This is a genomic window from Chryseobacterium sp. G0201, from assembly GCF_003815655.1.
Lineage (GTDB): Bacteria > Bacteroidota > Bacteroidia > Flavobacteriales > Weeksellaceae > Chryseobacterium.
Genome location: NZ_CP033917.1, coordinates 749,729 through 980,414 on the forward strand (window position 1 = coordinate 749,729; position 230,686 = coordinate 980,414).

The 230,686-nt window shown below is 34.3% G+C and carries 191 protein-coding genes, 11 tRNA genes, 1 other RNA gene, 1 pseudogene and 1 riboswitch (1 of these 205 only partly in view); of the genes and pseudogenes, 84 read left to right on the top strand and 120 right to left on the bottom strand.

Features of this window, described 5'->3' with window-relative positions; translation table 11 throughout:
• On the top strand, window positions 1-349 hold the final stretch of the coding sequence (htpG, locus tag EG348_RS03325) for a molecular chaperone HtpG (protein ID WP_123980661.1). It extends 1,544 nt beyond the left edge of the window; the window shows 349 of its 1,893 coding nt (coding positions 1,545-1,893); its start codon lies off the left edge, out of view; it ends in the stop codon at window positions 347-349.
• A 225-nt stretch (window positions 350-574) separates the two neighbouring features.
• Here htpG and EG348_RS03330 read toward each other — a convergent pair whose 3' ends face one another.
• Window positions 575-871 carry an MGMT family protein gene (locus tag EG348_RS03330; RefSeq protein ID WP_123980663.1) on the bottom strand — a complete coding sequence of 99 codons (297 nt, stop codon included), beginning with the start codon at window positions 869-871 and terminating at the stop codon, window positions 575-577.
• Between the two features lie 221 nt (window positions 872-1,092).
• Between EG348_RS03330 and EG348_RS21625 the strand changes: the two genes are divergently transcribed.
• On the top strand, window positions 1,093-1,239 hold the full coding sequence (locus tag EG348_RS21625) for a hypothetical protein (RefSeq protein ID WP_164463249.1): 147 nt from the start codon (window positions 1,093-1,095) through the stop codon (window positions 1,237-1,239).
• Window positions 1,240-1,636: 397 nt separating this feature from the next.
• Here the strand turns inward: EG348_RS21625 and EG348_RS03335 are convergent, their stop codons facing one another.
• The 6 genes from EG348_RS03335 to EG348_RS03360 all read right to left on the bottom strand — a co-directional run bounded on the left by EG348_RS03335 (window position 1,637) and on the right by EG348_RS03360 (window position 6,023).
• Window positions 1,637-2,611 (bottom strand): deoxyhypusine synthase family protein, encoded by a 975-nt coding sequence (locus EG348_RS03335; RefSeq protein WP_072410693.1) that lies wholly within the window; start codon window positions 2,609-2,611, stop codon window positions 1,637-1,639.
• Between the two features lie 26 nt (window positions 2,612-2,637).
• The gene (locus tag EG348_RS03340) at window positions 2,638-3,291 is read right to left on the bottom strand and encodes an acyloxyacyl hydrolase (RefSeq protein ID WP_123980665.1); all 654 of its coding nucleotides are present in this window, start codon (window positions 3,289-3,291) and stop codon (window positions 2,638-2,640) included.
• 130 nt (window positions 3,292-3,421) lie between these two features.
• The gene (locus EG348_RS03345; protein ID WP_123980667.1) at window positions 3,422-3,802 is read right to left on the bottom strand and encodes a GreA/GreB family elongation factor; all 381 of its coding nucleotides are present in this window, start codon (window positions 3,800-3,802) and stop codon (window positions 3,422-3,424) included.
• A 346-nt stretch (window positions 3,803-4,148) separates the two neighbouring features.
• On the bottom strand, window positions 4,149-4,541 hold the full coding sequence (arfB, locus tag EG348_RS03350; protein WP_123980669.1) for an alternative ribosome rescue aminoacyl-tRNA hydrolase ArfB: 393 nt from the start codon (window positions 4,539-4,541) through the stop codon (window positions 4,149-4,151).
• Window positions 4,541-5,002, bottom strand: coding sequence for a hypothetical protein (locus EG348_RS03355; RefSeq protein WP_123980671.1), 462 nt, complete (start codon window positions 5,000-5,002; stop codon window positions 4,541-4,543). Before EG348_RS03355 ends, arfB begins: the two co-directional genes overlap by 1 nt.
• Window positions 4,983-6,023, bottom strand: a complete 1,041-nt coding sequence (locus tag EG348_RS03360) for an AMP-binding protein (RefSeq protein WP_123980673.1) — start codon at window positions 6,021-6,023, stop codon at window positions 4,983-4,985. Before EG348_RS03360 ends, EG348_RS03355 begins: the two co-directional genes overlap by 20 nt.
• Before the next feature lie 98 nt (window positions 6,024-6,121).
• On the opposite strand from EG348_RS03360, the gene EG348_RS03365 reads away from it, so the two are divergent.
• A tRNA-Gln gene (locus tag EG348_RS03365) sits at window positions 6,122-6,192 on the top strand.
• Between the two features lie 622 nt (window positions 6,193-6,814).
• On the opposite strand, the pseudogene EG348_RS22060 reads toward EG348_RS03365, so the two are convergent.
• Window positions 6,815-7,030: pseudogene (locus EG348_RS22060) on the bottom strand (recombinase family protein); the annotation flags it as partial.
• Between the two features lie 236 nt (window positions 7,031-7,266).
• Between EG348_RS22060 and EG348_RS03380 the strand changes: the two are divergent.
• Window positions 7,267-7,488, top strand: coding sequence for a hypothetical protein (locus EG348_RS03380; protein WP_123980674.1), 222 nt, complete (start codon window positions 7,267-7,269; stop codon window positions 7,486-7,488).
• Between the two features lie 693 nt (window positions 7,489-8,181).
• On the opposite strand, the gene EG348_RS03385 is transcribed toward EG348_RS03380, so the two are convergent.
• Together EG348_RS03385 and EG348_RS03390 are read right to left on the bottom strand one after the other, a co-directional pair.
• Window positions 8,182-9,861, bottom strand: coding sequence for a PIN-like domain-containing protein (locus EG348_RS03385; protein ID WP_123980676.1), 1,680 nt, complete (start codon window positions 9,859-9,861; stop codon window positions 8,182-8,184).
• Between the two features lie 286 nt (window positions 9,862-10,147).
• Window positions 10,148-11,500, bottom strand: coding sequence for a hypothetical protein (locus EG348_RS03390; protein ID WP_123980678.1), 1,353 nt, complete (start codon window positions 11,498-11,500; stop codon window positions 10,148-10,150).
• Between the two features lie 277 nt (window positions 11,501-11,777).
• Between EG348_RS03390 and EG348_RS03395 the strand changes: the two genes are divergently transcribed.
• Window positions 11,778-13,634 (top strand): caspase family protein, encoded by a 1,857-nt coding sequence (locus EG348_RS03395; RefSeq protein WP_123980680.1) that lies wholly within the window; start codon window positions 11,778-11,780, stop codon window positions 13,632-13,634.
• 107 nt (window positions 13,635-13,741) lie between these two features.
• The gene (locus EG348_RS03400; RefSeq protein WP_123980682.1) at window positions 13,742-14,506 is read left to right on the top strand and encodes a hypothetical protein; all 765 of its coding nucleotides are present in this window, start codon (window positions 13,742-13,744) and stop codon (window positions 14,504-14,506) included.
• A 112-nt stretch (window positions 14,507-14,618) separates the two neighbouring features.
• Here EG348_RS03400 and EG348_RS03405 read toward each other — a convergent pair whose 3' ends face one another.
• From EG348_RS03405 to EG348_RS03415, 3 genes are all read right to left on the bottom strand, one after another.
• Window positions 14,619-15,905, bottom strand: coding sequence for a helix-turn-helix domain-containing protein (locus EG348_RS03405; RefSeq protein WP_123980684.1), 1,287 nt, complete (start codon window positions 15,903-15,905; stop codon window positions 14,619-14,621).
• A gap of 218 nt (window positions 15,906-16,123) precedes the next feature.
• Entirely contained in the window at window positions 16,124-18,463 is a 2,340-nt protein-coding gene (locus tag EG348_RS03410) for an AAA family ATPase (RefSeq protein WP_123980686.1), read from the bottom strand.
• Between the two features lie 20 nt (window positions 18,464-18,483).
• A complete protein-coding gene (locus tag EG348_RS03415; protein WP_123980688.1) occupies window positions 18,484-18,699 on the bottom strand; it encodes a hypothetical protein in 216 nt (71 codons plus the stop codon).
• A 576-nt stretch (window positions 18,700-19,275) separates the two neighbouring features.
• Here EG348_RS03415 and EG348_RS03420 point away from each other — a divergent pair.
• The 3 genes from EG348_RS03420 to EG348_RS03430 all read left to right on the top strand — a co-directional run bounded on the left by EG348_RS03420 (window position 19,276) and on the right by EG348_RS03430 (window position 21,491).
• A complete protein-coding gene (locus EG348_RS03420; RefSeq protein ID WP_123980690.1) occupies window positions 19,276-20,448 on the top strand; it encodes a hypothetical protein in 1,173 nt (390 codons plus the stop codon).
• 180 nt (window positions 20,449-20,628) lie between these two features.
• Window positions 20,629-21,072, top strand: coding sequence for a hypothetical protein (locus EG348_RS03425; protein ID WP_123980692.1), 444 nt, complete (start codon window positions 20,629-20,631; stop codon window positions 21,070-21,072).
• Window positions 21,073-21,420: 348 nt separating this feature from the next.
• Window positions 21,421-21,491: transfer RNA gene (locus tag EG348_RS03430), tRNA-Gln, on the top strand.
• A 104-nt stretch (window positions 21,492-21,595) separates the two neighbouring features.
• Here EG348_RS03430 and EG348_RS03435 read toward each other — a convergent pair.
• Window positions 21,596-23,020: an amino acid permease gene (locus EG348_RS03435; protein WP_123980694.1), complete on the bottom strand. Its 1,425-nt coding sequence runs from the start codon at window positions 23,018-23,020 to the stop codon at window positions 21,596-21,598.
• Between the two features lie 140 nt (window positions 23,021-23,160).
• Complete coding sequence (locus EG348_RS03440; protein ID WP_123980696.1) at window positions 23,161-23,454, bottom strand: helix-turn-helix domain-containing protein; 294 nt, start codon at window positions 23,452-23,454, stop codon at window positions 23,161-23,163.
• Window positions 23,455-23,649: 195 nt separating this feature from the next.
• On the opposite strand from EG348_RS03440, the gene ccoN reads away from it, so the two are divergent.
• The 7 genes from ccoN (at window position 23,650) to EG348_RS03475 (ending at window position 39,335) form a co-directional block, all read left to right on the top strand.
• A complete protein-coding gene (gene ccoN / locus EG348_RS03445; protein ID WP_123980698.1) occupies window positions 23,650-25,929 on the top strand; it encodes a cytochrome-c oxidase, cbb3-type subunit I in 2,280 nt (759 codons plus the stop codon).
• An 18-nt stretch (window positions 25,930-25,947) separates the two neighbouring features.
• A complete protein-coding gene (locus EG348_RS03450; protein WP_123980700.1) occupies window positions 25,948-26,835 on the top strand; it encodes a cbb3-type cytochrome c oxidase N-terminal domain-containing protein in 888 nt (295 codons plus the stop codon).
• A 288-nt stretch (window positions 26,836-27,123) separates the two neighbouring features.
• Entirely contained in the window at window positions 27,124-32,157 is a 5,034-nt protein-coding gene (locus EG348_RS03455) for a translocation/assembly module TamB (RefSeq protein ID WP_123985014.1), read from the top strand.
• A gap of 43 nt (window positions 32,158-32,200) precedes the next feature.
• The gene (locus EG348_RS03460; RefSeq protein WP_123980702.1) at window positions 32,201-34,525 is read left to right on the top strand and encodes a BamA/TamA family outer membrane protein; all 2,325 of its coding nucleotides are present in this window, start codon (window positions 32,201-32,203) and stop codon (window positions 34,523-34,525) included.
• 40 nt (window positions 34,526-34,565) lie between these two features.
• A complete protein-coding gene (locus EG348_RS03465) occupies window positions 34,566-35,495 on the top strand; it encodes a YihY/virulence factor BrkB family protein (protein WP_123980704.1) in 930 nt (309 codons plus the stop codon).
• Window positions 35,496-35,751: 256 nt separating this feature from the next.
• Window positions 35,752-37,341, top strand: coding sequence for a discoidin domain-containing protein (locus tag EG348_RS03470; RefSeq protein WP_123980706.1), 1,590 nt, complete (start codon window positions 35,752-35,754; stop codon window positions 37,339-37,341).
• Between the two features lie 401 nt (window positions 37,342-37,742).
• The gene (locus tag EG348_RS03475) at window positions 37,743-39,335 is read left to right on the top strand and encodes a discoidin domain-containing protein (protein WP_164463251.1); all 1,593 of its coding nucleotides are present in this window, start codon (window positions 37,743-37,745) and stop codon (window positions 39,333-39,335) included.
• Between the two features lie 68 nt (window positions 39,336-39,403).
• Here EG348_RS03475 and argS read toward each other — a convergent pair whose 3' ends face one another.
• From argS to EG348_RS03495, 4 genes are all read right to left on the bottom strand, one after another.
• Window positions 39,404-41,164, bottom strand: a complete 1,761-nt coding sequence (gene argS, locus EG348_RS03480) for an arginine--tRNA ligase (protein ID WP_123980710.1) — start codon at window positions 41,162-41,164, stop codon at window positions 39,404-39,406.
• A gap of 67 nt (window positions 41,165-41,231) precedes the next feature.
• On the bottom strand, window positions 41,232-41,681 hold the full coding sequence (locus EG348_RS03485; RefSeq protein ID WP_123980712.1) for a lipocalin family protein: 450 nt from the start codon (window positions 41,679-41,681) through the stop codon (window positions 41,232-41,234).
• Window positions 41,682-41,759: 78 nt separating this feature from the next.
• Window positions 41,760-43,274 carry a SusD/RagB family nutrient-binding outer membrane lipoprotein gene (locus tag EG348_RS03490; protein WP_123980714.1) on the bottom strand — a complete coding sequence of 505 codons (1,515 nt, stop codon included), beginning with the start codon at window positions 43,272-43,274 and terminating at the stop codon, window positions 41,760-41,762.
• 3 nt (window positions 43,275-43,277) lie between these two features.
• The gene (locus EG348_RS03495; RefSeq protein ID WP_123980716.1) at window positions 43,278-46,268 is read right to left on the bottom strand and encodes a SusC/RagA family TonB-linked outer membrane protein; all 2,991 of its coding nucleotides are present in this window, start codon (window positions 46,266-46,268) and stop codon (window positions 43,278-43,280) included.
• Window positions 46,269-46,403: 135 nt separating this feature from the next.
• Between EG348_RS03495 and EG348_RS03500 the strand changes: the two genes are divergently transcribed.
• On the top strand, window positions 46,404-46,988 hold the full coding sequence (locus EG348_RS03500; RefSeq protein ID WP_123980718.1) for a ribonuclease HII: 585 nt from the start codon (window positions 46,404-46,406) through the stop codon (window positions 46,986-46,988).
• Between the two features lie 116 nt (window positions 46,989-47,104).
• Here the strand turns inward: EG348_RS03500 and yidC are convergent, their stop codons facing one another.
• Complete coding sequence (gene yidC, locus EG348_RS03505) at window positions 47,105-48,901, bottom strand: membrane protein insertase YidC (protein ID WP_123980720.1); 1,797 nt, start codon at window positions 48,899-48,901, stop codon at window positions 47,105-47,107.
• A gap of 176 nt (window positions 48,902-49,077) precedes the next feature.
• A complete protein-coding gene (locus tag EG348_RS03510; RefSeq protein WP_123980722.1) occupies window positions 49,078-50,685 on the bottom strand; it encodes a CTP synthase in 1,608 nt (535 codons plus the stop codon).
• Window positions 50,686-50,837: 152 nt separating this feature from the next.
• Between EG348_RS03510 and EG348_RS03515 the strand changes: the two genes are divergently transcribed.
• From EG348_RS03515 to EG348_RS03540, 6 genes are all read left to right on the top strand, one after another.
• Window positions 50,838-51,440: a CDP-alcohol phosphatidyltransferase family protein gene (locus EG348_RS03515; RefSeq protein WP_123980724.1), complete on the top strand. Its 603-nt coding sequence runs from the start codon at window positions 50,838-50,840 to the stop codon at window positions 51,438-51,440.
• Entirely contained in the window at window positions 51,430-52,233 is an 804-nt protein-coding gene (locus EG348_RS03520) for a phosphatidate cytidylyltransferase (RefSeq protein ID WP_123980726.1), read from the top strand. The genes EG348_RS03515 and EG348_RS03520 overlap by 11 nt, the downstream gene beginning before the upstream one ends.
• 3 nt (window positions 52,234-52,236) lie before the next feature.
• Entirely contained in the window at window positions 52,237-53,274 is a 1,038-nt protein-coding gene (locus EG348_RS03525) for a patatin-like phospholipase family protein (RefSeq protein ID WP_123980728.1), read from the top strand.
• A 77-nt stretch (window positions 53,275-53,351) separates the two neighbouring features.
• Entirely contained in the window at window positions 53,352-54,104 is a 753-nt protein-coding gene (locus tag EG348_RS03530) for an SDR family NAD(P)-dependent oxidoreductase (protein ID WP_123980730.1), read from the top strand.
• Window positions 54,017-55,387 carry a phosphatase PAP2/dual specificity phosphatase family protein gene (locus EG348_RS03535; protein WP_123980732.1) on the top strand — a complete coding sequence of 457 codons (1,371 nt, stop codon included), beginning with the start codon at window positions 54,017-54,019 and terminating at the stop codon, window positions 55,385-55,387. Before EG348_RS03530 ends, EG348_RS03535 begins: the two co-directional genes overlap by 88 nt.
• Before the next feature lie 2 nt (window positions 55,388-55,389).
• Window positions 55,390-57,084, top strand: coding sequence for a bifunctional alpha/beta hydrolase/class I SAM-dependent methyltransferase (locus EG348_RS03540; RefSeq protein ID WP_123980734.1), 1,695 nt, complete (start codon window positions 55,390-55,392; stop codon window positions 57,082-57,084).
• Window positions 57,085-57,212: 128 nt separating this feature from the next.
• Here EG348_RS03540 and EG348_RS03545 read toward each other — a convergent pair whose 3' ends face one another.
• Together EG348_RS03545 and EG348_RS03550 are read right to left on the bottom strand one after the other, a co-directional pair.
• Complete coding sequence (locus tag EG348_RS03545) at window positions 57,213-57,785, bottom strand: YceI family protein (RefSeq protein ID WP_123980736.1); 573 nt, start codon at window positions 57,783-57,785, stop codon at window positions 57,213-57,215.
• Window positions 57,786-57,906: 121 nt separating this feature from the next.
• Window positions 57,907-58,713 carry a hypothetical protein gene (locus tag EG348_RS03550; protein ID WP_123980737.1) on the bottom strand — a complete coding sequence of 269 codons (807 nt, stop codon included), beginning with the start codon at window positions 58,711-58,713 and terminating at the stop codon, window positions 57,907-57,909.
• Between the two features lie 145 nt (window positions 58,714-58,858).
• On the opposite strand from EG348_RS03550, the gene radA reads away from it, so the two are divergent.
• The 3 genes from radA (at window position 58,859) to EG348_RS03565 (ending at window position 62,526) form a co-directional block, all read left to right on the top strand.
• Entirely contained in the window at window positions 58,859-60,208 is a 1,350-nt protein-coding gene (gene radA / locus EG348_RS03555) for a DNA repair protein RadA (RefSeq protein ID WP_123980739.1), read from the top strand.
• Between the two features lie 86 nt (window positions 60,209-60,294).
• Window positions 60,295-61,842 carry a zinc-dependent metalloprotease gene (locus EG348_RS03560; protein WP_123980741.1) on the top strand — a complete coding sequence of 516 codons (1,548 nt, stop codon included), beginning with the start codon at window positions 60,295-60,297 and terminating at the stop codon, window positions 61,840-61,842.
• An 84-nt stretch (window positions 61,843-61,926) separates the two neighbouring features.
• Window positions 61,927-62,526 (top strand): ACP phosphodiesterase, encoded by a 600-nt coding sequence (locus tag EG348_RS03565; protein ID WP_123980743.1) that lies wholly within the window; start codon window positions 61,927-61,929, stop codon window positions 62,524-62,526.
• A gap of 96 nt (window positions 62,527-62,622) precedes the next feature.
• On the opposite strand, the gene EG348_RS03570 is transcribed toward EG348_RS03565, so the two are convergent.
• The 3 genes from EG348_RS03570 to EG348_RS03580 form a co-directional block, all read right to left on the bottom strand.
• The gene (locus tag EG348_RS03570) at window positions 62,623-63,432 is read right to left on the bottom strand and encodes a hypothetical protein (RefSeq protein ID WP_123980745.1); all 810 of its coding nucleotides are present in this window, start codon (window positions 63,430-63,432) and stop codon (window positions 62,623-62,625) included.
• A gap of 322 nt (window positions 63,433-63,754) precedes the next feature.
• Window positions 63,755-64,279, bottom strand: coding sequence for a DUF6702 family protein (locus EG348_RS03575; RefSeq protein WP_317126998.1), 525 nt, complete (start codon window positions 64,277-64,279; stop codon window positions 63,755-63,757).
• 85 nt (window positions 64,280-64,364) lie between these two features.
• Complete coding sequence (locus EG348_RS03580) at window positions 64,365-67,598, bottom strand: S8/S53 family peptidase (RefSeq protein ID WP_123980747.1); 3,234 nt, start codon at window positions 67,596-67,598, stop codon at window positions 64,365-64,367.
• 119 nt (window positions 67,599-67,717) lie between these two features.
• Between EG348_RS03580 and EG348_RS03585 the strand changes: the two genes are divergently transcribed.
• Entirely contained in the window at window positions 67,718-68,296 is a 579-nt protein-coding gene (locus EG348_RS03585) for a HupE/UreJ family protein (RefSeq protein ID WP_123980749.1), read from the top strand.
• Here EG348_RS03585 and EG348_RS03590 read toward each other — a convergent pair.
• On the bottom strand, window positions 68,276-69,610 hold the full coding sequence (locus EG348_RS03590) for an MFS transporter (RefSeq protein ID WP_262696702.1): 1,335 nt from the start codon (window positions 69,608-69,610) through the stop codon (window positions 68,276-68,278). The genes EG348_RS03585 and EG348_RS03590 overlap by 21 nt on opposite strands.
• A gap of 137 nt (window positions 69,611-69,747) precedes the next feature.
• On the opposite strand from EG348_RS03590, the gene EG348_RS03595 reads away from it, so the two are divergent.
• From EG348_RS03595 to EG348_RS03605, 3 genes are all read left to right on the top strand, one after another.
• A complete protein-coding gene (locus EG348_RS03595) occupies window positions 69,748-70,119 on the top strand; it encodes a winged helix-turn-helix transcriptional regulator (protein WP_072410747.1) in 372 nt (123 codons plus the stop codon).
• A gap of 15 nt (window positions 70,120-70,134) precedes the next feature.
• Window positions 70,135-72,513, top strand: a complete 2,379-nt coding sequence (locus EG348_RS03600) for a M1 family metallopeptidase (protein WP_123980753.1) — start codon at window positions 70,135-70,137, stop codon at window positions 72,511-72,513.
• A gap of 79 nt (window positions 72,514-72,592) precedes the next feature.
• On the top strand, window positions 72,593-73,480 hold the full coding sequence (locus EG348_RS03605) for a hypothetical protein (protein WP_123980755.1): 888 nt from the start codon (window positions 72,593-72,595) through the stop codon (window positions 73,478-73,480).
• Between the two features lie 63 nt (window positions 73,481-73,543).
• Here EG348_RS03605 and EG348_RS03610 read toward each other — a convergent pair whose 3' ends face one another.
• Both EG348_RS03610 and EG348_RS03615 read right to left on the bottom strand, forming a co-directional pair.
• Complete coding sequence (locus EG348_RS03610) at window positions 73,544-74,242, bottom strand: LytR/AlgR family response regulator transcription factor (RefSeq protein WP_123980757.1); 699 nt, start codon at window positions 74,240-74,242, stop codon at window positions 73,544-73,546.
• Complete coding sequence (locus EG348_RS03615; RefSeq protein ID WP_228414830.1) at window positions 74,239-75,348, bottom strand: sensor histidine kinase; 1,110 nt, start codon at window positions 75,346-75,348, stop codon at window positions 74,239-74,241. Before EG348_RS03615 ends, EG348_RS03610 begins: the two co-directional genes overlap by 4 nt.
• A 150-nt stretch (window positions 75,349-75,498) precedes the next feature.
• Between EG348_RS03615 and EG348_RS03620 the strand changes: the two genes are divergently transcribed.
• The 9 genes from EG348_RS03620 to arr all read left to right on the top strand — a co-directional run bounded on the left by EG348_RS03620 (window position 75,499) and on the right by arr (window position 83,831).
• Window positions 75,499-76,194, top strand: coding sequence for a DUF2490 domain-containing protein (locus EG348_RS03620; protein ID WP_072410751.1), 696 nt, complete (start codon window positions 75,499-75,501; stop codon window positions 76,192-76,194).
• A gap of 18 nt (window positions 76,195-76,212) precedes the next feature.
• A complete protein-coding gene (locus EG348_RS03625; RefSeq protein WP_072410752.1) occupies window positions 76,213-77,499 on the top strand; it encodes a CitMHS family transporter in 1,287 nt (428 codons plus the stop codon).
• Window positions 77,500-77,569: 70 nt separating this feature from the next.
• Window positions 77,570-78,775, top strand: coding sequence for a cation:dicarboxylate symporter family transporter (locus EG348_RS03630; RefSeq protein WP_123980759.1), 1,206 nt, complete (start codon window positions 77,570-77,572; stop codon window positions 78,773-78,775).
• Window positions 78,776-79,074: 299 nt separating this feature from the next.
• Window positions 79,075-79,353: a co-chaperone GroES gene (gene groES, locus EG348_RS03635; RefSeq protein ID WP_123980761.1), complete on the top strand. Its 279-nt coding sequence runs from the start codon at window positions 79,075-79,077 to the stop codon at window positions 79,351-79,353.
• A 53-nt stretch (window positions 79,354-79,406) separates the two neighbouring features.
• A complete protein-coding gene (locus EG348_RS03640) occupies window positions 79,407-79,763 on the top strand; it encodes a four helix bundle protein (RefSeq protein WP_123980763.1) in 357 nt (118 codons plus the stop codon).
• Window positions 79,764-79,833: 70 nt separating this feature from the next.
• Window positions 79,834-81,459, top strand: coding sequence for a chaperonin GroEL (groL, locus tag EG348_RS03645; RefSeq protein WP_072410754.1), 1,626 nt, complete (start codon window positions 79,834-79,836; stop codon window positions 81,457-81,459).
• 225 nt (window positions 81,460-81,684) lie between these two features.
• Window positions 81,685-82,275: a DUF6624 domain-containing protein gene (locus tag EG348_RS03650; protein ID WP_123980765.1), complete on the top strand. Its 591-nt coding sequence runs from the start codon at window positions 81,685-81,687 to the stop codon at window positions 82,273-82,275.
• A gap of 558 nt (window positions 82,276-82,833) precedes the next feature.
• Complete coding sequence (locus EG348_RS03655; RefSeq protein ID WP_123980767.1) at window positions 82,834-83,424, top strand: hypothetical protein; 591 nt, start codon at window positions 82,834-82,836, stop codon at window positions 83,422-83,424.
• 2 nt (window positions 83,425-83,426) lie between these two features.
• Window positions 83,427-83,831, top strand: coding sequence for an NAD(+)--rifampin ADP-ribosyltransferase (arr, locus tag EG348_RS03660; RefSeq protein WP_123980769.1), 405 nt, complete (start codon window positions 83,427-83,429; stop codon window positions 83,829-83,831).
• Window positions 83,832-84,270: 439 nt separating this feature from the next.
• Here arr and EG348_RS03665 read toward each other — a convergent pair whose 3' ends face one another.
• Window positions 84,271-84,786 carry a hypothetical protein gene (locus EG348_RS03665; RefSeq protein WP_123980771.1) on the bottom strand — a complete coding sequence of 172 codons (516 nt, stop codon included), beginning with the start codon at window positions 84,784-84,786 and terminating at the stop codon, window positions 84,271-84,273.
• A 7-nt stretch (window positions 84,787-84,793) separates the two neighbouring features.
• Window positions 84,794-85,219: a hypothetical protein gene (locus EG348_RS03670; protein ID WP_123980773.1), complete on the bottom strand. Its 426-nt coding sequence runs from the start codon at window positions 85,217-85,219 to the stop codon at window positions 84,794-84,796.
• A gap of 616 nt (window positions 85,220-85,835) precedes the next feature.
• Here EG348_RS03670 and EG348_RS03675 point away from each other — a divergent pair.
• The 9 genes from EG348_RS03675 (at window position 85,836) to EG348_RS03715 (ending at window position 95,092) form a co-directional block, all read left to right on the top strand.
• Entirely contained in the window at window positions 85,836-86,276 is a 441-nt protein-coding gene (locus tag EG348_RS03675; protein WP_123980775.1) for a DUF1801 domain-containing protein, read from the top strand.
• Between the two features lie 129 nt (window positions 86,277-86,405).
• Window positions 86,406-86,531: riboswitch (FMN riboswitch) on the top strand.
• A gap of 91 nt (window positions 86,532-86,622) precedes the next feature.
• The gene (gene ribB / locus EG348_RS03680) at window positions 86,623-87,273 is read left to right on the top strand and encodes a 3,4-dihydroxy-2-butanone-4-phosphate synthase (RefSeq protein WP_123980777.1); all 651 of its coding nucleotides are present in this window, start codon (window positions 86,623-86,625) and stop codon (window positions 87,271-87,273) included.
• Window positions 87,274-87,518: 245 nt separating this feature from the next.
• Window positions 87,519-88,517 (top strand): T9SS type A sorting domain-containing protein, encoded by a 999-nt coding sequence (locus EG348_RS03685; RefSeq protein ID WP_123980779.1) that lies wholly within the window; start codon window positions 87,519-87,521, stop codon window positions 88,515-88,517.
• Window positions 88,518-88,621: 104 nt separating this feature from the next.
• Entirely contained in the window at window positions 88,622-89,254 is a 633-nt protein-coding gene (locus EG348_RS03690; RefSeq protein ID WP_123980781.1) for a hypothetical protein, read from the top strand.
• Between the two features lie 151 nt (window positions 89,255-89,405).
• Window positions 89,406-90,158, top strand: coding sequence for a DUF3575 domain-containing protein (locus EG348_RS03695; protein ID WP_123980783.1), 753 nt, complete (start codon window positions 89,406-89,408; stop codon window positions 90,156-90,158).
• Window positions 90,159-90,250: 92 nt separating this feature from the next.
• The gene (locus tag EG348_RS03700; protein ID WP_123980785.1) at window positions 90,251-90,928 is read left to right on the top strand and encodes a response regulator transcription factor; all 678 of its coding nucleotides are present in this window, start codon (window positions 90,251-90,253) and stop codon (window positions 90,926-90,928) included.
• A gap of 59 nt (window positions 90,929-90,987) precedes the next feature.
• A complete protein-coding gene (locus tag EG348_RS03705) occupies window positions 90,988-92,256 on the top strand; it encodes a sensor histidine kinase (protein WP_123980787.1) in 1,269 nt (422 codons plus the stop codon).
• A gap of 103 nt (window positions 92,257-92,359) precedes the next feature.
• Entirely contained in the window at window positions 92,360-93,772 is a 1,413-nt protein-coding gene (locus EG348_RS03710; protein WP_123980789.1) for a porin, read from the top strand.
• Window positions 93,773-93,793: 21 nt separating this feature from the next.
• Complete coding sequence (locus EG348_RS03715; RefSeq protein ID WP_123980791.1) at window positions 93,794-95,092, top strand: MFS transporter; 1,299 nt, start codon at window positions 93,794-93,796, stop codon at window positions 95,090-95,092.
• 60 nt (window positions 95,093-95,152) lie between these two features.
• On the opposite strand, the gene EG348_RS03720 is transcribed toward EG348_RS03715, so the two are convergent.
• Entirely contained in the window at window positions 95,153-95,365 is a 213-nt protein-coding gene (locus EG348_RS03720) for a hypothetical protein (protein WP_066755020.1), read from the bottom strand.
• Between the two features lie 517 nt (window positions 95,366-95,882).
• Here EG348_RS03720 and EG348_RS03725 point away from each other — a divergent pair.
• Window positions 95,883-98,258, top strand: coding sequence for a patatin-like phospholipase family protein (locus EG348_RS03725; RefSeq protein ID WP_228414831.1), 2,376 nt, complete (start codon window positions 95,883-95,885; stop codon window positions 98,256-98,258).
• Window positions 98,259-98,329: 71 nt separating this feature from the next.
• Window positions 98,330-98,668 carry a hypothetical protein gene (locus EG348_RS03730; RefSeq protein ID WP_123980793.1) on the top strand — a complete coding sequence of 113 codons (339 nt, stop codon included), beginning with the start codon at window positions 98,330-98,332 and terminating at the stop codon, window positions 98,666-98,668.
• Window positions 98,669-98,758: 90 nt separating this feature from the next.
• Here the strand turns inward: EG348_RS03730 and EG348_RS03735 are convergent, their stop codons facing one another.
• From EG348_RS03735 to truA, 5 genes are all read right to left on the bottom strand, one after another.
• Entirely contained in the window at window positions 98,759-100,519 is a 1,761-nt protein-coding gene (locus tag EG348_RS03735) for an ABC transporter ATP-binding protein (RefSeq protein WP_123980795.1), read from the bottom strand.
• 541 nt (window positions 100,520-101,060) lie between these two features.
• On the bottom strand, window positions 101,061-101,831 hold the full coding sequence (locus tag EG348_RS03740; RefSeq protein WP_123980797.1) for an alpha/beta hydrolase: 771 nt from the start codon (window positions 101,829-101,831) through the stop codon (window positions 101,061-101,063).
• An 85-nt stretch (window positions 101,832-101,916) separates the two neighbouring features.
• A complete protein-coding gene (locus tag EG348_RS03745; RefSeq protein ID WP_123980799.1) occupies window positions 101,917-102,504 on the bottom strand; it encodes a Crp/Fnr family transcriptional regulator in 588 nt (195 codons plus the stop codon).
• Between the two features lie 128 nt (window positions 102,505-102,632).
• The gene (locus tag EG348_RS03750) at window positions 102,633-102,974 is read right to left on the bottom strand and encodes a hypothetical protein (protein WP_123980801.1); all 342 of its coding nucleotides are present in this window, start codon (window positions 102,972-102,974) and stop codon (window positions 102,633-102,635) included.
• Between the two features lie 27 nt (window positions 102,975-103,001).
• Window positions 103,002-103,736: a tRNA pseudouridine(38-40) synthase TruA gene (gene truA / locus EG348_RS03755; protein WP_072412162.1), complete on the bottom strand. Its 735-nt coding sequence runs from the start codon at window positions 103,734-103,736 to the stop codon at window positions 103,002-103,004.
• A 130-nt stretch (window positions 103,737-103,866) separates the two neighbouring features.
• Between truA and lpxK the strand changes: the two genes are divergently transcribed.
• From lpxK to EG348_RS03785, 6 genes are all read left to right on the top strand, one after another.
• Window positions 103,867-104,889, top strand: coding sequence for a tetraacyldisaccharide 4'-kinase (lpxK, locus tag EG348_RS03760; protein WP_123980803.1), 1,023 nt, complete (start codon window positions 103,867-103,869; stop codon window positions 104,887-104,889).
• Entirely contained in the window at window positions 104,876-105,691 is an 816-nt protein-coding gene (locus tag EG348_RS03765) for a purine-nucleoside phosphorylase (protein WP_123980805.1), read from the top strand. Before lpxK ends, EG348_RS03765 begins: the two co-directional genes overlap by 14 nt.
• Before the next feature lie 104 nt (window positions 105,692-105,795).
• On the top strand, window positions 105,796-106,311 hold the full coding sequence (locus EG348_RS03770; RefSeq protein ID WP_123980807.1) for a TlpA family protein disulfide reductase: 516 nt from the start codon (window positions 105,796-105,798) through the stop codon (window positions 106,309-106,311).
• Window positions 106,312-106,770, top strand: coding sequence for a GNAT family N-acetyltransferase (locus EG348_RS03775; RefSeq protein WP_123980809.1), 459 nt, complete (start codon window positions 106,312-106,314; stop codon window positions 106,768-106,770). It begins immediately after the preceding gene.
• Between the two features lie 42 nt (window positions 106,771-106,812).
• On the top strand, window positions 106,813-107,907 hold the full coding sequence (gene dinB / locus EG348_RS03780) for a DNA polymerase IV (RefSeq protein ID WP_123980811.1): 1,095 nt from the start codon (window positions 106,813-106,815) through the stop codon (window positions 107,905-107,907).
• 45 nt (window positions 107,908-107,952) lie between these two features.
• Entirely contained in the window at window positions 107,953-109,425 is a 1,473-nt protein-coding gene (locus EG348_RS03785; protein ID WP_123980813.1) for an alpha-amylase, read from the top strand.
• A 107-nt stretch (window positions 109,426-109,532) separates the two neighbouring features.
• Here EG348_RS03785 and EG348_RS03790 read toward each other — a convergent pair whose 3' ends face one another.
• Both EG348_RS03790 and EG348_RS03795 read right to left on the bottom strand, forming a co-directional pair.
• Window positions 109,533-110,873 carry a carboxylesterase family protein gene (locus EG348_RS03790; protein WP_123980815.1) on the bottom strand — a complete coding sequence of 447 codons (1,341 nt, stop codon included), beginning with the start codon at window positions 110,871-110,873 and terminating at the stop codon, window positions 109,533-109,535.
• Window positions 110,874-111,193: 320 nt separating this feature from the next.
• Window positions 111,194-112,096: a helix-turn-helix domain-containing protein gene (locus EG348_RS03795; protein WP_123980817.1), complete on the bottom strand. Its 903-nt coding sequence runs from the start codon at window positions 112,094-112,096 to the stop codon at window positions 111,194-111,196.
• A 131-nt stretch (window positions 112,097-112,227) separates the two neighbouring features.
• On the opposite strand from EG348_RS03795, the gene EG348_RS03800 reads away from it, so the two are divergent.
• On the top strand, window positions 112,228-112,632 hold the full coding sequence (locus EG348_RS03800; protein WP_123980819.1) for a cupin domain-containing protein: 405 nt from the start codon (window positions 112,228-112,230) through the stop codon (window positions 112,630-112,632).
• 23 nt (window positions 112,633-112,655) lie between these two features.
• The gene (locus tag EG348_RS03805) at window positions 112,656-113,708 is read left to right on the top strand and encodes an NAD(P)-dependent alcohol dehydrogenase (protein ID WP_123980821.1); all 1,053 of its coding nucleotides are present in this window, start codon (window positions 112,656-112,658) and stop codon (window positions 113,706-113,708) included.
• A 240-nt stretch (window positions 113,709-113,948) separates the two neighbouring features.
• Here EG348_RS03805 and EG348_RS03810 read toward each other — a convergent pair whose 3' ends face one another.
• The gene (locus EG348_RS03810; protein ID WP_066754994.1) at window positions 113,949-114,317 is read right to left on the bottom strand and encodes a winged helix-turn-helix transcriptional regulator; all 369 of its coding nucleotides are present in this window, start codon (window positions 114,315-114,317) and stop codon (window positions 113,949-113,951) included.
• Window positions 114,318-114,398: 81 nt separating this feature from the next.
• Between EG348_RS03810 and EG348_RS03815 the strand changes: the two genes are divergently transcribed.
• The gene (locus tag EG348_RS03815; protein ID WP_123980823.1) at window positions 114,399-115,283 is read left to right on the top strand and encodes an NAD(P)H-binding protein; all 885 of its coding nucleotides are present in this window, start codon (window positions 114,399-114,401) and stop codon (window positions 115,281-115,283) included.
• Window positions 115,284-115,379: 96 nt separating this feature from the next.
• Here EG348_RS03815 and EG348_RS03820 read toward each other — a convergent pair whose 3' ends face one another.
• The 28 genes from EG348_RS03820 to tuf all read right to left on the bottom strand — a co-directional run bounded on the left by EG348_RS03820 (window position 115,380) and on the right by tuf (window position 150,707).
• A complete protein-coding gene (locus EG348_RS03820; protein ID WP_123980825.1) occupies window positions 115,380-116,663 on the bottom strand; it encodes an ectonucleotide pyrophosphatase/phosphodiesterase in 1,284 nt (427 codons plus the stop codon).
• Window positions 116,664-116,774: 111 nt separating this feature from the next.
• Entirely contained in the window at window positions 116,775-117,632 is an 858-nt protein-coding gene (locus EG348_RS03825) for a GNAT family N-acetyltransferase (RefSeq protein ID WP_123980827.1), read from the bottom strand.
• A 123-nt stretch (window positions 117,633-117,755) separates the two neighbouring features.
• Window positions 117,756-118,532 (bottom strand): T9SS type A sorting domain-containing protein, encoded by a 777-nt coding sequence (locus EG348_RS03830; RefSeq protein ID WP_123980829.1) that lies wholly within the window; start codon window positions 118,530-118,532, stop codon window positions 117,756-117,758.
• Window positions 118,533-118,535: 3 nt separating this feature from the next.
• Window positions 118,536-119,063, bottom strand: a complete 528-nt coding sequence (locus EG348_RS03835) for an ankyrin repeat domain-containing protein (RefSeq protein ID WP_123980831.1) — start codon at window positions 119,061-119,063, stop codon at window positions 118,536-118,538.
• Window positions 119,060-119,605, bottom strand: coding sequence for a YceI family protein (locus EG348_RS03840; protein WP_123980833.1), 546 nt, complete (start codon window positions 119,603-119,605; stop codon window positions 119,060-119,062). Before EG348_RS03840 ends, EG348_RS03835 begins: the two co-directional genes overlap by 4 nt.
• Window positions 119,606-119,616: 11 nt before the next feature.
• Window positions 119,617-119,967, bottom strand: a complete 351-nt coding sequence (locus EG348_RS03845; RefSeq protein ID WP_228414832.1) for a c-type cytochrome — start codon at window positions 119,965-119,967, stop codon at window positions 119,617-119,619.
• A gap of 1 nt (window position 119,968) precedes the next feature.
• Window positions 119,969-120,811 (bottom strand): DUF5777 family beta-barrel protein, encoded by an 843-nt coding sequence (locus EG348_RS03850; RefSeq protein ID WP_123980837.1) that lies wholly within the window; start codon window positions 120,809-120,811, stop codon window positions 119,969-119,971.
• A gap of 125 nt (window positions 120,812-120,936) precedes the next feature.
• A complete protein-coding gene (locus EG348_RS03855) occupies window positions 120,937-121,587 on the bottom strand; it encodes a Crp/Fnr family transcriptional regulator (RefSeq protein ID WP_123980839.1) in 651 nt (216 codons plus the stop codon).
• Between the two features lie 133 nt (window positions 121,588-121,720).
• Window positions 121,721-123,883: a TonB-dependent receptor gene (locus tag EG348_RS03860; protein WP_123980841.1), complete on the bottom strand. Its 2,163-nt coding sequence runs from the start codon at window positions 123,881-123,883 to the stop codon at window positions 121,721-121,723.
• Window positions 123,884-123,927: 44 nt separating this feature from the next.
• Window positions 123,928-124,473, bottom strand: a complete 546-nt coding sequence (locus EG348_RS03865) for a hypothetical protein (protein ID WP_123980843.1) — start codon at window positions 124,471-124,473, stop codon at window positions 123,928-123,930.
• An 8-nt stretch (window positions 124,474-124,481) separates the two neighbouring features.
• A complete protein-coding gene (locus tag EG348_RS03870; RefSeq protein ID WP_164463252.1) occupies window positions 124,482-124,961 on the bottom strand; it encodes a hypothetical protein in 480 nt (159 codons plus the stop codon).
• A gap of 2 nt (window positions 124,962-124,963) precedes the next feature.
• Entirely contained in the window at window positions 124,964-127,813 is a 2,850-nt protein-coding gene (locus EG348_RS03875; protein WP_123980847.1) for a T9SS type A sorting domain-containing protein, read from the bottom strand.
• Window positions 127,814-127,956: 143 nt separating this feature from the next.
• Entirely contained in the window at window positions 127,957-128,265 is a 309-nt protein-coding gene (locus EG348_RS03880; RefSeq protein WP_054511586.1) for a DUF3467 domain-containing protein, read from the bottom strand.
• A gap of 87 nt (window positions 128,266-128,352) precedes the next feature.
• Window positions 128,353-132,618: a DNA-directed RNA polymerase subunit beta' gene (gene rpoC / locus EG348_RS03885; protein ID WP_123980849.1), complete on the bottom strand. Its 4,266-nt coding sequence runs from the start codon at window positions 132,616-132,618 to the stop codon at window positions 128,353-128,355.
• Window positions 132,619-132,700: 82 nt separating this feature from the next.
• A complete protein-coding gene (gene rpoB / locus EG348_RS03890) occupies window positions 132,701-136,522 on the bottom strand; it encodes a DNA-directed RNA polymerase subunit beta (protein ID WP_123980851.1) in 3,822 nt (1,273 codons plus the stop codon).
• Between the two features lie 465 nt (window positions 136,523-136,987).
• Window positions 136,988-139,621, bottom strand: coding sequence for a T9SS type A sorting domain-containing protein (locus EG348_RS03895; RefSeq protein ID WP_123980853.1), 2,634 nt, complete (start codon window positions 139,619-139,621; stop codon window positions 136,988-136,990).
• Window positions 139,622-139,784: 163 nt separating this feature from the next.
• On the bottom strand, window positions 139,785-142,379 hold the full coding sequence (locus tag EG348_RS03900) for a T9SS type A sorting domain-containing protein (RefSeq protein ID WP_123980855.1): 2,595 nt from the start codon (window positions 142,377-142,379) through the stop codon (window positions 139,785-139,787).
• A gap of 47 nt (window positions 142,380-142,426) precedes the next feature.
• Complete coding sequence (locus tag EG348_RS03905) at window positions 142,427-143,935, bottom strand: beta strand repeat-containing protein (protein WP_123980857.1); 1,509 nt, start codon at window positions 143,933-143,935, stop codon at window positions 142,427-142,429.
• 112 nt (window positions 143,936-144,047) lie between these two features.
• The gene (locus tag EG348_RS03910) at window positions 144,048-144,605 is read right to left on the bottom strand and encodes a hypothetical protein (protein WP_123980859.1); all 558 of its coding nucleotides are present in this window, start codon (window positions 144,603-144,605) and stop codon (window positions 144,048-144,050) included.
• 281 nt (window positions 144,606-144,886) lie between these two features.
• The gene (gene rplL, locus EG348_RS03915) at window positions 144,887-145,252 is read right to left on the bottom strand and encodes a 50S ribosomal protein L7/L12 (RefSeq protein WP_072412199.1); all 366 of its coding nucleotides are present in this window, start codon (window positions 145,250-145,252) and stop codon (window positions 144,887-144,889) included.
• Window positions 145,253-145,299: 47 nt separating this feature from the next.
• Window positions 145,300-145,896, bottom strand: coding sequence for a 50S ribosomal protein L10 (gene rplJ, locus EG348_RS03920; protein ID WP_123980861.1), 597 nt, complete (start codon window positions 145,894-145,896; stop codon window positions 145,300-145,302).
• Between the two features lie 17 nt (window positions 145,897-145,913).
• Window positions 145,914-146,606, bottom strand: a complete 693-nt coding sequence (rplA, locus tag EG348_RS03925; protein ID WP_123980863.1) for a 50S ribosomal protein L1 — start codon at window positions 146,604-146,606, stop codon at window positions 145,914-145,916.
• Window positions 146,607-146,617: 11 nt separating this feature from the next.
• Complete coding sequence (rplK, locus tag EG348_RS03930; RefSeq protein WP_072412244.1) at window positions 146,618-147,061, bottom strand: 50S ribosomal protein L11; 444 nt, start codon at window positions 147,059-147,061, stop codon at window positions 146,618-146,620.
• A 277-nt stretch (window positions 147,062-147,338) separates the two neighbouring features.
• A complete protein-coding gene (locus EG348_RS03935; RefSeq protein WP_123980865.1) occupies window positions 147,339-148,211 on the bottom strand; it encodes a hypothetical protein in 873 nt (290 codons plus the stop codon).
• Window positions 148,212-148,591: 380 nt separating this feature from the next.
• Window positions 148,592-149,134, bottom strand: coding sequence for a transcription termination/antitermination protein NusG (gene nusG / locus EG348_RS03940; protein WP_072412210.1), 543 nt, complete (start codon window positions 149,132-149,134; stop codon window positions 148,592-148,594).
• A gap of 17 nt (window positions 149,135-149,151) precedes the next feature.
• Window positions 149,152-149,358 carry a preprotein translocase subunit SecE gene (secE, locus tag EG348_RS03945; RefSeq protein WP_072412212.1) on the bottom strand — a complete coding sequence of 69 codons (207 nt, stop codon included), beginning with the start codon at window positions 149,356-149,358 and terminating at the stop codon, window positions 149,152-149,154.
• A 12-nt stretch (window positions 149,359-149,370) separates the two neighbouring features.
• Window positions 149,371-149,441, bottom strand: a tRNA-Trp gene (locus tag EG348_RS03950).
• 54 nt (window positions 149,442-149,495) lie between these two features.
• Window positions 149,496-150,707, bottom strand: a complete 1,212-nt coding sequence (gene tuf, locus EG348_RS03955; RefSeq protein ID WP_123980867.1) for an elongation factor Tu — start codon at window positions 150,705-150,707, stop codon at window positions 149,496-149,498.
• Between the two features lie 331 nt (window positions 150,708-151,038).
• On the opposite strand from tuf, the gene EG348_RS03960 reads away from it, so the two are divergent.
• Window positions 151,039-152,544, top strand: a complete 1,506-nt coding sequence (locus EG348_RS03960) for a DUF4394 domain-containing protein (protein WP_123980869.1) — start codon at window positions 151,039-151,041, stop codon at window positions 152,542-152,544.
• Between the two features lie 85 nt (window positions 152,545-152,629).
• Here the strand turns inward: EG348_RS03960 and EG348_RS03965 are convergent, their stop codons facing one another.
• The 15 genes from EG348_RS03965 to rpsU all read right to left on the bottom strand — a co-directional run bounded on the left by EG348_RS03965 (window position 152,630) and on the right by rpsU (window position 163,462).
• A complete protein-coding gene (locus EG348_RS03965; RefSeq protein ID WP_123980871.1) occupies window positions 152,630-155,728 on the bottom strand; it encodes an efflux RND transporter permease subunit in 3,099 nt (1,032 codons plus the stop codon).
• 224 nt (window positions 155,729-155,952) lie between these two features.
• The gene (locus EG348_RS03970; RefSeq protein ID WP_123980873.1) at window positions 155,953-157,038 is read right to left on the bottom strand and encodes an efflux RND transporter periplasmic adaptor subunit; all 1,086 of its coding nucleotides are present in this window, start codon (window positions 157,036-157,038) and stop codon (window positions 155,953-155,955) included.
• A gap of 2 nt (window positions 157,039-157,040) precedes the next feature.
• Entirely contained in the window at window positions 157,041-158,282 is a 1,242-nt protein-coding gene (locus EG348_RS03975) for a TolC family protein (RefSeq protein ID WP_123980875.1), read from the bottom strand.
• A gap of 351 nt (window positions 158,283-158,633) precedes the next feature.
• The gene (locus EG348_RS03980) at window positions 158,634-159,998 is read right to left on the bottom strand and encodes an ATP-binding protein (RefSeq protein WP_123980877.1); all 1,365 of its coding nucleotides are present in this window, start codon (window positions 159,996-159,998) and stop codon (window positions 158,634-158,636) included.
• Window positions 159,999-160,679: a response regulator transcription factor gene (locus EG348_RS03985; RefSeq protein ID WP_123980879.1), complete on the bottom strand. Its 681-nt coding sequence runs from the start codon at window positions 160,677-160,679 to the stop codon at window positions 159,999-160,001.
• A gap of 333 nt (window positions 160,680-161,012) precedes the next feature.
• Window positions 161,013-161,084 (bottom strand) — tRNA-Thr (locus EG348_RS03990).
• A 44-nt stretch (window positions 161,085-161,128) separates the two neighbouring features.
• Window positions 161,129-161,201: transfer RNA gene (locus EG348_RS03995), tRNA-Gly, on the bottom strand.
• 88 nt (window positions 161,202-161,289) lie between these two features.
• Window positions 161,290-161,370, bottom strand: a tRNA-Tyr gene (locus EG348_RS04000).
• Window positions 161,371-161,390: 20 nt separating this feature from the next.
• Window positions 161,391-161,464: transfer RNA gene (locus EG348_RS04005), tRNA-Thr, on the bottom strand.
• A gap of 93 nt (window positions 161,465-161,557) precedes the next feature.
• Window positions 161,558-161,630 (bottom strand) — tRNA-Gly (locus tag EG348_RS04010).
• 90 nt (window positions 161,631-161,720) lie between these two features.
• Window positions 161,721-161,801 (bottom strand) — tRNA-Tyr (locus EG348_RS04015).
• Window positions 161,802-161,819: 18 nt separating this feature from the next.
• Window positions 161,820-161,893 (bottom strand) — tRNA-Thr (locus EG348_RS04020).
• 112 nt (window positions 161,894-162,005) lie between these two features.
• Complete coding sequence (locus EG348_RS04025) at window positions 162,006-162,296, bottom strand: HPF/RaiA family ribosome-associated protein (protein WP_072412227.1); 291 nt, start codon at window positions 162,294-162,296, stop codon at window positions 162,006-162,008.
• The gene (locus EG348_RS04030) at window positions 162,293-163,180 is read right to left on the bottom strand and encodes a tyrosine-type recombinase/integrase (RefSeq protein WP_123980881.1); all 888 of its coding nucleotides are present in this window, start codon (window positions 163,178-163,180) and stop codon (window positions 162,293-162,295) included. Before EG348_RS04030 ends, EG348_RS04025 begins: the two co-directional genes overlap by 4 nt.
• 84 nt (window positions 163,181-163,264) lie before the next feature.
• Entirely contained in the window at window positions 163,265-163,462 is a 198-nt protein-coding gene (gene rpsU, locus EG348_RS04035; RefSeq protein WP_066754938.1) for a 30S ribosomal protein S21, read from the bottom strand.
• Window positions 163,463-163,661: 199 nt separating this feature from the next.
• Here rpsU and ssrA point away from each other — a divergent pair.
• The 7 genes from ssrA to pyk all read left to right on the top strand — a co-directional run bounded on the left by ssrA (window position 163,662) and on the right by pyk (window position 169,730).
• Window positions 163,662-164,060, top strand: a transfer-messenger RNA (tmRNA) gene (gene ssrA / locus EG348_RS04040).
• Between the two features lie 532 nt (window positions 164,061-164,592).
• The gene (locus tag EG348_RS04045; RefSeq protein WP_123980883.1) at window positions 164,593-165,318 is read left to right on the top strand and encodes an AAA family ATPase; all 726 of its coding nucleotides are present in this window, start codon (window positions 164,593-164,595) and stop codon (window positions 165,316-165,318) included.
• Between the two features lie 234 nt (window positions 165,319-165,552).
• On the top strand, window positions 165,553-165,792 hold the full coding sequence (locus EG348_RS04050; RefSeq protein WP_002976354.1) for an acyl carrier protein: 240 nt from the start codon (window positions 165,553-165,555) through the stop codon (window positions 165,790-165,792).
• A 36-nt stretch (window positions 165,793-165,828) separates the two neighbouring features.
• On the top strand, window positions 165,829-167,073 hold the full coding sequence (gene fabF, locus EG348_RS04055; RefSeq protein ID WP_123980885.1) for a beta-ketoacyl-ACP synthase II: 1,245 nt from the start codon (window positions 165,829-165,831) through the stop codon (window positions 167,071-167,073).
• Window positions 167,074-167,082: 9 nt separating this feature from the next.
• Window positions 167,083-167,841: a ribonuclease III gene (gene rnc / locus EG348_RS04060; protein ID WP_123980887.1), complete on the top strand. Its 759-nt coding sequence runs from the start codon at window positions 167,083-167,085 to the stop codon at window positions 167,839-167,841.
• Window positions 167,819-168,292, top strand: coding sequence for an IPExxxVDY family protein (locus EG348_RS04065; protein ID WP_123980889.1), 474 nt, complete (start codon window positions 167,819-167,821; stop codon window positions 168,290-168,292). Before rnc ends, EG348_RS04065 begins: the two co-directional genes overlap by 23 nt.
• Window positions 168,285-169,730 carry a pyruvate kinase gene (gene pyk, locus EG348_RS04070; protein ID WP_123980891.1) on the top strand — a complete coding sequence of 482 codons (1,446 nt, stop codon included), beginning with the start codon at window positions 168,285-168,287 and terminating at the stop codon, window positions 169,728-169,730. The genes EG348_RS04065 and pyk overlap by 8 nt, the downstream gene beginning before the upstream one ends.
• 82 nt (window positions 169,731-169,812) lie before the next feature.
• Here the strand turns inward: pyk and EG348_RS04075 are convergent, their stop codons facing one another.
• The 3 genes from EG348_RS04075 to hutI form a co-directional block, all read right to left on the bottom strand.
• A complete protein-coding gene (locus EG348_RS04075) occupies window positions 169,813-171,105 on the bottom strand; it encodes an aldehyde dehydrogenase family protein (RefSeq protein ID WP_123980893.1) in 1,293 nt (430 codons plus the stop codon).
• 134 nt (window positions 171,106-171,239) lie between these two features.
• Window positions 171,240-172,160 (bottom strand): formimidoylglutamase, encoded by a 921-nt coding sequence (gene hutG, locus EG348_RS04080; protein ID WP_123980895.1) that lies wholly within the window; start codon window positions 172,158-172,160, stop codon window positions 171,240-171,242.
• A gap of 98 nt (window positions 172,161-172,258) precedes the next feature.
• The gene (gene hutI, locus EG348_RS04085) at window positions 172,259-173,482 is read right to left on the bottom strand and encodes an imidazolonepropionase (RefSeq protein ID WP_123980897.1); all 1,224 of its coding nucleotides are present in this window, start codon (window positions 173,480-173,482) and stop codon (window positions 172,259-172,261) included.
• A gap of 200 nt (window positions 173,483-173,682) precedes the next feature.
• Between hutI and ruvB the strand changes: the two genes are divergently transcribed.
• Genes ruvB through coaE form a run of 4 tightly spaced genes read left to right on the top strand, consistent with a single transcriptional unit; the run spans window position 173,683 to window position 176,862 of the window.
• On the top strand, window positions 173,683-174,705 hold the full coding sequence (ruvB, locus tag EG348_RS04090) for a Holliday junction branch migration DNA helicase RuvB (RefSeq protein WP_123980899.1): 1,023 nt from the start codon (window positions 173,683-173,685) through the stop codon (window positions 174,703-174,705).
• Between the two features lie 6 nt (window positions 174,706-174,711).
• Window positions 174,712-175,320, top strand: coding sequence for an FMN-binding negative transcriptional regulator (locus EG348_RS04095; RefSeq protein WP_123980901.1), 609 nt, complete (start codon window positions 174,712-174,714; stop codon window positions 175,318-175,320).
• Between the two features lie 34 nt (window positions 175,321-175,354).
• On the top strand, window positions 175,355-176,221 hold the full coding sequence (locus EG348_RS04100) for an MBL fold metallo-hydrolase (RefSeq protein WP_066754862.1): 867 nt from the start codon (window positions 175,355-175,357) through the stop codon (window positions 176,219-176,221).
• Between the two features lie 14 nt (window positions 176,222-176,235).
• Window positions 176,236-176,862, top strand: coding sequence for a dephospho-CoA kinase (gene coaE / locus EG348_RS04105; protein WP_123980903.1), 627 nt, complete (start codon window positions 176,236-176,238; stop codon window positions 176,860-176,862).
• A gap of 110 nt (window positions 176,863-176,972) precedes the next feature.
• Here coaE and EG348_RS04110 read toward each other — a convergent pair whose 3' ends face one another.
• The 12 genes from EG348_RS04110 to lpxB all read right to left on the bottom strand — a co-directional run bounded on the left by EG348_RS04110 (window position 176,973) and on the right by lpxB (window position 198,440).
• The gene (locus EG348_RS04110; protein WP_123980905.1) at window positions 176,973-180,536 is read right to left on the bottom strand and encodes a GEVED domain-containing protein; all 3,564 of its coding nucleotides are present in this window, start codon (window positions 180,534-180,536) and stop codon (window positions 176,973-176,975) included.
• A 399-nt stretch (window positions 180,537-180,935) separates the two neighbouring features.
• Window positions 180,936-183,953, bottom strand: coding sequence for a reprolysin-like metallopeptidase (locus tag EG348_RS04115; protein WP_123980907.1), 3,018 nt, complete (start codon window positions 183,951-183,953; stop codon window positions 180,936-180,938).
• A gap of 177 nt (window positions 183,954-184,130) precedes the next feature.
• Complete coding sequence (locus tag EG348_RS04120; RefSeq protein ID WP_123980909.1) at window positions 184,131-187,058, bottom strand: reprolysin-like metallopeptidase; 2,928 nt, start codon at window positions 187,056-187,058, stop codon at window positions 184,131-184,133.
• 350 nt (window positions 187,059-187,408) lie between these two features.
• Complete coding sequence (locus EG348_RS04125) at window positions 187,409-188,068, bottom strand: DUF6048 family protein (protein WP_123980911.1); 660 nt, start codon at window positions 188,066-188,068, stop codon at window positions 187,409-187,411.
• Entirely contained in the window at window positions 188,034-188,561 is a 528-nt protein-coding gene (locus EG348_RS04130) for a DUF6452 family protein (protein ID WP_123980913.1), read from the bottom strand. Before EG348_RS04130 ends, EG348_RS04125 begins: the two co-directional genes overlap by 35 nt.
• A 31-nt stretch (window positions 188,562-188,592) precedes the next feature.
• A complete protein-coding gene (gene rlmD / locus EG348_RS04135; RefSeq protein WP_123980915.1) occupies window positions 188,593-189,999 on the bottom strand; it encodes a 23S rRNA (uracil(1939)-C(5))-methyltransferase RlmD in 1,407 nt (468 codons plus the stop codon).
• Between the two features lie 118 nt (window positions 190,000-190,117).
• A complete protein-coding gene (locus EG348_RS04140; RefSeq protein WP_123980917.1) occupies window positions 190,118-191,656 on the bottom strand; it encodes a TlpA family protein disulfide reductase in 1,539 nt (512 codons plus the stop codon).
• A 136-nt stretch (window positions 191,657-191,792) separates the two neighbouring features.
• On the bottom strand, window positions 191,793-192,560 hold the full coding sequence (locus EG348_RS04145) for a succinate dehydrogenase/fumarate reductase iron-sulfur subunit (RefSeq protein WP_123980919.1): 768 nt from the start codon (window positions 192,558-192,560) through the stop codon (window positions 191,793-191,795).
• Between the two features lie 24 nt (window positions 192,561-192,584).
• Window positions 192,585-194,597: a fumarate reductase/succinate dehydrogenase flavoprotein subunit gene (locus tag EG348_RS04150; RefSeq protein WP_123980921.1), complete on the bottom strand. Its 2,013-nt coding sequence runs from the start codon at window positions 194,595-194,597 to the stop codon at window positions 192,585-192,587.
• Between the two features lie 15 nt (window positions 194,598-194,612).
• Window positions 194,613-195,275: a succinate dehydrogenase cytochrome b subunit gene (locus EG348_RS04155; RefSeq protein WP_066754841.1), complete on the bottom strand. Its 663-nt coding sequence runs from the start codon at window positions 195,273-195,275 to the stop codon at window positions 194,613-194,615.
• Window positions 195,276-195,419: 144 nt separating this feature from the next.
• Window positions 195,420-197,189, bottom strand: a complete 1,770-nt coding sequence (locus EG348_RS04160) for a ComEC/Rec2 family competence protein (RefSeq protein ID WP_123980923.1) — start codon at window positions 197,187-197,189, stop codon at window positions 195,420-195,422.
• Window positions 197,190-197,336: 147 nt separating this feature from the next.
• Window positions 197,337-198,440 (bottom strand): lipid-A-disaccharide synthase, encoded by a 1,104-nt coding sequence (gene lpxB / locus EG348_RS04165; protein ID WP_123980925.1) that lies wholly within the window; start codon window positions 198,438-198,440, stop codon window positions 197,337-197,339.
• Between the two features lie 79 nt (window positions 198,441-198,519).
• Between lpxB and EG348_RS04170 the strand changes: the two genes are divergently transcribed.
• Together EG348_RS04170 and EG348_RS04175 are read left to right on the top strand one after the other, a co-directional pair.
• Entirely contained in the window at window positions 198,520-199,029 is a 510-nt protein-coding gene (locus EG348_RS04170) for a DUF2480 family protein (RefSeq protein ID WP_123980927.1), read from the top strand.
• A gap of 153 nt (window positions 199,030-199,182) precedes the next feature.
• Window positions 199,183-199,845 (top strand): DUF937 domain-containing protein, encoded by a 663-nt coding sequence (locus EG348_RS04175; protein WP_123980929.1) that lies wholly within the window; start codon window positions 199,183-199,185, stop codon window positions 199,843-199,845.
• A gap of 73 nt (window positions 199,846-199,918) precedes the next feature.
• Here the strand turns inward: EG348_RS04175 and EG348_RS04180 are convergent, their stop codons facing one another.
• Together EG348_RS04180 and EG348_RS04185 are read right to left on the bottom strand one after the other, a co-directional pair.
• Window positions 199,919-200,035, bottom strand: coding sequence for a 30S ribosomal protein THX (locus tag EG348_RS04180; protein ID WP_066754832.1), 117 nt, complete (start codon window positions 200,033-200,035; stop codon window positions 199,919-199,921).
• A gap of 164 nt (window positions 200,036-200,199) precedes the next feature.
• On the bottom strand, window positions 200,200-201,594 hold the full coding sequence (locus EG348_RS04185; protein ID WP_123980931.1) for an MATE family efflux transporter: 1,395 nt from the start codon (window positions 201,592-201,594) through the stop codon (window positions 200,200-200,202).
• 258 nt (window positions 201,595-201,852) lie between these two features.
• Here EG348_RS04185 and EG348_RS04190 point away from each other — a divergent pair, with 258 nt between their 5' ends.
• Together EG348_RS04190 and aspS are read left to right on the top strand one after the other, a co-directional pair.
• Entirely contained in the window at window positions 201,853-202,290 is a 438-nt protein-coding gene (locus tag EG348_RS04190; protein WP_123980933.1) for an ankyrin repeat domain-containing protein, read from the top strand.
• A 138-nt stretch (window positions 202,291-202,428) separates the two neighbouring features.
• Window positions 202,429-204,183 (top strand): aspartate--tRNA ligase, encoded by a 1,755-nt coding sequence (gene aspS, locus EG348_RS04195; RefSeq protein WP_123980935.1) that lies wholly within the window; start codon window positions 202,429-202,431, stop codon window positions 204,181-204,183.
• Between the two features lie 30 nt (window positions 204,184-204,213).
• Here the strand turns inward: aspS and EG348_RS04200 are convergent, their stop codons facing one another.
• Window positions 204,214-204,822: a hypothetical protein gene (locus EG348_RS04200; protein WP_123980937.1), complete on the bottom strand. Its 609-nt coding sequence runs from the start codon at window positions 204,820-204,822 to the stop codon at window positions 204,214-204,216.
• A gap of 90 nt (window positions 204,823-204,912) precedes the next feature.
• Between EG348_RS04200 and EG348_RS04205 the strand changes: the two genes are divergently transcribed.
• From EG348_RS04205 to EG348_RS04220, 4 genes are all read left to right on the top strand, one after another.
• Window positions 204,913-205,698, top strand: a complete 786-nt coding sequence (locus EG348_RS04205; RefSeq protein WP_123980939.1) for a Ku protein — start codon at window positions 204,913-204,915, stop codon at window positions 205,696-205,698.
• On the top strand, window positions 205,698-206,300 hold the full coding sequence (locus EG348_RS04210; RefSeq protein ID WP_123980941.1) for a DNA polymerase ligase N-terminal domain-containing protein: 603 nt from the start codon (window positions 205,698-205,700) through the stop codon (window positions 206,298-206,300). Before EG348_RS04205 ends, EG348_RS04210 begins: the two co-directional genes overlap by 1 nt.
• A gap of 77 nt (window positions 206,301-206,377) precedes the next feature.
• Window positions 206,378-208,234, top strand: coding sequence for a DNA ligase D (ligD, locus tag EG348_RS04215; RefSeq protein ID WP_123980943.1), 1,857 nt, complete (start codon window positions 206,378-206,380; stop codon window positions 208,232-208,234).
• 33 nt (window positions 208,235-208,267) lie between these two features.
• Window positions 208,268-208,804, top strand: coding sequence for a hypothetical protein (locus tag EG348_RS04220; protein WP_123980945.1), 537 nt, complete (start codon window positions 208,268-208,270; stop codon window positions 208,802-208,804).
• Here the strand turns inward: EG348_RS04220 and EG348_RS04225 are convergent, their stop codons facing one another.
• The 4 genes from EG348_RS04225 to EG348_RS04240 all read right to left on the bottom strand — a co-directional run bounded on the left by EG348_RS04225 (window position 208,805) and on the right by EG348_RS04240 (window position 211,605).
• Complete coding sequence (locus tag EG348_RS04225) at window positions 208,805-209,539, bottom strand: SDR family NAD(P)-dependent oxidoreductase (protein WP_123980947.1); 735 nt, start codon at window positions 209,537-209,539, stop codon at window positions 208,805-208,807.
• Window positions 209,540-209,785: 246 nt separating this feature from the next.
• A complete protein-coding gene (gene yajC / locus EG348_RS04230; protein WP_123980949.1) occupies window positions 209,786-210,160 on the bottom strand; it encodes a preprotein translocase subunit YajC in 375 nt (124 codons plus the stop codon).
• A gap of 4 nt (window positions 210,161-210,164) precedes the next feature.
• On the bottom strand, window positions 210,165-210,698 hold the full coding sequence (locus EG348_RS04235; RefSeq protein ID WP_185145494.1) for a DUF1573 domain-containing protein: 534 nt from the start codon (window positions 210,696-210,698) through the stop codon (window positions 210,165-210,167).
• A 1-nt stretch (window position 210,699) separates the two neighbouring features.
• Window positions 210,700-211,605 carry a transcription antitermination protein NusB gene (locus tag EG348_RS04240; RefSeq protein ID WP_123980951.1) on the bottom strand — a complete coding sequence of 302 codons (906 nt, stop codon included), beginning with the start codon at window positions 211,603-211,605 and terminating at the stop codon, window positions 210,700-210,702.
• 90 nt (window positions 211,606-211,695) lie between these two features.
• Here EG348_RS04240 and EG348_RS04245 point away from each other — a divergent pair, with 90 nt between their 5' ends.
• Window positions 211,696-213,357, top strand: a complete 1,662-nt coding sequence (locus EG348_RS04245; RefSeq protein WP_123980953.1) for an ABC transporter ATP-binding protein — start codon at window positions 211,696-211,698, stop codon at window positions 213,355-213,357.
• A gap of 99 nt (window positions 213,358-213,456) precedes the next feature.
• Window positions 213,457-213,792, top strand: a complete 336-nt coding sequence (locus EG348_RS04250) for a DUF3276 family protein (RefSeq protein WP_034679055.1) — start codon at window positions 213,457-213,459, stop codon at window positions 213,790-213,792.
• Window positions 213,793-213,933: 141 nt separating this feature from the next.
• Here the strand turns inward: EG348_RS04250 and EG348_RS04255 are convergent.
• The 11 genes from EG348_RS04255 to EG348_RS04305 all read right to left on the bottom strand — a co-directional run bounded on the left by EG348_RS04255 (window position 213,934) and on the right by EG348_RS04305 (window position 224,505).
• Window positions 213,934-214,009, bottom strand: a tRNA-His gene (locus EG348_RS04255).
• Window positions 214,010-214,044: 35 nt separating this feature from the next.
• Window positions 214,045-214,764: a bacillithiol biosynthesis deacetylase BshB1 gene (bshB1, locus tag EG348_RS04260; protein ID WP_123980955.1), complete on the bottom strand. Its 720-nt coding sequence runs from the start codon at window positions 214,762-214,764 to the stop codon at window positions 214,045-214,047.
• Between the two features lie 165 nt (window positions 214,765-214,929).
• A complete protein-coding gene (locus tag EG348_RS04265; RefSeq protein ID WP_123980957.1) occupies window positions 214,930-216,582 on the bottom strand; it encodes a tetratricopeptide repeat protein in 1,653 nt (550 codons plus the stop codon).
• Window positions 216,583-216,673: 91 nt separating this feature from the next.
• Entirely contained in the window at window positions 216,674-217,546 is an 873-nt protein-coding gene (locus EG348_RS04270; protein WP_123980959.1) for a PstS family phosphate ABC transporter substrate-binding protein, read from the bottom strand.
• A complete protein-coding gene (locus EG348_RS04275; protein ID WP_185145495.1) occupies window positions 217,536-217,733 on the bottom strand; it encodes a C4-dicarboxylate ABC transporter in 198 nt (65 codons plus the stop codon). The genes EG348_RS04270 and EG348_RS04275 overlap by 11 nt, the downstream gene beginning before the upstream one ends.
• A gap of 72 nt (window positions 217,734-217,805) precedes the next feature.
• Entirely contained in the window at window positions 217,806-218,648 is an 843-nt protein-coding gene (locus EG348_RS04280; RefSeq protein WP_066754795.1) for an energy transducer TonB, read from the bottom strand.
• A gap of 23 nt (window positions 218,649-218,671) precedes the next feature.
• Window positions 218,672-219,244, bottom strand: coding sequence for an ExbD/TolR family protein (locus tag EG348_RS04285; protein ID WP_123980961.1), 573 nt, complete (start codon window positions 219,242-219,244; stop codon window positions 218,672-218,674).
• A 12-nt stretch (window positions 219,245-219,256) separates the two neighbouring features.
• Window positions 219,257-219,859 (bottom strand): ExbD/TolR family protein, encoded by a 603-nt coding sequence (locus tag EG348_RS04290; protein WP_123980963.1) that lies wholly within the window; start codon window positions 219,857-219,859, stop codon window positions 219,257-219,259.
• 66 nt (window positions 219,860-219,925) lie between these two features.
• Window positions 219,926-220,789 carry a MotA/TolQ/ExbB proton channel family protein gene (locus tag EG348_RS04295; RefSeq protein ID WP_123980965.1) on the bottom strand — a complete coding sequence of 288 codons (864 nt, stop codon included), beginning with the start codon at window positions 220,787-220,789 and terminating at the stop codon, window positions 219,926-219,928.
• Between the two features lie 240 nt (window positions 220,790-221,029).
• On the bottom strand, window positions 221,030-223,843 hold the full coding sequence (leuS, locus tag EG348_RS04300) for a leucine--tRNA ligase (protein ID WP_123980967.1): 2,814 nt from the start codon (window positions 223,841-223,843) through the stop codon (window positions 221,030-221,032).
• A 188-nt stretch (window positions 223,844-224,031) separates the two neighbouring features.
• Window positions 224,032-224,505 carry a lipocalin family protein gene (locus tag EG348_RS04305; RefSeq protein WP_123980969.1) on the bottom strand — a complete coding sequence of 158 codons (474 nt, stop codon included), beginning with the start codon at window positions 224,503-224,505 and terminating at the stop codon, window positions 224,032-224,034.
• 196 nt (window positions 224,506-224,701) lie between these two features.
• On the opposite strand from EG348_RS04305, the gene EG348_RS04310 reads away from it, so the two are divergent.
• From EG348_RS04310 to EG348_RS04320, 3 genes are read left to right on the top strand one after another with little or no spacing between them, the layout of a single operon-like run.
• Entirely contained in the window at window positions 224,702-225,679 is a 978-nt protein-coding gene (locus EG348_RS04310) for an acyltransferase family protein (protein WP_164463253.1), read from the top strand.
• Between the two features lie 48 nt (window positions 225,680-225,727).
• On the top strand, window positions 225,728-226,486 hold the full coding sequence (locus EG348_RS04315) for a glycosyltransferase family 2 protein (RefSeq protein ID WP_123980973.1): 759 nt from the start codon (window positions 225,728-225,730) through the stop codon (window positions 226,484-226,486).
• Entirely contained in the window at window positions 226,486-227,112 is a 627-nt protein-coding gene (locus tag EG348_RS04320; protein ID WP_123980975.1) for a deoxyuridine 5'-triphosphate nucleotidohydrolase, read from the top strand. Before EG348_RS04315 ends, EG348_RS04320 begins: the two co-directional genes overlap by 1 nt.
• Here EG348_RS04320 and EG348_RS04325 read toward each other — a convergent pair.
• From EG348_RS04325 to EG348_RS04340, 4 genes are all read right to left on the bottom strand, one after another.
• On the bottom strand, window positions 227,104-228,339 hold the full coding sequence (locus EG348_RS04325; protein WP_123980977.1) for a 3-deoxy-D-manno-octulosonic acid transferase: 1,236 nt from the start codon (window positions 228,337-228,339) through the stop codon (window positions 227,104-227,106). The genes EG348_RS04320 and EG348_RS04325 overlap by 9 nt on opposite strands.
• Window positions 228,340-228,377: 38 nt before the next feature.
• Window positions 228,378-228,848: a DUF1648 domain-containing protein gene (locus tag EG348_RS04330; RefSeq protein WP_123980979.1), complete on the bottom strand. Its 471-nt coding sequence runs from the start codon at window positions 228,846-228,848 to the stop codon at window positions 228,378-228,380.
• A 9-nt stretch (window positions 228,849-228,857) separates the two neighbouring features.
• Window positions 228,858-229,577, bottom strand: a complete 720-nt coding sequence (locus tag EG348_RS04335; RefSeq protein ID WP_123980981.1) for a C40 family peptidase — start codon at window positions 229,575-229,577, stop codon at window positions 228,858-228,860.
• A gap of 88 nt (window positions 229,578-229,665) precedes the next feature.
• Window positions 229,666-230,313, bottom strand: a complete 648-nt coding sequence (locus EG348_RS04340) for an O-methyltransferase (protein ID WP_123980983.1) — start codon at window positions 230,311-230,313, stop codon at window positions 229,666-229,668.
• Window positions 230,314-230,686: the final 373 nt, after the last annotated feature.

The window sequence follows — 230,686 nt, forward strand, 5'->3', positions numbered from 1 at the left end:
TGTGGAAGAAGCAGTTAATGATAAAAAATTCACTGTTCAGCTGGAAGATTTAGACAGCAATGATGCTCCGTTCACGATCACTCAGCCCGAGTTTATGAGAAGAATGAAGGATATGCAGGCAACCGGCGGTGGCGGAATGTTTGGAATGGGTAATTTCCCTGAAATGTATAATTTGGTTGTAAATTCTAATAGTGAATTTGCAAATCAGATCTTAAAAACTGAAAATGCAGAAGAAAAAGAAGGATTAGTAAAACATGCTTTAGATTTGGCTAAACTTTCTCAAAACTTATTGAAAGGAAAAGATCTTACCGATTTTATCCAGAGAAGCTATAAGCAACTAGAAAAATAGTTTAATTCATTATATTGTGGTTTCGGGTCGACTTTGTCGACCCGAAACTTTTTTTATTTCGTTGATGTTTTACGCTGGGTTAAGTCGCCACTTTGTTGCTCTAATTGTATTAAAGTATTTCTATTCCACTCAGCCTAACACGTGAAATCATCACGCAAAAACATTTAGTATTAGAAAGATCAGGAGCGGAGTCGAAGCCTTAACTTATAACTCATCATTAATAATTTATAACTCTGTTATCGGATCCCAAAATAGTTTTTTAAAATTTTTAATTCTGAAATTTTCTACTTCAATTCCTTCTGCTTCTAATTTGACTTGAAATTCCGGAACGGATAAAGTTCCTGAACTGGAAATAACACGATGAGCCGGAACATCTTTCGGGCAACCTCCCATTGCTTTTCCGACATGGCGGGAATGATTGGGGTAACCGACTGCTTTTGCAATCGCTCCGTAGCTTGTTACTCTTCCTTTGGGAACGAGCTTGGTAATTTCCCAGACTTGTTGTTTGAATATTTCGTCCATTTTTTTGTTTTTATTTTGAAATGCTTACCTATTTTTAACGCAAAGATCGCAAAGTTTTTTTTTGAAATGTTTGAAAATATTTTTCGTTCGCAAAGGCGTTTGACTACGTCGAATCTTCGATTTCACTTAGCAAAGTAACGTTTGGATCACCTTATTTTTATTTTTGCATCATTTTTGAACTCTACTTGTTTCAATGATGTTTCTCATTAAAATATAAAGTTATGAAAAAATCATTTTTTAGACTCGTTAATAAAATTAATAAAGCGATCTTACCGAAATTGAGTAATAAAGATCCGAATACATTGACCAAAGTTCAGAAAGGGATTTTGGCTTATCGATATTTTGTGCTGACCAATTCTCTGGACTGATAGTTCTGCGTGAGGGATATGGAGGGTGTGAGCGAAGCGAGTAGTGTCCTTCGACAGGCTCAGGACAGGCAGGACACCGAAACGAAGTGGAGCCTGGAGAAGCCTGACCCGAGATTTGGGTTTAGCTTTGGAGAGGGGCACGCCCATATTTTATATAATTTTTTAACCACAGATTACACGGATTTGCACAGATGTTTGCGTTTTATTTTTTGACAGGATTGATTAAGCAGATTTTTTTAACACAAATTTTACAAATATTTTTTCACGAATAAACAGAAACATGTGTGTAAATTTCTGAAAATCTGTGGTTAATAAAAATAAAAAAACGCTCCAAAAAATTGAAGCGTTTGTATATGAGATTCTTCCTTCGTCAAAATGACAAATGAATGAATTTTTCTTATGAATTTTCTAAGATGTAAGAGAACATCAATGGTGCACAGATGGTTGCATCACTTTCAACGATATATTTCGGTGTTGTGATATCTAATTTACCCCAAGTAATTTTCTCGTTCGGAACAGCTCCCGAATACGAACCGTAAGATGTTGTAGAATCCGAAATCTGACAGAAATAAGACCAGAACGGAATGTCATGCATTTCCATATCCTGATACAACATTGGCACTACACAGATCGGGAAATCTCCTGCGATACCTCCACCAATTTGGAAGAATCCAACTCCTTTTCCACCTGAATTTTTAGTGTACCAATCAGCTAAATAAGCCATATATTCGATACCGGATTTCATTGTAGAAAATTGTAATTCTCCTTTGATACAGTAAGAAGTGAAGATATTACCCATGGTAGAATCTTCCCATCCAGGAACTACAATCGGCAAGTTTTTCTCTGCTGCAGCAATCATCCAAGAATTTTCTCTAGGAATTTCGTAATACTGCTCCAACACTCCTGAAAGGATCATTTTGTACATATATTCATGAGGGAAATATCTTTCTCCTTTCGCTTCAGCATCTTTCCAGATCTCAACAATGTGTTTTTGCAATCTTCTGAAAGCCTCTTCTTCGGGGATACAAGTATCTGTAACTCTGTTCAAGCCTCTTTCTAAAAGTGCCCACTCGTCCTGAGCCGTAAGATCTCTGTAATGCGGAACTCTTTCGTAGTGAGAATGCGCAACCAAATTCATTAGATCTTCTTCAAGATTCGCCCCGGTACAAGAGATAAAATCTACTTTATCCTGACGGATCATTTCAGCAAGGATCTTCCCTAATTCAGCAGTAGACATCGCTCCTGCCAAAGTAATCATCATTTTTCCACCATCTTTAAGATGTGCAACATACCCTTTAGATGCGTCTACCAATGCAGCTGCATTGAAGTGCAGGTAATATTTCTCTATAAATTCAGTAATCGGTTTGCTCATTATTTTGATTTTTGCAAAGATAAAACTTAAAAACGGAATGTAGCGGCAGCACTTAAAGAAACTCTGTGTAAGCCTTCTTTTTGATCTTCCCCGAACTCAATTGTTTGTCCGTTGAACTTCATTTTATTCAATGTTCCGGCTGTTAATCCTACTTTTGGACCAATTAAAAAGTTCTTGGAAATCTGGTACTGATACGCAAAATTAATCTCTGCTCCCAGATTAGAACCTGTTCCTTTTACATTTCCTGTTTTTGTTGAATATGAAATTACTCCTAATCCCATATCAACGAACATTTTATGTCTCGTTGCTTCGCTGAAGTTGGAGATCATCAAAGCAGGACCGAAGAAAGTGATATTATCTTTTGTTGTAACAGCTGCGGAAACAGGCATTCCGCTCATATCATATCCTAAAAGAAATCCATCACTTGATGCACTGTAATTAGAAAATTTCAATCCAATTGCTACAATATTTTTTAAATGATAATAGGCAGAAATATCGAAATTCACTCCGCTTTTTAAGCCATTAACATAATCTTTTTCCGCTTTAGTCAAGCCAGGTGTTGTTTTTGCGGTTCTCCATGCATATCCTACAGAAGGAATGATTGAGATCTTTTCTGTCTGCTGAGCAAAAGAAAGTAAAGAAATTGAAAAAGCTCCTAGGAGTATTAGTTTTTTTAACATTATTTAAAATTTTGGCAAAAATAGCATTTTTATTTATATACTGTTATTATAGCTGATCTCATTTACTTTCAATTAAAAAGTACAGCTTATGAAGGCTGTACTTTTCTTTGATCTAACAAAATAACAAGAATTATTCTTCTAAAGCTTCTACTTTCAGAATCTCTATTTTTCTTTCACCTTCTTTAAAAGGCCATTCGATAACGTCTCCTACTTTATATCCCACTGTTGCTAATGCAATATCTGAAAGTATAGAATATTTATTTTTTTTAGGTTTAGCTTTGGTACTCGCTACAAAAATATACTCATGCTCAAAATCTTGAGTATGATCTTTAATCGTTACTTTTCGATCAACAGTCACAATATCTGAAGGAAGGTCTCTTCTTAAAACCTGTTTAGCCTTTCGCAGCTCTCCAGTTAACCTGTTTTCTTCATATTTGCTTACTTTTTTTCTTCTTAAATGATCTTTTATAGCATCATATATTCCGGTGGTTACAATAATATTATTTAACATATTTATTTTATTAACAAGATTAAATGAAAATGCATTTCTTAGTGATCCAACATAGAAAACTGTGCGAATTATTCAGCCATTTCTCCTATGAAAAATTGCATTTAAACGATAAATTAACTTGGAAATTTTCCCCTGCCTTGGATCTGACAGGGTTTAATTGATAAAGTCTTTAGAACTTTTCAAAAATGAATCTGTATGTAAATAAAGTAACGACAACAAAAGCCCTGAAAAACGGCTTTTAGTAGAAAGTGAAATAAATGCTGTCATATTGTTACTCCTTGAATTTTCACTAAGATACCAAATAAGTTTTTAGAAAACAAAGAATTAACATTTCTTAAGCTTTTTACTAATACTTAAATTTTCTGTTTTCCTTCTTTTCAGATATTTTCTTTTTGGTGTCTAATCTTTTTTCTTTTTTGGCCCGGGATGGTTTTGTGGCGATTCTTGTTTTCGGAACAATTAAAGCTTTATTAACGATATCTATAATTTTTTCAATCGCTTTGTTTTTGTTCATTAATTGGGTTCTGCTTTCAGAAACGGTTAAGAATAAAAGTCCTTCCAGATTTATTCTGTTCTTTAGTTTTTCCTGAATTAAAGCCTTTTGCCTTTCATTAAAAAATTCAGATTCATCGACTTTCCAAAGTACGGTAACAGCCGTTTCAACTTTATTGACGTTCTGCCCTCCTGCACCACTGCTGCGGGAAGTTTTGAAATTGAGTTCTTTCGTAAAGTCTCTCATTAGAATTTTAGTTTTGAATTTTCTTGTATATAATCTTTTTCCTCATTAACAAATTTTAGATTGCCATCTATCTTTTCATTTGAATCTTTTTTAATCACTAATATACTTCTGTCATTTGAATTTATTATGATGGAATCTCCCGCCTCAACATTATACAAGCACGTCCATGAATAAATTTCAGCTACATTATTTTTAATTGCATAGGGAAAAATATCTTTCTTGTATGGATTAAATTCTTTTACGTTGCTTACAAAATCTTTTAAGTATATTATTCCAAAACAGTGATTTCCGGAATCACTTATACCGCCCACTCTTCCATTTATTAATATACTATTTTGAAAAAAAGGTTGTTCATATTTATCTTGTATTTCAGCATCTTTTATACTTTGTTTTATCCAAAATATCCATCCCACAATTGCAATTGAAAATAAAATTACTATTTTAATTATCTCTTTTTTCATCAATTATTTTTAAAAGATTTAATCTTGAAACCTTTCCATTTGGCGTTCTTGGAATTTCATTAATAAAAATAATTTCTTTCGGTTTGTGGAAGTTTTTTTCAAATTGAATTTCTGATATTTTTTGAATTAAATCCTTTGATTTTACACCTTCAATGATCAATATCAATTTTTGCCCCAAACTTTCATCTTCTTTTCCTAAAAATACGACTTCATTCGGGATTTCTTTTTTAACCAAAGCCTCCAGTTCTTCAGGAAAAATTTTTGCCCCCCCAGAATTGATGACATTATCGATCCTTCCTAAAAATCTAAACTTATTTCCATCCTTAATTTCAACTAAATCATTAGTTTTCAATATATCAGAATTCACATTAGGAGCATATATTTGCAAACATCCTCTTTCATCTTTATTAATAGAAACATTTTCAAATGCTGTAAAATAATCTTCAGCTTTTGGCATCAATTGTTTTAAAGCAATGTGAGAAAGCGTTTCGGACATTCCATAGGTCTCAAATATTTGAGTTTGAGAGTTTGAGAGTTTAAGAGTTTGGATAATCTTATTTCTTAGATTTTCGGAGACTGTAGCACCGCCAATAATCAAATTTTTAATTAAATAAAGCTTATCCAGGGAGTTTTCAACTTGTAAAGGCGTCATGGCACAAAAATCTATTTCTTCATCTAAACTTTCAAGCGGTTTTAAAGATGGATCAGTAATAATCAACTTCATTTTTCGTTCAAAAGACCTAACCATCATCATTTTCCCAGAAATATATTCTACAGGAAGGCACAATAATGCGGTATTGCCTTCTTTTAAGCCTAAAAAATTGCAGGTCATTACTGCAGAATTGATCATCTTCTTTTTTTCAATTTCGAAAACTTTCGGAGCTCCTGTAGAACCTGAGGTCTGCACTTTCACTGTTTCAGAATAGGACAACCATTCTTCTAAAAAAAAAGTTACTTTCTTTTCAAATTCTGTCTGCGAATGTAAATTGTTAATTCTGAGATTATTGAAGTTTATCACCATATTTACCACCATAAAAAGTTATGTAAATTTAAAAAAAAGTTTAAAAAGTTCTTGCAAATAATGAAAAAAGCTGTAAATTTGCATCACCAAAATAAAACAGACCCATAGTGTAACGGTAGCACTCCGGTTTTTGGTACCGTCAGTTGGGGTTCGAATCCCTGTGGGTCTACAATCAAGGAGAAATGATCATTTTGATCGTTTCTCTTTTTTTTTACATCTACTAACTCATTGTTAATCTGAAAGATGTGGTATGCTATGGAGTTGATTCTGGCGGTTCGATAATGTTTTCCGTCAAATTCCAATTTTTCAGGAAATATCGAACCAATTATTGCCCGCTTTGTCTCAATGCCCCCTTCTTGGTAGTGTTTTCCGATATTTTGAAGTGTCTCTAAGGCTTGTTCGAGTAGTTTTTCTATATTGCTAATTTGAGGAACTGAATTTTTATTTAATTCTTCTTCCAATTTTGAAATTCGCTCTTTGCATTCTCTTTTTATCTCTAGGAATTCATCATCATCAATGACCTCGGTAAGAAACTTATTTCGGGCAAAAGATAGTTTGTTATTGAGAGAGTCAATTTCGTCAGATATTTTCTTTTTCTCTTTTAATGGATTGTTAATGAAGTTCTGATAATTCTCCGTCAAAAGCATTTTTAGATATTTTTTAACCGGTGCATTCATTTCAAATGTCATCAATCCATCTTCAAAAACTTTATTGACAAGTTCCGCTCTTGCTCTGAACCCGCAGGTAGAATTACAATGGTAATAATAGTATCGATTATTTCGACCTCTCGAAGCACTGGCAGTAATTGTCTTACCACAGTTTGGGCACGTTAGAAACCCTCGAAGAGGAAAGTTCTCCTGAACAGTGATTTTTGTGTTCGGTCTTTGAGGTCGTTTCTTACCGTCTAATATCTCTTGTACCTTGTCAAAAAGTTCCTCACTTATCAAAGGTTCATGTTGACCTTCTACAAAACAAGCTTCCTCATCTTTATGCTTTGGAACAAACACTTTACCGCAATAAATAGGATTACGAATATGGACTCACGGAATTATTCCGTCGGTAAAAAATGAGTACTATAATTTTTATCCCGGTGGAAGGTACATCCCAAAACCGTTAAAAATAATAAGACATTATGGCAATAGCTCATTAGAACAAATTTCTAACGAGATTTTAGGATTATCTAAAATGAATTGGAATTCTTTAAATATGTATTCCCAATTGCCAGCAACAATATTTTCATCAAATGAGATTGCTAGAATTGGAAAACTGGTTAATAACATGGGAAGTACAGAATATGATTACAGATTTTTTATATAATCATGACATGAAGCTTTTGCATAAAGAATTTCTAAAAGAAAAAAGGAAAAAAAAAGAAAGCCATTTCATCATTGTTGCAGATTTTAATAAGCATGTTTATAAAGAAAAATACGACCTGAAAGGTGGAGATTTTTCTTTATACCGATAGGCTTGAACTTGTGTTTATAATCTGAAACTATTCCTTTGTTTTCTTTTTATTATTTTTTGACTACCAATTACAATATTAAAATCGGAAAGACCTGCCAAATATCTATTTCCATTTTAAATATTTTGATTTAAGATTGATAAACTCTTTCTATAAAAAATTCCATTTCCAATAAAAATTTTCGACTTCGGAGAAAATTTCAGCCCTCAGCAAGAGCAAGTTGTTTTGAGCATCTCGAATCGTTTCGAGATGCTCAAAACACAACTTGCTGTGTTCCCGCGAACACATCATCATATTAGATTTCATTATATTGAAAATGCATAAAAAATGATCTTGATTAAGTATTTTTAAAATTATGCACATGGGTAGATATGTACCTACATAAATACCAAGAGAATTAAATTTCTAAGCTTTTACTGAAATTAATACTTCTTTCAATAAATGATTTCTAATTTAGACTTACAGTGACAATAAAAGCCAAATAGTTACTTATAGAGCCAATTCAAAGGCATACCTCATTTTCAGAATTAATTTTCTGAAAAATGAAAGTATGTTACATAAAGAAACTGTAAGTAAAGAAATGTGGGAACTCTTACAAAAACTAATGAAAGATGAAATTTTAAAAGATTTTACTCTGGTAGCTGGTCAATCTGTTTTACAATGTCCATTAATTACGGAATTCAAATTGTCTTATTACTACTTTTCGCTAGATTCTTCCTCACATTTTTGACATACAGAAGTTTGATTTTCATCAAGAAACTCATCTCCGCAATATTCACATGATGTAATTCTCTCATCTTTCAACTTTAGTGTAAATTCAAAAAAGTCATCAGGTGAGTTCTCAGATTCAAGAATAAAATTCAATCCACAGCCACCTTGGCACTCTTTAAGACTACCTGCCTCGGCCTCTGGAAAACTATTAATTGAATCACATTTAGGACATTTGACATGTAAAGTGCTACACCATTCACAAGTTCCAGCCATTACTTTTGAATATCTACCATTACTATGATCAGAATGAAATTCATTATCCAAATCTCTCTTAACCCAATTGGTAACATAGTTTCCATGACCTTCTTTACTGCCATCGCATTCTTCACATATTAAAAAATCGTCATCATCATCATCTTGAAAAAAGTCAATAGTAAAATAAAAACTTGCTAGTAGTTCGCCACTGTCTAATTCAATTGAATTATTATTGTGGACACCACTTGGATATTCCCACACCTCAAAAGTTGCGGTAATCTCATTACCACAAGTGCACCCAAACGATTCCATAGCTTCATATCTATTTTCTGTCCCCATACTTTTTTCAGAACTTTCGGCAAGTTCAAAATCTAAATCAAATTCCGACTTATGGTAACTATGGATTTTTTCACAGCTATTGCATTTAAACCGAAGATAATTTCCTGTCGAGTCTTTTGTATTCAAATACTGAGAGATAAATTGAATTGCTTGGTCTGATATATCTGATTTCAGATAATTTTTAGAATTAAATAAAAACTGAGGTAAGTTGTACATCCAAAACTCAACGCTTGAATGGTCGTAAATTTCCTTTATTAATTCTTCTCGTGGAGCAACAATCCTGTCGTCACCAGATACTTTTTCAAAATAACACCAATCTTCATCTTTTTTTATGTCATTTGTAATAAAAATTATTGGTAGATTTACTTCTTTAGAATAGTGCAGAATTTGTTTCCAGACAATCAGGTCACCAAAAATTTGTGTGCCTTTCTTTTCGGCTTTGTGGAAGTCTCCATAACCTGGTGGAATTTTAAATTCATAACGATGTTTACCTTCTCTTGTTATTTCTACAATTTCATCAAACGAATAACCATTGCCGACCGAAAAGTGCAGGTCAATTGCTTCAAGCAAATCATCGTTTTCTTTTACACCATATATTTCACTTTCAGCCTCGCTAATCTGTGCTAAAATATTCTGTTCAAATTTTTTAAGCTTAAGTTCAAAATCTGCAATGTGAGTTTTTATTTCCTCTATATTTGTCTGTCCAATATGTGGATGTTTATCATCTTTTTCTGTCTGTCTACCAATATCTTCAACTTGTTTTTGAACCGCTTTAATAAAAGATGGATTAATATTGATTACCTGATTTTTTAAGTTATCATATCGTTCAGAAAACGACTTATTTATAACATTATCTTTATTTTTTAGAAACTCATACTCAACATGAGCTGGAATCCAAAGTCTTTTGTCAAGATGTTTAAAGGTTTCACTATAAATTTTTTCTCTAGTTTTTTTTGGGAGATAATAAAAATCTAATAATGCTGACGAATCAAAAACAAAAATTGCAGTTCGCCACAATCGTTCTTCTTTTTCATCATTCAACTGATATAATTTGATACTGTCTATATTCATAAATTAAATAACTGGATACTTAGTTTTAATGTGAAATATTAATACGTGATATGAAATATACAAAATAAATATTATTTTTTAACATTTTGTCTAAAATTACCGAAACTCAAATGGCCAGTTTGAGAAAAACAGGACAATCTCTTAATGACTATTTTAATAATAAAAATTAATACAATGTTATTTATTTTCATTGAATTTCAAACTAAGACGTCGACTTTAATGATTTATTGTATACCAATATTGGGCAATTAATTTGCTAAATGGATTCAAACTTTATGTCCCTTTGTTATTCTTCTGAACCCCCTATGTTTTCCATCGTACCATTGTATTTCAGTATCATCGTTTCAGGTAAAAAATGATCAAATAGTATTTTTGTAAAGAAACCATGCCCTACAAAAATTTCATTCCCATCAATTTCTATCTTAATACCCTTATTTTCAAAAGAAAATATTTCGCGACGATCGTGGGGATAATCTTCGAGATATTTTTGTAGTTCTTTAGGGGCTGACCAAGAGGCCTTAACACCCAAATCATTAGAAAATTTAATAAAATTATTGTAATCAATACCAATATAAACTTTCATCCGCCCAAAAACAATATCCATGATAATATCTTCCGAAAAAGGTTTCAGGAAGATGGGTTCACAGATTAGTATTCCCCTGCTCGCCATTAAATCTACGAATGGGAAGGGATCGCAGAGCTGTTTTAGAGTAAATTGCCCCGGTATTCTCCAGTCATTTTTGTACATCCCGACATGTACAATTGCTCCCACACTCGTATACGCCCAATCCTTTGTTTCAAGCTGTTTTGAAAGACTTATTAAATCTCCATGATATGTTTCCAATGTAAAATCATTCTCAACGATGAAAATAGTAGTATCCTTGTATTTCGGATCCGGACCTTTATGGTCCTGAACAATTTTTGCTGCACGGTCTGTCTTACCTTTCTGTACAACCATTCTTTTGATCTGTTTCATAAACTTACCATCAAACTCATCAGATAATTTCTTTTCATCGAAATTATCATCCGTCAGCTTTCTTTCAGCAATGATATCAAGTGCTTTAAAGTTCATATGACCAGACTTAATCTCTGAAACCTTTATACCTTCCTTATCTGTAATGAGACAATCTCCCAACTGAATATTGTTCGTTATATCACTGATCAGACAAAATGCATCTGGATCAGCGTTGACCTGATCTGAAAAGTTAATTACGTATTCAAAAGATTTGTCCAATAGGTCTTTGACACCCTCTTCACCAGTGTACAGTCTACGATACAAATAATGTTCCCCATTAACCATCTGCCAGGCTATCGAATCAGCAAGGTTTTTGAAAATGCTTTCCTGATACTCTATAGTCTTAACTTTTATTAAAATTTCCTCAACTAGCTCCTTATTACGTTCCTGTCTGGCAATCTTGAGTTCTTGTTGTACTTCCTTTGATTTTTCCTGTAGCTGCCGCAATTCTAAAAGTATTTTCTTCTGACCGACTTTAAATCCATCCAGAACAGCCCTTTGAAAGCCACGGATTTCATGTTCATCTTTTTCAACCGAAAAATCAGCTGTTCTGTGTCTTGAAATATCTTTGAATATATCCCTTACTTTGGTTTCAAAGGCTTCGGTTTCTTCTGCAAATTTCATGATTTAGTCTGTTAAATGATTTTCGAAAAAGATAGCCATTTTATTTCTATTAAAGAATATCAAATGAACGAAAAATCCTTTGTCATCATAAACTTCCAAATGATCTTAAGTCATCAAAACATTATTAAAGAGTCCATTTTCCCCAATTCGTTATTTGCGATGCGACGGAACCGTTTCAAAAAGCAACCGTGCAACTATTCAGTGAAAGAAAAATTATGTATTTTAATAACATTATTTTACTAATTTTATTTAAAGAAACTTCCAAAAACTATTAACCATGTCTAAAATCGCAATATGCATTGGAGTAAATAATGTCCAAAATTTCACACCTCTGAAAGGTGCTTCAAAAGGTGCTGTCGAATTTTCCAAATGGGCTACAGCTCAAGGCTACGATATAAAACTATTTACGGACGAAAACAAAAATTTTATTCGTGTAAAGGATATATACGATTGTATCAATCAATGCCTAGAGGAAATGACATATAACCAAATTATTGTGTATTTTTCGGGACATGGCATCTCACGCGGACCTAATCAGGAATTCTGGTTTCTTTCCGAAGGCGGTAACAACCAAAATGAAATAGTTGATCTGACCCGCTCTGCTGATAATGCCGTAAGATGCCAGATTCCTTACGTGCTATTTATCTCTGATGCCTGTCGATCCTTACCAACGGATGAAATCCATACCACCGGCGGACAAACTATATTTCCAAACCAAAAAATTGATTCAGGTAATACCATAGATATATTTTATGCAACAAGACCTGGTGCGCCAGCCTTTGAAATTGCTGGTGACAGCTTAAAAGAGGCACATGGAATATTTACAGAATCCCTGATCGCCTATTTGTCAGGTGAATTTCTGGAGACAATTGTTAACAATACTATGGAAGACGGTGCTAAAATCCAAAGATATCTTGACAAATATTACGATGTAAAACAACTTACTGCCGACATCAATTATAAACGTTTACGTCAGCAAAATCAAAAATGGATTATTTCCGGGCCTGAAGTGGATTTAAAATTAAAGGAATTCGTTGAGAGTAGATCCTATGGAATTACAAAAGGGCAGTCGCCAGAAATTAGAGTCAACAATCATAAAAAGGAACATCCACTAGCAACATTCACAGATGAACAAGGAAAAAAACTAATCCTTAACAGTGTAAAGCCACCAGAACCAATAACCCACCCAGCAAATCCTCTTCCTTATAAAATCACTAAAATGGAACAATTGAGAGAGTTTTCAGTAAATTTATGGAAGGAAAGGTCTTATGTCGATCATATTAGGAATAAAGTAGCATATTTAGCGGAAGAAAAGGTATTCGCTTCGGATCAACTTTTCAATGATCCTACTTACAACAATTATACAGGCATAGAGGTCACTGGTGAAGAAATTATTGATCTTATTACCCCATCTGCCGCTCAGAATGCACCTTGGACACATAGAAATAAAAATTCAATCTCCTTTCACCCGGATGATTCTTATCGACCAACTTCATGGAGTCTTTTAACACTAAAAGGTAATAGATCTGTACCAATAGCCATCATTCAAGGTTTTATCGCACAGCTTATCTTTAAGGACGGATACCTTTTTACAGTTAATTATTCACCAGCAAAAACTAATCGTTACACATATGAGGATTACCAGTCGAAGAAAGATGAAATAGCTAAAAAGCGTAGTTTAGTTGCGATTTCCGCCAACAATGGATTTAATTATACAGAAGCATTCCAAAAGGTAGACTTTGATAATTTTTATGGATCATATAATGATGCTGGCAGTTTCCTAAGAATGGGTAAATCCTTAGACCCAGCACTTGGATTGTATGCAGCATACGCTTTTAGGGAGTCTGGTGATTTCGACAAGATCAGATCTGTGTACAAGTACATGGCTATGGATAACCCCTATGTACCCTTTGATGTTGCCATGCTTGCAGGAAAGCTGAACTCTGATAAACCGACAGCCGCATTTTGTCCTTTAATGTCCATCGGATGGTCTTATAGACATTTATATGAAGATTTCATTAATCAGAAAATAATCGATGCCACAAAATATCTGGAACCTGGATTGTGGACAACATTTACAAGCAAAGGAACCGATTTACTTATCTCCGAAATTCTAAATAACCAACATATATGAAACTAGTATTATTACATGGGCGTTCACAACAGAAATTTAATGAAAAGAACCTAAAAGACCAGTGGATAGCTGCACTCAAAGAGGGGCTACAAAAAAATGGACTTTCTTTGAACATTTCCGAAGAGGATATTATCTTTCCTTACTACGGTAAAATGCTGATGAAGTTAATAGATGACAGAAATAGTTATCAGGAGGATGTCATCGAAAAAGGATCTAATGGTGTAGACCCTGAATTTGCACTATTCTGTTCGGAGTTTCTGGGTCAGGTAGCTGTCAATGCAAACATTACAGATGATAAAATAGCTGCTATCGGGAATATAGCAGTTACGGAAAAAGGTCCGCAAAACTGGCCTTGGGTGCTTGCAATTTTAAGAGCAATTGATTCTGAATCCGATTTTGGACAGGACACCCTCTGGGCAATTACAAATGATGTTTATCATTATCTAAAAAATCCCTTTATACGAAAGACGATCAATGAGTTTGTTACTTCTTTTCTACCTGACGAAAAATGTGTCTGGGTGGGACATTCTCTCGGAACTGTCATTAGCTATGATATCCTCAGCAAGTATAATATTCCTAATATCAATGAAATAATTTCAGTTGGCTCACCATTGGGAATGAAAGTAATAAAAAGAAATCTGGAAAGCCCATTATTGATGCCGCCCTGCTCAATTAATGGTTGGTACAATGCTTTTGATAAGAACGATACAGTTTCCCTGTTTCCGTTATCAAAACCCCATTTCACAACCGATCCAATAATTACAAACTTCGAGGGGGTTAAAAATGACACAAAGAACAAGCATGGAATAACAGGATACTTAAAAGATAAAGAAGTCGCTTTAAGAATTTATAATGCACTTACCAATAACTAAGTTGATATCTACAGAAAGCTAATATAAAGAAAGTAAAAAGGCAGTCTATTATTGACTGCCTTTTTAATTTTCCACTTTCTGAAAATATTTATCTTTGATCTTATCAAAAAACTTACACCTTAATGAAATCATCTAGGATATCTGAAAGAATAATGTTTCCGAGATATTCATCGCTATCTTCCTCGTCTCGTTCCACTATATCTTTGTAAGCGCAGTAATAATCACAGATGAGCTGAGGCATACTTTCTCGCGGATATTCCAGAATCACTTTCGAAATCAAGGTTTTATCCATACTAAAAGAATAATCTTCGAATTCAACAAATTCCATACTAGGATATTCAGCCAAACTGAGCAGTAAATCAAGTTTTTGCGGAAGTAGATCGCCTATTCCTAATAAAAATTCCAGCGTTAATTTGATCATATGTTCATTTTCTTTTTCCACCGCCCGAAGATAATTGGAAAGTTCTGCTTCGCGCAGGCACATCCCTTGTAGAAGATTTTCATATTCGGCCTTAAATTCTTTGGTAATGCTGTCATAGAGCCGTTGACTTTCTTCAAAGATGCCAGCATCTCTGTTAATCCTAGGTCTTATATTTTTATTATAAGTTTGTTGCTTATATTCTAGAAATTCAAAACGATCTTGTTCTGCTGCCATCTCTTCCCAATTCGAAATACAGTCCAGTATTTTCTTTTTTATAGCCGTATCTTGCTTGATCGCAACATTATAGATCAGGTTTAAATAGGCATCTTTATCATTTGGAACAAAGCAATAATCTTCTTCATCAACCCGGGTAAATAACGCAAAAAGGTCTAAACGTTCATAATTATTGCGGTCGAAAAACACCTTAAAAATAACCTCTTTTTCAAAAGCAAACATGGGCAGTCTAAAACAAGTGTTCTCCATCTCATATTTTACTATTTTAGACAATGGATGATCATTCGTGACTGTATATGCCCCTGTCAGGAGAACTATCCTAAAAATAATCTCTTCCAGATCATTTCTATCTCGTGAAAACATAAATTCATGCTCATGGAAAATTTCTTCCTCTTGATTCTGCCATTTCGGAATATTCCTCATAACAATAGGTTTCCCGCCAAATGTCATTTCATAATGTACTTTGAATTGTTCAGCAAATTGTCGCTCTGTTAAATCCCAGCCAATCTTTGATACAACCTCTTTTATAGTCAAAGTAGGATCATCCAGTTTATAATTACGTGCCAATTCAATTTTCATTCTAATTAGGTAGTCTCGCGGAGTAAACTCCGTATTCCGTTTAAAGTCTCTCTTGAATTTTGAAATTGAAATTTTGTAGGGTTTCCGCAGCACATCGACCTCTCCAATTGAAATATGACCGACGTTCTCTTTTATATATGTTATAATCTCCTCTATATAAGCCATAGTAGTTTTTTAATGAGTTGTATTGATTTTCAAAATTATCACTTTGCTTATTACTAGAAAAGGAAGTTCAAGGGCAATTTAGGAAGTCTGGAGTCAAATACATGCTCCCTTATAGAACAAAACTTTTTTACAGCATTATTTCTTTATTTTTTCTGGGGCTAATTATCCAATCAAAATACAGGAACCCATATTAGAAAAGCACTCCAAATATCAACGGCTTATAGAATATTGTCTGACCATGCTGAAAGAAACTGGTTCATTATTTCTATATAATGTTCCGCATCCTCTTTCTGCATAATCAATCCGGGATGGGCAACATCATTTCTCTTTTCTCTAAGTTCGTTTATTAGGTCAATTTGTAAAGCTAATGGATCTTGAAAGATAGCAGGTAATATTGTACTCAATAAGTTATATTCTGTTGTACTGCAACAAGCTGATATACTGTTTATTCCAAATTTAAATTTTTCTAGAGATCCTTGCATCACACCAATTGTCCATTTCTTTGTAGCATGAACAGATCCGAATAATTTCTTTAATTCATTCTCCATTGCTCTTCCATACTGGAGAACCACTGGAGAAAAATCAGTACCCTCTTTAATATTATGCAAGAGATATTGTCCAGATGCCAAATAATCTACTGTTGTAAGATCCATTTTTGAAGTATTTAATATTAACGCGACATGCTGCAGATATCGAGCTATATCGGTCCTGTTACCATACTCATCAATTTTTTCTTGCAGCAATGAAATCTTGTCCTCATTCTCTACAAGATTCTTTTTCAGCTCTTCAAATTCGACTACAAAAATGTCTCTTCTGATGTTAAGAAGACTCAACTGTAAATTGTTGGATTCATCAAAGAATCCACTGTCAAACGCTTCATAATTAATCCCGCCATCATCTTCAATTACAATTATCTCCACTTGCGCCCTGCCTGCCTCAATAGATTTTAAGTTTCTTAAATAAAATATCTTGATCAAACTTCCTGATTGCTGTTCATTAGCAACCAGATTTTGGAATTTACGTATCAGATACTCGCTGTGCGTCTCTATCACCAATTGAATATTATACTTTTTATTCGCGTCATAAAACATTTCCGCAAGCAATGACTGCCATTTAGGATGTAAGTTAGTTTCGGGCTCTTCGATCAAAAGTAAACTTGGATCAAAATGATCTTCATAATACTCTCCCTGGTCACCGTAATTATGGACGATCCGTTTATTTTTTTCTGCCAATACACTGATCTGGATTAATAGCAAAACAAGCTGTTTGATACCATAACCATAATCAACAAGCTCTCTCTTATCTCCATTATAATCAATAACTGATACAAATATTAACTGATAGTCGAGTCTGAATTCTATTTCCAACTTTTTCCCAATCTCAAAAGCACTTAGATACTTATCTACAAAATTATAAGGGTCAGATTGCAAGGGAACGTATGCCTTTAGCAAATTAATAAAAGGAGAATTAACGGAAGCATTATAAATTCTTACATGCTGCTCACGAACCGTTGATAGATAATTTATCGAAAGTATACGGCGCTTTAAGACATCCAAACCTTTTTTGAACGTTTCTTCTAGAACATTATATTTACTAATATTTTCGTCCGTGCTATCGATATCTCGCCAGATCAAATTATCTCTAATTATCTCCAACGCACTTGCATAAAAAACGCCCTCTATTTCCAGTTGCGGAAAGAATATTTCAGGAGGTTCAAAGTCTCTGCCTCTAATCTTAAGTTTACCTTTCTGTTTACCAATTTCTTTTAGCTTATCAACAAAATCTCTCCATTTTTCAATATCTGGTTTAGATCTGAAAGAGTTCAAGACAACAGAAGGGATAAAGCAGTAGTTATCCTTTTCGGCAATACCATCAACCCAATCAATCCATTTTGTGCTCCTATTCTCTTCAATATAAAAATTATAAAATTCTAATATTTCTGACAAATATAAGCTCAACTTCACAGAATTAAGTTTCCATTTCACCAAGCCCACTATGGGATCCTCGTCTGGTCTGGCATATATCCCATACATTCTCCATAAATCCTTTTTAGTAATATTAGGATCCTGAATTTGCTGTTCATATTCCAGCATTTCCCGTTCGAGTTCCTTTGCGTGATTGGCAACTTCCCACTCAGTTGGTTCCCTATACTCGAAAAACAAAAGACTGTCATTATCTTGACCGTCAAAAATTTCAATTTTTCTGAGTTTCCCTTTATAAAAATCCTTTGTCAAAACAGCATAAGTAAGCTTAATGTATGTGTATTTATGACCAAAGAAATTGAAGGGTAAGGAAATCACAATTTCCTTATTTTCTTTGTTGAACAACAAGTTTTCAAGATTTCCCAATAAGTGCTCCTGATCCGTTAAATCTAATTCATATGGAAAAACATTACCACTAACGCTGTTCTTCAACAACTGCATTCCCTTAATGATAGAGCTTTTGCCCGAATTGTTAGTACCGGTTAGCAAAGTGATCGCGGATAAACTCTCGAAAAAACCGTCCTGATCATCAAATATCCTGAAATTTTTAAAACCTACAATATCGATTGGAAGCATATTTATTTGTAATCTATAATTTAATTGACTACGACCTTAGTTGTTTTCCATGTTTTGACCTCAAACAAAACTGCAGCATCGCCGGTATTATTCCAGACAGGATTTCCAAGATTCCAGAATAACGTATATCTTTTATTTTTTCCTCCGTTAATTTCTTCTGTTTTAGTGATACCACTTTTGGTATAGAAGAGAACTTCATCGCCTTTTTTAACATCCCTTGGGGTAAACCAATGCATATGCCTCATTTTGTTGGATATCGCAGTATCGCCAACATAAGTTGTATCAATAACAATGTAGTAGCGTAGATTACAATCTTCGAGAACTGAAATATTTACACGTTCAGAAGCGAGGGTTCCATAATCAATGACACGGTTAATTTTTAAATTCATAATAGGTTATTTAGCTTTCAAAGCAATTTAAGAGTTTTTTCAATCTTAACAAAATGAATTCGAATAGTTGAAATAGAATCGCTAGGAGTACTAGAGGACATTTCCGCTAATATTTTTTAAATCTTCTGCAATATATTTTATTTGATGATTTCAAAAATACCCTCCGCAAAGGTTATAAAACGATTTTTCAGTTTGGGAATTTAACTTTGTCGGTGAAACAGTCTTAAAAATTGTGAATATACTTCTAACTCCCTTACAGTTTTTAAAATAAGCTGTATATCAGTTTCATGCACCAATTTCTTTGGAATTTTTTTAGAGAATAAAATTCATATGATTTTTAATAATATTCCGTAAATATACTAGTGTTAAAATTTAATGAAACTATTACATTTGTTTTTTTACACAAATTTATAAATCATAAATATGTCAAATAGATCTTTACGTTCATTTAAATATTTTGAACTGGAATTAAAATCTCTTGCAAGTTTCTTAATAGTCAATAATCCAAATTTTGAAGAACTTAGTAAAGTGGATATATGGGAAATTGAAACTATTAAAAATGAAAAATTACGAATTGAAAATTTATTAAATTTTGAACCTACAACAACAGATTTTATTATACGAGGTTTCGAAAGGAACATTTCATTTTTAGGTAGAGAATTAATTTATATTCGGATAATTTCTGCACTTGAATTATTTTTGGTACAAAGTGTTCGAGATGTTTTTAAACAAACGACAGAGCCATTTAAAAGCAATATTAAGCGGATTGAGTTAAATTATTCACAAATATTAAATATTTCTTCTGTTAGTCAGATTCGAAATCAACTTTTGAATAAAGAAACAAGACCATTATCTAGTACGGGATATGAAGATGTCGTTAAATATTATAAAAAACAGTTAGGATTAGATATAAGTAGTTTGGGTGTAGGGCTCGAAAAAATGAAATACTATCACCAGATAAGACATATATTAGTACATAGATTAGGAAAAGTGGATAGTCTTTTTAAAAAGCAGTATGGATTTAATAAAACATACATTCAAGTTAATGAAGAATTGTTGTTGAATTTATTCAATGATGTATATAGCTATGCACAAAAAGTTGCGGAAAAGGTAGTTAATCTAATTAATTCACATTCTAAAATTGAAGTATACAAGAAATTCAAGGGAGATAGATTAAAACTTGAGTTTGACTCTAAAATCACAGACAAAGTAAATTTTTTAGAACCCGAATTTCATTTCTGGGTAGGAGATGAAATATTTTACCTGGAAGATTTAGGGGTGCACATTATTTCAAAAGGTTCAAAATATATTGTTGAGATATGGGGTGAAACTGAAGTTTTAAAAGCATACAAAAAAAGCGCAAAACAACGTTTAAGAACATCAAAACATTTTGAAAATATCATAATAAAACCCATACCACATCCAAAAATGTTTAACGAATCAATTATTCTTGCTGTTAGCAAACTTCTACCAAACGGCTTATGGCCAGATGACACTCGAAAAGTAGTTGCAGCTAAGTTGGGAATTTCAAATAGCAATGTTGATAGAATAATTAAAGTATTGAACAACAGAGGAATGCATTTGAAACCAGAATAAAAATTACAACGATGTCTAAATGCTTTTGAGCATCAAAATCTGACAAATATTTTTGAAGTAGCTATCAGACAATTTTTTTAACCTCCTTAATTTCATTCATATTTGTATACAATTAAATAATTTACAATTTCTTAAAAATAAGGAATTTTGTAAGTTTAAATTACTGCTAATATTCCTATTATGACACTAGAGCAATTACTTGATTACAGCGATGCTATAAAAGTTCAAATTAAAAAGCTAAATTACCATAAAAATGACGTTAGACATGGCTTTTTTGGTCTATACTATTCTAGCATTTATGATTATTATATTGGGAATGTTTTTTTTCAATTGGCAAAACATATTGCGGACGGTCAAATACAGTTTACAGAAAAAATTTACAGTTTTAGGGCACACGCACAACGATTATATGAAATACAAAAGCATCCTATATTAGTACAAGGTTATAAAGGTAATTTAAACAGAAATATACTACTTAATGTGTGGACATCTTTTGAAACAAGTGTTTCTTTAATATTTGAAAAAATAATCCTAGAAGACGATATTCCAAAGATTATTCTCAAACTAAATGAAAAAATCGTTAAAGCTATTGAGAGTGTAGATGCTATTGATATGAGCCTCTAATTGATATGTCTGTCTTTCATCTGATTGACTTATACAAAAATTGTTTACAACTAAATTAAAAGCAACAGTCAATGATTATAAATTTTTTATAGTTAATAAATACCTTGAGTGTCAGTGAAATTTGCTGATCTTAATTGGATTAAATCTTCAATCAGATGTTTCGAGATTTGTTCATCTTGGACTACAAACCATCCTTTTTAAGGGTGGTTTTTTTGTTTGTAGTTTAGACAAATTAATTCCGTTCAAAAACAATCACTTATACTTTTTTACATAAAAAAAATGCATTTTTCTAATGAAGCTCTTGCTTATAAAGAAAAAAGCTGTAAATTTGCATCACCAAAATAAAACAGACCCATAGTGTAACGGTAGCACTCCGGTTTTTGGTACCGTCAGTTGGGGTTCGAATCCCTGTGGGTCTACAAACCATCCTTTTTAAGGATGGTTTTTTTTATTTCTATAAAGCACAAAAAAAGGACAGATAAACATCCATCCTTTTAAAATATCTTTTAACGAAAAAATACCATTATCCTTGTTTAGGTTTGTACAGTTTATACATTGCATACAAAAACGCCAGCCATACCGGAATTAAGATCACCTGAATTTCCATTCCTGTAATACTCATCAATACCAAAATAGCCACTAAAAATAAAATACAGATATAATTGGATACGGGATAAAATATGGAAGGAAATTTCGTTTTTTCACCTGATGCTATTTTACTTCTTCTGAATTTTAAATGCGTGTAACAGATCATCAACCAATTGATAATTAATGAAGACACCACTAAAGCCATCAAATATTCAAAGGCTTTTTCAGGAACTAATTTATTAATGATAATACAAATTCCTGCAAAACAGGAAGATATAAGAATAGCATTAATAGGAACACTATTTTTATTTAATTTCTGTAAAAATTTCGGAGCATTTCCCTGTTGGGCTAACCCAAAAAGCATTCTGCTGTTACTGTAAACACTACTGTTATAAACGGATAAAGCGGCTGTTAAAACAATCAAATTCAAAACATTAGCAATCAAAACATTGAACTGAATCACTTTTCCAAACATTGTAAATTCCAACCCATTCAGATTTTGAAAAACCATTACAAACGGACTTGAACCTTCTGTAATTTCTCTCCACGGGCTCAATGAGAACAATATAACCAAGGCTCCAACATAGAAAATAAGAATCCTGTAAATCACCTGATTGGTAGCTTTAGGAATTGTTTTCTCGGGGCTTTTAGCTTCTGCAGCGGTAATTCCGATCAATTCTAATCCCCCAAAAGAAAACATGATCATCGCCATTGCCGCAAAAAGACCGGAATATCCTTTTTCAGTATGATTGAATAATCCTTTTGGGAAAAAACCTCCGTCATTCCACAAATTAGTAACACTTGCTTTATCACCGCCAGTTCCGCTTATCAATAAATAAATGCCGAAAATAATCATGGCAATAATCGCCACTACTTTTATAATCGAAAACCAAAATTCTGTTTCTCCATAAACTTTTACTGACGCCAGATTTAAAGCATTAATTAAAATAAAAAAGAATAAACTTGAAACCCAGAGAGGAATTTCCGGCCACCAAAAATGGATATAATGACCAATTGCCGTGAGCTCGGCCATACTTACGAGAATGTAAAGAATCCAGTAATTCCAACCGGAAGCAAATCCGGGAAATTTACCCCAATATTTATATGCGAAATAACTAAAACTTCCCGAAACAGGTTCCTGAACAACCATTTCACCAAGCTGGCGCATGATAAAAAAGGCAATAATTCCGGCCAAAGCGTATCCTAAAATCACCGATGGACCCGCCAAAACTGCTGCGGGACCAATTCCAAGAAACAGTCCTGTTCCGATGGCGCCTCCAAGGGCTATTAATTGAATGTGTCGGTTTGTAAGACCTCTTACTAAGGTTCCTTTTTCTTCAGTTTTATGCTCTTCGCTCATTAGAATAAATTATTGCTTAAATATATAAAATATCAACAACAATCCATCTTCCAGAGAATAAGCTTACAATCGCCTACCTTCAATAAAAATTAAGAGAAATCTAAATGCTTTGCAATTGCCTTAAGTAAGGTGAAAAATTTTTATAAATATTCCTTGGGAACCGAAATATTATTTTCTTTCATGTAATTTAAAAGTTCGTGATATTTATCTTCAAAATCATTTGTTTCACATTTGTGCGAGATACTACATATGTCAGAAGGTTTTATATCTAAAATTCCTGAGATCTTGTTTAAAATATCAAGATTGATCTTCACTTTAGAATTTTCAATATCGGAATAGGCCTTTTGTGAAATTCCCATTTCAAAAGCCATGTATTCTTGGGTAAAATCTTTACTCCTTCGAATTTTTCTAATGTTTTGTCCACATATCTTCATCCTTTTTGTTTTAGTAGTTTTCGGTATATTTTAGAAGTTTATCTAATAGCCTCAAACAAAGTTAATAAATACCTTTGGCAAAACATTATACACGTTACATGATATTTATTTCATCCTAAAATTTGGTTTAAAAATTTACCCAATAAAACCATTTTAAAGGAAAAATTTATCACTTCGGTACACACAATTGGAATTATGGAGACGCAAAGATTTAATTATGACAATAATATTGTCAGAGCATTCTTGTATGCTACTATTGTATTTGGTTTGGTCGGATTTTTACTCGGTCTTACGGCTGCTTTAATGCTTTTTTACCCAGAATTACCTGAGTTTTTATTCGGAACAGATGATACTACGATTAAAAGTTTAGCATCCGGAAATATTCAAGGGTTGATCAATACACAAGGAGCGATGGGATTTGGAAGAATCAGAATGCTTCATACAAGTGCCGTGATCTTTGCATTTGTCTGTAATTCATTCTTTTGCGGAGCTTATTACAGTATGCAAAGATTATTAAAAACAAGAATGTACAGTGATACTTTATCTTGGTTGCATTTCTGGTCTTGGCAAATAATGATTGTAGCAGTTGTAATCACTTTTTTAATGGGAATCAATACTTCAAAAGAATATGCAGAGCACGAATGGCCTATTGATATTTTAATTGCATTCTCATGGATCATCTTTGGTATCAATATGTTTGGAACGATCGCAAAAAGGAGAGTAAGACATTTATATGTAGCCATTTGGTTTTATATCGCAACCTGGATTGCTGTTGCCATGCTTCATATATTTAATAATCTTGAAGTTCCGTTATCATTTACAGGCTGGAAATCATATTCCGTGTATGCGGGAGTGAAAGATGCCTTGGTTCAATGGTGGTATGGTCATAATGCGGTTGCATTTGTATTAACGACTCCGGTTTTAGGCTTGATGTATTATTTTATGCCTAAAGCTGCTGACAGACCTGTCTTTTCATATAAACTTTCCATTATTCACTTTTGGTCTTTGATTTTTGTTTATCTGTGGGCAGGTCCGCACCATCTTCAATATACCGCTTTACCGGCTTGGGCTCAGGCAGTGGGAACAGGTTTCTCCATCATGCTGATCGCTCCGTCTTGGGGAGGAATGCTGAATGGACTTTTAACCTTAAGGGGCGCTTGGGATAAAGTAAGAGAAAATCCTATCCTTAAATTCTTCGTCGTAGCCGTTACCTGCTATGGAATGGCGACTTTTGAAGGTCCACTTTTAGCAACAAAATCTTTAAATAAAATAGGTCATTACACAGACTGGGTCATTGGCCACGTACACTTAGGAGCGCTTGGATGGAATGGTTTCATGGCTTTTGGAGTTATTTATTATTTGATTCCTGTAATGTGGAGAACCCAACTTTGGTCTAAAAAATTAGCCAACTGGCATTTCTGGCTGGGAACTTTAGGAATTATTTTCTATGCCGTACCAATGTATATTTCAGGTTTCACACAAGGATTAATGTGGAAACAATTTAACCCGGACGGAACTTTACTCTATAAAAACTGGCTGGATACCGTAACTGCAATTATTCCTTACTTTAAAATGAGGTTTGCAGGAGGTCTATTATATCTTTCAGGGGCAATCTTAATGGTTGTAAATGTTATTAAAACAATCAAAGCCGGATCGTTCCAAAAAAATGTACCTGCAGAAGCACCTGCTTTGGCCAATGTCGGAAGCAGCAGAAAAGAAGGCGAAGGCGCGCACCTTTGGCTGGAAAGAACACCAAAATTATTATCCATACTAGCTTTTGTAGTGATTTCAATTGGAGGATTAATAGAAATCGTCCCTACCCTATCTCTTAAACAAAGCGTTCCTGAAATTAACGCCGTGAAACCTTATTCACCATTAGAATTAGAAGGAAGAGACCTGTACATCCGAGAAGGCTGTAACTCATGTCATTCTCAAATGATCAGACCTTTCCGTGATGAGGTAACCAGATTTGATGGTAAAAACGGGCAATATTCAAAAGCCGGAGAGTTCGTTTATGACAGACCATTTCTATGGGGATCAAAGAGAACAGGCCCCGATTTACACAGAGAAGGAGCAAGAAACCCGGATTCATGGCACTTTAAACATATGTATAACCCAAGAATTACTTCCGCAGGTTCTATTATGCCACGTTTCCCTTGGTTAATTACCAACAAACTGGATCGCTCTCAAATGGTTGATAAAATGGAATTAATGAAAAACAGTTTCGACGTTCCGTACACAAAAGCTGAAATAGATTCTGCCGGAAAATGGGCAGATAATCAATCCAAAGCTATTGTTAAAAGAATTTATTCTGAAGCTACCGATGTAAGAGATCAGGTAGAAAAAGACAAAGCAACGAAAGGATCTTCATTCATTCCGCTTGAGCAGAGAGAAATTATAGCAATGATCGCCTATCTGCAAAGATTAGGAACCGATATCAAGACAACGGAGATCAAAACAGCAAGCATAAAGTAATCATTAAATTTTATTAGAATGAAAACGAGAACCCCAATTTCAATATACATTGCTGCAACAATTGGTTTAACGATCATGGCATTCGAAATGTTTGCACAGGATTCAGGATATTTTTCTTCGCCTTTTTTCTGGGCATTGATATTGATCACGACCATATTACTTCTCATCATGAATTCTATTGGAGATTTGGTTGAGAATGAAAGATTCAGCAGGTTATCAGAAGAAGAGAAAAGAGAATATTTAAACGAAAAAAATATTCCTTACTATCAAAAATTGTGGAATTCGGCCTTTAAAAAACAATCTGCAACCGAGGAAAAAGACATTTTAATAGATCATGGTTTTGACGGTATCACAGAACTTGATAATTCTTTACCCAAATGGTGGATCGGCTTATTCTGGTTCGGATGTATTTTCTGCGCAGTCTATTTATTCGCTTTTGCTTTCACAGATTACGCTCATCCGGAAGCTGAATTGAACAAAGAAACCAAAATCATGTTAGCCTCCATCGCAGAATATGAAAAAACAGCTCCACAGATCAATCTGGAAACTGCAAAATATAATGCCGACAACATCGCAGAAGGTGAACAATTGTTTAAAACAAATTGCGTAACCTGCCACGGCGACGGAGCAAAAGGAGGAATCGGGCCAAATCTTACCGACACACACTGGATCAACATCAAAGAAAAAAGTTTATTTAAAAATGTATTCTGGATGCTTGAAAACGGCTCTCCAAACAATCCGACCATGCGACCTTTCATTAAAGAAGGAACCATCACAGGAAGAGATGCCGAAAAAATCGCAGCTTATGTGTATCACATCAATCAGGAAACAACACCTATTACCGAAGCTCAGGGAGGTGCGGCACCTCAGGGAGAAGAAGTAAAATGGGAAAATAACAACGAATAAAATTTATCCATAGATATAAACCATACCCTCTTTTAAAATTTACATTTGATTTCATTTTTGCATCACACCTTTTCAACGAAAAAAAATGATTAAAAGGGGGTTTTTAAAAAATTAACATAAATCCACGTCTTGGCTGTTCTTATCAACTAATTCACTTGACTAGCTAAACTAAATTCCATAATAGTCAGCCAAGGCAGGATTTTTGCACTTTGAAAGAGGTACCACAACAAAGAAATTTAATAATCAATGAAAAATGATTTATTATCTTTGTTACAAATCACTCCACTTTTGAAACAAAAATTTAATAAAAAAAAGATTCTAAAGCGTATTGCAATAACCTTTATTTCAATATTGGTTTTACTCACTCTGCTTATATTCAGCTTAAGGCTTCCGGCAGTTCAAAACTTCATCAAAGACAAACTGGTTGTCTATCTTGAGAAAAAAATTAAAACAAAAGTAAGCTTAGAAAGAGTTTATATAGGGTTTCCAAACAGTCTTGTTATGGAAAATTTGTATTTAAAAGGACAGAATATCGACACCCTTCTTGCCGTTAAAAAACTGGATGTAGGTTTAAATATGCTTAAACTTATCAATTCCACCGCAGATATTACTTCTGTTGATCTGGAAGGCGTTCGTGCGAATGTGGTAAGAAAACCGGACGGAAAATTCAACTTCGATTACATCATGGATGCTTTTGCGACGACTGATAAAGAAGAAAGTCCGTCAAAACCATTCATTATTTCTCTTGATAAAATTAATTTAAAAGATATTGGCGTTACTTTCAACGATCAACAGTCTAATAATGATATTAAATTATATTTCAAATCTTTCGATACCAGAGTTAAAACTTTTGATTTAACTAAAAATACTTATGCCGTTAATGACATTAATCTTGACGGATTAAAATTAAAACTTAAACAAGACCTTGTAAAAGAAGTTTCCAAAAAAGTAGAGAAAAAAGTGGATTCTCTGAACAATCAAAAACCAATGCAGATCGGGTTGAGAGGGATTAAATTAACCAATTTCGATATCGATTATGGAGACGACAATACCAAAACCTTTGCAAAAGTTTTATTTAAAGAATTAAGCACGAAAGTCAACAAGCTTGATCTTGAAAACAATGCTTATAACGTTGGAAATGTAGTACTTTCAGGAGCAGATATTAATGCCAACTTATATCTTCCGGCACAAAATGCCAATCCAAAAAACACAAAAGAACCTGAACCATCAACCAATTCCGATAAAGAAAAAGCAATGAAACTTCTTTTAGGAAAATTGGTTTTAAATGATGTAAAAGTAGCTTACAACAACACCGCGATCGCTCCTACAAAACAGGGAATGGATTTCAATCACATGAATTTCTCAAAAATGAATGTTGAAGTCCGAAGCTTTAAAATGGAGAATAATACTTTCGCGGGAACTGTAAATTCAGCGGAAATTCAGGAAGCAAGAGGTTTGAATATTCAAAAATTCAACACCGATTTTGTGTATGGAGAAAAAGAAGCTTACCTGAAAGATCTTTATCTACAGACTCCAAAAACGCTTATCAGAGATGAGGTAATTTTAAATTACAACTCGATCGAACAGTTAAGTTCAAACCCTGGAACTGTAAAAATTTCAGCGAATATTAAAAATTCTAAAATTGGATTTTCTGATATTTTAAATTTGGTTCCGACGTTAAGAAACACTGTTCCATTCAATAAATATCCGAACGCGATATTGAATGTAAATGCCAATGTAAAAGGAATTGTGAACGATCTGTTGATTCAGGATCTTAAAGTTTCAGGATTGGATCAGTTGCGCGTTGCGGCTTCAGGAAGAATTAAAAATGCGATGAATCCTGATAATCTGTATTACGATCTCAGAATTGCAGAATTGTCTTCATCAGCCAAAACAATCTATAATTTAGTTCCTAAAAATACGATTCCATCCAATATTTCTCTGCCGTCAAATTTCAGCATAAAAGGAACTGCAAAAGGTACAACGAAAGTGGTAGATACCAATCTTAACCTGTATTCTACCCTAGGAAATGCTGCAATTATTGCTCAAGTAGATATGCGCAGAAAAAACCATGAATTGTATGATGTGAAAGCCAATCTTCAAGGTTTACAGATCGGGAAATTCATTCAGAATAAAGATATTGGACCAATAACAGCTCAAATTTCGGCAAAAGGAGAAAGTTTTGACTTTAAAAATGCAAATGCCAACTTGAAGGGACATGTTGCATCGGCAGTTTACAAAGGGTACCGTTATCAGAATATGGATTTGACGGGAAAAATCAACCGTGGCGTTTATAATATTGTTTTAAATTCTAAAGACCCGAATGCTAATTTAAAATTAATCGCTTCCGGAGTTTATAACGAAAAAAATCCTACGGTAAAAGTAAATGGAGACATCATCAAATTAGACTTAAACAAACTTGGTTTCTATGATAAACAAATGATCATTGGAGGAAAAATTGACGGAGATTTCACCAATCTTGATCCTGATAATCTGAACGGATATTTAAATCTTCAAAATTTTGCTTTTTCTGATACGAAAGAAGTGTATCCGATTCAGGAAGTTAATCTGAAAGCTTCTTCAACCAATGATTCAACTAAGATTGTTTTCAACTCCCAAATTGCAGATGTTGAACTTACAGGAAAATATAAATTAACGCAAATCTTCGGATCTTTAGCCAACACAATTAATCAATATTATCAGTTCCAAAAGCCTGGTAAGGCTCAAAAAATTGCTGCGGGACAACATTTTACTTTTAATGCTAAAATTAAAAATGATGATCTGATCAGAAAATTTGTTCCGGATCTGAAAAGTTTTGAAACGATCAATCTAGTTGGAAATTATGATGCAGATTCTCAGAAAATTGAGATTGACGGACAAATTCCACAATTGCTGTACGGTGAAAATTCTATTGAAAATGCTTCATTAAAAGTTACAAATGAAAATCAGGCTTTACAGTATAATTTGGGTGTAGCAGCATTGAAAAGCTCAAGTTTAGCTTTAAATAAGGTGAATATCAACGGAGATGTTGCCAATAATATTATCAATTACAACATTACCACAAAAGATGAAAAAGATGTGACTCAATTCCTGATCGCAGGAAATGCAAAATCACTGAATGACATTACAGAAATATCTTTAAATCCGAATGGTTTAAAATTAAATTATAGTGATTGGACGGTTGGCGAAGGAAATAAGATCCAGATCAGCAGCAAAGGAATTTTAGCTGATAATTTCAGACTTTCCAATGGCGGAAGCGAAATTTTATTACAATCTGAGACTCAATCTCCAAATAGTCCTTTAAATGTTTCGTTGAAAGATTTCAAAATTGAAACCATCACAGAAATCATTAAAAAAGATACCGTTTTAGCAAAAGGAGCTATCAACGGAACCGCTCAGCTTCGAGATCTGACAAAAAATATGACATTTAATTCTGATCTTACTGTTTCAGATTTATTTGTCTATGGAAATCCGGTTGGAAATCTTGCCGTGAAAGTCAACAATACTTCACCTAATCTTTTAAATGCTGATATTGCCCTTTCCGGAAATGATAATGATGTGAAAATCTTGGGAGATTACAACACTTCTTCAAGCACATTTGACCTGAATATGGCGATTAACAAGCTTCAAATGAAATCTGCACAAGGATTTTCGATGAACGCCATCACCAATACGGAAGGTTATCTTTCAGGAAACCTTAAAATTACCGGAAGCGCCGACAAACCGAATATTTTAGGAAAAGTAAAATTCAATGATGTTGGTTTAGAAATTGCTAAAACTGGAAGTGATTTCAGAAAGCTGAATGATGAGATCGATTTTACAAGCAGAGGAATTGAATTTGATAAATTTAAAATAAACGATAAAGACGGAAATTCATTGGTTGTGGACGGACAGGTTCTTACTCAGACCTACAGAGATTTTGCTTTCAATTTAGATGTAAACGCGAAAGATTTCAAAGTAGTTAATTCAGAAAAAACCAACGATGCGATGATGTATGGAATTCTTGCGATTGATGCAGGGCTCCACATTCGCGGAAATTTAGATCTACCAAAAGTTGACGGACGACTGGCCGTTTCTGATGATACAGATTTCACTTTTGTACTTCCGCAAACAAGTCCATCATTGCAGGAAAGAGACGGAATTGTTGAGTTTATCGATCAGGATCAGGTAGTTTTAAACAAAACCATCAAAGCAGATTCTCTGAAAGCTCAAAGCCGTATCAAAGGAATGGATGTGAGTGTAAATATTGAGGTGAGCAAAGAAGCTAAAATGTCTATTGTCATTGACAAAGCTAACGGAGATTTCGTAAAACTTCAAGGTGAAGCTGAATTGACAGGCGGTGTCGATCCATCAGGAAAAACTACTCTTGTCGGAGTCTACGAAGTGGAAAAAGGATCTTATGAACTTTCTGTGAGTCTTCTTAAACGTAAATTCGACATCCAAAAAGGAAGTACCATAACCTGGACAGGAGAACCAACTGCAGCAAGAATGGATATCACGGCCGTTTACAAAACGGAAGCCCCTCCTATTGACCTTGTAGAGCAACAGGTAAGCGGAGAAGACGCTTCGATACTGAATCAGTTTAAACAAAGAATTCCTTTCAATACATTATTAAAAATGAAAGGTGAATTGCTGAAACCTGAAATCTCATTTGATATCACGACAGATGAAAAAAATAACGCTGTTTCATCAACAGTAACAGATATTGTAGATGCAAAACTTACCCAGCTGAGAACCGAAGAATCTGAACTTAATAAACAGGTTTTTGCCCTTCTATTACTCAACCGTTTCATTGGTGAAAATCCGTTTGAGTCCGGTGCGGGAATGTCAGCAGAAGCGATGGCAAGACAGAGTGTGAGTAAAATTCTTTCACAACAATTGAACAATCTTGCATCAGGTTTAATCAAAGGAGTTGATATTGATTTAGGTCTTGATTCATCGGAAGATTATTCAACCGGACAAAAAAATACAAGAACCGACTTGAATGTAGGTTTAAGTAAAAAATTATTGAACGACCGTCTGAAAGTGACAGTTGGAAGTAATTTTGCCCTGGAAGGTGATGCCCGACAAAATGAAAGCACCACAAACATTGCCGGAGATGTAACCGTAGATTACAGCCTTTCAAAAGATGGAAGATATATGCTTCGTGCGTATCGTAAAGATGAATATCAGGTGGCTCTTCAGGGGCAGATCATAGAAACGGGAGTTGGTTTTATCATCACTTTAGATTATGACAAATTCCGTGAGATCTTCCAGAAAGCTAAAAAAGACAGACGTAAAAAAGAAAATAAAAATAACCAAGTGGTAGAATTTAATAAATAGACGCCAGAGCTATTAGAATTAATCACAGTGTTAAAATGTAAATATGAAAAGTAAATTTAATATATATTATAAATATTTGTTCGCTTCGGGATTTGCCGCAGTCAGTCTTTCGTGCAGTAACACGAAATATCTGAAAGAAGGACAAATGTTGTATACGGGCGCGGAAGTGAAGATCGAAAATGACACCATTTCGAAGAAGGAAAAAAATGAACTTCAGACTGCATTGGAAGAAAATTTAGTTCCGAAACCCAACTCAACAATATTAGGATTACGTCCGAAATTATACTTTTACAACATCGCCAAAGAACCTAAAAAAGACAAAGGTTTTAATTATTGGCTGAAATATAAAGTAGGTGAAAAACCTGTTTTATTGGGAGATGTAGATCGTGAATTTAATAAAGATATCATTCAGAATTACTCTGAAAACAAAGGATATTTTAATGCAAAAGCAACGTACGATACGGTTTCTAAAAATAAAAAAGCACAGGTAATTTATACCGTGAGACCTGGTGCAAGATATTTAATAAGTAACGTTAAGTTTCAGCAGGATTCTACACTTGTTAACAGAGAAATTCAAGCTTTAACAAATAAAACAATTTTAAAAGCCGGACAGCCTTTTGATCTTGATGTCATTAAAAGTGAAAGAGAACGTATTGACAGCGGTCTCAAAGAAAGAGGTTTTTATTATTTCAGTGGAGATAATATTATTGTTCAGGCAGACAGTACGGTGAGTAAAACCCATAAAGTGGAACTGAATGTGAAACTTAAGGAAGACACTCCGGATCTTGCAACAGAACAATTCAGTATTAATAATGTGATCGTTTTCCCATCTTACAATATTCAGGATGTAAAAAAAGGAAAATACAGCGTTCCGATGAATCCGGATTCGCTTTCAAAATATGCTTATGAGGACATTTATGTAATTGATCCTCAGCATAAATTTAAACCGAAAATTTTTGACAGAGCATTATATTTCAAAAAAGGAGACTTATATAATCGTTCCAATCATAATCTTACGTTGAACCGTTTGATCAGTTTGGGCGTATTTAAATTTGTGAAAAATGAGTTTGTAGTTTCAGATTCTTTAAATCATAAATTTGATGCGTATTATTTATTAACACCAAGGCAGATCCAATCACTTAGATTAGAAGCTTTAGGAAGAACAAACTCAGCAAATTACGCAGGTAGCGAATTAAACCTAAACTGGACGCACAGAAACTTCTTCAAAGGCGCAGAACAATTTAAAGCCGCTGTTTACGGAGCTTTTGATGTACAAATGGGGGGTCAGGAAAATGCAAAAAATATTTTTCGCGCCGGAGCTAATGTTCAACTTTCTATCCCAAGAATTGTTGCGCCGTTCCGTTTCAATTCTTCGAGTGCATTTGTTCCGAGAACCAATATAACCTTGGGCTATGAATTACTAAACCGTACAGAATTTTATAAGCTAAATAACTTTAATGCATCATTCGGGTATGTCTGGAAAGAAAATGCAAGGAAAGAACATGACTTAAAGGTAATTGATATCACTCTTGTTTCTCCTGCTAATGTAACTCAGGCATTTATTGACCAAGCAAAAACACCCGCGGCGTTAAGAGTAGTTGAAGAGCAGTTAATTTTCGGACCAACTTATACTTATACCTACACCAATACAATGCTTCCCAAAACCAATACGATCTATTATAAAGGGACGCTGGATCTTGCAGGAAATATTACAGGCTTGGTAACGGGAGCCAATGTAAAAAAAGATAAACAGAAAGAGATTTTCGGTGTACCATTCAGTCAATATGCAAAAATTGAAAATGATTTCAGGTTCTATCATAAATTTACGGAAAAGAGCTCATTTGCCACCAGATTTATTGGCGGGATCGCTTATCCTTATGGAAATTCAGAGTTTGTACCATTCTCTAAACAGTTTTTCTCAGGAGGAAGTAACAGTATCCGTGCCTTCCGTGCAAGAACTTTAGGACCGGGAAGTTTTGATCCTAGAACGATTCCACCAGATGCTTTGTTAGATCAGTCAGGTGATATTAAATTAGAATTAAATGCAGAATATCGTGCTAATCTTTATAAATTTTTAAATGTTGCCGCTTTTGTAGATGCAGGGAATATCTGGTTATTACATGATGATAAAGACAGACCTGGCGCCAAATTCTCAAAGGATTTTTTAAGCGAAGTTGCCGTCGGAGCCGGAGTTGGTCTAAGACTTGATTTCTCTATTCTGGTTTTAAGATTAGACTTAGCGATGCCGTTGAGAGTTCCTTATTATGAAAAAGGAAATCGTTGGGCATTTGACAGAATTAATTTTGGAGATCCAAGTTGGAGAAAAGATAATCTTGTATTGAATATCGCAATAGGATATCCTTTTTAAGTTTCTGATTTTTAATATTGATCTATTTAAACACAACTGTATGGTAAAAAACGTAAAATTTTTCTGGGAGGTTTTAAAAGAAACTTTCAATGAATGGAATAGCTCCAACGCATCAAGAGATTCTGCAAGTCTTGCTTATTATGCTATTTTTTCCATTCCCGGTTTGTTGATCATTATTATCTGGATCGCGGGTAACTTTTTCGGTGAAGAAGCTATTCGTGGTGAAATAAGCAACCAGATCAGCGGAATCATGGGAGCAGAAGTTTCAAAAAGTGTTGAAAGTATGATTGCCGGAGCTTTGATCGATAAGCAGAATATTTTCATGAAAATCGTGGGAATTGGTTCATTGGTTTTTGGTTCCACTACTCTATTTTTCCAGCTTCAACATTCATTGAACAGTCTTTGGGATGTACAATCTGCACCCAAAAAAGCTTTAATTAAATTTCTTTTAGACAGAGCCAATTCACTAGGAATGATCTTGATGATCGGGTTTTTATTAATGATAACCATGATTTTATCTTCATTGATAAGTGTTTTCAATAATATAATCACAAAATATTTTGGTTTTGAAACTTATGTATTAGTAGAATTAGTCAATTTCGGAATTGGGTTTGGATTGGTAATGCTGTTATTTGCATTAATGTTCAAGTTTCTCCCTGATGTACAAATCAGTTGGAGACCAGTTTGGAAAGGTGCTTTTTTAACGACTGTTTTATTTACATTAGGTAAATTTTTATTAAGTCTTTACTTTGGAAATTTCAAACCAACTTCCGCTTTCGGAACAGCTGGAACCGTAATTTTGATCATGATGTGGATTAATTATTCCTGTATGCTCGTATTCTTTGGAGCCGAATTTACAAAGGTTTATACCTATAAAAAAGGATATAAAATTATTCCATCAAAACACGCAAAATGGAGTGCTGCAAAATTATATGAAGCCAGTATAAAAAAAGAAACTCCTCAAATTTAAAAATAAAGCCTCCTGAAGATTATCAGGAGGCGTTATTTATATACCTTACTAAACATCCAATGAGTTAACGCCTACAATTATATAAACATTTAAAAATCAAATATTTATATTTTTACAATTAACACTTATTATATAAAAAAATAGCTATAATTAACACCTATTAACACTTTAATAAAGCAATTTCAGAATATCTTTTTTAGATTTGTTTCAATAATTTATAAAACATTATCAATAAACATTAATCTAAAATACTATTATGAACAAGAAAATTCTAAAATTACTAAGTTTTATTATCATATTGACAACGGTAAGTTGTAGAGAAGAACTGGAGAATGACTTGGTATCATCACCAGAAAAAACTCAATTAGCAGCAAAAGTTACTTCCGGGTTATATGAATCTCCAATGCCTTACAATATTAATGTTGTGTACTTCATTCCTTCAGATGGCGTTGCGCGTCCAGAATATGAAAGGAGGGTAAGTGAATTTATGCTTGCAGCTCAAGAATATTATCGTCAAAATATGTATAATTGGGGCTATGGAAACCGAAGTTTCGGGCTTTTAGTAAATCCTGCCACCAACCGGATAAAAATTAACATCATTAATGGAGCCTTACCAACAAGCTCATATCCTTATGCAGGAGGCGGAAATAAAATACAATCCGAAGTAAACACTTGGTTTGCAGCACATCCAGCCGACAAAACAAGTGATCATACTATTATTTTCACTTCAGTACCTACTCCTGAAACCGAAATTCCTTATTATGGCTTAGGCAAAACATGCTTTGTTGGTGATAATGAAGCGTGGGATTATCAATATTTTAACCAAAATACACCCCAAGGAACCAAAGCAAAATGGTATATGGGAGGATTTCTTCATGAGCTTGGACATGCACTTAATCTTCCTCACACCGCTCTGGCAAAAAGCCAGGTAAATACTCCCGGATACGGAACTTCATTGATGGGTACTGGCAATAGTACTTATGGCTATTCTTCTACGATTCTTGCGAGATCCAGCTGTGCTATTTTAAATAACTGTCAGGTATTTTCTACTACAGCAAAACCTACCGGTTATTTTTATGCGTCAGGTAAAAGCTTTGAAATTACGAGTATAACCAGCAGTTATTCTAATGAAAGAATCAATATATCCGGTACCTATACAGCCAATGCTCCTTTAAATGCTATTATTTCCTATTTTGTTCCCGGCAGTCCTTATTATGCTCCGTCTGGACTCGCCAGCTACACCACCAACACATTTTCCACTTATATAGATGTTGAAGATCTTTATTTTACGGACAGGGATTATACTTTTGCCCTACAGGCAACATTTTTGGATGGCACCGTTAAAGACGCTCAATATTTTAATTTCACATTTGTAAATGGAGTTCCCGATGTTCACTTCCAATTAGACCGCAGCAACTGGACCGTAAGTAGCAGCTCACAATACGCCGCTTATCCTGCAACTTACGCTATTGATGGTAATATTAATACCTATTGGCACTCCAATTATACTGCTGGTTCGGTGCAAACAGATCCAATTCCCGGGCAAGCGCAGAATTTCCCTTATTATTTTGATATTAATATGAATTCTATAAAAGGAATTGGCGGACTTTCTTTCATTCAGCACCAAGGATTGGTGAGAACAGGTAAAAATATAAGAGTCTGGACCAGACCAACGACTGCAGATGGATGGAAACTTCAAGGCAGCTATGTTCTGGAAAACATTAAAGACAGACAATATATTACATTTCCTCAGGAGGAAAACTGCAGATTTGTCCGTATCACTTTCGATAGCAGCTACGATGGCCAGCCTTATGTAGCAATACCGGAAATAGGTGCATTTGAATAAAATATTTTTTCAAAAATCATAAAAAACAAACCTTTTGTAACTTCAAAAGGTTTTTTTGTGTTTACAATTTATATTATATTTCTAAATCATCAATGTGTGATTTCAATATAACATATTCGCAATAAAAAACATTTATATGTAAATCTAAATAAATGCAAACACAAGCAAACACACACACAATAACCTATTAAACAGTTAATTATAAATAAATCACTAATAAATGTAGTTATATTATTAATAAAAAATATAGTTTATTTTTATTAATAATTCTTTTTAAATAAAATAAATTATTACATTTGCAGCATAATATAATTACAAGGAAGCTATTATTGAACAATTGTAATTATTAACTATTAAGATTGTATAATTAAAAAATTAAGATGAAAAAAAAACACTTAGAAATGAAAAAAAATGTTTTAAAAGCTATGCTTTTTTGCCTATCGCTTATTACTTTATTAACAAGTTGCCGGGAAGAAGATTTCGCCAATGAAGCAAATCCCTCAAAAGCAACAGATTCTAAAATTGCCAGTAAAGTTTCCGTAGGTCAGTATGAATCTGAAATGCCTTACAATATTAATGTTGTATACTTTATTCCTTCTGATGGGGCGGCACGCCCTGAATATGAAAGAAGAGTAAGTGAATTTATGATAGCCGCACAAGATTTTTATCGACAAAATATGTACAACTGGGGATATGGAAACCGCAGTTTTGGACTTCTAAAAAATCCTGCTACCAATAGAGTTAAGATCAATGTAATAAATGGAGCATTACCCGTAAGCTCATACCCTTACTCAGGAGGAGGAAATAAAATACAAGCCGAGGTGAATGCTTGGTTTGCAAATCATCCTAACGACAAGACAAGTGATCATACTATAATTTTCACTGCTGTTCCCACTCCTGAAACAGAAATACCCTTTTATGGTTTAGAAAAAATTTGTTTTGTGGGTGATAATGAAGCATGGGATTATCAATATTTTAATCAAAATACTCCTCAAGGAAATAAAGCTAAATGGTATATGGGAGGTTTTCTACACGAATTGGGTCATGGGTTGAGCTTATCCCACAATGCTCTTCACAAAAGTTCACCATACGGAACCTCTCTAATGAGTTCTGGGAACAATACATATGGATACTCTCCGACTGTACTTACTAAATCAGATTGCGCAATTTTAAATAACATTCAAGTATTTTCTACTCATACGCAACCTGCAGGTTATTTCTATGCACCCGGTAAGGAATTTAAAATTACAAGTATTACAGGAAGCTATTCCAACGGTCGTATAAATATTAATGGAACTTATTCTACCAATGCTCCTTTAAATAGTATACTATCACATTTCATTCCTCAATCAAATTATTATTTTACGGTAACAGGATTAGCAGATTACACTTCTAATACTTTCAGTACATACATTGATGTTAGTGATTTACATATTATTGACAACGAAAATTATCTTTTTGTACTACAGGGATTATACTTAGATGGAACTAAAACTGATGCCGAGTATTATTATTTCACTATGAAAAATGGTGTTCCAACTATCAAATGGGATATGAACCGAAGTAATTGGACAGTAAGTAGCAGCTCGCAGCAATCATATTTCCCGGCAACCTATGCAATAGATGGTGATAAGAATACCTATTGGCATACCAATTTTGATACAGGAACAGTACAGAATGCTCCGGCAGCAGGTGCATCACAAAATTTTCCATATTATTTTGATATAGATATGGGGTCTGTAAAAGATATATCCGGTCTTTCGTTCATCCAGCATCAAGGTCTCGTAAGAACGGCAAAAAATATCAGTATATATACAAGAAACTCAACCACAGACACATGGAAACTTGAAAACAGCTATATACTTACAAATACTACAGATAAGCAACATGTTGATTTTCCACAAAAAGAAAATACAAGATATGTACGTCTAAAATTTGAAAGCAGCCATGATGGGTTACCATATGTTGCAATACCTGAAATCGGCGCCTATTAAAAATAATAATTAAATTAAAATCCCTCCTGAGAAATACAGGAGGGATTTTAATTTATAGTTCACAAATTTTACATTCTGTTTACAGTTCCTATTCCCAGCAACTCCAAAGATTTTTTTATCGTTTTTCCCGTAAGATCTGATAAATTCAAACGAACTTGTTTTAAATTCTCATCTTCAAGTTTTAAAACCTGATTGCTCTGATAAAATGAGTTGTAAGATTTCACCAAATCATAAAGATAATTTGCGACCAAAGCCGGGCTCAATAACTCAGCAGCTTTTTCAACAATTACTTTATAATTAGATAAAAGCATAACCAATTCCTTTTCATATTGATTCAGCTCAACCCCGGAAACCTCTTTATGTTGATAGTTTGCTTTAGACAATAAGGATTGAATACGAGCATAAGTATATAAAATGAAAGGCCCAGTATTTCCGTTAAAATCAATACTTTCCTCTGGATTGAACAGCATTTTTTTCTTAGGATCAACTTTCAGCATAAAATATTTCAATGCAGCCTGTCCAATAATTTCATATGAAACTTCTTTTTCTTCATCCGAAAGACCTTCTAATCTTCCTTGTTCTGTTGCCTTCAATTTTGCTTCTTCATACATTCCCTGCATCAAGTCGTCAGCATCTACAACAGTTCCTTCACGGGATTTCATTTTTCCGTTTGGAAGTTCTACCATTCCGTAAGATAAATGATACAATTGGTCTGCCCAAGAATATCCTAATTTTCCTAAAATTTTAAATAAAACTTGGAAATGATAATCCTGTTCGTTTCCTACGGTATAAATTAATTTCTGAATATTATTTTGTTTGAAACGCTCAACAGCCGTTCCTAAATCCTGAGTCATATACACTGAAGTTCCGTCTGAACGCAACAACAATTTCTGATCCAACCCTTCATCCGTAAGATCACACCAAACAGAACCATCTTCTTTCTGATATAGAATACCTTTATCCAAACCTTCCTGAATAAGGTCTTTTCCTAAAATATAAGTATTACTTTCGTATTGAATCTGGTCAAAATCAACGCCTAATCTTTTGTAAGTTTCACTGAAACCTTGATATACCCAAGAGTTCATTTCTTTCCAGAGAGCTCTTACTGTTTCATCTCCTTTTTCCCAATCTAACAACATTTTTTGGGCTTCGACAATTAATGGAGCATCTTTTTTAGCCTGATCTTCAGTTGACCCTTGCGCAACCAATTCAGAAATTTCTTTTTTGTAGTTTTTATCAAATTCTACATAATAATTTCCTACAAATTTATCTCCTTTTGTATTTGTTGTTTCCGGGGTTTCGCCTTTTCCAAACTTCTCCCAAGCCAACATTGACTTACAGATATGGATTCCTCTATCATTAATGATTTGAGATTTAATTACGTCATATCCTGCTTCTTTAAGGATCTGTGCAACAGAAAAACCTAATAAATTATTTCTGATATGTCCTAAATGCAGCGGCTTATTCGTATTCGGCGAAGAATACTCTACCATCACCGCAGAATTTTTCTTTTCTATTTTTGAAAAACCTTCCGTTACCGATCTAAACTGATCTACAAAGAATTGATTTTTTACTTTAACATTAAGGAAACCTTTAACTACATTAAAACTTTCCAGTAATTCTGTCTGCTCTGTCAGTGCTTCACCTAATTCAACCCCAATACTTTCCGGATTCTTTTTCAATTGCTTTACCAATGGAAAAGTCACGATCGTAAAGTCGCCTTCAAATTCGGTTTTATTTTCCTGAACTTCCAGATTGATATCCTTCAACTGATATACATTTAAAATAATCTCCGAAAGTTTTTCCTCTAATATATCTTTAATATTCATCTTACAATTTTGAAGTACAAATATACGGAAATAAAAAAACCGCCCGAAGGCGGTTTATATAGAAATATTATTGTTTTACAAAAACTAAAGAAGCTTCATCATTACCCGGTACATTATCTAAGTTTTTAGTATTATCAAAAATTCTAAGCTCAGTAGTAGAAAAGTCTTCTACCTCTTTTTTTAAAGTTTTAATATTTCCACTTTCATTATATGTAAGAGTTAGAATCTTATTCATATTATCATACTCCCATTTACCTGAAAATGAATCAAGCAAATTACAACTCCCTGAAGATGGTGTATCATATCTCTCGTAAACACCAGATAAATCATTGTTCACAAGTAATTGTCCTTTTCTTTCGCAATCATTTAAAGGATATGTTTTTCCCTTAGATTCATACCTTGCAGGTTTCCAAACTCCATTAATATTTGGGGTTTCAATCACTGTAGTACCTCTTTCATCATCATTACTACAAGAAACGATGCTCATTATAGCAATTAGCCCAATAATAAATTTCATAAATATAAATATTTTATCAATTTTAAAAAAAAATATTCCTGTAATACTACAGGAATATTTCCAGATATTCTTAATTAATTAGAAAACATCCCAGAAAACCTTTGTCGTAACTTGGTCTCCTCCTATTTTCTGTGCTGCTGCAGTAACATTATTTTTATTTAATAAATACTCCTGATCAGAATATTTCATTCTTACCGGAACATCATCTACAGTTGAATCAGCAGGATTCACAAATACCGGGTAATCCAATCTTCTTGCAAAGTTCCAAGCCTGGAAACCTTTATTGAACATTGCTACCCATGCCTGGAATCCAATTGACTGTTTCCAATTTGCTGCATTGTACGGGTTTGCTGCAATAAAAGCCACTGCATTCGTAGAACTGATACCATATTCTGTCATCGAAGCTGTGATTGCGGCGGCATATAGAGCAGCTGCAGTACCTCCAACATTATATCCACGGGCTGCTGCTTCTGCTCTTAGGAATGAAATTTCTGTATAATCTAATAGAAATCCCTGTGCATTAGGCGTAATTAACATATACGCTCCATCTGATCCTGTTTCGGCATTCCCATTAACATCGGTTTTTGGTGATGTCATATGAGAATAACCTGCAAAAGAGTTATTAGACCCATAAATTCCTCCTTTATAAACACCTCCAATTTTTGTGAACCATCTATCTCTTCTCGGGTCACTTGTGGCATTCATTCTATCAACTAGTAGATCTGAAGGAATAAAATCATTTCTTCCAGATTGTATTGCCTCTTGATAAACAGGGTTAGCAAATAAACCTGAAGGAAAAGTAGATAATCCCCAACTATCCTCTTTAATATCGAATAAACCAGCATTGTATGCTGCTTCTGCATAAGTTTTTGACAAAGCCGGCTCTACATCCGCTAAAGTAACAGCTAACCTGAATTTTAAAGAATTTGCCATCTTTTTCCATTTAGCCATATTTCCATTATAGAAAATATCATCTGTATATCCACTTTGATTAGTATTAATCATTGCGTTGGCAGCATCAATTCTTTTAATTAAATCAAGATAGATTGTCTTCGCATCATCATAAGGAATTTCAGAGGCATTATTTGGATTTCCTGCAACTGCTTTTAAGGCTCCAAAATAAGGAACATCTCCATAAGTATCAACCAAATTAGCCCAAGCATAAACACTTATTAATTCAATGATTGCCTCATTATTACTTTTTTTAACAGCATCTAGTCCTTCATTTTGAAGAAATTGTTTAGCATCTCTTAAGGCAGATAATACACCAGGAGAATGTACTATGGCAGAACTTGATGCCATCATCCTATTATAATGATTTCTAGGAATTGGCCTTGTTACCATATCATAATTGGACTCATCAATATAAGTTGTTTGTGCCCATTGTTGTGTGAAAAATCTTGATATATTGTTGTTCACATTTGGTGTTAGTAACTGAGATATCAATTCCTGCTCTGCACTTGCCACCAATAATCCGGAAGGGACTACTGTCGGGTGCTTTGGATCTTCATTCAATGAAGTAATGTCGCTTTCACAAGAGTTTGTAACGACTGTTAAAGAAAGTATGCTAAGTATTAAAAATATTTTTTTCATTTTCTAGAATTTTAATGTTACGTTGATACCCAAATCACGCGTTGTTGGTAATACTCCAATCGAGTTTCCTTTTGAAGCAAGACCATTTCCTGTTCCCGTTTCCGGATCTGCATAAGGTAAATTCTTGTGAATAATCCAAAGGTTTCTTCCCACTAAAGAAATTTTAACTTCCTGGAAAGATGTATTTGCTAATATAGATTTAGGAAGACTATAACCAATACTTGCTTCTCTTAGCTTAACATATGATGCATCATATACAAACCTTGAGTTTGGCATTCTTCTGTATCCATCAACATTTCCAAAAGTATCTGGAGCAGTTGTTGGTGTTGTATTTACCTGCCCGTTCGGATTTACACCAGGGTTTATTACCCCTGCAGTTCTATAATCTCCCACAGCTGTCTCTTCATATAAACCTGTTGCAAGTCCATAATACATATCTGTTGAGAATACATCACCCCCATGTTTTATATCAATTAGGAAGCTTAATGATAAACCTTTATAGCTGAAACTGTTTCTTATACCACCAATCCAGTCTGGTGTAATATTACCAATTACCTGATTAGGATTTGTCAAATACCTACCAGTTGTAGGATTTACTACTTTTTCTCCATTTAGATAGACATAATCAGAACCAACAATAGCTCCGAAAGCTTCGCCAACTCTTGCGTTCAAAGAAACTCCTCCCTGATAAGAAGCTAATAAGTAGTTTTGAGAATCTCCGTATAATGATACCACTTCATTTTCATTCTTAGACCAGTTTACATCAATATCCCATTTAAAATTATCACTTTTCAAAGGAGTACCATTTAACTGAACCTCAATACCTTTGTTGTTAATTTGTCCCGCATTTACAAGGAAAGTTCTATAACCAGTAGCTGAAGAAACCGGAAGATTAATGATCTGGTTAAGCGTTCGGGTTTTATAAACTGCAACATCAAAACCTAATCTGTTTTTAAAGAACTGAGCCTCCATACCAAATTCTACCTCTTTAGATCTCTGTGGTTTTAGGTCTGGATTAGCCAAGAAATATGACTGATCAACAAGTCCTGTATTACTACCAAAACCACCTCTTACTCTATATGTATTTTGAAGTCTGTAGTTTTCTGTTGAAGATCCAACTTCTGCATAATTACCACGTATTTTCCAAAAGCTCAAGAAACTTGGTTTTATTAATTCTGAAAGAATTAAAGATCCTGTAACTGACGGATAGGCATATGAATTATTTCCTTTCGGTAAGTTAGAACTTTGATCCGCTCTGATGGTACCATCTACATATAACAAATTTTTATACCCAAATGAAGCAGTTGCATAAACTCCTGATGTTAACCATTTAGAATAATTTTCATCTGGTGGAATAATAGGACTTGCTGAATTTGAAATTGCAAATAAACCTGGAGTAGCTAAACCACCTTCTGTACTTGCATATACATTATCAATTAAATTTCGTCTTACGTTTCCTCCAACAATACCACTTACATTTAAATCACTAGTGATATCAAATTTATAATTTAAGAATAAATCAAAATTTGTTTCAGTTGTACGAATATCCTGACGAGAATATCCTGAAGTCACATTGTTTCCAGAAGCACCAAAAGCTTGAGGTAATGAACCGTTCATCAATCTTTCCTCGATTGTCATTTGCATTTGATCATAGGCAAGTTTTCCGGTAATTCCAATATTTTTTGTAATATCATACTTTAATTGAGCATAACTAAAACTTCTCGTTCTCGTATCTGACTGATAGTTTTGATATCTTTGGAAATAAGGATTATTCCAGAACTGAGGAGTTCCGTCAGAACCTGATGTTCTGTTCCATGTAAGATTTGAGTTATTTCTCTCGTATGCATTTCTTAAGTCATAAACATCAACATTGGTTTGCCACCATTGTCTGAACCCACTAACTATGTTATCAGAATATCCAGTTTCATTTCTACCTTTTGTATCCTGAATCGTTAATGTTGAGAATACGCTTGCATGTAATTTATCTGTAAAATCATAATTGAATTTAGCTGATATACTATTTTTTCTTAAATCTGAATTGGGTAATAATCCATTAGAAAGCATATTTGTATATGAAAGGGAAACATTAGATGACTTACTTCCTTTTTCTAATGAGATTGTATTAACATATGTAACTGGTGTTTCAAAAAATTTAATTGGTCCGTTTTTAGCAGCCTGCCAAGGAGTAGCCTGTCCGTAAGTTGGTGAATCCGGGTTATAAGAATCCCATTGTCTTACCAATATATTTGGATTAAATTCAGCACCATAAGAGGCATCTTCTGTAAAAGGAGTTTGAAGCTCTCCAGTATCTGGGTCGTGATTAAAATATTCAGTACCATCACCATAGACCTTACCATAACCAGCACCGTATCTCGACTGATATTTAGGGAAAGTAGATTTATCAATAAATCCAGCTGTTATTCCCGAATTAAGAGTTACCCCCCAACTTCCGTCTTGTTTTCCACGACCGTTTTTAGTAACAATTAAAATAACCCCATCACTACCACGTTCTCCATAAAGTGCCGATGCAGCAGCACCTTTTAGTACGTTGATACTTTCTATATCATCCTGATTGATATCTGATAAAAAGTTACCATAATCAAAAGTTGACCCAGAAACAGTCCCGTTATTCACAGGAGATCCATCAATTACAATAAGAGGACTTCCTCCACTTAAAGACTTATATCCTCTGATTAATAAGTTGGCAGAACCTCCAAAGTTGTTGTTTGTGTTAACCTGTAAACCCGAAACTTTACCAGAAAGTAGCGAAGCAACGTTTCCTGTGTTTGTAGTACCGCCAGTAAGAGCCTCAGCTTTAACTTCTTCTGACGCATAACCAAGAGACTTTTTCTCTCTTTTAATACCAAGTGCAGTAACTACTACACCTTCGATGTCTTGTGTTTTTAGAGTATCTTTCTTCTTTTCCTGAGCATTAGCAACAGCCAAAGACGAAGATATTACTAATACAAGCACACCTGCTGTTAGTTTCTTCATATCAAATTATTTTTTTGTACCGTACAAATTTGTAAAACTTTCTTAAGAATACAAAGCAAAACCTTAAAAAATTGTTATTTTTATCATAGTTCTTATAAATTTCGTATTTTTACAATATTAAAAATGTTAATTTTTGTGGAATTATTAAAAAAATGGACAAATCTTTACATCGAAGCAGGGTGTGATGAAGTCGGTAGAGGGTGTTTATGTGGTCCGGTGGTAGCTGCAGCTGTCATTTTGGATGATAATTTTAAGCAAAATTTAGTTAATGACTCTAAAAAGTTAAATTTTAAAACCAGAATGGAGCTTGACAGCTACATTAAAGATAATGTTAAAAGTTATGCAATTGCAGAGCTTCCGCCAGAATTTATAGATCAGCATAATATATTGAATGCCAGCATTCACGCAATGCATATAGCGTTGGATAAATTAACGATAAGACCAGAACTTATTTTAGTAGACGGAAATAGATTTCATCCTTATAATTACATCCCACATCAATGTATTATTAAAGGAGATTCAAAGGTATTGTCAATTGCGGCAGCGTCTATTTTGGCAAAGAATTATAGAGATAAATTGATGATCGAGCTCCATGAAGAGCATCCTGAATATGGATGGAATACCAACTTCGGATATGCCACAAAAAAACATCAGGAAGCCCTGATAAAGCATGGTCCGACGAAATATCACAGACAATCTTTCAGGCTTAAATATGATTAAAGACTTAAGGTCGATGAATTATGGATTTTCAAATCAAACGTAGTTTAATTTAAAATACATCTAAATAAACAAAAAGGAGTAGATAAATCTACTCCTTTTTTATGTTTTAACAAATATTATTTCTTTTTCTTTTGTTGCTCTACTGCACTTTGCTGTTGCTGAGCTTTTTCCATCATCTCTCGCATTTTCTTCTGGAATTTACCTTCCGATTTTGGCTTTTCTTTATTAGCCTGAATCTGTGCATGAATTTTCTTTTCATCCAGAATCACATATTTAATCACTAAAATAATTAAGATGTTGATCGCATTCGAGATAAAATAATACCAAGAAAGACCGGATGCTGAAGTATTAAGGAAGAACAAGAACGTAATTGGGAAAATATACATTAACACTTTCATGTTCGGCATACCTTCCTGTTGTGGCTGCTGCATATTCCCTGAAGTCATTACCGTATAGATTAAAATTACAACAGTACATGCCAAAGCAAACATACTTAAATGATCTCCTAGGAAAGGGATTTTAAATGGTAATTTAATCAAGTCATCATAAGCCGTTAGATCTTTTGCAAACCAAAATCCCTGTCCTCTCAAATCAATAAAGTTCGGGAAGAAACGGAATAAGGCATAGAAAATTGGAATTTGCACCAATGCCGGAAGACATCCCGCCATCTGATTCACTCCTGCTTTTCGGTAGATCTCCATCGTAGCCTGTTGCTTTTTCATAGGATCTGCATCCTTGAACTTCGCATTAGCTTCATCAATTTCAGGACGAATTACCTTCATCATCGCACTCAACTTATGTTGCTTATACATAATTGGCGATAAAATTAACTTCACAATGATTGTCAATATAAAAATTACCCAGCCTGCTGCAATTCCCCAAGATGCAATTAAATTATACATCGGCATGAAGAATCCACGGTTCATCCAACCTATAAACGACCATCCTAATGGTAAAATCTCGTCAAAGTTTTTATCGTATGATTTTAATAATGGTAAATCCAATGGTAAGAAGTACCATGTAAAGTCTTGATTTAATTCACTTCCGGTCATTTGAACAAAACCTTCATAGTTTAGTTTTTTCAAATATTCACCTTCTTCAACGGTCTCCTGATTTCCTTTACTGTGTGTAAATCCGTTTTTAGCTTCAATTACTGAAGAGAAGAACTGTTGTTTTACACCGATCCAGTTAAGGGTTTCTTTTTCCTCCTCCATTGTTGTTCTTCCGTCATAATCATAGTCTTTATAATTATTGAAAGCATAAGAGAATTCTGAGTGAGACTGCTCCTGAGCTCTACCTTTTTCAAGATTTCTTACATTATAATCCCAGATAAAATCTGCTTTAGTATCAGATGTAACTTTAGCAAGACCTTGAGATCTTACTTTAAAATCTACTGTGTATTTATCTAATAAAGTATAAATGAACTGAATAACCGCTCCATTATAATTAGCCGTCAAAGTCACAGCGTTTCCGTTAACTGTCGGAGAGAAAACTAAATCTTTAGTATTGATTACTTTCCCTGTTTTATCCTTAAACTGAAAACCGTAGTTTGAGTTATTTTTAGTAATAAGATAAAGAGGAAGATCCGCTCTGTCACTTTTGTGATCGTAAGCCTTATATTTTAAAAGTTCTACTTTAGAAACTTGTCCTCCCAAGCTTGAAAATTCCAATTTCAATTCATTGTTTGCCAAATTTGCAGTCTGAATTGCATTAGGAGTTACATTTGGATTGATATTGCTTGCCTGAGTTTGTTTTACAGCATTTTTAACTTGTTCAGTTTTTTGTTGCTGAGCTTTTACCTCTTCCTCTTTCGATTGTTTGTTTTGGAAATAAAACATAAAACCAAAGAGTACCAAACATAAAACCGCAAAACTAATCATTTGACTTTTATCGAGTCCGTTGTTCTGTTGCATTTTATTTTAATTAAATTTTTTACCTATTTAAATATGTAGCCATGCTACATTTCGAGTCGACAAAAATACTGTTTTTTTATCAAAACTCTATGCTATAATATATTACTATATAATAAACTCAAGCTGATAATAATCAACCTGAGTTTATATATGACGTTTGTAATTAAATAATTACCTTATTTTTTCTCACAAGCCTTAATAAAAGCTTTGAATAAAGGATGCGGTGTTGCAACCGTACTCTTGTATTCAGGGTGATACTGTACCCCAACATAGAATGGGTGATCCGGCATCTCAAGTGCTTCTACCAATCCTGTTTCTGGGTTTGTACCTGTTGCTAAGAAACCATTCTTTTCGAATTCCTGAAGATAATCACTATTGAATTCATAACGGTGACGGTGTCTTTCAGAAATATTCTTAGCTCCGTAGATATCATATAATTTAGAAGCATTTTTCAATGAACATTTCCAAGCACCAAGACGCATTGTACCTCCTTTATCCACAACATTTTTCTGCTCTTCCATGATTGAAATTACAGGATCCGGTGTAGATGTATCAAATTCCATTGAGTTCGCTTTCACATGTCCAAGAACATTTCTAGCAAATTCAATTGTCATGATCTGCATTCCTAAACAGATTCCCAACATTGGAACTTTATTTTCTCTTGCATATTGAGCAGTAAGAACTTTACCTTCAATTCCTCTGTCACCAAAACCTGGGGCAACAAGAATTCCATCAACACCTTGCAAAGTTTCTTTAATATTTTCAGCAGTAATATCTCCACTATATACCCATCTTACTTTCACTTCAGTTTCAAGGCTCGCTCCTGCATGTTTGAAAGCTTCAGCAATAGAAATATAAGAATCCTGCAGAGAAATATATTTACCTACCAATGCAATTTCTACAGTTCTTTTAGGGTTTTTGAATTTTTTAAGGAAAGTTTTCCAATCTTTAAGATCAGCTTCTTTATCATTTTTAAGATCTAATTCTTTTAAAACTACATCATCAAAATTTTGTTTCTGAAGGTACATCGGAACTTCATAGATCGTTTCCAAATCTTTACATTCAATCACATTATCTAAAGAAACATTACAGAATTGAGCCAATTTCGCTCTCTGATCTTTTGGAATGTTGTGTTCCGTTCTACAAACTAAAACATCTGCCATAATTCCGCTTTCCATCAACTGACGAACAGAATGCTGAGATGGTTTTGTTTTCAATTCTCCACTTGAAGCCAGATATGGCAATAAAGTCAAGTGAATCACCATAGAATTTTTCTCACCCAATTCCCACTTCAACTGACGAACAGTTTCAATGTATGGTAAAGATTCAATATCTCCCACAGTTCCACCGATCTCAGTAATGATGATATCGTAATTCTGCTTAGATAAAATTTTAATTCTACGCTTAATTTCGTTCGTGATATGAGGAATTACCTGAACTGTTTTTCCAAGGAAATCTCCTTTTCTTTCTTTATCAATTACAGTCTGGTAGATTTTTCCTGTCGTAACGTTATTATTTTGAGAAGTTGGAGCATCCAAATAACGCTCATAGTGACCTAAATCCAGATCCGTCTCCGCACCATCTTCGGTTACATAGCATTCTCCATGCTCATAAGGGTTTAATGTTCCTGGGTCGATATTGATATAAGGATCTAGTTTTTGGATCGTTACATTAAAGCCGCGTGATTTTAGTAGAAGTCCCAGAGAAGCAGAAACGATTCCCTTTCCCAAAGATGAAGTTACACCTCCTGTCACAAAGATGTACTTTGTATTCTTTTTACTCATTAGATTAGGTTTGTGCAAAGTTAGGGGAAAAAGAAACACAAAGCAATTTTTTACCTTTATGAAATTGTAAAACATGCCTCTATCATTTATAAATCCTGATGAAAAAATTTATCTATATTTGATCTCAACAAACACAAAAAGCCATAACCATAATGATTTCGGTATATAAACTCAAACCAAAATTCCAGCAGCTGCTCACTCCTATTTTATTATTTTTAAATAAAAAGAAAATTACAGCCAATCAAATTACAATCAGTTCTATTTTGTTATCTTTCATTATTGGAGTCTTATTTTGGAATGCAGATGCTTCAAATTGGTTTTTCCTGAGCTTACCGATCGGATTATTGATAAGAATGGCTTTGAATGCGCTGGACGGGATGATGGCAAGAAAATTCAATCAAACGAGTAAATTAGGTGAAGTTTTAAATGAAGTTGGCGATATTATTTCAGATGTCATTATATTTTTTCCTTTACTAAAATTTCAGCCGGAGAGTTTATATTTAATTATCCTCTTCATTATTTTAAGCATCATTAATGAATTTGCAGGATTGATCGGAAAAGTAGTCGGAAAAGAACGTCGTTATGATGGACCGATGGGAAAAAGTGACCGTGCTTTGATTTTGGGACTGTATGGATTGATCCTATTTTTTGGAGCTAATATTTCAAATTATTCTCAATATATATTTGGACTGATTATTTTATTACTTCTCATCAGCACGTATACCCGACTTAAAAAATCTCTCCATGAAGCCTGAAGAAAATAAATTCGCAGATGTTCCTTTACGCGTAAAAACATGGGTTTACATTATCCTAGTTTTCGCGCTCGGAATTTCTCATCCTTTAGCAATGAAGATATTTGTTTCATGGATCAGTTTTCAATGTTTTTTTGAATTTTTGAGAATGTTTAAAGTGAAAACAAACAAAATTATTCTTTCAATTTTTGTTGGAATTTCACAGTTATTTTTATTGTATTTTTTGAATATTGAACATTATTTCCTTTATAGTTTAGCTCTATCAATCACTATACTATTATCTTTTTTACTATTAAAATCATCTGGAAAACAATTTTCAGGAATAGTAATAGGTTTAATGGTTTGCCTTTTTGCTTTTCCACATTTAGCTTTTATCAGAGAAAATATTTCAGGAATTTATTCAATCATTTTTATCGTTGTTGTCACTGAACTCAATGATGTTTTTCAATATGTAATGGGTAAATTCTTCGGAAAACATAAAATCGTTCCGAAGATCAGTCCTAATAAAACGTTGGAAGGATTTCTCGGAGGAGTATTTTTAACAATCATATTGAGTAATATTTTAGGTTTCTTTTTATTAAATTCTACTATTCTCATCAATACAGTTTTAGGATTAATATTAGGAATTTCAGGATTTTGCGGAGATATTTTCATGTCTTGTCTAAAAAGAAAAACAGACGTAAAAGACACCGGAAATTTACTGCCCGGACATGGTGGATTATTAGATAGAATTGACAGTTTGATCTTCAACGCCCCAATTTTTTTCTGGCTCCTTCCCTTTCTTTTAAAGATGTAAAAAATGAATGAAAAATTTAAAAGAGCACTATTATTTTCAGGAGGCGGAACAAGATTAATGATCTACCTCGGAATGTTTGCAGCATTGGAAGAACTAGAAATGAAACCCGATGTTCTTATCGCTTCATGTGGTGGAGCTTTTGCAGCAACCGTCATCAATGCTTTCCCGGACAATCTTTCAAGAAAAGAATATTTACAATCGGAAGAATATTTTCAATTTGTATCTAAAACAACACTAACAAAACAAAAAAAACTCTCTGAAATCGGACTTTTCTCTTTAAAAAAAATATTTGATAAAAGGAACGCTCCCAATATTGAAAATGTCTTTCATCGATATCTGGTTGAAATGAATCAGGATTTATCCGAAGATTTTCCTTCATTAAAAAACACCCAATTTTCTCAAGAAATCCCAACACTTATGATTGGTTCAGAGATCCTTTTTGATCCAGCAGAAGTTGAAAAAAAACGAAATAATCGAAAATTATATCAAAAAATAATTTTCACCGATCCTGAGACATCAAAGAAAATAATTCCACAGCAGATTATCATTAATTCTGAAAATTTAAAACAAAGTGCCATCGAAGATGTTCCAAAGATTAGAATTAATGTTTCTTTGTTGACAAGCACTAGAATTTCCATTTCTGATATGTTCTATGTTACTCCAGCTTCATTTCAAGGAAAATATTTTGCCGGGGGAGCTATTGATCTAATTCCGATTGAGCTTGCTAAGCATCTTGCTGACGAAATTATTATTGAAAAAAAACAATCTTACACTCCTGTAGAAGAAGCTTTTGTTCGTGCCGTTTTAGGATACAGCGGAAATAGAAGGTTAGAAGAAATTGAAAGACAGTTGCCCGATTTTCAAATTGACACCAATGATATCAAACAAAAACTGGACGGACATTATATCAAAAAAAGCATCAATTGGAAAAAACTTGAGATCGAACTTTCTTTACCAAAAAGTCATCAACAATTTGTAAAAGATATGGAAATGCAATGGCAATATGGTTTTGATCAGACGATAAAAAGTATTAAAAAATAAAGGCAGTTAAGACTTTTACATCTTTCATCATCAAATTAAACTTATTTTTACCTAAAATTGAAAATCACAACACGCTCATGAACGTTTTTATTGCAGGTGGAACTTCGGGAATTGGCTATTCTCTTGCTCAGCATTATCTTTCAAAAGGATATCGCGTGGGCATTTGCGGAAGAGATTTAACCAAAATTCCTGAAAATAATTTTGAGAATTTAAATGTATTTCAAGCTGATGTTTGTGATATAAGTTCAATTTTTTCGACAGTAAATAATTTTCTACAAAATGAAAATCTTGATATTTTCATCAATTGCGCCGGAAGTTATGCGGAAGATGTTGCCAGAAATATTTCTTACGAAGAAGCCGAAGAAATGCTGCAAACCAATATTTTAGGAACTGTAAATTGTTTCGAAGTAGCCAGAAAAGCTATGAAAGGTCAAAACAAAGGAAATATTGCGGTTATCGCATCCGTTTCCGGGATTTTAGATTATGAAAATTCGAGTTTGTACACCAAAACAAAACGTTCGGTCATTCAGATTGCGGATGCATATCGCCGAGCATTGAAACCATTTGGAATTTCTGTAACGACCATTGCTCCGGGTTATGTTGATACCTTAAAATTGAGACAGCTTAACGATAATGATCTAAGTAAAAAACCGTTTCTTACTGATCTTGAAGCTGCTACAACAATTATTTCGGACGCTATTGAAAAGCAAAAAAAATTAATCATTTTCCCTGCAAAAATGAAATGGATGATGAAATCATTATCCATCCTTCCCTCTTCATTATTAAATATTATCATGTTCAGGAAAGCCAAATGGATGAAAAACGACTAAAATTTAAACAGAAAATCTATGCTATGTTGCTGTGTTCCGTTGTATTCATGATTGTTTACAATTATTCAGCGTGGCATGCTTCAAAGCTTGAAAAAGTTCCGTCTTTCGTTTTTGATTTTGAAAAATATATCCCGTTTCTTCCTTGGACGATTATTCCTTATATGACCAGCGGACTGTTTTTTTGTGCTGTTTTTTTCTTTTGTAATACGAAGGAGCAGCTTAAAGTTCTAACTCAAAGAATGCTGTTTGTAACTATTATAGCTGGAATTTGTTTTTTATTATTTCCATTAAAATTTTCTTTACAAAGACCGGAAGTCAATAATTCTATTTTTGGATATTCTTATCAGTTTTTAACAACTTTTGATTCGCCTTTCAATCAGGCTCCGTCACTGCATATTACGTATGCTTTTATTTTCTGGAGTATTTTTAGAAATGTAAAAAAATGGAGAATATTTTTAAAGATTTGGCTCCTTGCTATAGGAATTTCTACTTTAACCACTTACCAGCATCATTTGATTGACATTCTTACAGGAACTATTTTGGCTCATATTAGCTTTATCATATTTCCTTATCAGAAAAATAACTTTTTATATAGGAATTTTCAAGTCGCTAATTTCTATTTTTTGATTGGATGGATCTTTATTTCATTCTCTTTATTGTTGTATAAATTTTCAAATGAATATTGTTTAATCTTCTTATGGCCGGCTCTCGTTATGATTTTAACAGGTTATCATTATCAGAAAAATAATATTCACTTTTTAAAAGATAACAACGGAAATATTTCTTTATTCAAAAAGATTTTTTATTTTCCTTATCTATTAATTTATTGGATATTTTGGAAGTTTTTACGAAAAAATAAACGACCATTAGAAATTGTAGCCAACATTTATATTTCGTCAAAACCTAATAAAAAAGATTTACAGGATTTTGAAATTAATAAAAATACTTTCATCTACGATCTTTCAGCAGAAATTGAAGAAAATTCTGAAATCAAACAAAAATCTACCTATTACTCTGTTCCTTTTTTAGATATTGGGATGTTGGATATTGATCAAACTAAAAAATTAGTCACAAAAATTACAGAAAATTATCTTCAACTTCCAAAAGACGGAAAAATACTCATTCATTGCACGATGGGTTATACCAGAAGTTCCGTAATTGAAATTTTAGTAATGAAAAATATTCTATCTTTACCTCTAAACCAAGCAATAACCAATATGAAATTCCTGAATAAGAATGCGATCATTCATTCTTACATCTACGATTTTCTGAAAAAATTTTAAATATGAACAGTGGAAATTTTAAGAGTTTTGATGAAAGCGAGATCTTCTATCGCGAGTGGAATTATCAACCTCAACAAAAAAGCATCATCATCATCCATCGCGGACACGAACATTCTGAAAGACTGAACGATATCGCTCAATCACCACAATTTTCAAACTATACTATTTTTGCGTTCGACCTTCGTGGACATGGACATACAAAAACGCCAACATCTTCCATTTTCATGGATTATGTTCGTGATTTGGATTCTTTTTCACAATTTTTACAGTCAAAATATGACGTGAAAATTTCTGATATTTTCGTACTTGCCAACAGTATTGGCGGAGTGGTTGCATCAGCTTGGGCTCATGATTTCGCACCTAATATTGCAGGAATGGTTCTGTTGGCTCCCGCTTTTAGAATCAATCTTATAGTTCCTTTGGCGAATGAAATGATCACTTTAGGAACAAAATTAAAGAAAGGTTTGATCATAAAAAGTTATGTAAAATCAACGATGCTGACTCACGATCCGGAGCAGCAAAAAGCTTATGATACAGACCCGTTGATCACACGATCGATTGATGCAGAATTACTGATTGATCTTGCAAAAGCAGGAAAACGTTTGGTAGAAGATGCAGAAGCCATCGACACGCCTACCCTTATTTTATCTGCTGAAAAAGATCATGTTGTTTTTAATAAAGATCAGAAAAATTTTCATGATAAATTAGATACAGATTTAAAAAAATACGAAATCCTTCCTAACTTTTTCCATGGAATCTTGTTTGATACAGGAAAGGAAATGGTTTATGATAAAATTAAAGATTTCGCTGAAAAATGCTTTAGTCAAGCTCAGAAAAAAACATCACTTTCACCCGATAAATTTTCTGTAAAAGAATATCAGGATCTTCAAAATAATGTTGGTAATAACCTTAATTTTAAATTCCAAAAATGGTCTCTCAATAAAATTGGAAAGATCAGTAACGGAATGGCGATCGGTTTAAAACATGGTTTTGATTCCGGCGCTTCTTTGGATTATGTCTATCACAATCAGCCTCAAGGAAAATTAGGCTTCGGGAAAATGATGGATAAAAATTATCTTGAAGCTATCGGCTGGACTGGAATTAGAATCAGAAAACAACATTTGATCAAGCTTTTAGAACAAAAAATTCAAAGTCTGAAAAAAGAAGGCAGAAAAGTAAAGATCCTTGATATTGCAGGCGGAACAGGAAATTATTTATTTGACATTACAGAAAAATATCCTGAAGTTGAAATCGTCGTTAATGAATTCGTAAAGGCAAATATTGAGATCGGAGAAAAAGTAATTCAGGATAAAAAATATCAAAACATCAGATTTAGCAATTTCGATTGTTTTGATCCTGAAACGTATAAAAAATTGAATTTTGAGCCTAATATCACCATTGTTTCGGGTATTTTGGAGCTTTTTGGAGATAATGAAATGGCGAGTAAAGCTATTCAGGGAATCAATTCTATTTCAGAACAAAATTCATTCATCGTTTATACCGGGCAACCTTGGCATCCGCAGTTGAAAATGATTGCGTATGTTCTGAATAATCATCAAAACAAAGACTGGATCATGAGAAGACGTTCGCAAAAAGAATTGGATAGAGTGATGGCTTTTAATAATATTCAGAAAGAAAATATGTTGATTGATGATTTTGGAATTTTTACAGTTTCTTCGGGGAAGGTTAATTTTTAAGTTAAAAATTAAAAAATGTAGTTTAGATTCCTCCGGAATGACAAATAAACTGCTAAATTTTAGATTAAAATAAAAATGCTTCTCAAGAATATTGAGAAGCATTTTCTTAAACCAAATTTATATGAAAATTATTGCTTAGCTAACTCAAAATACAAGTTAACGTCAACGTCTTTAGCTACGCCAGCACCTATTGGATCATATTTAATGTTATAATCTAAACGGTTAACCGTAAATTTTGTTTGGAAACCCATCACTTCTTTTCCTTGTTGATTTTTAGTGATTCCACCGTAAGTTACAGGAACAGAAATTTCTTTAGTAACATCTTTAATCGTCAATTTACCTTTCAACGTGTATGTATTATTTTTATCTTTTGTGATAGAACCGCTTTCAAAAGTCATTGTAGGAAACTTCTCAGCATCAAAGAAATCTGCACTTTGCAAATGCTTATCTCTCATTTCAACACCTGTGTTTACAGAGTTTGTATTCACAAAAAAGCTAAATTCCGCTTTATCCAAACCACCTTCTTTACTTGCAGCTATTTTTCCGTCAAATTTATCGAATCTACCTTGTACAAAGCTGATTCCCATATGTTTGATAGTGAAATTCACAGAAGAATGCATTGGATCTACTGCCCAACCTGTCTGTGCAAATCCGGCAACACTTAGTAAAGCAAATACAAAAGTTAAGAATACTTTTTTCATTATATATTATTTTAGATTAATCTTATAGCAAAGATAAATCGTAAAAAATAGTAAGACATTGATCTATGATAGTTTTTTCAACTTTTCTTATTTTTCTGGATAAGCAATCGCCAAAAATTTATTAGAAAACCTCAACTAATTGGGAAATATATACTTTCCCTGCACTTTCAATAAGATTCACTTCAAGTCTGTAAACTTTTTTAGAAACCAGGTCATATATTCTTATTATATTCAATTCATTATTAGATCCTACATTAGAAGCGGCAGCAATTTTTTCGAAATTGTTTGTTGCAGTACCACTCCCAGCAGACGAAACATACCCTGTAGACACCCAGTTTTCAGTAATAAACGTGCTGTATTCTCTTGACCCAGCACGTCGGAATCTGATATAAATATCATTATTACCCGTTACCATGAATTCAAAATCTTCCGTAGTTAACACCGGCTTATTGGAGAGAAGCTGCAAAGGCGTTTTATATACGGCACTTCCTTGATTTTGATTAATTATTTTCCCTTTGTTCCAGATAGGAGCACTTGGTGTACCGATATTGGTGTAAAGTCCGGCCTCAAGGTTATCATTACCCTCATGATATACAGTAAGACCTGTAGCAGGTTTTGGAATTGTAATACGATCCGTAGCCGAGGTTAGTTCTACTCTGGGAGGCAAAAATCCTTTATTGTCCGATTTTATCTCTAGCAAAGAGGATCTATCCGGGATATCAGTTCCTATCCCAACACTACCGTCTTTTTTTACCACAAAATCATTTGACTGCTGAGTCTCTGAAGGTACCCCTGTTAAAGAGTTGTCTTTTGCTCCATCTACATGGAAAGTAGCTTGTGGATTTGCTGTTCCGATTCCTACCTGAGCAAACATACTAGTGCTTGTAAATAATACGGCAAGTACTATTAACTTTTTGTTTTTTTTCATCATTTATTTTTTTTCATCAGAAGGTGTAGTGTTATCCCTTCATTGACATCTCACTTTTCAAATATCATGCCAATACATCGTTTTACCTTTTCAATCAATACCAATGTTTATTTTAATTTGAAAGTAATTTTTATAATTTTACATCATGGCAAAACTAAAAACAGCATATTTCTGTCAGAGCTGCGGAACACAGTATTCTCAGTGGATGGGACAATGCAAAAACTGTGGAGAATGGAATACTTTGGTGGAAGAAGTGGTAGAAAAAACCTCATCTAAGACACCACCCTTTACGAAAACGAAGCAACACGTCATCAATATTGTTGAAGTTGAAACAATAGAAGAACCCCGTATAAAAACTCCTTCCGAAGAACTTAATCGTGTTTTGGGAGGCGGAATTGTTTTAGGTTCCGTTACTTTAATCGGCGGTGAACCGGGAATTGGAAAATCGACGTTGCTTTTACAACTTGCCTTGAAAATGAAGAAAAAAGTTTTTTATGTTTCGGGGGAAGAAAGTGCTTCTCAGATCAAAATGAGAGCCGATAGATTAACGGATGTTCAAAATCCGAACTGTTTTCTTTACACAGAAACTTCACTGGAGAAAATTCTTCATGAAGCCAAAAAGCTGGAGCCTGACTTTGTTATTATCGATTCAATTCAGACTTTACAATCACAATTAATTGAAAGTTCGCCCGGAACGGTTTCTCAGATCAGAGAATGTTCCAACGAGATCATTAAATATGCTAAAGAAAATAATGTTCCTGTTTTCTTGGTTGGTCACATTACGAAAGACGGACAAATTGCAGGGCCAAAAGTCTTGGAACACATGGTAGATGTCGTTCTAAATTTTGACGGAGACAGAAATCACCTTTTCAGATTATTGAGAGCCAATAAAAATCGTTTTGGGTCAACCGCAGAAATCGGAATTTACGAAATGGTTTCTCAAGGTTTAAAGGAAATTAAAAATCCATCCGAGATTTTAATTACTAAAAAATTCGAAGAGCTTTCCGGAAATTCTGTTGCCGTAACTTTAGAAGGAAACCGACCGATGTTATTGGAAATTCAGGCGTTGGTAAGTACTGCCGTTTATGGAACTCCGCAAAGAAGCTGTACCGGTTTTGATGCCAAAAGACTGAATATGTTGTTGGCTGTTCTTGAAAAACGAGCAGGTTTTCAATTAGGCTCAAAAGACGTTTTCTTAAATATTACCGGAGGAATAAAAACCGACGATCCGGCTTTGGATCTTGCGGTTATTGCCTCTATTTTGTCTTCAAATGAAGATATTGCGATCTCTGAACATTTTTGCTTTGCGGGAGAAATTGGTTTAAGTGGTGAGATCCGTCCGGTTGCACAGGTCGAACAGAGAATTACTGAGGCTGAAAAACTAGGTTACGAGGTTATTTTTGTTTCCAATCTTAATAAAATTGCCAAAAGAAAACACGGTATCAAAATAGAAGAAGTAAGTAAAATTGAGGATTTTCATGAAAGATTGTTTTAATCTTAAATAATCGTTAAATAAATTCACTTAATGTTGAAATATTATACATATCTTTATGTATCAATAACCTTTAAACTTAAGTACACATGAAAACAAATTTTATTATTCTACTTGTTTGCTGCGTTAATCTATTGTCAGCACAAATTGGTGTTTTTCAAAATCCTGTTAATGAGGGAAGTTTATCTGATGATCAGAAGATCACAAAAGAGCTTGCTTCGAGTTATATTTCAACGAAATATTACAAACAGTCTGTCTTTAATTTAGATTCTGATCTCAAAATTAATTTACCCGACAATAAACCGATCATTGCAAAATTTGATAGAGTTTTAACTTATAGCAATAAAAGTGAATCTTATGTCTACAAAATTGAAAACGAACCACAATCGGATTTAGTATTTTCAAAATATGACAATATTGTAACCGGAATGTATGCTCCGAGTACGGGAGAAAAAGTGATGTTTCATCAAACAAATGGTGATATTTTCGCTTTATCAATGGTAAGTGATCAGAAAATTCTGGATCAGGATTCTAAAGATGATCAAATTTTAGACTCTACCCTTCCCGGATTTGGAAAAGTAAATTCTAATGTTTGTCTTTCTACAACTCCTGTTTGTGCAGCTTCACGCGTTGATGTGATGGTTGTGTATACCTCAGCAGCAAGAACTGCCTGGGGCGGAGTTTCCCAGAGTAACTCTTTTATAGCGACTGCTATTACTAATTTTAATACAGCTTTAACCAATTCGGGTGTTTCCAATGTGACAATTAATCTGGTCTATTCCGGAGAGATCGCTTATACTGAACCCGGAAATATCAGTACAGATCTTACCAGGTTAAGAACTAATAATGATGGGTATATGGACACTGTTCACACCTTAAGAACAACTTATGGAGCCGATCTGGTTGCCTTGGTTACCGGAACTCCTACGAATACCTGCGGATTGGGTTACGTAAATACTAATGCTACCAATTACAGCGGTGCTAACGGATTCTGTGTGAGTCTTTATAATTGTGCGGTTTCCAATTATTCTTTGGCGCATGAATTGGGACATAATATGGGATTACAGCACGATTGGTATGTGAATACAAGCACAACTCCTTGCAGTCATCATCATGGATATGTAAACAGAACGGCAATTAATTCGGGAACGTCAAGTACTTCTTCTCAGCGATGGAGAACGATTATGGCTTATAATGACGAATGTTCAGCAGCTGGATTTAACTGTACTAGAATCAACCGTTGGGCGAACCCAAGTGTTAATTATAATTCTGAACCTACAGGAATTGCTATTGGAAATACAAATCCATCCAATGAAGCTTATGGATTTTCACGTTTTGCGTGTGTGGTTTCTAATTTTATGCCGGCAATTTCAGCAGATATTTTATCCACATCAGAAACGCCTTCTAATACAAAAGAATTTACGTTATATCCAAATCCTGCAAAGGATGTAATTACCATTTCGTTACGTGATGATGAAAAGTATTCATTTAAAATCTTTAATAATGCAGGACAGCTTGTTCAGACAACAACAGAAAGAAATATTAATTTAAAAGGATTCAATTCCGGAGGATATTTTTTAAATATTTATGATGACAAAGGCTCATTGATAGGTAGTAAAAAATTTATCGTTAAATAGTTTTCACATAATTAAACAATCAAAATCCTCCGAATATTTTAATTTTATTCGGAGGATTTTCAATTTTAAGCCTTACCTTGTAGTATGAATTATCTGGCTCATTCTTTTCTCACTTTTTCGGACGGACAAATCGTCGGACAGTTTCTGGAAGATTTTATCCGAAACAAAGACCGTTTTTCTTTTCCTAAAGATATTCAGGACGGGATTACCCTGCACAGAGCTATTGATACGTTTACAGATGCTCATCCCGCACTACATGAGGCTAAAAAAGTTTTCAGTCCGTTGGTAAGATTGTATTCCGGAGCGTTTGTAGATGTCTCGATGGATTATTTTTTAGCAAATGATTTAACACTGAACTCGCTTCAAGGCTGGAAAGAACATTCTTTACGAGTATATCGTATTCTTAACCAAAACGAAAAATGGCTTCCCGAAAATTTTAAGAAAATGCTGGTAAAAATGGAACATGATGACTGGCTTTATAATTACCGTGAAGATTGGGGAATTAAATTCAGTATTCAGAATGTTCTCAACAAAGCAAAATATCTGGATAAAGACCTTCCTGTTTTTGAACTATTTCTTCAAAACAAAGAAATTCTTCAGGAATGTTATAATGCATTTTTTCCAGATTTATTGGTTCATGCACAAGCTGTCAATTCCCAATTAAAAATAGAAAATCCTTTTTAATGATAAATAAAAAACACTTACTTGCGTAAGTGTTTTTCAATATTTGGGAACATATATGTTGTTTGTGTTTGTAGAATTATTTGTGCCTGAAAAAAATTAATCCCCTATTCTGAATACCAATAACTGAGTAGACACTCCAACTAGGTCCATACCCGCTCCACTACAGTTACCGGATTGACCTCTACCTAATTGTATTTGCCATGTTTTTCCTGCAGGAAGTGTCGTAGCATAGGTTATAGTATTACCATGAACGGAAAGCGATCCTTGAAGATGAGAAGACGTATTATGAACTCTCTGTGTAGTAGCATTTAGAGGAAAATCTATAAAATATGAGCTTATAGTACATCCCGTACTATTATGTATAGCCTCATATACAAATGTCATTTGGTAAGTTCCGGCAGGAAAGGTGATAGTACTAGTTGTTGTATTATAGGTAAGTCCCGGTATTGAATTTTTTACAACAGACATAGGGACAACTTGAGAACCGCCGGATGGCTGCGCAGTTAAAAAATTATTCTGAGTCGTATCTAATCTGAAAATAGCAGGATTTGGGATCGATAAAGAACTCAAAGTCCCAATTGTTTTAACCACTCCGGTAGCATCTAGTACCATGAGGCGGTCCGTTGTCGTAACTCCTACAGTTGTACCTTGCAAACGCAACGGATCAGTTGCATTTACATGAAGCTTATTGGTGGGCGTTGTAAGCCCTATACCTACATTTCCGGTAGCTGTTACATTCATATCATTTGCTTGCTGAGCTACTGTGGGAGTACCCGTAGCAGGATTATCTTTTCCAGCATCGATATTGAAAACACCTTGCGGATTAGTTGTATTAATCCCTATTTGGGCGTAAAAAATACTGCTTGATGTTAGCAATATTATTAAGAGATAATTTTTAAATTTCATAATAAGTTTATTTTAAGTTTGTATTTTTTTCTACGTCAAGTGATTTTGGAAGACAATGTTTGATTTTTATACGAAATGTTAATATTATATAAAAAATGTCACTTTGTGTTAAAACAAATATAATATTTTTTATTTATAATTCAAATTTTATTAATAAATATTAATTATAATTTATAAATACCTTTAAATCAGATTATATCACTAATTATAGATTTAAAATTATCGTCAACATTTTCCTTTGTTATAAAAAACATCTGCCACTTTGAAAAGTTTATCATTTCCAAAGTGATATGGAAACTTTATCTTTTCAAAAAAATATCAATTAAAATTGCTGAAATAGATAGCGATTGGGATAAGAAAGTTTTTCGCTTTTTCGGTTTCCGCTTACAATAATATGAACTATGTTGATTTGGTCATCAAACAGATTGTACAGCAGGCTGACCGCTGCCTCTACCTTTTTAGGAGCAGGAAGAGTTTCAGATTCTAAGAAGACATTTACAGATTCACTGTCTTCTTCATAGCCAATGTAACTTACCTTTAAGAATTTATTATCTGCTTTTAACTTGAAATACTCCGCTGAATAATTTTTTAATGCTTCATTAATCTGAGCTTTATATTTTTCATCATTAAAATGAAAAGGTTTACCGTATTTTTTGCTTAATCCATTTTCCAGGTCATCAAGAAAAAAACGTCCGGTAATTTCAAATGTTCTTGATTTTGAATTATAATTAATTTCCACAGAACCTACATGATAGGGATGAAATTCTCCTGTAGCCTTCAAATCATTGAATTTAAGAGGAAACAAAAGAGAAAGTGCTATAAACAAAAAATTAAGCTTCAAAAACATTGACTTTACATTATTTTAAACAAATATAAAAAAAGAGCGACAGTTATCAACTGTCACTCTTTAATTGTAAAAAATTATTATGATATTATTCTTTAATGATCTTTTTAACCACTTTAGAATTGTTATCTAAAGTAATTGTGAATACGTATGTTCCGCTTACCAGATCAGATACATTTACTTTATTAGAAGTGGAAGTAATATCTGCATTTCTAACAAGCTTACCTGAAGCATCATGTACAGTAACAGTCGCTTTAGAAGCTTTACCCAGACTAACGTTTACAACGCTTTTGGCCGGGTTAGGATATACATTTACTCCTGAATTGTCTTTTGTGTCGTTAACACCTAAGGTAGTAGAATTTGTTTTCACAAAATAACCTCCAAATCCTGTTGTCTGGAAGCTTACTTCCCAATATTGATAGGTTTCATTCCAAACAATATCAGCAATATTTGGAGTAATTACAGTGGCTGCACTTCCAAAAGAAGCTACTGTACCTGTATTGCTCGCACTTGTTCCTGTATATTTTTCAACAATAAGATTGGCTTTATTGGCATTATCTGTACTTGAAGTTGGTAATTTAACCGCATTGGTAAGATTGTAAGCATCAAATTCTGCCTGTTTGAAGTATAATGTCACTTTTCCTGTAGTGGTTGTAGGATTATTTTCAGGATTAATTTCGAATCTTCTTGATACATAATTAGGCTGTGCATTATCAACCCAAACTTTAGAAGTCACATTTCCTGCAACTGTACTTGCCGTTTCTTTTTCGACTCTTGAAATTAACTGACAGTTGTTTACAAAATAATTGTATCCTACTGCTACCGGAGCCAATTTGGTTTGATTTGCTGTTGCTAAAACTTTAACTTCTGCTACATTTTCGTAGACAGTAGCTCTCATTTTAAGATCAAACGTTCTTGCCGTCCAGGTCGTTCCGTCTGTAGATGTTTTTGATCTGTTATTTACTACAGCAGATTCGTTTTTCATAGCAATTCTTCCACTCAAACCATTGATAACGATGTAGAAATCTTTACCTGTAACGGTTTGAATATTTAAATCTGATAAATTAACATAGTTCCAGGTAAATCTCTGAATGTCATTTACCCATGAAGAAACAGTTTTAGTCGCAATAATATCACCCGGATTTCCGTTTGTATCTACTTTTCTTACTTGGATATCAACCGCCATATCACTAGGAATTGCAGACGTTCCTGTAAGGAATGAGAAACCGCCCAATTTACCCGTTAATGTTGGTGTATAACGAACAGCTAGAGCTGTGTTATCAAAAAAGTTATTGTTTTCTGTATTGGCAATGATGTAAGGTTCGTCATATGTAACGGTTTCAAAATTTGATTCTACACAATTTAACTCATCTGTAACAGCTTTATAAATATCTAATTTACCAAAGCCCCATCTTGGATTTGGAATGTTTCCTGTTGCTCCGTCTTTTCTGGCATTAACAGTCAATCTGCTTTTTACTGCAGCCGCCGTTAAAGTAGGATTTGCCTGAAGTAATAAAGCTACAGCTCCTGCAACACCCGGTGAAGACATACTCGTTCCTTGATTTTTCACATAATAAGTGGTTCCGTTAATGATATCGGTAGCTCCTGGTGCAGAGTTGCTTGATCTTGCGGAGATCACATTTTGTCCGGATCCGGTTATTTCCGGTTTTTGAAAACCATCCACCCTAGGTCCTTGAGAACTAAATGATGAAATAGATTCCTGTGGAGTAAGAACATAATAACCTCCTGCAGCAGTGTACCAACTCGCTCTTCCCATGTAAGAAGCTACCGTAATGGCACTGGATGCATTTCCTGGTGAACCCACAATGTATTCATTATTACCATTTGTCAACGTAGTTGCTACTCCCTGACTGTACAGCCAGCCATGTGTTGTTATTTGTTGAGCACCGTTATTTGTGATTTCTAACGTATATGTTCCTTGTGCATTGGTTGTAGAACCTGTATTTCTGCTGACAACTAACTGTACATATCTTTTATTATTATCTGTCCCCCAATAATTATACATGGTAGCCGTTAATCCTCCTCCCAGAACACTGTGTGCTGTATTTGTAGTAATATTCTGAGTATATTGCTGCCCGTCTGGTGCCGTTAATTTAGCTGTTACAGGGCTATCATCGTTAGCATACATCAAAAATGAAAAAACTGAAGCTGCCGAAGTGTTACTCGCTACCGTAAATGTATAGGTTTGAGCTGCATTAGGTGCTATATCAACAGTTCTGTGAATATTTCCTCCATAATCATTACCTGCAGAGATGACTACTACTCTACCGGGACCTGAAGCAGTAAATGCATTGACTGCTACTTCATGACTTCCCGTACCATCATGAGCAGATCCTTGGCCTCCGATACTCATATTCACAACAATAGGCTTGTTTAGGGCTGTTGCTACATTTTTAAAATAAGTTAATGCATTAATGGTATTGGTCGTTGGGAAAGATCCATTCCCACCTTTTACAAAAATAATATCTGCTCCGGGAGCAAAACCTTTATGTCTCTTATCGGCAAATGCAGATCCGTTTCCTGCTGCTGTTCCGGACACGTGAGTTCCGTGGCCGTTGGTATCATTTTCACGGACAAAATTGGCTGGTGTACCATCCAATTCATCTTCAATCTGTGCTCTTGTATATTCTACTCCTGTAGCAAATCCGGTTGGCGAGGTTTCTGATCCCTGAGGTGTTAATGTCTGATCCCAAATTGAATAAATCCTACTTTTCGTCTGATCTGTAGCACTTCTAAAATCCGGGTGCTTCCAATCGATACCCGTATCATAAACTCCAACCAAAACTCCGGTTCCTACGTATGAAGTATTGTTAAAAGCTCCATCCTGTAAAAGACTGGCTCCGGATTGTGCACGGCTAACATCATTATGAAGAATATCAAAAGTTGGAGCCATCACAGAAGTTACATAAGGAAGCTGAGTCAGTTTTTCAATATCCTCTATTCCGACCAGTGCGGTAACGAAATTAGGAAGTTGGCTTTGAACTAAAAATCCATCAGCCTTTAATTTTTCAGGTGTTTTTGTATAAATGATACAAGAATACATTGTTTGTGCTCCTTTTGAAGTCACCACCAAATGTTTATCAAGCTGCATTTCAGGACGATCGAAATCTTTAATTTCAATTCCTTTTGATATTTTATCTTTGTTTTTCAACAAAATTTCAAATCTAGAGTCCAATTTTTGAACCTGCCCAAACATTCCATACGATGAAAGGCCTAGAAAAATAGCAGCTACATTTCTTAAAGTATTCCTTCCTGTAACAGGAATATGTACTTTTGTAAATAATAGTTTTTTTAAATCCATGTTGCGTAATTTTAAACAATACAATTATACAATTTTTATTTATTTTATAGCTAATTAACAGATATTATTAAAATTTAAACATCTAAAATATCAAATAATTATTTAATTTATTACAATTTATGCAGGACTTTATATTTTATTTAAAATTAGGCTGGGAACATATTATATCTCTTGATGCGCTTGATCATCAGTTGTTTGTTTTAGCATTAATCGCAATTTATTCTTATAATGATTGGAAGAAAATTCTAATCTTGGTAACTGCATTTACCATTGGCCATTCCATTACGTTGGCTTTAAGTATTTTAGATATTGTAAGAGTTTCTTCAAATTGGGTAGAGTTTTTGATTCCGGTGACGATTGTTGTAACTTCATTAGGTAATATTTTAATGAAAAATAAAAAGAACGGTTTAATGAAATTGAATTATTATTTAGCCTTAATTTTCGGCTTGATCCACGGCATGGGCTTTGCGAATACCGCAAGAGTAATGATCGCGAAAAGTCAAAGTATTTTTTTTCCGCTTTTAGGTTTCAATATTGGTTTGGAATTGGGGCAGATCGTGATTGTTTTTGCAATTTTAATTCTCCTTTTTATTTTACTTAAAATTTTCAAGGTGAATAAAAAAGACTGGATCTTATTTGTTTCGTCCGGTGTATTTGCATTATCCTTAAAAATGGCTTTAGAAAGAATTCCTTTTTAATTTAAATTCAGAAATCAAAAATATACTTATAGTTATTAATAGTAAAAAGATCATGGCATACACGGCCATTAAATATCCATTCGTAAAGTTAAAATAGATACGTCCGACCAGGCTTACCCCAAATCCCACAGAAATTTGCTGTATCGTCAAATAAACTCCTGTGGCAATTGACGTTATAGAAACCGGTAATTTCCGCATCGCATTGGTGAACATTGAGGGCAAAACAATTCCACAGCCAATACCATAAAAAAACAAAACAACAATCGTCGCCTGAAAATTGACAGTTGATGTACCAATCGTATAAATATGCCCGATAAGTCCTGCAACCATTATAACTAAACCGAAAATAATAAATTTCTCCTGATATTTATTTAAAAATCTCACAGATAAAAGTGATGCGATAACATATCCAACACCTTGACAGGCAAACAACAACCCAGTTTTCGTAGAACTCAAATGATGCTGTTCTTCAAGAAAATTGGCATTGACAAAAAAGTAAGAATCCTGAACTAAATAATAAGTAACCGCTGCTAAAAGCGCTATTTTAAAACTCGGATAGAAAAAAGGCTGCATATTGATAAGAACTTCTTTTCCTTGTTTAAATTTACTTTTTTGATGAAAAATAAAAATGATAAAACCAGTTACAGATAAAAGCATTAATAAAATATGACTTCCACTCCATCCTTCTTCCCCGCCGGCAACAATCTCGTACATCAGAATTATTAATAAAATTATTAAGATGATCTGAGGAAGTATCTGGATTGATTCTTTGGTCTTTATTTCAACTTCTTTCAAATATTTTTTAGCTAAAATAATCACTAGAAGCGCAAGCGGAATATTAATAAAGAAAACAAGTCGCCACGCATCAAAACTAAAATTAAGATCCGGAATGATGCCCCCAAACACCTGCCCAACCACCGAAGCTATACCTGCAATTGCGCCATAAATGCCAAGTGCTTTTACTCTTTCTTCTTCAACTTCAAAAACGCTGGATATTAAAGCTACCCCTTGCGGAACCATAAAAGCCGCCGAAATCCCCTGAAAAAGTCTGCTTACATTCAGTTCGATCGCAGAACTCGAGATACCGCATAACAATGAAAACAGCATAAAGCTAAACATTGAAGCTATAAAGGTCTTTTTATGACCAAATTTATTTCCAATTTTACTTCCGGTAATCAAAAAAGCACCATATCCGATAATATAAAACACAATAATAAACTGCGCCTCGGCAGAATTAGCCTGTAAAGAATTTCTTATTGACGGTATTGCAATATTTACTATAAAAAGATCTAAAACACATAAAAAAATTGACATTGAGATCACTATTAAACTCAACCATTTGTTAAACTCTCGAAAATTCCTCATATTTATTGATAAAATTTTAACTTTACCACTTCAAAAGTAACAACATCCATCCCTGCTGTCAAGTAGGTAAAAAAAACATACTCAGTATGAATTTTAGTACTAATTCTGATAATGAAACCATTAGCTGCACAGAAAATTTTCTGTTTTTAGCAAATAACTGCTACGCAGAACATGCTTTGAAGCTAATTAATGGAAAATGGAAGATCTCTCTGATCAAAATCATCGCCAATGACTGCCCGAAAAGATTCGGAGTTTTGAAACGAGAATTAGATAATCTTGCACAGGGAACTTTAAGTACAATTTTAAAAGAAATGGAAAATGACGGAATTATCCTGCGAATCGCCTATGCCGAAATACCACCCAGAGTGGAATACAAATTAACAGAAAAAGGCATTGCCTTATTACCGATCATAAAATCAATGGAAGACTGGTGGTTAGCCTTTCCTAAAAACAATTAATAAACATTAGCAGCTATGAAATTTAATATCCTTTTTATACTCTCTTTTTGTAGCGTGGGTATTGTTGCACAAAACATTCAAAATAACCCTGGAAGCAACCACGGAAACAGATTTGAGCAATTAGGTACAATTCTTCCTACTCCCAATATTTACAGAACAGCTTCCGGAGCTCCGGGACACGGATATTGGCAAAACAGAGCCGATTATAATATCACCGCTTATCTTGATGAAGATAAAAGGAATTTAAAAGGTTCCGAAACCATCACCTATTACAACAACTCTCCCGACGATCTGGATTACATCTGGCTACAATTAGATGAAAATCAACAATCTACTGTTAAAAAAGCAGATTTTCAGTTTTCATCTACAATTCCGCAATCTACAAACGATCAACAATTAAAAATGACAGATCTTCCTGTAAAAGATAATGGATACGGTGTAAACCTTGAAAAAGTGACCGATGCATCCGGAAATCCACTAAAATATACGGTGAATAAAACGATGATGCGTATTGATCTGCCTAAGGTTTTAAAGAAAGGAGAACAGCTTGTTTTTAAAGTAGATTGGAATTACAATATTCCAAACCGTATGAAAATGGGCGGTCGCGGCGGTTATGAAAACTTTCCGGAAGACGGAAATGATCTTTACACCATGACACAATGGTATCCGAGAATGTGCGTTTACAGCGATTTCCATGGATGGCAGAATCATCAGTTCACAGGAAGAGGCGAATTTGCTTTAGTTTTCGGAAATTTTAAAGTTTCCATGAACGTTCCCGCAGATCATATTGTAGGCGGAACCGGAGAATGTAAAAATTACGATCAGGTGTTGACATCGGATCAATTAGGAAGATACAGAAAAGCCGAAAGTGCAAACGAACCCATAGAAATCGTTACGTTGGATGAAGCTAAAAAAGCAGAAAAAAATCATTCAAAACAAAGAAAAACATGGAATTTTGAAGCAAATGATGTAAGAGATTTCGCCTGGACCTCATCGAGAAAATTCGTTTGGGACGGAATGCGCGTAACAATCCCAGAAAACAATAATAAAGTAATGGCCATGAGTTTCTATCCAAAAGAAGCTTATGCTTTATATAGAAAATATTCAACGAAGGCGGTTGCGCACACCATCAAAACATACTCAGAATTTACAATTCCTTATCCATATCCTGTTGCACAATCTGTGGAAGCTGCCAACGGAATGGAATATCCAATGATCTGTTTCAACTTCGGAAGAACAGAAAAAGACGGAACCTATTCTGAAGGAACAAAAAACGGAATGATCGGCGTTGTGATTCATGAAGTTGGACATAACTTCTTCCCGATGATCATTAATTCTGACGAAAGACAATGGAGCTGGATGGATGAAGGTTTAAATACTTTTACAGAATATTTAACGGAAGAAAAATGGGATAATAAATTCCCTTCAAAACGCGGTCCGGCTTGGACAATCGTTGATTATATGAAACTTCCGAAAGATCAGCTGGAGCCTATCATGAGTAATTCTGAAAATATTATTCAGTTTGGTCCGAATGCTTATTCTAAACCTGCTACAGGATTGAATATTCTTCGTGAAACTATTATGGGCAGAGAACTTTTCGACAAAGCGTATAAAACGTATGCTAAAAGATGGGCTTTCAAACATCCTGAGCCTGCAGATTTTTTCAGAACGATGGAAGATGCGAGCGGTGAAGACTTAGACTGGTTCTGGAGAGGCTGGTTTTACGGAACCGATCCTGTAGACATCGCCATAGATAAAGTGACCATCGCAACCCCGGATTTAGATGCCATACCAATGGCAAAAGAAGAAACTTATACTGTTGACAAGCCTTTACAAAACGAGTTTGAAGATATTTCAAAAATCAGAAACAGAGAAGATAAAAACATCACTTTTGATGTAGAAAAAGATAAAAGTCTTCAGGATTTCTACTATCGTTACGACAGAGGTCAGGAAAAAGTAGACAACAGCAAAACGTATACTGTAAAGAAAGATGAAAATGCAGCTTTAGATTCTAAAGACAAGGATAAATTTAAAAACATCACAGCGTATCAAATCGATTTCGTCAACAAAGGCGGATTGGTAATGCCTGTTATTCTTGAATTTACTTTCGAGGACGGCACAAAACTGTACGACAAATCTTCAGCTCAAATCTGGAGACAGAATGAAAAGAAAGTTTCGAAAACATTTTATTTTGATAAAAAATTAAAATCAATTCAGCTTGATCCGATGAGAGAAACGGCGGATATTGACACTTCAAATAATGTATGGAATAATGACGGAAATTCTGCGACAAGCTCGAAATTCCAATTATTTAAACAAAAACAAGACGGCCCGGTAAGAGGCGGCTCAAACGGAAAAGTAAATCCGATGCAGGCTGCAGGAAAGAAAAGCTAAAAAAATAATTTTTAAAAAGTATTCAGAATCTGGATACTTTTTTTTTAGATTTGCCACTTATAAAAAACTTTTAACCCCCATGAAAAAACTTAGTTTATTGTTGATATTTATCTTTTCAGCACAGAGCTTTTTTGCTCAGTCTTTACAATTCTACACCGGAAAAAGAGATTTCATCCCCATTGAAATTCTAATGGAAGACGGCAGTACAAAAAAGGGATTCGCTCAGGATTTTATGCTTCCGGATGTTGCTACTTTCAGCTTTATGGGAAAAGGCGCAAAGTATGCTAATTTAGACAGAAAGGAAGTAAAATTTAAATCATCAAAAAGCGATACTCAAGTACAATTGATTTCAGTCTCAGATATAAAAAGCCTTATTTATACAAATGAAGACACGCAGGAAACATCTCAACTCGACAAACGTCTTGTAAAAGAAATAAATAATGACCTGGAAATGGAATCAGAAGGAAAAGTATTGATGCTTCCGCTGATGCAAAAAGGGAAAATAAATCTGTATGGCTATAGAAGTATGATGTGCAGAGCCGATTTTGGAGATAACATTTCATCAGGATTTAATGGAAACGAAGACAACTGCCAACTTACATATGTGATGATCTATTTAAGTAAACCAGACGAAACTTTTGCCGTTGCGCCGGTAGATTACAGTTCATTAAGTCCTTTCGCTTTATTCAATATGAAAACTTTGTATAAAAAGTTTTATAAAGCATACGACATTGTAGGCGCCGATTGTCCTGAATTTCTGAAAAAAGTGGATGAAGCAAGACAAAGCGATTATTTCTCCAACAAAACTTTCAAAGAAAACAAAAGAGAATCAGAAGCCGAAAGAAAAGCTTTAATTAAAGGAAAAAAAGGTGCAGAAGCATCCAGAATCAATATGAAGTTCAGAACAGAATTATTCATAAAAATGTACCGAAAACTGCTTGATGATTATGAGCAAACATGCCATTAATTATCATTTAAAATTCACTTATAATAAGTGAATTTTTTTTATGAAAAACCTTAAATAATTTTTTTAATTCAAATACGTTTTCAAGAAATTCTTATACGTTCTGCCTAACGGAAGTTTATCACCGTCTTTAAGATAAACATTACCTGTATCATAAGAACTGATATGAGATGACAAAACGATGTATGATTTATGAATTCTGATAAATCCCAAGTCTTGAAATTTCTCTTCAAAATTAGACATTCGTTCCAAAATCATGTATTTTTTGAGAGCTGTAATAAGGACGATATATTCTCCAAACCCCTGAATCCATTTAATATCTTCCAGGAAAACTTTATTCATGATATAATTGGATTTAAACATAATAAAATCCTCCTGCTTTTTATTCTCTGCTGAATTTTTAAACTGTAAAAAATCTTTTGCTTTATTGACTGCTTTTTTAAACGTTTCAAAATCTACAGGCTTCACAAGATAATGCACAACATCCAACTCAAAGGCTTTTACAGCATATTGGGTTTCCAGCGTAAGGAATATGCAGAGAGGTTTGTAGGGTAACTGCTGCAAGAGTTCAATCCCATTCATATAGGGCATATTGATATCCAGAATCACAAGATCTACTTTATTTTTCAGAAGATATTCTAATGCTTCTTCCGGGTTTTGAAATCCTTTTATAAGGTCTATCCCTTCTATTTGATCACAGTACTGCTCAATAAGCTGCAACGCAGGATATTCATCATCTACACTTACTATTGTCAAATTGGTCATGATAATTTAATTTTTAAAACGGTCTGATATTCTTCATTCTCTCCTTCTGCAGAAATAAAAGTAAATATACCTGAATAATTTTTTTCTAAGATACTCATTACTGCTTCATTCCCCAATCCGCCATTATCTTCGTTATTCACAAGGATTTTCTTTTTAGCAATGCTATTTATAATTTCAAAAAATATCTCCTGATTTTCTATTTTGTATTGGACTTTTATAAAACTGTCAGATTCTATTCCGATAGCCGAATGCTTAAGTGCATTTTCAAATAAAGTAAGAAAAATTGAGGGCGGAATTTCAATTAATTCCAATGTTTCTTCGTCCTGAATATCAAAAGAAATATCCAGCAGGTTGTTGTATTTTAACTGATATAGTCCGGCAAGCGATTGAATGGACGAAAACTCCTGAGCAATATTTATCTTTTCCTTACTGGTATCATATATTACATATTGAAGCAGCTTGCTGAGTTGCAAGATAGATTCTGAGGTATTTTCTGAAGCATGAAAACTTTTTGAATAAATGTTATTCAGTGTATTCAGCAGAAAGTGAGGATTCAATTTAGATTTTAGCAAATCCAGATGTAACTGGTCTTTTTCTTCTCCTAATTCCTGAAAATCCTGTTCTATTAAAAATTTATCTTTCGTTATTCCTAAAAATGAGGCAACGAGAATCACAATTCCCTGTTCTGTATACACATTGTATAGAAATTTGGTATTGGAAAGTGTTTCATTAAAATTCATTTTAAAAACTGCCGGCTCCAATAAAATTCTGAAAAGACTAGATACCAAAAAACAGATCAAAGCATACAAAATAAACTGCGGATATTTATTGGATAAATAAAATTGCGGAACAAGATAATAGTACACCAAATAATACAATCCAATATTGAAAAGAATTACAAATAATACACACCAAATTAATTCCGGAGCATCAAGAAAGTAGTTTTCGGTGAAAAAAGTGATCAAAATGAAAACGAAAAAGAAGAAAACATGCTGAAACTTCAATAAAAAGCCCCAACGGTATTTCATCAGCATTTTTAGAATCTTATTATTAAATAAAACTCTAAAAACCAACAATATAACCACAATATTTACTAATAAAAACATCTGAAAAATAGAATTTTCGGTCTTCCAAATATAACATCTTTTTAACCTTATCATGCAGTTTACTGATAAAATCGGTCATTGATTGAAAAATTAATCGGCGATTTCTCCTTCTGGATATATTTGAGAATACAGATATTAATTAAACATTACATGAAGATTAAATTAAAATTAATTATCATTTTACTGATAAGTTTCTGCACCTCAGCCGCCGCGCAAAGCCGTGACAATTACAACATGTGGTTTCAGTATTTGATGTCTGCAAGATTAACAGACAAAAGTACATTAACAGCACTTTCCCAATACCGCTCTTTTGATCTGGCTTATGATACAAGGCTTTTCCTGGTTTCAGCATATGTGGATTATGAAGTTGCCAATGATGTAAAACCCGCTGCAGGATTTATGTTCCTTGTTTTGGATTCTTATAAATCTGATAACAGTAAAAAGGAAAGATATGAAAAACGACCTTTTCAACAAGTCAGCTTAGGTGGTAATATAGGGAGAACCTCTATATCTCACCGTTTCCGTGTAGAAGAACGTTTCATCAGTAATCCGGACGAATTCATTGTAAGGCTTCGTTACCTGATTTCCCTGAGAATTCCATTTAACAAAGCCGGAGAAAAAGAAAAATTCTACGGAATTCTGAAAAATGAGATCAGAATGAATGTGGTGAAAGAAGATCCGTTCGACAGCAACCGTTTAACCGCAGGAATCGGAATAAAAACCGGAAAAAACTCAGCGATAGAAGTTGCGTTTATCAACCAACTCGAAACCGGATCTACCAGTAATTACGGATATATCGGATTTAGAAACAGCTTCGACTGGCGCAAAAAAGAAAAAAACAGATAACCCAAAATACATTTAGTTATGCTTACATTCCTTGGATTTTTAATGATCATCATCTTTATGGTGCTCATTATGAACAAAAAAATGACCCCGCTTACAGCTTTGGTTATCGTCCCTGTAGTCATCGCTCTTTTTGCAGGCTTCGGTCCTGAACTCGGAGATATGATGAAAAATGGAGTTAAAGAAATAGCTCTTACCGGAGTGATGTTAATTTTTGCTATTCTTTACTTCAGTTTAATGATTGACACAGGATTATTTGAGCCTTTAGTCAATATTATTCTGAAAACTGTGGGTGACAACCCCATCAAAACAACCATTGGAACAGCTGTTCTTACCGCGTTGGTATCATTGGATGGTGATGGTTCTTCTACTTATTTAATTGTGGTTGCCGCAATGCTTCCTCTTTATAAAAAACAAGGTATGAATCCGTTGGTTCTTACCTGTATCATTATGCTTGCAGGGCAGATTATGAATATTCTTCCATGGGGAGGTCCTACGGCAAGGGTAATGAGCTCTCTGAAGCTTGGGCATACAGAAATATTTGTTCCCATGATCCCTATTATGGCTATAGGTATCGCTTGGGTGATATTTGTTGCTTATATTTTAGGCAGGAGAGAGAAAATAAGAATTGCCAAACATGGAAAATATACCAACTATAACACGAATGATATTATCGGCGAAGTAGATCTTAAGCTTCGACGTCCAAAACTAATACTTATCAATCTTGCTCTTACGATTACCCTTTTGGTAGTCATGATTCTTGATCTTGTTCCTTTAGGTATTGCTTTTATGATTGCTTTCTGTATTGCTTCAATTATTAATTATCCAAAATTAAAAGATCAGCAAAAAATTATTTCCAAACATGCAGGTAATGCTTTATCAGTCGCAGGAATGATCTTCGGAGCAGGAATTTTCACAGGAATTCTAAATGGCTCAGGCATTATGCAGGCGATGGGAAACAGTATGATAGAAATAGTACCCAAAAGCTGGGGCGGTTACATGAATATCGTTACAGCTGTTTTCAGTATTCCGTTTACTTTTTTCTTATCTAATGATGCTTATTATTTTGGAATATTACCCATCATTGTAGCTACCGGACATCAGTTGGGGATTTCTCCCGAGATATTGGGAAGAGCAAGTCTTATTGGCCAGGGTTCACATCTTTTGAGCCCGTTAGTTCCTTCCACTTATTTACTGGTTTCTCTTGCAGGCGTAGAATTTTCAGATCATTTAAAATATACTTTAAAATGGGCTCTCGGATCTTCTGTTGTAATGTTATTGGCTGCGCTGATTCTTGGGATTATTTAATGTTAATTAAAAACACCTTTATTCAGGTAAGAATATAATTATATTTTTGTAGAGACAAATAGTTTTTGAAATGAACCTTTTCCATACAAAAAAGACATTTACAGGCAAATACTTAAGGAATCTTACCCTTTATGTATTTGCCGCCATTATCGGTGGAGTGCTTATGGGATATTACTTTCCTGCGATAAGCATTAAACTTGGCGTGGTAAGTCAGTATTTTTTTATGGTGTTAGAAACACTCATTCTGCCGATTATTTTCATGGCTATTATTTATGGAATCTGTCATTTAGCGGAAATTAAAAATGCAGACAGACTTATCTGGCAAACCGGACTCTATTTTATTTTGACAACTTCTTTAGCCATTATATTAGGGTTTATTTTTGGTTTCGCCGTACAACCGGGAGCCAATACTGGCATTGATAGCAGTAAAATAAATACCTTTCTTCCCAAAACGTTTGCAATTAATGATAATTCTATCACTTCTGTTCTTTATCTTAACCGACATGCCATTTTTCTTATTGTATCGATCATTATCGGTGTCTCCATAAACCTGTCTAAAGGAAGAGAACGTTTTATAAAAATATTGGATTATGGATTGGGAGTTTTCTACACCGTCATTAAATATCTATATATCATACTTCCGTTTATTATTTTCTGTAATATCGCTTTTGGGATTGCAATGTATGGCATCAATACCCTTTTACCACTCAGCAAAGTAGTGGCCACCGTATATCTTGCGGATATTGTTTTTATTTTCGGAGTGTTGGGGTTTGTTTCATATCTATTTAAATTTAATCTTTGGAAATTTCTTCTCAATATCAAGGAAGAAATTATTTTGGTCATTACAACCTCTTCTTCAAAAACAGCCTTTCCCATCATTTTTGAAAAAATGGAAAGCGAAGGATATAGTAGAAAAATTTTAAGATTTATTATTCCGTTGGGATATAATTTTAATCTAGCCGGGGCTTGCATTTATCTTTCTGTAGCCTGTTGTTTCCTTATACAGTTTTATAATATTTCTTTAAGTATTAATGATTACATTTGGCTTTTCATCATTATTTCCATTACCTCAAAAACGGCTTCGGGAGTTCCCGGATCAGGATTTCTGGCACTTATTTTCACACTAAACAGATTCGGAAAAATCCCTTTGACTGATATCGCCCTGCTCTACAGCGTAGACCGCTTTATGAATGAAGCCAGATCTGTTACCAATTTTATTGGCATTGCGGTTTCCGGTGCGGTAATCTCGAAGCTCAATCAACATCAAAAAAACTAAGAGAAAATCTATAAATTTCCTGAAGCATGTCAGCTTAAAATAGAAATCAAACTTACTATTCTACAAATTTCAAGTCCCCATAATGGTCAACATAATCAAAGTTGATTCACCTGAACTACGCCTCACACTATATTGATATTTTGCCATCAGACGATTCTTACAATTTTCAAAAAAAGGACCGAAATTTTTCTGCCAAAATTTCACATCTTCCCACAAAAGTCTGCCAAAACTCTCCATTCCGTCGCTTGGCACGTATTTAGAGAATTACAACACAGAAATAATTAAAAATTAAACATATTATGTCAGTAAACTTTAAACCATTAGCAGACAGAGTTTTGATCGAACCGATCGCTGCAGAAACTAAAACAGCTTCAGGTATTATTATTCCAGACACAGCTAAAGAAAAACCACAAGAAGGTACAGTAGTAGCAGTAGGTCCTGGTAAAGTAGACGAGCCTACAACTGTAAAAGTAGGTGACAAAGTTCTTTATGGAAAATATTCAGGTTCTGAATTAAAATTAGACGGAAAAGATTACTTAATCGTAAAAGAAGGAGATCTTTTAGGAGTAATTGGGTAAGATGCTTCTTGCTATTGGCTTTTGGCTAATGGCGTGACTGCATATAAATTAGCATGAGAGATTTTAAAAAATTTGAAGTTTGGCAAATAAGCCATCAATTGACTTTAAAAATTTATACATCAACCAAAAGCTTTCCTAAAGAAGAAATTTTTGGATTGACCTCTCAAATCAGAAGATCATTTGCTTCAATTGGATATAATATTTCAGAAGGAAGCGGTCGAAATTCAGATAAAGAATTTGCTAATTTTATCAACATTGCATTAGGATCGTCAAATGAAGCCGAAAACCAATTAATTCTTGCTAAAGATTTAGGTTACATTAATGAAATGGAATATCAAAAACTTTTAGAAGAATTAACAATACTAAAAAAGAAGCTTGTTGCCTTATGGAATAAGCTAAAACTAAATTAAAAAATTAAAAATAAACTTGCGAATTGCTAAAGCCAAAAGCTAAAAGCAAATCGCCAAAAGCTAAAATAAAATGGCAAAAGAAATAAAATTCGATATTGAATCAAGAGACGCTTTAAAAAGAGGGGTTGATGCATTGGCTAATGCAGTAAAAGTAACGTTAGGTCCAAAAGGAAGAAACGTTGTTATTGAAAAATCTTTCGGTGCACCTCACGTAACTAAAGACGGTGTGTCTGTTGCAAAAGAGATCGAACTTGAAGACAGAGTAGAAAATATGGGAGCGCAAATGGTAAAAGAAGTTGCTTCCAAAACTAATGATATCGCAGGAGATGGTACGACTACCGCTACTGTTTTAGCACAGGCTATCGTAAGAGAAGGTCTTAAGAATGTAGCTGCAGGTGCAAACCCAATGGACTTGAAAAGAGGGATAGACAAAGCAGTAACTGCTGTTGTGGCTAACCTTAAAGAGCAGTCTAAGCAAGTTGGTGATTCTACAGAAATGGTGAAGCAAGTAGCTTCTGTTTCTGCTAACAATGACGAAACAATCGGATCTTTGATCGCTGAAGCTTTCGGAAAAGTTGGTAAAGAAGGTGTTATCACTGTAGAAGAAGCTAAAGGTATCGATACAACCGTTGACGTTGTAGAAGGTATGCAGTTCGACAGAGGTTACCAGTCACCATATTTCGTGACAAACCCTGAAAAAATGTTAGTTGAACTAGAAAACCCTTACATTCTTTTAGTTGAGAAAAAAATCTCTTCAATGAAAGAATTACTTCCTGTTCTTGAACCAATCGCACAAAGCGGAAAATCTCTATTAATTATTTCTGAAGAAGTTGAAGGTGAAGCTTTAGCTACTTTAGTCGTAAACAAATTAAGAGGTTCTCTTAAAATTGCTGCGGTAAAAGCTCCAGGATTCGGAGACAGAAGAAAAGCAATGTTGGAAGATATCGCTATCTTAACTGGTGGACAGGTTATTTCTGAAGAGCAAGGTTTCACAATGGAAAACGTATCTCTAGATATGTTGGGAACTGCTGAAAAAGTATCTATCGATAAAGACAATACAACGGTTGTAAACGGTGGTGGTGACGAAAGCAAGATCAAAGGTAGAGTAAGCCAGATCAAAGCTCAAATGGAAACTACTACTTCTGACTACGACAGAGAAAAACTACAGGAGAGATTGGCTAAATTAGCTGGTGGTGTTGCCGTACTTTATGTAGGTGCAGCTTCTGAAGTTGAAATGAAAGAGAAAAAAGACAGAGTTGACGATGCATTGAACGCTACGAGAGCAGCTGTTGAAGAAGGTATCGTTGCAGGTGGTGGTGTTGCTTTTGTAAGAGCAATCTCTGCTTTAGCTGATCTTACAGGGATCAATTCTGATGAAACTACAGGGATCAAAATCGTAAAAAGAGCGATCGAAGAGCCATTAAGACAAATCGTTGCTAACGCAGGAGGTGAAGGTTCTGTAATCGTTGCTAAAGTTGCTGAAGGCAGCGGAGACTTCGGATACAATGCTAAAACTGACGAGTATGTAAACATGCTTGAAGCAGGTATCATCGACCCAACTAAAGTAACAAGAGTTGCCCTTGAAAATGCAGCTTCTGTTGCAGGAATGCTATTAACAACTGAATGTGTAATCACTGAAGTGAAAAGCGCAGAACCTGCTATGCCAATGGGAGGTGGAATGCCAGGAATGATGTAACAGCATGCCGCTGAGACGATATAAATTTAAAACCGTTCAGTTTTTTTCTGGGCGGTTTTTTTGAAATTAGATTGTAAAGCAAAAAATATTTTTGATGATGTAATTTAATATCTTTGAAATAAATAAAGCAAAAAAACCTTCGTCAATCTACCTAATTTTGGGTGGATATGCGCTATGATATAGCGGGTATAAGTAAGTTATGTGTACTATAAACCAAAAATCGAAATGAAAATAAAGAAAATATTATTCAGCATATTAACCGCTCTTGTTTTAATAATATCAATATTTCTATATATGAATAGGGATAAATTTGCCTATGTAGGTTCGGTGGATATTATTGAAGTCGATTGTAGCAAAAAACGACAAATCCTCAGCGAAGTTTTAGAAAGTGACCAAAGGATTAGAAAATCAAATGAACTCATCAAATACGCTAAAGAAGATCACAGGAATCAAGAATTAGTGATTAGCATTATTGAAAAGTGTGGTATGCCAACATTAAAGGAGGTGGGTCCAAGACAAATGGATGCAATCTGGTTGGGTCTGCAACATAGTACTAAAGAAATCAGAAAAAAGTATTTTCCACAAATAGAGAAAGCGGTAGAAAATGGAGACTTATCTAAACAGCAATATGCATTGATGAAAGATAAGATGTTAATGGACGAAGGAAAACCCCAAATATATGGTTCACAAATAGAAAATGGTAAATTGTATAAATTAGAAAATCCTGAAACTTTGAACGAAAGAAGAAAAGAAATGGGACTGGAGCCAATAGAGGATTATTTAAAGTATTTTAACATTCAGTTCAATCCGAATTAAAATACTACACCCGCTCCGCAAAATCTCCCGACTTTGAGGAACAAAAATAAATAACTAATTTTCACCATTAAAAATCAAAGAAACCCACGCTGGTATGATCGTCACGCTCGTTTCTACAAACATAAAACCGCTTACATTCAAGCGGTTTTCTCTTTTCAGTATAATATGTAAATTAAAAAACCACCCTTTCAGGTTCAAATTCCATCCTTTTTGCTCGGAATTTCACATTATTTGCTTGGTTGCAGAATCTTTTAAGCTGGAAAACCACCCTTTTAGGTTTAATTTCAAGCCTTTTTGTATGGAATTCTAGCCTAACGGGTTCATCGTTGAATCATTTTGGCTTGTCAATAAGATTACCATACAGAAATATATATTTAAGAGCGGTTTTTCCATTCCAGAACAAATTCAACATCCTATATTTACCGCTCCGCAAAGTTCCCCGACTTTACGATATCAAAAAATAATATTCATAAGCACAAGTTGAAATTTAATATATAAACCGTTCCAATTTCCAGAACGGTTTTCTTTATTTTTACATCTCAAAAAAGTAATAGAAACATGAAGAAAATAGAAACAAAAATCGATGAAGCATTCAGAAACACCTTTCTACTTCCGAGAGAAAAAGTAGTCACAGATTTTTTGGTTGATGTTTTAAATTCAAAATACAAATTTAGAGAAGATGATCTAAAAATTGAAGTGATCAGCTTATATTATTATGCTTCAAGTCCTTTAAGTTTTTTATTTGCTTTACCGAATTATGAATATTATTCTCCGGATAAAACGATTCAGATTGCAGAACTGCATTTGAAGGAACATTCATTCGAAGATTACTCATATATCGATGTTCAGGAATTATGCAAAAAAGTTTTGAATGAAAATAATATTGATTATTCGGCCTATCTCGATGAAGATAATCAATTGGATTACGCCCATTATTGGGAAAATCAGTTCGGTTTGGAAAGTGATTTCTTAATGAACTGCTGGAAAAAGGCAAAAGAAAAAACTCAGTCTAAAATAATCGGATTTCTAGAATCTTCAGACGCAGGCGGTGGATTGTTTGATCTCGATAACGGCTATGAAGTTCCTTTTGATGTTGACGTTGATGAATATTTGCAATCTCAAGGTTTCACTATTAAAAAAGAAATTTAAAAATGAACACAACTTCCCCAACCTACTACCACGGCACAAAAGCAGATTTAGAAATCGGCGACCTCATTGAAGTCGGTTTCACTTCAAATTACGGAACGCAGAGAAAATCCAAATACATCTATCTTTCCGCGACATTAGAAGCGGCAATCTGGGGTGCAGAATTGGCTTTTGGAGATGGAAAAGAAAGAATTTACATCGTAGAACCAACCGGTCCTATTGAAGATGATCCCAACTTAACAGATAAAAAATTTCCGGGCAATCCTACAAAATCTTACCGTTCTCAACACCCTTACAAAGTGGTAGGAGAAGTTACAGAATGGCAAGGACACTCCTCTGAACAGCTTAAAACCATGAAAGATCATCTTCAAGAACTTAAAAGATTGGGTATAGAAGCAATTGAAGACTAATTCATTTACTACAAAAACTTCTCAACCGTTTTTCGATGCATATCATCATTAAAATAGGTCAATGAATACCTTCATTGATATCCAACACTAAAACAAGTAATCAACATTTTACTAACAATTTGCCAATACATTAAAAACATTTTATCAATAAGTTATTAACAATTCAATATTAGTTATTTGTTATAAATATTCTATTCCAGATGAATTGAACACACATTATCATTACTTAAACAACAGATTTTGACCTAAAGAAAAGTTATCCACAATGCTTGAAAGAAACAATACAAATTGTTAATAACTTTAGAAAAAAGTGAGGTATTCAAATATTCCATCTTTGAATTTTTCTTATTTCATTTTCACTAATTTAACCATCCAAAAATAAAACTCCGTGAAAATGAAGCTGAATTAAAGTTCACCTAAAATGAGAGCGTCTTTTTTGTTATTTAAAAAATTTTTGAAGATCATTTTTCGCTTTGTGTAAAGCTTTGTCCGTCTTGTATTTCACTTCCTTACTTGTTTTTTTTATTTCGGTTTCTGTTTTATGGGCGGCAGCATCAATATCCGTTTTCATTTTTTGCGAAGCAGCATTCATTTTTGCATTATCAAGTCCTGCAACAACTTTATTCATGCTTTTATCCAGCGATTTTTTCGACTTTTTCAGATAATCTTCAAATTGTGGTTTCACAGTTCCTCCATTTGAAACATATCTTTTTTGAGATTGCTCATATTTGTTTTGGGCAACTTTCAGTTCTTCTTTTGCAACCAAAATTTTCTCAGGAACATTTGCTGTTACCGCGTCATCGTATTTTTTCTGCGCACTTTGTAATGCCATTGCAGCATCTTCGTACGATTTGGTAAAATCAATCCTTACCTCCGTGGCTGAAGTGTGTTTGGAACAGCTTTCAAAGGTCATGAAACATCCAGCAATAGCTAGTACTAATATTATTTTTTTCATTGTATTTTTAATTATTGCTGTTGATTTCTTGTGTTAATTTTTTAATTTCTACATCCTCGTCAGACTGCGAAATATCACCGTTTAATTTACTAATTTCCAAAACATTAATTTGCTTAGCCAAGTTGAGATATTTTAAATATTTTTCCAGAATCACTGTCTTTTTATCAGCCGAAAGATTGGTTGCATTTGCATTGGTCACAAATATTTCCATAGTATCACTGCACAGGATATAAGCCTGAAAAGCATTGGAAGAAAAATAGTCTGAAACCAAAGAATTGCTTTCAAGATTGTTGTAAAGTTTGGGCATTTCTACGGGAGCGTGCTCTATAATTTCATTGAGATCTGCGCCGTTTTTAGCCGGATTCAGGTACATTCCCTGGGTTCTCATCGTACTGCTTTCAATAGAAAGATTGGTAGCAGTTAATAATTTCACAAGATTTTTTTTCTGATTAATATCCGACAGAATTGTACTGATACTTAATGCAATAAAAAAACCGGTAAATGTGGAAATTAATGAAATAAAAAATTCAAAGGTTCGCTTGTGAGCATCTCGAAAATTGCTGATCAATTTTGAATTAATCAAAAATAAAGTAATCATTATAAGAATGACAACGACAATAAAGTACATATGTGTTTTTTTTGCGACATAAGTCAATTATCATGCCTATTATCAACAATAGTTTAATCAAAACATCATTTAACTCAAACTATTATTAAAATAAATAAATATAATTATTAATAATCTAAAAATATATGAATTAAAAGTATTTTATTAATCATTTTACGTGAAATTCATTTTTATGATAACAATTTTATTTATTTTTTCATAAATTAATAATCAAATAGCATTAAAATAAATAACATTTGATGTTTTATAAATTTTTTGCTAATAAACATATTACTAATGAAAAACTACAGTAGAATTTAACATTCGCACTATGAAACAAATAATCTATCTTTTTATCAATGACTATTGTTTTGATATTTCATAGTATTTATATTAAATAAACCAATTATTTTCACTTACTATAAAAGTAAATCCAAGGATTATGGCTAAAGCAAACAAAACCACCGAAACCCAAGTTAGTGTAAAAGATTTCATTGACTCATTTGTAGAAAAAGATGAAAAGAAAGCAGATAGTTTTCAATTAATACAACTTATGAGCGAATGGTCCGGATTTGAGCCTAAAATGCGGGGACCAACCATCATAGGATTTGGCAGCTATCATTATAAATATGCTAGCGGACATGAAGGCGATATGCCGCTTATTGGCTTTTCACCGCGTAAAGCTGAGTTTTCACTGTATGTTTATTCGCCAACTGAAGAAAGTAAACCATTATTAGATAATTTTGGAAAATTTAAAATGGGTAAAGCCTGTATTTACATCAAAAAACTTTCTGATATCAATATTGACACCTTAGAAAAAATGTGCAAAGCAACAATTGCCTATTTAAATGAAAATCATGAATGCGCCTGCCGAGAAAAATAACGCAGGTTGATTATTAATAAAATTCTTTTCAATTTCAAAAAACTTCCCGAAATTAGCATTCTGTGCGTTACGTAAAAAATTAATGAATTAAAGAACAATTAAAACAAACATACAGTAAAACTTAGCATAAGTTTTCTTCGGGGCAGGGCGCAATTCCCTACCGGCGGTTACAGTCCGCGACTCCTTTTTAACGAAAGGACTGATTTGGTGAAATTCCAAAACCGACAGTTACAGTCTGGATGAGAGAAGAAAATGAAACAATCAATAAGACTATTTTTGATAGACTTGTTGTGTTGTCTTTCATTTCCATGTACCGAAGTGTATTTTAACTTAAAATTAAAATAACATGGAAAAATTATTAGAAAAATTTGGAGCTACCTCCAAAGAACGTGTAGAAAATGCAGTTCTAAAACTACAACAAGGCAAAGGAATCCTTTTAGTAGATGATGAAAACCGTGAAAACGAAGGCGACATCATCTTTCCTGCCTCCACCATTACAGAAAAAGACATGGCACTTTTGATCCGCGAATGCAGCGGGATCGTTTGTTTATGTATCTCTGAAGAGAAAAGCAAGCATCTTAATCTTCCTCCTATGGTGGAAAGCAACAATTCAAAAAATCAAACCGCTTTTACGATTACTATTGAAGCTAAAGAAGGCGTTGAATCAGGCGTTTCAGCGAAAGACAGAGTTACAACAATTAAAACAGCGATTGCTGAAAATGCTTTAGCTGAACATATTGCAAGTCCGGGACACGTTTTCCCCTTAATCGCCAGAAAAGAAGGTGTTTTTGAAAGACGTGGACACACCGAAGGAAGTGTAGATCTTGTAAAACTGGCTAATCTTGGTGACGATGCCGTACTTTGTGAATTAACCAACGAAGACGGCTCTATGGCAAGACTCCCGGAAATTGTAGATTTCGCAGCAAAAAAAGAAATGACCGTCGTGACAATTGAAGATATTTATTCTTATCGTAAAATGATGATCAGTCAAAACTAAATTTTAAAATATATAACGCACAGAAAACTTCCGTTTGAGCTTTTGCTTAAGCGGATTTTTATTATTGAATTTTCTGAAATTACAGGGATAGATCTCAATAATCAATTAGCTGAATAAACTTATAGAAATACACCTTCAATTTATCACTTATTATTGATTTAAACATTTCATTAAAAATAAGTTACGTCAAAATAAAATATATTTTCAATAAGTGTTTTTAATTATCTTTAAAGAAAAATTTAACTATGAGAAAATCTGTACTTTTTTTGCTAATGGCTTCCGGCCTTTATACAGCACAAACTACCATTACTAAAGCGTTTAATGACCCCGTAAGTGGTGAAACGGCAAGCTATTTATCCGTAAGCGGAACACCAAATAATTCTGCAACGGGAGCAAATACAACTTTTACCAATACTCAGCTCATGGCTGGTGCAGCATCAGCGACAGCTTATTCGACTCCTTCTGCTGGTGAAATCAGTACTTTCCCGGGCACTACTTTGAAAATGGTAGGAAGTGGAACTACAGTTTACTACAAACAAACGGCTTCAAAACTGGAAATCACAGGATTGGTAACAACAGATGCTACTTTGAATCTGGCAACCAATAACGGAACATTTATTTCTTATCCTGCTGCATTTGGATATTCTGAAACAGATCAGGCACAGGGAACATTCACATCACCTTCTGCAAGCGGACTTTGCAAAGGAACCATCAATATTTCTGCAGACGCTTCAGGAACGTTACTTTTAGGGCCGGCTACATTTAATAATGTCCTGAGAACCAAATCTGTTCAGACTTTCAATCTTCACTTACCGAATGACACATCATTTATATTTCCAATAGGATCTATCACCAATACTTCGTATTCATATTACGACAGCACCCACAAATTTCCTTTATTAACGACCATTGAAACTATTGTTAATGTTCCTGTAGCAGGAATTAATAATCAAACGTCAAATGCTGCTCAGGCTCTGAATTTACCAACATTATCAACGGGAGATTTCGTGGCTAAAAAAGAAGGTTTAAAAATTTATCCTAATCCGACTCAAGATGCTATTGAATTGAAAGGAGCAGGAAATTACTCAACAGCCAAAGTATACAGCTTGGATGGAAAATTAGTAAAAACGGCAGATCTTAAAGCCGGAAAAGTTCAAATTTCAGAATTACCGCCTGCTGCTTATTTTATTGAAGTTTCAGGAAAAGATTCTAAGGCTGAGACTGCAAAATTTATCAAGAAATAAAAATCAATCTCCAATAAAACAAAATCCGTTCATCATCTTGATGAACGGTTTTTTTTGTTTAAATAAGCATATTTCTTAATACTTTAGCCATTCAAAATCATTTAATGAAAAAGTTTTTGTTTCTGTCCGCTTTATTTTTATCTATTCAGATCTTTGGATGTAAATGCACCGATCTGAATATTGAAAACTCTTTCAAAACTGCCGATTTTGTTTTTATTGGAAATATTTATTCCGTAAAAGAAACTCCGTCAGGCTATAAAACCCTTTCTAGTCTTTTGAGTAGTATGAAGATCGAAAAGATATTTAAATCTGAAAATTATGACGGTTTCTATGTCGACCAAGCCACTCTTTTTACGTCACAGCTTCGTTCCTGTGATTATCCTTTTAATGAAAAAGGAAAATATTTAATTTTCGGGTATTTTGATTCCGATTTGGGATTTATTTATTCTGAACGTTGTCTTGCTACAAAAAAAATAAGCTCTGTAAGCCAGGATGAACTGCAATTACTGGAAAAACTGAGTACAGATTTTAAACAAGAATTAAAAAATACTGAAAATCCAGAAATCATAGAAGTTCTGGAAGATTCCGGTACTCCAAATCGTGAGATCAATACATTAAAAAGAGACTTGATTTCAGTTCAATCAGAAAATAAAAATTTAAAAATTACAATTATTGTTACTTCAATCTCTTTAATTTTATTATTGATCATTTTGATTTTAAAGAAAAGAAAAAAATAATTAAAACGTATATTTCCTTCTCATAATCAGCATTTACTTCTTAATTTCAATCATAAATACAAATTAAATTCACAACTTATTGATTTTCTGCCCGTTTTTTGCTTTATTTACAATACACCAATCACATAATATTTAATGAAAATTTACAGCCATGAAAAAATATTTCATTATAATTCTTCCTTTGTTGTTTTCAGAATTCAACGCACAGGAAATCAGCCCCGAACCTTTGGAGAAAATGAACATCATTAAAACCAATGTTACAGGATATGTATTCAGAAACATTAATTTGTCTTATGAAAGATCGATCAATCAATGGTTTTCTATGAATATAAGCTTTGGAACAATGCCGGAAGGAAAAGTTCCTTTCATCAACTCATTTTTAAGTGACAAGGATGAAAAAAGATTTCAAAACCTTAGAGTAAAAGCCACAAATTTAACTGTAGAGCCTCGTTTTTATCTAGGGAAAGGCTACGGAAAAGGCTTTTACATCGCACCTTATTACAGATACTCGAAAGTAACTTCCAACACCTTTGATTTCTATTATGATTACAATGCAATCGACGGAAACTCCTATCAAATTCCCTTAAAAGGAACAGGAAGCGCCAATGGAAACAGTGGCGGAGTGATGGTCGGCGTTCAGTTTTTCTTAACCAACCGCCAAAACTTAGTTCTCGATTTCTGGATCGCAGGCGGACATTACGGAAGCGGAAAAGGTGACTTTACGATGACAAGCGACTATGTTTTAACGCCCGAAATGCAGGTTCAATTAAAAAAAGAAATTGAAGATCTTGACATTCCTTTTGTAGATTACACTGTAGAAACCAACGAAAAAGGTGCCCGAATAAAAATCGACGGGCCTTGGGCAGGTTTCAGAAGCGGACTTTCTTTAGGATATAGATTTTAAAAATTAATATAAAAATTCCGCTCAATATTTCTGAACGGTTTTTTTATATCTTTAAACCGAAGAATACTATATTTTCGGTTTAATAATTTTACATGAAAATCCTAATCATAGAAGACCATAAAGACCTTGCGGCCAATATTACAGATTATCTTAAAAAAGAAGATTACGTCTGTGAAGTGGCTCCCAATGCGCAAGAAGCTTTAGAAAAAATTGAGCTTTTTGAATATGACTGCATCCTTTTGGATCTTATGCTTCCCGACGGAAACGGACTTGAGATCCTCAAACATATTAAAAATTACACACCGTCTGCCAGCGTAATTATTGTTTCTGCAAAAAATTCTTTAGATACAAAATTGACCGGATTAGACGATGGTGCAGACGATTACATAACAAAACCATTCTCTTTACCCGAACTTCACTCAAGAATAAAAGCAGTTCTCAGAAGAAAAACACCGGAAACAAACCGCATTTTAAGTTTCAACGAAATTACCATTGATTTGGAATCTAAAGAATGCAAAATCAATGGTCAACTGCTCAATCTTACCAAAAAAGAATTGAACCTCTTGATATATTTTATTAATAATCAGAACAGAATGCTTTCCAAACAAGCCATTGCGAGCCATCTTTGGGGAGACTACACGTATAGTATTGATAACGTAGACTTTGTCTATCAGCATTTGAAAAATTTAAGAAAGAAAATTTTAGATTCAGGTGGAAAAGATTATCTGCAAACCGTTTATGGATTAGGTTATAAATGGATTGATAAATAAAAAAATAACACTTTAATCGTAAAACTAATTTCTAACCTCTAAATTCTAATCTCTTTTTAATGAATTTAAGCTTCCGTTTTGCCAGAGCGTTTACCTTTTTGGTATTTTTTGTCCTCGTTACCGGCTTTACTATTTTGTATTTTGCTTTTGAAAGAGCAACGATGCGCTCTGCTATTCTGAAATTGGAAGATTTAAACGAATATGTTACTTGCAAACTGGAAAAAGATTCCGCTTACGATTATCAAAAATCTCATCATCGCCAGACACAGGTTAAAATTCTTCCTCCAAATACCAAAATCGCCAAAGAAAAAATTATTGAAGAAAAATATATCTGGAACAAAAGCATACAGTCTTATATCAACCGAATTTCCGTTACTACCTACCCTATTATTCATCAGAAAAAATATTCGATTACGAGTGTAAGATACATTACGATCATCGAAAACCGTTTTATGATGAGCATTATTATGGTTGTGGCGTGGATTATGGTTTTCCTTATTATTCTTACCATCATTGTGAGTGTTTTGGTTTCAAAGAAAATTCTAGAGCCTTTTTATCATGCGATGGATGAGATCAAAAAATTCAGGCTGAAAGATAACAGACCAATGGATTTGATGAAAACGGAGACGGAAGAATTTAAATCTTTAAATAAATTTCTCTTGAAAATGTCCGAAAGTTCCAAGAAAGATTACAACGTTTTGGAAGAGCTTTCAGAAAATACATCCCATGAATTACAGACTCCATTAGCTTCCATTAAAGGAAAAATAGAATTATTAATGGACAGCGAGCTTTCAGAAAATCAACTGATTACACTTTCTTCAATGAATGATGAACTGGACAGGCTTTCATCCATCAACCAATCTCTAATTTTACTCGCGAAATTGGAACATTTTGAAAAGAACGATTCACAACTGATCAATTTTTCGGAATTACTAAAAGACAGACTCCATTATTTTGAAGATCTATTTGAAATTCAAAACCTTACATTAATTAAAGAAATTCAGGATGAAGTTTATCTTAATTTTGATGAAAATTTGGCATCTATAGTTATTAATAACCTCATCAACAATTCCAAAAGGCATAATATTGAGAACGGAAAAATTTTTGTAAAACTTACAGAAACTTATTTTCAGATCTCTAATACCGGAAATCCCCCCATAATTTCTACGGAAGAATTATTCAAAAGATTTAAGCGTGGAAATCCTAATCAAAACTCCATCGGGATCGGTTTAGCGCTTGTGAAGAAGATTTTGGAGATTTATGACAATGAAATTTCTTATCATTTTGAACATAATTTACACATTATCAGAATTAATTTCATAAAATAATTAACTGAAATTCAAAAACATAACAACAAAATTTCTAATTCTGTAAAAACTTCAAAATTTCTTCAGAATTTATTTCTTGTTTAGGCACAAGTAAAAAATGCCTATGAAAAAATTACTCTTACTTTTCGGTTTAGCTGCTTTTCAACTCGCTTATAGCCAAGATAGCATTAAGACTGAAAAAAAAATAGAAGAAGCTACTGCTGAAAAAAATCCTTTGGACATTGGAGAACTTAAAATCAATCTTAATCAAAAAGGTGATAAATGGTTGAAATTTGGGATTTCCAGCCAGATTTGGCTTCGAAGTATCGATAATAATCCGGGAACGGCTGTCAATGGTGTTCCACAGGATCAGACGTATGACGCAGGAATCAGGAGAATGAGATTAATTATTCAAAGTCAGTTGACTCCGTTTTATTCTGTCTTTTTGCAGATGGGAATTAATAATCAAAACTTCATTTCAGGTGGAGGAACTGGAACCGGAAATAACGGTGCTGGAAAAAAAGCTCCTTTCTTTTTTCATGATGCTTATAATGAGTTGGCTATTATTCCGAGAAATGATTTCCAGACAGGAAAACCTAATAAAAACAACCTTTATCTGGGCGCAGGACTTCACTCATGGAATGGCGTGAGCAGACTGACCAATGCAAGTACTACTAAAATGCTTGCGGGTGATATTCCCGTCTTTAATTTTCCTACAATTGAGATTGCAGATCAGTTTTCCAGACAGTTCGGAGTTTTTGTACATGGGGAATTTGACAGAATTAATTATCGTTTCAGCGTTAACAAACCTTTCGCAACCAATATAAAACCTGCCGTTGGCGGAGTTGCTGTTGATAATAATCAAAGCGGAAAATTATCTTACGCCGGATATGCTTATTATCAGTTTTTTAATAAAGAAGTTACTGCAACATCATTTTTAGCGGGAAATAATTTAGCTGCAAAAAAAGTTCTGAATCTTGGAGCGGGTTTTTACACCAACAAAGACGCAACACAATCTCAACCGACAGAAAACGTTATTGAATCTCATGATGCCAATATTTTCGGAGCAGATGTTTATTCTGAACTTCCATTAGGTGATAAAAGTAAAGAAATGGGACTTACCCTTTATTCTGTTTTTTATAATTACAATTACGGTCCGAATTATCTGAGAGTAAGCGGAATTATGAATCCCGGAACTGTTGATGCAGCATTTACAGGTGAAAAAGCTTTGGAAGGAGCCGGAAACAACAGAGTGTTGATGGGAACAGGAAATATCTGGTTTTCTCAGGTTGGTTTTGTGCTTCCTAAATTCAGCAAGATCGTGAAAGTTCAACCTTTCTTTAATTATGCGCTTAAAGACATGAAAGCATTAAACCAAAGCGGAAGCTACTATGATATCGGTGCCAACCTTTACTTATATGGTCAAAACGCAAGAATTGTGGCTCAATATAGCAACAGACCGCTTTATGATACTGCTTCAAAAAGAATTTTTGACAGAAAAGGAGAATTTTTACTATCACTTCAAATTGTACTTTAAAAAATTTAATATCTTACCCATATGAATACTATTACTACTCAAATTACAACTGCCCAAAGAATAAAAGCCATTGTTGGTGGTTCCATAGGAAATCTTGTAGAATGGTACGACTGGTATGCTTACGCTGCCTTTGCCATCTACTTTTCGAATTCATTTTTTCCGGAATCTGATCTTAATGCCCAATTAATGAACACAGCCGGAATATTTTTTGTCGGATTTCTGATGCGTCCCATCGGAGGATGGATGTTTGGAAGTATCGCCGATAAAATAGGAAGAAAAAAAGCAATGACACTTTCCGTATTATTAATGTCATTCGGATCTTTATTAATTGCTCTAACCCCAACTTACGAAACAATTGGGATTTTAGCTCCTGCGCTACTTCTTATTGCCCGATTATTACAGGGATTAAGTGTAGGTGGAGAATATGGAGTTTCAGCAACCTACCTCAGCGAAATGGCAACAGAAGACAGACGAGGGTTTTATTCAAGTTTTCAATATGTAACATTGATTGGCGGACAATTAATTGCGTTGGGAATACAGTTGGTTTTACAAAAATTAATACTGACAGAAACTCAATTAGAAAATTGGGGCTGGAGAATTCCTTTTGTGATCGGAGCAATTCTATCGGTGATCGCTTTATATTTAAGATCAAACCTTCATGAAACAGAAGCTTTTGAGAATAAAAAAGATGTTAATGATAAGAAAAAAGGAACGATTAAAGAACTTTTGAAACATCCACAAGCCTTACTTACAGTAATCGGATTGACGTTGGGAGGAACATTAGCTTTCTATACTTACACCACTTATATGCAGAAATTTTTAGTGAATACCGTTCATCTTACTAAAGAACAGTCTACATTAATTTCATTTGTTTCTCTGTTTATATTTGCCTGTTTGCAACCTGTTTTCGGAGGACTCTCTGATAAAATCGGAAGACGACCTTTATTATTAGGCTTCGGAATTTTGGGAACAATCTGTACTGTTCCTTTATTGACAGCGTTAAGTCATACAACATCCATGTGGACAGCTTTCTTCCTGATCATGGCTGCATTAATTATCGTAAGCGGATATACTTCTATCAACGCGATCGTAAAAGCAGAACTTTTCCCGTCAGAAGTGCGCGCCCTGGGAGTAGGCCTTCCATATGCCTTAACAGTGGCTATATTTGGAGGAAGTGCAGAATACATTGCTTTATGGCTCAAGAAATTTGGAGCCGAACACTATTTCTACTGGTATATTACTGCATGTATTTTGTTTTCATTGCTGGTATACGTGCGGATGAAGGATACCAAAGAAAATTCAACGTTGGATAAGGATTAAATTTATTCAAACATGATAAATAATACGCGGCTCAGGAAATCTGAGCCGCGTATTTTATTTTTAGCTATAAGCTTGTCTGAATTTTACAATAAGCTCATCCAGGTAGTGACGTTGAACATAAACGGTCTTTACATCCTCATATCTAGGGGATTTGTAGAAAACCTCGTGAAAATCCATGCTACCGTTACCTACCTTTACTACTTTCTGTACTTCGATATTTAATTTTCTCAACTCGTCTCTAAAGACCTGAAATTCATCTTGTATATTATTCATTTATATTTTGGGGTTTAATTAAAAAAATCATTCAATTATATCAAACACCCTACCAATTATTAGGGTAGCCGTTCAATTTAACATTAAAATTAATAAATTTTTCTATATAAACATAATGTTTTATTAACATTATGTCATTTAATTTAAAAATATCAAACATTTTTCGTAAAACAAATATACAATCCACAGATTTGGAATTCCTAAAACTTTAACAAAAATTATCATAACGCTTGCTGTTAAAAGGATTTTTATTTTTATTGATTCTAAGCTTAATAATATTTTATACACTTAAAACATTATTTTAAAACTTTTGATGATGATTTAATTAAGAATAGAAATTCAAAGTCTTTATTATTTAAATATTTTAGAAAAATATTCTCATTTAAATCACCATTAACAGGATAAAAAACTTAAAAAAAAACAATATAATCAACTATTATAAACTATTTTATGATTTTTTAATTAAAATAAATCAAAAATCAATCTTTGAATTTTTTTATATTTTTGAAAAAAAACTATGATGAAGCAATTTTTAATTATTTTCAGCATCATCTTTACTTACACACTGCTTCCCGCCCAGGATTCAATAAAAACCACGCCAAAAGTCATTACCAGCAACACCAAATTCGGTCTTGCTCTAAGTGGTGGCGGTGCAAAGGGATTTGCTCATATAGGAATTTTAAAAGTAATAGATTCATTGGGAATTAAGGTCGATTATATCACCGGAACCAGTATGGGTGGGATTTTAGGTGGTTTATATGCCATGGGATATAATGGAAATCAGCTTCAAAAAATTGTGTACGAAACAAACTGGAAAAGAGTTTTAAGCAATAAAATCCCTTACAATAAGGTAAATATTAGTGAGAAAGATGAATACAATAAATATATTATAGAATTTCCGGTTGTAGGTGGTCTACCATCATTACCGAGTTCTTTTATAGAAGGACAATATATGTCTGAAGTACTCAATACACTTACCTTTCCTGCTAAGCACATCAACGATTTCAGCAAGCTTCAGATTCCCGTACAACTTACCTCTTCTGATATTGTAAATGGCGGACTTGTAATGCAGAAAAAAGGTTCTCTTCCCTTAGCAATACGTGCTACATTAGCAATTCCCGCTGCTTTTGCGCCTGTTTATATAGATGGGAAACTGCTTGTAGATGGCGGACTAGATCGTAATTTCCCGGTACAGGAAGTAAAGGATATGGGTGCCGATTATATTATTGGAGGGTATACCGGATTTAGACTTTTCACAAAAAAAGAAATAGAAAATCCTATGAAAATGATCTACCAAACCCACGCTTTTCGTTCTGTTGAGGATTTTAATCTACAAAAGAAAATGTCTGATATTTTGGTTGATTTTATAGCTCCCCTTAATAATTATACCACAAAAGATTTTAAAAATTACAAAGAAATTATTAAAATCGGAGAACAGGAAGCAAGAAAACATATTCCGGAATTTGTAGCATTAGCTGATGAACAGCGTAAAGCAGGAATTATTTATGATCATAAATTAATTGAAGAGGTAAAAAAACCAACCATAAAATTCACTTATAATGAAGACAACGGAACACCTTTAAATAATCCATCCGAAATTGAAAGTATTAAAAATTTAATGGGTTTAAGTGAAGGTAAATATTATGATGTAAAAACAGTAAATGAGTCTATTGATAAGATTTTTGGCATGAGACAATACGAAAAGGTTTATTACACTTATACTGATTCTGAAGATGGGCTCATCATGAATATTTTTATAAAAAGAGTAAGAGCAGGCGCTTTTAAACTTGCCCTACATTATGATAATGAGCAGTCGGTCGGTATTATCGTAAATTACACTTATCGAAATGTCCCTAACAGATTTCGTGCCTTAGCGACTTTAGATATTTCCGAACGCTTAAAAGGTCGCCTGCAGTTTCAAAAATTCCTGGATAAAGATTACCGTTGGTGGATAAGTGTTGAAGGAAACACTTATCACCTGAAAAATAATGATTTTATACTTCGAGCAACTAATGACTTTGATAGCGAAATAAATAATTCTAATTCCTCTGATTTTATTTACAGAAATACGACAGCTAATACAGCGGTCAATTACACCATTACTCCTAACGCAATGGTTTCACTGGGAATGGAATATAGTACAGAAAAAATTAGTCGTTCAGCAGATAAAATAGGGCAATTCATAACAGGCAGCAGCTCCGACAATAAGGTTTATCAACATAATAATTTTGACCTGTTTTTTAAATTCAATCAAAATAGTTTAAATGAAAGATATTACCCAACTTCCGGAAATAATCTGCAAATTATAAGTAAATACTATTTTGGAGATCAGTATAATTTATATGATTTAAAAAATATACAACCTGCACTTTATAATTATTTGAATCCAGCCGATTCGTATTATTTTGTTCCAAAAAATTTATTAAGCTTAGTTATTAACGAAAACTATGTCCTTCCAATTACTAAAAAAATTTCAATAAAGGCCAACGCATTTTTAGCCACTCATTTTTCATCTAAAAATTCAGATTTAGAAAAAACTCCATATCTTTTTTTTAATCAAAAATACAATCTTGGCGGAAGCGAATACAATTTTAGTGGAATCAACCCGGAATTTAATGGTTTGAGGCAAAAAGAAGTTCCTACAAATTCCTTCGCTAAACTAGGTCTGGATATCCAATACAACATTTATAAACATTTTTATCTTACTCCTTCTTTTCATTATGGCAGAGTAAATGATGACCTTTCACCTTTTACAAAAGCAGGCTCTAATATCTATGGATATGGTCTTAATCTGGGATATGAATCAATTTTAGGACCTATCAATATTAATGTTTCTAAAAACAATGTTATTAACTTTTTGAGAGTATATTTAAGTATAGGTTTTAAGTTTTAATTACTATTTAAAAAATTAAATAAATTTAACTTCAACCCCAATTTTGAATCTATAAGACATAAAAACTATATATGAAAAACTCAAAATTAATTCTTTTGCTCATCTCATTATCTTTTTCAAGTTTAAGTTTTGCTCAGAAAACTGATGATGTAAAAATCACTGTTAAAGATAAAAAAGGAAAAAAAGAGGTTGAAATTCTGCCTCATTTCATTCAATTCGGTATTATGTCGAAAAATCATCAAGACTTCAGAAAAAAATATAATGTTGATGTTGTTTATGAAAACTGTGTAATAAGCCCAGTTATTTCAAAGCTAGCTGAAAAAAATAATGTAGCTCTAGCAAAAAATCTGACCGAGAAATACGGTGAAACCTGGAAAAAAGATCTTGGAATTATCCCTTACGGATTATAAATTCTTGGCTTTCATTAAGCATTCAAGCATAAAAAAGATACTTTATAAAAAAGTATCTTTTTTGGTTTTTAAACTAAAAACAATCTCAGTTTAATTATTTTCAACAGTCTCACTCTCCTCTATTTCATGTCTCAATTGAGCTTTATAAAGGGTAGAATAATATCCGTTTTTATCTAATAATTCAAGGTGTTTGCCTTCTTCCACGATCTTACCGTGTTCCATAACGATGATTTTATCGGCTTTTTCAATGGTTGAAAGTCTGTGGGCAATAATAATGGATGTCCTATTTTTAGTAATTTTCTCGGTCGCTCTTTGGATCAGCTTTTCACTTTCGTGGTCGATAGAAGATGTTGCTTCATCCAGAATTAAAATCTTAGGATCTGATAAATAAGCTCTTAAGAAAGATAATAATTGTCTTTGACCTAAAGAAATCGACGAACCTCTTTCGCTCACTACATATTCATATCCGCCGGGAAGACTTTCAATAAAATCATCCACTTCAATTTCTTTGGCGCCTGCTTTTATTTTTTCTAACGTAATGGTATCATCCCCAAAAGCAAGATTTTCAAAAATACTTCCGTGGAACAGGAAAACATCCTGCAATACCACCCCGATATGACTTCTTAAATTATATAACTCGTAATCTTTAAGCTCAACATCATCAATAAAAATCTCACCGGAATTAATATCATACAATCTTGTGATCAAGCTGATAATCGTAGATTTTCCAGCTCCGGTTGCTCCAACGATGGCTACAGTTTCTCCCGGATTTACTTTAAAATCAATTCCTTTAAGAACCTCCTGCTTTTCGTCATATGCAAAACGAACTTCTTTGAATTCAATTTTACCATCAAAATGATCTTTCTCCACTTTTCCGGTGTTTGGCATTGCATAATCCTCGTCCATCACGCCCAAAACTCTTTCAGCACCAACAATTCCACGTTGGATATTGTTGAAACGGTCTGCAATCTGTCTCAAAGGACGAATCAACATCGAAATATATTGAATAAATGCGATAACAACTCCCGCGCTAATGGTGATATATCCTCCATAAAACAAGATAAATCCTATAAAAAGTGAAGAAATAAGCTCAACCACAGGAAAAAACAATGAGAAAATAAAAACAGTTCTCAATAGTGCTCCCTTCAGGGTAATATTAATATCATCAAACTTTTTAAATTCTGCCTGTTGTCTGTTGAATACCTGAATAATAGGCATTCCCGCCAGTCTTTCCTGAACAAAAGAGTTTTGATTCGACGTCCAAGTTCTTTCATCTCCAAAAGCTTTCTTTAATCTTTTCTGGAAGAATCTCGTAATCACCACCATTAAAGGTAAAATCGCCAACGTGATGTAACTCAAATGGACATTGGTACTGAACATCATCACCAACACAAAAACAATTCTCAAAATATCTCCGAAAACCATCAGGAAACCGTCTGTATAAACCGTTGCAATGGTTTCCACATCTCCTACAGCACGCGTTACGAGCTGCCCGATTGGTGTTTTATCAAAAAATGATGTTCTGAAATAGATCAACTTAGCATATAATCTTTCTCTGATATCTCTGATCACATTTTGGGAAATATAATTGGAGAAATAGACTAAGAAAAAGTTTAAAACAGTTTCTGCAAAAACCAAACCTACCAAAAGATAAATATGCTTCATCATCAAAGCTTTATCTTGAAGTTTGGTGATATCGTTATCTACAACCTGCATGGTAAGGTACGGCCTGTAAGTAGAAACGATGGAAAGAAATATAGAAATCACCAAAGTTATGATAAACCACGAACGGAACTTCATCCCGATGAAGAATAATCTTTTGATAATTTCCCAGGTATCTTGTTTTTTCATTGTACGAATTGAAGAAAGGAATTAAATAAAATTCTTTTGCAAAAATAAGACTTTAAAATTTGTCTGCCTTTACAACTTGGTTAATTCCTGATGAAAAATTCAGATTGCTGTTATTTATGGTATAGATGATTTTTGGTTTTTATAAATTTTAATGTCTATAAAGTCATCCCAAATAAAAAAGTATTCATTATCAAATAGTTTGTAGATTTGATTTGGAAAAATAATGCCCGGATTCTCCGAAATGACAAACTAGATGGAAAGTTGACGTCTTGAAATCCATCCGAAAGGTTCTGAACCCCTATTTTGAGGTTGTAAGCATATGTAATGACATTAATTACTCCAATAACGAGGTTCGATATCATAAACTTTGACGTCCCAGACCTAAAATTTGACGTTCGGAACCTCAAATTTTAGATTGTCTAATATGAAAGGATATGTTCGGAACCTCAACGGAGCACTAATGAACATCATCAGATATATCAAATAAAAAAAGAGATCAGCTCCCGAAGCCGTCTCTTTTCAATTTTTATGTAAATGAATATTAATTGACTTTCTTCAACCAGCTCAAAACATAACCCGCCACTTCTTCCCAACCTTTTTCTCCGGCGATAAAATGACTTCTTCCCTCAAATTCTTTAAAATCTACAATGCTGTTTTTATCTTTATAAGCGTTGGCAATTTTTCTTGAAAATGCTGCAGGAAAAATATTGTCGTTAGAACCAGCAATGAATAACAACGGTTCGTGAGGTTTATTTACATCTAATTTTGCTGATGATTTGAACAACGGATCTCTTGCCAGTTTTCTGCTTTCAGGAGCGGCAACAGTTTCATATAATTTATCGCTTTCTGCTTTAGAATAATTATTAAAAAATGCTTTATGATACCATTCTTTAGATCCTAGAAACGCAGAGTTTCCTTTAAAGAAATTCACAACCGGCCAAACAACTTTCACAGTAGAAAAAGGAGCCATCACGTTCTTTGGAGGTGCGCCATCGATGCTTACTCCGGCAACCGCTTTTCCCATGTCGATTAATTTCTGAACCATTAATCCTCCGAAAGAATGCCCGATTACGATTGGTTTTTCAGGAAGGGTGTCGATAAATCTTGATAAATGATCTACCACATCATCAAACCCTACATTTTTTAATTCTGACGGAATGTTTATTTTTAAATTTTTAGGATCTCCGTTGTGCCCAGGATTTGCAGGCGTATGCACGGTGTAACCTTGTGCTTCGAAATAAGTTTTCCATTCTTTCCAGCTTGTATTGTTCACAAATAATCCATGAATTAATACGATAGTTTTTGTTTTCATAACTTTTATTTTTAATTGGTTTTAAATTATGAGACAAAGTTCCGCGAATAAAATGAGGATAATTTTAACCTTGGTTAAAATCGTACTACTTCCCTGAAATTCTTTTCCTTATCCTGCTCAAAGACGGCCCCTGAATTCCCAAATAGGAGGAAATATGATACAACGGAACATTATTAAAAATATCAGGATGCTGTTTGATGAGATCTAAATAGCGCTCTTCAGGAGATTTTAAGATAAAACCTTCGATTCTACTCATCGTTACATTAAAAGCTTCCTGCGCAAGAAGTCTTCCAAACTTTTCCCATCGATGCGATTGCTGATAAAGTGAAAGCAGATCTGTGTATCGGATATAAATAATCGTAGCATCCGTCAACGCCTGAGTATGGTAATCACACGGAATCTGATTGATAAAACTTTTAAAGGAAACCACAAAACCATTGGCAGAATAAAGGAAAACATTTTTCTCCTCTCCTGTTTTTTCATCAATCGTATAAGAACGGAAAACGCCATCAACAATAAATCCAAAATAAGTACAAACCGTTCCGCGAAGATTATAGAAATCTCCTTTTTGATAGGTTTTTGGCAACCAAAATTCTTCGGAAAGTTTAAATTCTTCTTCTGTAAGACCTGCGAAATGATTCAGCGCAAAGGCTAGTTTTTCTATTTCGTCCATGGTTTTTAGTTTTTAAAATAAAATCTTAATCGTTTTAAATACCGGTCTTGGTGGCTGAGGCTCTCGAAGCCACGTTTAATATTAAAAAGCAAACTGGTGGCTTCGAGAACCTCAGCCACCAGTTTATATTATAATTCTTTATTTCCAATTTCTTCAATTTCCAAAGAAGGTTTCTGAAAACTTTCTTTTTGAAATCTTCGTTCAAGAAGTTTATACACTCCAAAAACGACTGCAATAGCCACCAGCCAGCCAATAAGATTTACAAACGTAAAGGTATTATCACTTGTTTCATCTAAAGAACCAGGATTGGTGATTTCTTTGAACATCCCGTAACAAAGCCCGAATCCAAACTGAGCTCCCAAATAAATAACAATTGCTAAAATCCCGAAGTGCCACTTTGTTTTACCAAACTTTTCGGCAAGTCCTGCATAATATCGGTAAGCAGCTGCAAGAATAATTATTGACATCATATGTTTTGTGTTTTTTATTTTTTTATTTTAATTGAAATCGTATCCAACATCGACCAAAAATAAGCCTTGCGCAGGTGCAGAAGTTCCGGCGGAATTTCGGTTTTTATTTTCGATGACATTTCTTAGCTCTTCGGGTTTTATTTTTCCTGAGCCAATTTCTACCATAGTTCCAACAATTGCTCTCACCATATTTCTTAGGAAACGGTTCGCAGAAACAGTGAATTTCAATTCCGTTCCGTTTTGTTCCCATTCTGCTTTGTACATTTTACAAAGATTGGTTTTATTGTCGGTATGAAGCTTTGCAAAACTTGTAAAATCCTCATATTCAAATAAAATTTTACAGGCTTCGTTCATTTTATCAATATCTAAAGGTCTTCTCCAGTGCTGCCACGCAGAATCTTGAGTAAACGGATTTTTCTCCATTGAGATATAATATTCATATGTTCTGAAAGTAGCATCAAAACGGGCATGAAAATCATCCTTCACCTCAAAAATTCTTTTGATGGAAATATCGGCGGGAAGAAAACTGTTCAATCGATGTGAAAACTGATCACTCAGCACCTGATCGGTATCAAAATGCGCAAATATTTTCTTCGCATGAACGCCTGTATCTGTACGTCCGGCGCCTGTTGTCTTAATTTCTTCTCGTAAAATCGTGGAAAGTGCCTTTTCCAATTCTTCCTGCACAGAAATAGCATTCGGCTGGATCTGATAACCGAAATAATTTTTACCGTTATAGGAAAACTCTATAAAATACCTCAATGTAATAAAATAACTCTACAAAAATACTTTAATTTATGATAATCATGAACTCATTTTTCAAAATAAATATTGAAAAAGTACATACCATATTGGCTAAAATCACTACGAAAATTCCTATTTTTGCAAACGTATGAAAAGATGGTACCTTTATCCTTTTTCCCTCGGTTATCACATGGTAACGGGTATCCGAAACACAATGTATGATCTGGGGATTTTTAAATCTACGAAATTCAAGACTCCGATAATCAATGTCGGTAACCTCTCTGTGGGCGGAAGTGGAAAATCTCCAATGGTGATGTATCTTGCGCAATACCTGTCTAAACATTACAGAACAGGGGTACTTTCACGTGGTTACGGAAGATTGACAAAAGGCTATGACGTAACGAATTACGATAGTAATTATAAAACTGTAGGTGATGAAGCCATGCAGTTATTTGAACGTTTCAAAAACCGTTTTGTGATTGCCGTTTCCGAAGAAAGAGTTCCCGGAGCCAAAAAAGTGATTGAAGATATGGATCTTGACGTTCTCGTTTTGGATGATGCATTTCAGCACAGAGCGATCAAGGCAGGATTTAATATTTTGATGACCGATTTTAATGATCCTTTCTTTAAAGATCATTTGCTTCCTGCCGGAGATTTAAGAGAATCCAGAACCGGTTACAAAAGAGCAGACATCATTATGGTCAGCAAATGTCCTGATGAACTGACGGAAGAAACCAAGCAGTATTATATTTCCAGAATCAGACCGGATCGTACCCAAAAAGTTTTCTTTTCATCCATCGGGTATGACGAAAATGTGTACGGAAAAGAAAAAATGCTTCCCGACAACAATCTGAATTATTATGATATTCTGTTAATTACAGGAATCGCCAATCCGAAGCCGCTGTTGGCACATTTAGCCAAATTTTCACAACGAGTTAAGCATTTAAAATTCAGAGATCACCATAATTTTTCTGAAGATGATATTAAAAAAATCGTTGCTGAATACAAAAAACTAGGTGAATATAAATTGATCTTAACAACTGAGAAAGATTATGTTCGTTTGAAATCCTTTGATTATCTTAGAGACATCGTTTACTACTGGCCCATCAATGTAGTGATCGATAAAAAAGAGGAATTCAACCAAATCATCTTAGATTATGTTAGAAAATAGTAAGCAGACCGCTGATTTCATTAAAAATATTATTCAGGATATTCCTGATTTTGCCATTGTTTTAGGATCAGGATTAGGAAAACTTCAAGACGAAGTGGAAGCTATTCATGTTTTAGAATACAAAGACATTCCTAATTTTCCTCAAACCACTGTTGTAGGTCATGGCGGAAAATTAATCTACGGAATTCTGGAAGGCAAAAAAATATTAATGATGAGCGGCCGTTTTCACTATTATGAAGGTCATTCTATTGAAACCGTTACTTTTCCCATCAGAATTTTTCATTTATTAGGAATTAAAAATTTGATTCTTTCTAATGCTTGTGGCGGAGTAAATCCTAATTTCAGCGTTGCAGATGTTGTGATTGTAAAAGACCATATCAACATGATGCCTGAACATCCGCTTCGTGGTAAAAATATCGATTCTTTCGGTCCTCGTTTCGTTGATATGAGTGAACCTTACAATAAAAAAATGATCGCTGCAGCAGAAAAGGTTGCATTAGAAAATAATATTAAATTTCAACAGGGAGTTTATGTTGCTTTACAAGGTCCTACTTTTGAAACTCCTGCAGAATACGGAATGATCAAAGCCATCGGTGGCGATATGGTAGGAATGAGCACTGTTCCCGAAGTAATTGTTGCCAAACATATGGGAATGGATGTTTTCTGTGTTTCCATCATTACAGATCTTGGCGGACCGGATATTGCTTTTGCGGTGTCTCACGAAGAAGTTTTGAATGCTGCGAATAAAGCAATGCCAAATGTAATTACGTTGGTAAAAGGCTTGGTAAAGAACTATCAATAACCATTTATAAAAATTCTCAATCTCTTAAATTTTTGCTAAATAATAAGAAACCAATCTCCAATTGCGTTTCATTGTTTAGATTTGCATTAAATGTACTTGAAAAAATGAAAAAGTTATTACTACTATTGATGATGGGTGTTTTTGGATTAAGCTGTTCTCAAAAAATACCAACAGTTCTTAAAACTAAATTTTCTAAAGAAGCTTTACAACAAAAACTGGAAAATGAAGAAGGCAAAAGCGTAACCATACAACAAATTCTTGATCAGCATAAAGGAAAAGTCTTAGTAATCGATTTTTGGGCCGGATGGTGCAGAGATTGTTTAAATGCACTTCCAAAAGCTAAAGAATTAGAAGAAAAAAACAAAAATATCGATTTTGTATTCCTTTCATTAGACAGATCAAAAGAGGGTTTTAATAAAAGCCTTGAAAGATTCGAAATGAAAGACAAAGAAAATTACTGGTTCTCTTCCGGTTGGAAAAATGATTTCAACAATTATATTGACCTGAATTGGATCCCAAGATATATGGTGATCGATCAAAAATCTGCGATTGCAAAATATTACGCTATTTCGCCTGAAGATCCGGAAATTCAAAGTACAATTGATAAACTTTTAAAATAGATGATGATTGTAAGAGAAGCTACAGAACAGGATTTAGAAATACTTTTAGAGTTTGAGCAGGGAATTGTTTCTGCAGAAAGACCATTAAACAGCACCTTTATTGATGGAGAAATTCATTATTATGATCTACTTCATTTGATACATTCGGAAGATTCCACCGTACTCATAGCAGAAGAAAATAATGAAATCGTTGCTTCCGGATATTCAAAAATCAAGAAAACCGAAAATAGTTATTCTAATTTTGATAAATATGCTTATTTGGGGTTTATGTATGTAAAACCTGAACACAGAGGAAAAGGTATTAATAAACTCATCCTTGATGAACTGATCAGCTGGTCAAAAGAAAAAGGCATTTCAGAAATCAGGCTGGATGTTTATGATCAAAATGAATCTGCCGTAAAAGCCTATGAAAAGGCAGGTTTTGAATCTTTACTTCTTACGATGAGATTGAAAGCGTAATAATTCGGTCATTAAAAATAAAGGAATCCATATCTTTGTGATATGGATTTTCCTTTTCCCCTCCGCAAAATTATTCATGTTGATATGGATGCATTTTATGCTTCCGTGGAGCAGTATGACAATCCTGCATTAAGAGGAAAACCAGTTGCTGTAGGTGGCGGACATCGCGGTGTCGTTTCCGCAGCCAGCTATGAAGCAAGAAAATTCGGAGTCCGTTCTGCAATGCCCAGCAAAACAGCAAAAGAAAGATGTCCGCATCTGATCTTTGTTCCGCCACGTTTTGCACGTTATAAAGAAATTTCAAAAAAAATTCGGGAAATTTTTCATGAATATACCGATTTAGTTGAACCTTTATCTTTAGACGAAGCCTATCTCGACGTTACCGAAAATAAAAAAGGAATAGAATCTGCGAATCAGATCGCGAAAGAGATTCGCCAAAAAATATTTGAAGAAACAGGACTCACAGCTTCTGCGGGTATTTCTATCAATAAATTTTTAGCAAAGGTTGCTTCCGACATTAATAAACCAAACGGACAAAAAACGATTCATCCCGACAAGATCGAAGGCTTTCTGGAAGAATTACCTGTTGAAAAGTTCTATGGTGTAGGAAAAGTTACCGCCAACAAAATGTTTACGCTAGGAATTTTTAAAGGAAAAGATTTAAAGAAAAAAACATTGCAGGAACTTGTAAGTTTATTCGGAAAATCCGGAGGCTATTATTACAATGTTGTCCGCGGAATTCATACTTCCGAAGTAAAACCTCATCGCATTCAGAAAAGTGTTGCGGTGGAAAGAACCTTTTTTGAAGATCTTTTTGATGAACAGCAGATCAACGAAAAACTTGAAAGCTTAAGCGCAGAACTTCATCAGAGGTTACAGAAAAACAATATTCTCGGAAGATCTTTAACATTAAAAATTAAATATAAAGATTTTTCACTGTTTACAAGAAGCATCACGAAAGAAGAATACTTCAATTCTGCCGAAGAATATCTTAAAACTTCAAAAAAACTTTGGGAACTTCGCCCCTTTGACAAAGCCGTAAGATTATTAGGACTATCTCTTTCTCAACTTAATACGGAGGAAAAAAAGCAGGTATCTATTCAACTAAAAATACCGTTTGAAGAATTTGAAAATTAATAGTGAATAATTTTCACTAACTTGTATTGACCAAATTAACAATACATGAACCAAACGATGATTCAGTTTTTCCATTGGTACTCGGAAGGAGACGGAAAATTATGGAAAGAAGCAGAAAAACAGGCCAATTATTTATCAGATTTAGGAATTACATCAGTTTGGTTTCCTCCAGCATATAAAGGAACAAATGGCGGCTACTCGGTCGGTTATGATGCATATGATATTTTTGACTTAGGCGAATTCGACCAAAAAGGAACTGTTAAAACAAAATACGGAACAAAAGACGAATATACAAAAGCTATTAAAGCTTTAAAAAAACAAAATATTCAGATCATTGTTGATATTGTGTTGGGGCATAAAGCTGGCGGCGACGAACTGGAAAAATTTAAAGCCGTAAAAGTTGACGAAAACAACAGGGAAAAAGTGATTTCTGATGTTATCGAAATAGAATCTTATACCAAATTTACATTTCCGGGAAGACAAAAAAACTATTCTGAATTTGAATGGAACTTTACCTGTTTCAGCGGAGTTGATTTTGCTGAAGGTATGGATTCCCATATTTTCAAAATCCAGTCTGAATACGGAAACGACTGGGAAGAAATGATCGACGATGAAAAAGGAAATTACGATTATCTGATGTATAATGACGTTGAGCATCGTAATCCTCATGTTCGCGAAGAGCTTAATAACTGGGCAAAATGGTATTTTGATCAAACTGATTTTGACGGTGTAAGACTTGATGCTTTAAAACATATTTCTTTTGATTTTTATAAAGAATGGCTCACCCTACTCCGCTCCAATTCCGGAAAAAATATCTTTGCCGTTGGTGAATATTGGGCTCCCGGATATTTACCTTTACTTCAAAAATATATCGAAGTTACGGAAGGTGCTATGAGTTTATTCGATAGTTCGCTACAGAATAATTTTCATACCGCATCCAAAGAAGGTGGCGATTATGATTTGAGAAGAATCTTTGATGAAACGCTTACTCAGGCCGATCCTCTTCACTCCGTAAGTCTTGTTGATAATCATGATACACAGCCTTTACAGGATCTGGAAGCTCCCGTTGAAGAGTGGTTTAAACCTCTTGCCTATGCTTTGATCTTGTTGAGAGAAAACGGTTATCCATGTGTTTTTTACCCCGATCTCTTTGGCGCTCATTACATCGATAAAGATAAAGAAGGAAATGATCAGGAAATATTTCTGAATAAAATTGATGGCATTGAAGAGCTATTAAAAGCCAGAAAAGACTATGCTTACGGCGTTCAAAAAGATTATTTTGAAGATGCCAATTGTTTGGGATGGGTGCGTGAAGGTGATGATGAACATCAAGGTTGTGCCGTAGTTTTGAGTAATAAAGAAGCCTACAACAAGCCTATGGAAATGGGAAAAAAATATATTGGAAAAGAATTTTATGATCTGCTTGGTAGATTTGAAGACAAAGTTACCATAGATGAAAAAGGCTGGGGAAATTTCCCTGTTCCGGCGGGAAATGTAAGTGTCTGGATTCCTGAATAAAATATTTAAACACGAATAACACTACTATTTTAAGCACGAATTATTCACAAATAAAATTAGTGTCATTTGTGAATATGATTTGTGTTATTCGTGTTTAAAAAATAAAACTAAACTTTTCGGAGTTCCAGCATAGAAGGTATTTCAGAGGATTCTGAGATATTTCCGCTTCTGGCAAACTCTGCCCAAAGTGATCTTACTATTTGTCCGTTCTCGTGAATACATTTCCAGGGAACGTCTTTTAATAAACCTGAAGATTTCCATGCATTTTCATTTCCAAATAACAAAGGGAGATCAAATGCGTGAGCTGCCCCGAAAAAATTATTGATCAATCGCGAATGGATTCTGAATAAATAAACATTTCCACCTGCTTCCGCATAGTTTTCAGCAAAAATCTGCGCTGGTTTTCCGTAAATAATTTCTGTCGTTGCCCGAATTGTTTTATTAAGAATTTTCTTACCCAAACCTTGATTGAGATATTTATTCATCGAGTCGGAAGCTTTTAAATAAAATGAGGTTTCATCATCATTTAGACCAATCAAAACATCATATTTTTTAGCATTTTCTTTCCATTTTTGAATAGATTCATCTTCCCTGCACAAAGGCGGAAAACCATATTGCGCTCCGAAAGGCATGGCTGCTTTTAATCCATATTTAAAGAAAGACGGTACAAAGTTTTTATAGTTTTCTATGATTTCTAAAATATCTGTTTCTGCTGTAAATCTTTCCGTTTTTTCTAAAAATTCAGTGAGCATTTTCTGGCGGTTATTTCGAAGTCCCAAAGGCGCACTTTGAATAATTACTCGTTGAAATAGGTTTTCCACACCATCAGAAATCATCAGATGAGCAATGGCATCACCTCCGGAAGATTGGCCAAGAAGAGTAATGTTTTCTTGATCTCCACCAAAATCATTGATATATGTTTTGATCCATTTTAATGCTTCAATAATATCAAATAAACCCAAATTGGCAGGTCTTTTTTCACTTCCGCCCAAGAAACCGAAAAATCCTAAACGGTAAGAAACCGTGACAACAATAATGTTTTGTTCTTTTACCCAATCGGTAGGATCAGCAGTTGAAAGATCACCACATCCTATTTCATAAGATCCGCCATGAATCCAAACTACGACTGATAATTTTTCATTCTGATCGATATTTTCAGGTCGATAAATTGACAAAAATTGCGTTGATTCTTCAACATCAAAAAGATCAAGATCAATTTTCCCGATCATCTTCTCTAATAATGGACTGATATTCTGCGGACAAACCGGAGTTCTCTCTGGAAAAAAAATTTCCGAAACTGAAGGTTTTTCCGGAACGGGTTTTTCGAATCTTTCAGAATGCGCATAGCGAATACTTTTAGCTTTTAGAATGCCATTTTCTTTTACTGCGAAAATTTTCCCGAATGAGGAATGAAAGTTATGAGTTCCAATATTTTGTTGTGTTGTCATTTGAGTGGGCTTTAAGCAGAAGCAATAGACTTTAAGCTGTGTTTCAAATACAAATTACGGATTTTGTTTTTGTTTAAACACAAATGACACAGATTTTTAAGCACGAATTTTCACTAATGAGAATTTGTGTTTAAAATTATTTATATAAATTTATTTTTAACGCAAAGAGAGCAAAGTTTTTTATTAATATTGAGAATATTTTAAGTTCGCAAAGGCGTTTCACTTAGCTAAGAACGCTAAAATTTAAAGAGTAAGTATAACACTAATGAGAATTAGTGTTATTTGTGAAAAATAGTAGTGCCATTAGTGTTTAAAAAAACTTAGTTCAACGTTTTATATTCGCTTGGGGAAACTCCGACTTTAGTTTTGAATAGTCGCGTGAAATGTTGCGGATATTTGAATCCAAGATCATAAGAAATTTCGCTGATCGATTTTTCAGGATTGAAAATTTGCTCTTTTGCAACATCAATCAATTTATTGTGGATAAATTCCTGAGCAGAAATTCCCAGTTCTTTTTTAATGATATCTCCGAAATAGTTTGCCGAAAGATTAAGTTGTTCAGCAAAATAATTAACCATCGGAAAACCAAAATTTTTAGGTTTATCAGATTTTAAATATTCATCCAAAAGATTTTCAAACTTACCGATAACTCCCTGATTGACATGATCTCTTGTGATAAACTGACGATCATAAAAACGCATACAGTAATTCAAAAACAATTCAATATTATTGACAATTAATGACTTGCTGTGTTTATCGATTGATTGCTCTAATTCGAGTTTGATATTTTTAAAACATTCTAAAATGATCTCACGCTCCTTTTCAGATAAATGCAATGCCTCATGAACGTCATAAGAGAAAAATGAATAATCCTTTATATTCTTCCCTAAATTGGTTCCTTTAATCAAATCCGGATGAAAGAGTAAGGCAGAACCTGCGGGCTGAATCTGCTTTCCTTTATTGTAAATTCCATAGGTTTGACCTGGCGCAATGAAAACCAACGTTCCTTCCTGATAGTCGTAACTGTTTTTTCCGTAAAACATATCTCCACACATCACGTCCTTTAAGAAAACAGTATAAAAACCAAACGTTCTTTTGTGCTGACTAATAGGATCAGATTTTGAAAAATCAACCACGCTTACCAAAGGATGTAAGGTTTCCTGATTGGCCATTTTATTATATTCCGAAACACTATTATAGATTTCAACCTCTTGATCTTCCATGAATTCCATTTTTAATCTTGTTCAAAATTACCACTTTCTTTTGTACCTTTTCTCTTGTCTGTAAAAATGGTAAGTATTTCAGTAAATTATATAAGTATAGTTCATCTAAAAGTATCGACTTTTGCATTGTTATGGAAACATTTAATACTACTATTTTTCCTAAAGGAGAAAAAGCGCCTTCTGAATATTTTTCAGGCGGAACTGCATGGGTAAAGATTTTAAAACCCAATACAGACGAACTTAACTGCCAGATCGGGAATGTAATTTTCGAGCCACGATGCAGAAATAACTGGCATTCTCATGGAGGCGGACAGATTTTAATTGTAACTTCAGGAACAGGTTTTTATCAGGAAAAAGGAAAGTCTGCGCAGGTTTTAAAAGCAGGAGATGTTGTGAATATACCTCCTCATATAGTTCATTGGCATGGTGCGAGTCGTGATAGTGAATTCACGCATATTGCCATCAATCCCAATACTCAAAACGGTATTGTAGAATGGATGGAGCCTGTAACAGACGAAGAATACAACAATTTATAAACTAAACTTAAATAAAAAATCAAATGAGCACATTCACCGTAAAAGCTTTCGCAGCAGAGTCTACGACAGCAGATTTAAAAGAAATGAACATTGAAAGGAGAGATACAACACCCAATGATGTAGAAATTGATATTCTATATTGCGGAGTTTGTCACTCTGACCTTCATACAGCAAGAAACGACTGGGGCGGAACAATGTATCCGGCAGTTCCGGGACACGAAATTGTAGGTAGAATTACAAAAGTAGGAAGCGATGTTTCGAAATTTAAAGTTGGAGATTTGGCAGGTGTAGGATGTATCGTAGATTCTTGCGGGCATTGCGACAGCTGTAAACAAGATCTTGAACAATATTGTCTAAACGGATTTACAGGAACTTATAACGGAAAAGATAAGCATTTGGGCGGTCATACTTTCGGAGGATATTCTCAAAAAGTAGTTGTAGATGCTGATCACGTTTTAAAAGTGCCTGAAAATTTAGATCTTGCAGCAGTTGCACCACTTCTTTGTGCAGGAATTACTACTTGGTCTCCTTTGAAACACTGGAACGTTGGTCCAAATTCTAAAGTTGCGGTTGTTGGTCTTGGAGGCTTAGGTCACATGGCTATTAAATTAGCAAAAGGTTTGGGAGCTGAAGTTACTTTATTCTCAAGAACTCCGGGAAAAACAGAAGATGCAAAGCAATTGGGAGCTGATCATGTTGTAATTTCTACAGATGATACTCAAATGGATTCTGTGAAAGGGAAATTTGACGTAATTATTGATACTGTTCCTTATGTACACGATGTAAATCCTTATGTTACGACTTTAAATATCAGCGGAACGCTTGTTTTAGTCGGATATTTAGGAGGTTTGGAACCTATTTTGAATACCGTTCCGATGATTTTAGGAAGAAAATCCGTTGCCGGTTCGGTGATCGGTGGTATTGCCGAAACTCAGGAAATGCTTGATTTCTGTGGTGAGCATAATATCGTTTCTGAAATCGAAATGATTAATATGCAAGACATTAACGGAGCTTATGAAAGAATGCTGAAAAGCGACGTAAGATACCGTTTTGTGATTGATATGAAATCTTTGTAAGATTTTCCTATATAATTTAACTAAGGCTCTCATTTTTGGGAGTCTTTTTTTGTTTTCTTTATCACAAAGGAAGACAAAGTTTTTTAATAGAATATGTTTTAAAGGAAAACAAAGGCACTTCATTTAAGAAAGAAATACAATTATTTTAGGTTTTAGCTAAAGCCAAATTTAATTGTTTTAATTTTGAAAATGGATTAAAGCCCATTCCTATTGATGGGTTGAAAATCTTTAAAAATATAATTATCCACATTTATATTTCCCGTCCATATCTTTAAAGGCCCATTCTGCCATTTGATGGATGACAGGAATTAGTCCTTTTCCCGATTCACTCAATTCATAGGTTACATGAGGAGGAATGACCGGTTTAGCCGTTCTGATCACCAATCCGTCTGCTTCCAATTGTTTTAAATGTTGAATCAACATTTTCTCGGTAACTGCAGGAATCGCGCGTTTTAATTCGCTGTATCTTTTATCACCGTTTGATAAGTGATATAAAATAATAGGTTTCCAAAATCCCCCGATTTTTTCCATAACATACGTCACCGGACAAAGATCGAGTGCATATTTTTTATTTTGCTGAATGGTTGAGCTTTCTTTAATGGCTGTCATGTTACATACTTTAGGGTAAGTACTTGTATAAAAGTAAGTACAAATATACCTTTGTTCTCAGAAATAAAAAAATATTTACACATGAAAATTATAATCACAGGTTCATTAGGAAATGTAGCAAAACCATTAGCTCAACAATTAATTGCAGAAGGTCACGATATCACCGTAATCAGTAGCAACGAATCTAAAAAAAGTGAAATTGAATCTCTTGGAGCAAAAGCAGCCATCGGTTCTATTACAGATCTAGATTTTTTAGTTAAATCTTTCGAAAATGCAGATGCAGCATTTTTGATGACACCTCCAAATATAGGCGGAGTGAATATTGTTGAAAACACGATTAATGCAGGAAAAAATTATGCTGAAGCCATTTCAAAAACAGGCGTAAAGAGAGTTGTTATGTTAAGCAGCATCGGTGTTGAATCTCCTGTAGAAACCGGCCCGATAAAAGGACTTCATCATATTGAAAAATTATATAATAATTTAGAAAATACTTCTGTAACCTTTTTAAGAGCCGGATATTTCTACATTAATTTCTTTAATGATATTCCGTTAATTCAAAACGCAGGAATTATTGGAGCCAATTATCCTGAAAATGCAAGCATCCCATTAGTTCATCCCGTTGATATTGCTAAAGCTGCCGCAGAAGAATTAATAAAAAATTCTGAAGGTAAGAATGTAAGATATATTGTAAGTGATGTTCGTACAGCATCTGATCTTGCTAAAGTTTTTGGAACTGCCATCGGAAAACCGGAGTTACCTTGGATTGAATTTAAAGATGAAGATTCTCTAAACGGAATGCTTCAGGCAGGTCTTCCAAAAGAAATGGCTGAACTGTATGCTGAAATGGGAAGAGGCGTAAGAACTGGGATTGTTCAAAAGGATTTTATTGAACACGGTTCGGTAATGACGGGAGATATTAAATTGGAGGAATTTGCGAAGGAGTTTGCTTATAAGTTTAATTCTTAATATTTATTGACTAGGTCATTTTAACAAGTTTCGGCGAGCCTTTGGCTCGCCGAAACTTGTTTATAATCTAATTTTGATACTAATTTAAAACAGAAATTACCTTTTGTTTTTTAATATTTCTTTCAGTACTTTAAATTTCCCATCAATGGGCTGTTCAATTTTTAATCCTAAAATTTCTGCAACCAGAGGATAAACATTTACATTTGAAAACTCATCGATCACAACATTATTTTTAAATTCAGGTCCCCAGGCAAAGAAAGTAGCTTTCATTTCAGGAACAAGCCTTGGATTATAACCATGTTTTCCAACAGATGTTTTCTTGCCTTTCTCTAAAAATATCTTCGGCGCTCTTGGAATCAGAAGAATTTGTCCAATTCTGTTATATTGATCATCTTTAGATCCAAAATGTAAATATTTAGGAAGCTTTTTATCTAAATAAACTTCATAATCATCTGTTTTATTAGCTTTTAATTCTTTATAAACAGCTTTAACTTCATACGGATTTTTAACCACCACTCTCAACAATGTTTGAGAATTATAAAAATCAAATCTGTTTTTATCTAAAAGTAACGCCGGAATTTCAAGAGGAGTTCCGCCATCAACTTTTATCATTCCATGATCTGAAACAAAGATGAAATTGACATTTTTCAATCCTAAATCATTAACCTTTTGAACCAACTCTCCAATCGCTTTGTCAATTAAATGAACGGCATCTTCTGTTTCTTTTGTATCTGGTCCGAAATGATGCCCGCTTCCATCCACTTCAGGAAAGTATAATGAAATAAAATGTGGTCTTTTATCCATCGGTAATTTTAACCAATTAACAACTTTATCCACCTTTTCAGAAGGACTAAATTTTTCGTGATAAGGATAATAATATGTTGGCCTCTTTCTACCAGCATCACTTGCAGAACCAACCCACATTAATGAAGCTGAGATCATTCCCTGCTTTTCAGCCAATCCCCAAAGTGGAGTTCCGCCATACCAACTTCCGTCTTCTGCATTTTTCTTGTCGCTCATCGCATACGATTCTTTTCTTTTGTAGTCATAAAAAAAGTTATCGATCAAACCATGATTAGCAGGATACAATCCGGTGATTAAACTCCAGTGATTCGGAAAAGTAATACTCGGATAACTTGGTATCATCGCCTTTGCCCGAACACCTTCATTTGAATATTTTAAAAGATTTTCTGCATTATATTTTTTAGTATAATCATATCTAAAACCGTCTGTAGAGATCATGATCACATAAGGTTTCGTCTGTGCATCAACTGTATTATATCGATTAGGAATAACTATTTGGGTAGTATCAACAGGTGCTTTTTGAGCAAAAACTGTTAACGACATTAAAAACATTAAAAAATGTAATCCTCGCTTCATTATAAAAATTTTCGGCAAAGTTACTATGTCAAAATCTTAGATGAAAGTTTACATGGTTAAAAAAATATTAAACCTTATTATATTTTATTCATCCTTTAATTTTAAACTGATTTAGAATGCTGAAGATTGGATCTTGTAACTCATTTCAAATTGTGACACCCAATTTTCAAGACCAATCGCATTAAGAAAACGGCAGGTACTTTCAGAAGAATCATCAACATTATTTATGGATATTGCTTGCCATTCACTCATCTGTTTTATTTTACTAAAAAGCTTGTTTCCAATCCCCACTTTTCTGAAATTTTTATCAACAGCAATTTGGTGTACTTTTCTAGCAACAGGGTTATAAATAGCATACCCTACGAGTTTATCCACTTTATAAGCGCCGAGAATTTTACAATCTTTATCCATCTGTTCAATTACCGTAACAGAATTTTGCCATGATGGTTCAATATCCCAGAAAGACCTGAATTTCTCCCATTGAAAGCTACTCATCTCTTGTATTAAAACATTAGAATCTTTTTCTTTGAGTTCAATATTTCCTTTAAAACAAAGCAATTTCCGGGTAATCCTAAAACCTAAATTGGTATAAGCTCTTATGGCGGCTTCATTTTTTTCGAGCACTTCCAGCGTTAAAATATCTGTTTTTTTATCTTGTAATATAGGGAGAATATAGTCATACATTTGTCTGACTAATCCTTTTCCTCGATATTCGGAAATTATTCCTGTTCCGGCATTATATACAATTCGTTGCCCAGCCTCTATTTTTTCAGCATTAAGAATAAAAGACACCAATTTACCCGAATCAAAGCCTCCCACAGAAAGGCTCATATCAACTTTTTCAGTAAATATTTTTGATTTGAGCTGATCCAATGTTAAGTGAAAAGGAACCAGATAGTCTGAAAAAGAAGCATTAAATACGGACAAAAGTTCCTGTTTATCAATATTTTCAAGGTTTTCCAATTCCATTATATTGTTTTACTAAATATTAAAATTATGGGTTTAAAAAGATATTGATATTATTTTGTATTTTTATTACATAAAAAAATACCTCTAAAATTTAGAGGTATTCAAATATCATGTTTTTTTTACTTATTCTTTAATTAATTTTTCAAAAGATAAAGTTCCGTCTTTCAATGTAATTTCAAAATAATAGCTTCCCGATTTAAGATCAGCTACGCTAATATTTTCTCCATCAATTTTTACAGATTTTACTTTTCTTCCTGTAGCTTCATAAATATCAATAGATTTGATTTTATCAGCATTTTTGAAGTTAACCGTTTCCTTAGCAGGATTTGGATAAAGAACAACTTTTTTACTTTCCAGAGCCAAATCATTTGTTGCCAGAGTTGCAGTTTTATTAAGAATAGCATATCCTCTGTTACCAAACCCATGATAATTAGCCGCTAAAGTTGTTGAAGGACCTTTTGCAAAGAAAATATTTACCGATCCTGCCGAATTTGTAAATGCTGTATCTCCCGCACCACCAGCAAGAGATCTTGTAGCAATTATAGTTCTTATACCTCCAGAAGTAGTGTTAGATGTAATCGTCCAATCCTGAGAAGCATCCACGTTGGGCGTAGCACCTACTCCCGCAAATGTATAATCAAGATTAGAATTGGTAGTCGAATTAGAATTATAAATAAATCCATCAACTCCAGTTCCCATACCACCAGTAGTTCCTGTTCCACCAAAACCGATTCCTAAGTAGGAAGTATCTGCACCCGTAAGTGTAAGTGTCGCTAAAGTGGAAGAAGTATCCAACTTTACAGTCATTCCAGTTGACCCTAGGTTCACTGTACCAGAGGAAAACTGTGCTCCTACAGCGCTTGCAAGAGCTAAACTTAATGTGAGTAAAACTTTTTTCATATATTAATTTTTTAAGAGATTAATGATTTCTTTGTTGTTTGTTTGTAAGGCATATTCAAAAGGAGTCATTCCCATTGAGTCTTTTTTAGATTTATCCGCTTTATGTTTCAGCAATAATTCTATGAGTTCTTTATTTCCGAATTTTACAGCCCAGAAAAGTGGTGTAGATCCTGTGGCATCCGCAATATTTGGATCGGCATTTTTATTTAATAAATACTCAACCAAATCTTTATTATACTTTACAGAAAGTCCCGCCAAAGCAGTTCCTTCCTGACTTTTATAATTGATATCTTTTACATTATCCATCAAAAACTTAGCCACTTCTGTGTTACCTCTGTAGCACGCTAAAATGAGTGGAGAAAAGCCTCCTTCATTGGTTTCATTGATGATATTCGGATCTTTTTTCATTAGATCTTTGACCTCAGCTACACTGCCGCTTCTTGCAATATCAAAAATAGACTTTGCTTTTTCCTGAGCTGATACAAATGAAAATCCCAGAAAAAAACTTACAATTAAGATTAAATTTTTCATTGTTTTGAAAGTATATAATCATATTTAACATTCACATTTTCTGCAACTTTTTTAGATACCATTTTAGGAATGGTCACATTATGATCTGCAGGTCTTGCTACAAAACCTCCCTGCATGTAGATCTTTCCATCTTTGGCATAAATTGTCGCTGATGAATTAACGGCTTTATCTACCCCGTGAAAATTAAGTTTCCCCTGTATCGTATATTTTTGTGGTGATGCTGTAACTTTAGTTTTATCAAAATTGACAAGCTTTCCTGTAAAAGTTGCTTTAGGATATTTTGCAGATTCGGCATAACTTTCATTGAAATGCTCTTCCATTAATTTCACTGTGAATTTATAATTCTTCACAATAGAAACAGAAGCTATTTCTCCGGTATCGGTATTCAGGATAACGACATTGTTATTATCTTTTGCGCTCACATCTTCAAATAACGGAACTGATGCTTCAAAGCTTACCTTTCCTGTTTTTGAGCTATATTTTTGAGCCCATGCAAGGTTGGTAAACAGTAATGATACAATAATTAATACTACATTTTTCATTTTTATATTTTTTAATTTTCGATTAAACCGTCAGCTTTCCATTTAATGAAAAAATTGATCTGGTTTTGTGACAATGATCCTCCTGGCGGCATTCTGCCGACAGCTCCTACAGGTCTTTGTATTCTGTCTATAATATTGTCAATTTCTGCTTTTACCAAGTTATAATTTGTTAATGGATAACTAGCGGCAGGGCCTCCTGGTGAATGGCATATAATACAATTGGTTTCAATAATTGGTCTTATATCTGTTTCATATTTTACAATTTCGGTGATTGGTGTATTGTCAGAAATCTCCTCATAGGTTCTGCTTTCACAAGCAATTAGTAAAACTGCTGATGATAGTATGTATAGTATCTTTTTCATTTTAAAAAACTCTATAAAGATTAAACCCAAAGAAAATTTGTCCTTTTTCCCACTTTCCGGCTGCATTGGTAAGGTATCCGATGTCAGAATTAAGCTGAGAATTACTGAAAACAAGCTGAAAAACGTGCCCTCCAGTTTCAATATCCATCCCTACTGATAAAGGATTTTTATATACCGTGTGATTATCAAAATTCACAAAATATTCTGCGTTGATAGAAATTCTTTTAGAAATTTTGTATCTGCCCCCCAATCCTGTTAAAAACTGATTCTTATCTTCAATATTAGGCTCGTAAAGGTTTTTGTGAACAAATGACGGCGTTAACTGCAAAGAAAATTTATCATTAAATCTTCTTGAAATCAAAGCCTGCGTAAGATAAGAAAGCCTGTCACTGAACTGAAGATGTGGATAATTATCTTTATCAAGATCTGTGTTAAGTGCCAATACATTGTAGCCTACAATATCAACAGGAAATTTGTCATTTTGCTTTAAAAGACCGTATTTAGCTCCCAGCTCAAAGGTTTTCCCATTGGTTTCTCTTGAAAGGCTTAAAGAAATATTGTCTGTAAGGCCATAAATCGCTCCCAATTTGGTAGAAGCATCATCAAGGCCAAAGAAGTTTTTAAAACCCGTGCTGATATCGCCAAAGCGATGCGCAACAACCATATACCATTCGTTTTTTGCGGTAAGCTTTGTAGACTGTGCTGTGACGATCTGCAGAGCCTTGAAGGCAGGTTGTGAAGTTTCTGTGTTTGTTTGAATAGTGTCAATATCTTTCAACAAATCTTCCTGAGAAAAGGCAAGACTTGATGAAAGCATCGACAAAAATAATAGAGTTTTTGTCATATAAAATTTTTAGTAAATATTAATATGACAAACTTATAGAGTTATGAAATCAAAAGTGTGTGATAAAAGTCACCGAGTAAATAGTTTTTATCAATCATAATATTAAAACTATTAAACATTATTTATTAGACGTGACTAACATTTTCATTTACAAGCATTTTGATACCTTCTTTTGTTTGGGTAATTTCGCCTTCATTTTCAATTTTTTTCAAAACACGGCTCACAACTTCTCTGGAAGTACCAAGATTATTGGCAATTTCGCGGTGTGTTAATTTTATAGGGTTATTTCCCGTTATAGAAATCTGTTGTTTAATATAACTTAGCACTCTTCTGTCTAATCGATGAAAAACGGCTTCATTCACCATATTCATTACATCTGAAAAGCGTTTATCATATTCGTGATAAAAAATTCTATTGATCTCCGGAAACCTGATCAACCATTCGTGCACAACAGAAACCGGAACCAAAAGAATTTCAGATTCTTCTTCTGCCACTGCATAAACCCGGCTTATATAATCTGTAAAAATGGAGGAAAAGGTCATCAAACAACTGTCATTAGGCCTTATGTAATAGTAAATTAATTCTCGACCATCATTTAAAGAAAAAACTTTTACAGATCCTTTTATTACGAACGGAACATATTTATTTTTTTGTCCGTCTCGGACAATTTCTGTCTTTGCCTTTATATTCGTTATAATCCCGTGTTTTTGTAGTTCTGTTGAAAAATCAGCACCCAAAAACCCAAATTTATTAAGAATAAATTGATTATTTATCATATCTACTGTATCAACATTAAAAAACAAATATAAAGAATATCGAGATAGGAAAATAGTAAGTTTTAATAATTAATGAAATAAAAAAAGAGACTGTCAGAAATGGACAGCCTCCTCTATTGTTGTAAATGATAATTTATAAACTGTATTTCAGATTCAGTCCGTAAAAGAAATATGCTTTGCTTGGACCAGGATTAAGGTCTGTTGCAAGCCCTTTCGGGTAACCATTTCCTGCATCTGCATCATTAATGCTGTTTCCTAAGAATAGGAATGTGTAGTTAATCTGATTAGTAAGATTATTCCCCATAACATAGGCATCAACATCCAATTTTCCGAAAGATTTTTTATATCCTACTTTTGAATTAAGCAGACCAAAACCTTTTACAAGATTTGTATTGGCAAAATCTGTATATACATTTCCTAAATAGTTATAGGTATTTATAAGGTAAAACCCCGGTTTTGTATATAAATCTAAACCAAATGTATATTTATTTCTCGGAACTCCCACTACTGTTTTATGATCATAAACCTGATCGTCGCCTAACAATCTTGTAGAAAAGTCTTTATACTTTGCATCATAATATGAAAGATTGAAAAATGGAACAATTCTATTGAGGAATGAGTGATCATTTTTGTACTGATATCCTATGCTGACTTCCAAACCATTGTTTTTCTGGCTACCTGTATTTGCCCAATAAGTTTGGTTATTGGAGTTAGGTATTGTTAACTGTGTTAATTTATTAGAATAATCTATTCTGAACAAAGAAACCTGATAATCCAACTTTGTATCCAACAGCAATCCATGTACACTGAAATCTACCATTTTAGCGCGCTCAGGCTGCAGATCATCATTAACCGTATTGGTATAATTTATAAAAGATGAACTTGCTGTAGGTGAGTTGTATCCTTCGCTGTAGCTTAGATTAAAGATCTGTTGCTTCCATTCTTTTTGTAAAGCAAAATGAGGAGTATAAGCTGCATCATATTTTTTGTCGAAAGAAAGGTCTTTGTTATAGTCATTGATATTATTAACTGTCAGTAATCCTGGTAATGCCAAAAGGTCTTCTCTCTTATAACGCGTTCTGTTGATACTTACTCCCAACAAAAGGGTAAGATCCCATCGCGTATAGGTAATTTTATCAACTAAAAAATAGGAGTCTTGTGTATTATTGTATTTGAAGTAAGACCCTTTTGAGATATTACTTACCTGCATTGGTGTATTTACATCTCCTGTAAATCTGTAATTGGAAATTTGTGATCTGGATGTCTGTAATTCTGTACCAAATTCAACATTATTGCTGAAATCTCCGAATTTATTATTCAACATAAATGTTGAGCGCAATCCTGTATTTAAATTAGTCGATGTTTCAAAAGCTCCTGCGGCAACTCTGTCAAAATTGTTTCCTGAATAAAATATAGTGGTGAAATTTTTAAAATTTTTGGTTATTTCCCAGATATATCCTAATCCTACTCTTGTCGAATTAATCTTATTTCCCGCATTTTTTCTTATGTAGGCAATATTTCCGTTATCAATGCCTGCATAATAGTCAGAATATGGTATTTGTCCTGATACTTTTTCATATGAGTAACCTTGACTTCCAAAGAAACTCAGTTGATTTTTTTCTCCTAATTTTATTGTTCCATTTACATTGAAGAAATTTTTCAACCCGCTTCCGTTTGGTCTGTAGCCATCAGTTTCAAGATGCCCATAAGCTACATTCACTGAATAGTTCTTGTCTGCGACGTTTAGCTGAGTACGGGACTGAAATGTTTTAAAAGCTCCCACCAAAACATTTTCCGAAACAGATACTCCTTTTGTAAAATTTGGACGTGTATAAAAACGTACCGCTCCGCCCACTCCACCGCCATACATTGTCGCAGCAGGCCCCTTGATAACCTCAACATTATTTACATACGCAAAATCAACATCATCCAAAATGGTGATTCCTTCAGCATTCGTTAATGGCATGTTATTCCAATATGCTTTGACCCCCCAGTTATTGAACTTCTGATCGTTTCCATATCCACGAACCACTAATCTCTGACCTCCGAAATTTGTTCGCTTATCCACCTGAACGCCAGGCATTGTAGATAAAGTCTGGTCTATTGCTGCCGGATTATTTCTGTTTAATTCTTCTTCCGAAAGTGTTTCTACAGATTGTGCATGTCTTTTAAATTCTGCACGTTCCTGCTTTATTTTTTTTCTTCCCTGAATAGCAACTTCCTCTATTTCTGATGATTGTTGGGCATTTGCAATTGTACAGCTTATTAAAGCTGCAATACATATATATCTTTTCATTGATTAAAAATTAATTATTTGTCGTTTAAAAGTTTTATAAAAGTTTAAACCCATTCCTCCGGAGGCGGAATTACAATTGACAAACAATATACATTTTCTAATCTTTGTAAATATTCTGATTTTAATTTTAAGTAAAAACTGAAAAGCCGCCATTCTTCACAATCAATAAAAGCAAAAGAATTCGAGATTTTCATTAGTTTTTTCCCTTGTAAAGGCACATCGAATTGTCGCCACACATATACTTTTTTTGTTACGAAAAACCCTGAAAATTTTAATATGGAATTAAGAACGATATCTTTTTTATCTAGATAACAATAAAAATACTTTACCCCTTTTATAACAGTGATTTTAATAACATCATAAGAAGAACCATTCAGCACAAATTCTTTCTCTTCTTTCCATTCTGCTTTCACTAAGTCTTTTCCCGTGAAGCATACTGTTTCTGAGTCATCAAATTTGTTTTTTGAAATATCGTTTTGAGTTTTTTCGTATAGTTCACTTTTAAAGTAGGAAATAGCAGGATGAATCACATTAATAAATAATATGACTAAAGGAAGACATAAAAGTATAAAGAATAATTTTTTATGCAAAGAAAATATTATTGTCTTTGGGGAATTAGATCTCCTGTTGGTTCAACCGAAATAAATTTCGGAATATTTATTTTGTAAAGTTTTTTGGAACCTTTTACTGCATATTCTATCCAATTTTCTTTTAGATTAAGTTTTTGAGAAGGTTCTCTATTTTCCACAGATGATCCTGAAGGTATATTTTCAAAATTATCTGCCTGATCTGTACTCTGAAAATTACCCTTTACAATAATCATATTTCCAGAATTACTTTGAGTAAAACTGATCGTATTTCCTTCAGCCTTTAAAGATTTTACGGCAATAATGTCTTTATTATTTTTAATCTTTAATTTTAGGGTATATATCATTCCTTTCACTCTGTCTCTTCCACCAAACCATTCTGTTTTTTCTGCCGAAATTAAGGATACTTTACCTTGATATAATGAGGAAATCGGCGCTTTACAAGAAAGCGCCAATATCCAAAATATCATTGTAAATAATTGATTATTCATCTTTAATCATCGTCACCATCATTATTTATTTTTCCAAGTACCAGGTAGTTTCCGCTGTATACTATTTCTCCTTTGGCTTCAGCTTTTAGAACATAATTTCCAGGTGTTAATCTTTGACCAAATTCTTCGTCAGACTTCACATTTTTCTTGCTATATACCAATCTTCCTGATCCGTCAAATATGTTTATATCCACCGTATTATATTTAGAACTATCAAATCTCAAATGTGAAATACCTTTTGATGGGTTTGGATATATTCTGGTAAAATCTTTTTTAGATTTTACTTCTCCGGTTGCTAAAGTAACTACAGTATTCTGTGTTGTCCACGCTCCTCTTCCATAAGTAGAAACCATTACGGTTCTGGTAGAAGGTCGGTAATCTAAATTTGTAATTCTTATATTCCCAATATTTCCTGAAATTGAAGACCAGCTTGGTGAGGCCGAAAGAAAATTTGTTGTTCCCCAAACTCCCATTTCTGTTCCTATAATCACTTCATTTGCATCATCAGGGTTTCTCAATACTGTTCTTACAGGCATATCAGGAAGATTACCTTCTTTGTTTTGCCATGTAGTTCCACCATCGGTAGAATAGAATATACTTGTAAGATTATAATTAGATAATGTCACAATAATTTCATTCTCATTCGCTCCAAATTCTATGTCAGAAATTGTTCCTGCTGCCGGAGTTGCTATGGCTGTAGAAGCATAAGATGTCGTGTTGGCATTTGTTATCTTAAAGATTCTACCTAAATTAGTTCCTACAAATAACGTAGTAGATGCAGTTGTATAAGGAGAAACTTTCATCCAAGAAATCTGTTCGCCAGTTTGTGCTGTTCCTACCGTAACTATAGTATTTGTAAATGTTGTAGAAGTTGCAGAAAGACCACTTGTTCTGAAAAGTGTTAATCCTGAACGGTAAGAATAGAATACATTATTTATTCTATCTAATGCAATTTCATTTACAAAATGTCCATAAGCATTTCTATTAGCGCTTGATATTAGATAATAACTATTGTTTGTCAGTAAATAATGATTGTTATAAACATAACTTGCAATTTCATAATTATCTTGATCATCATATTCTGTATACATTCCGTCTCCTCCTGTAGCAGCCTGGCTGGTAAGAAAGTTATTAGCCAGCGGGGCACCATACAGCCACCATGAACCATTATCCTGTGCGCCGGCTAATAATTCTTCATTAGCAGGGGTTTTTGTAGGATTAAGCATTGCGCTATAAAATTGTGTTACATTATATCTTGAATTTCTTGCTGAAAAACCGGTAGTTGTAGCAATATTATTTTTATTTGCTACAAAAAAAACTCCTCCGTCATTTCCAAACATCATTTGATTTGTAGCATAGTTATTAAAAGGATTAAAAACTATTGCGTGCTGATCTGCATGTACAGTTGAAACCTGCAAGGCAGCCATATTATTGTTGTTTGACCATTTTGAAATCTGTGTCCAACTTGTTCCGCCGTTGGTTGATTTATACAAATCAATTCCTCCAATATATAGTATATTGTCATCTTGAGGATCTGCTGCAATTACAAGATCATAAAAAGATTGCCCTCTTGTAAAATCATTCGCAGGAATACTTGTATCTGTAGCGGTAGGCAATGTTACCACTGGTGAAGCATCATTGGTTGCCTGCCACGTAGTTCCACCATCTGTAGACCTTGCAATACGTATCGGTTCTGAAGTGCTATTTACGCCTTGCATGAAAGCATACACTTTATTAGCATCTGTTTTAGAAAGAGTAAAGTTTACTCTTGATCCAGCATTTCCAACGTTATAGACTAAATTAAAAGTATTGCCGTCTGTAGATTTGAAAATTCTGCCTCCTGCATCTATGTTTGAAAATCTTGAACTTTTAGTAGAAACCCAAACAGCATTATCTGCTCCGATCTCTATCTGCTGAATAGCATATCCTGTTGTACTCGTAACTCCTGTTGTGGTATTTAATGCTAATAAATTGGTATTCTTTGTAAATGTGGCTCCTCCGTCTGTTGATTTATATAATCCTGCCTGACTTAATCCCTGCCATCCATCATTGAATGATATTCCTACATAAGAACCGCTCACACCTGCATAAACCTCAGAAATACCTCCATTATTTCTTACCTTAATATCATTAATATAAAAGTTACCGTTTCTAACTCCGCTGGAAGAATATGTTACCGGGATTGTAAAAATCTGTGTCCATGTAGTACCTCCGTCTGCAGACTTCCATATTCCTGAACCTACTGCATCAGCAGTCGCTGATTCTCCTGTACCTACATATATAATTTGGGGATTATTCGGATCATAAGTAATACATACTACTGAAGTGTTTGCCCAAAAAGTACTTAGCGGTGCCCATTCATTCGTACTAATTGAAGGATCCTGATTCACCCAGAGTCCTCCGGAAACCCCTCCTGCAAAAACTCTTTTACCTGTAGGATCGTTAGGATCAAACATAATTGCTCTTGTTCTTCCTCCTACACTGTAAGGACCTCTTTCGATCCAAGGCTCATTAACTATTTTTGCTGTAGAAGAATTATTGCTAGAAATAAAAGACATCTGTTTGGTAGGGGCATACTTTCCTTCCGTGATTTCTTTATTTACTTTTACAAGTCCTTCAAAATTCGTTTGCCCTGTAACAGGATCCATTGTTCTTTTGTAATCTTCCTCATTATATAAATTAGGCGGAATTCCAGCAGTCTTATCAAGTTTATGCTGTTTTTTTAGACCTTTTTCATATTTAGCATATAATTGCTGTAACTGCTTTACATCAACTTTAGTTTTATTTTGAGCAGAAATAAAAGGAGCTCCTAAAACTAAAATCACTGTAAATGAAAATAATTTTGATTTCATTTTGTTTTTTTGTAAATATAATAAAATTAGTGATAATTTTATATTTATATCATAAAATTATAAAAATTAATTTCAGTCAGAATTTACAATAAAAAAATGCCTCAGTAAAAACTGAGGCATTCTTATGTATGTTAAGAAAAATCTTACGCTTGTACGTTGTTTCCACCTAATACGAAAGGCTCAACTTCTTTGATCTCTCCGAATTGTTGCTCGTAGTTTGTGATGTTCTGTTGAAGAGCAGCTAATACTCTCTTAGCGTGAAGTGGAGCAAGAATAACTCTTGAACGCACGTTCGCTTGTTGTACACCTGGCATTAATTGGATAAAATCTACAACAAACTCAGATGGAGAATGGTTTACTAGAGCAAGGTTACAATATACCCCTGAAGCTACCATTTCGTTAAGTTGGATGTTGATGTTGTTTGGATCTTGATTTTGATTTTGATTGTCCATGTTTTCTTTAAATATTTTTTTTGTTTAAAAAGTTTCAGGCCTCTAATTTAAAATTTAAACTCGAATCCTGAAACTTTTCTTTACTTTTTAGTTAATATCTTCGAATTCTTTTTTAGAACCTACGATAACATTCTGATACTCTTTAAGACCCGTACCTGCAGGAATTCTGTGTCCTACAATTACGTTTTCTTTAAGACCTGTTAAGTAATCTACCTTACCAGCAACTGCTGCTTCGTTAAGAACCTTAGTTGTTTCCTGGAATGATGCTGCAGACATGAATGACTTAGTCTGAAGAGCTGCTCTTGTAATACCTTGCAATACAGGCGTTGCTGTAGCAGGTAAAGCTTCTCTTACTTCAACTAAAGCCTGATCTTCACGCTTCAATTTAGAGTTTTCGTCTCTTAATTCTCTTGCAGTAATCATCTGACCTGGCTTGAATTCTTTAGAATCACCAGCTTCAGTTACTACTTTAAGACCGAATACTCTGTTGTTTTCTTCCAAGAAATCAAATTTGTGCTCTAAAGCTCCTTCAAGGAATTGAGTATCACCTCCATCAACGATAGATACTTTCGTCATCATCTGTCTTACGATAATTTCGAAGTGCTTATCATCAATTTTCACCCCTTGTAGACGGTAAACTTCCTGAATTTCATTTACTAGATATTCCTGAACCGCAGTTGGACCTTTAATTCTTAAGATATCGTCTGGAGTAATTGAACCGTCAGAAAGTGGCGAACCAGCTCTTACGAAGTCATTCTCCTGAACCAAGATCTGGTTAGATAATTTAACTAAATAAATTTTTCTTTCTCCAGTTTTTGCTTCAACGATAAGTTCACGGTTACCTCTTTTGATTTTTCCGTAAGAAACTACACCATCGATCTCTGTAACAACCGCAGGGTTTGAAGGGTTTCTTGCTTCGAATAATTCGGTAACTCTCGGAAGACCTCCGGTGATATCCCCTGCTTTTGCAGATTTTCTTGGGATCTTAATTAAAACTTTACCAGCCTTAATTTTTTCACCATCGTTTACCATTAAGTGGGCTCCTACCGGTAAGTTGTATGCTTTCTGCTCAACACCTTTAGAATCTACCACCTTCAGCGTAGGTACGGCTTTCTTATTTCTAGATTCAGAGATTACTTTCTCTTCGAATCCTGTTTGTTCATCAATTTCCAATTGGAATGAAATACCCTGGATGATATCTTCATACTCTACCTTACCGGCAGTTTCTGCAATAATTACCGCGTTATACGGATCCCATCTACAGATAGTATCACCTTTTTTCACTTTATCACCTGGTTTCACAGCTAATATAGATCCATAAGGTACGTTAGCGATCATCAATGGAGTTTTAGTTTCGTTATCAGCAACCAATCTGAATTCCGTAGAACGAGAAACTACTACCTCAGCAGTGTTACCGCTTTCGTCTTCAGATGTAATTGTTCTTACATCATCCATTTCTACGATACCGTCTCTTCTAGCTACGATTGATGGGTTTTCTGATACGTTACCTGCAGTACCCCCTTGGTGGAAGGTTCTCAATGTTAACTGAGTACCTGGTTCCCCAATAGATTGTGCACCAATTACACCTACTGCTTCACCCATATGGATTACTTTACCTGTTGCTAAGTTTCTTCCGTAACATTTTGCACAGATACCTTTCTTAGTTTCACAAGTTAATGGTGAACGAACTTCAACAGCTTCTAATCCAGCTTCTTCAATTCTCTTAGCTAATGGCTCGTTAATCACCTGATCTGCTGAAGCAATAAGCTCATCACTTTCAGGGTCATAGATATTATGTAGAGAAACTCTACCTAAGATTCTTTCAGAAATTCTTTCAACGATCTCATCATTTTTCTTCAAAGCAGTAACTTCAGTACCTCTTAAAGTACCACAGTCTGTTTCAGTAATGATAACATCCTGAGCAACGTCTACCAATCTTCTCGTTAAGTAACCCGCATCGGCAGTCTTAAGTGCGGTATCCGCAAGACCCTTACGAGCACCGTGAGTAGAGATAAAGTATTCTAGGATCGAAAGACCTTCCTTAAAGTTTGCAAGGATCGGGTTTTCAATGATCTCCGCACCAGTAGAACCAGCTTTCTGCGGTTTCGCCATCAAACCTCTCATCCCTGATAACTGACGGATCTGTTCTTTAGAACCCCTCGCCCCAGAATCAAGCATCATATATACAGAGTTGAACCCACCTTGGTCGGTTTTCATTCTGCTCATGATCATTTCAGTTAATCCGGCGTTTGTGTTTGTCCAAACGTCAATTACCTGGTTATAACGTTCTGTATCTGTAATTAGACCCATGTTATAGTTGGCTCTAATCTCATCTACAGTAGAAATTGCTGTAGCAACCATTGCTTTCTTCTCAACAGGAACTACGATGTCACCTAATGAGAATGAAAGACCTCCTTTGAATGCATTTGAATACCCTAAGTCTTTCATTGCATCCAAGAACTTCACAGTTGTAGGGAAATCTGTATCATCAAGGACTCTACCGATAACGTTTCTTAATGATTTCTTAGTAAGAAGTTCATTAATATATCCTGACTGTTTTGGAACGATTTGGTTAAATAAAATTCTACCAACAGAAGTTTCAATTAATTTAGTTGAAATCTCACCGTTTTCTTTAACAGGCAGTCTACATCTAACCTTAGCGTTTAGAGAAACTTTTCCTTCTGCGTAAGCGATTTCCGCTTCTTCAGGAGAATAGAATGCAAGACCTTCACCTTTTACTTTCATATCTTCTGTAGAGCTCAATTCTTTAGTCATGAAATATAGACCAAGAACCATGTCCTGAGAAGGTACCGTAATTGGAGAACCGTTTGCAGGGTTCAAGATATTTTGAGAACCTAACATTAATAACTGAGCTTCAAGGATCGCTTCAGGGCCTAACGGTAAATGTACCGCCATCTGGTCACCATCGAAATCGGCATTGAATGCCGTTGTTACTAACGGGTGTAGCTGGATTGCCTTACCTTCGATCATCTTAGGTTGGAAAGCCTGGATACCTAGTCTGTGCAAAGTAGGTGCTCTGTTCAATAGAACAGGGTGACCTTTCATTACACCTTCTAAGATATCATATACTACAGGTTCTTTTCTGTCAATAATTCTCTTTGCAGATTTTACTGTTTTTACAATTCCTCTTTCAATTAGTTTTCTAATGATAAACGGTTTGTAAAGTTCCGCAGCCATATCTTTAGGAATACCACATTCGTGAAGCTGTAAGTTTGGACCAACAACAATTACCGAACGCGCAGAGTAATCTACCCTTTTCCCAAGTAAGTTCTGACGGAAACGACCTTGCTTACCTTTCAATGAATCTGAAAGTGATTTCAATGGTCTGTTTGATTCAGATTTTACTGCAGAAGATTTTCTTGTATTATCGAATAATGAATCTACTGATTCCTGAAGCATACGCTTCTCGTTTCTCAAGATTACTTCCGGAGCTTTGATCTCCAATAATCTCTTCAAACGGTTATTTCTGATAATTACTCTTCTATAAAGGTCATTTAAGTCAGAAGTAGCGAAACGTCCTCCATCCAATGGAACTAATGGTCTTAATTCTGGTGGAATTACAGGAAGTACACGCATGATCATCCACTCCGGTCTGTTGATCATTCTAGTGTTAGCACCTCTCAATGCTTCTACAACGTTCAATCTTTTCAGCGCTTCAGTTCTTCTTTGCTTAGAACCTTCGTTATGAGCTTTGTGTCTCAAGTCGAAAGACAACGCATCAAGATCGATTCTTTTTAATAATTCCTCAACCGCTTCAGCACCCATTTTGGCGATGAATTTATTCGGATCAGAATCATCAAGATATTGATTTTCTACAGGAAGAGTTTCCATGATATCAAGGTACTCTTCTTCTGTAAGGAATTCTTTATCGTCAAAATCAGAACCATCTAATTTCTTAGCGATACCCTGCTGAATAACAACATATCTCTCGTAATAGATGATCATATCTAATTTCTTAGAAGGTATCCCTAAAAGGTAACCGATTTTGTTCGGTAAAGAACGGAAATACCAGATGTGAGCGATAGGAACCACCAAGTTGATGTGTCCGATTCTCTCTCTTCTTACTTTCTTCTCCGTAACTTCTACTCCACAACGGTCACAAACGATCCCTTTGTAACGAATTCTCTTGTATTTACCACAAGCACATTCGTAATCCTTTACAGGACCGAAGATTTTTTCACAGAACAAACCGTCTCTTTCAGGCTTATGCGTTCTGTAGTTAATAGTTTCCGGTTTTAGAACCTCTCCTCTAGAATCCTGTAAAATGGATTCCGGAGAAGCTAAACCGATGGTTATTTTATTAAATCTACTTGATTTATTTTTATTTGACATTTTTTAGATTTTAGATTTTGGATTATAAATTTTGGGTTATAAATTCTGAACTGATTCAAAATTCATTTATCAAAATTTAAAATTATTCCTCAAGTCTTACATCAAGTCCAAGTCCTTGTAACTCGTGAAGTAATACGTTGAAAGATTCCGGAATACCTGGTTCAGGCATTGCTTCCCCTTTCGCGATAGCTTCATAAGTTTTTGCTCTACCAATCACGTCATCCGACTTCACAGTCAAGATTTCTCTCAAGATGTTTGATGCTCCAAATGCTTCAAGAGCCCAAACCTCCATCTCTCCGAATCTCTGACCTCCGAACTGAGCTTTACCTCCTAACGGCTGTTGAGTAATCAATGAGTATGGTCCGATAGAACGTGCGTGCATTTTATCATCTACCATGTGACCCAGTTTCAGCATGTAAATAATACCTACTGTAGCCGGCTGTGTAAATCTTTCTCCGGTACCACCATCATAAAGGTGAGTGTTACCAAATTTAGGAAGGCCTGCTTTTTCTGTATACTCAGTAATTTGATCTAATGTAGCTCCATCAAAGATTGGTGTAGCGAACGTCATTCCTAATTTCTGACCAGCCCATCCAAGAACTGTTTCATAGATCTGTCCGATGTTCATACGAGAAGGTACCCCTAGTGGATTCAATACGATATCTACCGGTGTTCCGTCTTCTAGGAATGGCATATCTTCTTCACGAACGATTCTTGAAACGATACCTTTGTTACCGTGACGTCCTGCCATTTTATCCCCTACATTCAACTTACGTTTCTTAGCGATATATACTTTAGCCAACTTCATGATACCTGCCGGAAGCTCATCTCCGATAGAAATTGCGAATTTCTCACGGTTTTTAACCCCTTGGATATCGTTGAACTTGATTTTATAATTGTGAATTAATTGTTTGATCAATTCATTCTTATCGTTATCTACCGTCCAATCTGCACCACTTACGTTTACGTAATCTTCAACTGAAGTTAATAATCTGTGAGTAAATTTCACACCTTTACCGATGATCTCTTCATCAAGGTCATTTTGAACCCCTTGAGAAGTTTTCCCGCTTACAAGTGTATTTAATTTTTCAATTAAAGTATTTCTCAACTCATCAAACTTAGCCTTGTAAGTGTTTTCAATCTCTTCAAGTTTAAGTTTTTCTTCAGTTCTTTTCTTTTTGTCTTTAATATTTCTAGAGAACAATTTTTTGTTGATAACAACACCTCTTAATGAAGAGTCTGCCTTCAATGAAGCATCCTTAACATCACCAGCTTTGTCACCAAAGATTGCTCTTAGTAATTTTTCTTCAGGAGTTGGGTCTGATTCTCCTTTTGGAGTAATCTTACCGATCATAATGTCACCAGGTTTCACCTCAGCACCAATTCTGATCATACCGTTCTCGTCAAGATCTTTTGTAGCTTCTTCAGAAACGTTTGGAATATCTGCTGTCAATTCTTCCATACCTAATTTAGTATCACGAACTTCCAGAGAATACTCATCCACGTGGATTGAAGTAAACCAGTCTTCACGTACAACTTTTTCGTTAATTACGATCGCATCCTCAAAGTTGTAACCCTTCCAAGGCATGAACGCAACTACTAAGTTTCTACCAAGAGCTAATTCTCCTTTTTCAGTAGCATAACCGTCGCAAAGTACCTGTCCTTTTTGCACTGTTTCACCAATTCTTACGTTTGGTCTTAGTGTAATCGTTGTACTCTGGTTAGTTTTTCTAAACTTAGTCAAGTTATATGTTTTCGTAGCAGATTCGAATGATACTAGATCTTCGTCATCGCTTCTTTCATATTTAATAGTAATCTTATCAGCATCTACATATTCAACAATACCGTTACCTTCAGCATTGATCAAGATTCTTGAATCTTTAGCAACTTGCTGCTCAAGACCAGTACCTACGATCGGTGCCTGTGGCTTCAATAATGGAACTGCCTGACGCATCATGTTTGATCCCATCAACGCACGGTTCGCATCATCATGTTCCAAGAAAGGAATCAATGAAGCTGAAATACCAGAAATCTGGTTTGGTGCAACGTCGATAAGGTTAACCTGAGAAGGCTCAACTACAGGATAATCACCATCTAGTCTTGCAATAATTCTATCAGTTTGGAATTCTCCCTGATCATTCAACTCAACGTTTGCCTGAGCAATTACTTTATCTTCTTCGTCTTCTGCATTTAGATAAATAGGATCAGCATTAAGATCTACTGTACTGTTTTCTACTTTTCTATATGGAGTTTCGATGAAACCTAAGTTATTAATTTTCGCATAGATACCCAAAGAAGAGATCAAACCAATGTTTGGTCCTTCCGGAGTTTCAATAGGACAAATTCTTCCGTAGTGAGTATGGTGAACGTCACGCACCTCGAAACCTGCTCTTTCTCTTGATAAACCACCAGGCCCTAGTGCAGAAAGTCTACGCTTGTGCGTGATTTCTGAAAGTGGATTGGTTTGGTCCATGAACTGAGAAAGCTGGTTGGTACCAAAGAATGAGTTAATAACTGATGTTAATGTTTTAGCATTTACTAGATCTAGCGGAGTAAATATCTCGTTATCTCTAACGTTCATTCTTTCCTTAATAGTTCTAGCAATTCTTGAAAGACCTACACCGAACTGTCCTGCTAATTGCTCTCCAACAGTTTTAATTCTTCTGTTTGAAAGGTGGTCAATATCATCAACCTCAGCTTTAGAGTTTACTAATTCAATCAAGTGTCTTACAATCGCAATGATATCTTCTTTTGTAAGAACCTCAGTTGTAGTTGGGATATTAAGACCTAACTTTTTGTTTAGTCTGTAACGTCCTACTTCACCAAGTGAATATCTTTGCTCAGAGAAGAATAATTTTTCAATAATTCCTCTTGCAGTTTCCTCATCGGGTGGATCTGCATTTCTTAACTGACGGTAAATATACTCTACTGCTTCTTTTTCAGAGTTCGTAGGGTCTTTTTGTAATGTATTCTGGATGATAGAGAATTCATTTGCATTTTCTTTGTGAATCAAGATAGATTTCACACCTGCATCAAGAATAAGATCTAAATGTTCTTTTTCAAGAATAGTTTCTCTGTCTAGGATAATTTCGTTTCTTTCGATAGAAACAACCTCTCCTGTATCTTCGTCTACGAAATCCTCGAACCAAGTGTTCAATACTCTCGCAGCCAATGTTCTTCCTTCAACTTTTTTAAGGGCAGCTTTAGAAACCTTCACTTCTTCCGCAAGGTCGAAGATCTGAAGAATGTCTTTATCAGATTCGAATCCGATAGCTCTTAATAAAGTAGTTAATGGTAATTTTTTCTTACGGTCAATATACGCATACATTACGCTGTTGATATCCGTAGTAAATTCCATCCAAGATCCTTTGAAAGGGATAATTCTTGAATAGTAAAGCTTAGTTCCGTTTGCGTGATAAGTCTGCCCGAAGAATACACCAGGTGAACGGTGAAGCTGCGTAACAATAACCCTTTCAGCACCATTGATGATGAAAGAACCACTATCCGTCATGTAAGGAACCGGGCCTAAATATACATCCTGAACCACAGTTTGGAAATCTTCGTGCTCAGGGTCTGTACAATACAATTTAAGTCTTGCTTTAAGAGGGACTGAATACGTCAATCCTCTTTCTACACACTCATTGATAGAATAACGTGGAGAATCTACCAAATAATCTAAGAATTCCAAAACGAATTGGTTTCTAGAATCGGTAATCGGGAAATTTTCTTGGAAAGTCTTGTGCAGACCTTCTTTTTTTCTGTCTTCAGGAAGCGTATCAAGCTGGAAAAACTCTTTAAACGACTCTAATTGGATATCCAAGAAGTCTGGAGTAATAATTTTTCCTTTCGCTGAAGAGAAATTAATTCTCTGATTCCCCCTAGTTGTTGATGTTGTTTTACTCATAAAACTTTTAAAGAAAGGGTTAAAAAATATTTTGATTTATACAAAAAATATCAGAAAAAGACTGTCAGATAAAAGAGGCAAGATAAAAGACATTTGATGTTTGGCGCTATCAGAAGTGGTCTTTGTTCTTAATTCTTTATTCTTATACTCTATTTCTAACTGCAACGCTGGTATATCTTTTCACAGCGTAATGCAAAATATTTTTAAATTTTACTTTTTGAGGCAGAAATCACCGCAATATCTATAAACATAAAATCCCTTTCATACTTACGAAAGAGTTGATATTTAATATATTATAGATTTACAAACAATTATTAGCGCCAAAAGAGTTGGCAAAGATACAAAAACTTATTTATAATCACAAATAAAACTCTTTCATTTTAAAGCAGTTAAAAAAAATATACAAATAAAAAAGGCCGCCCAAATTGGACGACCTCACCTTATTACTAAAACTATCTTAAGAAATTATTTTACAATAACTTTATAAGATTTTACTGTAGATTTAGTCTCTATTTTGATCATGTACATTCCTGAAGTTAATGAAGAGGTAGAAATCTCTGCATTGCCATTGAAATTACCGGTTCTTACTAATTGTCCCTGAGCTGAGAATATGGTGAAAACTCCTTCTTCAGAAGATTTTACGTTAAGATTCTCACCTGCTTTTACAGGATTAGGATATATTTTGATATCATTTGCAACCGCAGCAACTTCGCTAGTCGCAACCGCAGCTTTTTTCGCTTCCATACCCATTTTTGCAGTCTTAGCCAATACAGCGTAAGGTGAAAGTGGAGAATTTGGCGCTCCTCTTCTTACAAGATCCGTATCTACAACTGCCTGAATACCGTCTGTATCAGCATCGCTGATTCTTGAAATAAATCCTGCTCCAAGGTCATCAAAAACACTTTTGCTGATGGCATAAAGATCATATTCAATTCCGTTAGATTTTAAATCAACAAAATCAGGTTTATCGTCTCCATCTGTATTCATTAAAGGATATTTCATCACTCCAGAATCCGATGAAGTTTCCAAGACGTCGGCAATACCATTAGTTCCAACCACAACACCTGCATCAATTACTCCATTGTGATCAACATCAATCTGATCAATTACAGAAGTCGGAACACCTGATTCGAATAAGTCTAAAATTCCATCATTATCAGAATCAAGATCCAAATAACCTGAAACACCGTCTCCCAATACAGGAATCACGATAACATCTCCGTCTACATCATCATCTTCGAATCTTCCGTTAGCATTAAGATCTTCCAAAGCATCAGGAATACCGTCGTTATCAGAATCTCCGTCACAAGCATCCTGAATACCGTCGCCGTCTGCATCTATTGTAGCGCTTTTATCATTGTCTGCAACACAGCTTTTTGTATCACAAGCATCAGGAATACCGTCTCCATCCGTATCAATATTATCATCTCCACCCGGGCAGATATCTTTACAATCAGAAACACCGTCTCCGTCAGAATCCAATTCTACAAATACATTATATACATAGTAATTAACACAGTAACAAATTTTTGCTGTATGTTTAATTGAAAGTCTAATCCTGTTGAATGCTTTTGTAGATTTAAATCCTACAATCGTTTTTCCTCCTGAAACAGTAATTAATTTTAAATCATTATTTACTGTAGTTTTTTGTTCAACCAAAGTATTTCCGTTGTACAACTGAACAGAAATTACTCCAAGAGAACTCCATTCTGTAGAAATATTTTTAGCAATCGTAAAACCCGCAAATGTTCCTGCCGGATAAGTAGTTCCAACAGATTCTACCGCAAAATTTCCTGTGATATTATTTTTATAGGAAGGAACTGAAAAAGTAGCATAATTTGAAGCATTAGAATCTACTATATTTTCAGGATTGTAAACTCCTAAATAAGAAGTTGAAGTACTCCAAGTTCCTGTCCAGGGCTCACGTTTTCCACAATATAATCCACCATTTGGAAGGTTTCCGCAAAGCAAACTTCCTTTGTACGGAGCCGTTCTGTTACACTGAAGATATTGAGTACAGTCACAACTTTGAGGTTCTTCAAAAGCATAATACACTTTTAAAGCTCCCATAGAAGAGCAACCTGAATTTTGAGAAATCTTTAATCTTACTTCATTGAAAGGCTTTGTTGTAGTGATTGAAAGCTTTTGTTTATTTCCACTAAGACTTAATGAAGAAACAGTCATTTCTCCAACACCGTCATTATAAGATTGAGAATCCTGTAACTGACCAAACATATACGTTTCTATCACAAGATTATTAAGCATTCTTTCCGTCAAAACTGAATTTGAATTTGCCGGAGCAATTACAAATCCAGCTTTATTTCCTGCAGGATAATATTGACTTTTATCAAAAACTCCAATACTGAAATTCCCCATAAAACCAGAAGGCAAAGTAATTGTTCCAAAAGAACTTTTACTTCCGTCGCTGATATTGTCTCTATCCGTTATAACAGATAAAGGAGAGGTCATATTGCTGCTGCATGAGATATTGGTATCAGAATCTACAAAAGATCCGCCACCAATAATATCATCGCAAACACCATTGTTTTCCAGTTTAATATTATTTGAGTCACATGTAAATGCGTAATATACATTCAATGCGTTGCAAGAAGTACTGCTTCCCGATCTTAATAATCTTACTTCATTAAAAGCTTTAGTTGTTTTAAAATGTAAGAATGATCTGGCTTTTCTTCCGCCATATGCAGGAACCGACAACAGAGAACCTGACGCAGATGTTTCCTGAAGAATACCATTTTTGTAAGTTGCAATGCTAAGAGCATTCAATACTGTAGAAGTAATAGCACTGTTTGCCATATCTACATTAAAACCCGTAACCAATCCTGCCGGATACGTAACATTGTTATTAATAATGGAAATACCGTTACTAGATGTGTTATTTAATAAAGTACCTAAACTTGCACCATTATCCGTATCTGAATCTATTACAGAATAAATATTGGTTGGATTAGATGCCGCAACGCACTGTCCGTTTTGTGCAAGATAAGCTCTGATCCCCATTCCGCGGATGGGTTTGTAGTTTTGGGCAAATGCATTGCATACAAACAGCAATATTGCCATAAATGAGATAATTTTCTTCATTTTTTTTAGTTTTTTGTGTTAAATTTTATACTAATCGTTATTATAAGGAGTTTTGATACGATTATTTTGAATAATATCTATTTATGTTTTAAAATAAAACTAAGGAGTGTTATTTGAAAAAACCACCCTTTCGGGTGGCCTCTCTGTAGAAACTGTTTAAAAATTATTTCACAATAACCTTATAAGATTTCACAACTGATTTAGTTTCTACTTTAATGATATACATACCCGTAGGTAGTGAAGATGTATTGATTTCGGCATCTCCAGAGAATTTGCCCGATTTGATTAATTGCCCTTGAGCCGAGAACATTGTATACGTTCCCTCTTCTTTAACACCTGAAGATTTGATGTAAACATTTTCACCAGATCTTACCGGGTTTGGATATACTTTAATATCATTCACAACAGCAGAAATATCTGTTGTAGCTTTTGCAGACATTTTAGCTCCGGTTTTTGCAAAAGATGCGTAAGGAGAAAGTGGAGAATTTGGAGATCCTTTTTTAATCAAGTCATTATCCACAACTGCCTGAATACCGTCTACATCCGCATCGTTGATTCTGGAAATAAATCCAGCGCCAAGATCATCCAAATTATCTTTTCCGATAACATAAAGATCATATTCTGCATTGTTTGATTTTAAATCAACAAAATCCGGTTTATCGTCTCCATCTGTGTTCATCAGAGGATATTTCATCACTCCTGAATCCGGTGAAGTTTCTAAAAGATCTGCAATACCGTTACTTCCTGTTGCAACACCGGCATCAATAACTCCATTATAATCTGCATCGATTTGGTTGATTACAGAAGTTGGAATACCTGATTCAAAAAGATCTAAAATTCCGTCGTTATCAGAATCTAAGTCTAAATAACTTGAAATTCCGTCACCTAAAGTTGCAATCACCAACTGATCTCCGTCAACATCATCATCTTCAAATTTTCCGTTGTTGTTAAGATCTTCTAAAGCATCCGGAATACCGTCGTTATCAGCATCACCATCACAAGCATCAGGAACACCATCGCCATCTGAATCCAGAACCGGAGATTTGTCATTTAATACAGAACATCCTTCGGCACAGTCAGGAATACCGTTTCCGTTGTTGTCAATGCTATCGTCACCGTTCGGACATTTGTCGTTACAGTTTGGAACACCGTCTTTATCATCATCCAACTGAACAAATGCATTATAAATGTAATATTGTTGAGCTAAAGTAATTCCGATCCCCGGATTGATCTCGATTTTCATTCTGTCAAAAGCTTTTGTAGCCGTAAAACCTACATAAAACTGATTGGTTGCAGAAGTAAAAAACTGTCCGCTGAACAATCCGCCAGAAGTTCTTGATTCTGTAACAGTTGTTCCTTTATAGAAAGTAATGGTAATATAATCTAAAGCATTAACTGTAAATAAATTAGCACTTTTAGTCAACGTAAAACCTCCAAAAGTCCCTGCAGGATAATCTCCTGTGTTACTTTTTACAGTAAGCCTTACTGTTGGAATCAAAAAATTGATCGGCGAGAAATTTACAGTCGCAAAATTTGAAGTATTTGTATCTACAACATTTCCTGTGTTTGTAATATTTGTTAATCCGAAAATAGTTCCGGAAGCACCCGTCCAAGAAGCACCGGGAACAATATCTCCTAATCTTGACGTTCCGGAAGTTTGAATATTTTCGTTACAGTCGCATCCCTGAGGTTCTTCAAAAGCGTAATACACTTTTAAAGCACCGAAGTTCACCCCGACAGTTTGTGTAATTTTAAGTCTAACCTCATTAAAAGGTTTTGTAGCAGTAAGAGATATTTTTTGTTTATTGGAACCAAATCTCAATACTTTAATGTTAATAAGTCCACCTCCATCACTAAGGTTTTTAGAATCTTGAAGTTGCCCGAATAAATAAGTTTCAACAGTTATGTTCTTTAAAAATTCTGCACTTAACAATTTTCCCTGATCATCAGGCTCGATTACAAATCCTGCTTTGTTACCAGCCGGATATACCTGATTTTTATCTAAAACTCCAACAGAATAAGATCCTAACAATCCTGCAGGTAAAACAATTGATCCGTAAGAATTTTTGTCGCCGTCACCAATTTTCTCTCTGTTGTTCACATAAGAAAGTGGGGCTAAGAAACTGCTGCTTCCAGATACATTTCCGTCTACACCGCTTCCTGCAATAATGTCATCACAAATTCCATTATTGTCTGTAGGAACTTTAGCCGGATCGAAAGCAAAAGCATAGTACACATTCAATGCACTGAATACAGAAAGTACATTTACTTGATATAATCTTACTTCGTCAAACGCTTTTGAAGTTTTAAAATGTAAGAAAATTCTTGTTTTAGTACCTCCAAATGCAGGAACAGAAAGCAAAGTTGTATTTGTTGACGTTTCCTGAAGAACTCCAGCTTTGTATGTACTGATTCTAATTCCACTTAGAAAACTTGCCGTGATAACACTTGTTCCTAAATCTATATTAAAACCCGTAATAAAACCTGCCGGATATGTTGTGTTTGTGTTTTTTACTGAAATACCGTTTCCACTTACCAAAGTAGCAAAGCTACCCATGCTTACGCTGTTATCAAGATTAGAATCGATAACAGGATTCATACTTCCATTGTAGCATGCTAAACAAATTCCGCTTCCGTTCACAGGCTTTGCTTCTACTCCCATACCTCGTATAGGCGTATAACCCTGACCAAAAGCCATTACAGATACTACGAGCGTCATTAAAAACGCCGTAATTCTCCCGAATAATTTTTTTGTCATTTTTTCTTGTTTGTTTTGTTGTTTTTTATTGATGTATGTGTTTTTTCTTAGTATAAAGCTTTCCAGTTGCTCCCATTACAACCTTCGTGAGTATGTGTTGTGGAATTGTATCTAATTGTTCCTTCATCTGCTGATGTACAACCAGCATTAGCAGCGGATGCAACTCCTTTCATTAAAATTCCTTTACTTACTTCCAGATCTGCAAAATTGATAGCACTTGGCGTCATGTTGACTCCCACATCAGTAATTGCCGTACCTATTACTCCCGAACCTGAAAAAGTATGTGTTGTATTTGCGTACACCGTCTGATTTGCAATGACAGCATTTGCTCCTACACCAAATCCGATAGCTCCTGCTGCACCACTTGCCGTATTGGCGCTACCAAAAGCATAGTTATTCACTGTCACATTATTACCTGTACCAAAGGCAAAACCTCCGGAATTTATATTTGAGTTACCTACGTTAATTCCACTTACATTAGCACTCGATGTTCCATTGTTGTTTCCTAGAACTACGGTATTTGCGTCTGTGGCAAAGTTTGTATTTCCAATTACTTTTGCACCGCTTACAGCAGAGTTTGAAGATCCAATAGCTACTCCAGGGAAATTAGCAGCCTGAGCGGCAACTGTATTTCCTCTACCCAAAGCTATATTTGATGAAGAGGCATTAGAAAATGTATTATTTGATCCCCAAGCGAAAGAAGCATACGGAGCAGAAGTATTTGCATTTCCACCATTTAATGTTCCGTTAGTATCCAAAATACCTTTCACATTATTACCTGTAGCAAAAACTAAATTCTGAGCATCCGTTGTTCCTAAGAAATTACCCGATGCAATGTTAGCTCCTAAAGCAGATGAAGTAGCTGTTGTACCTGCATTTCCTAAAACTTTCCAGTCATTTGACTGTGTTTGAGTAGCAGGAACCCAATTTGTCCCATTAAAAGTCAAAACCTGTCCAGTAGTAGCAGTTGCAGTAGTTCCCAGCGGAGATCCGTTAATTTTCACGACTGTTGTAGCACCTAAAGTCCCCGTAACATCTCCCGCCAATGCTAACGATGAAGCAGAAAAATAAGCCGGAGCTGCCGTTGTCCCTGTATTATTTCCAAAAATAGAATTTGCAGGAGCATTGCTAAGGTTAAATGCCAATGAAGGATTCGTAGAAGGATTTGATACCGTTGTAGTAAACAGTGGAGATAAATTTCCAGACGAAAAGCCTGTTAAAGTACCAACATTGGTTCCTTCTGAAGTTCTTACCCATTTTGTTCCGTCAAAATAATAGTATCCCGTTGCTGTTACATTAATCGTTTGACCAGTCGGGCCGCTATCCGCAGCAGTTACATACACCATTGCTCCACTCTGAAGAGAAGTATAGTTTTTTGCCCTTAATTGATTCCCAGTTAATCTTGGAGCAATAATTCCATCTAAAAATTTTGAATTGGCAGGAGATCCCACAACATCTAGTGTTGCCTGAGCCTGACTTGTGTTGATGCCAACTTGCGCAGTCGCCAGAAACCCTGTAAAGGATAACATCGAAATAGTGAATAATCTGTTTTTCATTTGTAGTGATATTTGTTGTTTTTTGTGTGTTTTCTTTAAAAAATAGCAGACCAATAACCCTTCCTCTTATTTAAAAGAGAAAAATGAATATTTTATATCGTTAAAAGTCTGATTAAACGGAGAGCCCGCAAGAAAGTCTTACAGAAGAACTTTCGGAAAATATTTTATCCGGAATCTTTAGTAGTAAAGTATACCCAATCCCATTTTTGGATATCTTAACCATCTTAAAGTCTACATTATAAGTTAAATTTATTCTTTCTTTCAGTTGATTTTGAGATGAAAATATATATTCTGAAACATCTTTATGATCAAAATCCGAATAAGATATCTTCAATAATTCTTTATTTGTACCCTTACAATGATATGGTGTAAATATTTTTCCAAAAAAATTACTTAAAAGTTTATTTTTTTCTCGATCTATAATAAAAACGTTTATTTTCTCAAAGTTGATATTAAAGTGATTAAAGAGCTTATTTCCGTTTACATTATTCTGAACAACAGAAACATCACTAGCAAAAGATTCTTGCTGAGGGATGCCGGAGATCTCGTTACACGGTTCGATTACCGTTAACAATGATCCAGCTTTAAGATTTCCAACAGTTAATATAATAATCCCACAATTAAGGAGAATAGTAAAATAACTTTGGAAAAGAAAGTAGTTTCTTTTCAAATTAGTGTGTGTGTGTTTTTTCGTATGCAAATATAGTATTTTTTCAACTTAAACAGCATTTTATTGGTAAAATAATTATAAAAACAGTTAATTTGACTAATATTATTTAATACATAGTTTAATTTTTTATCAAATAAGTATTTATAATCAATTATAAATATTCATCAAATAACAATATTTAATTACTTATATAAACATTACATGATTTACAAAAGAAAAAAATGCACAAAAAAAAAGCCTGAGCAGATTGCCCAGGCTTATTATTTTCAGTGTAAATTGAATTATTTCAATTCTACTTCAGCACCAGCTTCTTCTAATTGCTTCTTAAGAGCTTCAGCTTCGTCTTTAGAGATACCAGTTTTGATTGCAGCAGGAGCTCCATCTACGATATCTTTAGCTTCTTTAAGACCAGCACCAGTTAAATCTTTTACCAATTTAACGATAGCTAATTTAGATGCACCTGCAGACTTAAGAATTACGTCGAATTCAGTCTTTTCTTCAGCAGCTTCTCCACCACCTGCAGCAACTACTACAGCAGCAGCAGCTGGCTCAATTCCGTACTCATCCTTAAGGATAGTAGCTAATTCATTTACGTCTTTTACTGTTAAGTTTACTAGCGTTTCAGCTAAATTTTTTAAATCTGACATTGTTGTAATGTTTTTGTTGATTATTTTATTTAATTTTTTGAGTCTAATTATTCAGCACTTGGAGTTTCTTCCGTGCTTTCTGCAGCAGGAGCTTCTGGAGCCGCCTCAGCAGGAGTTTCTTCCACAGCAGGAGCAGCAGCTTCTTCAGCTTTAGCTTCTACAGTTTCAGGTTTGTTTTGAAGAGCAGAAACAACTCTTTGAATTGGAGATTGAAGTAATCCGATGATTTCTCCGATCATTTCTTCTCTAGACTTGATGTTAGCAAGTGCAGTTAAGTTTTCGTCTCCAACATAGAAAGTTTCTTGAAGGTAAGCAGATTTTAAAGCCGGCTTCTCTTCTTTCTTTCTGAACCCTTGAATTAATTTCGCAGGAGCATTTGCAGTATCAGATACCATTAATGCAGAGTTTCCTTTGAAAGTTTGGAACATTTCAGAGTAATCTACTCCTTCAATTTGCTCCATTGCTTTTTGTAAAAGTGTATTTTTTACAACTTTCACTTTGATATTTTGTTTGAAAGCCTGTCTTCTGAATTCTGAAGACTTAGCAGCGTTCAATCCGTCTAGATCTGCTACATATACTACTTTTGCATCCTGAAGCAAGTCTTTGATCTCTTGTATTGCTACAACTTTTTGGTCTTTTGTCATTGTCTTAAGGATTTAAATTAGTTAACAGCTTTAGTATCAATTGCAATACCAGGACTCATTGTAGAAGACAAATAAATGCTTTTTACATAAGTTCCTTTAGCAGCAGTTGGTTTCATTTTGATCAATGTAGAAATTAATTCCTGAGCATTTTCTTTGATCTTGTCAGCATCGAAAGATACTTTACCAATACCAGCATGGATAATACCATACTTATCTACTTTGAAATCAATCTTACCTGCTTTCACTTCAGTTACTGCTTTACCAATTTCCATAGTTACAGTACCTGATTTAGGGTTAGGCATCAAACCTCTTGGTCCTAATACTCTACCTAAAGGTCCTAATTTACCCATAACAGCTGGCATAGTAACGATAACGTCAACATCTGTCCAACCATCTTTTATTTTTTGTAAGTATTCGTCAAGACCCACATAATCAGCACCAGCAGCTTTAGCTTCAGCTTCTTTATCCGGAGTTACAAGAGCTAATACTTTAACATCTTTACCAGTTCCGTGAGGAAGAGATACAACACCTCTTACCATTTGGTTTGCTTTTCTTGGATCGACACCCAATCTTACAGCGATATCTACAGAAGCATCAAACTTTGCAGTGTTCACTTCTTTTACAAGAGCTGAACCTTCTTCAAGGTTATAAATTCTTCCTTTTTCTACTTTACTTAAAGCTTCCTTTTGCTTCTTTGTTAATTTTGCCATTTCTTTAAGTTTTAAGCGTTAGCTGGTTTAGTTCCTGTTACTCTTAATCCCATAGATCTAGCAGTACCTGCAACCATAGAAAGAGCTGAATCCATTGTAAAGCAGTTAAGATCCGCCATTTTATCTTCAGCAATTTTTTGAACCTGAGCCCAAGATACAGAACCTACTTTGTTTCTGTTCGGTTCTCCAGAACCTCCTTTGATCTTAGCCGCATCCATTAACTGGATTGCTGCAGGTGGAGTTTTAATAACGAATTCAAAAGATTTGTCTTCGTATACTGTAATTACTACAGGTAAAACTTGCCCTGGCTTGTCCTGAGTTCTTCCGTTAAATTGTTTACAAAACTCCATGATGTTCACACCTGCAGAACCCAATGCTGGACCTACTGGTGGAGAAGGGTTGGCAGCGCCACCTTTCACCTGAAGTTTTACCATTTTAAAGACTTTTTTAGCCATTTTTTCTTTTTTAAATTTGAATAATTAATGAGTTTGGAAGCATTTATTATTCAGCAGGTTACCGCACTCACATAAAGTAAACCTACTTTTCGGACTGCAAAATTATGAAATATTTTTGAAATAGCAAACGGAAAGAGTTGATTTTTAACAAGATTATCAAAAATAAATTATACTTGTTCTTAATTAAGTGGAAAAAAACTGTTCTACAAAACAAAAACCCTTCTAACCGGTATAAAGGATAGAAGGGAACACAAAATTTAAAAAACTTATTAAAATTTTATAAGAGCTTATTAATTATAAATCGAGAACTTGTTTTACTAATTTTAAGATCTCTAAGATTTCCTACCATATTATTTGTTCCGTACGTTAAAAACTGCAAAGAAACCCTCTGCCCTGTCTTTAGCCAAATCGTAGCATTACTGGTTAAAAAATATAAGTTACTGTTTGGAGGAGTTGTTGTAGAAGGATTTTTATTCCCCCTGTGAATTACAGTATTTGTAGTTGAAACTCGCCCTGTATCTACATATAAAGAAGTAAAAGCATCTCCTGAGGTACCATCAAAAATACCGGATCCACTTCCAGGTGTAGTAAACCCACAAACACCATATAAAAAGTACAATCCATCTTTTGGAACGGTATAAATCCCGGTTGTAGAATCATATGCATTTTGAGGATCGTATAATACATCTAATTGCAATGTGGTGAATTCATTATCATTCCAATCACTAGCTGCATTTATGTCGGCTCCTCCAACAGCATTCAACACTCTATTTCCGCTGTCTGATGCAGAAAAGGAATCTCCACCTGCTACCTTTATTATACCATTGGCATCTGCAACCAATAATTTGTCATTTGCAATTCCTATAGAATTATTGATATTTCTAACTCTTAAATTACCATTGGCAATATCCAAGCTTTGTGTTGGTGCAGTAGTACCAATTCCCACCTTAATGGTACCGGTTCCCAACCCTGATGAGGCAATAACTGAAAAGTCATTTGACTGCTGAACAACACTTGGAGTTCCAGTTGTTGGATTATCTTTATTACCATCAATATGAAATACACCTTGAGGATTTGTAGTGTTAATACCTACCTGAGCATAATAAAAACTACTTCCACATAATAAAATAATTAATAACCTTTTTTTCATTTCCTTATGATTTAAATTAAATTCAAAAATAAAAAGGCTAAACGTTTAATCAAAATAATAACTTATAAAATATGCTTAAATATTATTAAAAAATAAATTTAGAAATTCAATTTAGTAACATAAATCATATTAAAATGAATTTAAAATAATATTAAATTCTCAACTTAGTGAAAAGCAAATACATAATTGTAAAATAATAGAAAATATTAAATAGAAAGGATATATTTGAAAAGTTAATAATAATTCCTAATTTAAGAACGAAGATTAATAATTTTATGAATATTTTTTGATTATGGAGCAGAATATTGTTTATAATATATAGAATAAAAAAATACCACCAATAGGTGGTATTTTAATTTATTATGTAAAAGTATATTTAACTATACTTTTTCTACTTGCATATAGCTTAACTCCATTGGAGTTTTTCTACCGAAGATCAATACAGATACTTCAATTTTCTTTTTATCTTCGAGTATTTTCTCAACTGTACCGTTGAATCCGTTGAAAGGTCCGTCAATTACTTTAACGTTTTCACCTACAACATAAGGAATCTCAACATCGCTAGCAAATTCTGAAAGCTCATCCATTCTGCCTAACATTCTGTTTACCTCAGATTTTCTCATTGGAACAGGATCACCTCCTTTCGTTAAACTTAAGAAAGATATAACTCCGGGAATGTTCTTAATAGCGTGAGGAATTTCACCCATTAGATCAGCTTCAACCATCAAGTAACCAGGATAGTAAGGTTTCTCTTTAGGAACTTTTTTTCCGTTTCTAATTTGAATAACCTTTTCCATAGGAATAACCACTTGAGTAACGTACTGCTCAAACCCTAAACGTTTGATTTCCGTCTCAATATAGTTTTTCACTTTATTTTCCTGTCCGCTGATTGCTTTCAGCACATACCATTTCAATTCGCTCATTATGGGAAAATACTTTTTTAGTTGAACACGTTAATTAGCATTCCTATTATGTTGCTAATTGATTTAGAAAACAATTCGTCAACCCCAAAGGTAAATAATGCCAAGATTACTGTTGCAATAGTTACGACAATTGTAGACGACTGCAAGTCAGACCATTTTGGCCATTCAACTTTATGTCTGAATTCGATATAAGAACCTTTTAAAAAATCGATAAATGAACTCATAATTTATATTTGCACGGGCACAAGGATTCGAACCCTGATCAACGGTTTTGGAGACCGGTATCCTACCATTGGACGATGCCCGTAGATAAAAAGCTTCCGAGAGTTTCCTTTCGGAAGCTTTATTTATTTTAAGATGATTAGTCTAAGATTTCAGTAACCTGACCTGAACCAACTGTTCTACCTCCTTCTCTGATCGCAAATCTAAGACCTACGTTAAGAGCGATTGGCTGTAACAATTCTACAGTGATCTCTAAGTTATCACCAGGCATTACCATTTCTACACCTTCTGGTAAGAAGATTTCACCTGTAACGTCAGTAGTTCTTACGTAGAACTGAGGACGGTACTTGTTGTGGAATGGAGTGTGACGTCCACCTTCTTCCTTAGAAAGGATATAAACAGATGCTTTGAATTTTTTGTGTGGCTTAACAGAATCTTTCTTAGCGATTACCATACCTCTCTTGATGTCAGTTTTTTCAATACCTCTCAACAATAGACCTACGTTATCTCCAGCTTCACCTCTGTCAAGGATTTTTCTGAACATCTCAACTCCTGTAATAGTAGAAGTTAATTTTTCTTCACCCATACCGATGATATCAACAGGATCACCTGTATTGATAATACCAGCTTCAATTCTACCAGTTGCAACAGTACCTCTACCTGTAATAGAGAATACGTCTTCGATTGGCATCAAGAATGGCTTATCAGTATCTCTTGGTGGTTGCTCGATCCAAGTATCAACAGCATTCATTAATTCTTCAACACTTTTGAACCACTTATCTTCTGTGTTAACAGGAGTTGCAGTAGCAGCAGTAAGTGCTCCTAACGCAGAACCCTGAATAACTGGAGAGTTATCTCCGTCAAAGTCATAAGTAGACAATAGGTCTCTAAGTTCCATTTCAACAAGCTCTAATAATTCAGCATCGTCTACCATGTCAACTTTATTCATGAAAACAACAATTCTAGGTACGTTTACCTGACGGCAAAGCAAGATGTGTTCTCTAGTCTGAGGCATTGGTCCGTCAGTTGCAGCACATACAACGATTGCACCGTCCATCTGAGCAGCACCAGTTACCATGTTCTTTACATAATCCGCGTGACCTGGACAGTCAACGTGAGCGTAATGTCTATTTTCAGTTTCGTACTCAATGTGAGCCGTATTGATAGTAATACCTCTTTCTTTTTCTTCTGGAGCAGAGTCAATAGAAGAGAAATCTTTTTTCTCAGCAAGACCTTTGCTCGCTAATACAGCAGAAATAGCAGCTGTAAGAGTAGTTTTACCATGGTCAACGTGACCAATAGTACCAATGTTCAAGTGTGGTTTGTTACGATTAAACGTTTCCTTTGCCATGATGTAAAATTATTTATTTATTGTTTATTCAAATTTTCGGTGTGCAAATATAATGAATTTTTAAATATCAAAACCTTTTTATTTAAAAAAATTTAAACATTCAAATTCAAAGAATTACAAACCCTATATTTCTATGTATTGAGACTGCAAATTTACACAAATTTCTCGATTGAAAAAATCCTAATAACCTATTTCTTATAAATCTGAAGTATCTGACTAATTCTTAATATTTTATGAGAAGTTAAAAAATCATAACGTTAAAATGTTTATCGCAAAAAAACCATATTAAACCTTTTCTCGTAGATAATATAAACCCATAAAAATTAATATTATGAAAAAACTATTACACATTTGTCTGGCCTTATTTACTGTCACAACAATATTTTCATGCGACGATTCCGATGATGATATGATGATGATGACTGAAGAAAGTGTAAAAGGTCCGGATGTCATGGTTTACGGATTAACAGGTACCAATGAACTTGTTGCTTTTAATTCTAATAATCCTAAAATGTTCACTTCTAAAACAGCTGTGGCTGGTATCGTGGCCGGAGAAAAATTATTAAGTATAGACTTCAGACCTGCAACAGGCGAATTATACGCATTATCAAATGCAAGCAAATTATACATTATAAATACTTCCAACGCATCAGCAAGAGTAGTAAGTTCCACAGCATTTAGTCCTGCAGTTTCAGGGTCTATTGCTTCAATTGATTTTAACCCAACCGTAGACCGTATCCGCTTGGTGAGCAGTACAGGGCAAAATCTGCGTCTACATCCGGAAACAGGTGCGCTTGCAGCTTCAGATACCAATATTAGCGGATCGGGTTCTCCTTCAATCACGGGAGTAGCATATACTAATAGTAAAGCCGGTGCTTCTTCTACCATTTTATATGATATTGATGTAACTTCTGGGAAATTATTTAAACAAGACCCTCCAAATAACGGAACATTGGTAGAAGTGGGAAGCTTGGGAACAACATTTACAGGTCAGGCTGCTTTCGATATTAAATATGATAACAGCGTTGCTTTATTAGCTTTAAACAATAATCTTCATTTATTAGATTTAAATAACGGTAAAACTACCAATATTGGTGTATTGCAACAACCCATCATTGATCTTGCAATCCCGACAGAAGCAGTAGCTTATGCTATTGATAATTCTAATAATCTTCAGATATTTAACCCGAACAGTCCAATGCCGGTTTCAAAAGCAGTTGCGGGATTACAAAGCGGAGAAAATATTTTAGGAATTGATTTCCGTCCTTTGAATGGACAATTGTACGCATTGGGAAGTTCAAGTAGAATCTACACCATTAACTTAGGAACAGGAGCAGCAACAGCAGTCGGAAGTTCACCTTTTGCAACCTTACTTGTCGGAACAGATTTTGGATTTGATTTTAATCCATCGGTAGATAAGATACGAGTAGTAAGCAACACCGGACAAAATCTTCGTTTAGATCCTGTTACCGGAGGAATTACAGCCGTTGATGCAGCAATTAATCCTATCGGAGCAATGATCAGCGCAGCGGCTTATACCAATAATTTTGCAGGAACAACCGCTACTACTCTATTTGTAATTGATCATAATACTGATAAACTATATCAACAAACCCCACCTAACAATGGAACTTTAGTTGAAACAGGCGCTTTAGGAATTAATATAACCAATACGAATGGTTTTGACATCGGAAGCATGAGCCAAAAAGCTTATTTAATGGCTTCTGTAGGTTCATCTACAAAAATTTATTCGGTGAATACTACAACAGGAGCTGCAACCTCAGTTTCTGATTACCCAAATGCTGTAAATGCTTTTGCAGTAGGGCTAGGATTTTAAATTCATATTAAAATTATTTCGATACTAAGAAGCGCGGAAAACATAGTTTTCCGCGCTTCAATTAATATATATGATGATAGAAGAATTAAATCTGTTCCGATTTCTTTGTTCTGTTGAAAATCCAGAAAATAATCGGGAATATCAATAATGTAAGCACTGTTGCGGTTATCAGTCCACCAATAATTACGATGGCTAAAGGTTTTTGAGATTCTGAACCGATTCCTGTAGACAACGCAGCAGGTAAAAGCCCGATCGATGCCATTAAAGCAGTCATAATTACAGGTCGTGTTCTGGATTTTACTCCACTAAATATGGCTGTATCCAAATTCAATCCGTTCTTGACATTCTGATGGAATTCTGTGATCAAAATAACTCCGTTTTGAATACAGATTCCCAAAAGAGCGATCATTCCAACTCCGGCTGAGATCCCGAAATTCATTCTCGTAACGTGAAGTGCGATAATTCCTCCGATCAATGCAAATGGTACGTTGGCCAATACCAAAAGAGAGTCTTTCATGTTTCCAAAGAGGATAAATAAAAGGAAGAAAATCATCACGATACTTACAGGAACTACCTGCGCCAATCTGTGAGAAGCTCTTTGCTGATTTTCAAACTGACCTGTCCAGCCTATAGAATATCCGTCCGGAAGTTCAATATTGGCTACTTTTTTCTGAGCATCGGCGATCGTGCTTCCCAAATCTCGGTCACGAATTGAGAATTTCACTCCGATGTAACGTTTGATATCGTCTCTGTAAATAAACGCAGCACCATTATCTTTAACGATATTACTGATCTCTTTTAAAGGAATTTTTGCGCCGTCCTGTGTAGGAACCATCAAAGCAGCAATGTCATTTTCATCTTTTCTGTACTCCTGAGAATAACGAAGTCTGATTGGAAATTTTCTTTCGCCATCAAACATTTCAGAAGCTGTTTTTCCACCAAAAGCCATTTCCAAGACAGCTTGTGCATCTGCAGGCATTACTCCGTACGCCGCCATTTTATCTCTGTCTAGTACAACACTTACTTCGGGCTGACCGATATTTTTAATAATTCCGGGATCTTTTACCCCTTCAACATCTTTAATTTGCTTTAAAACCTCATCGGCCAATCTGTCTAATGTCTGTAAATTATCCCCGTAAATTTTAATTCCATTTTCAGCTTTGAAACCGGCTACTGCTTCAGCAACGTTGTCGGAGATCGGTTGAGAATAATTAAAAGTGATTCCCTGATAATTTCTCAATTTTTTGTCGATTCCTTCAATCAATTCTTCATAACTGATGTTTCGTTTCCATTCTTCTTTAGGTTTAAGGTTTACGGCAAATTGTACGAAACCGAATCCGTTGGGGTCTGTTCCGTCGTTACTTCTACCTGTCTGAGCCAAAACATCCGTCACTTCTGGAAAGCTCATAATGTCTTTTTTTAAAAGGTCGGCTGTTTTCAATGATTCTTTTAATGAAGAACTCATCGGCATCTCTGCAGTGATCCATAATGAACCTTCATTTAATTGAGGTAAAAATTCTGTTCCCAAAAATTTCCCTGAGAATAAAGTCACCGCCAGGAACGAAATAGCAACAATTAAACTCATTTTTTTATGTCTAAATGTAAAACTGAAACCTTTTAAAACAATGCTATCCCAGAAATTAACGAAAGGATTATTTTTTTCTTTTACATTTTTATTTAAAAGAATATGTGAAAGCACAGGAACCAACGTTAGGGTAAAAATCAAAGCCCCAATTAATGCAAAACCTAATGTAAAGGCTAATGGTGAGAACATTTTACCTTCCACTTTCTGAAATGAGAAAATTGGAATTAATGAGGTAATAATAATTAATTTTGAAAAGAAAATAGCTTTCCCCAAGCCTGTTCCGGTTTGTTTGATCCAGCCTGCTTTTGCCATTTTATTGAACTTTTCGTGACCGTATTTTTTTGCTTTATGGTCGAGCATTACAAAGATTCCTTCCACCATGACGACGGCTCCGTCAATGATAATTCCAAAGTCAACGGCACCCAGCGAAAGTAAGTTCGCACTCATTCCCGCCAGTTTTAAACATAAAAATGCAAATAATAAGGATAAAGGAATGATGATGGAAACGATCAACGTTGTTCTCCAGTCTGCCATGAAAATCAAAACGATTACCGTTACCAACACAATACCTTCTAATAAGTTGTGCATTACGGTTTCCGTAGTAAAATCCATCAAATTATCACGATCGTAGAAAGTGACCATTTTTACATCTTTCGGAAGAATCTTTTCGTTTAATTCTTTAATTTTAGCCTTAACTCCAACCAAAACTTCACGCGGGTTTTCGCCTTTTCTCATCACGACAATTCCTTCAACGGTATCTTCGTGGTTATTCAAACCGGCCTGCCCTACTCTAGGCATCGAACTTTCATGAACTTCCGCTACATTTTTAACTAAAACAGGATTTCCGCTGTCGTTTTGTATCGTAATATTTCCAATATCGGTAACAGATTTCACCAATCCGATCCCTCGTACAACATAGGCTTGCCCGTTTTTTTCGATAACATCACCTCCGACATTTAAATTGCTTCGGGTAACTGCATCATACACCTGAGACGGCGTCAAATTATATTTATCCAACGCTCTCGGATCGATACTTAATTCAAAAACTTTATCCTGACCTCCGAAAACATTGATATCCGCAACTCCGGGAACACCTCTCAGCGCGCGGTCGATCACCCAGTTTTGTAAGGTTAATAATTCTCGGGAATCTTTTGTTTTACTCTCCAACGTATATCGGAAAATCTCTCCCGTTGGCCCGTAGGGTGGCTGAACTTCTGGGTCTACCTCATCAGGAAGGCTGACGTTTCTTAATTGGTTATTGACCTGATTTCTGGCAAACATGTCATCCACCCCATCATCAAACAGAATCTTTACAATGGAAAGCCCAAACATCGTGGTACTTCTCACACTTGTCTTCTTCTGAACCGGGCTCATTGCCAACTCGATAGGCGTCGTAACGAAGCGTTCTACTTCTTCTGCACTTCGACCATTCCATTGGGTGATGATTACAATTTGGGTGTTGGTAACATCGGGGAAAGCTTCAATCGGCATATTTTTGAAACTTATAAATCCTGAAATAGCCAAGATAGCAACCCAAATAAAGGTAAATGCTTTGTTTTTTAATGAAAAAGCAATTATATTTTTTATGAATTTATTCATGATAGATTTATTGTGACCTAAAAAAGTCGTTGAAAGTTTTTTGTCTTTATTTTAACGCAAGGTTCGCAAAGGTTTTTTAAAATTACTATGCATACTTCTACGTTCGCTAGGGTATTTCCACTCAGCAAAGACTGTATTCTTATATTTTTAAGAGATATTTTTTCTTAATTAAGCTTAACTTCTTAATTACCTATTTAAAAAGCTCTTAATCGTTCAAATAAAATTTAATTATTCAAAGAGCGGTAAATCAATAATTGATTATTGGTGATTACTTCTTCACCCTCAGACAAACCTTCGGAAATATAGGTAACGTCGCCGACCTGTTTTAAAACTTTGACTTCTTTCACTTTTAAATCTGTTCTGGATTTATAGATCACCACAAAACTTCTGTTGTCATCAAAAATTACCGCTTTGGATGGAACCGTAAGCGCCATATTATTTTCTGAACTTGAAATTTTTATTGTTGCTTTACTTTCGGGGATCAATAATCCGTTGGCATTGTCCAAAACAACTCTTGCCTGCATGGTATTGGTCTGAGGATCTATAATCTTGAATATTTTATCAATTTTTCCGTCAAAAACTTTATCGGGATAAGATAATGTAGAAACCTGTGCCGACATACCAAGGTTAATTTTATCAATATCAGATTCATTAACGTTCATAATCGCCCAAACATTAGTTGTATTAGCAACATCGAAAATATTTTCGCTTCTGTCGCTTCTCAACTGCATATCGTTATTGATATTTTTCTGAACAATATATCCGCTAATTGGTGCTGTTACACTGTAAATATTTCCTTTTTTAACATTATAAACTGTACTTACAGCGCTTGATCTCTGCATTTGGTCCTGTGCCTTTTGAAGCTGGCTTTTTGCTTCAAGAACTTCTCTTTCGGTCGTCAGTTTTCCTTCATACATTTCTTTTGCAACGCGAAGATTATTTTGAGCAACAACCAAATCAGTCTTTGCATCGCTGACATCTTTTTGTACGTCCGCCAATTCTGTACTTCTGATCGTTGCCAACACCTGCCCTTTTCTCACATAATCTCCCAGTTCAACGTTTACGCTCATGACATTTCCGCCTACCAAAGGGTAAACGTCGATGTAACTGTTTTTGTCAGCAGATATTTTTCCGTAAAAACTGTAGTTATCTTCTATGTATTTTTTCTCAACTTTTGCTAAAGAAATAGATTTCAGCATCGTGTTGCTCAGTTCAAATCCTTTTTTGGCCTGTGGTGCTTTTTCTTCCTCTTTTTTAGAACAAGATAACAGTGATAAGGCCACAAATACAGCAATTATATATTTTTTCATTTTTAATAGAAGATTTTCGTTTGTACTAATTGATTCAATTGTTCTGCGGATTGTATGATCTCGTTTTTCATATCGTAGATCTGAAGTGCGGTCTGTCTGTAGCTTTCCATGAAGTCTGTGAATTCTATGAGACTAACATTTCCATTTCGGAAGTTTTTCAGCATTCCGTTGTAGACAAGCTCAAGATTATTAAGGTCGGCTGTTTTGATCTCTGCTAATTGGTCATATTGACCTTTCCATGTTTTATAGGCGGACTGAACTTTAGTTTCAAGATTTAATTTCTGATACTCTGCATTTTTCTGATTTTGCTTGATCGCATAATTTGCTTTCTCAATGTTTCCCTGATTGCTTTTCCATAAAGGCAAAGGAATTCCAACCATCAAATTGACTTCATTTCTAAAAGTTCCACTGTTTTGATCCCATTGCGCTCCGACATTTAAGTCGGGTACATTTAAGGATTTCTGCCATTGAGAGTAAAGTTTGCTATTATCGATCAATTTTAAATTATATAGGTAATCCGCATTGTTTTCTACAGCTTTTCTCTTTAATTCTGCTTCATCTCCGAACGGTTGGGCAACTAGAACTTCTTTAGCTTCAGATTCTGAAAGCTGGGGTTCGATATCTTCAGTAACTCCGGTTAAAACTTTTAAGTTTTGTTCAAACTCAAGAATATTTTTATTGATTCCTATTTTATCATTATTTAACTGAATAACGATGCTTTGTAGTCTCACCTCGTCTTTTAGCGATACATTTCCTTTTGCCGACTGCACTTTGTAAGCACTCAGCAAATCATTCATATATCCCAATTGTTTATTTGTATTTTCAAGTTTTAGCTGTTCGTAATAAAGATTATAATAGTTTGTACGAAGCTGCATTTTCAACTCGACTAATAATTGAGAAAACTGAAGTTGGGTAAGCTCTTTATTAGATTTTGCAAAAGCAATTTCGTTTTTCTTTTTACCGCCCATGTAGATCAACTGGGTTACTTCTGCGCCTTTCGCTTTGCTAACATTAAAAGCTCTTTTATCTTCAGGATTGTAAGCATTGATGTATCCGCTTAGTTGTGGAAGTTCCCAGATCTTGGCCTGCAAAATATCCGCATCAGCCATGTTGATGTTGTATTGTTCGGCGAGCAGCTGAAGATTATTCGTCTGAAAAGCATTTTCGCAATCCAGAAGAGACATTTGCTGTTGCGCTGTCATCAGGGAAGAAATGACCACAAATAGTCCTGCAATTTTGTTCATTCTCTCAGTTTTCATGCCACAAAAATGCCCTTGCTCGATTAAAACCACCTTAAAGTAGCCTTAAAAAAAAATTAAATTTGTTTTTCAGGAAGTGATTTTTACAATAAATTATGAAAGATTTAATTGAAAATATTCTTTGTTTTTGAAAGATTAATGGCTTAAAAAAAGCAAAATCATTTTACTCTTAATTAAACTTAACTCTTTAAATATTCTTAATGGTTTGAGAAAGCTAGATTTTTTTTATCGCAAAGCCAGACAAAGAATTAAATGTCTTGAGGATAGTTTAAGATAAACGAAGCCGCTTCGCTTATTTTTGAAATACAAAGATTGTGTAGTCTAATTAAATAAAAACTACTTTTTAAAGATTACACTGAATTTATTTGTCTTTTCAGATGGTGCTGAGTAAAGAATTTCAGCGCCGTGATATTCAATAATTCTTTTTACGATACGAAGTCCAAGGCCGGAACCGGAAATATTTTGAGAATTATTTCCTCTCATAAAAGCTTCAAACAGCTTTGCGCGATCCTGCTCTTCAATAACATTTCCTGATGAAACAACATCAACCGTCAAATCCGAATTGGTTTCTGTTATTAAAACATCAACTTCCATATTGTCGGAATAAACCGCAGCATTTTTAAACAAATTGATAAATACAATATCTAATAAAGACTGGATACCGGGAATGGTAAGAAGAGCATTTTCAGAAGTATTTTCAGAAATTAAAAAATCCATTTTAAGGTTGGGATAACTTTTTTCAACTGCCTCAAAAGATTCAAATATAACTTCATCAATCCTTACTTCTTCATACAAAGTCTGAATGTTTTCTTTATCAAATTTAGTTAAAATCAACAATGAGTTCGTAAGATCCGACAGTTGGTAAACATCCTTCTGAATCTGTTTTAAAGAAGATAATGTTTCCGGAGTATGCTGTTCTAGTTTAATCAAATTTTCCAGCTGAAATGCCATTCTTGTAATCGGTGTTCTGATCTCATGCGAAGCACTTGCCGTAAAATCTTTCTGAGACTGAAAAACATCATCCAATCTTGCGATCATCGTATTAAAAGACTTTGCGAGAATGCTTATTTCGTCATTTGAAGGTTGAACGGGAATCTGTGTCGTTAATTTATGTGCCGTAACCTCCGAGATTTCTTTATTAAGATCTTCCAGCGGACGAAGAAACTGACCCATAAAGTAATAACTGAAAAATCCGATGAGTAACGTACTCATCACATAAGATGTTATCAACAGGTATTTCAGATATTCAAGCTTTGATTTTCCGTTGGTATCGAAAGCGCTTGTAAGAATATAATAGTTTTCACCATTGATACTTTTCAGCGCTGCGTATATTTCAGGCTGCGTTTTTTCGGTATAAATGTTTTTTTTTTGGTCTAATTCTTTCAGTAAAGCATTATCCCAACTGACATTTCGGTCTTTTATAGTACTGTAGATCAATTCTTTTTGACCATTGAAGATCAAAATTGTTTCATTTAAAAGAATATTATCCGAGTTTTCATTAAAAAAGACAGGTGCTTCCTCCTCAAAATCTTTAGACTTTGAAATAAAATGCGAAGTAAACTCTAATCTCTGTCTAAATCTTTCTTTGAATTCATCTCGTCTGAAATCATTAAAAGACATATAAATCACCACCATCACAATACCAAAAAGTAATGAGAAGGCAATGCTGAGATTGAGCGCTATCTTTCTTTTTAAAGACATTTACAGTGAACTTAGATAATATCCGAATCCGGAACGCGTATGAATTAATTTAATTTTAAAATCTTTATCAATTTTCTTTCTTAAAAAATTAATATAAACCTCAACTGTGTTTGTATTTGTATTGAAATTATGTTCCCAAACGTTTTCTGTAATCTGCTGTTTCGAAACTGTTCTTCCCTGCGCTTCTGCCAGGTAAGCCAACAATTGGAATTCTTTTAAAGTAAGAGCAATTTCATTTCCTGCGCGGAAAACTTTTTGTTCGGTTTTATTGATAATTAAATCATCTATTCTGATAATATCCTGATCTAAGTTATCTAAAGGAGTTTTTCTTCTCAATAAAGAATTCATACGAAGAAGCAGCTCTTCAAACTGAAAAGGTTTTACCAAATAATCATCTGCAAGCCTTGTAAATGCATCTTTTTTATCTGAAAGATCTCCGTAAGCAGAAATGATGATGATCGGGGTATTTTTATCGAAAGAACGAATGGTCTGGCAAACATCCAGTCCGTTTATCTTCGGAACATTGATATCCAAAAGATACAGATTATATGTATTGTTTTTGATCTGACGAAGAAAAGTTTCTCCATCGTAAATTTTATCACACGTAAAATTGTTTGATTCTAAAAACTTACAAAGTTCTGCAGAGAGAATAAGGTCGTCTTCCAATAAAAGAATATTCATCAATATTTATTTTAAACGAATTTAACGAAAATTTTTATGATTGTGAAGGAATTGAAACAGGTGGAGGAATCTTTAATTAAATTTTAAGGTTAGAATTTGAATTAAAAACTTCAATATAATTTGAACCATTAAGAATAGTGAAGAAGTTAAGTCTAATTAAGAGTAAAATCAAATTGATTGTTTTAAGTGGAATTTAAAACTTAAACTGTGTGGAGATGCTTCCAGCATGTCAAAGTTTATGCTTTAATTGAAAATTATTTTCTCAAAATCATAATTCAATGCAGAAAAGTTTTGAGCAAAAAAAATCCCGAAGCGAATTCGGGATGTAACGAGAGCCAACTACGGGACTTGAACCCGTGACCTCTTCCTTACCAAGGAAGCACTCTACCGCTGAGCTAAGTCGGCCTTAAACAAAAAAATCACGCTAAAGTATAGAGTGATTTTTTTTGAGCGAAAGACGAGGGTCGAACTCGCGACATTCAGCTTGGAAGGCTGACGCTCTACCAACTGAGCTACTTTCGCAATTTTGTTTCCAAAATTATTGGTTAACGTTTTGCAAATTTAGGAAAATCCTTTTTAATTTGCAAACTTTTTTTTTCAATATAAACTGTGGGAAGAGCAGGATTCGAACCTGCGAAGCCGAAGCAACTGAGTTACAGTCAGTCCCATTTAGCCACTCTGGAATCTTCCCGAATGTTTATATTAAAACAGAGCCTCCAGAGGGACTCGAACCCACGACCTGCTGATTACAAATCAGCTGCTCTAGCCAACTGAGCTATGGAGGCAATTTTAATATTGTGACTGAAAGCTTTTGAGAAAATTCTACTCTAAACTTTTCAGTAGTTAATAAAAATCATTCTTTTCAGTTTGACTTTTTGAGCGAAAGACGAGGGTCGAACTCGCGACATTCAGCTTGGAAGGCTGACGCTCTACCAACTGAGCTACTTTCGCAATTTTGTTTCCAAAACTATTGGTTTAACGGTTTGCAAATCTAAGAAACTTTCTTTAAACCTGCAAGACTTTTTTTCTAAATATAAACTGTGGGAAGAGCAGGATTCGAACCTGCGAAGCCGAAGCAACTGAGTTACAGTCAGTCCCATTTAGCCACTCTGGAATCTTCCCGAATGTTTATATTAAAAGAGCCTCCAGAGGGACTCGAACCCACGACCTGCTGATTACAAATCAGCTGCTCTAGCCAACTGAGCTATGGAGGCATTAAAAATCAAAAAGAATTCAAAAGAACGCTGTTCCCTTTTTGCGATTGCAAAGATAGAACGGTTTTTTTGAATTCTCAAATTTTTTATTGACTTTTTTTATCTTTTTTTTCTATGCCAACTCTTTTTTCTTGATTAGTAGCTTTTTAGCAGTATCAACACAAAGGTCTAAACTTTCTTCAAAAGTTGCAGATGTCTTTTTTACGACGATATCGTCACCCGGAACTGCCAAGATAAGCTCGGTAGTTTTATTTATTTTATCCGCAGCATTCTCTACTTTTAAAAACACTTTACATTCATGAATTTTGTCGTAAAACGTTTCAAGTTTACTTACTTTTTTTTCAATGTGTGACTCTAGTGGTTCGTGTGGAGTTAAACCAATTGACTGTACTGTGATCTTCATAATTCTTCTTTTTTAGACGCTCTTGGATGAGCCTGATTAAACACTTTTTTCAATTGTTCTATATTAGCATTCGTATAGACTTGAGTACTTGCAAGACTGGAATGTCCTAATATTTTTTTTACTTTCGATATCTCTGCCCCATTGTCCAAAACGTGTGTAGCAAAGCTATGACGAAGGATGTGAGGACTTCTTTTTTCTTTTGTTGTTATAAGACTAAGGTACTTATTAACTACCACATAAACAAATTTTTCATTGAGTTTTTTGCCTTTCTTGTTGACGAAAAAGTACGATTCGTATTCGCTCTGTGGTTTCCTTATTTCCAAATAACTTCTAAGCATATTGGCCAGATCTTCGGATATCGGGATATATCTTTCTTTATTTCCCTTTCCTATAATTTTGAGATCATTTCTGCCTAAATCTACATTCTCAAATATCAAGCCACAAAGTTCAGCTTTTCGAATTCCGGTTTGATATAAAACTTCCATGATGCATTTTTCAAGAATATCATGCATTTCCTCAAAAACACGATCATTAAGAACCTGCATTTCTTCTTTAGACATGGGAATTTGCTTATCTGCGTAAAATTTCAGGGAAGATATGCTTTCGGTAGGAGAAACCTTAATTTCGCCTATTTTTAAAAGGAAATGGTAAAAACTTCGGAGTGAAGAGAGTTTTCTATTGATACTTCTTTTAGCAATATTATTTTCGCTGAGCTCAACAATAAAATTTCTGATGACTTTTTTGTCTGCCTTGGAAATATCTTCGGAGGATTCTGTTTTGAGATAGAAATGAGAAAAATCCTCAAGATCTTTTTTATAACTTGTAATGGTGTGAGGAGAATATCTCTTCTCGAGCTGTAAATATTCTAAAAATTTATTTAACATTGATGAAGGGCGTAAACGGAAAAATTCACTCCTCAAATATAGTATTTAAGAAGTGAATTTAGTATGTGTTTAAGAAAAAAATTCTTAAGCCTGTTCTTCCTTGCTAAGTGCTCTTTGCTTATAAGCCGCTTTCAATTTAGACTGTCTTAAACTTACAGAAGGCTTGATAAACGCTTGTCTAGATCTCAATTGACGAACTGTACCCGTTTTATCAAATTTTCTTTTATATTTCTTTAGTGCTCTATCGATGGATTCACCATCTTTTACAGGAATTATTAACATATTTTACATCTCATTTTGAGTTGCAAAAGTATACATTTTATATTAAGCCACAAAATTTTATTTCAATTTATATTTAAAATTTATAAAAAATACGTCTATCACGATTTCTTATAGTTTAAAAATTGAATTTTTCAAAAATGCCTACTTTAATATTAACCATATTTAAACAAAAAAAATTATCTTTGCAATCTTATCTAATGGGGTTGACTGGTTTCGACAGCAAGGTCAATGGGTAAGTAAGCATGCAGAGAACCGTAGCGCGATCTCTTTAATCCCTTGCTACAAACTTTTAACTGGCAACGAAGAGTTCGCTCTTGCAGCTTAATCCGAATAAAGTAAGATTCAAGCGCTTTCCCGAAGATAGTAAGGAAGCAAGATGTCTCACAAATGCTCCGTTCTACGGCGTTTGATCCTGAGATATAGGAATGTAGAAATAAGGTTTTAGATGCTTTGGCTAAAACTCGAAAATTTTAGAAGATAACCTGGAAGTTGGGTGTCTGCTCTCTGCCTCCAGTCGAAAACCAATAGCAGAATAAGCATGTAGAAATCTTATGTATTGCTTGTTTGGACGAGGGTTCGAATCCCTCCAACTCCACAAAAACGTTGTAAAATATTAATCTTAAAAATTTTGCAACGTTTTTTTCATTTTTTTCCAAATTTAACAACAAAAGCTTTGACCAAATCTTATCAAAGCTGACATCAGAATATAAAACAAATTTTCATTAATACCTTAAAACAACATTACCATTTAATTAAAATAATTAACGCTTTTACTGATACTTTTCAAATCAGTTACTTTCACCAATGTTTTAAGTGGCTCATTATATTGAATTTCAATATTATTAATTATCTGATCATCAATATTATTATCAAACTTTTTGGCAAAAAGATGATTTCTTTTTAATCTTCAAATTTCATTTTATATTATTTTAAAACTATGAATGTTTACAACTTATTTTATAAAGTATTAATAGACATTTTTATCAATATACGATAATCAAACCAACCTTCCATTAATGATATTTAATTGATTATATTTGATTTTTACTATAGAAAACAATATTAAACTTATATTTTGGTCATATTTTTGTTAAAAACATATTCATTAAAAATATTGACCTCAAAATAAAATGACCTATTTATCACGAATTTATTTAAAAGAAAATCATCCGAAAGAATTCCCTTTCGATCTTCCAATTTTTAAAAATGGATTAGATTTAAAATTAAAAAATAATGTCACTTTCTTCGTTGGTGAAAACGGAACCGGAAAATCAACTTTAATGGAAAGTATCGCTGATAAATGTGATTTTAACCTATCTGGCGGCAACCGAAATCACAACTACGAATTTCACAGAACAGAAACAACGTTATCAGATTTTCTCATTCTATCATGGCGAACTAAGATAAATCAGGGATTTTTTATGCGTGCCGAAAGCTTTTTCAACTTTGCAACTTATATAGATGAAGTAGCAGAACAAGATGCCCGGATTTTGGATGCTTATGGTGGAAAATCATTACATAAACAGTCTCATGGCGAGGCGTTTTTAGCATTATTTCATAATCATTTTGACAAAGGCATCTACATTTTAGACGAACCCGAATCTGCTCTTTCACCACAGCGTCAGCTTGCATTACTTTCCATAATTCATAAGTTGGAAAAAACCGGTAAAGCACAGTTTATCATTGCTACCCACTCCCCCATATTATTAAGTTATCCAGGCGCAACGATTTTTTCTTTAGACAAAAACCTTGAAATTATTAATTATAAAGATACCGAACATTATCAGATCACAAAAAACTTTTTAGATAATCCGGAATTATATTTTCGGCACTTATTCAGTGATAACGATATTTAAGACAGTGTTTTACTCGGTGACAATCCCTATTGTTTTTTTTTAAATACGAATGAAAAATGAGAAAGATCTTCAAAACCTTTGAAAATATTGAAATATAACCCACTGAAAACGAAAAGACTAAATCTCCGAACTATAAAATAAGGATAGTCTACCCACAAAAAAGACTAAAAAAATGTTTTATCCTAAAGAATTTTATATATTTGCAGAATCTAACAATTAAAAAAATAATTTACTATGTCAGACATTGCATCAAGAGTAAAAGCTATCATCGCTGATAAGCTTGACGTTGAAGAAACAGAAGTAACTCCTGAAGCTAGCTTCACTAACGATTTAGGAGCTGATTCATTGGATACAGTTGAACTAATTATGGAATTTGAAAAAGAATTTAACATTCAAATCCCTGATGATCAAGCTGAAAAAATTACTACTGTAGGGCACGCTATCGCTTATATCGAAGAAGTAGTAAATAAATAATATTCTCTTCAACAAAAAAGAAAATTTAAAAAGTTTATGGAATTAAAAAGAGTAGTTGTAACCGGTTTTGGCGCAATAACACCGATTGGAAATAATGCAAAAGAATACTGGGAAAATCTTCTTAAAGGTGAGAGCGGTGCTGCTCCGATTACTCTTTTTGATGCCACAAACTTCAAAACAAAGTTCGCTTGCGAAGTGAAAGGCTTCGATCCATTGCAACATTTCGATAAGAAAGAGGCAAAGAAAATGGACCGAAATACACAACTTGGAATGGTAGCTGCCAGAGAGGCAGTTGCACATTCTAGAATAATGGAAGACAATGTAGATAAAAACAGAGTCGGCGTAATTTGGGGTTCCGGAATCGGAGGTTTAGAGACTTTTGAAACAGAAGTTTTAGGTTGGGCAAATACGGATATTCCGAGATTTAACCCTTTCTTTATTCCTAAAATGATTGCGGATATTACTCCTGGACATATCTCTATCGAGTATGGTTTCCACGGACCGAATTATACGACTGTTTCTGCTTGCGCTTCATCTGCAAATGCCATTATTGATTCAAAAATGCTGATCCAGTTAGGAAAAGCAGACGTGATTGTATGCGGAGGCTCTGAAGCAGCCGTTACAGCAAGTGGTGTTGGCGGATTTAATGCTATGATGGCTCTTTCTACAAGAAATGATGATCCTAAAACAGCTTCAAGACCTTTTGACAAAGACAGAGATGGATTTGTATTAGGCGAAGGTGCAGGTACTATTATTCTTGAAGAATATGAGCATGCGGTAAAACGTGGAGCAACAATCTATGCAGAATTGAAAGGTGGCGGTATGAGTGCAGATGCACATCATATGACGGCACCACATCCTGAAGGGTTAGGAGCTTATTTAGTAATGAAAAATTGCTTGGAAGATGCAGGGCTAACTGCTGATGAAGTAGATCATATCAACATGCATGGTACATCTACTCCATTAGGAGACGTTGCAGAATCTAGCGCAATATCAAAATTACTAGGCGAGCACGCTTACGACATTCAGATTAATTCTACAAAATCAATGACAGGTCACCTTTTGGGTGCAGCCGGAGTTATTGAGGCTATTGCAGTGTTAGGAACTATTATTCATGGTATCGTTCCTCCAACCATCAACCATTTTACTGATGATGAAAATATCGACAGCAGACTTAATTTTACATTTAACGAAGCAGCGAAAAAAGACGTAAAAGTAGCCATGAGTAATACTTTTGGATTTGGTGGGCACAATGCTTGCGTTCTATTTACGAAAATCTAAATTTACTGAATGGAGTTAAAGAAATACATTTCTAAATTCCTTCTCAAAAAAAGAAAAAAATTATCGGAAAGAGATACTTTCCTTAGTACTCATCTAAACAAGATGCTAGGTGCTGAGGTACAAAATGTTGCTCTTTACCGTGAAGCTTTTTCTTTGAAAAGCTCTTCTAAAAATCAAGACAGCAATTACGAAAGACTTGAATTTTTGGGAGATTCTGTTTTGGGTACAATTATTTCTTGTCATTTGTTCCAAGCTTATCCTCAGGCTAATGAAGGATATCTAACACAAATGAAATCTAAGATTGTTAATAGGAAGAATCTTAATAAATTAGGTGAAGACTTAAAACTTACAGACCTTTTGTTGAAACAAAATTCTGTGGCTTTAGGCGAAAATATCTCCGGAAATTTATTTGAAGCGTTAATCGGTGCTGTTTATCTCGATTTTCATTATGATACCTGTAAGAAGATCATCTTGGAAAGACTTTTAACACCATCCGAAATAAATAAGCTTGAAAATAAGATTGTAAGCTACAAAGGTCTTCTGCTAGAATGGAGCCAGAAGAAGAAATTGAATATAAAGTACGAGACTTGTGAGGAAGTCCAGGTAAATAAAGCGATCATCTTCCGATGTCATGTTTGGCTTGGAGAAGAAAAGATTGCTAATGCCACGGAAACTTCCAAAAAGAAAGCAGAAGAGAAGGCAGCACAGAGGGCATTTTATATTTTAAACAAAAAAGAAAATATACTTGGAAATCCAAAAACTTTATGATCTAGACGATATAGAATTTGAAGATATTGCCATAGGATTGGTAAGATTAGCAAGAAATATACCCGATCATGAGTTTTTTTTTAAAATAAATCAAAATAATGATCTTGCTTTTTCAAGAAAGAAAGATGTGATTCTACATGGAGCTTATTTTGATTATCATTTTCCAAGATTTGAGGCATACCACAAGTTTACAAAGACTTGCTTTACTTTCATTTCCAACAGATCATCAGAAAGTAGACAAAAAAAGTTACAAACTGAGCTCTTTACAGAAGAAGAGAATATTAAATTTTTATTAAATAATCAGGTAGATGTAGAATATATTCTGCATAGTTCGGAACAGTTTCCTGATTTTTCCGTAATTTTGCTCCCTGAAAATCTTGTTTTTCCAATTCAAGATTATACACTAAGTTCTGAAGAAGAACTTTATCAAATTATCCAGTATTATGAATAAGTATTTAAAGAAGACAAAAATTATCGCAACACTTGGGCCGGCTTCATCATCAAAAGAAGTTATGTTAGGACTTATGAGAGCAGGTGTTGACGTTTTTAGAATAAATTTTTCACATGCAGATTACGATCTTGTTCGTACTAATATTGATGCTATTAGAGAGCTTAATAAAGAACACGGATATTCTGTAAGTATTTTAGGAGATCTACAAGGTCCCAAATTAAGAGTTGGGGTTGTAAAAGAGGGTTCTTATCTTAATCCTGGAGATATTCTTACTTTCACCAACGAAAAGATGGAAGGAGACTCTACTAAGGTCTATATGACTTACCAACAGTTTCCTCAGGATGTAAATGTAGGTGAGAAAATCCTTATTGATGATGGAAAACTAATGTTGGAGGTTATTGAAACCAACAAAATAGATACAGTAAAAGCAAAAACAATTCAAGGGGGACCTTTGAGTTCTAAAAAAGGAGTAAACCTTCCTAATACGAACGTTTCTCTTCCTGCTTTGACAGAAAAAGATATTCAGGATGCTAATTTCATGCTTGACATGGAGGTTGACTGGATCGCTTTGTCATTCGTTCGTCACGCTCAAGATATTATCGACTTGAAAGAGCTTATCAAAAAGCACCCGAACGGAAAATTCAAAACGCCAATCATTGCTAAAATTGAAAAGCCTGAAGGTGTTAAAAACATCGACGAAATTCTATTGGAATGTGACGGTTTGATGGTTGCACGTGGAGATCTAGGTGTTGAAGTTCCTATGGAAGAAGTTCCTGCAATTCAGAAAAACCTGGTTGAAAAAGCGAGATTCTATTCTAAGCCTGTTATTATCGCAACTCAAATGATGGAAACGATGATCAACAGCTTAACTCCAACAAGAGCAGAGGTAAATGACGTTGCCAATTCTGTATTGGACGGTGCTGATGCTGTAATGCTTTCAGGAGAAACTTCTGTAGGTAGATATCCTGTACAGGTTGTTGAAAATATGGCTAAAATTGTCTTGAATATTGAAAAGACGAGCTTTTATCAACACAAGAATGAGCCGATGGAAAAAGACTATAACTGTATTGATGAGAGATTCATCACAAACAGAGTATGTCTTGCGGCTGTTAGAATTGCAAAAACTACAAACGTTTCAGCGATTGTTACTTTAACGCATTCAGGATATACGGCTTTCCAGCTTTCTGCACACAGACCAAATTCTCATATCATTGTTTACAGTGGTAACAAAAGAGTAATCACGATGCTAAACCTACTTTGGGGAGTTCGTGCTTATTACTATGACATGAAAAAGCCTACTGACGAAACAATTATCCAGGTAAACATGTTGACGCATAATCACGGTTATATTGAAACCGGAGATTTCGTAATCAACATCAATGCTACTCCATCTTACGAAGGTGGTAAAACGAATACATTAAGATTGACTACTGTTTAATTTTAATCACATAAATAAAAAACTCTCGATATTCTCGAGAGTTTTTTGTTGTATATACTGGAAATGTAATCATTTAAAAGGATTAATCCCCTACAATCGTTTTAGCAGTTACAAACTCCTTTAAAGCATGCAAAGAAAGCTCGGTTCCATATCCTGAAGCCTTTGTTCCGCCAAAAGGAAAACGGGGGTCAGAACTTGTCATTCTGTTGATATTTACTGTTCCTGAGTCTAAGTTTTCAATAAAAAATAATTGACGATCTTTATTATTCGTCCAAACCGAGTTAGAAAGTCCAAACGGAATATCATTGGCCATTTGCAAGGCTTCATCGTCACTTTTAAAGGTCATAATCATTCCAAGCGGTCCGAATAATTCTTCCTGCAGAATAGAATTGCCTTCCTGTACTCTGATCAATCCCGGATTAAATTCAGTATCAGAAATTCTTTCCAATGGAATAATAATTTCTGCTCCGTTTTCTAACGCTTTTTTGAATTGATTTTCAAGATCATCTGCTAAATCAGGTCTTGCCATTCCACCAATCAGAGTTTCTTTATCCCTCGGATCTGCAGGAATGTATTTTTTATATTCTTCAATGAATTTCGGAAGAAACTCATCTTCTATTTTCTCATCAATGATAAATCTTTTTGCAGCAGTACAAGTCTGTCCACAATTTTGAAGCCTTGATTTCACTCCTTCTTTTGCAGCTTTATCAAGATCAGCATCCTCAAAAATAATAAAAGCATCACTTCCACCTAATTCAAGTAAAGATTTTTTGATATTTAAACCTGCTATTGAAGCCACTTCCCCTCCAGCTTTCCCACTACCGGTCAGGCTCACTCCTTTTACTGTATCGTGCTCAAGAATTCCTTTTACTTCTTTATGCCCGACTTCCAGATTTTGGAAAATACCTTCCGGAAAACCGGCTTCCAATAAAACTTGTTCGATAGCATTTCCGCTGCCGAAACAAATTGAAGCATGTTTCAGAACAACAGTATTTCCCGCCAAAATTGCAGGAACAGCAAATCTCAATACCTGCCAAAATGGAAAATTCCAAGGCATTACCCCTAAAATAACTCCTTTTGGAGCATAATGAACTTCAGAATACGTAAATTCAGAATCAATTTTTTCTGGTTTTAAAATATTTTCTGCATCAGCATAATAATTCATCATTAAAGCACATTTCTCCACCTCAGCAATCGATTGTGAAATCGGTTTGTTCATTTCTGTGGTAATGATTGCTCCAAATTTTTCAGAATTATTCTTCAAAATTTCAGCAGCTTTTCTGATTAATCCTTGTCTTTCCTCAAACGACACCTTTTTCCAACTCGAAAAAGCCAAGTCAGCTTTAATAAGCTTGTTCTCAATTAATTGTTCCATAACGTAATTCTCAATTTAAATTCAAATAATGAATTTATAAATGCTTTTCTCTTAAAAGCATGATCAAAGCAACAAATTTAGTTCCTTTAGATTAAATAAAATAATGATTTTTTCTATTGAATATATTAGTTATGTCATACCATAAACCATTCGTTCACCAAACAAGATGCTAATCTTGCTGTTCTGTCCTGAATATCATAGCTTGGATTAACTTCAGCGACATCTAACGCGATCAGTTTTGGGTTCTTTAAAATATGCCTGTAAAAATGCATAAAAGTAGCATCAGCAAAGATTCCGTTATATGCCGCAGCCGAAACTCCAGGCGCAATGGAAGCATTAAAAACATCCATACAAATGGTGAGATAAGCAAAATCGACTTCATTCAATAAATCATCAATTCTTTGATAAATTGACGAAAGATTTTCAAAAAACAGTTCATCAGCAAGAATATATTTCATTCCATAATGATGAGCGGTATCAAATAGTTTAAGTGTATTTGAATTTCTCTGAATCCCAATATGTAAAGAATTTATCTCACCTTCCTGAGCGATCTGCCAAAATCCGGTTCCTGAACTCGGTCCTACTCCATTTTCAGGCTGCCTGTTGTCAAAATGGGCATCAATATTAATAATTCCTATTTTTTGCTCAGGAAAAGCCGTTTTTACACCAAGATAATGAGCATAAGTCACTTCATGACCACCTCCCAAAACAAGCGATTTCCCGCCTTTCAAAAGAACTTTTGAGACATTTTTTGCAAGATTATTCTGAGTATTTTCCAAGTTCCCATTCTCACAGGTAATATTTCCAAAATCAAGTAATGAAAAGTCAGGAAGAATCACAGGGAAATTAGACATGTTTTTTCTGATAACATCCGGAGCATCTTTTGCTCCCAATCTTCCTTTATTTCTTCTAACTCCCTCATCTACGGCAAAACCGTGTAAAACGAAATCATTAGTTGAAATAGTATCGTAATTGCTTTCTTCTCTTACTCTCTGAAATATTCTGTGGAAAAGAGCTTCTTCTCCGTCAAATCTACCTTGCCAAATATTGCTCATTCTTTAATAATTTTGTGTGTTGCTGTCATATTGAGAAGCATCTTAATCCGATTAATTTAGCTTCCTACAAAATGATAATGTGTATGGTTGGTTATTTTTTAAATTTTATTCCCGTCAATATAGATGTTTTCAGCGTTTAAACTTCCTTGATTATATAAAACATTTTGGAAGTTATTTGTTTTAAAAGTTACAAAATCTGCTTTCAAATCGTTTTCTAATCTACCTCTATCTTCTAAACCAAGTGCAAATGCCGAACGGAAAGTCATTCCCGCTAAAACTTCTGCTGTGGTTAATTTTTCAAAAGTTGCTAAAATTGAAGCCTGAGTAATTAAATTTCCCATCGGTGCAGAACCCGGATTCCAATCACTTGCAATGGCTAAAATTGCTCCTGCATCCAATAATTTTCTGGCCGGAGTAAATTTTTCTCCCAAACCTAAACTTGCACCAGGAAGAGCTGTTGCAACCGTATCCGATTGAGCTAAAAATGCAATATCTTCATCAATTGTAGCTTCCAAATGATCTGCAGATTTCGCACCAACCTCAACCGCTATTCTTGAACTTCCGGCTGTAAATTGATCTGCATGAACGGTAATTTCAAAACCTAATTCTTTAGTTTTAAGCAAGAAATCTTTACTTTCTTCAGGTTGAAATGCTGATTTTTCAATGAAAATATCAACACGCTTTGCTAATCCTTCTTCTTTTACTTTTGGTAAAATTTCGGTAATGATATAATTTAAATATTCCTGATTGCTACCTTCAAAATCTCTTGGTTTCAAATGGGCAGAAAGACAAGTCGGAACTAAAGTCGCTGTAGTCTGCTCCTGTGCTTTTTTAATCATTCGAAGCATTTTCAGTTCGTTTTCTACATCAAGACCATATCCGCTTTTTACTTCAATTGTGGTAATTCCTAATGAGATCAGAAAATTGATTCTTTCTAATAAAGTTTTTAATAATTCTTCTTCAGAGGCATTTCTTGTATGCTGAACAGAACTCCAGATTCCCCCGCCACTTTCTGCGATTTCCAGATAAGTTTTTCCGGCATTTCTCATCGCAAAATCATTCGCACGATTACCACCGAAACAAATATGCGTGTGAGAATCTACGAAAGCAGGAAGAACAATTTGTTCGCCTTCAATGATCTCGATTTCTATATTTTGATTTTCAGATTTTAATTCTTCGAAATTTCCAACACTTTGAATTTTGTTGTCATTTACTAAAATTCCTCCATCAGTAATAATTTCTAATTGTTCGTCAGATAATTTTCCTCTTAACGGAAGATTGGCAAGTGTTACAACCTGCTTAAAAGGCCCTATAAGTTTCATTATTTATGATTAAGACTAAAAGTCTGTTTTAATTAAAATTTTTCATCTCAAAAATACTTAAAATATCTCAATCTTTTAAAACATAAACATTCCCTTTCCCAATGATAGCCCTGCCCTAAATCTCAACCTTAAATAATCTCAACCTCAACCCTAATCTTAACCTCAATTTTTCCTATCTTTGAGGTAAATGAAATGAATTAATGCCAGATTTTTTACATCCAGATAAAGAAAATTACTCCCATGAAGAGCTCATACAGGAAGAACAAATTCGTCCGCAGAGCTTTAAAGATTTTGCCGGGCAAAGAAAAACTTTAGAAAATCTTGAAGTTTTCGTTACTGCTGCAAAAAAACGTGGCGGGGCTCTAGACCATGTTCTTCTGCATGGCCCACCCGGTCTTGGTAAAACTACTTTATCCAATATTATCGCTAATGAATTGGGGGTAAACTGTAAAATTACTTCCGGTCCTGTTTTGGATAAACCGGGAAGTTTAGCTGGATTATTGACTAATCTTGAAGAAAACGACGTGCTTTTTATTGATGAAATCCACCGTCTATCTCCTATCGTAGAAGAATATTTGTATTCTGCCATGGAAGATTTTAAGATTGATATCATGCTGGAAAGTGGTCCCAATGCGAGAAGTGTACAAATTGGCTTGAATCCATTTACATTAGTTGGCGCAACAACAAGAAGTGGTATGCTGACAAAACCGATGTTGGCAAGATTCGGTATCCAAAGCAGACTGGAGTACTATTCTATTGAGCTTTTATCGATGATTATTATCAGAAGTGCGAGAGTTTTAGGAATAAAAATTTATGAAGATGCTGCCCTTGAAATTGCGAGAAGAAGTCGCGGAACTCCGAGAATTGCGAATGCTCTTTTAAGAAGAGTTCGTGATTTTGCTGAAATAAAAGGAAATGGCGAAATTGAAATTAATATTACAAAATACGCCCTGAATTCTTTAAATGTAGACGAATTCGGACTGGATGAAATGGATAACAAAATTATGCGTGTCATGATTGAAAATTTCAAAGGTAAGCCTGTCGGAATTTCAGCTTTGGCAACATCTATTGCGGAAAATCCTGAAACATTGGAAGAAGTTTATGAGCCTTTTTTAATTCAGGAAGGGTTTATTATTCGTACGCCGAGAGGTAGAGAAGTTACTGACAAAGCCTACAAACATTTAAATATTGCCATTCCTAGAAATCCGGGAGAATTATTTTAATAATCTATGTTCATACCTAAAATATACAGAAGCGAGGATTATGAATTGATGAAACAGATCATCAAAGAAAATGCTTTTGCTTTACTTATTTCTTCGGTCGATAAAATCAGAGCAACTCATTCGATGATGATGCTTAATGAAGATGATCCTGAAAATATTTATATTGAATCTCATATTTCCAGAGCAAATCCTCAGGCAAAAACATTAAAAAATGGCGATGAAGTTTTATGTGATTTTCTGGGAGCTCATACTTATATTTCCAGCAGTTGGTATGATCATGTGAATGTTTCAACATGGAATTATGAAGCGGTACAGATCTACGGAAAAGTAGAATTAATGAATCAGGAAGAACTTTACAATCATCTTGAAAAATTAACTGCCAAATATGAGAATTTTCAGAAATGCCCGATGTTTGTAGAGAAAATGGGAAGAGAATTTGTGGAAAAGGAAATGAAAGGCGCTTTTGGGTTAAAAATAATTCCGACTGAGATATTTATTAAACAAAAATTATCTCAAAACAGAAAAGAAGCAGACTTTCAGAACATTATTTCCAATCTTGAAAGTACAGATGAGAATGGAAAAAAAATCGCTGAGAGAATGAAAAATATTAAATAATTTTATCAATTAAAATAAACTAATCAAAATATATATGAAGTTATATCCTATACAATGTGGAAAATTTAAGCTGGACGGCGGCGCAATGTTTGGAGTCGTCCCAAAGAGTCTGTGGGAGAAAACTAACCCGGCAGACGAAAAAAATTTAATTGAATTGGGAACCCGCTCTTTATTAATTGAAGACGGAAAAAAATTAATCTTAGTAGATTGCGGTCTTGGAAACAAGCAGGATGATAAATTCTTCGGTCACTACTCTCTTTGGGGAGATGATAATTTAGATAAAAACTTAAAAAAATATGGTTTTGTAAAGGAGGATATCACCGATGTATTCTTGACTCATCTTCACTTCGACCACTGTGGTGGAGCGATCGAATGGAATGACGACAAAACCGGCTACAGACCTGCATTTAAAAATGCGCAGTTCTGGACCAACGAAAACCATTGGCAGTGGGCAACTGAGCCTAATCCAAGAGAAAAAGCAAGCTTTTTAAAGGAAAACATTCTTCCTATGCAGGAAAGCGGGCAGCTAAACTTTTTGCCACTTCCGGCAAACGGAAATTACGGTTTCGCTCCGGACTTGAAAATGGACGTTATCTTTGTTGACGGACATACAGAAAAGCAAATGCTTCCGGTGATTCAATATCAGGAGAAAACGGTTGTTTTTGCCGCAGATCTTATTCCAACTGCGGGACACATCAACCCTGTTTACGTAATGGGTTACGATACAAGACCTCTTTTAACAATGGAGGAAAAATCAAAATTCCTGAAGCAATGTGTGGATAACGAATATTTACTATTCTTCGAACACGATGCTCATAACGAATTAGCAAGTCTAAAAATGACCGAAAAAGGAGTAAGACTTGACGAGACCTTTAGTTTTAATGACGTTTTTGGATATTAATTTTTAGTTTAATTATGGAAGAATTACATTCAGAAACAAAAAAAGCAGAACCACCATCATCCAAGGTCATTGGATTAACTGGCGGAATAGGTTCTGGAAAGACCACTGTTGCTCATTTTATTGAAGAGTGCGGGTTTCCCGTTTATTACTCGGATGACAGGGCCAAAACGATTGTTAATGACAATGATGAATTGAAGGTGAAAATTAAAGAGCTTTTAGGCGAAAAAGCTTATGATGAAAACGAACTTTACGACAGGAAATTTGTTGCAGAAAAGGTTTTTAATGATAAGGATCTCCTTCATCAATTAAATGAAATCATTCATCCTGCTGTTCGCGTTGATTTTGAAGAATGGCTGGAAAAACAAACCAAATATTTAGTTTTTAAAGAAACTGCATTATTGTTTGAATTAAAGCTTAATAAACAATGCTACAAATCTCTGCTGGTAACTGCAGAAGACAACATAAGAACCAAAAGAGTAATGGATAGGGACGGAAAAACCTACCGTGAAATAGAAGCCATTATGGAGAAACAAATGTCTGAAAAAGACAAGATAAAGCTCGCAGACTGCATCATTTACAACAATACCAATCTCGAAGATCTCAAGGAACAAACCGAACGGATTATTTTCGATATAGAATAAAACAAAAAACTCGTTAGAAAAATCTAGCGAGTTTTTTGTTGATCTGATTTTAATAAAAAAATAAGCTCCCATTTCTGAGAGCTTATTCTATTTTAAAGATAATTTAAATATTATTCTTTGATGAATTTCTTTTGGGCAGTACCCTTAACATCATCGATATCTATTACATAAACTCCGTTGATCAAATTACTTACATTGATCTTGTTGTTTAAGATAATTCCCGCCGATACTACTTGTCCTGCTGCATTGTAGATCTTATAATTAGATCTAGGGCTTGTATTTTTCACATTCAATATAGTTTTTACCGGGTTAGGATAAATCATGATATCCGTCTGGTTCGTTGCGTTAGGAACAGGAGTTTTAGAAATTCTCACTGTATAATCTTCAACTTCTCCGTTTGCAAAATTTGTACAGTTCACAGGGATACCATCTTTTTGCAATGCTACTCTCATCACTACATATTTATAATCTGTTAAGCTGATAAATGCATCTGCAGGTACATTGAACGTTCCTGTAACAGGAGTTGTTGTACTAGGAGGTGAAGCAATGATTCTTTCATTAATATCGAAGTATCCGTTTCTATCAAAGTCGATCCAAACAGCAACACCTTCTTCATTATTAGTACCTAACCAAGATTTTTCAATCGTAATTTGGTTTCCTGTAGATCCTTGAATTAAATCTATGAATTTAGCAGTAACACCTGTATAATCTGTATAAGTAGATCCTACTGAAGTGTTTTCCATTAATGGTTTACCATTTGGCTTCACAGTTACTTTTGAAATAAATTCATTAGCAGCACTTCCAGAAGCCATATTACAGTAAGTTATCGTTGGCGTTGTAAAGAAGTAGGGCTGAGTGAAAGTACCAGGAGTTCCACTACAGATATTTGCAACCTGCATTTCATACTTAGTTAATTCTAATAATCCTGTCAATGTAAGAGTATTCGTTGAAACCGGTACATTTGTCCAGCTCGGAATACCTACTTTTCTATATCTTAAGATATAAGTTGCTCCCGGGAATGGATCCCAAACTACAACTGCCGAAGTAGGAGTAAGGTTAGTGATCGTTAATCCCGGAGGAGGTAATATACAAGTTCTTTCAGTCGTAAACACTTTAGGGTTAGACCAAGGGTTAAGTGTAGTAGTTCCGTTACAAATATTTGCTATCTGAACTTCATACGAAGTATATACATTTAAGCTACCAAGAGTATAAGTATTCGCAGGAGCTACCGGTAAAGGTATATTAGCACTCCATCCTGCATTACCGCTTCCTACTATTCTGTATCTCATTACATAAGTAGAACTTGCAGCTAAAGGTGCCCATGTTATCAATGCAGATGTTGTTGTGATATTACTCACCGTCACATTCGGAGGAGTAGGATCACATTTTGTTGCAAATTGTACAGGAGTAGCCGTTCCTTCAGTTGTATTACAAACAGCAACTACTATTGCTTCATAGTTTTTAGCAGGCTGTAAACCTGTTGGGATAACAAAGCTGTTTGTTGGTGGTGCTAATAATGCAGATGAATTTGGCCATCCGGTAGTTCCCACTTCTCTCCAATATACCTTATAGTTAAGATTATTAGTAGACTGAGTCCAATGTACTGTTGCAGAAATATGGCTAATTGCATCCACATAAACATTTGTAGGCGCTGTAGTAGAACATGGTTTAATGACAAAAGTATAGTCTACATAATTACCATAAGGAGCCGATCCGCAAGGAGTGATAGCACCACTAAATGATGTAGCAAATCTCGCTCTGTAAGAACCTGCAGGACGACCTGCCGTGTTAATTGTAGTTGTTCCTGTCTGAGTATAAGCAGTAGTAGCATAAACCGCTTCCGTTACAGGATCAAACACCATATCATTATTCCAGTCTATCCATAAATAATAATAGTACGAACTGGTTCCAGAATTCATGCTAACATCTACAGTAGTTCCCGGCAATGCAGAGAAACTTGTTGCAGAATTGTTTACATATGCACTATATGTAGAGGCAGTATAAGCAAGATTAGTAAATCCTCCTGTAGTTGTAATATTCTTCAAATAATATGTTGTTGAAGACGAACCTCCTGTAGGAACACAATAATTAGTGTAAACCGAAAGAGGACCTGTCCAATCACCAATATCAGTAGAACTACATCTTGCTCTTACCCAAATATAGTAAGTTGTACTTGCAGCTAATCCTGTTATTAATTGAGTTGGCCCTGTAACTCCGGTATATTGAGGAGTAACAGTTGGAGCAGGAATTGCAGCACTTGTAGTATAATAAACATCATAACCACCTGCAGGTGCCGGAGCTGGTACTGTCCATTGTATTGTAGTACTTGAAGTCGTAGTGTTCAAGACTGTTAAACCCTGCGGGTCTGTACATGTTGGCGCAACTCTCACCTTGAAATCATCAACACCTAAATACCAAGGAGCACTTGTAGCACTAGCGCTTACTCCGAAATTATAGGTTCCTGAAACTGTAGGCGTATAATACGCTTTATACAATACATATCCATTTGTTCCTTGTGTTGATGTAATGAATGCTCCTAAAGTTGTTGCTCCCGTAGCGGATTGTGAAGTATTCACTAATGCATTACCTGTAAATCCTATATAAGAGCTTGTTGTACCTCCTGTATTATAATAGAAAGAATATTCATACGTTGTACCTGCTGTCAAGGCAAAGCCCGGAGTCCAAAGTTGGCTGGCAGTTGTATTACCGTATTGAATTCTCATATAATTCGGTGTAGACCTAGGTGCATTAAATGTTGTAGATGCTGCATTTGCAGAAGTCCAGGCATAAGTACCTGTTATCTGTTTCCAACAATTTGGTACAATACCTGCTCCTAAAGTAGACATAGAATCAAAATTCTCTGTCCAAGGAAGGGTGGTAATTGCACTACAAAGGGTGGTAAACGGTGATGCCGCAGCCCAAAAGCTTTTATCTGTAGAAGAACAAATTGCACGAACCCACCAATAATAAGTAGTATTCGATGCAAGACTACCCACAGGCACTGAAGTTCCTGTAGGAACTGCTGTTCCCGGAGTTGCACCAGTAGGAGGAACACCTGTCGTATTCATATAATATTCGTAACCATTTGCCGGAGCACTTACCGAAGCAGTCCAAGACAAAGTTGCAGAATTAGCTAAAATATTTGATGTTGCTAATGCTGTTGGAACAATACAAGTCGGAGGAGCTCCTACCTGAATTGTAAAATCCACAAAGTTTCCATAAGCACTAGGTCCGCATGCAGTAATAGGAGTGGCAGGTGTAATAAAGCCATTCTCTATTCTTACCCTGTAAGAGCCATAAGCCTGTGCAGCCGGAACAGTTATGTTTCCGGTATAAGTGGCTGCATATGATGTTGTAGCAATCGGATTTTCTCCTGCATCATTGAAATCAAAATCATTATTCCAGTCTATGTATACATAATATTTTGCAGTACTTGAACTCGTAGCCAAATTTAGTTGTATAGTTCCACCCGGAGATGAATTTACTGTCTGGGCTGAATTGTTAACATAAGCTTGGTATGCTGTAGCTGTATAATTAATACTATTCTGATCAGATAGGGAGATTGTTTTTAAATAATAGGTAGTACTTGATGCACCCGCCGTTGGAGTACAGTACTGAGCCTTTAATCCCAAAAATGACAGAAAAAATAAAAATAAAAGATAAAATTTTCTCATAAGTCAAATAGTTTTAAAAAAATAAATTCATAATACATTCATTTCTAACTTTTATATTCATAATAATTAAGAATTTAAAATCCACTTTCAACAGGGGGAATGATTTGTAATGGTATTACTGTTGTTCAACTGACCGTAAGGCAATGTCATTGCCTGCTTATAGGGTTGCGTTGCAAAACCTATATTTATCAGAGTCAAAGAAAGAATTAAAAAAGTAAAGGTTTTCTTCATATGTTCTTTATATTATATTAATTAAACAAATCTAATGATTTTTTGTTATTAATTTATCAATTGAAATATTTTTTTTTACGAAAACCTCACGATATCACAACTTCTATTTTAATAATAAAAAAATCCTCAGGCAAAACCTGAGGATTTATTATTGTTATGAAAGTTCTATTACTTTTTAATGAATTTGGATTTGAATAAATCTTTTCCTTTTTCTTCAATTGTAATTACATATCCACCTTTTACTAATTCAGAAACGTTGATTTTTCCTGAGTTAATATTTCCGCTATTTACTAATTGACCAGCAACGCTGTAAATTTTGAAAGTAGCTTTATCAGAAACTTTAGTTACGTTTAAGATATCACTTACCGGGTTAGGGTAAATTTGAATACCGTCATTTTTAACACCAGTTTCAGAAGTAGCAAGATTACCTGTTATTACTACATTATAATCTTCAACTTCTCCATTAGGGAAAGATCCACATGCAAAAGAATCAGGAATTGTTGCCCCTACAGCTGTTGGGTTAATTAACACAGTAACTATTCTCATTCTTAATGGAGTGTTTGTTACCGCTGTTGATGGAACCGTAAATGATCCCGTTGTAGGTGTAGCTCCAATAGGTAAAGCAGTTACAGGTAAATTTAGAACTCTTTCATTAGCATCGAAAGTTCCATTCTTATTATAATCTATCCAAGCTGCCATACCATTAACTGAAGCACCTGCAACAGTTGTTGTAAGAGAAACTGTGATACTGTTTGTACTGTTCGTTAACAAAATAGGTTGCAATGTTGCATTAGCAGTAAAGTTTGAATATGTAGTTCCACCCGTTGGGTTCGCTACCGTAGCCAATGTTACATTAGAAATATAATTAAACTGTCCACTAGTACTTGCTGCTGTACAATAACTTATTGCTGCAGTTGTAAAGTTAAGTGAAGCAGAATAAGCTCCAGGAGTTCCTGAACAAACCGCAGCTACCTGAACTTCATAAGCTGTTCCATCCGTTAACCCTGTTAATGTTACAGTAGGCGAAGTAGATGTTGTTTGTTGCCAAGTAGTTTGTCCTACTTTTCTGTAACGGATAATGTACGTAGCATTTGAAACCGGTGTCCAATTGATAGTAGCTCCACTATCCGTAACATTACTTGTAACTATTCCTGTAGGAGCAGTACCATCACATGGTGCAAAAGCTGCAACATTAATTGATTTCACAGCATAGAATACGTTTCCGATTGAAGAAACTCTAAGCTTGATTACTTGTCCGTTCAATGAAGTAGGGAAAGTGAAATTTTCTGTTCCATCATTAGCTGTTGAAGCAGAAAGTACAGTCCAAGTTGTTCCATTATCTGTTGTATAGTCAATTTTAACATTAGCAACATTGTAAGGTGCTGCTGTAGTATTTGCTACGTCCCACTCAATTGGAGTTGCAACGTTTACGTTAGCATATTGAGTATTAACTTTAAATGGTCCATCATTACCTACGGTAATATTTTGCTCAGCAAACTGAGATTGTTGTTGAGCAGGATCAGGATTATTATCTCTTACCGTTACCGCAAATTTACTACTTCTGGCAACCATAGAAACAGACTCCCATCCGTTATTTGAGTTATCCAGAACTCCTGCTAATACAGAAGATAATTTAGGGAAATATCTTGTTGGACTTGCAGTAGGTGTAAACGATCTAAATGAAGCTCCAGTAGTAGTAGTTCCTAAATTAGTTTTGTTAATCGTAACACTTGCATTATCAACCTCCTCCCATGTATAAGTCATTGGGTTGTTCTCTGCATCAGTAGCCGCCGCCGTTAATACGAATGCTGTTCCTTTAGGAATGCTATAAGCAGTTAAAGGAGTAATTACCGGTGCATTGTTTGAGATAGAAGTTTCTATATCACAAGTTTTGCTGATCAAGTTAGCTTGAATCTGGCTAATACTTGCTTTATGAAAATAAGCATCAGAATGCGCCTGAACATCAGTAGTAGTACCTGTAATACCAGCATATCCCATAATTGTAGATCCAGAACCTGGCTCAACATTTACACCAGTTCCTTCAAGACCGTGAGAGAATGTGTGGTTACCTCCTAACTGGTGACCCATTTCGTGAGCTACATAGTCAATATCAAAATTATCACCTTGAGGAATCCCATCTCCAGGAGAAGTAAATCCAGAACCTTTTTGTTTAGATAAAGAAGTTGCAGGCGTTCCTGTAGGATCTATACAAACACATCCTATACATCCTGCATTTCCACCACCACCAGAATCACCTAAAAGGTGTCCGATATCATAGTTAGCACTTCCAACATTCACACTCAATGTTTGCTGAAGCTGAACATTCCAACCATTAGCATTACTTGCATTAGCTGAAGCTGTACCAACTGAAGGGATTGAATATGGATCTGTTGAAGCATTCGTATAAATTACATTTGGAAAATCCTGTAAAATAAGACGTAAAGCGAAATCTTTTTCGAAAACACCGTTTACTCTTGTCATTGTCGCATTAATCTGCGTCAAAGCACCAGCAACAGTACCTCCAAACTTCTGAGTATACTCACCAGTAACAGACATTACCAATCTCATTGTTCTGAATTTTTTATCAGACATTTTTGAGAAATCAGTCGGTTGATTTGCAAATGATTTACCTTGCTCCAACATCTGATTAATCTGAGCTACCTCAGCAGGGTTTTCTGAAGTACTACAGAAGAAACCCTTTCCTGTTCCTTCTGTTTTATTAGTTTTAGGGTGAACAGCATATACGGTTTTATCTGCATTTTGCGGCTCAATAAATTCATAATTTCCATCATTTATTACCATAGATTGGAAATCATTACCTGATAAAGAGAATCTTAGGTATTTTGTCGGATCTTCAACTCCAACACCAACATAAGATCCTAGTTGGTATTTGTCTGCAAGAGATTTTACAACAACCGGAGAGCTATATACTGCAAATTTTTCAATTTTACCATTTAAAGTTGGTATAGAAATTTCTACAGACTTTGCATTAGGCCCAGATTCCTGAGCATCTTTCAATTGCGATCTCAATTGGTTTATGTCCAATTTGAAATATGACGCTACAGTGACAGCCCTCATATCTCCTGCTCGTTTTTTCACATCTACCTTAGCAGTAGTCGGCGTCCACTGCGCAACTGCAGAGCCACCAACCAAACTACAAAATAAAATAGTAAGTAGTTTTTTCATAAATTTTTAATTATATTTTCCGCCAAATATAACTATTTTAGACATATTATTCTTAAAAATAAAACAATAATACAATAAAAACACAAATAAATATCTCAGGTACTTATAAAAAAAACAAACTCCAAGCATTGCTGGAGTCTGTTTTACACACTAAAAACTATATTTTTAAGTATTTTACTACTTCTTTATGAACTTATTATTTTTAGAAATATTTTTATCTTCTATTGCTATAACATAAGCACCTTTTATTAAAGAACTCACATTAATTTTTTTATCATTAATATTCCCACTTTGTACAAGTTGACCTGTCGCACTATAAATTTTATATGTAGCCTTCTCCGAAACTTTAGTAATATTTAAAATATCACTTACAGGGTTAGGATATATTTGAATATCATCTTTAGGATTAGCAATATCATTTGTTCCTAAAACATCTGTAACGACTACATTATAATCCTCAACTTCACCATATGTGTATGATGTACATGCTGATGGAACTAAATTATAGCGGAGAGCCACTCTCATTTTTAAATTTTTATTTAATATTGCTGTAGTAGGAACTGTAAAAGTATTTGATACTGGGGTAATTTGACTTGGAGCAGAATCCATAACCATTTCACTTGTTTCAAATATTCCATTTCTGTTAAAGTCTATCCAAACTCTTACTGCTTCATCATACAGATCCGCAGTCCATGTTTTAGTAACTGATACTGTATTATTTGTTGATCCTTTTACCAGATTCACTGTTTTAGAAGGATCTGTTCCATAATTAGTATAAGTCCCGGCTCCAGAAGTATTATTTAAATTTGCTAATGTTACATTTGAAATATACTCATCATTCGAGTCCGAAGAAGTTAGAGCACAGTAAACAATAGAAGATAAAGTTGTAAACTGAACTGTTGTGCTAAATGTTCCCGGAACTCCAGAACAAACTGCCGCCACTTGTACATCATATTTTGTTTCTTCCTCTAAGCCATTCAGAGATACGCTATTTGTTGTGGAAGTTGTTTGTTGCCAAGTTGTATCTGTTGATTTTTTATATCTAATTTGATATGTTGCGCCAACAACAATATTCCAATTTACTGCCGCAGACGAAGTTGTTATATTACTAACAGTTGTACCGGCTGGAGCATTCCCGTCACAATTGGAAGCAGATACTACCTGTACTTGTTTTATAGCATAAAATACATTTCCTATTGATGAGATCCTTAACTTTATGTTTTGTCCGTTTAATGCTACAGGAAACATGAAATTTTCTGTTCCGTCATTAGGAGTAGAATCAGATAATACCGTCCAATTTGTACCATTATCAGCTGTATAGTCAATTTTTACATTCGTAACATTATAAGGAGTTGATGCTGTATTAGCTACATCCCATAAAACCGCATCTGATACATTATGATAAACTTGATTTGTATTTATTTTAAATGGTCCATCATTACCTACAACAATAGTTTGTTCAGCAGATTGAGTTTGTTGCTGATTAGCAGAGGGGCTATTATCTCTTACAGTTACCGCGAATTTAGTTGTTCTCGGAACCATTGAAACCGACTCCCAAGTATTTCCACTATTATTAAGAATTCCATTCATTACTGATGACAACAAAGGGAAATATCTTGTAGGATTCGCTGTAGGACTAAGTGATCTGAATGATGGGCCACTAGTCGTAGTACCTAAGTTATTTGCATTTGTAGCTACACTTGCATTATCCACTTCTTCCCAAGTATATGTCATTGGATCATTTTCAGCATCCGTTGCTGAAGCTGTTAATACAAAAGCAGTTCCTTTAGGAATATTATAAGTTGGTAAAGCTGCAATTACAGGAGCATTATTTGTAGTTGTCGTTTCTACATCACAATTCTTACTAATTAAATTAGTCTGAACCTGCTTAATACTTGCAATATGAAAATAAGCATCAGAATGAGGCTGCACATTATTAATTGGACTTCCAGAGTTAACAATACCTGCATACCCCATAATTGTAGAACCTGATGCTGGCTCTTGATTTACACCAGTTCCTTCAAGAGCATGAGAGAATGTATGGTTTGCACCTAGCTGGTGACCCATTTCATGCGCTACATAGTCTATATCAAAATTATCCCCTTGCGGTCCACCACCACTAGCAGGAGAAGTAATTCCTGATCCTTTACCTTCAGGTTCAGCTGTTGAAGGGGCTATACATACACAACCAATACAGCCTGCATTACCTCCGCCTCCTGAAGCACCAAACAAATGCCCGATATCATAGTTGGCATCTCCTACATTTGTTGTTAAAGTATTTTGTAATTCAAGATTCCAATTACCTAATTGTGATGAAGGTGAATAAGGATCTGTAGAAGCATTGGTATAAATAATACCAGGATAATCCTGTACATTTAAATGTAATGCAAAATCCTTTTCAAAAACACCATTTACTCTGGTCATTGTTGCATTAATAGCCGTTAGTGCTCCTGCAACCGTTCCACCAAAAAACTGCGTATATTCACCTGTAACAGACATTGCTAAACGCATTGTTCTGTACTTTTTATCAGAGCTTTTAGAAAAATCAGTCGGTTGGTTGGTAAATGATTTTCCTTTTTCATAAAGATCTGCTATCTCCTGCTTTGAAAGTTTATTCTCATTTGTAGAACATAAAAAGCCTTCATTAGTTTTATCAGTTTTGGGATGAACCCCATACACTGTTTTGTCTGCATTTTGCGGTTCTATAAATTCATATTTTCCATCTTTGATAATCATTGATTGGAAATCATTAGGAGCCACAGAAAATCTCACATATTTAGAAGGATCATCAATTCCTACTCCCACATATGATCCTAATTGATATTGATCAGCTAATTCTTTGGTAACCACAGGGAAGCTATAAACTGCAAATTTTTCAATCCCATCTAGTGTTGGTAAAGAAATTTCTACAGGTTTAGCATTCCTGCTAGTTTCTTGGGCATTGTTAAGCTGGGTTCTAATTTTATTAAGATCAAGCTTGTAATAATTTTTAATTACAGAATGTTTTTCTGTAGATTTTCTTTCAAATGTAGTTGGAGTCCATTGTGCTAACGCAGAACTAGCCATTACACTACACAATAAGGCAGTAATAATTTTTTTGCTCATAAAATATTATTGTTTATAATGTTTATAAAACTAAACATTTTTTTAAATAATTCATACCTGTTAATATTTTACAATACAAATAAATATATAATTAATACAATACGACCTAAAACTATTTAACGTGTTTAAATTAAATTTAACAAATTTAATTATAGTATTATTTCAATTTAAACATCGTACAAACGAATAATTAAAAGCATATTTTCTTATTCATTTATCTATTTTAATATCTACATTACAAAAAGTATAGAAACAAAAAAAAATACATAATTTAATATGTATTTTTTTCACTATAAAGAGATTAAACAAAAAGAATTATTACTCTTTAAATGTCGTCTTCTTTACTATTTTTAAAATTTATAAGCAATATTCCAAGCGAATCCCATAGCAAATTTAGATGAGCTTTTTCCAAATCCAGGAACTATCATTGGCTGAATTTCGTCCTGCTTTGTTGTAAATATCATATATTTTGGCTGAAGATTTACATCTATATAAAAATTAGATTCAAATAACTGTACTCTTCCTCCAATCATCCCCTCTAGCCAATATGAGGATTGTGTAGAAGACGGAAAAGCCACTGAAGCGGTACTTCCACCAAATCCACGAACCGGAATTGCCATATATTCCTGGGTGTAAAATGATCCTGCAGCCTTACCTCCAGCATAAAATCCATTGAACTCGTTTTCTGCATCTTTTGCAAGCATATAAAATACACCTAGCTTCAGAAACGGACCATTTGCTTTTACATCATATCCGTTTTTCTGATATATATTAGAATCAAAACCGGCATCAATAACAGCGTGAAGATCGTCTTTAATTTTAGATGATATAAATCCCTGATACATTTTTCTGTCTGAGAAGAAAGAACTTCCTGCATTAAGGATATCAAAACCAACCATAAAATTGGGTTTATATTTCCATTTTTCTTTTTTTACTTCTTTATTTTCCTGAGCAAAGCTCAACAAACTTAGTATACTAAAAAAGAAGGAAAAGATTAGTTTTGTCTTCATTCTCAATTTGATTTTGTCCTAATTCTACTTTTTTAACAACATTAGATGTTACTACTTCTGAAGTTAAATTTTCATAAGTCTTTTTAATACCACATCCGGGAGAAACATAGGTAGATTTCGTAGTATAGTTTACTCTTACCTTTGATTCCGGACCATTAATTCTGGTTTTGAAATAAAGATCCGTGTAAGGGGCATCGTCAACACGCAAAGGGATCAATCTGGATGTATTATTTGCCGTTTTACCTAATTCTACAATAGTTCCCGTACCATAATCTACTGCTACATATAATGAATCTATTGTCGTTTCTTTGCCAGATTCTGCACTTTTAAAAGCAATTTTCATCCTTGGAGTACCTTCGCCGCTTTCACAGATATCGTCATCGCCTCCACACGAGAAAAGCATGCCTAAAAAACAGGTAAGTATGAGAAATTTAAAATATTTCATCTGTACGTTTATATTTTTTAATTTGGTCAGATGGAACTGACGTTTCATATTAATATTTTGATCTTCAAATGTAAATAAATTATTTTTTAATCAACAAAGCAATATTCTCCACATGGTGTGTTTGCGGGAACATATCTACCGGTAAAATTTTAACTAAAGTGTAATGTTCTTTCATTAAGGCTAAATCTCTAGCCTGAGTTGCAGAATTACAGCTTACATAGACTATTTTTTCCGGAGCCAGTTTCAGGATCTGCTCAACCACTTTTTGGTGCATCCCATCTCTAGGCGGATCGGTAATTAATACATCTGCTTTTGGATGATTTTCCAAGAATTCATCGTTGAAGACATTTTTCATATCTCCACAATAGAATGTTGTATTCGTAAGACCATTTAATTCAGCGTGTTCGATGGCAGCATCAATTGCCTCTTGAACAGATTCAATTCCGATTACGTGTTTTGCATTTCTGGCAACATATTGAGCAATTGTTCCTGTTCCTGTGTATAAATCATAAACAACTTCATCACCTTTTAAATCAGCAAACTCCAACGTTTTTCTGTAAAGCTCTAAAGCTTGTTTATAATTGGTTTGAAAGAATGATTTTGGTCCTATTTTGAACTTCAAACCATCCATTTCTTCCATTAAAAATCCGTCTCCAAAATAAACATTTACATTTAGATCGTAAATAGAATCATTTTGTTTTGGATTAATGGCATACACCAACGTTTTGATCTGCGGGAATTTCTCTAATAAATACTGGAAAAGTTTTTCTCTGTTCGCTTTCTCTTCTCTATAAAGCTGGAACAAAACCATCCATTCACCTTTAGAGTTTTGTCTCATCATTAAGGTTCTTAAAAACCCTTCCTGATTTCTGACATCAAAGAAGTCCAGACCATTTTCAACACTGAAATTTTTCACTGCCAAACGGATCGCATTTGAAGGATCTTCCTGAAGGAAACATTCTTTAAGATCTAAAATCTTGCTCCACATTCCCGGAATATGGAAACCAAGAGCATCTCTGTTACCGAAGTTTTCTTCAGAACTTATCTCATATTGAGTAAGCCATTTTGCATTAGAAAAAGAAAACTCCATTTTATTTCTGTAGAAATATTGTTCTTCAGCACCTAAAATCGGAACGGTTTCGAAATCATCAATTCCTCCAATTCTTTTTATATTATTGTATACTTCTTCCTGTTTAAAATCAAGCTGTTTTGCATAGCTCATATTCTGCCATTTGCAGCCTCCACAAGTACCGAAATGGATACACTTAGCGTCTACTCTAAATGGAGATTTTTCTACCACCTGAACAGTTTCAGCTTCATAATATTTAGATTTCGATTTCTTAACTCTTGCATTAACAGTATCTCCCGGAACACCTCCAGAAACCAATACAGTCTTTCCTTCTTCCGTTTTCCCTATTGCGATACCTTTGGCTCCTGCCCCAAATAATTTAATATTTTCAAGAATAATATCTTTCTTCTTTCTCATTCCCTATTTTCTATTTTTTCTAATATAATGGAATGAAACCTTTCGGTTTCAATTTGCAAAAATACAATAAAAAAAACCTTATCCGAGGGACAAGGTTTTTATCTATGTTAAAGTTTTATTATTTTGTAGGAACCGGCTGCGGATTTGCTCGTTGTGGAGCCTGCTGTTGAGTAGAAGGATTTACCCCCATACCTGGTTGCAATTGTACGTTTGGATCTACTTTCGGAGCTGAAAGTCCTGTTTGCTTATCTAAAACAGTTACCAATTCCGGATCACCAAGATTGAAGAATGGCTTACTAGCAATTTTCCCGTCTTTATCGATGATGATGAAGCAAGGTAACTTGAATCCGTACACACCATATTTTTTAGCAATATCAGAATTTAATCCTCCGTCAGCATAAACATTTACTCCTGTAATTCCTTTTAATAAAGAGTTGCTTGTTTTTACAAACTGATCTTTAGTATCATCTACGTTAACGAATACGAAATTCATTTTAGATTTGTAGAAGTTGGCAACCTCTTTCAATACAGGAACTGTAGCTTCTCCGATGTACGGATTCCAAGAAGCATAGAATGCTAACATGTAAGGTTTTCCTTTATTTTCAGAAAGCTTGTAAGCTTTACCGTCTTGTTTTACCAATGCACCTTCAGGAGCAACTTCACCAATTTTGAATCCATTGATCGCAAATTGAATTTTCTTCAGATCTGCTTTAATTGTAGCATCTTTGATATCTTCGTCAATGATTTTTTTGATTTTATCAGATGTTTTCTCAGGAGTATTCGGGTGAATGTCAGACTGAGCCATTACAAATGCTAAAAGATAATCTTTAGTAATTTGTGAAACATCTTTTTTATCTTTCAAAAATTGGTTGAATAATTCCGAAGTTGTAACGTCAGTTTTTCCTTTGCTTTTTGCTTCTGCATACTTTTGGAAATCAGGACTCATTTTAGATAAAAGGTAGCTTCTGTAAGCAGGGTTATCTTTTACCATTTCATCCTTATTAGCTTGCAGCTTATTTTCATAATCCGTGAAAGCTTTAGTTACTTTAAAAGAAGGATTACCCATTTGCTTGTGGCTCATATCATATTGAGTCATAATAGAAAGCAATGTACTTGCGATATCATTCTTTTTCCATTGAACAACTTCGTTATCCGGATTGAATTTTTTAACGTTTTCTTCGATATTTTTGTTAATATCAGCTTCTACTTTTTGAATTCCTTTGATGAAAGTTGGTTCATCTTTCGTCATTAGCTCGTTCATGTTTACAGTCTGAGCGTAATTAGTAAGGTATTTTTGAGCTGCAGTAAAGAAATCGTTATTCTTTTTAGCATCACCAGTGATTACATATTCTGAAGGGAAAGTCTGTCCGTTTCCAGAGATATTGAGAGCCTGACCAGCTTTTAGATAAACTAAATTCTGCTTACCACCATAAGAAATCACGTACATTCCACTCTTAGGAGCTTCAAAATTTCCTTCGAAAGTACCATCGTTCTTTAATCCGATGTTTGCCAACGGTAATGTAGCAACCCCAGAAGCTTCGATAAATTCTATTCTTTCTAATGGAGATCCCCCAGTGATTTTTCCTTTTACTTCAACTTTTTTAGAGCAAGACATCACAAACACTGCGATGATAAACAATAAAAGATATTTTTTCATTTTGAATTTTATAATTTAACAAAAATAAGTTTTTCAATATACTTAATACAATTTTAAAGCATTTTTTATGAAAGATTTAACTAAAAAGATCGTCTACCACTAAGGAGACGATCTTTTTTATGTATTTAAATCAATTCTATCCTTGGTCTACCAGAGCAGCCATATATTCTCTGTTCATTCTAGCGATGTTTTCAAGAGAAATTCCTTTAGGACACTCTACTTCACACGCTCCGGTGTTTGAACAGTTACCGAATCCTTCGTCATCCATTGCCTGAACCATGTTAAGAACTCTACGTTTAGCTTCAACTCTACCTTGCGGTAATAAAGCAAACTGAGAAACTTTAGCTCCAACAAATAACATTGCAGATCCGTTTTTACAAGTAGCCACACAAGCTCCACATCCGATACAAGCCGCAGCATCCATTGCTTTGTCTGCATCTTCTTTAGGAACCGGAATAGCATTAGCATCTAATGTATTTCCTGAGGTATTCACAGAAATGAAACCACCCGCAGCCATTACTCTGTCGAATGCACTTCTGTCTACCATTAAATCTTTAATAACTGGGAAAGCAGCACTTCTCCAAGGCTCGATAACGATAGTTTCACCGTCTTTGAACATTCTCATGTGCAACTGACAAGTCGTGATACCCGTATCCGGACCGTGAGCTCTACCATTAATGTAAAGAGAACACATACCGCAGATTCCTTCACGACAGTCGTGATCGAAAGCGATAGGTTCTTTTCCCTCGTTAATAATATTCTCATTAAGGATGTCCAACATTTCTAAGAATGAAGAATCTGTAGAAACATCCGATATTTTATAGGTCTCAAATTGACCTTTAGTTTTACTATTTTTTTGTCTCCAAATTTTCAGCGTAAGATGAAGGCCTTTTTTTGCACTCATAATTTTATATTTATAGGTTGGAGATTATTTGTAACTTCTCGCTTTAACTTCGATGTTGTCATAGATAAGATCTTCTTTGTGCAGAACTTCCTGCTTGATATCATCACCTTGATATTCCCAAGCTCCTACATATTTAAAGTTGACGTCATCTCTTTCTGCCTCACCTTCCGGAGTCGCATGATCCTCTCTGAAATGTCCACCACAAGATTCGTTTCTGTGTAATGCATCAATAGCCATTAATTGGCCAAGTTCAATAAAGTCTGCTACTCTAAATGCTTTTTCAAGCTCAGTGTTCATACCTTCTGCGTCTCCAGGAACTTTTACATTTTTCCAGAAATCTTTTTTCACTTCATCGATTTCTGCGATCGCTTCTCTTAAACCTTCAGGAGTTCTTCCCATTCCAACTTTATTCCACATGATGTGTCCTAGTCGCTTATGGAAGTGGTCTACAGAATGAGTTCCTTTATTATTTATAAAGAAGTTTACTTTGTCTTTAATTTCTTTTTCAGCTTCGTCAAACGCTGCAGAATTTGTAGGGATAGCCCCTGTTCTGATATCTGCAGAAAGATAATCTGCGATCGTATAAGGAAGTACAAAATATCCATCTGCCAAACCTTGCATCAATGCAGAAGCCCCAAGTCTGTTTGCTCCATGGTCTGAGAAGTTGGCTTCACCAATTACGAAACATCCAGGAATGGTAGACTGAAGGTTATAATCAACCCAAACACCACCCATTGTGTAGTGAACGGCAGGATAAATTTTCATTGGAGTTTTGTAAGGATCATCCGCAGTAATTTTTTCATACATTACGAATAAGTTTCCGTATTTCTCTTCAATCCAAGCTTTTCCTAGGTCGTATATTTGTTGATCTGTAGGATTGTGAATATGCTTTTCGATAGCTGATTCTTTACCTTTTTTGATAATTTCTGTAGAGAAATCTAAGTAAACACCTTCTTTAGTTTCGTTATTTTCGATTCCGAAACCGGCATCACATCTTTCTTTACCAGCTCTAGATGCAACGTCACGAGGAACTAAGTTTCCGAATGCAGGATATCTTCTTTCTAAATAGTAATCTCTATCTTCTTCTTTAATATTTTCAGGTCTTAATTTACCTTCTCTAATTGCTACTGAATCTTCAATTTTCTTAGGAACCCAGATTCTTCCTGAGTTTCTTAATGATTCAGACATCAAAGTCAGTTTAGACTGCTGTGTTCCGTGAACAGGAATACAAGTCGGGTGAATCTGTACATAACAAGGGTTTGCAAAATACGCTCCTTTTTTGTGGATTTTCCAAGCTGCAGAAACATTTGAACCCATTGCATTCGTAGAAAGGAAATATACGTTTCCGTATCCTCCTGATGCAATAACTACAGCGTGAGCAGAATGTCTTTCAACTTCACCTGTTACAAGGTTTCTTGCGATAATACCTCTTGCTTTTCCGTCAACAATAACTAGATCCAGCATTTCGTGACGGTTATACATTTTTACTCTACCCTTACCGATCTGACGGCTTAATGAAGAATAAGCACCTAACAATAACTGCTGACCAGTTTGTCCTTTTGCATAGAAAGTTCTTTTAACCTGAACCCCACCAAATGAACGGTTATCTAATTGTCCGCCGTAATCTCTTCCAAAAGGGACACCTTGTGAAACACACTGGTCAATAATATTAGCAGAAACTTCAGCTAATCTGTATACGTTTGCTTCTCTTGCTCTATAGTCACCTCCTTTGATTGTATCGTAGAATAGTCTATAAGTAGAGTCACCATCACCCTGATAATTTTTAGCAGCATTAATTCCCCCTTGAGCAGCAATCGAGTGCGCTCTTCTTGGAGAATCCTGATAACAAAATGCTTTCACATTATATCCCTGCTCTGCCAAAGTAGCAGCTGCAGAACCTCCTGCCAAACCAGTACCTACAACAATAATATCAATCTTATCTCTGTTGTTTGGTGCAACAAGGTTCATATGGTCTTTATGATTTTTCCATTTATCCTTTAGAGGACCAGCTGGAATTCTTGAATCTAATTTACTCATATTAGTATATTGATATTATTGAGTTATAAAATGAAAAATCGCAATAAAAATAAATCCTGCAGGAATAAGGATTGAATACCATTTTCCTAAAGCTTTAATTACCGGAGTGTATTTCGGATGTCTTGCACCAATTGATTGGAAAGAAGACTGAAAACCGTGAGCTAAGTGTAATCCCAATAAAACAAAAGCAATTACATAGATTGCCACTCTCCAGATATCAGCAAACTTTTCGTGCAATTCCGGCCAGAAACGTTCTGCATCAGGAGCTAATCCTTCAACGTACTTGTAATTAATTTCATGTAACCAGAAATCATATAAGTGCAATCCTAAAAATGCCAGAACAACAGCACCAGAAATAATCATATTTCTAGACATCCATGAAGAATTCACAGAAGCGTTGTTTGCAGCGTATTTTATAGGACGCGCTTTGTTATTCTTAACCTCTAATACAAATCCCAGAATAAAATGGAAAAGAACTGCAAAACCCAGAACAGGTTGCATGAGGAACTGAACAAAAGGATTATACCCCATGAAATCAGACGCCGTATTGAAAGCATCGCGATTGATAACGGATAATAAGTTTGTCGTTAAATGCAGTATAAGAAAAATCAGCAAAAACATAGCTGATAATGCCATAGCATATTTTCTACCTATTGTAGAACTCGTTAAACCTGCCATATAAGTTTAAATTTGAATTTCTACAAAATTAAGAAATGTTAACTATACTCAAAAGTGAGAAATCTCACTATTAGTCAGTTTGTAATCTTTCTAAATAAGCCCATAAAGTATTATAAATAAAGGAAAAACGAAAAAAGGCATCAATTAATTTATATTGTAAACTTTACCCTTGTACACCACCTTTTGTGTTAAAGTTGGAAAAAAATTCACTTCAACAGAGTCTAATCTCCTTGAAGATTTGTATGGATTGACGATATATTTGGTAATCTTATCAATATTTGAATTATTTTCAACCCAAAAACAGGTTCTATTTCCCTTTTTTACAGAAAACACTTTATGTTTATAAAAATCATGAAGCATAATTTCTTCTTTTTGAGCTTCAATTGTATCATAACTTATTCGAATAATTAAAAATGCAAAAACTGCCATTATTAGTCTTGATGAATTTTTAAAATTAAATTTTAAGATGGCAAACCTCAAGAAATAAACAATTATGAAAAGCGAAAAAACCTCAACCAAATTCATTGGAATATTTTCAAAAAATAATGAATCAAAATCAGCAAACCAATGAATACTTTTCAACAAAATCTTAATGATAAAATCATATACAATATTGATCAGATTAAAATCAATTTTAAAAGCAATCAAAGCTGTCATTAAAAATGAAAAGACAATAATAACCTCAGAAAAAGGGACAATAATAAAATTCGCTAGAATTGAAATAAACGAAAACTGATGGAAATAATACAGCACCAAAGGAAGCGTTGCCAATTGCGCCGAAACAGAAATTGAGATCGTATTGAAAAGTATTTTTTTCACGTAATTATCCTGTTTGGGGAAATATTTTAAAATTGGCTGATTCAACCAAAAAATACCAAGAACAGCAATGAAACTCAATTGAAATCCTACATCAAAAATCTGCTGAGTATCTAAAATCAAAATAATAAAAGCCGACAACGCTAATGAATGCAATAAATCCGGTTTTCGTTGAAGCAAAACATAAATAAAATATACACTCAACATAATACAGGAGCGCAAAACGGAATTTCCAAATCCGATGAAAGCTGCAAATAGCCAGATAAAAATCAAACTTGAAATAATTACATATTTCCTCAATTTTAATGGAAGAAAATACATACATAAAAAGTAGAATAATCCAAAAATTACCACAATATGCGTTCCTGAAATTGCCAGAAAATGTACCAATCCGGATTTATTAAAATCCTGTACCGTTTCTGAATCAATTTCTGTTCTATCCGCTAAAATAATTCCCTTTAAAAACTCCCGGCTTTGTGGTGAGATTTCAACTTCATCAATATTTTGGAGAACTTCGAGTCTTTTTTGAAGAATTTTTTCATTCCAGCTTAAATCATTTCTAGCAGCAGAAGACAATCCATCTGATAAATAACATTGACGGTCAATATTTTTTCGCAATAAATATTTAGCGTAATCAAACTGAAAATTATATTGAGGAGATTTCGGCTGTGTTACATAGACATCAGCCTTGTAATAATGGTTAAAATCAAACTCTTTACTAATTTTTGGAATAAATAAAATAGAATTAAAATGCTCGTTTTGTGATTGAGGAACAACTTTATATTTTTTATATTTTTCTGTGGAATTTAGTTTTTTAGAAATTTTAAAAATGATAGTTTCATTATGAGAATCAACATTCTTATTAGGAGAAAAACTATTGAAAAAATGAAGAGAAATCCCTACTCCAAAGAACATCAAAACCAATGCATAAGGTTTTAATTTAAATAAAAAATAAGATCTGAAAAATGTAGAAATTAAAATGAGTAAACAAACTCCGATTATTAAATAAATTAAGTTTTCCCTCAAAGAAATTTGATCCTGAAAAAAAATTCCAAGAACGAAACAGATGACCAGAATAAGAAGTGGTTGTTTATTCAATCAAAAAATTTGTGCTGCTCAAAAATATTTATTCGAAATAAAAATAACACGCCAATATTTGAGAATTTGCAAAACGAGTCAACATTCGTTTTATAAAAGAAAAATCGCAGAAAAAATTTCTACGATTTATATGAATAATTCAATATTTTAAACTTTTAAAATCACATCTGCTGCGTGATCACTTGCTCCGCTTCCTCCAAGTTTTTCTCTTAATAACTCGTAGTCTTTTAAAAGCTGAGTTCTTTTCTCGCCTCCTAAAATTCTATTTAATTCATCGACAAGACTTTTCGTATTCAGATCGTTTTGAATTAATTCTTTTACCACTTCCCTATCCATAATCAGATTAACCAAAGAAATATACTTTATATTTTTAACCAATCTTTTGGCAATGGCATAAGAAATTTTACTTCCACGGTAACAAACTACTTCAGGAACATTCAACAAGGCCGTTTCTAAAGTTGCCGTTCCGGAAGTTACCAAAGCTGCTTTTGAACATCTTAACAAATCATACGTTTTATTGGAAACAAAATGAACGTTATCGTCAACATATTTCTGATAAAAATCTTTAGGAAGACTCGGTGCACCGGCAATTACGAACTGATAGTTTTTAAAATGAGGTCGCACAGAAAGCATGATTTCCAGCATTTTTTCAACTTCCTGTTTTCTGGAACCGGGTAAAAGTGCAATAATTTCTTTTTCGTTTAAACCGTGCTCTTTCTTGAAATTATCAATACTGATTTCTTTTAAACTCGAAATGGCATCCAACAACGGATGTCCCACAAAATGAGAATGTACTCCATGTTTTTTATAAAAATCTTCCTCAAAAGGAAGAATCACCATCATTTCATCAACATATTTTTTGATAATCTCTACTCTACCCTCTTTCCAGGCCCAAAGTTGTGGTGAAATATAATAGATAACTTTAATTCCAAGTTCTTTTGCAAATTTTGCAATCCTTAAATTAAACCCCGGATAATCAACCAAAATTAAAACATCAGGTTGATGAGCTTTAATATCTTCTTTACAAATTTTAATATTATTCAGGATCGTTCTCAGATTCATTGCAACCTCCAAAAAGCCCATGAATGCAAGATCACGATAATGTTTCACCAGTGTTCCGCCCTGCTCTTTCATCAAATCACCTCCCCAAAAGCGAAATTCTGCGTTGGGATCTTTCTTTTTTAAAGACTTCATTAAATTACTTCCGTGCAAATCTCCGGACGCCTCTCCTGCGATGATATAATATTTCATTTCTATAATAAGGATAGAGAACAAATTAAGGCTTTGTAAGATCTTAATTTGTAAATTTGTTTCAAAGATAATGATAAAAATGTCAGAAGAATTTGAAATCAGAAATAAAGTTGCAGAGAGCGGTCTTATAAATTTTGATCTTGCCACACTTGTTCCGAAAGGCACTAGAAAAGGCATTGATCTTAAAGATTTTCTTTTCATGGAAATGATCCTGAAAGAAAAAGATTTCCGCGAAAAAGTTGCAGCTATCAATACAGAAGAATATGAGGACACTTATATTTACATTTATAATTCAGCAGATGCGATCGTTCCTCTTTGGGCTTATTTTGTATTAACTGCGAAACTTACAAGTGTAGCAAAAAAAATCGTTTTTGGAAGTCGTGAAGATCTTGAAGTTATCTTAATGCACAACGCAGTTCAGACTTACGACTTTGAAGAAATGAGAGGAAAAAGAGTTTTGGTGAAAGGTTGTTCTGATAAAGAAATACCCGAAAATGCTTATATAGAATTGGTAGAACAGTTACAGCCATTGGTAAAATCTTTGATGTTTGGAGAAGCTTGCTCGAATGTTCCTATTTTAAAAAATTAAAAAGTTTTAAGCTAAATCATTGTAAATTTTTAATCTAAAAATCAACAACTTAAAGAAATCCATAAACTTTAACATTAATTTTAGATTAAAAAAAAATATCGAGGTATATTTTTTGATAACTTTGGTTTACTTAATAATAAAACAAACACAAACATGAGTTTAATCGACCTACTTACAGGTAACACGGGCAATGAAGTTGCACAGCAAGCTGAGAATAAATTTGGCATCAGCAAGAACCAAATTATCGCTTTATTGGCTGTAGCGGCGCCGTTGGTTATTTCGTATCTTAGAAACAAATCTCAAGATGCTAAAGAAGCGGAAGCATTGAATAATGCTTTAGATAAAGACCACGACGGAAGTATTCTTAATGATTCTTCACAACTGGAAGCCAGACAGGCAGAAGGCGGTTCAATTCTTAGTCACATTTTCGGTGGTGATAAGCAGAATGTTGAGAACCAATTATCACAGAACACAGGAATTTCTATTGATAAAATCGGACCTATCCTAGCCATGTTAGCTCCTGTTATCATGGGTTATATCGGAAAAGAAAAACAACAGAGCAATGTTGGAGCAGGAGGTTTGGGAGATCTTTTGGGAGGTATTTTAGGAAATGCTTCTAATCAGGCTCAAGCCCAAGGTTCAAATCCATTGAATGATATTCTAGGAAGTGTTCTTGGTGGCGGACAATCTCAATCTTCAGGAAATCCTTTAAATGATATTTTAGGAGGCGTTCTTGGAGGTGGTGGAAACCAACAAAAACAACAAGATGGCGGCGGCGGATTAGGAGATATCCTTGGCGGCATTTTTGGAAAATAAATAATTTAATTTGAATACAAAAAAAGACCGAAGAGAAATCTTTGGTCTTTTTTATTTTTAAGAAAAATCAGTATTATTTAGATTTTTCTTCTGAAGGTGTAATCTGTTTTGAAGCCTTTCTAAGTCTTCTTTTACCATAACTTCCGTTATTGATTTTTCCTCTTCTTGATTTTTTGTCTCCTTTTCCCATAGATGAATTATTTTGTTGATTAGTACGAATTTAAGCATTCGCATTTAAAAGTCAATCAATTAACTTGTTAAAAATTTTATAATGTTTGACTTAAAAGTTGAAAAATGAAATTTATATCCAATTGTAACTTCCATCTTCCAGCATCTGACTTCCAGTTTATATCATCAAACTTTCACCGTTTTCCATTTTCCTTTTTTAAACAAAATAAAAGCAACAATTGTAATCAAAGTTTCCGCTGTTGGAATAGAAATAAAAACACCTTTCGGACCCATTCCCAAATGTTTTGAAAGAAAATACGCCAACGGAATCTGAAACATCCAAAACCCGAAAAAGTTGACCCAAGTCGGTGTCCATGTATCTCCGGCTCCATTAAAAGCATTGATCATCACCATACCAATTCCGTAGAAAACAAATCCCACACTCATAATGTGTAAAGCATTTGTTGCATAATTTTTAATTTCTATTTCTTTCGTGAAAAATCCTACCAGAAAATCGCCCAACAAAAAGAAAAGCAAACTCACAATGAGCATGAAAATAACATTATATTTAACAGTTTTCATGACAGATTGTTCTGCCCTCAACATTTCATTGGCTCCCATATTTTGACCAACCAACGTTGATGCGGCATTGCTCAATCCCCAAGCCGGAAGCATGAAAAACATCATTAATCTAAGTGCTGTCTGGTAACCTGCTGATGCGTTTTCTTCTCCGGTCGTTGCCACCAATTTTGCTAAGAAAATCCAACTACAAGATGCAATGACAAATTGAAAAATTCCCGGAGTTGCAATTTTCACCGTTGATTTTATTAGTTTGAAATCAGGTTTAAAATAATTTAATTTTATCCGAATGTCTGTATCAGCAACCAAAAGATGATATAATTGATAAATAACTCCAATACTTCTTCCGATCGTTGTTGCAAGAGCCGCACCTGTTAATCCCATCGCCGGAATAGGACCGAAACCTTTAATTAAAACCGGACAAAGAATAATATTGGCAATATTGGCGATCCAAAGACTTTTCATCGCAATGGCAGCATTTCCCGCACCTCGGAAAATTCCGTTGATTAAAAATAAAAGCATGATGATCACACTGCTTCCCATCATAATTCTTGTAAAATCTTTACCGTAAGCTGCTGCTTCAGGTTTTGATCCCATTAGAATTAAAATTTCTTCTGCATAAATAACTCCAACTAAACTTAAAATAAAAGTAATGAAAAATGAAACCAAAATTACCTGCGCTGCACTTTGAGAAGCTTTTTCAGGATTTTTTTCGCCAATTCTTCTTGCAACCAAAGCCGTTGCAGCCATACTCATTCCGATTGCAATAGAATACATGATTGAAAGTACAGATTCTGTAAGCCCGACCGTTTGTATTGCAAACCCGCTTTCTTTAAGATGACCTACAAAATAAAGATCCACTAAGGCAAAAACGGATTCCATTGCCATTTCCAGCATCATCGGAATCGCCAAAAGAAGAACCGCGCTCCTGATCCCGATTTTGATATAATCTACACTCTCGCTACTGAATGCTTTTTTGATGAAATCTATATACTTTGTCATAGCTGTAAAAATCTACGTCAAAAGTATTGATTCAGAAATGATAAATAATTAGCATATGGAAAGTTTTTCGAAAACTTACATCAGACTTCGAAACATTTTAAACAAATTAAAATTTAATGTATTATTTTTAATCAAAACATTACTCTCGATATCATTAAAAGATATATTTTGAAAAAAACATACGTTTTAAGTCATGATAATAAATAATTTTATCAAAAAATGAATTAGCTTTGTATATTCATAAAAAATAAAAATTTCATGAAAAAAATAATCTCTACTTTATTAGTATTCGGAATCTCCATATTTGCCAACCTATTATTTGCGCAGCAGATTTCAAAGGAAAAAAGAGTTGCTTTTCAGACAGACAATATAGAAATACTTAAAAAAAACTTCGCAAAAGAAGATTACAACAAATGTTTCGGAGCTAAAGAAACTTCATACAATCTGCTTTCTTTTAGTGTAAAACACGATAAAAAAAATGTTTTTAATTATTTGCTATCCAATAATGTAGACGTTAATAAAGCATGTGATAATCAAACACCGTTGATGATCGCTGCAAAATACGGAAGAGCAGATCTTGCAAAAGCATTGCTGAAAAAAGGAGCAACAAAGACTTTGAAAAATGACAAAGGACAAACGGCTAAAGATTATTCTGTAGAATACAAAAAGCCTGCTCTTACAGAAATTTTAAAATAGAAATATTCAAAATACAATGTAAAAACTTCCGAAAGGGAGTTTTTTTGTTTTTAAAACCTGCAAAAATCTTATCTTTGCAAACGAAAATTAAAGGCTCAAAACTTTGGGTCTTAAACATTGAACTTTAAACAAATAATTATGTTTCGATCGCACACAAACGGAGAATTATCTCTGAAAAATCTTAATGAAGAAGTTACACTTTCAGGATGGGTACAAACCATTCGTGATAAAGGATTTATGATTTGGATAGATCTTCGAGATCGTTACGGAATTACTCAGTTGGTTTTCGATCAAGACCGTTCTTCAGTGGAATTGATGGAAAATGCAAAAAAACTGGGACGTGAATTTGTAATTCAGGTTACAGGAAAAGTTATCGAAAGAGTAAGCAAAAACCCCAACATTCCAACAGGAGAAATTGAAATTTTAGTTGAAAAATTAGAAGTTCTTAATGAATCTCAACTTCCACCTTTCACCATTGAAGATGAAACGGACGGTGGCGAAGAATTAAGAATGAAATACCGTTACTTGGATATCAGAAGAGCACCGGTAAGAGATAAATTGATCTTCCGTCACAAAATGGCGCAGAAAGTGAGAAATTATCTTTCAGACGAAGGATTTATTGAGGTTGAAACTCCGGTTTTAATCAAATCTACTCCGGAAGGAGCGAGAGACTTCGTTGTACCGAGCAGAATGAATCCGGGGCAATTCTATGCATTACCACAATCACCACAGACTTTCAAACAATTGTTGATGGTTGGCGGAATGGATAAGTATTTCCAAATCGTAAAATGTTTCCGTGACGAAGATTTAAGAGCCGACAGACAGCCGGAATTCACACAAATCGACTGCGAAATGGCTTTTGTAGAGCAGGAAGACGTGATGAATGTTTTTGAAGGAATGACCAAAACGCTGATCAAAGATATTACAGGTCAGAAATTCGGAACTTTCCCAAGAATGACTTTTGCGGATGCGATGCAGAAATACGGAAACGACAAACCGGATATCCGTTTCGGAATGGAGTTCGTGGAATTGAATGAATTAGTAAAAGGAAAAGATTTCAAAATATTTGACGACGCAGAATTGGTTGTCGGAATCAATGTTGAAGGTTGCGCAGATTACACAAGAAAGCAAATCGATGAGCTTGTTGATTGGGTAAAACGTCCACAAATTGGAGCGACAGGATTGATTTGGGCTAAATTTCAGAATGACGGTGTGAAAACCTCTTCTGTGAATAAATTCTACAACGAGGAAGATTTAGCGAAAATCATCGAGAAATTCGGAGCAAAAGAAGGAGATTTAATGTTGATTCTTTCAGGAAACGAGCACAAAGTAAGAACTCAGCTTTCTGCGTTGAGAATGGAGCTTGGAAACCGTTTGGGATTAAGAAAAGGAGATGTTTTCGCACCACTTTGGGTTGTTGATTTCCCGTTATTGGAATTTGACGAAGAAAGCGGACGTTACCACGCAATGCATCACCCTTTCACCTCTCCAAAGCCGGAAGATATTCATCTATTAGAAACTGATCCAGGAAAAGCAAGAGCAAACGCATACGATATGGTTTTGAACGGAAACGAAATCGGTGGTGGTTCTATCAGAATTTTTGATAAAGATTTACAGTCAAGAATGTTTGACTTATTAGGATTCTCAAAAGAAGAAGCAGAAGCTCAGTTCGGATTCTTAATGAACGCCTTCAAATACGGAGCTCCGCCTCACGGTGGTTTAGCCTTTGGGTTTGACCGTTTGGTAGCAATTCTTGACGGAAATGAAGTGATCAGAGATTATATCGCTTTCCCTAAAAATAATTCAGGGCGTGATGTGATGATCGATGCACCTGCTTCAATTGCTGATGAACAGCTCGATGAATTGGAATTGAAATTAAATTTAAAAGCATAAATTTAAAGCGGAGATTTTTTCTCCGCTTTTTTATTTCTTTGAATTTTTAAAAAAGAAGTTATCCAACTCAGAACCCAATTCACCAACTTTTTCCATAAGAATTTCATCATATTTTGCGTAAAGATCATTATTTCTGACTTCAAAAAATTCAGGATAAAACTTATTAACTTCTTTTTGTACAACTTCGTCTAGAGCTTCAATAAATAAAATCCGTCTAGAATTACTATTAGCAAGATCAGGCTGAAACTGGCGTTCAAATTCTCGAAAATCTTCTATATAAGAAGGATTTATTATTTTCTCTGACCATTCAATATGTTTATGTATTTTATCTACAGGAAGATTTTGAAAATACTTTTCTACAAAAGAATGTAACGGAAATTCTTCTCCATGTAATATTTTCAAAATCTTGCCATCTTTCATTCCATAACTTCTTATACTTTTGCTAACTTTATTAACATAAGCCGCAGCATCAGGTTCAGAATTTTCAAGAAATTTTATTATATCCCATAAATACACAATAAAAGGAACAGACACTTCATTTCCGTCATTTTTTTTAAAGAAAATATGGAATTTTACAAGATCTGTTCCGAAATCTAGCATATCACTAATTTCTTCAATACGAGTGATCTTATTCATCATTTTGTAGTTTATTTTAATTAAAATTTAAAACAAATATATTAATTTTTCAACGGCACAATCATTGCAGACTCTTACCCAAAACGTAAGACAATGAAAGCAATTTGGAACGGTGCCATTGGCTTTGGTTTAGTTAATATTCCTGTGAAGATTTATTCTGCCACAGAAACCAGTAAATTGGATTTGGATATGCTTGATAAATCTGATTTTTCGAATATTAAATTCAAAAGAGTCAACGAGAAAACAGGCAAAGAAGTAAAATGGGAAAACATTGTAAAAGGTTATCTCATGGACGACAAATACATCATTCTTGATGAAGAAGATTACGAAGCCGCAAGTCCCGAAAAAAGCAAAATACTTTCTATCGATCAATTTGTGAAAGAAGTTGAAGTTGATTCCGTTTATTTTGAAAATCCTTATTTTTTGGAACCTCAGAAAAATGGGGAAAGTGCTTACAGACTTTTATTAAAAGCTTTATCTGAAACAAAAATGGTCGGTGTCGGAACTTTTGTTCTTCGCGAAAGTGAGGCGATTGGAATGATTCGACCTTATAATGATGAAGTTTTGGTTTTAAATCGATTGAGATTTGCTCAGGAAATGAGAGATTATAAAGATTTAAAAATTCCTGAAAAAAAAGCCCCAAAACCCGCCGAACTCAAAATGGCGGTAAATCTTATCGAACAGCTTTCCCAAGAATTTGATCCGGAAATGTATAAAGATACTTATGCCGAAGCATTACTGAAAATCATTAAGCAAAAAGCAAAAGGCAAAGGAGTAAAAACCAAAAAAGCCGAACCAGCAAAAGAAGGCAAAGTAATCGACTTAATGGCTCAATTAAAAGCAAGTTTACAAAGTCCGAAATCTAAAAATGCATCGTAATGGCTCTCAAAGATTATAACGAAAAACGTAAGTTCGACGAAACCACCGAACCCAAAGGCAAAGCAAAAAAGAGTAATGACAAACTTATTTTTGTGATTCAAAGGCATGCCGCATCGCGTCTTCACTATGATTTCAGGTTAGAAATGGAAGGCGTTTTGAAAAGTTGGGCAGTTCCGAAAGGTCCGTCACTGGATCCGAAAGACAAACGTCTGGCGATGATGGTGGAAGATCATCCTTACGATTATAAAGATTTTGAAGGAAATATTCCCGAAGGAAATTATGGAGCCGGACAAGTAGAAGTCTGGGACAGCGGAACTTACGAACCTTTGGATGAAACCAGCAAACTTTCGGACGAAAAAGAATTGTTGAAAGAATTAAAAGCAGGTTCGTTAAAATTCATTTTACACGGCAAAAAACTGAAAGGTGAATTCGCTTTGGTTAAAATGAAAAATGCCGAAAACAACGCTTGGTTATTAATCAAACATAAAGACGATTTTGCAGAGGAAAAATATGATGCGGAAGAAAATACATCAAAAAATTCTCAGGTCACCAAATTTTTAGAGGAAAAAAAAAGCCTAAAAAGCAACAAAGAGAAGTTATAACTTCAGAAATAAAGCCTAAATTTCAACGATTCAATTCTTTAGGTGACGAAAAAAAATTAGAGAATTTCATTAAACCGATGTTTGCCAAATTTTTTGAAAAAGCATTTGATGATGAAGACTGGATTTTTGAAATAAAATGGGACGGTTATCGCGCTATTGCTGATCTCAGCAATGAAAAACCTCTCTTCTACTCCCGAAATGGAATTTCTTTTTTATCAAAATTTGATAAAGTCTCAAAGAATTTTGATCAACAGAAGCACAAAATGATTCTTGATGGTGAAATTGTGGCTTATGACGAAAACGGAAAGCCAAATTTTCAACTATTACAACAAATTGGAGACAATCCCAATTTAGCCTTAGTTTATCAGGTTTTCGATTTACTTTGGCTCAATGGCCATTCTACGGAAGAGATCCCTTTAATTCAACGGAAAGAGCTTTTAAAAGAGGCTTTGATTGAAACGGAAGTCATCAAATATTGTGATCACATCCCGGAAAAAGGTATCGATTTTTTTAATGAAATGAAAAAAATGCAATTGGAGGGAATGATCGCCAAAAAATCAGACAGTCTTTATATTGAAAACTACAGAAGTTCGGATTGGCTGAAAATAAAATTCACCAATACAGAAGAAGCTATAATTTGTGGATTTACAAAGCCGAGAGGCTCGAGAGAAGGTTTTGGAGCGTTGATTTTAGGAAAATATATTGACGGAAAGTTGATTTATTCCGGTCACACGGGAACAGGTTTTAATAAAGAATCATTGAATCTGCTTCATGAAAGACTGAAAAAATTAGTTATAAAAACATCTCCGTTTGAAGCCGTTCCTAAAACGAATATGCCTGTAACATGGACAAAACCTGAATTGGTCTGCGAAATAAAATATTCTGAGATTACCAAAGACGGAATTTTCCGGCATCCTGTTTTTGTTGCGATCCGTGAAGATAAAAACCCCGAAGATACAAACGAAAAACCTAAAGAGATGAAAGCCAAAACACCAGCAAAAAAGACATCAACTTCAGAAAAAGAAAAGGAAATCACTTTAGACAAACATAAAGTAAAACTTACCAATCAGGATAAAGTTTATTTTCCGAAAGATGAGATTACAAAAGGTGATGTAATCGAATATTATCAATCTGTCGCCAATTTTATTTTACCACATTTGAAAAACCGTCCGTTGTCATTAAACCGTTTTCCCAATGGAATTGATGAGCAAAGCTTTTATCAAAAAGATGCAAGTGACAATATTCCTGACTGGATAAAAACAACGCAGGTTTATTCGGAATCTAATGATAAATACATTGATTATATTTACTGTAATGACAAGGCGACATTGGCTTATCTGAATAATTTAGGTTGTATTGATCTGAATCCTTGGAACTCTTCGCTTCCTGATTTGGAGCATCCTGATTTTATGGTTTTAGATCTCGATCCTTCGAAGAAAAATAGTTTTGATGATGTAATTGAAACCGCTTTGCAGGTTAATGAGGTTTTAAATTCAATTAAAATTAAAGGCTATTGTAAAACTTCTGGAAGTACAGGAATTCACGTCTACATTCCGATGGGTGGGAAATATGATTTTGACCAAGTGAAAGATTTTGCGCATATTTTAATGAAGCAAGTCAATGAAAAGCTTCCAAAAATAACAACTTTAGAAAGAAGTTTGCAAAAAAGAGACGACAAGAAAATCTACCTAGATTATCTTCAAAATAGAACCGGACAAACATTGGCAAGTGTTTACAGCTTACGACCAAAAGAAGGTGCTTCTGTGTCTATGCCTTTGGAATGGGAAGAATTAAAGCCAGGTTTGAAACCAACTGATTTTAATATTCATAATGCTTTGGAAAGAATTAAAGAAAAAGGTGATTTGTTCAAACCTGTTTTGGGTAAGGGAATCGATATGATGAAGGCGTTGGAATTGTTGCAGGATCTTGAATAATTTTGGTATTTTTGAATGAACTAAAAATACAGAATGAAAACTTCAATTTTATTAATTCTCATTTTTTGTTTGAGTTGTTCTGAGAAAAAAACAGATAAAAAGTCAAACTACGATCAACCGAATTATTCATTTGATAATATATTAAGTTACCGCAAAGAAGATACCATATTTATAAAATCAAGATTTCAAGATTGTGGAGAATGGGGTGGTCATGAGGAATTAGTTAAAATCTACCGCTCAGAACGAAAACCCAAGTTGACTTATGTCAAATTCAAGGTTGATTGCGGAATCAGAAACTCATTAGGTCAAATAATTCAAACCAAAAAATTTACCCAACATATTTTATTATCAAATTCACAGCAATTAGTATTAATGAAATATATGAATGATTTAATGAAATTTCAGTTTCTTAAAGAAGAAATTTCACATTCTGGAAACTCCTTTTATTTAAGTAATACCAAGGGAGATTTGAAAATTTCTCATTATGGAGACCAATATTTACCTTTAAACAGTTACAATACTTTAATGACTGCATTAAAGCTTCCAAAAGTAAATATTGAAAATAGGTAATTAAGGCAATTTCGCAACCAAATTCTCCGGCAACACTTTCAAAATCAAATAAATCAATTTCCATTTAAAGTTTGGAACAATAGTGAAAGAATTTCCGGCATTGACGATATGTTTGGCTACATAATCAGGTTCCATGATTAAAGATTCATTCAGTTGTAAACCTTCATTAATTTTTGTTCTGATATAACCAATCACTAAAGCATTGACTTTAATATTCCTAGAAGCTAATTCTTGTCTTAAGCCAGCTAAATAAGTTGTAAAAGCCGCTTTTGTACTTCCGTAAACAAAATTACTTTTTCGACCTCGAACGCCCGAAAGTGAAGACAGTCCGATAATTCGTTCTAAATTCTTATTGCTTTCGTCCATTGCAATAATATTCAGAATAGATACAGCTCCCATGTAATTCGTAATCATCATTTGTTGAGTTCCTTTGAAATCTTTCAAAGCTTTGTCATTATCTACTAAAAAACCTGCTGCATAAACCGCGATATGAGGTTTTATTGGAAGTTCATCATAGAATTTCTGATGTGAATCAAAATCTGCTGCATCAAAATATAAAACCGTTATTTTTGATTGGTCTAGATTATTGGAAACTATAAAATTTTCTAATGATTTTGTATTTCGGGAAGCTGCAATGATCGTACATCCTTTTGACAAATATTGTAAAATAGATTGCTTCGCAACATCGGAATTAGCACCTAGAATGAGAACGGTTTTGTTTGTGTTTTGATTCATGCGACAAAGATATTTTATTTTAAAATTTAAACACAAATTTCACAAATGTTTTCACTAATAATACAGATTCTTAGTCCATATTCTTAACACTATGTTTGTCATCCTGAAATGATCTAGCCATATATTACTTTTAAGAATTTAGATTCCTCTGGAATGACAAAATGAATAGATACCTTTATTATAAAAAGAATCGGCGCGGTGAGCTTTGCTCACCGCGCCGAAACGTAATATTTCAAAAACTAAAAATTACTTATTTTCAGTTTCGATTTCCTTTTTCTCAACTGGTTTATCAGTTGTTTTTACTGCTTTTTCTCCAAAACGAGTTTCTGTAAATTCTCTTGAAACAGCCGCTTTTTCGAATTTTAATTTTCCTGATAATGTTTCAATAACGAAACCATCATCCTGAACCTGAGCAATTCTTCCGTGAAGACCAGAGGTAAGAACTACTCTAGTTCCAACTTTTAAGTTTTCCTGGAAAGTTTTTTCTTTCTTTTGTTTTGCTTGTTGTGGTCTTATCATTAAGAAATAAAAACCTACAAACATCACCCCCATCATGATCAACATCATTGGAGACGAACCTCCCGCTGGAGCTGCTTGTAAAAAGATTGTTAATATACTCATTATATTATGGTTGAATATTAGCTGTAAATGTTAATTTAATTGGAGCTTTATCTACGTTCGCAAAAACATCTGCATACTTACTTACATTTCCATCAAAGCTTGAAGAGTCAAAATGCAATGTAATTTTTCCTTTTTTACCGGGCATAATTGGTTCTTTTGTGAAATCAGGTACTGTACATCCACATCCTGGCTTTACTTCAGAAATTACCAAAGGATTTTTTCCTGTATTTGTAATTTCATATACGTGCTCTACTTTATCTCCTTTTTTGATTTTTCCAAAATCGAAGCTGTTTTCAGAAAGAGCAATTGTTGTTAATGGCTGGTTAGATGGAGCCGGTGTTCCTGCTACCGCCGGAGTAGCCGTCGCTGCACCTTCCTGTACGTGAACTGCTGAAGAATCAGTTGGCGGCAAATTATTTGCAGCACTAGAATCTACTGCTACAGCATCTGATCCCTGAACTTCTTTGCTTTCTTTTTTACAAGAAACTAAACCAAAGCCTATAATAGACAAAGCGATAATTGATAACGTCTTTTTCATGTTAAATTCTATTTTGATCTTTACAATATTTATCTAAAATTCCGTTGATGAAGATATTGGATCTGTCTGTAGCAAATACTTTAGCGATCTCTATATATTCATTAATAATTACTCTTGAAGGGGTGAAGGCAAAATTATCAAGCTCAGAAATTGCTGTTGTTAAAATAACTTTGTCCATTAAAGAAACTCTATCCAAATCCCAGTTTTCCAATCTTTCACCTAACTTTTTCTCGTTGCTTTCCCAGTTGTTCAGTGTGTCTCTCAACAATTTACCTGCGAAATCTCTGTCTTCATCATCTTTCACCATTTTGATCAAAGTTCTACTTTCTTCATCTTCCTTTAGAAAACCAATCGTTTTTTGAACCATTGAATTAGCAATATGAATATCATCATACCAAGTTAATTCTTTATCCCCAAGATATTCATGAAAATCTTCATTTTCAGCGATGTATCTTAAAAATAATTTTCCAATAAATTTTTGATCTTCCTCAAAAGAATACCCATCTTCTTTCATGAAATCCTGATAACGCTTTCCTGCAGTAATTCTCTGGAAAGTTCTCACCAAAAGATCATCATGAAGATCCCACTTCAATTGTTTATGCTGACCAGTAAAAAATAATCTCTCAGGATTTTCTTCAATCTTAATTAATACTTGGTTGCTGATGAATTTTTGATTAGGATTGGTATTCGCATCGGTTTTGATGTATTTATTCTTACCGATTTCGATCTGATGTTCTGCAAGATCTTTCAATGCCACTAAAAAGTTTAGTTCATAGATATACAGATAATAGATTTTTTCTATTCCAGAGAACATGTTTTTCTCTAAAACATCAAATTTTATTGGATTTTGGTAGTAAGAATACACACTTTCTACTACTTTTTCACGGATTTGTCGTCGTCCTAACATTCAAAGAGCTTTTTATGGGTGCAAAGATACGAAATTTAAAATTTATGAAATTCGTAGTCTGCTTCTATTTTTGTAATTTTGCAAAACTTTATGAAAGCTTTAAAAACTCTAAACCCTTATTTTTGGAAACATAAAATATTATTGTTTTGGGGGTCGCTGTTTATCATTACCAGCAATTTTTTCAATATATACAAAGTTCAGTTTGTAGGAAAATCGGTTGATGAACTTACAAAAAACGGAAATTACGGCTTCAATAAGCAGATATTAATTTATGTTGCCATTATTGTCGGATGTTCCCTTCTTACCGGATTTTTCACCTTTATGATGAGACAAACTATTATTGTAGCATCAAGAAGGATTGAATATGAGCTGAAAAATAAAATCTACAGACATTATCAGGAATTATCTTTAACGGATTACAAACAAACGACTATTGGTGATTTAATGAACCGATTAAGTGAAGATGTTGTGGCTGTAAGAATGTATCTTGGACCTGGTGTGATGTACGTTGTGAACTTAATTATTCTATTAATTATCACAAGTATTTATATGCTGAAAACGGATGTATCAATGACTTTATGGACATTGTTGCCTCTTCCCATTTTATCATTTGCTATTTTCAAGGTAAGTTCTATTATTAATAAAAAGTCGAAGATTATGCAGAAAAGTCAGTCTGCAATTTCAACTTTTGTTCAGGATAGTTTTTCGGGAATCCGTGTTGTGAAGTTTTTTGCGAAAGAAAATTACATCAAGAAAAATTACAGCGTAAAAGTCACTGATTATCAAGACAAAGCTTTAGATTTAGCTAAAACCGAAGCATATTTCTTTACCATTATTTTATTCGTAATCGGTCTATTAAACGTTGCCATTATTTTAATTGGCGGTCAAAAATATATTGACGGACAATTAAGTATCGGTAAAATCGCCGATTTCTTCATGTATATCAACACATTGATATTTCCTTTCTCAATGGTTGGCTGGGTAACTTCTGTGAACCAAAGAGCTGAAGCTTCCATGCAAAGAATCAATGAATTTTTGGATAAAAAATCTGAAGTTATCAATACAAACTTCGAAAACTATCCTATTAAAGGAGATATTGAGTTCAGAAATGTGTCTTATGTTTACCCAAATACAGGAATTAAGGCGTTAGATAATTTAAGTTTTAAAATCGATGCCGGACAATCTCTCGCGATCATGGGTAAAACAGGAAGTGGAAAATCTACCATTGCCTTACTTCTTTGCCGATTAATTGATCCTACGGAAGGAGAAATTTTAATTGATGGTAAAAATCTTAAAGATCATAACTTAGACAATTACAGAAATTTTATAGGCTACATTCCGCAGGAAAGTTACTTGTTTTCAGATTCTATCGAGAGTAATATTGGGTTTGCAATAGACAATCCTTCCCACGATAAAGTCGTTGAATATGCCAAGATCGCAGATGTTGATAAAAACATCATCGACTTCAAAGATCAATATAAAACACTTGTTGGTGAGCGTGGTGTAATGCTTTCGGGAGGTCAGAAACAGCGTATTTGTATCGCTAGAGCCTTAATTAAAGACCCAAACATCATTATTTTCGACGATTCATTGTCTGCTTTGGACACTGAAACCGAGCAGAATATCTTAGAAAATATAGAATCAAAAATTCACAACGCTACGTCCATAATTATCACACACAGAGAGTCTAGCGCTCAGAGAGCAGATAAAATTATTAATCTTACTGAAATTACCAATTCTTTAACCGCTTAGCCATTTCATTCGGAATTGTTAAATAAATCATAAAAAAAATTTTGTGATTAAAAGAAAACTTTTATATTTGTTCTTAACAAGATTAAAAAATATCTAACAATGAGTGAATACAAGGAACGCCATGAAAATGAAATTTTCACGAAGGTGTTAAAAGCAGGAAGAAGAACTTATTTCTTTGATGTGCGCGAGACGAAAGCAGGAGATTATTATCTTACGATTACCGAAAGCAAAAAGAACTTCGGAGAGAATGGAGAGGCTACATTCGAGAAACACAAAATTTATCTTTACAAAGAGGATTTTAAAAGTTTTCAGGAGATGTTTAATGAATCCACAGATTTCATCATTAACGAAAAAGGTGAGGATGTAATATCAGAAAAGCATGACAAAGACTTCAAAAGCAAATCTTATACAATAGATTCTGACGACGAGGTTTAAGCCAAAACAATATCTTAAAAACACAAGCATCTGAAAAAAGATGCTTTTTTTATGTTTATATTTTAATAAATCTTATTGATTTTCTTGATTTTATTGCATAAAAAAAAACACATTCTCAATGAAGAAAATGTGTTTAAATGTGGGTGAATGAGGGGTCTCGAACCCCCGACCTCCGGAACCACAATCCGGCGCTCTAACCAACTGAGCTACAATCACCGTTTTGGTGGTGCAAATATAAGAAAGATTTTTTAATTACAAAATAATTCCATCAAAATTTTTCAACGCAATCAGCTTCTCAGTCGTAAATCCCTCAGCATAAGTAACTCCCGATAACCTTCCTAAGTCTTGTGCACGGTACGTTAAACTCTCGTAGAAGTCTTTTGATGTAATCGGAGTCTCAGGTTCCTTAGAAGTTGGATCATAAAACTGAGTTTTGAATGCCATACACGCTTCGATCTTCTTATCGAGATGCTCAGAAATGTCAATAACAAATTCCGGTTTGATATTTTTCCACTGAATATAATTGAAAATATGCTTTGGTCTCCATACCTCTTGATTTTCTCCGTCCTCTGAAGTTTCAATTTTTCTTAAGCCAGATAAAAAGCACGCATCCGATACTAATTTCGCTCCTTTTGCGTGATCTGGATGTCTATCATCAATCGCGTTCGCTAAAACGATTTCTGGCCTGTATTTGCGAATCATTTTTACGATCTTTAATTGATATTCTTCAGAATTCACAAGAAAGCCATCTTTCATTCCTAAATTCTCTCTCGCAGAAACTCCCAAAATCTTTGCAGAATTTCCGGCCTCTATTCTTCTTGTTTCATCTGTACCTCTGGTTCCCATTTCGCCTTTCGTTAAATCAACGATAACGCATGTTTTTCCTTCTGAAATTAATTTGGCAATTGTTCCGCCGCAACCTAACTCAACATCATCAGGATGTGCTCCAAAAGCAAGTATGTCTATTTTCATTTATTCTTTTTAATTTTAATTTGTAAGATGAAACGTTCAATTACTATGCTCGTGTTATCGAATTTTTAACCAAGCCGTTTCATACTTTCAAATATAAGATTTAAAATAAAAACTTCCCAAACATTACGAATGGGAAGTTTTAATATCTATAATTTAAATTTTAAATTACTTGTTGATCTCTCCGTTTAGCTTTACAGCATCTTGGTATGTTGGATCTAACTGTAAAGATTTTGCAACATAATCTTTTGCTTTCGCAAGATCAGAATCTTTATTCATATAAGCTACTGCAAAATAAGCATAAGCCAATGTTTGCTTGTTAGCCTCCATATCAGCAGGTTTTACCGTTGAAATAAATTTCTCATAAGCAATTTTTGCAGCATCATTATTACCAGCTTGTTGGTAAGAATATCCTTGACTGTAATATGCGGGAGCCCAATCAGGAAGAAGAGTGCTCATTTTCTGCCATGTAAGGATTGCTCCATTCCAGTTTTTAGCATCTTGGTAAGCTGTCGCCAACTTAAACAATGAATCTGTATCCTGAGCATTAGCAGCTACTTTTTGCTTTAATCCTTCGATAGTCGGGTTTGTTGGCCCAGTATCAGCAGAACCTTGTGATACAGCACCACCTCCAGCGATCTTAGCAAGCTCCATATCCCACTTCAATGTTTCGTCTTTTGCACCTTTAGCAATTGCTACTTTTTGTTGAGCCTCAGTCATTAAAGCTGTTTTCTTAGCAGCATCTTTTTCGTCTTTAGCCAAGCCAGCAGCAATCAGACCTTGTAAACCTTGGTCAGCAGGCTGTACTCTAGACTTTTCAGCCTGAGAAACGAAACTATCCATGCTTTGTTTAGCTTCAGCATATTTTCCGTCAGCATATAATTGATATGCTCTTAATTTGAATTTGATTGGATCATCAACTTTGTCAAAAATCTTATCTAAGATCATTTTAGAGTTTGCATAATCTTCATTAGTGAAATAAAGTTTAGCAATTTCTAATTGTGTATACGGATCTTCATCAGCATACTTTGTATAGTTGATCAAATCCTGAGTTGCTTTCGCATTCTCCTGATATTTAATATCATAAGCAGCTAAAGCTTTGTAAGCAGGTGCATAAGTAGCATCTGTAGCAATTGCTTTATCTATATTTGTTTTAGCTTGTTGCCATTGTTGTGCAGCCATCCATAAAGTACCCATTCTTGTATAAACAGACGCTTTATTTTTAGCAACAGGTAAAGCCTTATCATAAGCTGTCATTGCATCACCAGGGATTCTTTTTAATCTGTAAGCATCTCCTAATGTATAGTAATAATGTGCAGGAACTTCTTTTTTAGCAGCTCTTTCAATTGCTTTATTCAAAAACTGAATAGCAAGATCCGGAGAGTTATTTTTCTCAAATAATGTTAAAGCTTCAGCAGCTCTGAACAATACTTCTGCATCTTTTTCTCTAGAATCAGTTACAATTTTCTGGATTTCAGCAATTGCATTTTTATCACCCTTTCCTAGTTTCACAGCAGCCAAACCAATTTTATTAAGGTAGCTTTTGCTATCTGCTGCAAGACCTTTATTAAAACTTTCCGTTGCTTTTGCAAAATCAGGTTCACCTTGTCTTAAAAATGTATTTCCTAAGTAGAAATAATTTTCAGCAGTAGGTGTTTTAGCAATCATGTCAGTGAAATTAGTTTTTGCTTGAGCAAATTTATCACTGTCAATACTGTTAATACCATCTTGTACTGTTTGCGCAGAGGCAAAGTTGGCAAAAAATACCACGGCTGCCCCAAAAGCAATCTTCTTTACATTCATAATCATTATATCTTTCATTTTAATATATTCTAAACTGAATTAATTCATTACACAATTTTCAGACCAAAATAGTATAATTATTTTGAGGAAAAGGTTAATTTAATATTTTTTAACGCATTTGAACCTCTCTTTTGTAAATATTGTAGGGTTGTAATCCTTCCTTTTCTACGATCATTTGACCAAGTTGAGTACAAGAATATCTTATAAATCCGTTTGCTATGTTAAAATTCCCTTCGTTTGTTAAAAAGTATAAAACTCTTGTAAAAGGATATTTCATTTCGCGTAATCCGGCAGAATCCGCAGAATATAATTTTCCATTATTTTCAACAGGGAGAACTTTTATCAACTCTCGTAATTTTTCAGAAGTTTTATCATAGGGTCTACTGAAAGTATTAAGACCTATAACTCCTATTTTATTGGGATATTTATTTAATTCTTCAATAATATTCTGACTTCCGGGAATTACGGAGAACTTTAAATCTTTTGGTTGTTTTTTAAGTTTTTGTGCCACGAAATTCAAATTACTTGAATTTGTTCCGTCGAAAATAAAGTCTTTGTTATCAGATTGAAGTCCATTTCTAATTTCATCCATCGAAATACTTGTCTTTGGAGAGTTTATTGGAACAACAAAAACTACTGCATCAGCAGCAAATTTCGCAGGTAATATTTTCATATCCACTTGTTCTTCAAAAGCTTTAACTTCTTCAGGAGAAAGTTCTTTAGACATTACAGCAATTCTTGCTTTGCCCTGTAAGAGATCAAGAAAGCCTAAATCTTCTTTTCTTGTAACCACTTTAATTTTTGTTTCGGGATAATTAATCATATATCCGTCAGCTAAAGCTTCGGTAACGCTTTTAAAAGATTCGTCCGTAAGAATCGTAAGGTCTCCCTTGTGATAAGACGGAGATTTATCTTCTTTTTTACAGCCTACAATAATAACACTAAAAACAAATAGCATTATAAGTTTAATACTATTCTTCATTTCCAGCATCTTTAATTTTTGAAACAGCTCTATATATTCTGAATATCCCGTAAAGGATAAGAAGCCCACCCATTGCATAAGCAACCGCCGGCTCCAAAGTTGTGAAAAAGAATTTGTAGTAAATAACTACAACTCCTAGCACTATATAAAATAATCCTGTAATCAGGGATAACCAATTGAACATCATAAAACAAAAATACCAAAAAAAATAAAAAGAGAAGCTATTGCTTCTCTTTTTTAATTATTATTTAAAGATAAATTATCCTTCAAAATTCATTGTTAAAGGTAATCTGAATCTGTAACGTACAGATTGACCATTAATTTTAGCAGGACTCCATTTATTCTTAATAGACTTAATCGTTCTTACAGCTTCAGAATTGAAGTCTGAATTTCCTCCATTAGCCTTTACGTCAGTAATACTTCCATCTCTTTCTACTACGAAAGTAATTTCAGTTTTTACTGTACCTTCATCACCATTCATCGCAGAACCATCAAAGCTATCTCCTACTTTCTTTCTGAAAGAGTTGATACCTCCTGGGAATTCCGCAGTTTGCTCTACCTCAGTATATACTTGAGTATCGCTCACCTGAGGCTTCACTTCAGCTGTTGAAGTTCTTGTACCTGTAGATGGTGGTGGTGGAGGTGGAGTATAAGCCGGAGCTTTTACACCTTCCTGATTATTTAGACCAGTTGTCGTTTCTAATTGCTTAGAAATTGGTGGCGGTGGAGTTTCAATTTTTGGAGCTCTTACCGGTTCTGGTACAACGTTCTGAATAACCTCAATCTTTTCCTCTTCTTTTGGTGGAGGTGGTGGAGGTGGTTCTTCTTCTTTTGGCTGCTCTATAATTTTATCTTCCTGAAGAATCTCAACCAAATCTGCCTTAACTTCTTGTTTAGGTGGTTCAGTAAGTCTCTTAATTGTAAGATAAATAAACGGAGACAAAGCCGCAACTAGGAATAATGCCGTTCCAACAATAAAAGATTTTGTTAGAAGTCTTGGATACTGATGTCTAAGATCATAGGCACCATACGCCTTGTTTCTATTTTCAAATACAATCTCGTCTAAAGTAAGATTCTGACTGTATACATTTTCATCTGCCATAGATTTACAATTTTATGGTTAAATTACTTTGTAGCTGGTGCAGCCGCAGCTCCATTATTTCCTACTTTTCTGTCATAAATAGCCTTTTCCCAAGGTTTAAGATCAGTAACACCGTACTGCTCACTTTTGGTAATAGCCATTTCGTCAAGAATATCTACAAAGTTTTTATATACAGCATCGTCAGTAGGCTTGATAATAACAGTAAATTTTGTTTTATCTGCTGCATTTGCTTTTGCTTGCTCAATTACTTTTCTAATCCCTTCTCTATCAAAAGAAGTCTCGTTAAGATTTTGATCAGTTAAAGATGTGTTATCTTGCTGATGCCAAAAAATCTTATTACCCTTACCCAATAATAAAGAAATTGAATTAGAAAGTTTAATTTCTGTTGGAGGTGGTTTTTGTTGCTCATCTTTCGGTTTTGCCGGAAGACCCAAATCCATTACATTCGGTTTAGAGAATGTGGTTGTGAACATAAAGAAGGTGATCAATAGAAAACCCAAGTCCACCATAGGAGTCATATCTACCCTGGTATTCTGCTTCTTGGAACGTACCTTGCCGCCTTTGCCGCCTTTTTCCTGTACTTGTACTTCTGCCATTTCTAATGATTATTATTGTTTACCTTCTTGTGATGTAATCAACCAGAATTTAAGAAAATCAATATCTCTTAAACCTTCAAATAGGCTTTTAACTTTAGGATACTCAGTTGTAACGTCTCCTTTGATTGCTAATTTGTAATCAGGATTTACGCTTAAACTTTGTTGTACCCAGTCTACTAACTGCTTATTTGTACTGTCCATAGGAATCCCAGTAGGACTCTTGAAACTCTTCTGTTCCTCATCTGACAAATCAAGATAGCTTTTAAGTTGGTTCATAGGAACCCCAATCGCTTGTACTTTTTGAAATGCAGCTTTTTCGTTGTTGTCAAATGCAATACCATACTTTTGACCCATTTTATCTAAAAGCTGTAGTCTCTCTGATGCGTTCTCTACCGGTTGGAAATAAAATTTCCCGTCCGGCGTAGCGTTGATGGTCATCAAACTTGCATCAGGAAGTAACTTCTCTGATATTGAAGATGGCGGTTTAATCTGCTCCACGTCAGGTTTTTTAAACTGAGTGGTCAATATAAAGAATGTAAGTAGTAGGAAGGCAACGTCACACATTGCCGTCATATCCGTCACTACTCCATGTCTTTTTGGTTTGACTCTCGCCATTGTTTTGAATTATTTTTAATTAAACTTCTGTTATTGTATGCAAATTCCTTGCTAAAGATTCAATTCTTAGTTGAACTCAGCGAAAGACTGCTGGATACTCATTGCGATCTCGTCGATCTTGTAAGTTAATCCGTCAATTCTAGATGTAAAATAATTGTAAAGGATAATAGCGATAGCTGAAGTACCAATACCTAAAGCTGTGTTGATCAATGCTTCAGAGATACCTGTAGAAAGTGCAGCTGCATCTGGAGTACCACCACCAGAACCTAATGCGAAGAATGCTTTAATCATCCCGATTACTGTTCCTAATAGTGCGATCAAAGTTGCAACAGTACCTAAAGTAGAAAGAATCATCATGTTCTTCTCTAACATTGGCATCTCAAGAGTAGTAGCCTCTTCAATAGCTTTGTTAAGAGCTACCATTTTCTGCTCCTTGTTTAATGTAGTGTCATGAGAAAGAGCTTTGTAAGTAGTAAGACCTTCTTTCACTACGTTACCTACAGATCCTTCTTGTCTGTCACACTCTTCTAAAGCTTCATCAATTTTGTTTTGATTAAGTAGGCTTCTTACTTGTACTACGAAATTGTCTAAGTTTCCTTTTCCAGAAGCTTTACCAAGTACGAAATACCTTTCAAAAGAGAAAACGATTACAGTGATCATGAAAGTAATCAAGATTGGTACGATAACCCCTCCTTTGTAGATAATACCTAAAAACGACTCTGGGTGAATGTCTTTTCCTTCAACACTTGAGAAAGCTACAGAACCACCACCTAGTTTATCTGCGTCTTTAAAATTTCCTGGGCTCCCAAGAACGAATAAATAGATACAAACTCCTATAACGAATAAAATAGGAATAATAACAGCTGGGTTTAAACCTCCTGCTTTTCTAGCAACTAATTGCTCATCATTTTTTGAAACATTCATTTCCATATTTAACTAAATTATATTGTTTTAAAATTTTACAGTTTGTAAATTAAAGGCAAAATTAATTAAAATGCAAGAGTCTTAAATAAACATTTTTGTTTTTTTTGATAAAGAAAATTTAATACGATTTCGATATTATAATTTTTTTTCAAATTTTTAATTATTTTCCTCAATTTTAACGTTTATGTTAAAATATTAAAAAAATTAACCCCTCATTTTTTTTAAATTACCAATGTTAATTTTTTTTTAAATTACAATATTCACAATTCTGTGATGCACCACAATGATTTTTTTCGGTGTTTTACCTTCCAGAATTTGTTGAATTTTCTCATCATTAATCACTAAATCCTCTACTTCTTTAGCAGAAAATTGCGCAGATAGGGATAATTTAAACTTCATTTTACCATTTATGCTCACCGGATACTCAATTTCATCTTCTATTAAGTACGTTTCATTCAATTCCGGAAATTTCTCAAATTCAATAGAAGTATCGTGTCCCAGTAGGTTCCAAAGCTCTTCACAGATGTGAGGAGCATATGGCGAGATGATAACGGCTAAAGGTTCAAGAATATTGCGTTTGTTACATTTTATTTTCTGTAATTCATTTACAGCAATCATAAATGAAGACACAGAAGTGTTGAAAGAGAAGTTTTCAATATCGTAAACTACTTTCTTTATCAATGTATGTAATACTTTATATTCTGCTTTTGTAGGTTCTTCGTCAGAAACTTCAAAAACCTCGCCATTAAAATACAGATTCCAGAATTTTTTCAGGAAACCGTAAACTCCACTTAGACCTTGCGTGTTCCAAGGCTTGGATTGTTCTAACGGTCCTAAGAACATTTCATACAATCTCAACCCGTCTGCTCCGTACTCTTCACAGATATCATCAGGATTTACAACATTGTATTTTGATTTGGACATTTTTTCTACTTCGCGGTCTGTGATGTATTTTCCATCTTCTAAAATAAATTCTGCATTTGCAAATTCTGAACGCCAATTTCTAAAAGCATCAACATCAAGCTCATCAGAAGTACCTTTTAAAAAAGCGATATCAATATGTATTTTTTGTGTTTGATAATCCTTTGCTAAATTTTTAGAAACAATTTTATTAGTCCCGTCAATTCTATAAATGAAAGCACTCATCCCTAAAATCATCCCTTGGTTGATCAATTTTTGGAAAGGCTCATCTTGAGTAATATATCCTCTGTCTTTTAAGAACATATTCCAGAAACGAGAATATAATAAGTGACCGGTTGCATGTTCGCTACCTCCAATATATAAATCTACTTGTCCCCAATAATCAGTTAATTCTTTATTAGCAAAAACCTCATCATTATTAGGATCCATATATCTAAGGAAATACCATGAGCTTCCTGCCCAACCCGGCATTGTAGATAACTCTAATGGAAATATCGTTTTATCATCAATTAAATCTGTAGCAACCTCTTTCTGGTTTGCTTCATCCCAAGCAAAAGTTTTTGAATTTCCTAATGGCGGATCCCCGTCTTCTGTTGGTAAATATTTTTCAACTTCAGGAAGTGCTAATGGTAAAGCAGAATTTGGCAACGTGTAAGGCATTCCATCTTTATAATAGATAGGAACCGGCTCGCCCCAATAACGCTGTCTTGAGAAAATAGCATCACGTTGTCTGTAATTCGTTGTTCCGTGACCAATTCCTTTTTTCTCAACGGCATCTATAATTAATGCTTTTGCTTCGTCATAGCTTAAACCATTCAAGAAATCTGAATTTACACAAACGCTGGTTTTAGAATCAAAAGATTTTTCCTGAACGTCTTCTTCAGTTTCTACAACTTTTTTAATTTCTAAATTAAATTTCTTTGCAAATCTGTGATCACGCTCGTCATGTGCAGGAACAGCCATTACAGCTCCCGTTCCGTAACCCATCAATACGTAATCTGAAATATAGATCGGCATCTTTTCATTACTGAAAGGATTGATCGCATAACTTCCCGTGAAAGCACCTGAAACGTTTTTCACGTCAGACATTCTGTCTCTTTCAGTTTTCTTGGAAGTTTCTTCAATATAAGTGTCTACCTCAGCTTTTTGTTCTGCTGTAGTAATGGTTTCCACTAAAGGATTTTCCGGCGCCAACACCATAAATGTTGCTCCGAAAATCGTATCAGGTCTTGTTGTGAAAACCTCAACGATCTCGTCGTGTAAATCGATATTAAATTTAACCTGCGCTCCTTGAGATTTTCCGATCCAGTATTCCTGGGCATCTTTCAAAGGTTGTGGCCAGTCTAATGTTTTAAGACCTTGCAACAATCTTTCAGAGTATGCAGAAATTCTCATGCTCCACTGCATCATTTTCTTTTGGAAAACAGGGAAACCTCCTCTTTCGGATTTTCCGTCTTTCACTTCGTCGTTTGCCAGAACTGTTCCTAGAGCAGGACACCAGTTAACAGTCGTTTCCGCTCTGTAAGACAAACGGTAATTTAACAGAATATCTTCTTTATCAATTTCAGAAGCTTCTTTCCATTCTTCTGCTGTGAAATTTAATTCATCGTTTTGATTGGCATTTAAATCTAATGATCCTTTTTCTTCAAAATGTTTGATCAAAGTGTTGATAGATTCTGCCTTGTCTGTATTTTTATTATACCAAGAATGGAACAATTCAATGAAAATCCATTGTGTCCATTTATAATATGAAGCGTCAGAAGTTCTTACTTCTCTGCTCCAGTCGAATGAAAAACCAATTTTTCTTAATTGCTCTTCATATCTGTTGATATTTTTTTCTGTAGTGATCGCAGGGTGCTGCCCTGTCTGAATTGCATATTGCTCAGCAGGCAGTCCGAAACTGTCGTAACCAACAGGGTGGAGAACATTAAAACCCTGATGTCTTTTATATCTCGCATAGATATCTGATGCAATATACCCAAGCGGGTGACCTACATGAAGTCCCGCCCCCGATGGATACGGAAACATATCGAGAACATAAAATTTTGGTTTGTCTGTGTTATTGGAAGTTTTGTACGTTTGATTGTCTTCCCAGTATTTCTGCCACTTTTTTTCTATCTGCTGATGATCGTAAAACACGTTGTTATTGATATTAGATGTTAGACTCTAGATGTTAGATTTATTATAATTCCAATTCTAGTATTTCACAAAAATAATGATTTTAATAGAAATGGAACTTTAATTTTCGATTAATTATAATTCATTTCAAAAACAAAAAGATCTCACCCGAAGATGAGACCTTTTTATTATTTATACCACTACTTTAATTATTGAGGAATCCTCTTAAAAGTATAGGTTCTGGTCTTATAAACGGTAGGATCTGAAGTTTCTTCTCTTATTGAGAGGTTCAGCGTAGTTTCATTAAGGGTAATTACTTTCCCGTTAGATGGCTCTACTGTTCCCTGATATTTTATCTGGATCGTTTTTTCGCCTTTGTCGTACGTATAATTGAAATTTCGGTCTGATGAAATAGCACACTGCCCCGGTGTAGCAGTATCATTCCATTCAGTTCTTTTACCCACTACCTCAGTATTAAACCTCCATCTGGATTGCTTCTGACAGTCGGTATAGGTGATCAGATCTGAAATAGGCTGTTCTCCCGTCTCTATAGTTGTGATGACTTCTTTTAGTGGCTGCCAAACACCTACAAGTGGAGCTTCAGCCGGAGTATCGTCATCATTATTACATCCCGTAGCTACGAATAATGATAAACCTGCAAATAGTAATGCTAATTTCTTCATGTATCAAATTTTTCAAGCGCTAAAATTATAATTTTTTTGATTTATTTAATAGTTTTTTGTGAAAAATTATTTCAAAAACCCATATTTCTAAAATTATTACGCCATATAGCTACAATATTACCACTATTTAACAAATATTGAACTATCTAAGAGTCCCATATATTTATTAAAAAAGTTATTTTTGCAAAAAAAACAAATGCAAGACATCGCGAAAAATAATTTTGACTTCATCCGTGTTCTCCTCGCTTTCATCGTTTTTGTTGGGCATTTAGGCTATCTAAGTACATCGCACTCATTAGAATTTCTAAAGCACAGTCCGGTAGAAGTAGGTGTTTTCGCATTTTTCATCGTCAGTGGTTTCTTGATCGCACGAAGCTATGAAAGAACGAGTACTTTAAAAAAATACGTCAAAAAGAGATTGAACAGAATCGTTCCTGCCTATTTACTGGTTGTGGTTTTATGTACCGTATTATTAAGTCTGGTAAGTACCGTTTCTTTTTCAGAATATTTCACGAGTCCGCAAACACTTAAATATCTTCTTTGGAATTCTGTATTTATGAATTTCATGGCTCCCAATCTTCCCGGAGTTTTCGGGAACGGAGCGGTAAATGGTGCACTTTGGACCTTAAAAATTGAAATGTGTTTTTACTTTTTAGTTCCGGTTCTCTTCTTGTTTTTTGGAAAGGATAATAAATATAGGAATATCAGTTTAATTGTATTTTATTTTCTGTCATTGGCCTATCTTAATTATTTTGAGATGACAGGAAAAGTAGAAATTTCAAGACAAATTCCCGGAGCATTGTGTTATTTCATTGGCGGAATGTTGGTTTATTTTAATTTTGAAAAATTTATTAAACATAAAAATATTCTTTTCATCATTGCCATTCTAACGGTTTGGATTGATTTGATTTTTAAAATTAAATTATTCTCACCCATCATGATAAGCATCATCGTTCTATATGTTGCCTATTCTTTTAAATTTTTAAATAACTTCGGGAAATACGGAGATTTCACGTATGGAATTTACATCTTCCACTTCCCTATTATCCGAGTATTTGCGACTTTGGGGTTATTTACCAATTACAATCCTTATTTCATGGCATTTATATGTATGCTGGTTGTAGTAGGTGTCGGAGTAAGTTCGTGGCACTTGTACGAAAAACGATTCTTATAATTATTAATATTCCCTCGTAAGTCTTTAAATCTATTTATATTTGCACAAATGAAAGAGCTTGTTTCCATCATCACTCCCTGCTATAATTCGGCAGAATTTATAGAAGAAACGATACAATCTGTACTCAACCAAACCTATGAAAACTGGGAATGGCTGATCACGGATGACCTTTCAAAAGATAATACAGTTGAAATTATCCGAAAATATAATGATCCGAGAATAAAACTGGAAGCTTTACAGCAAAACGGAGGCGCCGGAAATGCCAGAAATAAAAGTCTTGAAAGAGCCCAAGGAAGATACATTGCCTTCCTAGACTCCGATGATCTTTGGTATCCTAAATATCTGGAGACAATGACAAATTACATGCAGGAAAATAAGGTAGAACTTGTCTATTGCAACTATTCAAGGTGTGATGAGCATACAATGGAGCCTATTTTAAAGGATTTTCTTGCTGATAAAATCGTTACTTTTTCAAACTTGCTGAAAACCTGCAGACTTGCTCCGGTTTCCACAGTTTATGACACAAAAAGAGTCGGTAAATTTTTCTTTCCGATAAAAAGCAAACGAGAAGATCATGTGATGTGGCTGAATTTATTAAAAGAAATCCCAAAAGGTTATCCTATAAAAAAGACGTTAGCAAAATACAGAATGCGCGAAAACAGTGTTTCAAGAAAGAAGAAAAATATTATTAAAGACCAATATTTAGTATATAAAGATTTCATGGGATTTTCTACCGTAAAATCTTTGTATTACACGGCAAACTGGGCATTGAACGGATTTTTAAAATATTCTAAAATCTTTAATTAATGGAGTATTCAAAAGAATTTAAAGCCGCATTAAGTAATTTTTCTCCTGTAGAAAAAGACCGTCTTATTTTCAGATTGCTAAAAAAAGATAAACTTTTGTCTAAAAAACTGTATTTCGAATTGATCGACACGGAAACTACCGATGACAAGCGAGATGCAATGGAAGAAAATGTAAAGGAAAAAGTTCTTTTGGCTTCAAAATACATCGGAAATCAAAAATATTTCCAGACTATCATCAGAAAGATCAGTGCAGAAATAACGGAACATATAAAAATTACCACCGATAAATTCGGGGAAGTTTCTCTTCATATATTATTGATCAATGAAATTTTAGAAAATAATGAAGATCTCGGCAGACAAAGGTTTGACAATGTTTACAAACTTTATCTTTATATCATTAATAAAATTTTCAGAGCATTAATTTTAGTGAAAAAATTAGATGAAGATTACTGGATGGAATTTGATGAACTTCTAGCCGAGCTCCACAAAAAAATAAACCAAAATACGTATCTGCAGAAGCTTTGTATCAATAACAGTTTAGATTTAAATTGGCTGAAATGTGAAAATATTCCCGATAATTTGGATAAGATCATGAAGGAAATAAAAAGTCAGGGATTTTTAAGATAGAATTTTCTTTAGGATAATTTCTGTTGAATTCGGTTTTTCATCCACAAATTTCTTGGCATTGGTAGACATTTCGTTTAGTACTTCCTCATTATCACTATTCATAAGAAATAACACGAAATCTGCTGCTACATTTTCTTCTTCAAAAGATTTGCCACCGTTAGCTTTGATCAGATCATCAGCTTCAGGGTTTTTTCTATAATGATTTCCAAAAATCACAGGCATTCCGAAAGTAGCTGCTTCTAAAATATTATGAAGGCCGGCATCATGGAAACCACCTCCTACAACCGCAATATCAGCGTAAGAATAAAGTTTTGAAAGTAAACCAATACTGTCGATGATCAATAATTTACGATTGCTCAATGATGATTGATTTGTAATCTCGCTATATAATAAGGCATCAGGAAAAATCTGTTTTAAATTTTGTACCCTTTTCAAATCGTGAGGAGCAATAATCATCTTACTATCAGAATTTGCTTTAAAAATAATTTCCGCGATCTTTTCTTCCGAACTCCAAGAACTACCGAAAACAATTGTTTTTTTATTATCAATAAATTCTTTAATAAATTTCACATGATTATCTCTTTCCCGCAATTGTTTTACACGATCAAATCTTGTATCTCCGGCAATTGAAGATTTTTTTAACCCCACACTTTTAGCAAGCGCAAACGACATTTCTGTCTGGTGAAAAAACCAATCGATATTGTTTTGTAATTGCTTTACAAACCATTTCCCGTACGAAGTGAAGAAAGATTGATTTTCATAAAACAAGGCAGAAATAACGTAAGTTTTTGCGCCTTGACCTTTTAATTCGGCCAAAAGATTATACCAATAATCATACTTCACCGTAAAAAATAGTTCAGTTGTAAACTGAAAAACAAATTCTTTTATGGTTGATTTTTTATCGAAAGGCAAATAGCAAATAACATCTGCAATATGTTTCTTTTTAATCACATTTTCATACCCTGATGGAGAGAAAAAAGTGACGAGAATTTTATGTGTCGGGAACTGTTCTTTTAATTCCTCTAAAACCGGCAAACCTTGTTCATATTCACCTAAGCTTGCAGCATGCATCCAGATTACCTTATCGGATGGTGAAAGCTTAGATTTGATGATATGTAATGATTGTTTTCTTCCTTCAACGCCTTTTTTAGTTTTATCATTAAACAACGAAAAAACCTTCATTCCGAAAATGAGAAGATTAATGAATAAGGTATAAAGGAAAGACATATTATTTATTTTTCAAATTCAGTTCCGTAGCTATTTTTTTATTTGAATATTGATGTAAAAATGAAAACAGCAATTAAACTTCCAATAACTGAAAAAATAGCTGTAGCCATCGGAACTTTCGGCTTAGCTTTTTCATCAGACGAATACCTGAATGTGTAATCCTGACCATTTAGAAAGATCAATATGATCAACATAAGCAGCCATATCAGAAAAAAATTCATGATGAAAAACTGTGCATCTTTATTTGTTTCTGTAATTTCTACAGGAAAATTTGCAGTTTCAGGATGTTTAGATATAAAAATAAACAGAACATAAAACATCAAAGCCAAAGAAGGTGTAAAAAAAGAAAAAACCTTATTTCCGAAATTATCAGGCTTGCCTTCAACATCAAAATGAACAGGAATTTTCTTTGGCAGTGTTTTATAATTTTTTATCGTAAACCACCACAAAAAAGCAATCAATACAAAATTGAGAATATCAAAACTTGTAAAAATCACTTCCCTGATCATGCTTTATATTTATTTAAGAATACTTTTAATCACTCTTAATTTATGAGTATGCTTATTCAGTTCTTTATTGAAAATACCTGTAGAATCAAGTGTATCAATTCTCACTTTTCCTGACGCGTGGATGATTTTCTGATTATCCAACATAATCCCGACATGAATAATTTTACCTTCAGGATTTTCAAAAAAAGCAAGATCACCAAGCTGGCTTTCTTCAACGAAAGTTAGCGCATCTCCTACTTCTGCCTGCTGATAAGTGTCTCTTGGGAGCTTAATATTATGAACTTTATACACCAATTGTGTAAAACCGGAACAATCTACCGCAAAAAAACTTTTGCCACCCCATAAATAAGGGACATTAAGGAACTCTTTTGCCGTCATAGCAACGCTTTCACGGAGATCATGACTTCTTCTCGAAGCTACAGTCTGAAATTCTACTTCAGAGCCCATTGACAGTAAAGTTCTGCCATCATTGGTAAGCACAGAAGAAAAATCTTCAGTGACTATCGTAACTTTTCTATTGGCCAACTCATCGTCAGTTACAGGTTTTATCTGTTTGGTGTCCATCCATCCTTCATAGCCGTCATAATGCATTTTTATCTTGGTCCAGTTTTTATTTACTTCCAAAATATCTGCACTTTCTCCAAACAATATTTCCGTAACAATTTCTGCTTTGTCAGAATTTTCTGCGCGCACCGGTGCTACTGTAACATTACAAATTCCTTTATCCATCTTTTAAATTTAGAGATTAAGAAATTTAGGAATTAAGAAACGTATCCGTTTTCTCATTTCTAAATCTCCGAATTCTTTACTCTTTTAATTATTTCCTTCTCAGAAAATTTACTCCGTCACGCAAAGGTAAAATAAGATTTTCAAAATCATCATCTTTTGCGATCAAATCGTTTAATTCCTTAATAACTTGGGTCGATTTCTGCTTTGGATTTTCTTCCAAAACTTTCCCGTACCAAAGAACATTGTCAAATAATACGATAGAACCCGATTTGGTTCTTGGTTTAATTAATTTAAAATATTCAGCGTAATTTTCTTTATCAGCATCAATGAAAATAAGGTCGAAAACTTCATCAGTTTCCTTTAAAAATTCTTTTGCATCCTGAAGCTTAAAATCGATCTGGTTTGAATATTCACTTTCATGAAAATATTTTCTTGGTAAATAAGCAAGATCTTCATTTACATCCAACGTTGTTATTTTTCCGTCTTTTGCCAAACCTGTTGTCAGACATAAAGTAGCATATCCCGTAAAAGTCCCTATTTCCAGAACATTTTTAGGCTGCATCATCTGAGAAATTATCGTTAAAAGCCTTCCCTGCTGATATCCGGAGATCATGTGAGGTTGTGTAGTCTTCTGGAAAGTCTCTCTTCTTAGTTTTTTCAGAATTTCAGGTTCGGAAGATGCGTGGGTCTCCAAATACCTGTCCATTTCAGCATTCTTTTCTTCAAAAAAGCTCATTCTTACAATTTTTGTGAGTCAAATTTAACTAAATATAAGGAGAAAGAATAAATTTTAAAATAAAGATCCTCATAAAAATAGGGAAAACCCCATATCAATTACCGTAAAAATACGGATGTTTTCGAACGACTATTCCTATACCTTTGCAAAGACGGGTAAAAACACTAAGAAAAAATAACGATGAAGGTAGGAAAAAAACGAATAAACACTAAGAATCAGAAGACCGCAGTGTCCCCGGACATGGCGGCTTCTTCTGTGAAAAAAAACAGACAAGAAATATCCACTTCATTTTTCCAAAGAATTATTTCCTTATTGAAAAAAGAAGAATTAATTTGATTAAAAAAAATAACTCCCGAATTTCTCCGGGAGTTGT

Coding starts and splice junctions, on each gene's coding strand:
- EG348_RS03330 (WP_123980663.1), bottom strand. CDS start 871: ATGGACGAAATATTCAAACAACAAGTCTGGGAAATTACCAAGCTCGTT.
- EG348_RS21625 (WP_164463249.1), top strand. CDS start 1,093: ATGAAAAAATCATTTTTTAGACTCGTTAATAAAATTAATAAAGCGATC.
- EG348_RS03335 (WP_072410693.1), bottom strand. CDS start 2,611: ATGAGCAAACCGATTACTGAATTTATAGAGAAATATTACCTGCACTTC.
- EG348_RS03340 (WP_123980665.1), bottom strand. CDS start 3,291: ATGTTAAAAAAACTAATACTCCTAGGAGCTTTTTCAATTTCTTTACTT.
- EG348_RS03345 (WP_123980667.1), bottom strand. CDS start 3,802: ATGTTAAATAATATTATTGTAACCACCGGAATATATGATGCTATAAAA.
- arfB (WP_123980669.1), bottom strand. CDS start 4,541: ATGAGAGACTTTACGAAAGAACTCAATTTCAAAACTTCCCGCAGCAGT.
- EG348_RS03355 (WP_123980671.1), bottom strand. CDS start 5,002: ATGAAAAAAGAGATAATTAAAATAGTAATTTTATTTTCAATTGCAATT.
- EG348_RS03360 (WP_123980673.1), bottom strand. CDS start 6,023: ATGGTGATAAACTTCAATAATCTCAGAATTAACAATTTACATTCGCAG.
- EG348_RS03380 (WP_123980674.1), top strand. CDS start 7,267: ATGAGATTGCTAGAATTGGAAAACTGGTTAATAACATGGGAAGTACAG.
- EG348_RS03385 (WP_123980676.1), bottom strand. CDS start 9,861: ATGAATATAGACAGTATCAAATTATATCAGTTGAATGATGAAAAAGAA.
- EG348_RS03390 (WP_123980678.1), bottom strand. CDS start 11,500: ATGAAATTTGCAGAAGAAACCGAAGCCTTTGAAACCAAAGTAAGGGAT.
- EG348_RS03395 (WP_123980680.1), top strand. CDS start 11,778: ATGTCTAAAATCGCAATATGCATTGGAGTAAATAATGTCCAAAATTTC.
- EG348_RS03405 (WP_123980684.1), bottom strand. CDS start 15,905: ATGGCTTATATAGAGGAGATTATAACATATATAAAAGAGAACGTCGGT.
- EG348_RS03410 (WP_123980686.1), bottom strand. CDS start 18,463: ATGCTTCCAATCGATATTGTAGGTTTTAAAAATTTCAGGATATTTGAT.
- EG348_RS03415 (WP_123980688.1), bottom strand. CDS start 18,699: ATGCATTGGTTTACCCCAAGGGATGTTAAAAAAGGCGATGAAGTTCTC.
- EG348_RS03420 (WP_123980690.1), top strand. CDS start 19,276: ATGTCAAATAGATCTTTACGTTCATTTAAATATTTTGAACTGGAATTA.
- EG348_RS03425 (WP_123980692.1), top strand. CDS start 20,629: ATGACACTAGAGCAATTACTTGATTACAGCGATGCTATAAAAGTTCAA.
- EG348_RS03435 (WP_123980694.1), bottom strand. CDS start 23,020: ATGAGCGAAGAGCATAAAACTGAAGAAAAAGGAACCTTAGTAAGAGGT.
- EG348_RS03440 (WP_123980696.1), bottom strand. CDS start 23,454: ATGAAGATATGTGGACAAAACATTAGAAAAATTCGAAGGAGTAAAGAT.
- ccoN (WP_123980698.1), top strand. CDS start 23,650: ATGGAGACGCAAAGATTTAATTATGACAATAATATTGTCAGAGCATTC.
- EG348_RS03450 (WP_123980700.1), top strand. CDS start 25,948: ATGAAAACGAGAACCCCAATTTCAATATACATTGCTGCAACAATTGGT.
- EG348_RS03460 (WP_123980702.1), top strand. CDS start 32,201: ATGAAAAGTAAATTTAATATATATTATAAATATTTGTTCGCTTCGGGA.
- EG348_RS03465 (WP_123980704.1), top strand. CDS start 34,566: ATGGTAAAAAACGTAAAATTTTTCTGGGAGGTTTTAAAAGAAACTTTC.
- EG348_RS03470 (WP_123980706.1), top strand. CDS start 35,752: ATGAACAAGAAAATTCTAAAATTACTAAGTTTTATTATCATATTGACA.
- EG348_RS03475 (WP_164463251.1), top strand. CDS start 37,743: ATGAAAAAAAATGTTTTAAAAGCTATGCTTTTTTGCCTATCGCTTATT.
- argS (WP_123980710.1), bottom strand. CDS start 41,164: ATGAATATTAAAGATATATTAGAGGAAAAACTTTCGGAGATTATTTTA.
- EG348_RS03485 (WP_123980712.1), bottom strand. CDS start 41,681: ATGAAATTTATTATTGGGCTAATTGCTATAATGAGCATCGTTTCTTGT.
- EG348_RS03490 (WP_123980714.1), bottom strand. CDS start 43,274: ATGAAAAAAATATTTTTAATACTTAGCATACTTTCTTTAACAGTCGTT.
- EG348_RS03495 (WP_123980716.1), bottom strand. CDS start 46,268: ATGAAGAAACTAACAGCAGGTGTGCTTGTATTAGTAATATCTTCGTCT.
- yidC (WP_123980720.1), bottom strand. CDS start 48,901: ATGCAACAGAACAACGGACTCGATAAAAGTCAAATGATTAGTTTTGCG.
- EG348_RS03510 (WP_123980722.1), bottom strand. CDS start 50,685: ATGAGTAAAAAGAATACAAAGTACATCTTTGTGACAGGAGGTGTAACT.
- EG348_RS03515 (WP_123980724.1), top strand. CDS start 50,838: ATGATTTCGGTATATAAACTCAAACCAAAATTCCAGCAGCTGCTCACT.
- EG348_RS03520 (WP_123980726.1), top strand. CDS start 51,430: ATGAAGCCTGAAGAAAATAAATTCGCAGATGTTCCTTTACGCGTAAAA.
- EG348_RS03525 (WP_123980728.1), top strand. CDS start 52,237: ATGAATGAAAAATTTAAAAGAGCACTATTATTTTCAGGAGGCGGAACA.
- EG348_RS03530 (WP_123980730.1), top strand. CDS start 53,352: ATGAACGTTTTTATTGCAGGTGGAACTTCGGGAATTGGCTATTCTCTT.
- EG348_RS03535 (WP_123980732.1), top strand. CDS start 54,017: ATGGATGATGAAATCATTATCCATCCTTCCCTCTTCATTATTAAATAT.
- EG348_RS03540 (WP_123980734.1), top strand. CDS start 55,390: ATGAACAGTGGAAATTTTAAGAGTTTTGATGAAAGCGAGATCTTCTAT.
- EG348_RS03545 (WP_123980736.1), bottom strand. CDS start 57,785: ATGAAAAAAGTATTCTTAACTTTTGTATTTGCTTTACTAAGTGTTGCC.
- EG348_RS03550 (WP_123980737.1), bottom strand. CDS start 58,713: ATGAAAAAAAACAAAAAGTTAATAGTACTTGCCGTATTATTTACAAGC.
- radA (WP_123980739.1), top strand. CDS start 58,859: ATGGCAAAACTAAAAACAGCATATTTCTGTCAGAGCTGCGGAACACAG.
- EG348_RS03560 (WP_123980741.1), top strand. CDS start 60,295: ATGAAAACAAATTTTATTATTCTACTTGTTTGCTGCGTTAATCTATTG.
- EG348_RS03565 (WP_123980743.1), top strand. CDS start 61,927: ATGAATTATCTGGCTCATTCTTTTCTCACTTTTTCGGACGGACAAATC.
- EG348_RS03570 (WP_123980745.1), bottom strand. CDS start 63,432: ATGAAATTTAAAAATTATCTCTTAATAATATTGCTAACATCAAGCAGT.
- EG348_RS03575 (WP_317126998.1), bottom strand. CDS start 64,279: ATGTTTTTGAAGCTTAATTTTTTGTTTATAGCACTTTCTCTTTTGTTT.
- EG348_RS03580 (WP_123980747.1), bottom strand. CDS start 67,598: ATGGATTTAAAAAAACTATTATTTACAAAAGTACATATTCCTGTTACA.
- EG348_RS03585 (WP_123980749.1), top strand. CDS start 67,718: ATGCAGGACTTTATATTTTATTTAAAATTAGGCTGGGAACATATTATA.
- EG348_RS03590 (WP_262696702.1), bottom strand. CDS start 69,610: ATGTCAATTTTTTTATGTGTTTTAGATCTTTTTATAGTAAATATTGCA.
- EG348_RS03595 (WP_072410747.1), top strand. CDS start 69,748: ATGAATTTTAGTACTAATTCTGATAATGAAACCATTAGCTGCACAGAA.
- EG348_RS03600 (WP_123980753.1), top strand. CDS start 70,135: ATGAAATTTAATATCCTTTTTATACTCTCTTTTTGTAGCGTGGGTATT.
- EG348_RS03605 (WP_123980755.1), top strand. CDS start 72,593: ATGAAAAAACTTAGTTTATTGTTGATATTTATCTTTTCAGCACAGAGC.
- EG348_RS03610 (WP_123980757.1), bottom strand. CDS start 74,242: ATGACCAATTTGACAATAGTAAGTGTAGATGATGAATATCCTGCGTTG.
- EG348_RS03615 (WP_228414830.1), bottom strand. CDS start 75,348: ATGTTTTTATTAGTAAATATTGTGGTTATATTGTTGGTTTTTAGAGTT.
- EG348_RS03620 (WP_072410751.1), top strand. CDS start 75,499: ATGAAGATTAAATTAAAATTAATTATCATTTTACTGATAAGTTTCTGC.
- EG348_RS03625 (WP_072410752.1), top strand. CDS start 76,213: ATGCTTACATTCCTTGGATTTTTAATGATCATCATCTTTATGGTGCTC.
- EG348_RS03630 (WP_123980759.1), top strand. CDS start 77,570: ATGAACCTTTTCCATACAAAAAAGACATTTACAGGCAAATACTTAAGG.
- groES (WP_123980761.1), top strand. CDS start 79,075: ATGTCAGTAAACTTTAAACCATTAGCAGACAGAGTTTTGATCGAACCG.
- EG348_RS03640 (WP_123980763.1), top strand. CDS start 79,407: ATGAGAGATTTTAAAAAATTTGAAGTTTGGCAAATAAGCCATCAATTG.
- groL (WP_072410754.1), top strand. CDS start 79,834: ATGGCAAAAGAAATAAAATTCGATATTGAATCAAGAGACGCTTTAAAA.
- EG348_RS03650 (WP_123980765.1), top strand. CDS start 81,685: ATGAAAATAAAGAAAATATTATTCAGCATATTAACCGCTCTTGTTTTA.
- EG348_RS03655 (WP_123980767.1), top strand. CDS start 82,834: ATGAAGAAAATAGAAACAAAAATCGATGAAGCATTCAGAAACACCTTT.
- arr (WP_123980769.1), top strand. CDS start 83,427: ATGAACACAACTTCCCCAACCTACTACCACGGCACAAAAGCAGATTTA.
- EG348_RS03665 (WP_123980771.1), bottom strand. CDS start 84,786: ATGAAAAAAATAATATTAGTACTAGCTATTGCTGGATGTTTCATGACC.
- EG348_RS03675 (WP_123980775.1), top strand. CDS start 85,836: ATGGCTAAAGCAAACAAAACCACCGAAACCCAAGTTAGTGTAAAAGAT.
- ribB (WP_123980777.1), top strand. CDS start 86,623: ATGGAAAAATTATTAGAAAAATTTGGAGCTACCTCCAAAGAACGTGTA.
- EG348_RS03685 (WP_123980779.1), top strand. CDS start 87,519: ATGAGAAAATCTGTACTTTTTTTGCTAATGGCTTCCGGCCTTTATACA.
- EG348_RS03690 (WP_123980781.1), top strand. CDS start 88,622: ATGAAAAAGTTTTTGTTTCTGTCCGCTTTATTTTTATCTATTCAGATC.
- EG348_RS03695 (WP_123980783.1), top strand. CDS start 89,406: ATGAAAAAATATTTCATTATAATTCTTCCTTTGTTGTTTTCAGAATTC.
- EG348_RS03700 (WP_123980785.1), top strand. CDS start 90,251: ATGAAAATCCTAATCATAGAAGACCATAAAGACCTTGCGGCCAATATT.
- EG348_RS03705 (WP_123980787.1), top strand. CDS start 90,988: ATGAATTTAAGCTTCCGTTTTGCCAGAGCGTTTACCTTTTTGGTATTT.
- EG348_RS03710 (WP_123980789.1), top strand. CDS start 92,360: ATGAAAAAATTACTCTTACTTTTCGGTTTAGCTGCTTTTCAACTCGCT.
- EG348_RS03715 (WP_123980791.1), top strand. CDS start 93,794: ATGAATACTATTACTACTCAAATTACAACTGCCCAAAGAATAAAAGCC.
- EG348_RS03720 (WP_066755020.1), bottom strand. CDS start 95,365: ATGAATAATATACAAGATGAATTTCAGGTCTTTAGAGACGAGTTGAGA.
- EG348_RS03725 (WP_228414831.1), top strand. CDS start 95,883: ATGATGAAGCAATTTTTAATTATTTTCAGCATCATCTTTACTTACACA.
- EG348_RS03730 (WP_123980793.1), top strand. CDS start 98,330: ATGAAAAACTCAAAATTAATTCTTTTGCTCATCTCATTATCTTTTTCA.
- EG348_RS03735 (WP_123980795.1), bottom strand. CDS start 100,519: ATGAAAAAACAAGATACCTGGGAAATTATCAAAAGATTATTCTTCATC.
- EG348_RS03740 (WP_123980797.1), bottom strand. CDS start 101,831: ATGAAAACAAAAACTATCGTATTAATTCATGGATTATTTGTGAACAAT.
- EG348_RS03745 (WP_123980799.1), bottom strand. CDS start 102,504: ATGGACGAAATAGAAAAACTAGCCTTTGCGCTGAATCATTTCGCAGGT.
- EG348_RS03750 (WP_123980801.1), bottom strand. CDS start 102,974: ATGATGTCAATAATTATTCTTGCAGCTGCTTACCGATATTATGCAGGA.
- lpxK (WP_123980803.1), top strand. CDS start 103,867: ATGAAAAGATGGTACCTTTATCCTTTTTCCCTCGGTTATCACATGGTA.
- EG348_RS03765 (WP_123980805.1), top strand. CDS start 104,876: ATGTTAGAAAATAGTAAGCAGACCGCTGATTTCATTAAAAATATTATT.
- EG348_RS03770 (WP_123980807.1), top strand. CDS start 105,796: ATGAAAAAGTTATTACTACTATTGATGATGGGTGTTTTTGGATTAAGC.
- EG348_RS03775 (WP_123980809.1), top strand. CDS start 106,312: ATGATGATTGTAAGAGAAGCTACAGAACAGGATTTAGAAATACTTTTA.
- dinB (WP_123980811.1), top strand. CDS start 106,813: ATGGATTTTCCTTTTCCCCTCCGCAAAATTATTCATGTTGATATGGAT.
- EG348_RS03785 (WP_123980813.1), top strand. CDS start 107,953: ATGAACCAAACGATGATTCAGTTTTTCCATTGGTACTCGGAAGGAGAC.
- EG348_RS03790 (WP_123980815.1), bottom strand. CDS start 110,873: ATGACAACACAACAAAATATTGGAACTCATAACTTTCATTCCTCATTC.
- EG348_RS03795 (WP_123980817.1), bottom strand. CDS start 112,096: ATGGAAGATCAAGAGGTTGAAATCTATAATAGTGTTTCGGAATATAAT.
- EG348_RS03800 (WP_123980819.1), top strand. CDS start 112,228: ATGGAAACATTTAATACTACTATTTTTCCTAAAGGAGAAAAAGCGCCT.
- EG348_RS03805 (WP_123980821.1), top strand. CDS start 112,656: ATGAGCACATTCACCGTAAAAGCTTTCGCAGCAGAGTCTACGACAGCA.
- EG348_RS03810 (WP_066754994.1), bottom strand. CDS start 114,317: ATGACAGCCATTAAAGAAAGCTCAACCATTCAGCAAAATAAAAAATAT.
- EG348_RS03815 (WP_123980823.1), top strand. CDS start 114,399: ATGAAAATTATAATCACAGGTTCATTAGGAAATGTAGCAAAACCATTA.
- EG348_RS03820 (WP_123980825.1), bottom strand. CDS start 116,663: ATGAAGCGAGGATTACATTTTTTAATGTTTTTAATGTCGTTAACAGTT.
- EG348_RS03825 (WP_123980827.1), bottom strand. CDS start 117,632: ATGGAATTGGAAAACCTTGAAAATATTGATAAACAGGAACTTTTGTCC.
- EG348_RS03830 (WP_123980829.1), bottom strand. CDS start 118,532: ATGAAAAAAGTTTTACTCACATTAAGTTTAGCTCTTGCAAGCGCTGTA.
- EG348_RS03835 (WP_123980831.1), bottom strand. CDS start 119,063: ATGAAAAATTTAATCTTAATTGTAAGTTTTTTTCTGGGATTTTCATTT.
- EG348_RS03840 (WP_123980833.1), bottom strand. CDS start 119,605: ATGAAAAATGTAGTATTAATTATTGTATCATTACTGTTTACCAACCTT.
- EG348_RS03845 (WP_228414832.1), bottom strand. CDS start 119,967: ATGAAAAAGATACTATACATACTATCATCAGCAGTTTTACTAATTGCT.
- EG348_RS03850 (WP_123980837.1), bottom strand. CDS start 120,811: ATGACAAAAACTCTATTATTTTTGTCGATGCTTTCATCAAGTCTTGCC.
- EG348_RS03855 (WP_123980839.1), bottom strand. CDS start 121,587: ATGATAAATAATCAATTTATTCTTAATAAATTTGGGTTTTTGGGTGCT.
- EG348_RS03860 (WP_123980841.1), bottom strand. CDS start 123,883: ATGAAAAGATATATATGTATTGCAGCTTTAATAAGCTGTACAATTGCA.
- EG348_RS03870 (WP_164463252.1), bottom strand. CDS start 124,961: ATGAATAATCAATTATTTACAATGATATTTTGGATATTGGCGCTTTCT.
- EG348_RS03875 (WP_123980847.1), bottom strand. CDS start 127,813: ATGAAATCAAAATTATTTTCATTTACAGTGATTTTAGTTTTAGGAGCT.
- EG348_RS03880 (WP_054511586.1), bottom strand. CDS start 128,265: ATGGACAATCAAAATCAAAATCAAGATCCAAACAACATCAACATCCAA.
- rpoC (WP_123980849.1), bottom strand. CDS start 132,618: ATGTCAAATAAAAATAAATCAAGTAGATTTAATAAAATAACCATCGGT.
- rpoB (WP_123980851.1), bottom strand. CDS start 136,522: ATGAGTAAAACAACATCAACAACTAGGGGGAATCAGAGAATTAATTTC.
- EG348_RS03895 (WP_123980853.1), bottom strand. CDS start 139,621: ATGAAGAAAATTATCTCATTTATGGCAATATTGCTGTTTGTATGCAAT.
- EG348_RS03900 (WP_123980855.1), bottom strand. CDS start 142,379: ATGACAAAAAAATTATTCGGGAGAATTACGGCGTTTTTAATGACGCTC.
- EG348_RS03905 (WP_123980857.1), bottom strand. CDS start 143,935: ATGAAAAACAGATTATTCACTATTTCGATGTTATCCTTTACAGGGTTT.
- rplL (WP_072412199.1), bottom strand. CDS start 145,252: ATGTCAGATTTAAAAAATTTAGCTGAAACGCTAGTAAACTTAACAGTA.
- rplJ (WP_123980861.1), bottom strand. CDS start 145,896: ATGACAAAAGACCAAAAAGTTGTAGCAATACAAGAGATCAAAGACTTG.
- rplA (WP_123980863.1), bottom strand. CDS start 146,606: ATGGCAAAATTAACAAAGAAGCAAAAGGAAGCTTTAAGTAAAGTAGAA.
- rplK (WP_072412244.1), bottom strand. CDS start 147,061: ATGGCTAAAAAAGTCTTTAAAATGGTAAAACTTCAGGTGAAAGGTGGC.
- EG348_RS03935 (WP_123980865.1), bottom strand. CDS start 148,211: ATGAAAAAAAGGTTATTAATTATTTTATTATGTGGAAGTAGTTTTTAT.
- nusG (WP_072412210.1), bottom strand. CDS start 149,134: ATGAGCGAATTGAAATGGTATGTGCTGAAAGCAATCAGCGGACAGGAA.
- secE (WP_072412212.1), bottom strand. CDS start 149,358: ATGAGTTCATTTATCGATTTTTTAAAAGGTTCTTATATCGAATTCAGA.
- tuf (WP_123980867.1), bottom strand. CDS start 150,707: ATGGCAAAGGAAACGTTTAATCGTAACAAACCACACTTGAACATTGGT.
- EG348_RS03960 (WP_123980869.1), top strand. CDS start 151,039: ATGAAAAAACTATTACACATTTGTCTGGCCTTATTTACTGTCACAACA.
- EG348_RS03965 (WP_123980871.1), bottom strand. CDS start 155,728: ATGAATAAATTCATAAAAAATATAATTGCTTTTTCATTAAAAAACAAA.
- EG348_RS03970 (WP_123980873.1), bottom strand. CDS start 157,038: ATGAAAAAATATATAATTGCTGTATTTGTGGCCTTATCACTGTTATCT.
- EG348_RS03975 (WP_123980875.1), bottom strand. CDS start 158,282: ATGAACAAAATTGCAGGACTATTTGTGGTCATTTCTTCCCTGATGACA.
- EG348_RS03980 (WP_123980877.1), bottom strand. CDS start 159,998: ATGTCTTTAAAAAGAAAGATAGCGCTCAATCTCAGCATTGCCTTCTCA.
- EG348_RS03985 (WP_123980879.1), bottom strand. CDS start 160,679: ATGAATATTCTTTTATTGGAAGACGACCTTATTCTCTCTGCAGAACTT.
- EG348_RS04025 (WP_072412227.1), bottom strand. CDS start 162,296: ATGAAGATCACAGTACAGTCAATTGGTTTAACTCCACACGAACCACTA.
- EG348_RS04030 (WP_123980881.1), bottom strand. CDS start 163,180: ATGTTAAATAAATTTTTAGAATATTTACAGCTCGAGAAGAGATATTCT.
- rpsU (WP_066754938.1), bottom strand. CDS start 163,462: ATGTTAATAATTCCTGTAAAAGATGGTGAATCCATCGATAGAGCACTA.
- EG348_RS04045 (WP_123980883.1), top strand. CDS start 164,593: ATGACCTATTTATCACGAATTTATTTAAAAGAAAATCATCCGAAAGAA.
- EG348_RS04050 (WP_002976354.1), top strand. CDS start 165,553: ATGTCAGACATTGCATCAAGAGTAAAAGCTATCATCGCTGATAAGCTT.
- fabF (WP_123980885.1), top strand. CDS start 165,829: ATGGAATTAAAAAGAGTAGTTGTAACCGGTTTTGGCGCAATAACACCG.
- rnc (WP_123980887.1), top strand. CDS start 167,083: ATGGAGTTAAAGAAATACATTTCTAAATTCCTTCTCAAAAAAAGAAAA.
- pyk (WP_123980891.1), top strand. CDS start 168,285: ATGAATAAGTATTTAAAGAAGACAAAAATTATCGCAACACTTGGGCCG.
- EG348_RS04075 (WP_123980893.1), bottom strand. CDS start 171,105: ATGGAACAATTAATTGAGAACAAGCTTATTAAAGCTGACTTGGCTTTT.
- hutG (WP_123980895.1), bottom strand. CDS start 172,160: ATGAGCAATATTTGGCAAGGTAGATTTGACGGAGAAGAAGCTCTTTTC.
- hutI (WP_123980897.1), bottom strand. CDS start 173,482: ATGAAACTTATAGGGCCTTTTAAGCAGGTTGTAACACTTGCCAATCTT.
- ruvB (WP_123980899.1), top strand. CDS start 173,683: ATGCCAGATTTTTTACATCCAGATAAAGAAAATTACTCCCATGAAGAG.
- EG348_RS04095 (WP_123980901.1), top strand. CDS start 174,712: ATGTTCATACCTAAAATATACAGAAGCGAGGATTATGAATTGATGAAA.
- EG348_RS04100 (WP_066754862.1), top strand. CDS start 175,355: ATGAAGTTATATCCTATACAATGTGGAAAATTTAAGCTGGACGGCGGC.
- coaE (WP_123980903.1), top strand. CDS start 176,236: ATGGAAGAATTACATTCAGAAACAAAAAAAGCAGAACCACCATCATCC.
- EG348_RS04110 (WP_123980905.1), bottom strand. CDS start 180,536: ATGAGAAAATTTTATCTTTTATTTTTATTTTTTCTGTCATTTTTGGGA.
- EG348_RS04115 (WP_123980907.1), bottom strand. CDS start 183,953: ATGAAAAAACTACTTACTATTTTATTTTGTAGTTTGGTTGGTGGCTCT.
- EG348_RS04120 (WP_123980909.1), bottom strand. CDS start 187,058: ATGAGCAAAAAAATTATTACTGCCTTATTGTGTAGTGTAATGGCTAGT.
- EG348_RS04125 (WP_123980911.1), bottom strand. CDS start 188,068: ATGAAGACAAAACTAATCTTTTCCTTCTTTTTTAGTATACTAAGTTTG.
- EG348_RS04130 (WP_123980913.1), bottom strand. CDS start 188,561: ATGAAACGTCAGTTCCATCTGACCAAATTAAAAAATATAAACGTACAG.
- rlmD (WP_123980915.1), bottom strand. CDS start 189,999: ATGAGAAAGAAGAAAGATATTATTCTTGAAAATATTAAATTATTTGGG.
- EG348_RS04140 (WP_123980917.1), bottom strand. CDS start 191,656: ATGAAAAAATATCTTTTATTGTTTATCATCGCAGTGTTTGTGATGTCT.
- EG348_RS04145 (WP_123980919.1), bottom strand. CDS start 192,560: ATGAGTGCAAAAAAAGGCCTTCATCTTACGCTGAAAATTTGGAGACAA.
- EG348_RS04150 (WP_123980921.1), bottom strand. CDS start 194,597: ATGAGTAAATTAGATTCAAGAATTCCAGCTGGTCCTCTAAAGGATAAA.
- EG348_RS04155 (WP_066754841.1), bottom strand. CDS start 195,275: ATGGCAGGTTTAACGAGTTCTACAATAGGTAGAAAATATGCTATGGCA.
- lpxB (WP_123980925.1), bottom strand. CDS start 198,440: ATGAAATATTATATCATCGCAGGAGAGGCGTCCGGAGATTTGCACGGA.
- EG348_RS04170 (WP_123980927.1), top strand. CDS start 198,520: ATGTCAGAAGAATTTGAAATCAGAAATAAAGTTGCAGAGAGCGGTCTT.
- EG348_RS04175 (WP_123980929.1), top strand. CDS start 199,183: ATGAGTTTAATCGACCTACTTACAGGTAACACGGGCAATGAAGTTGCA.
- EG348_RS04180 (WP_066754832.1), bottom strand. CDS start 200,035: ATGGGAAAAGGAGACAAAAAATCAAGAAGAGGAAAAATCAATAACGGA.
- EG348_RS04185 (WP_123980931.1), bottom strand. CDS start 201,594: ATGACAAAGTATATAGATTTCATCAAAAAAGCATTCAGTAGCGAGAGT.
- EG348_RS04190 (WP_123980933.1), top strand. CDS start 201,853: ATGAAAAAAATAATCTCTACTTTATTAGTATTCGGAATCTCCATATTT.
- aspS (WP_123980935.1), top strand. CDS start 202,429: ATGTTTCGATCGCACACAAACGGAGAATTATCTCTGAAAAATCTTAAT.
- EG348_RS04200 (WP_123980937.1), bottom strand. CDS start 204,822: ATGATGAATAAGATCACTCGTATTGAAGAAATTAGTGATATGCTAGAT.
- EG348_RS04205 (WP_123980939.1), top strand. CDS start 204,913: ATGAAAGCAATTTGGAACGGTGCCATTGGCTTTGGTTTAGTTAATATT.
- EG348_RS04210 (WP_123980941.1), top strand. CDS start 205,698: ATGGCTCTCAAAGATTATAACGAAAAACGTAAGTTCGACGAAACCACC.
- ligD (WP_123980943.1), top strand. CDS start 206,378: ATGTTTGCCAAATTTTTTGAAAAAGCATTTGATGATGAAGACTGGATT.
- EG348_RS04220 (WP_123980945.1), top strand. CDS start 208,268: ATGAAAACTTCAATTTTATTAATTCTCATTTTTTGTTTGAGTTGTTCT.
- EG348_RS04225 (WP_123980947.1), bottom strand. CDS start 209,539: ATGAATCAAAACACAAACAAAACCGTTCTCATTCTAGGTGCTAATTCC.
- yajC (WP_123980949.1), bottom strand. CDS start 210,160: ATGAGTATATTAACAATCTTTTTACAAGCAGCTCCAGCGGGAGGTTCG.
- EG348_RS04235 (WP_185145494.1), bottom strand. CDS start 210,698: ATGAAAAAGACGTTATCAATTATCGCTTTGTCTATTATAGGCTTTGGT.
- EG348_RS04240 (WP_123980951.1), bottom strand. CDS start 211,605: ATGTTAGGACGACGACAAATCCGTGAAAAAGTAGTAGAAAGTGTGTAT.
- EG348_RS04245 (WP_123980953.1), top strand. CDS start 211,696: ATGAAAGCTTTAAAAACTCTAAACCCTTATTTTTGGAAACATAAAATA.
- EG348_RS04250 (WP_034679055.1), top strand. CDS start 213,457: ATGAGTGAATACAAGGAACGCCATGAAAATGAAATTTTCACGAAGGTG.
- bshB1 (WP_123980955.1), bottom strand. CDS start 214,764: ATGAAAATAGACATACTTGCTTTTGGAGCACATCCTGATGATGTTGAG.
- EG348_RS04265 (WP_123980957.1), bottom strand. CDS start 216,582: ATGAAAGATATAATGATTATGAATGTAAAGAAGATTGCTTTTGGGGCA.
- EG348_RS04270 (WP_123980959.1), bottom strand. CDS start 217,546: ATGAAGAATAGTATTAAACTTATAATGCTATTTGTTTTTAGTGTTATT.
- EG348_RS04275 (WP_185145495.1), bottom strand. CDS start 217,733: ATGATGTTCAATTGGTTATCCCTGATTACAGGATTATTTTATATAGTG.
- EG348_RS04280 (WP_066754795.1), bottom strand. CDS start 218,648: ATGGCAGATGAAAATGTATACAGTCAGAATCTTACTTTAGACGAGATT.
- EG348_RS04285 (WP_123980961.1), bottom strand. CDS start 219,244: ATGGCAGAAGTACAAGTACAGGAAAAAGGCGGCAAAGGCGGCAAGGTA.
- EG348_RS04290 (WP_123980963.1), bottom strand. CDS start 219,859: ATGGCGAGAGTCAAACCAAAAAGACATGGAGTAGTGACGGATATGACG.
- EG348_RS04295 (WP_123980965.1), bottom strand. CDS start 220,789: ATGGAAATGAATGTTTCAAAAAATGATGAGCAATTAGTTGCTAGAAAA.
- EG348_RS04305 (WP_123980969.1), bottom strand. CDS start 224,505: ATGAAGAAATTAGCATTACTATTTGCAGGTTTATCATTATTCGTAGCT.
- EG348_RS04310 (WP_164463253.1), top strand. CDS start 224,702: ATGCAAGACATCGCGAAAAATAATTTTGACTTCATCCGTGTTCTCCTC.
- EG348_RS04315 (WP_123980973.1), top strand. CDS start 225,728: ATGAAAGAGCTTGTTTCCATCATCACTCCCTGCTATAATTCGGCAGAA.
- EG348_RS04320 (WP_123980975.1), top strand. CDS start 226,486: ATGGAGTATTCAAAAGAATTTAAAGCCGCATTAAGTAATTTTTCTCCT.
- EG348_RS04325 (WP_123980977.1), bottom strand. CDS start 228,339: ATGTCTTTCCTTTATACCTTATTCATTAATCTTCTCATTTTCGGAATG.
- EG348_RS04330 (WP_123980979.1), bottom strand. CDS start 228,848: ATGATCAGGGAAGTGATTTTTACAAGTTTTGATATTCTCAATTTTGTA.
- EG348_RS04335 (WP_123980981.1), bottom strand. CDS start 229,577: ATGGATAAAGGAATTTGTAATGTTACAGTAGCACCGGTGCGCGCAGAA.
- EG348_RS04340 (WP_123980983.1), bottom strand. CDS start 230,313: ATGAGCTTTTTTGAAGAAAAGAATGCTGAAATGGACAGGTATTTGGAG.